This window comes from Pseudarthrobacter sp. CC12 (genome assembly GCF_039907755.1).
In the GTDB taxonomy this organism is placed as follows: Bacteria; Actinomycetota; Actinomycetes; order Actinomycetales; family Micrococcaceae; genus Arthrobacter; species Arthrobacter niigatensis.
Genome location: NZ_JARDJH010000002.1, coordinates 1 through 229,409 on the forward strand (window position 1 = coordinate 1; position 229,409 = coordinate 229,409).

Here is a 229,409-nt window from a genome sequence, read left to right on the forward strand (position 1 = left end):
CAATCACCATCGAGCCCACACTGCACTCAAAGGTAAGACACCGGCCAGCCGCGTCATCAACCTCTCAGGTCAATACAGCTAGCCGGGGCCGCCGTCCCGGACATGGCGCAGGATGTCGTCCACTACGCGCGCGAGCGGCGCGGAGGCGTCGATTGGGATGCCGCCCGGCGGGATTTCTTCCCGGGTTACGTGCAGGTGTTCGATCAGCTGCCGTTCCGCCGCCTGGCCGCCCCATTCGTCCGGCGGCCGCTGGTCAAGGCGCCGACGCAGCGTTTCAACATCCGGCTCCAGGACGAAGACGGCATCGAACAGGTCGATGAAGGAGGCCAGGTTCCTGGACCCGCCGCAGAAGAATGTCGCTGGTTCCCGCTGGTCTGCGGCCAGCTCCCGGACGTCGGCCACCCGCCAGAGGTGATGGCTGTGCACTGCGGTTCCGGTGATCCCCGCAACCGGTTCGCCGGTTTCCGGATCACCTTGGTAGGCGAGGTCACGGTCTCCGTTGATGGCCTGGTAGCCGCGCCGCCGCAGTTCATGGCATACAGCGGTCTTACCTGTACCGGAACCACCCTCGACAAGGTAATTCTTCCTGCCCATGCCTGATGGTACCGACGAACGGCAGGGGTGGGATGGTTTGATTGGTCAGTGCTTCGTGTAAAACGCTTTGTGGTCTTCAGCCTTATCGTGCTCTGTGCCAGCGCAGCGTTCTCTTTCTGGGTGATGGGCCAGGCAGGCGCCGGGGCCAACGCCGCCACGCCCGCGCCGCCCCTCGCCGCGGCCAGGCTCCAGGCCGCGCCTGACGGGATCGCCACCGCCGTCAACGTCACACCGGTCCCCGAATCCACGTGGCTTGGCCACGCCGCCGCAGCAACCGGCATTCCCGTGCGCGCGCTGCGCGCCTACGTCAGTGCCGCTGTCACCGCCAACCAAGCTGCTCCCGCGTGTGGAATCGGCTGGAACACTTTGGCCGCCGTCGGCTTCGTCGAATCAGCCCACGGAACCTACGGCGGCGGCAGCCTGAGTTCCGCCGGCCAGGCCAGCGGCCCGATCGTGGGCCCGAGCCTCAACGGTGCAGGGTTCGCCGCCATTCCTGACACCGACGGCGGAGCCTTGGACGGTGACGCGCAATGGGACCACGCGGTGGGCCCGATGCAGTTCATCCCCTCCACGTGGCGTATCGCCGGGATGGACGGGAACGGGGATGGGGCAGCGGACCCGTTCAACATTGACGATGCAGCCTTAAGCGCGGCCACATATCTGTGCGGCCACGGCGGTGACCTCACCACTGCCCGGGGCTGGACGGATGCAGTGCACGCCTACAACCATTCCGACGCCTACCTCCGCCAGGTGCGCTCCCAGGCCACCGCCTACGCAGCGGCAACGGACACGGTCCAATGACGGGCAGGCGAAGCAGCGGGCCCCGGCGTCCTGCCCGTCAGTCGCGCTGCCAGGTGACCGGAAGCTCCTTCAACCCGTAAACGATGCTGCTTTCCATGCGCTCCAGTTCCGCTCCGGGAGCCAGGGACAGGCCCGGCAGACGGGTCAGCAGCGCCTCCAGGGCGATCCTGGCCTCAAGCCGTGCCAGCGGGGCACCCAGGCAAAAGTGGATGCCATGGCCGAAGGCCAGGTGCCGGTTGGGGCTGCGGTCGATGTCGAACTCAGCGGCCGCCAGGAACTGCTGCCCGTCGCGGTTGGCCGAGCCGATCCACGCCACTATCGGAGCGCCGGCGGGAACCCTTTGGCCGCTGAGGACAGTTTCCGCGACCGCCACCCGGTACATGGACTGGACCGGTGACCGAAAGCGGAGGACTTCTTCGAGCGCCTGGGGGAGCAGGCCCGGTTCCTCAAGGAGCCGGCCAAGCGTGCCGGGTGACTCGGCCAGGCACAAAACGGCGTTGCCAATCAGGTTGGTGGTGGTCTCATTGCCTGCAACCAGCAGGAGGCTGCAGAAACCGAGCAGTTCCGGCACCGTCAGCCGTTGCCCGCCGATCTCCGCGGACAGCAGGCTGCTGATAAGGTCCGTGCCGGGCCTGCTCCGGCGCCGGTCGATCAGGGCGAGGAAGTATTCCACCATTTCTGACGTGGTGGTGTCCTGGGTTTCGCCCGCGGGAGCGGTCCGCGTTTGGCTGACGATGACATCAGACCAGTGCTTGAAGCGCTCCCGGTCCTCCGCGGGAATGCCCAACAGCTCCGAAATCACGATGACCGGCAACGGATAGGCCAGGTCCCTGATCAGGTCCGCGCTTCCGCCGGCAGCGATCCCGTCGAGGAGCTCGTTGGTGAGTCCGGCGATGCGGGGAGCCAGGGCGTCCACGGCCTTGGGCGTGAACGCCTGCGTGACCAGGGAACGCAACTGTCGGTGCCTCGGGGGATCGGTGGTGATCAGGCTCGCCGCGAATAGTTGCCCGGTACCGGACGGATTGTCCCCGCCCATCCGCGATGAAAACGTTGCGTGTTCCGACAACACCCGCTGGACGTCTTCGTACCGGAAAACATGCCAGCTGCCCGACTGGCTGTCCTGGAAGACCGGAGCCATTGCCCGCATGCGCTCGTACTGCGGAAAGGGATCAAGCGGATATTCGGCGGACTGGGTGGAATCCATGATGGCCTCTCTGCCAGCCGGCGCCTCCTGGGCACCAAAAGCGCCGGACCCTTGTTTGTGTGACCGGAGGTTTTTGATCCTAGCCCTGGCGGGCCCCGGCGTCATCAGGTGCGGGCCGCCAGGTGCGCGTCCCGCTCGTATGGCCGGGGGATGGGGTAAGTTCGGCCCTATGGAATGCGTAGTGATCTACAGCGTGCGCGAGGGTGTGGACAGGGCGACGGTCATGTCCGTCTATCCCCGGCACAAGGCCTTCTACGAAGCTTTCCGGGCCGACGGCGGAGGGCTGACTGCCCTGGGCCCTTTCCAGTCTCCCGAAGCCGGCCTGAGCTCAATGGGCATCTTCACTTCGCGCAGTGAAGCTGAACGGTTCATCGCCGGAGACCCCTTCGTAACCGAGGGGTTCGCAGACCCCAAGCTGCTCGAATGGAATGCCGTGCACCTCGCCTGAGGGACGCAGCCGCACGCAACTTTCCCACCAACCGACCACTGAACGCGAGGACTCATCATGCAGCACCGGACCCTGGGCCACAGCGGCGCCGTCGTCACCAGCTTCGCGCTGGGCACCATGACGTTCGGCGCGGAGGCGACCGAAGAAACCTCCCACGACATCCTGGACAGCTACTTCGACGCGGGCGGCAACTTCATCGATACCGCCGACGTCTACAGCTCGGGAGTGTCCGAAGAGATCATCGGACGCTGGCTGGCCAGGCGGGCGGGCCTGAGGGACCGGGCGGTGATCGCCACCAAAGGGCGTTTCCCCATGGGAACGGCACCGAACGACGTCGGAACATCGCGCCGGCACTTGACCCGCGCACTCGATGATTCCCTCCGCCGCCTGGGAGTGGAACAGATCGACCTGTACCAGATGCACGCGTGGGACCCCATCACCCCCCTGGAGGAGACCCTGCGGTTCCTGGACGACGCCGTAGGCCGCGGGAAAATCGCGTACTACGGGTTTTCGAATTTCCTGGGCTGGCAGCTCACCAAGGCGGTCCATGTTGCACGCAGCCAGGGCTGGAACCCGCCCGTCAGCCTGCAGCCCCAATACAGCCTCCTGGTCCGGGACATCGAACATGAGATCGTACCGGCCGCGCTTGACGCAGGAATCGGCCTGTTGCCGTGGTCGCCGCTGGGCGGAGGATGGTTGTCCGGCAAGTACCGCCGCGACCAGCGGCCTTCCGGGGCAACCCGCCTGGGGGAGAATCCCGAACGCGGCATGGAAGCCTGGAAGGCACGCAATGACAACCCGCGTACGTGGGCAGTCATCGACGCCGTCGAAGATATCGCTGCCCACCACAATGTGAGCCCGGCCCAGGTGGCACTGGCCTGGCTGGCACACCGGCCCGCCGTGACGTCCGTAATCCTGGGTGCCCGCTCCACGGAGCAGCTTGCCGACAACCTGGCGGCCGCCCAGCTGCAGCTCAGCGCCGAAGAGGTCACCCGTCTCACCCTGGCCAGCCAGCCCGACGTGGGGGTCTATCCCTACGGGCCCATGGCCCAGGAACAGCGCAGCCGCAAAATGGAGGGCGGACGGTAGCGCCCCACCGGCGGGTAATCGGGGGCCAGCCCTTACCGGGTGTGCTTGAGCACGTCCGGCAGCTCCTCCACGTATACCGTTTGCGGCGGGTCGAAGTAGATCACCAGCACTTCAGCGCCCACCGGGAAGTCACTGGTCTTGTCGAACGGATGGGCGTGGAATGCCATGGTGCCGCCAAGGTAGGGCAGCATGACTTCGCCGATGGTGCCCGGGCCGATGCGGCCGGTGACCCGCCCGATCTTGCCGGTCAGGCTCCTGTCGACCTCCTTGCGCATGGTATCCCTATGCCCCGGAAGCGGTGGGTGGCTGCTTGGCACCCTTGCCGTTCTTCAGCGCGGACCGGAGGGCGGGCAGGTAGTCGCCTGCCTGCGCCAGGATCCCGCCAAGCATCTTGTTGACGCCCTCGCCGCCGTTCAGGACGGTCATCTGCCCGACGTGCGAGAAGGGCTCAGCGGCGGCGGCAATGATGGCGGGCATGTTTTCGGCGAGCTGCTGTGAGATGACCGCGTCCTGGTTGGTGGCGAGGGCCTCGGCCCGCGCCTTGATGCCGTCTGCCTCGGCCAGGGCCTTCGCTTTGATCGCCGAGGCGGCTGCGTCGCCCTTGGCCTTGGTGGCGGCCGCTTCGGCGTCACCCGTAACCTTGGTGGCTCCGGCTGCCGCTGCCGCGGCCGTGGCGTTTGCCTGTGCGGTCACTTCGGTCCGGCGCGCGTTGGCCTGGGCCTCAAGCTCGGTGCGGCGCGCCAGTGCCTCGGCGGCACTGATGTCCGCAGCTTTCTGGCCCTCTGCGTCCGTGCGCTTGGCGTAGGCCTTCGCGTCGGCAGGTTTCCTGATGGTTGTCTGCAGTTTCTGCTCTTCCCGGTCTGCTTCCAGCTTGGCCACCTCTGTTTCCTGCACCACCACCTGCTGCCGTGCTGTGGCCTCGGCCAGCGGCCCGGCCTGGGCGGCATTGGCCCGGGCCCGTTCGGCGTTGGCCTGTGCCACCGACTGCCGGATCGCCGAGACACTCTGCGCATCCGCAATCAGGGCGGCTGCCTCCGCTTCCTTTTCCGCTGCTTCCCGGTTGCGCGTTGCCTCGGCGATCCGGGCCTCCATCTTCACCTGGGCGATATGCGGCTTCGCAATGTTCTGGATGTAGCCGGTGGGATCCTGCAGGTCCTTGATCTGCAGCGAGTCCACCACCAGTCCCAGCTTCTCCATCTCCACACCGCTGGCGCTGCGGACCTGTGAGGCGAGTTTGTCCCGTTCGCGGATGATCTCCTCCACGGTCATGCTGCCAATGATGGAGCGCAAGTGGCCCTCGAAGACGTTGTAGACCTGGCTTTCCATTTTTGGCTGCTGGCCCAGGAAACGTCGGGCGGCATTGGCGATAAAGGGCGGCGCGTCCCCGATCTTGTATATAACCACGCCTTCGACAATGACCTGGATTCCCTGCGAGGTGACACAGGAGACTTTAAGCTCGGTTTCATTCAATGTCAGCGAGAGCGGCCGTACCGTCTGCAGTCCGGGAAGGACCAGGGCACCTTTGCCCGTGACAATCTTGAAATCCATTCCCTCCCTGGTTTCCAGGGTTCCGCGGGTCAGCCCGGAAATGATCAGGGCCTCATTTGGTTCAGCCACTTTCCACATCAGTTTGGTGGCGACCCAGACAAACCCAACGGCAAAGAGCACTCCCAGAATAATGGCGAGCAGCGGAAAGAACGCTGTAAAGTCCGGCATAACCAGATCCTTTCAATGCCGCGCAACGGCATCACGGTAAAACCCCAATAAACACAGCCGCCCATTTATCCGGCTACATAAAACTGCCGTCAATTCCGGTGCTTCCGGCCAGCTGTTGTAGACAGTCTGGTTCGGCCCCGGGCAAGAGTCCATAGCCGTGACGATATTTGCCTGCAGCAACAATAAAAGACGGGCGACGGCGGCACGCACAGTTCCCGGACGGGGTCGTGCGGCGTGGGAAACCGTTGACATGGGCAACCAGTGCTCGCACGATGGAAATGGAACCGCAATGCGGGTCCAGCGCCAGGCATTGACAATTTCTCCTTTTGTTCTTGCCATGAGGCCGGGCGCTCTACTGCATCTGACCAACGGAGTGATGATGAGTATTCAAGGAGTGACCCGGGAGCAGGCCGTACGCCGCGCCACGGTGGCGAGCGTGGTGGGTACCACCATCGAGTGGTACGACTTCTTCCTGTATGGGACGGCCGCCGCCCTGGTGTTTCCCCAGTTGTTCTTCCCGGGCCAGGTTGCCTTCGCCGGCGTGCTGGCGGCTTTCGGTACCCAGTTTGTCGGCTTTGTTGCCAGGCCAATCGGCGCGGCGATCTTCGGCCATTTCGGCGACCGGATTGGACGCAAGACGACACTTATGGCCACGCTCTTCCTGATGGCCTTCGGCACGGTCCTGATCGGCTGCCTGCCCACGTACCAAAGCATCGGCGTTGCCGCGCCGGTCCTCCTGGTCCTGCTCCGGATCATCCAGGGAATCGGCGTGGGAGGCGAGTGGGGCGGTTCTGTCCTGCTGAGCATGGAATGGGGCGACCAGAACCGCCGTGGCCTGTCCGCCTCCTGGCCCCAGATCGGGGTGCCGCTGGGGCTTGTCCTGTCCACCGGCGTCGTCAGGATCACCACGGCCGCAACGGGAACTGAAGGGTTTGCTGCCTACGGCTGGCGGATCCCGTTCATCCTGAGCATCATCCTGATCGGTGTGGGCCTGTTCGTCCGGCTGCGCGTCATCGAAAGCCCGGAGTTCGACGAAGTCCGCAAGTCCAACAAGGTGGTGCGGGCCCCGATCATCGAGGTGATCCGCCGGCAGCCCAAGGAGATCCTCCTTTCCGCCCTGGTGCGCACCTCGGAGCAGGCGCCCTTCTACCTCTTCATCACCTTCGTGATCACCTACGCCACCAAGCAGTTGAAGCTGGACAGCAACTCGATCCTTGATGACACGCTGATCGCGGCGGCGCTGGGGCTGGTCAGTGTTCCGCTGTTCGGGCGCCTGTCCGACCGCTTCGGGCGGCGGCGGGTGTACGGAACCGGGATTGTGCTTACCGCGCTGTTCGCATTCCCCTACTTTGGGCTGCTGAACACGCGGGACTCCCTGTGGGTTGGCGTTGCCGTGGTGGTCAGCCTGATCCTGCACGACATCCAGTACGGACCGCAGGCCGCCCTGATCGCCGAAAGTTTCGACACCGACATCCGCTACACGGGCGCCGGCCTGGGCTACCAGTTGGCCAGCGTAATTGCCGGAGGTCCCGCACCCCTCATCGCTGCCGCCCTGCTGGCGAGCTATGGCAATTCGACGTCGATTTCGCTGTACATCATCCTTTGCTGCGTGATTGCCATGCTTGCCCTGATCTTCCTGCCCAGGGCCAAGGGGGCGCTGGCCAAGGACGCCGCTGCCGCCGCAATGCCCAGAAACCTGTAGGGCCGGATGCGGACGGACTTTCAACCTGGACACCTGGGGCCGCGGGCCTTCTATAAATTACTGACGTCAGTGGTGGTTCCGCGGCCCATCGCCTGGGTGTCCAGCACATCCCCGGACGGGGTGGACAATCTTGCGCCGCACTCTTTCTTCACCGTGGCCTCGGTGGACCCGCCGATCATCCAGTTCACCTCCGTCGGCGAGAAGGATTCGCTGCGGAACATCGAGGCGACGGGGGAGTTCGTGGTGAACCTGGCGCCGGCGGCGCTGATCCAGGAGGTCAATGCCACTGGTACCAATTTCAGCCCCGATGTCAGCGAGTTCGATGCCGCCGGCCTGGCCCGTGAGCCCAGTGCCATGGTCCGGCCGCCCCGGGTTAAGGACTCTCCGGCGGTGCTGGAATGCTCGCTTCACCAGACCCTGCGCATGGGTGACTGTGTCCTGGTGTTCGGCCTGGTAGTGCACGCCGCCGTCTCCTCCCAGGTGCTCAGCGGTGACCACCCGGACGTGGCCGGGCTTGATCCGCTGTCAAGGCTGGGCGGGGACGAATGGGGCATGCTTGGCCCCATCCTCCACCTGCCGCGGATCCGTGCCTCGCAGTGGCCTGGTCCTTTCAGGCCGCGGGAGGGCACATGACGGAGCCTGGCGCGGGAGCCATGCCAGCCCCGGGGGAGGCAGGCTTCTGATGGCGGCGGTCGGTGTTGACGTGGCGGAGTCCATTGCCACGATTTCCTTCGGCAGCGGCGAGCGGCTCAATGCCCTGGGCCAGAGGGACTGGGAGGATCTGCGGTGCGCAGTACACGGGCTGGCCTCCGGCCCGACCCTGCGCGCCGTCGTGGTGCGCGGCCGCGGTGGAGTGTTTTGCGCCGGCTCCGACATAAGCGAATGGGACGGGACGTCGGGCGCGGACGTTGGCCGGACCTTTGACGTGCTGGAAGCCGCATTGCAGGCACTCGAGGACTTGCCCGTCCCAACGCTGGCCGTGGTCGAAGGGGTTGCGGCCGGTGGGGGCTGCCAGCTTGCCCTTGCCTGCGACCTGCAACTGGTGACCCCAACAGCGCGGATGGGCATGCCCGTGGCACGCCTGGGCTTGCTGGTTCCGGCCACCTTCGCCGCCCGCCTGGCACTGCGGGTAGGTCCGTCCCGGGCCAAGGACCTTCTTTACACGGGCCGTATGCTCACTGCCCGCGAGGCGTGGGACATGGGGCTGGTCACCACCCTCGCCCCCGACGACGATGCGGACGCGGCCCTGGCTGCAGTCCTCGACCCGTGGAAAGGCGTCTCGTCGGCGTCTCTAAAGGCATCAAAGGCAGCGGTGGACGAGGGCCTGCGCCTCCTGACGGAAGCCGGCCGCCGCGCGCCAAAGGGCCCTGCGGTGGATCCCGTGGAATTCCGGGACCGGGTCACGGGCTTTCTCCACCGCCGGACCGGGGCGGGGCCGCCGGCTCCACCACCGTGATGTCCAAAGGCATCCGGTTGACGCGGCGCAGGCGTCCGGCCAGCACGCTGCGGAGTCCGTGAGCCACCATCCGCCGCTTGGTCAGGAACCTGAATTCCGGATGGTCCGAGGTGACAAGGTCCACGATGGGCAGCGCCGCCTCGCCCGCATTTTGTCCCCACAGCCCCACCACCACCTGCAGGCCGCTGAGGCGCTGTTGGTAGCCTGGCTGGGACCGCACCCGCGCCAGGAGCGCAGTTTCCACGAGTCCGGGGTTCATGCCGTGGACCCGGACGCCGGTGCCCTTGGTTTCGAGGCGGAGTGTCTCGGTGAACTGGCGGACCCACCGCTTGCTTGAGGCGTAGGCGTTCTGCAGCGCCACCGGACCCCGGTCGCCCTGGCCGTAGAGGTTGACCAGGTCGCCGTGCCCCTGGCCCAGGAATACCGGCAAGGCAACCCTGGAGCCGTGGAACGTACCCAGGATGTTGGTGCGCACCACGCGCGTGAAGTCGTCGGCGGGCGTCGACGCTGTGGGTCCGTACACCCCCGACGTTCCCGCATTGTTAACCCAGATATCCAGCGTTCCCCGGGCAACGGCCTCGTCGCGAAGCGCCTCAACGTCAGCCAGTTCGGCGGTGTGGCAGCGGCATCCGGATGCCGCGATCCCCTCATCGAGCAGGCGGCGGACGGCCGCAGCAACGTCGTCCCCGGACCTGGCTGCAAGCACCACCGTTGCGCCGTGCAGGCCCAGCACGCGGGCCATGGCAAACCCCAGCCCCCGCGACGAGCCGGTCACCACCGCTACCCGGCCGCGAAGGATGTCCTGGCCAGGCGCCGCCCGTTGGATCCGCATCCCCTTGTCCTACGCCGTTACGGCTGTGGCGGCAAGGGTACCGGCTTAGTGGTCCGTGCCGGGGGAAGCCGCCCGGAGCGCTGCCGCGAGGTAGGGGGCAGTGCGGCTGCTGCGGGAACGCGCGACGGCGGCCGGGCCGCCGGCGGCGACGATCCTGCCGCCGGCGTCGCCACCGGCGGGCCCCAGGTCCACCACCCAGTCGGCGGCCGCCACTACATCCATGGCGTGTTCCACGACGATCACCGTGTTCCCGGCGTCCACCAGGCGGTTCAGCTGTGCCATGAGGAGCTGGACGTCGGCCGGGTGCAGGCCGGTGGTGGGCTCATCCAGGAGGTACAGGGTGTGCCCCCGGCGTGCCCGCTGCAGTTCCGTAGCCAACTTGATCCGCTGGGCCTCCCCGCCGGAAAGTTCGGTGGCAGGCTGGCCAAGACGAAGGTAGCCCAGGCCCACCTCCTGGAGCGTCTTGAGGGACCGGGCGGCCGAGGGCACGCCGGCGAGGAAGCCAGAGGCAGCGTTGACCGTCATGCCCAGCACTTCGGCGATGTTCCTGCCCTGGTAGGTGACCGCCAGGGTTTCCGGGTTGTACCGGGTTCCGTCGCATTCCGGACACGGACCGTAGCTGCCGGGAAGGAACAGGAGCTCCACGGCCACGAAACCTTCGCCCTGGCACGTCTCGCACCTGCCCCCTGCCACGTTGAAGGAAAAGCGGCCGGCCCCGAATCCCCGGCTCCGGGCAGCTCCGGTGGCGGCGAATTCCTTGCGGACCGCATCGAACAGGCCCGTGTAGGTTGCCAGATTGGAGCGCGGGGTCCGGCCGATCGGCCTCTGGTCCACTTTCACCAGGCGGTCGATCAGCTCCAGGCCGGACACGTACCCAACGGTCCCGGTTCCGCCCTGTTCCCCCGCGTCCTCGTCCGGCTCCTCGTATGGTGTACCGGTCCCGGCCTGCAGCACGGCGCCGGCGACATCGGCCAGGACCCGGCTGACCAGGGTGGACTTTCCGGAACCGGAGACCCCGGTGACCGCTGTCAGGACGCCAAGCGGAAAAGCCGCGTCCAGGTTCCGCAGGTTGAGCCGGCTGACGTCCCGCAGTTCCAGCCACCCGGACGCTTCGCGCCGGGCACCTTGCCGGGCGCCGCCGTCGTCCGCTCCCTCCTGTGGGGCGCCTGGGAACAGGAACGGCCGTGTCACGGACTCCGGCACCTCATCGAGGCCCTGCACGGGGCCGCTGTAGAGCACTTTTCCGCCGTCTTCGCCCGCCCGCGGCCCCACGTCCACCAGCCAGTCCGCCCGGCGGACCATGTCCATGTTGTGTTCCACCACGAAGACGGAATTTCCTGACGACTTGAGCTGGTCCAGGACGGCCAGGAGGGGTTCGGCGTCGGCGGGGTGCAGGCCCGCCGACGGTTCATCCAGCACGTAGATGACGCCGAACAGCCCCGAGCGGAGCTGGGTGGCGATCCGCAGCCGCTGCATTTCCCCGGGCGAAAGCGTTGGCGTGGCCCGTCCCAGCGCAAGGTACCCCAGGCCCAGTTCCAGCAGCACGGTAATGCGCTGGAGCAGGTCGCGGGTGATGGCCACGGCCACTTCGTTGGACTCCGATGACTGCTTGCGGGATGCTGTCGCTGCCGCGGCCAGTGTGGTGGTGGGGCGGATGATCGCGGCGAGTTCGGTCATGGGTACCGCGTTCAGCGCGGCGATGGTGTGGCCGGCAAAGGTCACCGCGAGGGCTTCGGGCCTGAGCCCGGTTCCGCCGCACCGCGGGCACGGCCCGGTCTCCATGAAGCGCAGGACCTTTTCCCGCATGGCGGGGCTCTTGGAATCGAGCAATGTGTGCATGACGTAGCTTTTGGCACTCCAGAACCTGCCCTTGTAGGGCTTGGCCACGCGGTCCCGCTGGGGTGTCACCTCCACCACTGGCTGCTCTTCGGTGAACAGGATCCAGTCCCGCTGTTTCCTGGGCAACCGCCGCCACGGGACGTCCACGTCGTAGCCCAGGTGGGTCAGGATGTCGCGTAGGTTCTTGCCCTGCCAGGCACCGGGCCACGCGGCGATTGCCCCCTCACGGATGCTCAGCGAGGGGTCCGGGACCAGGGACGCCTCCGTCACGGTGTGCGCCGTGGCCAGCCCGTGGCATTCCGGGCAGGCGCCGGCAGCGGTGTTGGGGGAGAAAGCGTCCGAATCGAGGGGTGCCGCGCCCTCCGGGTAGCTGCCGGCGCGGGAAAACAGCATCCGGAGCGAATTGGACAAGGTGGTGACCGTTCCCACGGTGGAGCGGGACGTTGCGGTTCCGCGGCGCTGCTGGAGGGCGACGGCGGGCGGCAGCCCGGTGATGAGGTCCACCTTGGGATTGTGGCCCTGCTGGATAAGCCGGCGGGCGTAGGGCGCCACGGATTCGAAGAACCGGCGCTGCGCCTCCGCGTAGATGGTGCCGAATGCCAAGGACGACTTGCCGGAACCGGAGACGCCGGTGAACGCCACGATCGCGTCCCGCGGCACATCCACGCTGATGTTCCGCAGGTTGTTTTCACGGGCACCGCGCACGCGGACGAATCCGTCTTCGGCGTGGGCCGCCGCGGGAGCGGAGGTGTTCAGCGCGGTCAATGTCCCGGTGTTCTGTTTGGCATGCACCGCTTCGACTCTAGTAGGCGTCCGTGCGTGGCCTGAACTTTCCGGGATCTGTCGGGACGGCGCAGACGGATTTACACTGAAGCATTCCGCGGCGCAGGCGGGGGAAGCGGACCGAAAACACAAGATCAACTACATAGGTGGAAGGGCCGGCCATGGGCAACGCGTCGCAGGGAGCTAACAGGGCAGTATCCGAGGCCGCGTCCGCGAGCCGCAGCCCGGCAGTGCGGATTCTGGCACGCGCCGGATTCGTTTTCATCGGCCTGGTGCACATCCTGATCGGGGCCATCGCGTTGCAGCTGACCCGGGGCCAGGGGGGAGAAGCCGACCAGTCCGGGGCGATCGGTGCCCTGGCTTCCAAGCCCGGCGGCGGCATCCTGCTGTGGGCCGGTGCTGTTGCGTGTGCCGCGCTGGCCCTGTGGATGGTCAGCGAGGCAGTTTTCGGGGCACGCACGGAGACCGACTCCAAAACGAAGCTGAAGAACGCAGCCAGCGCAGCGGGGAAGGCAGTGGTCTTCGGTTTCCTTGCCTTCACCTTTGCCGTCTTCGCCTCCGGCGGCAGCAAGAACTCCAGCCAGTCCGCCAGTGATTTCACCGCAAAGCTGATGGGAGCGCCGGCCGGGGTGGTTGTCCTGGTGGTGGTCGGCCTGGCGATCATTGGCGCCGGCGTCTTTTACGCGTTCCGGGGTGTCACCCGGAAATTCATGGAGGACCTGCAGGACCCGGGAAACGCTCGGACGGCCGTGGAGTGGATCGGCACGATCGGCTACGCAGCCAAGGGCGTGGTGCTCGCCGTCGTCGGAGTCCTGATCATTGTGGCCGCCGCAACCGCGGACCCCTCTAAATCCTCAGGCCTCGACGGGGGGCTGAAGACCCTCGGTTCGCAGCCGTACGGCGTGTTCCTCCTTGCTGCCATCGCCGCAGGGCTTATCTGCTACGGCGTGTACTCCATGGCGCGTGCACGCTATGGAAAGTTCTAGGGTCCCGGAGCCCGGCCAGGGGTACCTAATGCCCTAAACGTTCCTGTGGAGTCGCTGTGCATCCTGTTGATCCGGTCACCTTTGGCCCTAAAGTAATCCCACAATTGCCTACGATGGGACACGGACAACAAGACGAACCGCTGCCGGGCACCTGCCCGGCCACCCGGTAAACCCAGGACGGAGGAGGGCGCCATGCAGGACAGCGTGCTGCTGCACGGGCACCCCGCCCGGCTGTTGACGGCCGGGGTGGCCGCCATCCTCCTGGCCGTGACGTCGGGAAGCGCCGCCCAGACCCGGCCAACGGCCACCGCTTCACCCCTGGTCCGCGTTGTGGTGGTGGGGGACTCGCTGAGCACCGGCCATGGGACGTCCCCGCAGGAGGCGTGGCCGGCGCTGATGCGGACGGACCCTGGCGTGGCAGGGCTGGAAGTAGTCAACGCGGCCGAGGACGGCAGCGGCTACGTCAGCCTGGGCGACTATAACGGAACCTTCGGGACCCAGGTTGACGACTTCGTCACCCCGGACACCGGAATCGTGGTCTTCTTCGGTTCGGAGAACGACCTTGGCTATGCCTCCTCGGAGGTCGGCGACGCTGCGTTGGCGGCGATGGACAGGGCCGAGGCCCTTGCCCCGGAGGCGAGGATCATCGTGGTGGGGCCGCCGTCGTATACGTCGAATCCCGACCCCGGACTGGTGGATATCAGCGACCAGCTCAGGACCGCCACTGCGAGGGCCGGCGCAGAATTCGTCGACCCAATCTCGGAAGGCTGGATCAGCGACGACTTTGACGACCTGATCGGCCCCGACGGCGACCACCCGACCGTCCTGGGCCAGCATTACCTGCTGGAGCATATCGGGGCGTACCTTGAGCAGGCTGCGCCGGCGGCCCAGGCCGCGCTGGAAGGCCGCCAGGACCTGCACAAGCCGGCTGCCTAGGATCCCGCGGGAGCTTAGACCAGCGGCCAGGGGTAGCGCATCCCCGTGTGGTCAACCGGAAGCACCATGTCCCGCAACAGGTGCTGCACCCTTCGCTGAAGGGCAGCCACTTCGGCAGGGTGGAGCAGCCCGGCCACCTCGGCCGGAACAGCGCCGGCCAGTGGACGGATGTCCTCCAGCAGGTGGTCCGGAATGGGGTCGCCGGCGAAGTCCCAGATTACGGTGCGCAGCTTGAAGGCGGCGGAGAAGCACAGGCCGTGGTCGATGCCCCAGATCCGCCCGTCGGTTCCGCGCAGCACATGACCGCTTTTCCGGTCCGTATTGTTCGCCACGTAATCGAACAAGGCCATCCGGGCCAGGTCGTCGTGGGTCTCCGGAGCGTCGGCATACAGGGTGAAGTAGTGTTCCTGATGGTCCCCTTCGATGAACCACTGGAGCGACCCCACCCCAAGCGGGGCGTCCGCGCGCACCACCGTAGGGGGCACCATGCCCCAGCCCAGCGCTTCGCTCAGCTGGAACGCTGCGCACTCCCGGCGGTACAGGCCGGCGTCGAAATCCACCAGCGGCCGTTCTCCCGCCTCCGGCTTGTAGACGGCCCACGCCGAATCACCCTCGCAGGAAACCTCCGCGAGGAACGTGGCATTGCTTCCGCTCATGATGCGGCCCAGCAGCTCCACGCGGCCGTCGGTGAGGAGGGTCAGCTCCCGCGCGGACACCGCATGCCCCATACGCATCCCGGCCTGGTCACGGCGACCTCAGACCGCTGAGGGGTTCCGACGTCGAATTCACCGTGAGCACGGCCGGAGCCTGCCCGTCAGTGTAGGAGATCACAGAGACCGACGCCGGGCTGATCATGATCCGTTGGAAGAGGTCCAGGTGCGTGCCCAGCGCGTGGGCCACGGCCGCCTTGATGGGGTCGGCATGGGAGAAACAAACCACGACGCCACCGCGGTGGGCGGCCCGAAGATCGTCCAGCGTCGCAACCATCCGGGCCTGCATCCCGGAGAAGCCTTCCCCGTTGGGAAACCGGAACGCGGACGGGTTGTGCTGGACGGTCTGCCACTCCGGCAGCGCAGCCAGTCCGGCGAGGGCCGCGCCGGTCCAGTCACCGAAATCGCATTCAAGGAGCCCGGCTTCTTCCGTGACCGGCCGTCCGGTGCGCGCGGCTGTGGGCTCCGCAGTTTCCCGTGCCCGTTCCAGGGGCGATGAGTAGACCGCCTCCACTGGCAGGCCGGCGAGCCGGCCGGCAGCGGCGTCAGCCTGCGCCCGGCCGCGTTCGGAAAGATGCAGGCCGGGGGCCCGGCCCGGCAGGACGGTGCCGGTGGTGGGCGTCTCGCCGTGGCGGACCAAAAGAATCAGTGTGCTTTCTGTCACGGCTCAAGCCTAAGGCCAGCCGCACAGGAATCTGGCGGAATCCCTCGATAAGCCGCGGGGCGGGGCTTACCGTAGAGGGGTGACTGATCGCCCCGAAATTTACACCGTTGGTGAACTGCGTGCGGCCGGGTATGTCCTGAAGGACCTGAGGCATGAAATCCGGGACAACCTCCTCGCCGCCCTGGCTGCGGGGCGTGACCCGTGGCCCGGCCTGTACGGCTTCGGCCGGACAGTGGTTCCGCAGCTGGAGCGGGCACTGCTCGCCGGCCACGACATCGTCCTCCTGGGGGAGCGCGGGCAGGGAAAGACCCGCATCCTCCGCACCTTGGCGGGGCTGCTGGACGAGTGGTCGCCGGTCATCGAGGATTCAGAGCTGAACGAGCACCCCTTTGAACCCATCACCGAACAGTCACGCGCCCGGGCGCTGACCGAGGGGGACCGGCTGCGGGTGGCGTGGCGGCACCGTTCAGAGCGTTACGTGGAGAAGCTCGCAACACCGGATACGTCGGTGGCTGACCTCATTGGCGACGTGGACCCGATGAGGGTGGCTGAGGGCCGCCGCCTGGGGGATCCCGAAACCATCCATTACGGGCTGATCCCACGCTCCAACCGCGGCATAATTGCCATCAACGAGCTCCCCGACCTCGCTGAACGCATCCAGGTGGCCATGCTGAACGTCATGGAGGAACGCGATATCCAGATCCGCGGCTACGTCCTGCGGCTTCCGCTGGACGTGCTGGTGGTGGCCTCTGCCAACCCGGAGGATTACACCAACCGTGGCCGGATCATCACGCCGCTGAAGGACCGCTTCGGTGCGGAAATCCGCACCCACTACCCGATTGAGCTGGAAGACGAAGTAGCGGTCATCCGGCAGGAAGGGCGGCTGGTGGCCGACGTCCCGCCGTTCATCCTTGAAATCCTGGCCCGCTACACCCGGGCGCTGCGGCAGTCCCCTGCCATCAACCAGGCCTCCGGCGTGTCGGCACGGTTCGCCATTGCCGGGGCAGAAACGGTGGCGGCAGCGGCCCTGCGCCGGGCCAGCCTGCGGGGCGAGGACCAGGCAGTAGCCCGGATCATCGACCTTGAGCCCGCCGTGGAGGTGCTGACGGGCAAAATCGAGTTCGAATCCGGCGAGGAAGGACGGGAGGAGGGGATCCTGGACCACCTCCTCCGGACCGCCACCGCTGAAGCTGTCCGGGCCCACTTCCAGGGCCTGGACATGGGCCCCCTCGTGGCGGCCCTGGATGGGCACCGCACCGTCACCACCGGCGAACAGGTCACGGCACGGGAGTTCCTGGGCAACCTCCCGTCGCTGAACGGATCCGGCCTGTATGACGAAATTGGGCGCCGCCTGGGTGCGGCCAACGACGGACAGCGGGCCGCCGCCGTCGAACTGGCCCTTGAAGGGCTGTACCTCGGCCGGCGGATCTCCAAGGAGTCCGACGACGAGGAAACCATCTACGGCTAGGCACAGGAGGCACCATGGCCATCCACAAGAGGTCCGCCAGGTACGGCCGGTATGCCGGCGGTCCGGATCCGCTGGCCCCGCCCGTCGACCTGGCCGAGGCCCTGGACGCCGTCGCCGAAGACGTCATGGCAGGGTACTCGCCGCGGCACGCCCTGCAGGAGTTCCTGCGGCGCGGCGGACGCGACCGGGACGGCCTGGACGACCTTGCCCGGCGGGTGCAGCAGCGGCGGCGCGAGCTGCTGGGGCGCCACCGGCTGGACGGCACCCTGGACGAGGTGAAGAAACTCCTGGACACGGCCGTGCTGGAGGAACGCAAGCAGCTGGCGCGGGACGCCATGATGGACGACACGGACCGCGCCTTCCGCGAGATGCAGCTGGAGAACCTGCCGTCCTCCACGGCGGCGGCTGTCAATGACCTGGCATCCTACGACTGGCAGTCGAGCACAGCCAGGGAAGCTTACGACCGGATCAAGGACCTGCTGGGCCGCGAAATCCTGGACCAACGCTTCGCCGGCATGAAGCAAGCGCTGGAGAGCGCCACCGATGATGACCGGGCGGCCGTGAATGACATGCTCCGGGACCTCAACGAACTGCTGGCAAAACACCGTCGCGGGGAAGATACCCAGGCCGACTTCCAGGAGTTCATGGCCAAACACGGCCAGTTCTTTCCTGAGGACCCGCAGTCCGTGGAGGAACTGGTGGACGCCCTGGCCCAGCGCGCAGCCGCGGCCCAGCGCCTCCTGCAGTCCATGTCCCCGGAACAGCGCGATGAGTTGATGCGGCTGTCCGCCCAGGCCTTTGGGTCGCCCGGGCTGATGGCCCAGCTCAGCGAACTCGATGCCAGCCTCCAGGCCCTGCGTCCGGGGGAGGACTGGTCGGGATCGGAACGGTTCGAAGGGCAGGAGGGCCTGGGACTGGGCGACGGCACCGGTGTGCTGCAGGACATCGCCGAACTCGACGAACTGTCGGAGCAGCTGTCCCAGTCGTACAACGGTTCCACGCTCGATGACCTGGACCTCGACGCCCTGGCCCGGCAGCTGGGCGAGAACGCCGCGGTGAGCGCCCGTACCCTGGCGGAGATCGAACGGGCAATGCAGGAGGGCGGCTACCTTCGCCGTGGCGCCGACGGTGACCTCAGGCTGTCGCCACAAGCCATGCGGCGGTTGGGGAAGTCGCTGCTGCGCGACGCCGCCAAGCAACTCTCCGGCAGGCAGGGAAGCCGTGACACCAGGATGGCAGGTGCCGCCGGAGAACAGACAGGATCCAGCCGGCAGTGGGAGTTCGGGGACGCCGAACCGTGGGACGTCACCCGCACCATGACCAACGCCATCCGGCGCACCATGGCCGACGGCGGGGACCCGGCCCGTGGCCTGCGCCTCGCGGTGGGCGATATCGAAGTCTCGGAGACGGAGGCCAGGACCCAGGCCGCGGTTGCCCTGCTGGTGGACGTCTCCTTCTCCATGGCTGCAGAAGGGCGGTGGGTTCCCATGAAGCGGACCGCGCTGGCACTGCACCACCTGGTCTCCACCCGCTTCCGCGGTGACCGCCTCGAACTCATCACTTTCGGCCGCTACGCCCAGTCCATGGACATCGGGGAACTCACGGCCCTGCCGGCCTTCCGCGAACAGGGAACCAACCTGCACCACGGCCTGCTCCTCGCCGGACGTTTTTTCCGCCGTCACCCATCCATGCAGTCGGTCCTGCTGATCGTCACGGACGGCGAGCCAACGGCGCACCTCCTGCCGGACGGGGACTCCTGGTTCAACTGGCCTCCGGACGCAGAGACCATCCGCGCGACGGTTGCCGAGCTGGACCGCCTTGGCCGCGCCGGCGTCCAGGCCACCTTCTTCCGCCTGGGAAGCGACCCCGGCCTGGAGCGGTTTATCCAGCGGATGGCCCGGCGCGTGGAGGGCCGTGTTGTCGCCCCGGAGGTGGGCGACCTTGGTGCGGCGGTGGTGGGGGAGTACCTGCGCGCCCACGTCCGCAGCTTCTATGGCGACGCCGGATGGGAGCTTTGATTTCTCCCATCGAGCCCGGCCTGCGAGATGAGTTCGGTCAGCCAGGGACGGTGTTCGCGGTGGAACGTCAGGCCCGCGGGCAAGCCCTGCACCGCGGCTTCGCTGCCAGTGATGTCGATAGTGATGCGGCCGCCGGCCAGGGGTGCGTTGGTGATGTGCAGGTTCCCGTAGGACTGGGGCAGGGCCGGATCCATCCAGAAACCGCCTCGGGAGACGTGGGCGTCATACCGCATCAGGCAGGTAATCAGCATGATCGGCGTGGTGGCCGCCCAGGCCTGCGGGGAGCATGCCGTGGGGTAGGGCACCGGCTGGGCAACCTGCTCCCGGCTGAAGCCGCAGAACAGCTCCGGAAGCCGGCCGCCGGAAAAGTCAGCGGCTTCAAGCAGTGCGGTGGCGATGCGCTGGGCCTCATCGACGAATCCGTACCGCATGAGTCCCGCCGCGATGATGGCGTTGTCGTGCGGCCATACGGAACCGTTGTGGTAGCTGGCCGGGTTGTAGGCGCCCATATTGGAGGCAAGGGTCCGGACACCCCAGCCGCTGAACATTTCCGGAGACATCAGCCGTTCAGCTACAAGCGGCACCTTGTCGTCGTCAACGATGCCACGCCACAGGCACTGCCCCATATTTGATGCGCAGGCATCAACCGGCCGTTTGCTTCCGTCCAGGGCAACTGCAAAGTAGCCGCGGTCCGGCAGCCAGAATTCCTCGTTGAACCGTTCCTTCAACCCTGCCGCCTCGGCGGTGAGCCGGGCTGCCAGGGGTGCATCCCCGGCATCAAATGCCATCCATGCCCGGGACAGGAGCGCTGAGTAGACGAGCGCCTGCACCTCGCACAGCGCGATGGGCGGTTCGGCGATGGTTCCGTCCGCAAAATTGATCCCGTCCCAGGAGTCCTTCCATCCCTGGTTGATGAGGGGCTGGTCGTTGAGGCGCTGGTACTCAACGAACCCATCGCCGTCTTTGTCGCCGTAGTTCCTGACCCAGTCCAGGGCGCGGTCGGCGTTGGGAAGGAGGGCGGCAATGGTGTCCTTGCCGGAGCCCCAGCGGCTTACCGAGGCCAGGGTCATGACAAACTGCGGGGTGGCATCCACGCTGCCGTAGTAGACAGATTTGCCGCCGAGCGCCAGCCCCGAAGACACCCCCAGCCGGACTTCATGCAGGATCTTGCCGGGTTCCTCCTCGCTCATCGGGTCAACCACCGTGCCTTGCCGGTCCGCCAGCGTCTGCAGGGTGCCCAAGGCCAGGGACGGGTCCACGGGAAGGGCCATTTCCGAAGCCCACAGCGAGTCACGACCGAACAGGGTCATGAACCAGGGGGCGCCGGCTGCCACCACGATCCGTTCCGGATGCTCGGGGTCTTCGATCCGGAGAGCGCCGAGATCGTCATAACTGCGCCGCAGCGTCCGTTCAATGGAACGGTTCGTCATCTGCAGTCTGGGGATTTTGGCAACCCATTCCTGGTGCCGCCGGTCACTCGGGGAGAGCCCGTGCCCGGCCGGGCGCCAAACGTTGTCCTGTCCTGCGGGTGCCACGCTCAGCCTCGTGGACCACTGGCCGTAGCCGGGAACCACGGCATGGTATGCCAACGCGCCGGCGGAGGCGACGGCGCCACGGCCCCTGACCAGGACGGCCTTCCGCAGGTCCTGCCAGGCCGCACTGATGATCAGCGAATCGCCGTCGGCTCCGCGGGTGACGTCCCAGCGCCGCTGGACCCTTGCTTCCTTCACCTCGAACAGGTCGGCAAAGTCCGAATCGACGCCGACGGAAACGTTGCAGGCGACGGGAAGGCCCGAGTAGTTGCGGATGGTGATTTCCTCGACCACTCCGGCTGCCACTTCACGCAGGCGCTCCACGATCAAAGGGCTGTCCGCGTACCCGTCGGCCCGGGGAACGCGGCCGATGAACAGTGCCCGGTAGGGTTCCTTCGTTTCCGCCGTCAGTGGTTCGAGCGGCGAGCCGTTCACCGTCATACTCCATCCGGACAGGATGCGGGTGTCCTCATGGAATACGCCGTGGGGCAGGTCCGGGTGGATGTCCCCGTTGGCGGCGGAGATGCAAAAACATGAGCCTTCCACCAAGGTGACGGTTCCCGCGCCCACCGGCCCCGCCGCTGTGTCTGAATTCCACCCGGCCATGTCCGCTCCTTTGACGGCTGCGATGCCTCCGGCGGGATAGACGCTACGCCTGTGGAAGGGCTGATGAAAGGGGAGGCGGCACCCTTGTACGTCCCGTCCGGTCGGGCATAACATGGCCGGCACATCGATGCCGATCAGTCCTGAGGAGGCAGCCATGGGCGCCGCACCAGCTGAAATGTCACCAGCGACACTGATGGTGGACCTGATCATCTCCCTGGACGGGTATGCCTCCGCCGAGGGGTGGCCCGGGTGGTGGGGACTGGAAGGGCCGGAATACCTGGCGTGGCTCGGCCAGGAGTCGGCAAAGGAGTACACCTTCCTCCTGGGGGCGAACACTTACCGGCTGATGTACGGAATGTCTGCGCAGGCCGCGGCAGACCGGTCCGGTTTCTCCGAGGAGGAGGGCGCCAGTCTCACCGGGCTGTCCGCCGTGCCGAAATTCGTTTTCTCCTCCTCGTTGCACGCGCCGCTGGACTGGCCGAACTCGACCTTGGTCACCGGGGACGCGGTTGAGGCGGTCCGCGAACTGAAGCGCACGCAAAAAGGGCCGCTGAGTACCCTGGGAAGCATCAGCCTGGCCCGGTCGTTGCTGGCGGCCGGTCTCGTGGACAGGTTCCGGCTGGTGATCTTCCCTGTGATCACCGGGGCCACCGGCCGGGAGCGGATCTACGATGGCTACCCTGATGTCCGGCTGGAGATGGTGCAGAGCAGGACGTTCGACGGCAGGCTCCAGCTTCTCGAGTACGTACCCACGGTGCTCACCGGGCCGCCGGGCACCCGGAAACAGTGATGCGCAGAAAATGCTTGAAGGTTGAAGTAAATTGGGCTACCTTTAAGTTCAAGTTTCAAGTATCCACTGCCCGCGATCCCGGAGGCTCTTTTGACCGTCGCCACCCATGCAGCCCCGCCGCCGGGTTCCCTCCCCTTGGCTACAGTCCGCACCAGCGTCACCGTGCCGCTGCGATTTCCTGACGGCTATGGCACGACGGCGGAGGTCCTCACCTTTCACGGCCTGGCGGACGGCAGGGAACACCTGCTGCTCGCCCTTGGACCCTGGGAACAGTCGCTGCTGGGACAGGGCTCCGGGGCCGGCGGCGCCGGCAGCGGGGCCCCGCTGGTCCGGCTGCACAGCGAGTGCATGACGGGTGACGTCTTCGGCAGCGAACGTTGCGACTGCGGACCACAGCTCCGGGAAGCCGTCGAAAGCATTGCCGCCACCGGGGGTTTCCTTCTCTACCTCCGGCAGGAAGGCAGGGGCATCGGCCTGTATTCCAAACTTGATGCCTATGCGCTGCAGGACCGGGGCCTTGATACCTATGACGCGAACCTCGCCCTGGGGCATGGTGAGGACGAGCGCGATTACACGGCGGCAGCCCAAATGCTCAACACCCTTGGCGCCACCACGGTTCGGCTGCTCAGCAACAACCCGGACAAGGCCAACCAGCTGGTTGCACTGGGAATTAATGTCCAGCAGCAGGTTCCCACCGGCATCCACCTTTCGGAGGCCAACTCCCGCTACCTTGCCGCCAAGCGCGACCGCACCGGCCATACGCTGGAACTTGGCCGCGCCGTTGACCATTCCGTGCAGCCCGCTGCCGGGACCGTGGCGGGCCTGCCGGACATGCCGGCCCGGGTCGCCGCGCTGGTTCCGGGGCTGCGCGCCAGGGCGGAAGAGGCCGACAGGCTACGCCGGCTGCCGGAGTTGACGGTACAGGAGCTGCAGGAGGCCGGCGTCTTCCGCATCCTGGCGCCCGCCGCTGTGGGCGGGTATGGGCTGGGTGCGCGCACCTATGCTGAAGTTGTCCGGGTCCTTGCCAGGGGATGCGCCTCCACCGCCTGGACTGCCGGCCACCTTGCCGAACACGCCTGGATGCTGGCCCGTTGGCCCCGCGCGGTGCAGGAGGAGGTCTTTGCGGGCGGCCAGGTACCCCTTGCCGCCGCGACGAGTGCCCCCGTGGGAATGGCGCGGAAGGTACCGGGCGGCTACGCCATTTCGGGCCACTGGAGTTTCGCCTCGGGTGTGATGCACTCGCGGTGGGCCCTGCTGGCCGTGCAGCTCAACGGTGCGCGGCTGCAGGCGCTGGTTCCTGTAGCCGACCTTGAACTGCTCGACGCCTGGCACACCGACGGGCTGCGGGGAACCGGCAGCAATGACCTCCATGCCGACGGACTCTTTGTTCCGGACCATCGCGTGGCGGAATGGGCACTGCTCAGCAGCCCGGAGAACCCCGGCAGCCTGATCCACCAGGACGCGCTCATCCACGCACCCATGGCCATGCTCCTGAATCTCGTGGCGCCCGCTGCGGCCCTGGGATCCGCCGAGTACGCCATGGAACTTTTCCGGGAGCAGCTCCTGGTGCCAAGGCAAAAGAACGGCATCGAAACGCGGCAGGCGGATTCAACCCTTGCCCAGGCGCGCTACGCCCGGGCGGCCGGGGCCTTGGCTGCGGCACAACTGCAGTGGCAGGCGGCCCTGTCCGTACTGCCCCCGGAGGGGCAGGCTGCTCCCGCATTGGCTGAGGATCAGCACGCCTCGTTCCGGCTCTCCCTCGCCCTCAGCGCCGAGGCCTCGCAGGAGGCGGTCCGGCTGGCGGTGGGCGGCTCAGGCGGCAGCGTGCACCGGCTCACGCACCCGCTCCAGCGCATCCAGCGGGACATCGGCGTGCTCCTGAACCACCCCACCCTGGGCATCGACGCCATCCTGGAGCAGTCGGGACGTGGCCTGCTGGGGCTGGGATTCAGCACGCAGTCCTTCTAGGCGCCACGGCCGGAGTCACGGCTCCTGCGCTGCGGACCAATTCCGTGTGAGGATCGAGGTATGCCCCAGCGCCTCATGCTGCTCGACACTGCCTCCCTGTACTTCCGCGCCTTCTACGGGCTGCCGGACACCATCCGCCGCCCTGACGGGACGCCGGTCAACGCCGTCCGCGGGTTGCTGGACATGATCGCCCGCCTCAGCACGGACTACCAGGCCTCCCACCTCGTGGCCTGTTGGGATGACGACTGGCGGCCGCAATGGCGGGTGGACCTGGTCCCCACCTACAAAGCGCACCGGGTGGCCCGGGCCGTACCCGGCGGCACGGACGTCGAAGTGGTGCCTGAGGGCCTGGAAGCGCAGCTGCCCATGATCCGCCGGGCGCTGGAGCTGGCGGGCATCGCCATTGTGGGCGCGGCCGGGCACGAGGCCGACGACGTCGTGGGCACCTACGCCAGCCACGCCAGCCTGCCGGTGGACGTGGTCACGGGAGACCGTGACCTCTTCCAGGTGTGCGACGACGCCCGCGGGGTGCGCGTGATATACACCGCCCGCGGCATGAAGAACCTCGAGGTCATCGTGGAAGAGACCGTCGTGGCCAAGTACAAAGTCCTGCCGCAGCAGTACGCGGACTATGCCACGCTGCGCGGCGATGCCTCCGACGGCTTGCCCGGCGTGGCCGGGATCGGGGAGAAGACGGCCGCGTCGCTGCTGCTCAAGTACGGCACTCTGGAACGGCTGCTGGAGGCGGCGGAAGCGGACGACGGCGGGGTGTCCGGTCCCGTCCGGGCCAAGCTTTCCGCCGCCGCGGCGTACCTCCAAGCAGCCCCCGCCGTCGTCCGCCTGGTGCGGGACCTCAATCTGCCCACCCTTGAACAGGCAGGCGCGCTGCTGCAGCCGGTGACCGGCGACCGGCGCTCCGAACTCGAGCAACTGGCCATCGACTGGAATCTGGGCGGCTCGGTCCGCCGGCTCCTCGCCGCGCTGGACCGGCGGGCGTAGCCCGCGGCCGGCGGGATGCCGATGACGCCGGATGTCCGGGCGTGACCTTTCGTTGCGGTCCGGGTCGGCGTGTTTCGGAAGGCTTTGGTGGCCCGGTTTGGTGATGGTTTGGTGGGGTAACGATCCAGACGAGAGGGCCCTCCATGACAGTCACATCAGATCTTGCTCCCCGCCGGCTTCGGGATATTTTCGGAACATTCGCCAGCGGCCTGACCGTAGTCACCGGTTCCACCCCTGACGGGCCGGCAGGCTTCACCTGCCAGTCCTTTGCGGCACTGTCGCTGGACCCTCCGCTCGTAACGTTCAGCCCGTCCCGCACGTCAACCACCTGGCCCGTGCTGCGGAAGGCCGGTTCATTCACCATCAACATCCTCCCCGCGGAACACCGGCACCTCGCCGGACAGTTCGCCCGCTCCGGGGCGGACAAATTTGCCGGCGTGGAACACGCATCCTCTCCGCTGGGCAATCCGGTGCTGGACAATGCGCTCGCCTGGATCGACTGCGACCTGCACGCAGAGTATGACGGCGGCGACCACACCATCGTGGTGGCGGCCGTGCGGCACCTCCATGCCCGCCAGGACGCCGAACCATTGCTCTTTTTCAGGGGCGCCTATGCAGGTCTTGAGCCGTTGGGCCACCTGCTCGAAGCCGCCCGCTGAAGCGGGTTCCGCAAAACCGCACCCTTGCGCCGCGCCCACGTGGTAGTAAGCTTACTGAGCAATACTAGTAAGCTTGCTGATTAAAGTGGATGGGAGCAGGAGCCATGGGCGCAATTTTCGGTACGGCCCTGTCACTGATGCTGACCGTGGGGGGGGCGGCAGTGGCCGCACTGGACGGCCCGGGCGCGGCCCGGCACTACCTCGCCGGCCACGTTCTGCTCGGAGTAGGAATTGGACTGATGATCGCCAACGCCATGCGGACGGCCGCCCGATTCCTCATGGCACGGCCCACCCAGCCGGCACACGGAACCATGGTGCCGGTGCCCGTGCCTTCCGTTGACGCGGCCCCGGTCACAGTCCTGCCCGTACGGTCCGCACCTGCCGTCCCGCTTCGGGGCAGGCATGCCGCCTGACCTGAAGCCGGCGGGGCCCGCGGTGGCCGCAGCGTCCACTCCAGCACCCCGCCGCCCGGTCCGCGCCCTGCTGGTTCTCTGCGGCGCCGTGGTCGCGTGCGCCCTCGTCGCAGGAGCGGCAGGAGCCCAGCCGGGCGGTACGGACGGCAATGTCCTGCGCGGTTTCCAGATCCGCGTGCTGAGCATCAGCCAGGCGGCGTCGGAAAACAGGATGGACGGCGCACTCGCCGCCCTGCAGGCGCTCGAGAAGGATCTCGGTGAAGCCGCCTCCGCAGGCCGGATTTCGGCCACCCGCTACCGCGGCATCGAGGAAGCCCTCTCTGCTGTTCGGGCAGATATCGCCACGCAGGTTGCAGCAGCATCCGCGTCCGCACCCGCCGTGGAGCAGGACACCCCCGTGGCGCCGGCGCTGGCTGACACCTCCCAGGAAGGGCCCGCCGCCGCGGAACCGGTAGTTCCGGCGGCTGCACCCGCACCCGCCGCCGCCAAGGACGCGCCCGGTTCAAAGCGATCGGACACCGCCAAGGAAGCCAGCGGCAAGGCCAAGGGCCAGGGCAAACCCTGACCCGGTCGGAGAATTCGGCCCAGGCCAAGGCAGAATGGACGGATGATTCCTCCTGACGGCAGCCCTGCCGCCGGCACCTTCAATCTTTCTGCCACCAGTGCCGGGCTCGCGTTCGAAGCCTCCCTGCCGGCACTCCAGCGGGCCTTGGCCAGGGGCGCCGTTGTTGTCCAGGCGCCCCCGGGGACAGGCAAGACCACGCTCGTCCCGCCGCTGCTCGCAAATCTGCATGCCGGTGACGGCCGCGTCATCGTCACGCAGCCCCGGCGTGTCGCTGCCCGGTCCGCCGCCCGCCGCCTCGCCGCCCTCGACGGAACAGGTATGGGCGGCCGCGTTGGTTACACGGTCCGCGGGGAACGCCAGGCCGGCCCCGGCACCCTGGTTGAATTCGTCACCCCGGGCATCCTGCTCCGCCGCCTGCTGGCGGACCCTGGCCTTGACGGGACGGCCGCCGTCGTCCTGGACGAAGTGCACGAACGCGGCCTTGAAACTGACCTGCTGGCCGGCCTGCTGGCGGAGGTCCGTGCGCTCCGCGGCGACCTCACGCTGGTGGCCATGTCCGCAACGCTGGATGCAACCCGGTTCGCAGCGCTGCTCCGCGATCCCGACGACGGGTCCCCGGCCCCCGTCGTCGGCTGCCCGGCGGTAAATTATCCGCTGGAAGTCCAGTGGCTCCCGGCTCCTGCCGCGCGGCTGGACGCAAGGGGAGTGACGCCCGCCTTCCTTGACCATGTTGCCGAGGCCGCCGCGGACGCCCACGTCCGTGCCCTGGGAAGAGACAGCGCCGTGGATGCGCTTGTGTTCCTGCCGGGCGCCCGGGAGGTCTCACGGGTTGCGGCGTCCCTCCGCGGCCTGCTGGGCAGTGCCGTGGATGTGCTGGAACTGCACGGCCAGGTGGCAGCGGCGGAGCAGGACCGGGCCGTCGCGGGCCGGCGCCCCGGCGACGCCCCGCGGATCATCGTCTCCACCGATCTTGCCGAATCATCCTTGACGGTGCCCGGCGTCCGGCTGGTGGTGGACTCCGGGCTGGCCCGGGAACCGCGGCGGGACTCAGGCCGCGGCATGAGCGGGCTGGTGACGATTTCGTGTTCCCGGGCGTCCGCGGACCAAAGGGCCGGCCGGGCCGCCCGCCAGGGCCCGGGCCTGGTGGTCCGCTGCTACTCGCAACAGGCCTATGGGGCAGCCCCCGCCCACGTCACGCCGGAAATCAACGTGGCGGACCTGGCCGGCGCTGCCCTCACCCTGGCATGCTGGGGTGCGCCCGGCGGAAAGGGCCTTGAGCTGCCGGACGCACCGCCCCGCGGGTCCATGGACGACGCCGTCGAGGTACTCAGGGAGCTGGGTGCGGTGACGGGGGAAGGGCAGGTGACGGCCGCTGGCCGCGCCTTGGCCGCCATCCCTGCCGATCCCCGGCTGGCCCGGGCATTGCTCGACGGCGGAACCTCCACCGGACGCCCGCTGGCCGCCGAGGTGGTGGCCGCGCTCACCGGGGACCACCGCGCTCCCGGCGGAGACCTGCCCCGGCTGCTTGCCCAGCTCCGCGCGGACAAGGGCACCGCAGGGCGGCGCTGGGCGGAGGAATCCAGCCGGCTTGCTGCCGTGGCGCGGCGGCAGGGAGCGGGGGCCTCGACCATTCCGGCAACCACCAGCGGCCCTGAAGCTGTGGGCGCTGTCGTTGCCCTTGCCTTCCCCGACCGCGTGGCCCGGCGCGTAGCCGGCAGTGCGGACGCGGGGCAATACCTGCTGGCCTCCGGTACCCGGGCCGGCCTGCCCGCAGGCAGCACCCTGTCAGACCACGAATGGCTCGCAGTGGCTGAAGTGGCGAGGGCTTCGGGCCGGGATGCTGCGGGCACCGGCGCTGTGATCCGTGCTGCCGCACCCGTGACGGCCGCCACGGCCGCCGCGGCGGCCTCGCACCTGCTGGCCGACACCGTGGACGCCGTGTTCGTGGGGGGCCGGCTGAGCGCGCGCAGGACCAGGCGGCTGGGCTCCATCAACCTGTCGACAGCACCGGCACGCCCCACCGCCGCGCAGGGAAGAATGGCCGTGGCGGCCGCGCTCCAGTCCGAGGGGTTGGCGGCGCTGAACTGGTCGGCGGCGGCGACCTCCTTGCGGCGCAGGCTTGACTTCCTGCACAGGGAGGCGGGAGAGCCCTGGCCGGATGTGTCGGACCCGGCCCTGCTGGACAGGCTGGACGAATGGCTTGGCCCGGAGCTTGAGGAGCTTGCAGCCGGGAAACCAGTGGGCTCAATCGACCTGGCCAACCCCTTGGGCCGCCTTATGCCGTGGCCGGAAGCCGCCAGGCTGGATGTGCTCGCGCCCGAAATCCTTGAGGTCCCCAGCGGCTCCCGGATCCGGATCGAGTACCCGGATCCGGGCGACGCCGGCGCCGCCCCTGTCGTTGCGGTGAAGCTCCAGGAGTGCTTCGGGCTGGCCGAGTCCCCGCGGCTGGTGGACGGCCGTGTCCCGGTCCTGTTCCACCTGCTGTCACCGGCCCGCCGGCCCCTCGCCGTAACGGCTGACCTGACCTCGTTCTGGGCCGGTCCCTACGGCCAGGTGCGTGGGGAAATGCGGGGCCGTTACCCCAAGCACCCGTGGCCCGAAGACCCGTGGTCGGCGCCCGCCACCGCGCGCACCAAACACCGCAAATAGCCGTGCTGTGGCGCCTGCCCCCGCGCTACGGCTGCTCGGGGATCCAGGACGGTGCCTCAACACCGGCGCCGGTCAGGTTGTCGCAGCGCACCAGTTGTGATCCGATCCGCTCCAGCGGGCACGGCACAAAGCTCGGCCCCGTGGCCTCGTCCGGGAATCCGAACGCTGGCCCGGCAGTGAACAGCGCGGCTACGAAGAGTAGGGCGGCAACGCCCTGGGTGCGTCGCGGTGAACGGAGTATGGCAGTCATGATCCGGCCTCCTTGGCTCATTGTTGGACTGACACCCACACTCTCCGCTGTCCTCCTTCCCCCCACATCCGGTATGCACCCTCAGAAGGGGGATCCCTACTCCTCATCTTTGTGGCAGGCCACCCCTGTACTGCCGGCCGACTGTGGTGGGACGCTGTGATGGTGGCCGGCAAGAACACTGGTGGCCCCTCCCTGGTGGGGCGCGACCAGGAGCTTGCGGCGCTCACCGACATGATGGACGCCGTTCGGAGTGGCACCGCGCAGACCGCGGTTGTTTCCGGGGATGCCGGCGTCGGCAAGACGGCGCTGGTCCAGGCTGCGTGCGCTGCCGCGGGGCCCGGCGACGTAATCCTTCGCGGTGCCGCCCTGCCCTTGGGCGATGTGACCGTTCCCTACCTTGGCCTGCGGTCAGCCTTGCGTTCCGCCCCGTCCTATACGCCCGCCGTTCCGTTCTCCGCGGCAATGGACGGCGGGTACGCCGGGAACGTGCCCCTGCTGGTGGACGACTGGCTGACCTCGGCCAGCGCCACTACTCCGGTCTTCCTGGTCATCGATGACCTGCATTGTGTGGACCAGGACACACTGGACGTCCTCATGTACCTCGCGGGCGGCCCGTCCGAGCGGCGCCTGGGAATCATCTGCACCCTGAGGGCGGGCGAACTCGGCGAAAGCCACCCCCTGCAGACGTGGCTGGCGGACGTCCGGCGGCTGTCACAGGTCCGAATGCTGGATCTCGGCCCGCTGGACAGGCCGGCGACGGAGTCCCAGATAGCAGGCATCCTGGGGGCACCGCCGCCGCAGTCCCTTGTGACGGACGTGTTTGGCCGGACCGCCGGCAATCCCTACTTCACGGCCCTGCTGGTGGGCGGCCTTCCGGCCGGTGCGGCCGAACTTCCCCAGGGGCTCCACGGCGACCTCAGGCAGGCGGTGCTTCGGTCCTGGCGTGGCTTGCCGCAGGGTGCCCGTAACCTGACCCGCCTTCTGGCGGTGGCCGGCCGGGCAGTGACGGAGCACGAATTGGCTGCCGTGGCAACGTGCGATAAGTTGCAGGACAGCACCCGGGTGCCGCTGTTTCTGCAGGCAGCATCCGCCCGCGGCATCCTCGATCTGGGCCCGAACGGCACCTACTGGTTCCACCCCTTGATTGCCGAGGTGCTGGAGCTGGATGTGTCCGCGGACGAACGGAAGATCCGGCACGCCGCGTTCGCCTCTATGTATGAGTTGCAGGCAAGCACGGATCCGGACCCCCAACTTCCGGCCGTCATCGCGGACCACTACTATTTCGCCGGGAACAGCCCCGCCGCCTATCGATGGGCCCTGGCAGCCGGCGATCCGCTGAACGCTTCGGGTTCCGCAGCCGAGAGGCTCCGCATGCTCCAGCGGGCGGCGTCGCTTCACCATCAGGTGTCCGGGGAAGAAAGGGCGCAGCGGGAGCTATGGGACCGGATCCGGGCGACTGCCCAGACAACGGGGGCTTTTGCAGCTGAACTTGAGGCAGTGGATGCACTGCTGGCAGGGATGGACCTGTCGGCGGAACCCCTGGCCGCTGCGGAGCTGCTGATCCGCCGCACCCACCTGCGATATTCCACGGGGCAGGAGTTCTATGCCATGGACGGTGTCACCGAAGCGGTGAGGCTGTCCGGGGCTGCGCCGGAAAGCTGGCAGCATGCCTTCGCCCTGGCAGAGTTTTCCTATGCATGCCAATGGAACGGCCTTCCGGGAGGGCCGGCGGCAGCGGCCAGTTCCCTGGAAGCGGCGCGGCGGGCCGGGCACCCCCGGGCATTGTCCTACGCGCTCACCGCATCCGCCATGGTGGCCGTCCGCGCCGATCTGCCGGACAGGGCGGCCCAGCTTGCCCGCCAGGGCGCCGCGGAAGCGCTCAAGGCGCACGATTTCTGGGGTTACGTTCACGCCATCAGCTGGCTGGGGAATGCCCAGGAGGCCTGGACCAGCGCCCTCTACGCGGACCTCATGCACGCGGGCAGGCTGGAGCTGGCTGCCTGTGGCGGCCCGCACACGTATGTGGCCAAGCTCGCGGCGGACGAAGCCGCCAGCCACCTGGTGGTGGGAAACTGGCGGGCGACCCAGGAGGCGTTGAGGATCGCAATAAGCCTCGATCCCGGCCCTATGGGAGACGTCAGCGGGCGGCTCACGGCAGCCCGGCTTGCCCTCCTGCAGGGCCGGGGCGCCGAGGCCGCAGCCCACCTGGCGAGGGCGGAGGAAATCAATACGGACAGTGGCGCATTCGTGAACCTCAGCTTCGCCGCCGTCCGGGCGCAGGTGGAATCCGCCGTCGGGCATTTCCGGATGTCCTACGAATCCGCGCTGGCGGGTGCCATGCGGCCCGGCCCACCACCGACCATGTGTGAATGGCTGCTCCCGCTGGCCGCCCGCGCCTTGGCCGACCTGGCCCAACAGGCCAGGGACACCGGCTTCCCGCCGGACGGATTCGTTGCCGAGGCCCGACAGCTGAAGGAGCGGTTTCCTTCCGGGCTTTTCGAATCCGGTTCCCATACCGACCTGTACCGGCGCCAGACCACGGCCTTTTCGCTGTTGTATGAGGCCGAACTGGGCAGGGTCCGGCGGGTACCCGGGATTGGTGGGTCCTGGGTCCTTGCAGCCGACGCCTTCAACGCCGGAAACCTGCCCTGGGAGGAAGCCTACTGCTGCAGGCGGGCCGTCGAAGCGATGCTGCTCCAGGGCCAGTCGGGGCGGCACCGGGCCCCAGCGCTCCTGCGGCGCGGCCTGGCATTGGCACGTGAACTCCGGTCCGCTCCCGAACAGGAAGCCCTGGAGCGGCTCGCAGTACACGCCCACATCGCCGCTGACCCCCTGCCGGCCGTTGGCGTTAAGCGGGCACACCTGCCCGGACTCACTCCGCGGGAACAGGTCATTCTCGAATTCGTGGTTGCCGGCAAGACCTACAGCGAAATCGCGAGCGCCCTGGTCATCAGCGAAAAGACCGTCAGCTCGCACATCTCCAACATGCTGAGGAAGACCGGTGCAGGCAACCGCGTGGACCTGGCCAGGCTGGCAGGACTGGACGCGGTCACTCCAGGGAACTGATGAATCCAGCCACCGGCACGGCCAGTGACGCTCCGACTTCGCCTGCCGGCCGTTTGTGACCAGCAACCGCAAACGAGTGGTCCTCGCCCTCGACCCACTGCAGGACGGCGTTGCGGCCGATGCGGGAGACTACATCCTCGAGGATGTGCGGCGTGGCAAACGTGTCCCGGGTTCCCTGCAGGAACAGCATCGGAGTGGCCAACCCATACAAGTGTTCGTCACGCAGCTTGTCTGGTTTGCCGGGCGGATGGAGTGGATATCCCAGATAGACCAGGCCGGCCGCCGGCATTCCCGCCGCGACGGCCATTGACGCCATCCGGCCGCCGAATGACTTGCCGCAGGCCACCAAAGGGCCGGTGTCGCCGCGCAGGGCAGCCTGATTCGCCGCGGCATCCATCACAGCCCGCCAGGTGGCGATGGCCACCGGAGGCCGGTCCGGGAACTTGCGGCCCGCTTCCCGGTACGGAAAGTTGAACCGGAGCGTGGCGAGGCCCAGGACGTTGAGCGCATCGGTGAAGCCGAGAAGAAACGGGTGCTCCATACCGGCGCCGGCACCATGAGCCACCACGACGGTGGGTGCGTGGGGTGAAGGTTTGCCGGGACGGCCGTAGGCGGCCGACACTGTGCCATCGCCCACGGGAATGGTCAGCTGCTGATCGGTTGCGGGCATGGGACCATCATGCCGGACCAGCGGGACAAATGGTCCAGCGTCCGCGCGGCGGGGTGTACGTTGTCCCCATGGCGAGCGAACAAACCACCATTACCGTCCCGGGTCCCAACGGCGGGCGTGAGATGCGCATCTCCAGCCCCAACCGGGTCCTCTGGCCCGACCTGGGCCTGACCAAGCTCGACCTCGCACGGTACATCTGCGACGTCGGGGAGGCGTTCATCGCCGCCAACGGGGACCGCCCCGTGTCGCTCCAACGGTACTCGGACAACATCGAGGGCGAGATGTTCTTCTCCAAGAACCCGCCGAGGGGAACGCCGGACTTCGTCCGGTCCGTGAAGGTGGTGTACCCCAGTGCCCGGTCCCATCCCCAGCTGGTCCTCGACGAGCCGGCGGCCGCCGTCTGGGCCGTGCAAATGAACACCGTGGTCTTCCACCCCTGGCCGTCCCGCGCCGGGAACACCGACAATCCGGACCAGTTGCGCATCGATCTTGACCCACAGCCCGGAACCGACTTTGGCGACGCCGTGCCGGCCGCCCTGGTGCTCAAGGACGTCCTGTCGGAGGCAGGGCTGGAATCGTTCATCAAGACCTCCGGAAACCGGGGACTGCATGTCTACGCGCCAATCGAACCCGTGCACGAATTCCTGGACGTCCGGCACGCAGTCATCGCCGCCGCCCGGGAGGTCGAACGGCGCATGCCGGACAAGGTAACCACGGCGTGGTGGAAGGAGGAACGCGGTCAGCGGGTCTTCCTGGACTTCAACCAGGCCAACCGGGACCGCACCATCGCCGGCGCCTATAGCCCGCGGGCCCTTCCGCACGCCCCGGTATCCTGCCCCCTCACCTGGGATGAACTCGAAACCGTTGATCCCAAGGACTTCACTGTCCTCACCGTCCCGGACAGGTTGAAGACCGTTGGTGACCCCTGGTCCCGGTTTGGCGGGAACCCCGGCTCCATCGGCACGCTGCTCGACTGGTGGGACCGCGACACCAAGGCGGGCCTGGGCGAGATGCCGTTTCCGCCGGACTATCCCAAGATGCCCGGCGAACCGCCCCGGGTGCAGCCGAGCCGCGCGAAAAAGCAGACTGACGCCAACAACGACTGACCCGCGCCCTCCAAAACGGGGCACTTTGGCACGGACACGCCGGGCGCCGTCGGAAATTACGACGGCGGCCCCGCCAAAGTGCCCCGGGAGCGCAGGTGCGGCCCGGGATTATCAGAGGCAGGTTTATTCGAAGCGGGAGGGGTCGCCCATGCCACGGCGGACAACCTCGGCCACACCGCTGGAGAAGTCGACCACCGTGGTGGGCTCGGCACCGCAGTCCCCGGCATCAATCACGGCATCGACCTGATGGTCAAGGCGCTCCTTGATCTCCCAGCCCACCGTCAGCGGCTCCTCCTCGTCCGGCAGCAGCAGCGTGCTGGAGAGCAACGGCTCACCCAGTTCGGCCAGCAGCGCCTGGACCACCCGGTTGTCAGGGATGCGCACGCCCACGGTCTTCTTCTTGGGGTGCAGCAGCCGCTTGGGAACCTCCTTGGTGGCGGGCAGGATAAAGGTGTAGCTGCCGGGTGTCACCGCCTTGATGCTGCGGAAGACGTCGTTGCCGATGTTCACGAACTGGCCCAACTGCGCGAAATCCCGGCAGACCAGCGTGAAGTGGTGCTTGTCGTCCAGGTGCCGGATGCTCCTGATCCGGTCCAGGGCTTCCCGGTTTCCCATCTGCGCACCCAAGGCGTAGCAGGAGTCCGTGGGGTAGGCGATCAGGCCGCCGTCGCGGATGATCTTCACCGCCTGGGCAATGGCGCGGGGCTGCGGGTCGTGGGGATGAACATCGAAAAATCTGGCCATGCCCCGAGCCTACGTTCCCCGGGCCCCCACCGCACCATGCGGCAGGCCGGACAGGGGACCGTTCCCCCTACCGGTCCTCACCCTGATCGGGCAGGATGTTGTCTGCCCCGGGTTTCGGGCCCAGCAACTTTCGGCACTGTGAAGGAGATCCCAACATGCCCACGATCCTCAATCCCTACCTGAGCTTCCGCGATAATGCACGCGATGCCATGAACTTCTACCAATCCGTGTTTGGCGGCGAACTGACGCTAAGCACTTTCGGCGACTTCCAAGCCAGCGAGGATCCCGCGGAAGCGGAGAAGATCATGCACGGCATGTTGACCACCACCCAGGGCTTGGTGCTCATGGGCGCTGACACCCCGAACAGCATGGAGTACCACGCAGGATCTGCCATTTCGGTATCCCTGAGCGGCGACAACGAGGCGGAACTTCGCGGCTACTACGAAAAGCTCAGCGGCGACGGGGGAGCGGTGACAGTCCCCATGGAGAAGGCGCCGTGGGGTGACGTCTTTGGCATGTGCACGGACCGGTTCGGCGTCTCATGGCTGGTGAACGTCAACTCGGGGCAGGCAACCGCGGCACCGTGACCACCCGGCGGTAGCGGCTGGAGGGGTGCCGGCCCGGTTGCCCGCGGATCTTACCGGTGCTTCTTGAGGCCACGCCCCCGGACTGCGAGGATTAAGGCGTGAGGTCCTTGATGGAGTTCCTGTCCGATAAATGGTGGATGGTGTTTCCTCTGATGGCTTTTGCCGGCCGGTGGGCAGGTGGCTGGCGGCGTTCGGCGGAGCGCCGCCACCGGCGCCGGGTTGAACTCCATGCCCTCAAGAACCAGGCGGTGGAAGCCGAGAAGGCGTCGACGGCGGAGGTGGGCGCGCTGATGGCCACGCACGATGCCACCAACCGCCGTTGGCTGGAGTATGAGCTCGACGTGGGCAAACTCATCGACTTCCCCCTCATGACCGACGTCCGCGAACCCCTCACCGTGGCCTTCCTTCGCGCCAAACGGGAAGCCGACGGGCAGCGTCCAGCGAACGCCGAAGACCTGCGGTCCGTGTCCGGTCTGGACGCGTACCGGCAGGCGGTCAACAACTTCGCCGTGGCCCTGGACGTGGCCGAGCGTGAAGCGCGCCGCATCAGGGACAGCAAATTCAGTGGACCCGAACGTGAACGCCTTGCCACAGCCCGCAAACTGCTCATGATCGCGGAGAACTCGGCAGCCACTCCCGCCGAACGGCAGGCAGCCTACAAACGGGTACGGCGCGAGCTGGACGGCCTCATAGCACTGCCGGACGTTACCCTCGCAGCACTCGAGGAGAAACTCGCCCCGGAACTGGACGCCGGTCCCCGGGCCGCGCAGCTCCACGGCGGCTGAGGCTGCCCGGGGCTGCGGGATGGAGTGCACCCTCTATCTGGACGTCGACGGAGTCATCTGTCCGTTCAGCCCCGAAGGGACCACCGGCTGGGGTTCCTCCTGGCAGCACGCCGACGCCGGGTTGCTGCCCGTAGCCTTCGCGGCCGAGCTCGTGGCAGGGCTGAACTCCCTGGCCCTGATGCCGGGACTGCGGTGCGTCTGGCTCACCAGCTGGGAGGAACTCGCGCCCCAATACCTATGCCCCGCCATCGGACTCACGGGCGGCGGCTGGCCGTACCTGGCCGCAGACGGCGCAGCCGGCGGGACTGGCTGGTGGAAACTCCGCGCCATCCAGGACGACGTCGAAGAAACCGGGCCGAGGGCGGTCGCCTGGGTGGACGACCAGCTCGCATTCGAGGCCGAAGCGCAACGATGGGCAGGTTTCCTGGGCCGGCGCATCCTCACGGTCTCACCCCACCCACGGCACGGAATCACGCCCGCGGAACTCGACCGGATCCACGCATTTCTGGCCCGACCCGTGTTTTGACCTCATGCCGTGGACGCGTACGATCGATAAGGTTTCCCACCGGTTGTGCCAACAACACAAGTCATTCCACGCAAACAGCTGGTGAACTATGCTGTCCACGGCAGCCTGGTACGAGAAACTGCTGAACGTCGACTCTGCAGATTGGGCAACAGGTGGATATCACCTTCATGGTGGCGCTGGTCATTGGACTGGCACTATTTTTCGACTTCACGAACGGCTTCCACGACACCGCGAACGCCATGGCTACGCCCATCGCAACGGGTGCCATCAAGCCCCGGACAGCAGTGGCCCTGGCAGCCGTCCTGAACCTGGTGGGTGCTTTCCTGTCCACGGAGGTGGCCAAGACCGTTTCCGGCGGCATCATCCGCGAGGGGTCCGGAGGCGTGCAGATCACTCCCGAAATCATCTTTGCCGGGCTGATGGGGGCCGTTCTGTGGAACATGGTCACGTGGTTGAAGGGCCTGCCCTCCAGTTCCTCGCATGCCCTCTTCGGCGGACTGATCGGCGCCGCTGTCGTAGGAGCGGGCTTCAACTCGGTCAACTTTGAGAGCCTGCTGCAGAAGGTCATCCTGCCCGCGGTCTTCGCCCCCGTTATTGCAGGGCTTGCCGCCTACGTATGCACCCGCCTGGCCTACGCCCTCACCGCACGCCAGGATCCCGAGACGGGGTCCAAGCTCACCCAGAAACGCGGTGGCTTCCGTACCGGCCAGGTCTTTACCTCCAGCCTGGTGGCGCTGGCCCACGGCACCAATGACGCACAGAAGACCATGGGCATCATCACGCTGGTGCTGATCGCTGCCGGCAGCCAGACGCCCGGCTCCGGCCCCCAACTCTGGGTGATCACCGCCTGCGCCCTTGCCATCGCCATCGGAACCTATGCCGGCGGCTGGCGGATCATCCGCACCATGGGCTCGGGCCTGACCGAGGTCAAACCCGCGCAGGGCTTCGCCGCCGAAACCAGCACCGCCTCTGCCATCCTTGCCTCCTCGCACCTCGGCTTTGCCCTCTCCACCACGCAGGTGGCTTCCGGTTCCGTGATCGGCTCCGGCATGGGACGCCGCGGCACCACCGTCCGCTGGAACATGGTGGGCAAGATCGCGCTGGGGTGGCTCTTCACATTGCCGGCCGCCGGCGTCGTCGGCGCCCTGACCGCGCTGCTGGTGAAGACCGGCGTCGTTGGTGTCCTCATCGCCGCGATCGCCGGCACCGCGGCGGTCCTGTTCATGTTCTTCTACTCCCGCAAGTCCTCCGTGAGCCACCAGAACGCCGTCGAGGTCGAGGAGGCCGGCCAGGCCGTCCGGTTCGCCAAGAAGAAGGCCCTGGCGCGCGCCCGGGCGGAAGCAAAAGCCAAGGCGCAGGCTGACGCCAAAGCCAACAACTCCAAGGAGAATCAGCGATGAAGTGGTTGGAACTCCTGACCGTTGCAGGCACCACGCTCGTGTCCGCGGCAATTGTGGTGACCCTCTACTCGCTTGGGGTCCGGTTCACCGCCATCGCCGGCGATGCCCAGCAGGCGTCCCCCGGGGTCAAGCGCTCCATCGCGTACCTGTGCTTCGGGCTGTGCGGGGTGGCTGTGCTTCTCGGGCTGTACCTGATCATCCCGTACTTCACCAAGTAGCAGCCCCGGGGCTGGGGGCGCACACCATTGGCCGGCCTGTTGGCCCAGCAGGGCCTGCTGGCTAGGCTGGGGCCATGCCGCGCATCCAATACTTTGTGGCCGCGTCCCTCGACGGCTTCATTGCCACACTCACGGACGATCTCGACTGGCTGCTGCAGTTCGACGGTTTCGACGGCGGGACCGACAGTTACAACGACTTCATGGCCGGTGTGGGCTGCATTGTCATGGGCGGGGAAACCTACGCCTGGCTGATGGAGCATGAACCCGGTACCTGGCCGTACGACGGTACGCCCTGCTATGTCTTCACCCACCATGAACACCGGGCACCGGACGGGGCAGACATCACCTTCGTGCGCGGGGACGTGCGGGAATTCACGGCAGACTTCCGCCAGGCGGCCCGTGGCCGGAACATCTGGGTGGTGGGCGGCGGCAAGCTGGCGGCCCAGTTCGCCGACGCCGGCCTGCTGGACGAGATCATCCTCTCCGTCATACCGGTGGTGCTGGGGGAGGGAAAGCGGCTGCTGCCCATGAAGGGCCCGACGCCGCCACTGGAGTTGGCTGCCTCACGCACCCTGGGCCGGGGGATCGTGGAGTTGCGGTACCTTCTTCACCCGGCGGCCGGCCGGCAGTCCTGAGGCCGCGCGCGTCAGCCGGCGTTGTCCCGCAGCAGGTTGGTGATCCGCGCCGTTGAGAGGCGCCGGCCCTGGGCGTCGGTCATGACGATTTCGTGGGTGGCCAGGGTCCGGCCCAAATGGACCGCCGTGCAGGTGCCCGTCACCAGGCCCGTAGCGATGGACCGGTGATGCGTGGCGTTGACTTCGATTCCGACGGCGTGGCGTCCCGGCCCCGCGTGCATGCCGGAGGCGAAGGAGCCCAGGGTTTCGGCGAGGACCACGTGCGCGCCGCCGTGCAGGATTCCGGCCACCTGCGTGTTGCCTTCCACCGGCATGGTGGCAACGGTGCGTTCCGGGCTCATCTCCAGGAAATGGATCCCCATCTTGACCACCAGGGCACCGACCCCGAAGGCGCCCAGCCAGTCATGCATATGGTCGGGGATCCCGGCGGCCGCCAGCTCTTTGGCGAAAGGGCCCGGCGTGAAATTGTCTGTCATGGCAACTAGGCTGGCACCTGTGAGTGAAACAACCAAACCGGCTCCCTTCCCGTCCCAGGCCATCGATGAGGGGGCTGCCGGGCAGCGCCCCGCCGACGCCCCAAAGCCTGCAGTGACGAGCGCCGCCCCCGCCGCCGGCGGGTCTGTTTCAGCCACCGAAGCGCCGGTGGTCCCCATCACCAGCCAGCCGCGGCTGCTGGTCCTTGATGGCCACTCGATGGCCTTCCGTGCCTTCTTCGCGCTGCCGGCGGACAAGTTCTCCACCTCCAACGGCCAGCACACCAACGCCATCCACGGCTTCACCTCGATGCTGATCAACCTCATCAAGGAGCAGCAGCCCACCCACATCGCGGTCGCGTTCGACGTCTCCGACGAATCCACCCACCGCAAGACCGAGTACAGCGAGTACAAGGGCGGCCGGAACGAAACCCCCCGTGAAATGAGCGGCCAAATCGACCTCATCGGCCAAGTCATGGAGGCCTGGGGCATAAAGACCATCAAGATGCCGGGCTACGAGGCCGACGACATCCTGGCCACCCTGGCTGCCATGGGCGAGAAAGCCGGGTTCGAGGTTTTGCTCGTTTCCGGAGACCGGGACGCGTTCCAGCTCATCACGGACAACGTCTTCGTGCTGTACCCGCGCAAGGGGGTCAGCGACATCCCGCGGATGGATGCTGCCGCCATCGAGGCGAAGTATTTTGTCAGTCCGGGGCGCTACTCCGACCTCGCCGCCCTGGTGGGGGAGACGGCGGACAACCTTCCCGGTGTTCCCGGGGTCGGACCCAAGACCGCAGCCAAGTGGATCAACCTCTACGGCGGCCTCGAAGGCGTCCTGGAACACCTCGATTCGATCGGCGGCAAAGTGGGCGATGCCCTGCGGGAGAATGTTGACGCCGTCAAGCGCAACCGCCGGCTGAACCAGCTCCACACCGACCTCGAGCTCCCCGTCACCCTCGACGACCTCTACCAGCCACGCCCTGACCAGGCCGCCATCGAGGACCTCTTCGACCAGCTCGAGTTCAAGGCCATCCGCGGCCGGTTATTTGCCCTGTACGGCGACGCAGACACCCCCGCCGCGGAGCGCGAAAGCATCGAAACCCCGAATTACAGCACCCCTGCCGGTGCCGCGGAGCTGGCCGCGTTCCTGGCCGGCGGCACCGGGCAGCGGTCAGCGCTGGCCGTCGACCTCGTGCCCGGCCGGATCGGGGAGGACGCTGCAGGGGTGGCAATTGTCCGCGGGGACGCGGCAGTCTATGTCGACCTTGCCGGCCAGGACGCTGAAACCGAAAACGTGCTGGCCACATGGCTGCGCGATCCCGGGGCGCCCAAGGTGATCCACGGTTTCAAAGCCGCGCTCAAGGCACTTTCGGCCCGAGGACTGGAGCTGGAGGGCGTCGTGGACGACACCTCCATCTCCGGCTACCTGATCCAGCCGGACCGGCGCACGTACGAACTGGCTGAACTCGCCCAGCACCACCTCAACGTGGGCATACCGGCCGCCACGGCCAAAGCGGGTCAACTGGAGCTGTCCTTCGACGGCGACGACACGGCGGCAGCCGACGCCCTGGTCCAGGCCGGCGCCGTGGTGCTGGCCCTGAGCCGTTTCTTTGAGGATGAACTCAAGGACCGCCGCGCCGAGGAACTCCTGTCCACCCTGGAGCTGCCGGTCAGCCGCGTCCTGGCGGACATGGAACTCGCCGGTATTGCCATCGACATGGACAAGATGGACGACCAGCTTTCCGACCTTGCCAGGGTGATCGACCAGGCCCAGGAACAGGCATTCGCCGCAATCGGCCACGAGGTCAACCTGGGCTCGCCCAAGCAGTTGCAGACCGTCCTGTTCGACGAACTCCAGCTCCCCAAGACCAAGAAGATCAAGTCCGGCTACACCACCGATGCTGCGTCCTTGAAGAACCTGCTGGAGAAGACCGGGCATGAGTTCCTGGTCCAGCTCATGGCGCACCGGGAGGCCGCCAAGCTGCGGCAGATGATCGAGTCGCTGAAGAAGTCCGTGGCCGAAGACGGGCGGATCCACACCACCTATGCCCAGAACGTGGCAGCTACCGGCCGCATCTCGTCCAACAACCCCAACCTGCAGAACATCCCCATCCGCAGTGAGGAAGGCCGCCGCGTGCGCGGCATCTTCGTGGTCAGCGACGGGTACGAGTGCCTGCTGTCAGCTGACTACTCGCAGATCGAGATGCGCATCATGGCACACCTTTCCGGCGACGCAGGCCTGATCCAGGCCTACAAGGACGGCGAGGACCTGCACCGGTTCGTCGGCTCCAATATCTTCCACGTCCCCACGGACCAAGTCACCAGTGCCATGCGCTCAAAGGTCAAGGCCATGTCCTACGGCCTGGCCTACGGACTGACGTCCTTTGGCCTGTCCAAGCAGCTCGAGATCTCCGTCGATGAGGCCCGCACCCTCATGAAGGACTACTTCGACCGCTTCGGCGCCGTCCGGGACTACCTCCGTGGAGTAGTGGACCAGGCCAGGGTGGACGGCTACACCGCCACCATTGAAGGCCGCCGCCGCTACCTGCCGGACCTCACCAGCACCGACCGCCAGCTGCGCGAGAACGCCGAGCGGATTGCGCTCAACAGCCCCATCCAGGGGTCCGCCGCCGACATCATCAAACGCGCCATGCTGGGCGTCCACGCCGAACTGCAGTCCCAGGGGCTGAAATCGCGGATGCTGCTCCAGGTCCACGATGAACTGGTCCTCGAAGTGGCCGCCGGTGAACGCGCAACCGTCGAGAAACTCGTCACCGAGCAGATGGCTGCCGCAGCCGACCTCAGCGTGCCGCTGGAAGTGCAGATCGGCGTCGGCCCCAGCTGGTACGACGCCGGCCACTAGGCTTCACGCCGGCCCAGCAGGCGGCCGGTGCGTTTGTGCTGGTCAAGCGCCGGATCCATTGGCTAGGCTCGGGTAAATGGGTGATCTGAGCGGAAACTATGAAATCCGGCGCTTTCCCGCCGTGTCCAAAGGCAACGAAGGGTACGCGGAGGCCGAAACCTGGGCCAAGGCCGTTGGGTTCGGTTTCCACGACTCCACCCGAACGCCCGAACACCGGGAGCGGTCCCTTGCCACCTACGAGGTCGATGGCCGGATCTTCACCGGGGCGTACCAGACCGGTCCCGTGGCCCCGTCCTCGCTGCCTGCCGAGGTGCCCGTTGCCACGTTCGGGACCTTCCGCAAGACCCTGAACATTGGTTTCGGCCGCATGCTGGAGACGCAGATGGTCACGGCCGTGACCGTCCGCACTTCGCACCGCCGGCGCGGCCTCCTGCGCCGCATGATGACCGAAGACCTCCAGGCTGCCAAGGACGACGGCCTCGCCATGGCAGCGCTGACAGCCTCGGAGGGCAGCATTTACGGCAGGTTCGGCTACGGCGTCGCAAGCCTCGAGCGCACCGTGAAGGTGGACACCACGGGCCGGTTCACCCTGCGGCACACGGCCACGGGCGCCGTGGAAGTGGCGGACCCCAAAACACTGCTGGACGTGGCTCCCGCCGTGTTCGAACGCGTCCACCGGCACACGCCCGGGTCCCTCGGCCGGCAGGAATGGTACCGGCACCTGGCCTCCGGGTCGCTGGGACGCGACGGCAAGGAAGATCCCGCCATCAAGGTGGCGCTGCACTACGGCCCGGACGCAACCATCGACGGCTACGTCTCCTATAAGTTCCTTGGCTGGGACACCACCCCCTACACGGTGGAAGTGGTGGACCTTGTGGCCGCCACCGACCACGCCTACCTCGAACTCTGGCAGTACCTGGCGGCCATCGACCTCGTTGAACGGGTCACCTGGAACGAGGCCCCGGTGGATGATCCCCTTGCCTGGGCCCTGGCTGACCCCCGCTGCATCGACGCCTCGGACAGCCGCGACATGCTCTGGCTCAGGATTCTCGACGTTCCGCGTGCCCTCGCTGCGCGGCACTACCCGGCCGATGGCCGGCTGGTCCTCAACGTCGATGATCCGCTCGGCCTCACCCCTGGGAATTTTGCGCTGACCGTGGAGGGCGGCCAGGCCGCCGTCGAACGCCTCCCCGAGGGCACCGCCGCCGATCTCGAACTGGGGGTCGCCGCGCTGTCCTCGATCTTCCTCGGTGGTGTGTGCCCGGTGACCCTGAAGGCTGCCGGCGCCATCCGCGAGCTGCGGCCGGGGGCCGCCCTTCGGGCGCGGCAGATGTTTGCGGTGGAACGGGCGACGCACTGCCTGACCCACTTCTGAGCCCCGTCCCGGCTCCCCGCCCGCTTTGACCCCCATTGCCGGCAGCGACTAGAATAAACGGGCGTGTACCACGTGCACGCGCTTGCTGTCCCCTAAAGACGGCATTGAAAGCAATCCACAAATCAGGATGACCCGGGGAATCCATCGGATTCACCGAGAATCGCGCCTGCGTTCCATAAGGCGGGCGCGCCGGTTTGCCTGACCGACTAACTATCCACAACGGAGCCCCTACTACATGACCATCACCTCCACCGAGAAGCCCGGTACCCCCGTAGTCGCGATTAACGACATCGGTACCGCTGAGGACTTCCTCGCAGCTGTCGACGCCACCATCAAGTACTTCAACGACGGAGACCTCGTCGAAGGTACCGTCGTCAAGGTCGACCGCGATGAAGTCCTGCTCGACATCGGTTACAAGACCGAAGGTGTCATCCCCTCCCGCGAGCTGTCCATCAAGCACGACGTTGATCCCGGGGACGTTGTCTCCGTTGGCGATCAGGTCGAAGCCCTGGTGCTCACCAAGGAAGACAAAGAAGGCCGCCTGATCCTCTCCAAGAAGCGTGCTCAGTACGAGCGCGCCTGGGGCGACATCGAGAAGGTCAAGGAAGAAGACGGTGTCGTCACCGGTACCGTCATCGAGGTCGTCAAGGGTGGTCTTATCCTCGACATCGGCCTGCGTGGCTTCCTGCCCGCATCCCTCGTCGAGATGCGTCGTGTGCGCGACCTTGCTCCGTACATCGGCCAGCAGATCGAAGCCAAGATCATCGAGCTGGACAAGAACCGCAACAACGTTGTGCTGTCCCGCCGTGCATGGCTCGAGCAGACCCAGTCCGAGGTCCGCTCCACGTTCCTCAACAAGCTGGAAAAGGGCCAGGTCCGTCCCGGCGTCGTTTCCTCCATCGTCAACTTCGGTGCATTCGTGGACCTGGGCGGCGTAGACGGCCTCGTCCACGTTTCCGAGCTCTCCTGGAAGCACATCGACCACCCGTCCGAGGTTGTCGAAGTTGGCCAGGAAGTCACCGTCGAGGTTCTCGAGGTCGACCTGGACCGCGAGCGCGTCTCCCTGTCGCTCAAGGCTACGCAGGAAGATCCGTGGCAGACCTTCGCCCGCACCCACGCCCTCGGCCAGGTTGTTCCGGGTAAGGTCACCAAGCTCGTTCCGTTCGGTGCGTTCGTCCGCGTCGAAGACGGCATCGAAGGCCTGGTCCACATCTCCGAGCTCGCCGTGCGTCACGTTGAGCTGGCCGAGCAGGTTGTCTCCGTTGGTGACGAGCTGTTCGTCAAGGTCATCGACATCGACCTTGAGCGCCGCCGTATCTCGCTGTCCCTCAAGCAGGCCAACGAGGGCGTCGACGCCGACAGCACCGAATTCGATCCCGCCCTGTACGGCATGGCCGCAGAGTACGACGAAGAGGGCAACTACAAGTACCCCGAGGGCTTCGACCCCGAGTCCAACGAATGGCTCGAGGGCTACGAGAACCAGCGCGCCGCCTGGGAGCAGCAGTACGCTGACGCCCAGACCCGTTGGGAAGCACACAAGAAGCAGGTTGCCCAGCACGCTGCCGACGACGCTGCAGCTGCAACGTCCGGTGACAGCGATTCCGGCGCCACCAGCTACTCCTCCGAGCCTGCTGCCACCGACACCGGTGCCGGCACCCTGGCTTCGGACGAGGCACTTGCTGCCCTGCGTGAGAAGCTGACCGGCAACTAATTGCCGCCGCCCGGACTTCCCGGGCTGACACAGTGGGCCCCCGCGAAAGCGGGGGCCCACTGTGCTTTAAAGCGCCCGCCGTGCATTCCGGGCAACAGACGTCTGGTGCCCTGGCCGCCGTCCGGACGGCTCCCCGCTACCGCGCTAAAGGTCGACGACGGCGAGGACCGTCCCGTCGTCGTCGTGCGTCAGTGCCGCGCCTGCTGCTGTGAGCAGCCGCTGGGCGCTGAGGTTCCCGGACAGGGTACGCGCCGTGACGCGCTTCAGGCCTGCCCGGCGGGCCTCCGCCAGGACGAGGTCCAGGGCGGCACCGCCGATCCCCTGGGAACGGAAGCTCCGGCCAAGCCAGATGCCGGTCTCCGCAGAGGGGATCCCGGCCGTGGGGTCGCGCTTGAGCCGGACGGAGCCGGCAATGCAAGGACCGTTGAAGACGGCCCAGGACTTTTCCGCCGCAGGACCGTCCAACCCGGCGGCTGCAGCGCGGTGGTAGCCGTAGAACCAGGCCGTGCGCTCGAGGTTCCAGCCAGGGCCGCCCAGCGGGGGCGCCACTTCATCAGGGGAGGCGTCGCGTTTGGCCAGTTGGAGCAGCCGGTCAGCCACTGCCTCATCCACGTCCGCCAGGGTCACATCAGTCGAGGGGCTCATCGATCCATTCCGTCCCGTCGGGAGTAAGCTCGGCGGCGCCTGCCGTCAGTTGGAGCAGCCGGTCAGCCGCGGCAGCAATGGCGGCAGCGTTGTCAGCCACCGCAATCCGCAGCACCGCGTGCCGGTCCTGGTAGCTGGTGTCAGCCATGACCATACCCGCGGCGCGCAGATCGTTCTCCAGCCGCCCCGCTGCCGCGTGCGGAACGGCGGTGGAACAGATCCGGCGCCTGCTGCGCCGGACGAGGGGCGCCAGGTCCAAGGCTGTCGAGATTGATTCCGAATACGCCCGGACCAGGCCGCCGGCGCCGAGCAGGACGCCGCCGAAATAGCGGACGACGACGGCACTGACGTCGCTGAGGTCGGCCACCCCCGTGGCGGTTTCCCTTTTCAGCAGGGCCTCGAGCATGGGGATGCCGGCAGTCCCGGCGGGTTCGCCGTCGTCGCTCGAACGCTGGACGGTCCGGTCCGGCCCGATGACGAATGCAGAGCAGTGGTGGCGGGCATCGTGGAACTCGCGGCTAAGGCCGGCCACCAGATCACGGGCTGTGTCTTCCGTGCCCGCCCTCCGGAGGACCGTGATGAACCTGGAGCGCTTGACCTGAAGTTCATTCCGGACGTCCCGGCCCGCTGCCAGCGTGGTGTAGGAGGTGGCCCGGCTCTCTTGCTCCTGCATCCGGCCCAGTCTAATGGGGTGCCGGCGGGTGTTGTTCCTCGCCCGAACGGCGATGGAAGGTACTCATGATGGAGAGTTTCCCCGTGTATTGGATGGAGCCGTAGCGGAACAAATGAATGGCCAGGCGCATGACCAGGATTCCCACGATGAACAGCTCGGCAATGGTAATCACCGATTCAACCGGGCTGAGCGTGCCGAAGCCGTTACGGAGCATCGCGGTGACCGGGGCCGACAAGGGGAAATACGTGAACACCTGGACAATGGGGGAGTGCGGGTCGCTGAGGATGAGGCTGATGGCATAGAACGGCACAAAAATGAGGGCCATCAGCGGACCGAAGATGACCCCGGCTTCCTTGGCGTTCGGCATCACTGCGCCAATCGCGCCCAGTACGGCGGTGAAGAGAGTGAACCCGCCCAGCAGGAGCAGGGCCCCCACCAGCAGCGGCCCCGGTTCGAAGACGATGTCCCGCAGGTCGATGTCCGGAAGCGAGAGCCTCTCGCGGAAGAAGGCATACCCAACCACGATTGGGGCCAGGAACACGGAAATCTGCACCAGGCCAACCAGCAGCAGGGAAATGATCTTGCCCACGATCAGGGTGGTGGGATTCAGCGTAGTGAGGATCATCTCCGTGACCCGGTTTTCCTTCTCTTCCAGGGTGCTGTTCAGCATCTGGTTCGAGAGCAGGATGATCGTGATGTAAAACAGCACAAGGAACATCAGGGGCGGCACAGCGGCTCCGAAACCGCCGGAGACCTGGCCGTCCCGATAGGTTTCCGTCTCCACCTTGATGTTGCCGCCGGAGGCCGCGGTGATGGCTGCGGAACCGATCTTGGCCTGCGCTGACAGGGCCAGGAGCTGTTTGGCGACCGCCTCGTATTTGCCGTTGTCGAATACGCCCTTGTCAGCACCGTAAACCTTCACTGCCTCCGTGGCAGGATTGGCCGGGAAGGCGAAAAAGGCTTCGATGCGTCCCTCCTTCACCTCACGGGCCCCGTCGGTGGAGCTGTCCGCCCTGGTGCCGCCCATTGCGGCGGCAACCTGGTCCGGGATGATTCCCGACCTGTCCGTATAGCTGAATGCCAGGGCAGCGTTTTTCTGCGCATCGGCGGAGGCGCTCCTTGAGCTGTTGCCGATGAAGAGCAGCCCGAAGATGATGGCCATAACCACCGGAATAGCCAGGGTCGCGATCCAGAACCGCGGCTTTTTGGTGGTGCGGACAAACTCGAAGCCCACCACGGTGCCGAGGTTGTGGCGGCTGGGGGAGGATTTCCTGGCCGGTGTCGTCGTCATGGTCAAACCCTTCCGGCCGCGTGCTGTTCGCCGTATACCTGGATAAAGATCTCCTCAAGGGAGACCCTGGAGGTGGTAAAACCGCTGACCGGCAGTCCAGCGGCTACCAGCTCCCGAAGGACTGCCGCTTCATTGCCGCCGGGCCGCGGGACGAGTTCAGCGCGGCCGCCTCCCTGCCGGACCACGTCGTACAGCGTTGAGGAGGGCAGGACCTGGTCTCCCGCATAGGAAAGACGGTAGACCGTGCCGCCGAATTGATCCTGGACGTCAGCTACCGTCCCATAGGCGCGGGAGGTGCCGTCCTTGAGCAGCACCACCCGGTCGCAGAGGCGCTCCACTTCCTCCATCTGGTGGGTGACCATGATCACCGTTGCCCCGCCGCGCTTGTGTTCCTCGATGATGTCCATCAGCAGGCGGCGGTTTACCGGGTCGAATCCCTTTGTAGGCTCGTCCAGGATCAGGAGTTCGGGGTCGTTCATGATGGTGACGCCGAGCTGCACCTTCTGCTGCTGGCCGCTGGAGAGTTTGTCCAGGGTCATGGTTGCCTTGTCCGCCAGCTGGACGCGTTCCAGGTATGCCAGGGACCAGCTGCGGGCCTGCGATTTGCCCAGGCCCTTGAGCCGGCCGAAATACACCATGACATCCAGGACAGGTTCCTTCTTGTAGAGGCCCCGTTCTTCCGGAAGGTACCCCAGCCGGGTCCCATCACCGGGTTCGAAGGGCTTTCCGTCGATGTGCAGAACTCCGGACGTCGGCTGGTAGATGCCCAGGAGGGCGCGGAGGGTCGTTGTCTTTCCCGAACCGTTGCTGCCAAGGAACCCGAATGTCTCACCTGCCTGGACATCGAAGGACAGGTTCCGAATCACGGTGGTGTCACCGAAATCCATCCGGAAATCCTCGATATGGACCAGCGGCTCCGCTGCCGCACCCCCTGCAGTCATGCCTTCAGCCTATCCGCATTGGCACCGGATGCAGCTGCGGCTAAGTAGGGTGGGGGTGTGCTGAGAATCGGGTTGACGGGCGGGATCGCCTCAGGGAAGTCGGTGGTGGCCGCGCATTTGTTGGAACGCGGCGCCGTGCTGGTTGACGCGGATGCGCTGGCCCGGGAAGTTGTGGAGCCCGGGACTGAAGGGTTGCAGCGCATCGCGGAGGAGTTCGGGGCAGGGATGCTCGACGACGGCGGGCGGCTGGACCGCGCCCGTCTGGGCGCGGCGGTCTTCGGCAATCCAGAGCGCCTCGCCGCCTTGAACGCCATCGTCCACCCACTGGTGCGCGCCCGCGCCGCCGCCATCACGGCCGCGGCGCCCGGTGACGCCGTGGTGGTCCAGGACATTCCCCTCCTGGTGGAGACGGGCCAGGGCAGCAGCTTCCATCTGGTGGTGGTCGTCGATGCACCGGACGACGTGCGGCTGCAGCGCATGCTCGAGCACCGGGGAATGACCAGGGAAGCAGCGCGTGCCCGGATGGACGCCCAGGCCACGCGCGGTGACCGGCTGGCCGCTGCCGATGCCGTCCTGGACAACTCCGGTACGGTGCAGCACCTGCTGGTCCAGGTGGACCGGCTCTGGGACGGGCGGCTGGTCCCCTTCGCCCGCAACCTGGCTGCGGGCCAACGGGCCGCCCGGAATGGCGGCCCGGTCCTGGAACCGCACCGGGCTGACTGGGCGCAGCAGGCGGCCCGGATTGGGGCCCGGATTGCGGCGGCCGCCCCGGAGCAGATTTTGGCAGTGGACCACATCGGATCCACGGCTGTTCCCGGCCTCTCCGCCAAGGACGTCATCGACCTCCAGGTGGCTGTGCCGGACCTTGCGGTCGCCGCTGCGATCGCACCACTGCTGTCCGCTGCAGGCTTTCCGGCGGTACGGGACGTCGAAGCCGACACTCCCAAGCCCAACGCCCCGGACCAGGGCGAATGGTTGAAGCGGTTCCACGCCAACGCAGACCCCTGCCGCGCCGTCAATGTGCACGTGCGCGCGCACGGTTCGGCTGGATGGCGGTACGCGCTCATGTTCCGCGACTGGCTGCGGAGCGATCCCTCGGCCCGGAGCCTCTATGAAGCGCACAAGGCGGAGCTTGCGGCGGAGCACGCGGGCCCGGACAGCACCAGGTCCTACGCGGAGGCCAAGGAACCGTGGTTCACTGACGTCGCCTGGCCCCTGATGGCGGCGTGGGCCAGGGCCACCGGGTGGGAACCGCCGTCGTACGGTTCCTGACCCCGCTCCACGCCTGGCGGATGTTCGCCCGTAACGGATTGGACCCATCACTGTCGGTGCCCGGCGGTAAATTAGATTCATGAGCCTTGCGCAGGAGATCAACCGTGTTGTAGCGCCCTTCGAAGTGATCAGCGAGTTTAAGCCCGCGGGCGACCAGCCGGCCGCCATCGCGGAGCTGACCGAACGCATCAACAACGGGGAGAAGGACGTTGTGCTGCTCGGTGCCACCGGCACCGGCAAGAGCGCCACCACCGCCTGGCTTATCGAGCAGGTGCAGCGGCCAACCCTGGTCATGGTGCAGAACAAGACCCTTGCCGCCCAGCTCGCCAACGAATTCCGCGAACTGCTGCCCAACAACGCGGTGGAGTACTTCGTCTCCTACTACGACTACTACCAGCCAGAAGCCTACGTGGCGCAGACGGACACCTTCATCGAGAAGGATTCCTCCATTAACGAGGAGGTTGAACGGCTCCGGCACTCCGCCACCAACGCGCTGCTGACCCGCCGCGATGTGATTGTGGTGGCCACCGTGTCCTGCATCTACGGCCTGGGAACGCCGGAGGAGTACATTTCCGGGATGGTCACCCTGCGCAAGGGCGCCGAGATGAACCGGGACGACCTCCTCCGCAAGTTTGTCTCCATGCAGTACGCCCGCAACGATGTCGACTTCCACCGCGGCACTTTCCGGGTCCGCGGCGATACCGTGGAAATCATTCCGATGTACGAGGAACTGGCCATCCGGATCGAGTTCTTCGGCGACGAGATCGAGAACATCCACACGCTCCATCCGCTCACCGGCGAGGTCATCCGGGACGAGGAAGAGATGTACGTCTTCCCGGCTTCCCACTATGTGGCCGGCCCGGAACGGATGGCGCGGGCCATCAAGCGGATCGAGGATGAGCTGGCCGACCGGCTCAAGGTGCTGGAAAGCCAGAACAAGCTCGTCGAAGCCCAGCGGCTGCGGATGCGCACCACGTACGACCTCGAAATGATGCAGCAGATGGGCTTCTGCAACGGCATCGAGAACTACTCAGCGCACATTGACGGCCGCGGGCCCGGCACCGCGCCGCACTGCCTGCTCGACTACTTCCCGGACGACTTCCTGCTGGTGGTGGACGAGTCCCATGTGACGATCCCCCAGATCGGCGCCATGTATGAAGGAGACATGTCGCGCAAGCGGAACCTGGTGGACTTCGGGTTCCGGTTGCCTTCTGCCATGGACAACCGGCCGCTGAAGTGGGACGAGTTCCTGGAACGCGTCGGCCAAACCGTTTACCTGTCAGCCACCCCCGGCAAGTACGAACTGGGCAAAGCGGACGGTTTCGTCCAGCAGATCATCCGGCCCACCGGCCTGGTGGACCCCGAGGTGGTGGTCAAGCCCACCAAGGGACAGATCGATGACCTCCTCGGCGAGATCAAGACCCGGGTGGAGAAGGATGAGCGCGTCCTGGTGACCACGCTGACCAAACGCATGGCGGAGGACCTCACCGACTACCTGCTGGGCCACGGCGTGAAAGTCGAATACCTGCACTCGGACGTCGACACCCTGCGCCGCGTGGAGCTCCTGCGCGAGCTGCGGCTGGGTTCCTTCGATGTCCTGGTGGGCATCAACCTCCTCCGTGAGGGCCTGGACCTTCCTGAGGTGTCCCTGGTCAGCATCCTGGATGCGGACAAGGAAGGCTTCCTGCGCTCCTCCACCTCACTGATCCAGACCATCGGACGTGCCGCCCGCAACGTCTCCGGCCAGGTGCACATGTATGCGGACCGGATCACCGACTCCATGGCCAACGCCATCGACGAAACCAACCGCCGCCGCGCCATCCAGGTGGCGTACAACAAGGAACACGGTGTCGATCCGCAACCGCTCCGGAAGAAGATCGCCGACATCACGGACCAGTTGGCCAAGGAAGACGCCGATACCGATGCGCTGCTGGGCAGCTTCGACTACGGCAAGGGCAAGCGTGGCATCACGGGGGCGAACAAGGCCGCTGCCAGGAAGGGCGCTGCGCAGGTCCGTTCCGACGGGCTGGCCGCCGCACCGGCTGAGGACCTGGTGGGCCTGATCGGGCAGCTCACCGAACAGATGCATGGAGCCGCGGCGGAGCTGCAGTTCGAGGTGGCGGCAAGGATCCGCGATGAGGTCAGCGAACTGAAGAAGGAGCTGCGCCAGATGCAGGCGGCAGGGCACGCCTGACGTCCGCGGGCGGGTGTCCGGCTTGGGGTACAGTTAAAGGACGTAGGGGAGTATCCCAAGCGCTACGATCGTCAACACGCAGGGCATAGTTGCCCTGCCGGGCGTAGCGGGCCGCCACATCAGCACAAAGTGCACAGGCTGGCCGGAGAGACTTACACCATTTTGTGTACCCTGCGAAAGGCTTTCCCGTGCTCGATTTGCCCCTGTGGTTTGAGGTTGGCTCATTTGCCGTCCTCGGCCTGATTCTCCTTGTTGACCTTCTCCTGGTGGTGCGGCGGCCGCACGAACCGTCCATGAAGGAAGCCGGCCTGTGGGTGACCTTCTATGTCACCCTTGCCCTGGCATTCGCCGGGGCCATGTTTGCATTTACGGGGCCCGAATTTGGCAGCCAGTTCGTCGCAGGCTGGGTAACCGAGTACAGCCTCAGCATCGACAACCTGTTCGTCTTCATCATCATCATGGCCAGGTTCTCCGTGCCCCGGAAGTACCAGCAGGAAGTGTTGATGGTGGGCATCATCATTGCGCTCATCCTGCGCGGCATCTTCATCATGCTCGGCGCCATCGTGATCGAGCAGTTCAGCTGGGTGTTCTACATCTTCGGCGCGTTCCTGCTGTGGACAGCCTGGAAGCAGGCCCAGGACGAGGGTGAAGAGGAAGAGGACCGGGAGAACCCGCTGATCGCGAAGATCCGCAAGGTCATCCCGATGTCGGAGAAGTTCGACGGCGGCAAGCTGCGTACCGTGGTCAACGGCAGGAAGGTCTTCACTCCGATGGTGATCGTCTTCATCACCATCGGCCTCACTGACCTCTTGTTCGCAGTGGACTCCATCCCTGCGATCTTCGGCCTCACCCAGAGCCCCTTCATTGTCTTCACCGCCAACCTCTTCGCGCTGATGGGCCTGAGGCAGCTCTACTTCCTGCTCGGTGGCCTGATGAACCGGCTCATTTACCTCAAGCACGCCCTGTCCTTCATCCTGGCGTTCATCGGTGTCAAGCTTGTCCTGCACGCCATGCACGTCAACGAGCTTCCCTTCATCAACGGCGGACACCACATCGAGTGGGCACCTGAAATCCCCACGTTCGTCTCGCTCGCAGTGATTGTGGGCACCATCATCGTGGCGGTTATCGCCAGCCTGCTCAGCTCCAAGGCCCAGGCTGCCAAGATCGATCCGCGCCTCGAAGAGGACGCCCGGAAGAGCCACAGCGACGCCGAGTAGGCACGCACCCGCCTCTTTACATCAGGTAATCCCGGCCCCACGGCCGGGATTACCTGTTTAAGCCTCCGCAGGACGCATCGGTCCGCACCCCCTGTGGGATGCGCAGACGCAGGACTATGCTCGAACCATGGTCCGCACGATTCCGATGGATCCGGGCGCGCGACGGGTGCAGCGGCGAACCGTCCTGCTGTTGAGCCTGGCCCAGGTGTTTGGTGGGCTGGGGACCGGATCAACCGTGTCCATCGGCTCCATCCTGGCCGTGGAACTCTCGGGTTCCAGCGCCTGGGCGGGTTCGGTGGCCACCGTGATGACCCTGGGTGCCGCGGCGTCGGCCCTGCCGTTGGCCTCGCTGGCTGAACGCCGTGGACGGCGGGCTGGGCAGGTGGCCGGCCTCTCGGCTGCCTTGGCCGGCGCAGTCCTCATGGTCCTGGCCGTTGTATCCGGGCTTTTCGTCCTGCTGGTCCTGGGGTCGGCAGGCATTGGCATCGGCACGGCAGCGAGCCTGCAGGCGAGGTTTGCCGCCGTGGACCTGGCCTCCGCCGAACACCGCGGCCGGGCATTGTCCACCGTGGTCTGGGCGGTGACGGTTGGTGCCGTCGCCGGACCCAACCTCATCCAGCCCGGAACGGTCGTGGGAACACTCCTGGGCCTACCTCCCATCGCGGGCCCGTTCGTGATCTCCGGGGCCGGCCTCCTCATCGCCACGGTGCTCCTGTTCGCCGGCCTGCGGCCTGACCCGCTCCTGCTGGCACGCCAGCTTGCAGCAGCATCCATCGTGCCAACCGTGCCCGGGGAAGGGGAACGCCCGGCCGCAGCCGCGCCACGCAGCCGGGGGTCGCTTCGCCGCGGCCTGCATGCCATTCGCGGTTCCCGGACTGCGCTGCTCGCGGTTTCGGCCGTCGTCGCAGCCCACGCCGTGATGGTTGGGGTCATGTCCATGACGCCACTGCACCTGCAGCACCTGGTGGAAGGGCCGGGCCAGCACGCGGGCCACATTGCCGCTGGCGACGTACTGGTCATCATCGGTTTCACCATCTCCCTGCACATCGCCGGGATGTTCGCGCTGTCTCCGTTGATGGGGTGGCTGACCGACAGGGCGGGGAGGCTGGAGACCATCATTATTGGCTTCATGCTGCTGATCGCCGCCGTCGCGGTGGCCGGCCTGGGGGAGTCCTCAACCGGCGCGGTGGCGGTGGGACTGGTCCTGCTGGGCGTGGGTTGGTCTGCTGCGACGATCTCCGGCTCCACGCTGCTGGCCGAAAGCGTCGGCAGGGAAGTCCGTGTGGCCGTGCAGGGCGTGTCCGACATGCTGATGGGCGCAGCAGGTGCCGTAGGCGGGGCGGCGTCCGGGCTGGTCCTGGGCTACGCCGGCTACCTCGGCCTGAACCTGCTCGGCGGACTGGCCGGAGCAGCCGTCCTGGGTGCCGCCGTCGTCACCCGGACATCACGCCGGCGGTCGGCGGCCGCCTGAGCGTGCCATGCCCAGCAGGCGGGCAAAAATCCGCTCACCGTCGTCGGCGATCCCATCATGATGGAAGTCGGCAGTCTCCCAGACCTGCAGCCCGTTCACGGCGGCTGCTGTCCGCAGGGACAGATCCCGGTCCACGTAGATGTCATCCGTGTATACCGCCGCCGCGGCCGGAACGGTGTTGGCCGCCAGCACCCGGGGGTCATAGAGCGGCTTCCAATCCTGCTTGGCTGCCAGCAGGTCAGCCACCTCCCGCAGCGGCTCCAGGGCGGGGTCCTGTTCGAAGTACCACGGGTACACCATTTCGCCGGTCAGGAGCAGTGGTTCGGCGTCAGGCCTGAACCAGGGGTTCTCGCCGAGGATCCGCCAGGCTGACCAGTTGGTGGCCTGGTCCTGGCCGTAGATGGACTCGTGCATCAGCGCATACAGCGGGTTGGACCGTCGTGAGACCACCCCCTGCAGCTGCTCCAGGAAAGTGTCCGACAGCCGGGGGACGCCGGACGTCTCCACGAACGCGTCCTCCAGCAGGTAATGGAGGCTGTCCACGCGGGTGTTGCCGCCCAGGAATGCGCCTGCCATCTGGAACCGCCCCACCGTGAGCGGGCTCCCGTCAGGCATGAATTCGGAGGTGCTTCGGAGGTGGCGGGCGATTCTCTCAACCGTAGCCCTGTCCTCCGGATACCAGGTGAAGTACTCATCGTTACGGGCCGCGACGCGCTGGTAGGTGGCCCGGTACACGTCATCCGCGCTGCCTGAGAGCGGCGCCAGCCCGCCGGTGATCAGCACCTCCTGCAGTCCCTCCGGCGCAAACGACAGGTAGGTCAGGGCGCAGAAGCCGCCGTAGCTCTGGCCGTAAACGGTCCAGGCGGGCGAGCCCAGCGCGTGGCGGATCAACTCGGCGTCCGCCACGATCGAGTCAGCGCGGAAGTGCTCCAGGAATGCTGCTTGTTCAGCGGCGGTCCCACGGCCGGGCAGGGTGTTGCGGTCAAGGGGGGTGGAGAGCCCGGTGCCGCGCTGGTCCAGCATCAGGATACGGAAGTCCTGCGCTGCGGCCTTGCTCCAGCCGCCCAGGGAGCCAAACCGGTTGCCGCGCCCGCCCGGGCCGCCCTGCAGGAAGAGGAGCCAGGGAAGTTGCGCGGCGGCCTCCGGGGTGTGGGCGGCGGATACGTACTCACGGGCGAAAACCGTGATGGCCTCGCCGGCGGGCTCGGCATGGTCCAGGGGGACAGTGAAATAGTGCTCCACCGTGCGCATCCCGCGGAATTCGTGCGTCGCCCTGACCTCATGTCCCGCAGCGGGGGCTGATGCCCTGCGCACGTCAGCCATGGGCGGCAGCGGGAGCGGAGGTTGCCTGGCCGAAACGGTCCAGTGCCACGCCCGTCAGGCGGAACGTGGTCCAACCGTCCATGGGCCGCGCGCCGAGGCTGCGGTAGAAGTTGATGGAGGGCTCATTCCAGTCCAGCACGCTCCATTCCACCCGCGCGTAGCCCTTCTCCACGGCAATCGCCGCCAGGTGCTGGAGGAGGGCCTTGCCGTGCCCTTCGCCGCGGGCAGCGGGGCTGACGTACAGGTCTTCCAGGTAGATCCCGTGCACGCCCTCCCACGTGGAATAGTTCAGGAACCACAACGCAAAGCCCTGCACCGCGCCGGCACTGTCCTCGGCCATGGTGGCAAAGACGCGCGGGTTCACGCCGAACAGGGCCTGCTCCAGCATTTCCGGGGTGTTCCGGACGGCGTCGGGTTCCTTTTCGTAACGCGCCAGCTCGTGGATCATCCGGAGGATGGCGGGTACGTCTTGCAGGATTGCGGGGCGGATTGAACTCATTGTCCGAGCTTACCGCCGGGTCCGCCGCGCCCGCCGCAGCGCATGCACCGGCCCAGTCCGGGGGCTAGAGCCGGTTCACGTCCGTCACCCTCACCACGGCCGTTCCGGTCGCGTCGGAGTCCGCCAGGTCCACCTCTGCCGAGATGCCCCAGTCGTGGTTGCCGGCAGGGTCGTCGAAGATCTGGCGCACCTTCCAGGTCCCGCGTTCTTCGGTGATGATCAGCAGACCGGGGCCACGCGCGTCCGGCCCCGTCCCGATGTCGTCGTGTTCATCAAAGTAGTCATCCAGCGCATCCTCCCAGCGCTCGGCACCCCAGCCCGAGGCGCCGTCGAGCTCTCCCAACGCAGTGGCGTCCTCATCGGCGAACAGCTCCACGCGGCGGAACATCTCGTTCCGTACCATGACCCGGAAGGCGCGGATGTTGGAGGTCAGCGACGGCGGCGGGGGTGGTGGAGCGTCGTGCGGCGTGGGCATCACACCGGACGCCAGCTCTTCCCACTCGTCGAGGAGGCTGGAGTCCACCTGCCGGACCAATTCCCCGAGCCAGGCGGTCAGGTCCGCCAGGTCCTCACGAAGCATGTCCTGCGGCACCGTCTGCCGGAGTGCCTTGAAGGCGTCCGCGAGGTACCGCAGCACGATGCCCTCCGACCTGGCCAGTCCGTAGAACTGGACGAATTCGCCGAAGTTCATCGCCCGCTCGTACATATCCCGGACCACGGACTTGGGGGCGAGCTCGAAGTCGCCCACCCATGGCGCGGCCTTCCGGTATACCTCGAACGCCTCGCCAAGGATTTCCGCGAGCGGCCGGGGGTAGGTGACCTCGTCCAGCATGGCCATCCGCTGGTCATAGTCGATGCCGTCGGCCTTCATGGCCGCCACAGCTTCGCCGCGGGCCTTCTTCTGCTGCGCCGAGAGGATCTGCCGGGGTTTCTCCAGGGTCGCCTCGATGACGGACACCACGTCCAGGGCGTACGACGGCGACTCCGGGTCAAGGAGGTCCAGTGCGGCAAGGGCGAAGGGGGAGAGCGGCTGGTTCAGGGCGAAGTTGGGCTGCAGGTGTACCGTCAGGCGGACTGTGCGGCCATCCGGGCCCTGCTCCTCCGGCGGGATCCGCTCGATGACTTCGGCGGCGAGGAGTTCGCGGTAGATTCCCAGCGCCTTCTTCATGAGCCGCAGCTGGGAGGAGCGCGGCTCATGGTTTTCGGTGAGCAGCCGCCGGGCGGCGGCGAAGGGGTCGCCGGGCCGTTCCATCAGGTTCATCAGCATGGCGTGCGTCACCGTGAAGCTGGACGTCAGTGGGTCGGGGACGGATTCCACCAGCCGTTTGAATGTCGGCTCCCCCCAGGACACAAAACCTTCGGGCGGCTTTTTCCTGACCACCTGGCGGAGCTTTTTCTGGTCGTCACCGAATTTTGCCGTGGCTTTCGCTATGGCCTTGACGTTTTCAATCACGTGCTCGGGCGCCTGGACCACCACCGTCCCGGCGGTGTCGTAACCCGCCCTGCCGGCACGGCCCGCAATCTGGTGGAACTCGCGTGAGTTGAGCAGCCGGGTGCGGACGCCGTCGTACTTGCTCAGGGCGGTGAGCAGCACGGTGCGGATGGGGACGTTGATGCCCACGCCCAGCGTGTCCGTCCCGCAAATAACCTTCAGGAGTCCCGCCTGGGCCAGCTGTTCCACCAGCCGGCGGTACTTGGGCAGCATGCCGGCGTGGTGTACACCGATTCCGTGCCGCACCAGCCGGTTCAGCGTCTTGCCAAATCCGGCGGCGAACCGGAAATTGGCAATGAGGTCCGCGATCTTGTCCTTTTCCTCCCGGGTGCAAACGTTGATGCTCATCAGGTTCTGGGCGCGGTCGATCGCCTCAAGCTGGCTGAAGTGCACCACATACGCCGGCACCTGCCTGGTGGACAGCAGTTCCTCCAGCGTCTCGTGGACCGGTGTCTGGTGGTAGTAGTAGTGCAGCGGAATGGGCCGCTCCACGGAACTCACCGTGGTGGTGGCGCGGCCCGTGAGCGCCGTGAGCCCCTCCTCGAACCGGCTGACGTCACCCAGGGTTGCGGACATCAGGAGGAACTGTGCCTGCGGAAGCTCCAGGAGCGGGACCTGCCAGGCCCAGCCGCGCTGCGGGTCGGAGTAGAAATGGAACTCATCCATGACCACCGCGCCCAGCTCCGCCGCGGAGCCCTCCCGCAGCGCGATGTTGGCCAGGATCTCGGCGGTGCAGCAGATGATGGGCGCATCCTGGTTGACCCCGGAATCACCGGTGATCATGCCGACGTTCTCCGCGCCGAAGATGTCGCAGAGCGCAAAGAACTTTTCGGACACCAACGCCTTGATGGGCGCGGTGTAGTAGCTTCGCCGGCCCTGGGCCATGGCCTGGAAGTGCGCGGCGATAGCCACCAGCGACTTACCGGATCCCGTCGGAGTGGCCAGGATGACGTTGGCCCCGGTTGCCAGCTCCATGATCGCCTCGTCCTGTGCCGGGTACAGGGACAGCCCCCGGGACTCGGTCCAGTCCACAAAGCGGCTGTACAGGGCGTCGGGGTCGACGGCGGCGTTGGGGACGGACAGATCGCTCAGCTGGTCAACGAGTTTCATTGACTTCAACCTTAGTGCCACGTTGCGGCCGCATAGGGCGCTCCGGGAGGGTTAGGCTTCGCCTTGCCCGTGTGCATGCTAGAACCTGGAGAATTCATGAAATGGGACCCCGCAAAGTACGTCCAGTTCGATGACCACCGGAACAGGCCGTTCTTCGACCTCACCGGCCGGATCCATGCCGACCGTCCCGCACGGGTCGTTGACCTCGGCTGCGGTCCGGGGAACCTGACCGCGTCCCTGGCCGAACGGTGGCCCGAAGCCCAGGTGGTTGGACTGGACTCGTCTGCCGAGATGCTGGCACGCGCGGCCAGGCTGGCAGAGGTCGTTCCGGGCCTGTCCTTTGAACAGGCGGACATCGCAACCTGGATGCCCACCGGGGAGACGGACGTCGTGGTCAGCAACGCAGCCCTGCAGTGGGTGCCCGGCCACCGGGATCTGATGCGCCGGTGGCTGGACGCCCTCCGGCCGGGAGCCTGGTTTGCCCTGCAGGTGCCCGGAAACTTCAACGCCCCGTCACATTCCCTGATGCGGGAGCTCGCAGCGTCTGACCGCTGGTCAGGCAAGCTGGGCGGCGTGCTGCGGGGCGGGGAAACCGTGGGGGAGCCGGGGGACTACCTGAACATCCTGCTCGACGCCGGCTACGCCGCGGATGCCTGGGAAACCAGTTACCAGCAGGTCCTGCAGGGGCCCGACCCCGTACTCGAGTGGGTCCGCGGCACCGCACTGCGCCCGGTCATGGGCGTCCTCGGAAGCGAGGATGCCGGGCGCTTTGAATCCGAGTACGCGGCGGCCCTGCGGGAAGCTTATCCGAGCGGACCCCACGGCACGGTCTTCCCCTTCAGGCGGATCTTCGCCGTGGGCCGGAAGAGGGGTTAGCACCGGCCCTCCCAACGTGTTTTCGGACCAGTCACAGCGTGTGACAGCAGCTGAAAGTGATCTGGCTTACAATGGCGACTGTAGTTCAGGGGTCAAGCCGCTGGCCCCTGGTCGGCCGTAGGCATGTACAGGGGGTATTTTGCTGGTCGGACTCATGAGGCGGCAGCTTGCCGGCCAACGCGGGCACGTATGGGCGATCATCGTCCTCCAACTGGTCCAGGCAGCGGCCAACCTGCTGCTGCCCACCGTGAACGCGGCCATCATCGATGACGGGATCGTGGCCGGCCAACCCCAGGTGATCTCCCGGCTGGGTGCGCTCATGGCTGCCATCGCGGTGGTGCAGGCGGCAGCCGCCATTGCTGCCTGCTATGTCGGCGCGCTTGTTGCGATGAAGATCGGGCACCGATTGCGGGCGGACATCTTCAACCGGATCCAGTCCTTCTCCTCGCAGGATGTGGCCCTGTTCGGAACCCACAGCCTGACCACCCGCGCCACGAACGACGTCCAACAGATCCAAGCGTTCGCGCTGCTGGTCTTCACCATGCTCTTCGCCGGGCCGGCCATGGGAATCGGCGGGATCGTCCTGGCCGTCCAGCAGGATGCGGCCCTGTCCGCGGTGGTAATCGTCATTGTTCCGCTGCTCCTGCTGATCATGTACTCGATAGTCCGGCGCCTCATCCCGCTCTACCGGGAGGGGCAGGACCTGCTGGACCGGTCAGGCGGCATCCTGCGCGAACAGATCATCGGGACGGATGTGATCCGGTCCTTTGTCCGCCAGGGCCATGAAATGCGGCGGTTTGCGGACACCAACGCCCGGCTGACCGCCAACAATCTGCGGTCGGCGCTTCTGGTAGCCGGAATGCTGCCCATGATCATGCTGGTGGTCAACATCAGCTCGGTGGCCGTGGTGTGGTTCGGCGGCCACCGCATCCAGGCGGGGTTGATGAACCTCGGCGCCCTCACGGCTTTCATCGCCTACATCATGCAGATCCTGCTGGCCATCATGATGTCAATGTATGTGCTGATGACGGCGCCGCGGGCCTCCGCTTGCGCCGAACGCATCCAGGCAGTGCTGGATACGGAGCCGTCCGTCAGCAGCTCGGCCGCGGCCGGCGCGCAGCCCCGGGTGGACACAATTCAGCCGGCTGCTGTGTCTTTCCAGGGCGTCGGCTTCGCCTATCCGGGAGCTGAGGCCCCCGTGCTTGCGGAGATCAGTTTTACCGCCGCTGCCGGCACCACCACCGCAATTGTCGGCTCCACCGGAAGTGGCAAGACAACGCTGCTGAACCTGATCCCCCGTTTCCTCGACCCCACCGAGGGCAGCGTCACCCTGGCCGGCCACGACGTCCGGAACCTGTCCCTGGACCAGCTCCGCGCAGCCATGGCCATGGTGCCCCAGCATTCCCACCTGTTTACCGGGACGATCGCCGACAACCTGAGGATGGCAGCCCCCGCAGCCCCCGACCACGAGCTCTGGGCGGCACTGGAGTTGGCGCAGGCCATGCGGTTCATGGGAGACCTTCCACTGGGGCTTGCCACCCCTGTCGGACAGGGTGGAGCCAGCCTTTCCGGCGGCCAGCGGCAACGGCTGTGCATCGCCCGGGCCTTGGTGCGGAAGGCGCCCGTCTACCTTTTCGACGACAGCTTCTCGGCCCTGGACTACGACACGGATACCAGGTTGCGGCGCGCCCTGGATGGGGCGCTTGCCGATGCAACCGTCATCATCGTGTCCGAACGCATCTCGGCCGTGGCAGGCGCAGACCTCATCCTGGTGCTGGACGACGGCCGCCTCGTTGCCCAGGGCACCCACCGCGAGCTGCTGGAAACGTCGGCCACCTACCGGGAAATTGCCGAATCACAGCTCGCGCTGGACGGCACCCTGTGACGGCAGGGGAGCCGGAAGCCAAGGAAAAGGAGTACAGGTTCTGGCCGACTGCGCGCAGGCTCTTTGGCCTCCTGGTGCCCTTCCGGCTGCAGATGCTCGGGGCCGTTGGAGCCACTTGCGCCTTCGCTGTCCTCAACGTGGCAGCACCAAAGTACCTGGGTGACGCCACCGACGAAGTGGTGGCCGGCGTCCTGCAGGGCAGCCTCGACCAGCGACTCGGAGTCCTGCTGGCAGCGGTGGCCCTGATGTACGTGTTCGCATCCCTGTTCAACTGGATGCAGGGGGCGTTGACCGCGCGGGCCGTGCAGGGGCTCATGTACGGGCTGCGCGCGTCCGTGGAGGAAAAGCTGCACCGACTCCCGTCCACTTACTTCCGGGGAAGGTCCCGCGGGGACGTGCTGAGCCGTGCCACCAACGACATCGACAACATCGCCCAAGCACTGAACCAGGTCCTGACACAGCTCATCGTGTCCGTCCTGATGCTGTGCGGCTCGCTGGCCATGATGCTGTGGATCTCGCCGCTGCTCGCGGCCATCGCCATTGCCACTGTCCCCGTCTCCACGCTGATCACCGTCCTGGTGGCCCGGCGGTCCCAGGAGCACTTCGCGCGGCAGTGGACCGAGACCGGCGAACTGAACAGCCACGTCGAGGAATTCATCAGCGGCCATGAAGTCATCAAAGCCTTCGGCCGCCAGGAACACGCGGCGGACGTCTTCAGCCGCAGCAGCCGACGCCTGGCGCTGGTTGCTACCAAGGCGCAGTATGCGGCCGGGGTGGTCCAGCCGCTGATGGTGCTCATGTCCAACCTCAACTACATCCTGGTCGCGGTGGTGGGGGCCCTGCAGATCATCGCTGGAGCCATGACCATCGGCGGAGTCCAGGCGTTCATCCAGTTCAGCCGGTTGTTCAGCCAGCCCGTCGGACAGATCGGCGGCCTGCTGAACGTGATGCAGTCCTGTGCTGCATCGGCGGCAAGGGTTTTCGTGCTCCTGGACGCGGGCGAGGACGCCCCGGAGCACGCCGGCCAGGGCACCGGCGCCCCGGCCGGCGGCCGCATAGTCTTCGACGACGTCACGTTCGGCTACCCAGGGGCTGTGCCCGCCGTGCGCAACCTCACCTTCGCCGTGGAGCCCGGCCAGGCGGTGGCGATCGTGGGACACACCGGTGCAGGCAAGAGCACCGTGGTGAACCTCCTGATGCGCTTCCTGGAACCCGCATCCGGCACCATCACCATGGGGGGCCGGGACATCGCGGCAATACCGCGCGACCAGTTGCGGGCCCACTTCGGTGTGGTCCTCCAGGATTCCTGGCTCTTCGACGGCAGTATCCGGGAAAACATCGCCTACGGACTGCCCGGAGCGCCGGACGCGGCGATTGTCGCAGCCGCGGAAGCCACCCACGCCGACCGCTTCATCAGGTCCCTGCCGCACGGCTATGCCACGGTGCTGGAAAACGGAGGGGAGCCACTCAGCCAGGGCCAGCGGCAACTCCTTACCATCGCCAGGGCACAGCTGGCCGGGCGCGCCGTCCTGGTGCTGGACGAGGCAACCAGTTCCGTTGACTCCAGGACGGAACTGCTCATCCGCCAGGCGATGCAGCGTCTGCGTGACGGGCGGACCAGCTTCATGATCGCCCACCGTTTGTCCACCATCCGGAACGCTGATCTAATTCTCGTCATGGACCACGGACGCATCGTCGAACAGGGCACGCACGAAAGCCTGCTCGGCGCCGACAGTTACTACGCGAAGCTTTACGACGCCCAGTTCGCCGAACGGGACGGCCGCAACGAGGTCCTGGAGGGCGGCCTGTGACCCCGGACGGGTTTCCAGGATCCTGGCGTCCCAACCCTGCCAGCAGCGTGGCGCTGTTCGAACAACTACGTCTCCAGGTGATCCACCTGGCGGACAACGGTGCGCTGGCGCCCGGCACCAGGCTCCCCGCCGTCCGCGCCCTCGCAGAGAAACTCGACGTCGCCCCGCACACCGTCGCCAGGGCATACAAGGAACTGGAGGCTGCCGGCGTCGTGGCCACCCGGGGCCGGCACGGGACAGTGGTTTCGGCCCGGGACGAGCGGCTCGGGGACCTCTCGCAAGCGGCCGCCGCGTACGCCGCCGTCGCCAAATCCCGGGGTGCCAGCTTCGCCGAAGCCGTGAAGCTGCTGGCCGCCGCTTACGATGTTCCCTGAGGGCGGAACCGTCAGTGTTCGAAAAAGTTTTCGATTAGCATTATGGGGTGCCTAAAGCCTTAGCTGAAGAAACCCCTGCCCCCTCCACTTCCCTTGCCGTCCCTTCTGCTGCCCCGCAGCGGCCGGACCTCTCCCGCCTCGTGGTGAAGGGCGCGCGGGAGCACAACCTGCGCAACGTGGACCTCGACCTGCCGCGCGACGCCATGATCGTCTTCACCGGCCTCTCCGGTTCCGGCAAGTCCTCGCTGGCGTTCGACACCATCTTCGCGGAGGGCCAGCGGCGCTACGTCGAATCGTTGTCCGCCTACGCGCGCCAGTTCCTTGGCCAGGTGGACAAGCCCGACGTCGATTTCATCGAGGGCCTGTCCCCGGCGGTTTCGATCGACCAGAAATCCACCAGCAAGAACCCGCGGTCCACGGTGGGCACCATCACCGAGATCTACGACTACATGCGCCTGCTGTGGGCCCGCGTCGGCAGGCCGCATTGCCCCGTTTGCGGTGAGCCGGTCTCCAAGCAGACCCCGCAGCAGATCGTGGACCAGCTCCTGGAACTCGACCAGGGCACCCGTTTCCAGGTCCTGGCGCCGGTGGTCCGCGGACGCAAGGGCGAGTTCGTGGACCTCTTCAAGGAACTCAGCGCCAAGGGCTACTCCCGGGCGCGCGTCGACGGCAACCTCGTCCAGTTGAGCGATCCGCCCAAGCTGGGCAAGCAGTTCAAGCACACCATCGAGGTGGTGGTGGACCGACTCGTGGTCAAGGACGGGATCAGCCAGCGGCTCACCGATTCCATCGAGACCGCCCTGGGCCTGGCCGAAGGCCGCGTCCTCGCCGAATTCGTGGACGTTGAAGCAGACGCGCCGGAACGCATCCGGGCATTCTCGGAAAATCTTGCCTGCCCCAATGAGCACCCCCTCGCCATCGACGAGATCGAGCCCCGCTCCTTCTCGTTCAACAACCCCTTCGGCGCCTGTGCTGCCTGCAGCGGAATCGGCACCCGGCTGGAAGTGGATGAGGAACTCATCGTTCCCAACCCTGAACTGTCCCTCTCGGAGGGTGCCATCGCCCCGTGGTCGCTGGGCACTGCCACCACCGAATACTGGAACCGGCTCCTGGAAGGCCTGGCCAAGGAAGTCGGCTTCTCCATGACCACGCCGTGGGAGAAGCTGGGCAAGGACGTGCGGCAGACCGTCCTGCACGGCAAGGACCACAAGGTGGTTGTGCAGTACCGCAACCGCTTTGGCCGCGAACGCAAGTACAGCACCGGCTTCGAAGGTGCCATCCAATACGTCCACCGCAAGCACGGCGAGACTGATTCCGACTGGGCCCGCGACCGGTACGAGGAATACATGCGGCAGGTTCCCTGCCCTGCCTGCAACGGCGCACGCCTCAACCCGGCATCCCTGTCGGTATTGATCAACGGCAAGTCCATCGCCGAGGTCGCCGCCCTTCCCATGCGGGACTGTGCGGAGTTCCTGAACAACCTGGTGCTGACCGGACGCGAAGCCCAGATCGCCCACCAGGTCCTCAAGGAGATCCAGGCCCGCCTGACTTTCCTCCTGGACGTCGGCCTGGAGTACCTCAACCTCGAGCGTCCGTCCGCGACCCTCTCCGGCGGCGAGGCACAGCGCATCCGGCTCGCCACCCAGATCGGCTCGGGACTGGTGGGCGTCCTCTACGTTCTCGATGAGCCCTCCATCGGCCTGCACCAGCGGGACAACCGCCGCCTCATCGAAACCCTGACACGGCTCCGCGACATGGGAAACACCCTCATCGTCGTCGAGCACGACGAAGACACCATCCACGTGGCCGACTGGATCGTGGACATTGGGCCCGGCGCCGGGGAACACGGCGGCCAGGTAGTCCATTCCGGCACCTACAAGGAACTGCTGGACAACCGGGACTCGCTGACTGGCGACTACCTTTCCGGCCGCAAGGCCATCGAGGTACCGAAGAAACGCCGGAAGTACGACAAGAAGCGCGAGATCAAGGTGGTAGGCGCGCGGGAGAACAACCTTGTCAACGTTGACGCCGCCTTCCCGCTGGGACTGTTCACTGCGGTGACCGGCGTCAGCGGTTCGGGCAAGTCAACCCTGGTCAACGAGATCCTCTACAAGGTGCTGGCTAACAAGCTGAACGGTGCCAAGCAGGTGGCCGGGCGGCACAAGACAATCCATGGCCTGGAGCACCTGGACAAGGTGGTCCACGTGGACCAGAGCCCCATCGGCCGCACCCCGCGCTCCAACCCGGCCACGTACACGGGCGTTTTTGACAACATCCGCAAGCTTTTCGCCGAGACCACCGAGGCAAAGGTACGCGGCTACCTTCCTGGCCGGTTCTCTTTCAACGTCAAGGGCGGCCGCTGCGAGGCATGCTCGGGTGACGGCACCCTGAAGATCGAGATGAACTTCCTGCCGGACGTGTATGTCCCGTGCGAAGTGTGCCACGGAGCCCGCTACAACCGGGAAACCCTGGAAGTTCACTACAAGGGCAAGACCATCGCCGATGTCCTCAACATGCCCATCGAGGAAGGTGCCGAATTCTTCGCCGCCTTCTCACCCATCGCACGCCACCTGAACACCCTGGTGGATGTGGGACTGGGCTACGTGCGGCTGGGCCAGCCGGCCACCACCCTCTCCGGCGGTGAGGCGCAGCGCGTCAAGCTCGCAGCAGAACTTCAGAAGCGGTCCAACGGCCGCAGCATCTATGTCCTGGACGAGCCCACCACGGGCCTGCACTTCGAGGACATCCGGAAGCTGCTCATGGTTCTGCAGGGACTGGTCGACAAGGGCAACACGGTGATTACCATCGAACACAACCTCGATGTCATCAAGAGCGCCGACTGGCTGGTTGACCTCGGACCGGATGGCGGTTCCGGCGGCGGCCAGATCGTTGCGGCAGGAACGCCGGAGCAGGTGGCCAAGTCCACCACCAGCCACACCGGCAAATTCCTGGCAGAAATACTCGGCTGACCGGACGAAACCACAGCGAAGTATTCCGCAACGGGAATGCGAGTTTCAGGCACTCCTGCTGTCATGAGAAACTAACCCGGTGACTTCAACAACAGTGCCCGTGATCTTTGACCTGGACGGCACTCTTGTCGATCCCGCCGGTGGAATAACCGAGGGGATTGCCTCAGCCCTCCGCGGGCTGGGGCTCCCGGTTCCCGGCCAGGACCTGCTCGATGCGATGATCGGCCCCAAGTTGAGCGACTCCCTGCTTAACGTGGCCAACGTCCCGGCGGAACACCTTGACGAGGTGGTCCGGCTCTACCGCGAGTACTACGTCGCCAAAGGTATTGCCCAGAGCCGGCTGTACCCGGGCATCCGCGGTATCCTCGAGTCCTTTGCTGAGGCAGGCCGGCCCGTCGCGGTGGCAACCCAGAAGCCCCAGCCGCTGGCACGCAAAGTGCTGGCGCACCACGGCATCGACGGCTTTTTCCACGGCATCCATGGCTCGGCTGATGACGAGACAGCCGTGGAAGGCGTTCCGCTGGGAAAGACCCAGATCATCGCCGCTGCCCTGCGAAACCTCGATACCCAGCACGCCATCATGGTGGGCGACCGCGCCCAGGACGTGTCCGGAGCCATCGCCAACGGGCTAGACTGCATCGGCGTTGTCTGGGGATTCGCCCCGGACGGCGAACTGGAGGAAGCCGGATCCGTGGCCGTCGTCAGCACGGGGGATGAGCTGGTGGCGGTCATTGAGAAGCTGCAGGCTGTCCACACATCGGCCATGAGCGGGGTGGGCAACGATGGAAATGTTTGATGCCGTCCGCTGGACCACGCGCAACCTGATCGGCGGCACTTGCCGGCCCACCGTCGTCGGACTTGAAAACGTTCCGTCCGACGGCCCCTTTATCGTGGCGCCCAACCACCTCTCCTTCTTCGACAGCGTGATCGTCCAGGCGCTGATGCCCCGTCCGGTGGCTTTCTTCGCCAAGGCCGAGTACTTCACCACGGGCGGTGTCAAGGGCAGGGTCATGAAAGCCTTTTTCGAGTCCGTGGGCTCCATTCCCGTCGAGCGCGGCGAACAAGCCGCCAGCGTCCAGGCGCTGAAGACCCTGCTCGACATCCTCGAGGCCGGACGCGGAATCGGCATCTACCCCGAAGGGACCCGCTCCCGGGACGGCATCCTGTACCGTGGCCGCACCGGCGTCGGCTGGCTCGCCCTCACCACCGGGGCCCCCGTGATTCCCGTTGGCCTGATTGGGACCGAGAAGCTCCAGCGCGCCGGGGAAAAGGGCGTCCGGCCCCAGCACTTCACCATGAAGGTGGGGGAGCCGCTGTACTTCGACAAGACGGGACCGGACCACTCGCTGCCGGCCCGCCGTGAGGTCACGGACCGGATCATGGACGCGATCGCCGCCCTCAGCGGACAGGAGCGGTCCGCCAGCTACAACCAGAGCAAGTCAGCAGAGTAGTCCGGCGCTCCGGGCTGCCCGGCCGGTGCGGATGCGCCGGCCGGCAAGGACACCCGGCTGGACTCAGTAGACTTGATAGGTGGCAAATCCAGCAAGTTACCGGCCCAAGACTGGTGAAATCCCCACCAACCCGGGCGTGTACCGGTTCCGTGATCCGCACGGCCGGGTTATCTACGTGGGCAAGGCCAAGAGCCTCCGGTCCCGCCTGAACTCCTACTTCGCCAATCCGGCCGGGCTGCTGCCGAAAACCTATGCGATGGTCCATGCGGCCAGCAGCGTGGAGTGGACCGTGGTGGGCAGCGAGCTTGAGTCGCTGCAGCTCGAATACACCTGGATCAAGGAATTCAAGCCGCGCTTCAACGTGGTGTTCCGGGACGACAAGACCTATCCCTACCTTGCCGTGACCATGAGTGAGAAGTACCCCCGGGTGCAGGTCATGCGGGGGGACAAACGGAAGGGAACCCGCTACTTCGGCCCCTACACCGCCGGCGCCATCCGGGAAACCATGGACACCCTGCTCCGGGTCTTCCCCGTCAGGAGCTGCAGCGCCGGCGTCTTCAAACGCGCCCAGGCCAGCGGGCGGCCATGCCTGCTGGGCTACATCGACAAGTGTTCCGCGCCCTGCGTTGGACGGATTTCGCCAGAGGACCACCGGGCCCTGGCCGATGATTTCTGTGCCTTCATGGGCGGCGAGGCCAAGAGATTCATCAACAAGCTGGAAAAGCAGATGTCCGACGCCGTGGCGAAGCTCGACTACGAGCACGCCGCCCGGCTGCGCGACGACATCACCGCGCTGCGGAAGGTATTCGAACGCAATGCCGTGGTGCTGTCCGAGGACACCGACGCCGACGTCTTCGCCCTGCACGAGGATGAGCTGGAGGTTGCTGTCCAGGTGTTCCACGTCCGCGGCGGCAGGATCCGCGGCCAGCGGGGCTGGGTGGTGGAAAAGGTGGAAGACTTCACCACTCCGGACCTGGTGGAGCACCTGCTGCAGCAGGTCTACGGGGAGGACGGCGACACGCACGGCCGGCTGCCCCGCGAGGTCCTGGTTCCGGTAGCGCCGAGCAACCTGGAAGACCTGGCCACCTGGCTGGCCGGGATCCGCGGGGCCAAAGTGGACATCCGGGTGCCCCAGCGCGGGGACAAGGCGGCGCTGATGTCCACGGTCCGCGAAAACGCCGAACATGCACTCAAGCTCCACAAGACACGCCGCGCCGGGGACATCACCGTCAGGTCGCAGGCCCTGCAGGAGCTGCAGGAAGCCCTGGACCTCCCCGTCCCCCTGCTCCGGATAGAATGTTTCGACGTCTCCCACGTCCAGGGCACCAATGTGGTGGCCTCCATGGTGGTGGTCGAGGACGGACTGCCGAAGAAGTCCGACTACCGCAAGTTCTCCATCACCGGCGCCGCGGCCGCCGACGACACTGCCGCCATGCATGACGTCCTGACCCGCAGGTTCCGCCACTACCTGCAGGACAAGTCGGCGCAGGTGGACGAAGCGGTACTGGAAGCTGACGGCCAGGACCCGGCACCGGGCACTGCTGCCCTGGACACCACCACTCCGGCGCCCAAGGCCAAGTTCGCCTACCCGCCCAACCTGGTGGTGGTGGATGGCGGCCAGCCGCAGGTTAACGCAGCGGCCCGCGCCCTGAAGGACCTGGGCATCGATGATGTGTACGTGGTGGGCCTGGCCAAGCGGCTCGAGGAAGTGTGGCTTCCGGACAGCGACTTCCCGGTGATCCTGCCCCGTACATCCCAAGGCCTGTACCTGCTCCAGCGGATCCGAGACGAGGCACACCGCTTCGCCATCACGTTCCACCGGCAGAAGCGCGGCAAGGCCATGACGGTGTCCGCGCTGGACGCCGTCCCAGGCCTTGGCGCCTCCAAGCGCAAGGCCCTGCTGGCACACTTCGGATCGGTCAAGGGCGTGAAGGCAGCCACTGCGGAGGAGCTCGCCGAGGCGAAGGGCATTGGCCCTGCCCTGGCCGGGGCCATCGTCAGCCATTTTGCCGCAGAGGGTCCCGAGGCCGTGACGGTGCCCGCGATCAACATGGCGACCGGCGAAATCATGGAAACTTAGCTAGGGTAAAGGGCGGGCCCTGCCATCGCGGGGACCGGCAGGACAACGAGGAAACGGGGCAGGCTTCATGGCAGACACGACGGCGGAATCCGGAGGCCACGACGGGCTGGAGCCCGTCAAGCCGCTCGAAGCGGAACTGCTGGTGGTCACCGGGATGTCCGGCGCCGGACGAAGCACCGCCGCGGACGCGCTGGAGGACCACGGCTGGTACGTCGTAGAGAACCTGCCCCCGCAGATGCTTGGCACGCTCGCCGAGCTCGTCTCCCACGCCCCGCAGTCGATTCCCCGGCTGGCAGTGGTCATCGATGTCCGCAGCAAAGGCCTGTTTGCGGACATCCGGGCGGCGCTGGGCGCCCTCGCAGCCAGCGGCGTCACTTTCCGCGTCCTGTTCCTCGACGCCAGCGACAACGTCCTGGTCCGGCGGTTCGAACAGGGCCGCCGGCCGCACCCCCTCCAGGGCGGCGGCCGGATCCTGGACGGCATCGCAGCCGAACGCGAGCTGCTGCAGGAACTGCGCGACAGCTCCGACGTCGTCCTCGATACCTCCAACTACAACGTCCACGGGCTGGCCACCGCCATCACGGAACTGTTCAGTGAAACCGGCCCGGTGGCGCTGCGGCTCAACGTCATGAGCTTTGGCTTCAAGTACGGGCTCCCGGTGGATGCGAACTATGTTGCCGACGTCAGGTTCATCCCCAACCCGCACTGGGTGCCGCAGCTCCGTCCGCAGACGGGCCTGGACAAGGATGTCAGCGACTACGTCCTGGAGGCCGAGGGAGTCAAGAACTTCGTGGACCGCTACGTCCTCGCCCTGGAACCCGTCCTGGAGGGGTACCGCCGGGAGAACAAGCACTACGCCACCATCGCCGTCGGCTGCACCGGCGGCAAGCACCGCTCCGTTGCTGTCGCAGTGGAACTTTCAAAGAAGCTCGCACAGTACCCGCGGGTCACGGTGACTACCGCGCACCGGGATCTGGGCCGAGAGTAATGGCACTGTTCACCGGAGCCCTGCCCCTGGTGCCGCCGGCCGCTGGTAAGGGCTCGGGCCAGCAGGACAAGGGTCCCAACGTCGTGGCCCTGGGTGGCGGGCACGGCCTGGCGGCCTCACTGTCGGCACTGCGCCTGCTCACCTCCGAGCTCACGGCTATCGTCACGGTAGCGGACGACGGCGGCTCGTCCGGGCGCCTGCGCGAAGAGTACGGCGTCCTCCCGCCGGGAGACCTGCGCATGGCTTTGTCCGCGCTCTGCGACGACACCGACTGGGGACGCACCTGGCGCGACGTCATGCAGCACCGGTTCCGCGCCGGGAAGGGCCCCGGCGGCTCCCTGGATGAGCACGCCATGGGCAACCTGCTGATCGTTACGCTGTGGGAGCTGCTCGGTGACGCCGTCGCTGGGCTCAAATGGGCCGGTGCGCTGCTGGGCGCCCGTGGCCAGGTCCTGCCCATGTCCACCGTCCCGCTGACCATCGAAGGCGACGTCAGGGTTACCGCCCCGGACGGCGGGACAGCCCTGCAGACCCTCCGCGGCCAGGCCCGCTGCGCAGTGGCCGGATCGCTGGAGGAGGTCCGGCTCCTGCCCCCCGCCGCGCCGGCCTGCCCTGAAGCCTTGACGGCGATCGAGCTGGCGGACTGGGTGGTCCTGGGCCCGGGGTCCTGGTACACCTCGGTCCTGCCGCACCTGCTGCTGCCCGAGATGCGCCAGGCACTGTGCAGCACGCCGGCCAAGCGCTGCCTGACCATGAACCTTGCCACCGATACCAAAGAAACGTCGGGCATGAGCGCCGCCGACCATCTCCACGTCCTCCGGCGCTACGCTCCGGAGTTCAGCGTGGACGTGGTCCTCGCCGATCCCGCTTCAGTACCCGACCGGCAGGAGTTCGAGAAGGCCGCCGCCATGATTGGAGCGGAGGTGGTCTTGGGTAAAGTAGGGGCGTCGGGACGCCGCCCAGTCCACGAGCCACTGCGGCTGGCCACGGCGTACCAGGACATTTTTGGGAACAGTTAGGAAGGTGCCATGGCACTGACAGCATCAGTCAAAGAAGAACTGTCCCGTCTGGACATCAAGAAGTCATCAGTGCGCAAGGCGGAAGTCTCCGCCATGCTCCGGTTCGCCGGGGGACTGCACATCATCTCCGGCCGGATCGTCATCGAAGCGGAAGTGGACCTGGCGTCCACGGCCCGCCGGCTCCGCGCCGCCATCGCCGAAGTCTACGGACACCAGAGCGAAATCATCGTGGTCTCGGCCGGTGGACTGCGCCGCGCCAGCCGCTACGTGGTCCGCGTGGTCCGCGACGGCGAAGCACTGGCCCGGCAGACCGGCCTGCTGGACGGCCGGGGCCGCCCGGTGCGGGGGCTGCCGTCCGCCGTCGTCAACGGCTCGGCGGCCGATGCCGAAGCCGTATGGCGCGGGGCGTTCCTGGCCCACGGCTCACTGACGGAACCGGGACGGTCGTCCTCGCTGGAGGTCACCTGCCCGGGGCCCGAATCGGCCCTCGCACTGGTCGGGGCGGCCCGCCGCCTGGACATCCAGGCCAAGGCGCGTGAGGTCAGGGGAGTGGACCGCGTGGTCATCCGCGACGGCGACACCATCGCGGCGCTGCTGACCCGGATGGGCGCCCACGACGCGTTGATGGTCTGGGAAGAACGCCGCATGCGCAAGGAAGTCCGTGCCACGGCCAACCGGCTCGCCAACTTCGACGACGCCAACCTGCGCCGTTCCGCGCAGGCAGCCGTCGCCGCCGGCGCAAGGGTCGAACGTGCCCTGGAAATCCTCGGCGACGACGTCCCCGACCACCTCAAGTACGCCGGTGAGCTGCGGGTGGCGCACAAGCAGGCAAGCCTTGACGAGCTGGGCCGGCTGGCCGACCCCGTGATGACCAAGGATGCGATCGCGGGCCGGATCCGCCGCCTGCTGGCCATGGCGGACAAGCGTGCACTTGACCTGGGCATTCCCGGAACGGACGCCAATGTGACGCCTGAAATGCTGGACGAGTAGGCGCCCCATAGAATCAGAAATAATTCCGGGCACCAGCTGCCCGGATGCACAATCCGAGAGTTACCAACCGGGCCTTCCTGGTCCACGATATTGGAGGATTTTGTGACCGAGTACGTATTGCCGGAACTCAGCTACGATTACGCCGCCCTCGAACCGCACATCTCTGCGCGGATCATGGAGCTGCACCACAGCAAGCACCACGCCACCTACGTGGCAGGCGCCAACAACGCACTGGCCCAGCTGGCCGAGGCACGTGAAAAGGGCGACTTCGCCAACATCAACCGGCTCTCCAAGGACCTGGCGTTCCACACCGGCGGCCACATCAACCACTCGGTGTTCTGGAAGAACCTCTCCCCGGACGGCGGCGACAAGCCCGAGGGCGAACTGGCCGCCGCAATCGACGACGCCTTCGGCTCCTTCGATGCCTTCCGCGCGCAGTTCTCCGCTGCCGCCCTCGGCCTGCAGGGCTCGGGCTGGGGCTTCCTGGCCTACGAACCCATCGGTGGGAACCTGGTCATCGAGCAGCTCTACGACCAGCAGGGCAACGTGGCGCTCGGCACCACCCCGCTGCTGATGCTCGACATGTGGGAGCACGCTTTCTACCTGGACTACGTCAACGTCAAGGCTGACTACGTCAAGGCGTTCTGGAACATCGTCAACTGGGCGGACGTCGCCCAGCGCTTCGAGGCAGCACGCGCCAACGCCACGGGCCTGATCACCCTCCCGTAGTGACCGGCGTTATACACAGCTGTAACAAACTTCACATTCTGACTTAAACCGGCCGGGATGTGGACCGTCCGCCCCCGCACTTGCGGGGGCGGACCCAGTTAAACGTAAGATAGGTCACGGAAGGCGGTTAGCCTTCAGCAATGAGGCTGGTCGCCCTCCGTGTAAATCATCTCTGCCCAATGGCGTGCGGGATCTGTTAGTTGGCTTGAACGCCCGCTCAACTAGTAGTGCTTTTCAGAGCACCAAGGAGACTGTAAAAGTGACGACCCGTATTGGTATCAACGGCTTCGGCCGCATTGGCCGCAACTACTTCCGCGCAGCACTGGCCCAGGGTGCGGACCTGGAGATCGTTGCCGTCAACGACCTCACCAGCCCCGAAGCGCTGGCCCACCTTTTCAAGTACGACTCCGTCGGTGGCCGGCTGAAGGAAACCATCGAGGTCAAGGACGGCAACATCGTCGTCAACGGCAATGTGGTCAAGGTCCTGGCGGAACGCGATCCGGCCAACCTCCCCTGGGGTGAACTGGGCGTTGACATCGTCATAGAATCCACCGGTTTCTTCACCAAGGCAGCCGACGCCAGGAAGCACATCGATGCCGGCGCCAAGAAGGTCCTGATCTCCGCCCCCGCCTCGGACGAGGACATCACCATCGTGATGGGCGTCAACCACGACCTCTACGACAACGCCAAGCACAACATCATTTCCAACGCGTCCTGCACCACCAACTGCCTCGGCCCGCTGGCCAAGGTGGTCAACGACGAGTTCGGCATCGAGCGTGGCCTCATGACCACCGTGCACGCCTACACTGCGGACCAGAACCTCCAGGACGGCCCCCACAAGGACCTGCGCCGTGCCCGTGCTGCCGCCATCAACATGGTTCCCACCTCCACGGGTGCCGCCAAGGCCATTGGCCTGGTGCTTCCCGAACTGAAGGGCAAGCTGGACGGCTACGCCATCCGCGTCCCCGTCCCCACGGGCTCTGCCACCGACCTCACCGTTACCGTCTCCCGCGAAACCACCGTGGAGGAAGTCAATGCAGCGCTCAAGCGTGCCTCCGAGTCCGACGCGCTGCAGGGTTTCCTGACCTACACGGAGGAGCCCATCGTGTCCTCCGACATCGTTGGTGACCCTGCTTCCTCGATCTTCGATGCCGGCCTCACCAAGGTTATTGGCAACCAGGTCAAGGTTGTTTCCTGGTATGACAACGAATGGGGCTACTCCAACCGCCTCGTCGACCTCACGGAGCTTGTGGCAGCCAAGCTGGGCTAGGGTTAGACACATGACATCACACACCCTCAACGAACTGATCGCTGAAGGTGTCCGCGGGCGGTACATTCTGGTTCGAAGTGACCTGAATGTGCCGCTCGACGGCTCTACAGTCACTGACGATGGCCGCATCAAGGCCTCGCTCCCAGTGCTGGCAAAGCTCACGGACGCCGGTGCCCGCGTGCTGGTAACAGCCCACCTCGGACGCCCCAAGGGCGCCCCGGAGGACAAATACTCCCTGCGCCCTGCAGTGGACCGCCTCGCCGAACTTGCCGGCTTCAAGGCCACCCTGGCCGCCGACACCGTCGGTGACGCCGCCAAGGCAGCTGCGGCGTCCTTGCGGGACGGTGAAGCCCTTGTCCTCGAGAACGTCCGTTTCGACGCCCGCGAGACCAGCAAGGATGACGCTGAACGCGGTGCCTTCGCTGACGAGCTGGTGGCCCTCACCGGCAGCAACGGCGCTTACGTGGACGACGCCTTCGGCGCCGTCCACCGCAAGCACGCGAGCGTCTACGACGTCGCCACGCGGCTCCCGTCGTACCAGGGCGACCTGGTGCACACCGAGGTGGAGGTCCTGCGGAAGCTGACCGCCGACACCCAGCGTCCCTACGTGGTGGTTCTGGGCGGTTCCAAGGTCTCGGACAAGCTTGCAGTGATCGACAACCTGATTGGCAAGGCTGACACCATCCTGGTGGGCGGCGGCATGCTCTTCACGTTCCTGGCGGCAGCCGGTCACAAGGTTGGCTCAAGCCTCCTTGAAGAAGACCAGATCCCTGTGGTCAAGGACTACCTGAAGCGCGCGGCTGACGCCGGAACCGAATTCGTGGTTCCCACGGACGTGGTGGTAGCGGAGAAGTTCGCTGCCGACGCCGCGCATGAGACAGTGCCTGCCGACGCCATCGAGGGCAGCACCTTTGGTGCCCAAGGCATCGGCCTGGACATTGGACCGGATACCGCTGCGGCCTTCGCAGAGCGGATAAAGGGAGCGCGTACGGTCTTCTGGAACGGCCCGATGGGTGTCTTCGAATTCGAGGCGTTCTCTGCAGGCACCCGTGCCATCGCGCAGGCCCTGACGGAAACCGACGGATTCACAGTGGTGGGCGGCGGCGATTCGGCTGCCGCAGTCCGCACCCTGGGATTCAGCGATGACCAGTTCGGACACATTTCCACCGGTGGCGGCGCCAGCCTGGAATACCTCGAAGGCAAGGAACTCCCCGGCCTCAGCGTCCTGGACCGGTAGAACCACCGCTGCTGTCCCGCAGTACCGGACTTCGCAGTCCTCCGGCCGGCAGGTTGCCCGCGGCAGCCTGCCGGCCGAACACATATCAAGAACTTTTGGAGATCACGTGACTACGTCAACGAACGGCGCCTTCGACCGCAAGCCCTTCATTGCGGGCAACTGGAAAATGAACATGGACCACGTGCAGGGTATCACCCTGCTGCAGAAGCTGGCCTGGACGCTGTCCGACGCCAAGCACGACTACAGCCGCGTTGAGGTTGCGGTCTTCCCGCCGTTCACCGACCTCCGCGGCGTCCAGACCCTGGTCCAGGGCGACGACTTGGAGATCGCCTACGGTGGGCAGGACCTGTCGCAATTCGATTCGGGGGCGTACACCGGCGACATTTCCGGGCAGTTCCTGAACAAGCTGGGATGCAAGTACGTCCTGGTGGGCCACAGCGAACGCCGCACCATCCACAACGAGTCAGACGACGTCCTCAACGCCAAGGTCAAGGCGGCCTTCAAGCACGGCGTCACCCCTGTCCTCTGCGTCGGCGAGGGACTGGAAATCCGCCAGGCCGGGACCCACGTTGAGCACACGCTGCAGCAACTCCGCGCCGGCGTGGCCGGGCTCACCAACGAGCAGGCCGCTGAACTGGTGGTAGCCTACGAACCCGTTTGGGCCATCGGCACCGGCGAAGTGGCAGGACCGGAGGACGCCCAGGAAATGTGCGCCGCCATCCGCGCCGAGCTGGAAAAGCTGTTTGGCGCTGATGTGGCGGCCAAGACGCGCCTGCTCTACGGCGGTTCGGTCAAGGCCAACAATGCTGCGGCCATCCTGCAGGAGCGTGACGTGGACGGCGTCCTGGTGGGCGGTGCCAGCCTTGACCCCGCCGAGTTTGCTAATATTGTAAGGTTCGAGAGCCACTTGGTGGCGGACTAGTCTGCCACCGGTACACCCTCCCGCAATTCCAACTTCCGAAAGGCCGTCGTGGACGTTCTTCATGTCATTCTGCAGATCCTCCTGGGGATCACCAGCCTCCTGCTGACGCTGCTGATCCTCCTGCACAAGGGACGCGGCGGCGGGCTGTCCGACATGTTCGGTGGCGGCATGAGTTCAGGGCTCAGCTCTTCGGGCGTGGCAGAACGCAACCTGAACCGCTTCACCATCGTCCTGGGCGTCACCTGGGGCATAGTAATCATCGCACTCGGCCTGATCATGCGGTTCAGCGGTACTGCTGACTCGTAACGAATTCGCTGAATAGGGTCCAGTGGCACTCCCGCCACGCGGCCCCTGCCCCTAAACTGTGGCTGTCGGTTCACCCGGCAGCCACAGTTTTTTGGGTTTAAGCTGCAGGGCTCCGGTCACGGGTTCGAGGGAGGCGTTTCCATGGTCCATCCGTCATCAGGCTTTCGGGGCACCCGGGCCGGGGTGGTTGCAGGCTCCGGTTCGAGCCTGCAGTCCAACGACTTATCCCCGGGGTCCCTCCCGCGGATCCGGGTGTCCTACTGGTGTGCCAAGGGCCATGAGACCCAGCCGGTGTTCCTGAAGATGCCGGAGGAGCAGATTCCCCGCATCTGGGACTGCCGGCGCTGCGGCGCGCCCGCGTCCAGGGACGGCCAGGCGGTAGCGGACGACCCGTTTGAGGACGGCTATAAGAGCCATCTTGAGTACGTTAAAGAACGGCGCTCCGGCCAGGACGCCGAGGACGTCCTGGCCGGAGCGCTGGAGAAGCTACGCGCCCGCGGCGTCCTTCCGGACCAGTTGCTCGGGGACACGTGACGCCGCGTTTTCGTCGATAAGCCACAATGTGCGGGACGTTCCACGCGGCCCGGACGCGGGCACCTGCACCGGATTTGCCCCGGCCAGGGCGAGTCCCACGGCTCCTGCCTTGTCCTCGCCGGCCACAACCATCCAGACCTCCGCTGCCGTGTTGATGGCAGGCAGGGTCAGGGAGATGCGCAGCGGGGGCGGCTTGGGCGAATTCCGCACACCCACCACCGTGCGCTCCTTCTCGCGGACTCCGGCCTGCTCAGGGAACAGCGAAGCAATGTGGGCGTCAGGGCCCACACCCAGCAGGACGACGTCCAGGCGGGGGAGTGCGGATGGCTCCTCGGGCCTGTCGTCGGACATGTCGGCTGCGTGCTCGGCTGCTGCGGCACCGCGAAGCTGGCGCGCATAGTCCTCAGCCGCTTCCTCCGGCGTGCCGAACTCATCGGACGAACCCGGCGAGTGGACCCGTTCCGGGTCCACCGGAATGTGCGAGAGCAATGCGTCGAAGGCCTGCTTGGTATTCCGCTCCGGATCCGCGGAACCGACGAAGCGTTCGTCACCCCACCAGAAGTTGACCTTGGACCAGTCGACGGCGGGCGCTGCCGGGGAGTCCGCGACAGCTTTCAACGTGCCGATTCCCACGGTTCCCCCGGTGAGCACCACCGTGGCTTCGCCGTACTTGTCCTGGACATCAACGAGCTTGGTGATCAGGCGTGCCGCTATGGCGGCCATGAGGACGGACGAATCAGGATGGATACTTACTCGTGGGTCAACGCTCACTGGGTCGGACGCTCCTTAGATTGGTACGTGGCAGTCCAATAGTAATCACTTCGCCAAATACTTCGTCGGGGTCCAGGCGGCGGAGTTCTTCGGCGAGGCAGTCGCGGAGGCTGCGGCGCGGGAGCGAGATCCGTTGGGCGGGTTGGCCCGGCTGGGTGAGTTCGGCGATGGAAAGTCCCGGGCGGAACAGCTGGACGTCACCGCCGGGACGGCTGAGGCGGACACGGCGGATGCCCGTCCCGGCCGGGTCCGCGACGATGGTCACCGGGGCGTCCAGGGTCAGGGTGAGCCAGGCCGCCAGCAGGATGGTGGAGGGTGAGTCCGAAGCGCCTTCGACAGCTACCGCGGTCACCGGCGAAGAGTCCACTTCGTCGAGGGCAGCTGCGAGCTGGATGCGCCAGTTGGTCAGGCGCGTCCAGGCGAGGTCGGTGTCCCCGGCCTTGTAGGTTTGGTGGATCCGCTCCAGGGCAGCCTGCGGGTCGGGTTCGTTCGCCGAGTCGGTGATGCGGCGGTGCGCGATCGCGCCGATGGATGTTTCGCAGGCGTTCTCGGGGGCGCCGTGCGGCCACCAGGCCACAATCGGAGCGTCCGGGAGCAGCAGTGCCGCCACCAGCGACTCGGATTCGTGCGCGAGTTGGCCGTAGCCGCGCAGCACGATGACCTCGGACGCGCCGGCGTCCCCGCCGACCCGGATCTGTGCGTCCAGCCGGTCCTGGGCGTCCTTCCCGGCGTCGGCGAGCACGATGATCCGGCAGGGGTGTTCCCGGGACGCGTCGTTGGCGGCCTCGATCGCTTCTTCCTCCAGCCCGGACTTGGTCACCACAACGAGGGTCAGGACCCTGCCCAAGGCGATCACCCCGCCCTGCTCGCGCAGGGACATGAGCTTCTTGGACACCTTCGAGGTGGTGGTATCCGGCAGGTTTACGATCATGGCCTTCTCCAGGTTCGTCCGTCACGGGCCAGCAACTCATCCGCGCTGGCCGGGCCCCAGGAGCCGGGGGCGTAGGGTTCGGGCTGTTCGGACAGTGATGCCCAGTATTCCTCGAACGGGTCAAGGATCTTCCAGGACAGCTCCACTTCCTCGTGCCGGGGAAACAGCGGCGGCTCACCCAGCAGCACGTCCAGGATCAACCGCTCGTACGCCTCAGGGGAGGATTCGGTGAACGAGTGCCCGTACCCGAAGTCCATGGTCACATCGCGGACTTCCATCTGCGTGCCGGGGACCTTGGACCCAAACCGGATCGTCACGCCCTCATCGGGCTGGACCCGGATGACTACGGCGTTCTGCCCGAAATCGTCCTCACCGTGATCGGTGAACAGCAGGTTAGGTGCGCGCTTGAACACCACCGCGATCTCGGTGACCCGCCGGCCCAGGCGCTTGCCCGCACGCAGGTAGAACGGCACCCCGGACCAGCGGCGGGTGTGGATGTCCACCCGCACCGCGGCATAGGTCTCCGTGGTCGAATCGGCGGGAATGCCTTCTTCTTCCAGGTAGCCCAGGACCTGCTCGCCGCCCTGCCAGCCGCCCGTGAACTGCCCCCGCGCCGAATGTGTCGACAAATCCTCCGGAAGCTTTACCGCTGCAAGGACTTTTTCCTTCTCCGCCCGCAGGTCATCGGCGTTGAACGAGATCGGTTCCTCCATCGCGGTCAGCGCAAGCAGCTGCAGCAGGTGGTTCTGGATCACGTCGCGTGCCGCACCGACACCGTCGTAGTAACCCGCCCGGCCACCGGTGCCGATGTCCTCGGCCATGGTGATCTGGACATGGTCCACGTAGTTCGCGTTCCACAACGGCTCGAACAACTGGTTTGCGAACCGCAACGCCAGGATGTTCTGCACCGTTTCCTTGCCCAGGTAATGGTCAATCCGGAACACCGCATCCGGCGGGAACACCGATTCAACAATGTCATTGAGCTGCCGGGCCGATTCCAGGTCATGGCCGAACGGCTTCTCAATCACCACCCGGCGCCACTTGTCCCCGTCGGCCTGGGCGAGGCCGTGCTTGGACAGCTGACGGCAGACCTGCTCGAACGCCTTCGGCGGGATCGACAGGTAAAACGCGTGGTTCCCCCGGGTGCCCCGGACATCGTCGAGTTCCTTGATCGTTTCGCCCAGCCGCTCAAAGGCCGCGTCGTCGTCGAACTCGCCCTGGACAAACCTGATGCCCTCGGAGAGCTGATTCCACACTGCCTCATCAAACGGGGTCCGGGCGTGTGCCTGCACCGAGGCCTTCACCTCCGCGGCGAAATCCTCCTTGTCCCATTCCCGGCGGGCGAAACCCACCAAGGCGAAACTGGGCGGCAACAGGCCACGGTTGGCGAGGTCGTAGACCGCAGGCATGAGCTTCTTGCGGGCAAGATCGCCCGTGACCCCGAAAAGAACCAACGAGGACGGACCGGCGATCCGGTTCAAACGGCGGTCGCGCGGATCGCGCAGCGGATTGCGCCCGCGGCCCGTGCCTTTCCGGCCGTATTCAGTTTCTGGCATGGTTGCTTTTGTGCCTTAGCTTTCGGTTGCGGATGCGCGGGTGGACAGTGCAGCGACGATGTCCTGCAGCTGTGCCACGCCGGCGGCACGGTCGGTGAGGTGGAGGCGCAGCACGGGACGGCCGTGCCCACCCAGGACCTGGGCGTCGCCTGCAGCCTGGGCAGCGATGAGCTCACCAAAGGTGAACGGCCGGTCCGGGATGCCCAGGTCCTCCGCCGGGGTGGCAGTGACCTGGAGGAACACTCCGATGGCGGGGCCACCCTTGTGGAACTGACCGGTGGAGTGCAGGAACCGCGGGCCCCAGCCGAAGGTCACCGGGCGGCCGGTGGCAGCTGCCAGGTCGTCGCGGATGCCTTCGAGTCCTGCGAAAGCCAACCGGTCAAAGTACGCCTGCACACTCAGGTAGCTGTCGGACGCCAAGGTGCCGAGGAGTGCCTTGACGGCACCTTCCGCCGTTGCTGCGTCGCCGAGCCAGTCGCCGCCGCGCACCTCGATGGCGCCGTCGACGAACGCTGCCGGAGTGGGTTCCGGCTGGGCGTCCAGCAACCCGCGTGCCGCTACCTTGGCGGCTTCGACGTCGGGCTGGTCGAAGGGGTTGATCCCCAGCAGGCGGCCCGCCACGGCGGTGGCGAATTCCCACACCATCATCTGGGTGGCGAGGCCGCCGGCAATGGCTGCCTGGTTCTCGCCGAGTTCGATGTCGGCATCGGCTGCCACGAGCCGGACCACCAGCACGTCGGGAGCGCCGGACGTTACCTCCGGGGCCTGAGGACCTGCGACCACCGGAAGGATGCCCGTGCCGAGCTTGCCGGTGGATTCAGCGATGAGCTGTTCAGCCCAGTCGGCGAATCCAACGATGCCGGAGCCGTCCTCTGCGATGACGATCTTGTTCCGCAGCGGGCTGGTTCCGCCCAGGGTGGCACCCAAAGCCAGCCCGATGTTGTCCGCGGCATCGTCGTTGAGGATTTCGGCGGCTTCCTCCGCCTCGTCCAGGAAAGCCTGGATGTCTACGCCGGCCAGGCCGGAGGGGACCAGGCCAAACGCCGTCAGGGCCGAGTAGCGGCCACCGACATTGGGATCGGCGTTGAAGACCGCCCGGTAGCCGGCCTCCCGGGAAGCCTTGTCCAACGGTGAGCCGGGATCGGTCACGATGATGATCCGGCTCTTGGCGTCCACGCCGGCCTCGGTGAAGGCCTGCTCGAAGATCCGGCGCTGGGAGTCCGTTTCCAGGGTGGAGCCGGACTTGGACGACACCACAATGGCCGTGTGGGCCAGCCGGTCGGCGAGGGCGGCACGGACCTGGTCCGGGTCCGTGCTGTCCAGCACAGTCAGCTCGACGCCTGCCGTGCCTGCGATGACCTCGGGGGCCAGCGAGGACCCGCCCATGCCGCAAAGCACGATCCGTGTCACGCCCTCGGAGCGCAGCGCGTCCCGGAGTTCCAGGATGTCCTTGACCAGGGGCTGTGAAACGGTGGCGGCCTCCACCCAGCCCAGGCGGACCGCTGACTCGGATTCGGCGTCCGGACCCCACAACGTGTGGTCCTTCGCGAAGATCCGGGTGGCGACCCGGTCCTGGACCAGGCCGGGAAGGTGCTGTTCAAGCGCGTGCTGTGCAGCGCCGGTGGCGTCGTAGCTGAGAGTGCTCATAGGTGTTAGGAAGCCTTTCGTGCAGAAGCGAGGGCGCCTTCGACGTCGGCCAGGAGTTCCTTCCAGCTGGCCACGAACTTGTCCAGGCCTTCGGTTTCAAGGAGTGCGACGACGTCATTGTAGGAGACTCCGAGCTTCTCCAGGGCGTCCAGGGTTGCGTTTGCCTCCTCGTAGGTGCCGGAGACGGTGTCGCCGGTGACCACGCCGTGGTCGAAGGTGGCATCGAGCGTCTTTTCCGGCATGGTGTTCACGACGCCGGGGGCCACGAGTTCGGTGACGTACAGGGTGTCCGGGTAGGCCGGGTCCTTAACACCGGTGGAGGCCCACAGGGGGCGCTGGGGGAGTGCGCCGGCGTCGGCCAGCAGGCCCCAGCGTTCGGTGGCAAAGAGCTCCTCGTAGACCTGGTAGGCCAGGCGCGCGTTGGCGAGGCCGGCCTTGCCTTTGAGGGCCTTGGCTTCTTCGGTGCCGATCTTGTCGAGGCGCTTGTCGATCTCGGTGTCAACGCGCGAAACGAAGAAGGATGCAACCGAGTGGATCTTTGAAAGATCGTGCCCGTTTTCCTTGGCCTGCTCCAGACCGGCCTGGAAGGCGTTGATGACTGCCCGGTAGCGCTCCAGGGAGAAGATCAGCGTGACGTTGACGCTGATGCCCTCTGCCAGCGTGGCCGTGATGGCTTCGAGGCCCTCGACGGTTGCAGGGATCTTAATGTGGACGTTGGCCTTGTTGACGCGCTGGTAGAGGTGCTTGGCCTCGGCGATGGTCCCGGCGGTGTCCCAGGCAAGCCGAGGGTCGACCTCGATGGAGACCCGGCCATCGATTCCCCGGGTGGCGGCGGCGACGGGCGCGAACAGGTCGCAGGCATCGGCGACGTCGGTGGTGGTGATCTCGAAGATCGTGTCCTCCACGCTGGCGCCCTCTGCCGCCTTGGCGGCGATGATGTGGTCGTAGTCGGTGCCCGACGTGATGGCCGCGTGGAAGATGGAGGGGTTGGTGGTCACGCCAACCACGTTCTTTTCTTCGATGAGCTTGCGGAGGGTGCCGGTTTCCAGGCGTCCGCGGGAGAGGTCGTCGAGCCAGATGGAAACACCGGCGTCGGAGAGCTGCTGGGTGGGAGTTGTCATTGTTCTATCTCCTAAAAGTTTAGGTTTCAGGCCTGCAGGCCGGCGAGGGAGTCCTTGGCGGCGGCGGCCACTGCTTCCGCCGTGATGCCGAACTCCTGGAAGAGGCGCTTGTAGTCCGCGGAAGCGCCATAGTGCTCAAGGCTGATGGAGCGGCCTGCGTCGCCAACGAATTCGCGCCAGCTAAGGGCCAGCCCGGCTTCGACGGACACGCGTGCCTTGACTGCCGCGGGCAGGACCGATTCGCGGTAGGCGGCGTCCTGCTTCTTGAACCATTCAACGCAGGGCATGGATACCACGCGGGCCGCGATGCCGTCGGCCTGCAGCGCTTCGCGGGCCTGGACGGCCAGCTGGACTTCCGAGCCGGTGGCGATCAGGATCACGTCGGCCGGCACCGTGGCGCCGTCCTTCGATGCTTCGGCCAGCACGTAGCCGCCCTTCGCCACGCCTGCGGTCGACGCGAAAGTGTCGCCGTCGGCGTCGCCCTCGCCGCGTTCCCACGTGGGGATGTTCTGGCGGGTCAGGACGATGCCTGCGGGGTTGGTGTGGTTTTCCAGCATGGTCTTCCAGGCGGCTGCCACTTCGTTGGCATCGCCGGGGCGGACGACGTCCAGGCCCACGATGGCGCGCAGTGAAGCGAGCTGTTCCACTGGCTGGTGGGTGGGGCCGTCCTCGCCCAGGCCGATGGAGTCGTGCGTCCATACGTACAGGGACGGGACACCCATCAGGGCGCCCAGGCGGATGGCGGGGCGCTGGTAGTCGCTGAAGATCAGGAACGTACCGGAGAACGCGCGGGTGTTGCCGGCCAGGCTGATGCCGTTCACGATTGATGCCGCGGCGTGCTCACGGATACCAAAGTGCAGCACCCGGCCGTACGGGTTCCCGGACCAGGCACCGGTCTGCTTGGAGGCCGGCACGAAGGACGGGGAACCTTCGATGGTGGTGTTGTTGGACTCTGCGAGGTCGGCTGAGCCGCCCCACAGCTCGGGCAGGACCGGGCCGAGGGCGTTCAGGACCTTGCCGGAGGCTGCGCGGGTGGAGACATCCTTGCCGGCCGGGAAGACCGGCAGCGCGGCGTCGACGTCGGCAGGAAGTTCCTGCGCTTCGATGCGCTGCAGGAGGGCGGCGCCCTCGGGGTTGGCTGCCTGCCAGGCGTTGAAGGATTCTTCCCATTCCTTGTGTTCGGCCGCGCCACGTTCCACCACTGCGCGTGCATGGTCCAGGACTTCCTGGTCCACCTCGAAGGACTTCGCGGGGTCGAAGCCCAGCACCTCCTTCAGCGCGGCAACCTCGTCGGCGCCGAGGGCGGAGCCGTGGATCTTGCCGGTGTTCTGCTTCTTGGGGGCCGGGTAGCCGATGATGGTGCGCAGCGAAATGATGGACGGCCTGGAGGTCTCGGCCTTGGCGGCGAGCAGGGCACTGTAGAGCTCCTGGACGTCTTCCTTGTATTCGCCGGTCCGGGTCCAGTCCACGCGCTGGGTGTGCCAGCCGTAGGCTTCGTAGCGCTTCAGGACATCCTCGGTGAATGCGATGTCGGTATCGTCCTCGATGGAGATGTGGTTCTCGTCATAGATCACCACGAGGTTGCCCAGTTCCTGGTGGCCGGCCAGCGACGAAGCCTCCGCCGTGACGCCTTCCTGGAGATCGCCGTCGGACGCGATGACCCAAATGGTGTGGTCGAACGGCGACTCGCTGGCCGGCGCATCGGCGTCGAACAGGCCACGCTGGCGGCGCTGGGAGTAGGCGAATCCGACCGAGGACGCGAGTCCCTGGCCGAGCGGGCCGGTGGTGATCTCCACGCCGGCGGTGTGCTTGTACTCCGGGTGTCCCGGGGTGAGTGAACCCCAGGTGCGCAGCGCCTCGAGGTCCTTCAGTTCCAGCCCGTAGCCTGAGAGGAAGAGCTGGATGTAAAGCGTCAGGGAGGTGTGGCCGGGGGACAGGATGAACCGGTCACGGCCAAGCCATTGCGGATCCCGCGGGTCGTGGCGCATCAGCTTCTGGAAGAGAAGGTAAGCGGCGGGTGCCAGGCTCATGGCAGTTCCGGGGTGGCCGTTGCCCACCTTCTCGACGGCGTCCGCGGCCAGGACACGGATGGTGTCCACGGCTCGCTGGTCCAAGCTGGTCCATGACAGTTCTTGCTCTTCCAAATGTGGCACGAAAACCGGGCCCCTCTCTGTGCTGGCGTGGGTGGTACACCGGATCCGGTCAAGGGTGCTCTGCTTGGCGCCCGCTGCGGTGTGTACCAGCCGTTCACCATCGAAACGTTGATCCTTGCATTCAGTCACGGACAGCAACGGGAATGCGTTTTCCACCGCTTTCTTGCTGCGTGCTGATCTGGTGACAGCTTAGCTCTTATCCATCCTTCGGGCGCCGCAAATCTCACGTTTTGGACGCAATTTCCCCTTTTGTGAATCACTATTCCGGCGCGGTGACTTAATCTGCTCGAATGGGCCTGCGAGCAATCAATTGCGCATATTGCGGGGCAGGGGAAGTGCTTGCGGCGCGGTATGATATTTGGAGGCCAACGCCGGGTGCGCATCACTATCGCCACCCGGAGTGTCCCGGCTGTTGCACGCACCTGGCGCTTTTCCATCCCTGAGTGCCGTGCCCGGGTCCGGGCCGCAAGACCGGAGCTGCCCTGCAGCCTCAACTGCCACACAGAACGGGTGACTGCCACCGTGAGCACAACAGATACGCCGCTGAACGCATCCCGGGCCTCCGGCATCGGGTTTGCCCGTAAGGCCAAGGCGTATCTCGCCCTCACCAAGCCGCGCGTGATCGAACTTCTCCTGGTCAGCACGCTTCCCACGATGATCTACGCGGAGCGGGGCTTCCCTTCCATCGGGCTGATCCTTGCCACCCTGGTGGGCGGGGCTTTCGCCGCCGGCAGCGCGGGAGCGTTCAACTGTTACATCGACCGGGATATCGACAAGCTGATGCACCGGACGGAAAACCGGCCGCTCGTCACGGGTGAAGTCACCCCGCGGGAAGCATTGGTCTTCTCCTGGCTGCTGGGTGCGGCGGCGATCGTGATCCTCTGGTTCGGCGCCAATCCGCTCTCGGCATGGCTGGGACTGGGCGCTATCTTCTTCTACGTCGTCATCTACACCATGATCCTCAAGCGCCGCACGGCGCAGAACATCGTGTGGGGCGGCGCCGCAGGCTGCTTCCCGGTACTGATTGCCTGGGCCGCCGTAACGAACTCCGTCGAATGGCCCGCCGTCATCCTGTTCCTGGTGATCTTCCTCTGGACGCCCCCGCACTACTGGCCCCTGTCGATGCGGTACGGCGAGGACTACCGGAACGCCAACGTCCCCATGCTCGGGGCCATCGCCGGGGCAAAGGTGGTGTCCGTCCAGGTGGTCCTTTACGCCTGGGCCATGGTGGCCTCATCCCTGCTGATGATCCCGGCCGGCGGGGCGGGCTGGGTGTACACGGCAACTGCTGTCATCGCGGGCGCCTGGTTCCTTTACGAGTCCCATGCGCTGTACTCCCGCGCCCACCGGGAGGATATTCCCGACAAGCGCGCCATGAAGGTGTTCCACGGTTCCATCAGCTACCTGACGCTGCTCTTCATCGCCCTCGCTGTGGACCCGTTCGTCGGAAGTGCAGTGGCGGGCGGCTAGCCAAACCGCCCCATTAAGCCGCAGGCGGCCGCCACCTCAAGGTGGGGGCCGCCTTCTTTGTTCGCATGCTGCGCGTGGGCCGCAAACCACAGGTTTCGTTGCCTCGGTGAACGATATGACATGCTTGTCCTATCTGTCACGTTAACTGTCATTAAACATGACAACCTGCTTACGGTGGAACGGACCCTTCCCGCAAGCAAAGGAAACAGCCCATGGAAGCCCGTCCCTCAGCCGTCCCCACGCCCAGCCACAGTCCACCGGGCGGAAACGGGAACCCGGTCCGGAAAAAACCCGGTCTCCCCGGATTTGCCTCCCACCTCGGCGCCGACGTCCCCGCTTCCCTGGTGGTGTTCCTCGTGGCGCTCCCGCTCTCGCTTGGCATCGCGGCTGCCTCCGGCGCCCCGATCATGGCAGGATTGATCGCCGCCGCCATCGGCGGCATTGTGGCCGGCAGCCTTGGCGGCTCACCGCTCCAGGTGAGTGGACCCGCCGCCGGGCTGACCGTCGTCGTGGCCGGCCTGGTGCAGGAGTTCGGCTGGCAGGTGACGTGCGCCATCACCGTGGCCGCCGGCGTCGTGCAGCTGCTGCTGGGTATAAGCCGCGTCGGCCGGGCAGCCCTGGCCGTTTCCCCCGTGGTGGTCAAGGCCATGCTCGCCGGCATCGGCGTCACCATCATCCTGCAGCAGCTCCACGTACTACTGGGATCGGAGCCTGCGGGCTCTGCGCTTGAGAACCTCGCAGGACTGCCTGCCGCCATCACCAACCTGGAACTGCATGCGGCCCTGCTGGGCCTGGCGGTCATCGTGATCCTGCTGTGCTGGCGGTTCCTTCCCCCCATTGTCCGCCGGGTGCCGGGCCCGCTGGCGGCAGTTGCCGCCGGTACCGCGTTGGCGGTCGCCTTTGCCCCGGGGGTGGAACGGATCTCCCTCGACGGCTCGATCTTCGATGCGATCGCGCTGCCGCAGCTTCCCGACGGAAACTGGCGGGCCTTCGCCTTCGCAGTCCTGACCATGGCCCTGATCGCGAGCATCGAGTCCCTCCTTTCCGCGGTTGCAGTGGACAAAATGCACACCGGCCCGCGCACCAACCTCAACAAGGAACTCGTCGGCCAGGGCGCCGCAAACATCGTCTCCGGATCACTGGGCGGCCTTCCCGTCACGGGGGTCATCGTCCGCAGCGCCACCAACGTGGAAGCCGGCGCAGCCACCCGGACCTCCGCCGTGCTGCACGGCGTGTGGGTCCTTGCCTTCTCGGCGCTCTTCGCCGGGCTGATCCAGCTCATCCCGCTGGCCGTCCTCGCCGGCCTGCTGGTGGTCATCGGCGCGCGCCTGATCAAGGTGGCGGATATCCGCACCAGCCTGCGGACAGGTGACCTCCCGATCTACGCCGTGACCCTTGCATGCGTTGTCTTCCTGAACCTGCTGGAGGGCGTCATGATCGGGCTTGCCCTGGCCGCCGCGTGCGTGCTGTGGCGGGTCCTGCGCGCCCCGATCCAAGCCCATTCTCCCGCCACTATGTCGTCGCCCTGGCGGGTGACCGTTGCAGGATCCTGCAGCTTTTTCGCGCTGCCGCGGCTGAACGGGACGCTGCAGTCCATCCCCGCCGCCGTGGACGTCGTGGTGGAGCTGAATGCGGACTACGTGGACCATTCGTTCCGCGAAGCCCTGCTGGCCTGGCGGGTCCAGCACCAGGCCACGGGCGGCACCGTGAACCTCGAAGAGCACGGAAACACCCTGTTCCGGGACGCGGCGCACCAATCGCCCCGGCGCGGAGAAACCAGCGAGCTGCCGCTTCCGCCCCGGAAGGAATCCCTGCTGCAGGGGATCAACAAGTATCACCGCCGCTTCGCGGACCAGGTGCGCCCGCTGGTGCACGACCTGGCCGAGGCACAGAATCCGGACAGCCTGTTTGTGGCCTGCGTCGACTCCCGCGTTAACCCCAACCTGATCACCAGCAGCGGTCCGGGCGATCTGCTCACCCTGCGGAACATCGGCAACGTGGTGTGCAACCAGGGCCAGGATGCCTCGATCGACTCGGCCCTGTCCTTCGCCGTCAATGGCCTGGGCGTGAAGTCGCTGGTGATCTGCGGGCATTCAAACTGTGGCGCCATGAAGGCGCTGATCGCCGAGGCGGACGGCGCGGACCACGCCTCCCTGGGCCCGTCGTTCGGGCGCTGGCTGGGCCACTCCCGGCAAAGCCATGCCGAACTGCTGGCTGGCCACCCGGTGGGGAAGCAGGCCGCCGCCGCGGGCTACAGCACGGTGGACCAGTTGGCGATGGTCAATGTGGCCGTGCAGCTGGGCAAGCTCCACAACCATCCGCACGCGGGGCCCGCCCTGGCCGGCGGGCAGGTCCAGGCAACCGGCCTGTTCTACGACATTGCCACCGCACGGGTCCTCGAAGTGACGCCGGACGGCATAGCGGACCTCTACCCGGCGCTCGGGGCCAGGTTGCAGGACGACGCCCTGGCGTCCGGCTAGTCCGGGTACCTGCGCCAAGGCCCGCCAATAAAGGAAAGGCGCCCCGGTCCACAAAGGGACCGGGGCGCCTCCTGCGTGGCGGTGCCTGAACTTACTTGGCCGTGCTTGAACAGGCGATGTCCCAGGCGTTCGTCGATGCAGCCATCAGCAGCGCGGCACCGAGCATGTGGGCCGCCACCAGCAACGCGGGAATACCGTTGTAATACTGCGTAAACCCGATGATGGCCTGGAGGACGGTGACTCCCAGGAGCATCAGGACCGCCGTCCGGAAGGGGCCGGTAATGCGCCGCCGGATGACCAGCACCAGCGCCACCACCGTTCCCGCGGTAACCAGGTAGGCAGGCACTGCGTGGATGTGGGAGAACAAGTCCCAGTCGAGGTCGTTCCGGGGAGCATCTGCGTCACCCGCGTGCGGACCGGCTCCAGTCACCACCACGCCGAGCATGACGGCCACGGCAGAGAAGAGGGCGACGGCGGCAGTCACCGGGCGCAGGGCCGCGGGCAGGACGGCCGGCCGGGCCGCCGGGAAACGGCCGGTCCGGCCGAAGGCTCGGTTCACCAGCAGGGTTGAGAACACCACCAGGGCCATCGACACCAGGAAGTGGAGGCCCACCACCCACGGATTGAGGTTGGTGAGCACGGTGACGCCGCCGATGACCGCCTGCGCCGGGATGCTGGCGAGCAGCCCGAGGGCCAGCAGGAAGAGGTCCTTGCGTTCCTTGCGCAGGTTCCACAAGTAGACCAGCATGAGCGCGGCCACGGCGGCCAGCGCGAAGGTCAGGAGCCGGTTGCCGAACTCGATGAAGCCATGGATGCCCATCTCGGGGGTGTTCACGATCGAGTCCGAGGTGCAGCGGGGCCAGGTGGGGCAGCCAAGGCCTGACGCCGTCAGGCGGACAGCCCCGCCCGTGACCACCAAAAGCGTCTGGCCGATCAGGGAGGCAACGGCGAGGCGGCGGATGCGGACGTCCACCGTACGGGGAAGCCGCGACGCCAGGCGGCCGGCAATCTGGGGAAGGCGTGAAGCCGTGGTCACGATTATCTCAATTCCACTTGAACCAACGGATGGCTGCGGCTCCGGCAATGACGGTCCAGAGCAGCAGGATCAGGGCGGCGCCGCCGTTCACGGCCCCGCCCAGGAAAGCGGCGCGCATCGATTCCCCGAGGGCGCCGGAAGGCAGGAAATGGACCACGGCCTGCGCCGCGGCGGGCAACCTTTCGGCCGGGATGACGATGCCGCCCATGGCTCCCAGGAGGATCCACAGCAGGTTGGTAATCGCCAGCGTCGCTTCCGGCCGGACGGTACCGGCCACCAGCAGCCCCAGTGCGGTGAATGCCGCTGCACCCAGCGCAAGCAGGGCTAGCCCGGGGAGCCAGCCCGACGCCGTCGGCTGCCAGCCCAGCACCAGGGCGACCAGGCCCACCACTACCACCTGGAGGCACAGGACGGCCAGGACCGAGAGAACCTTCCCGGCAATCAGGCCGCCGCGGCCCAGGGGTGTCGTGGACAGGAAACGCAGCACCCCGTAGCGGCGGTCGAAGCCGGTGGCGATGCCCTGCCCGGTGAAAGCCGTGGACATGGCACACAGAGCGAGGATCCCCGGGACAGCCACATTGATGCGGCTCGAGCCCATACCGTCGAGGAAGGGCGTCACCGTCAGGCCGACCAGTGCCATCAGCGGCAACACCACGGCCAGGATCAGCTGCTCGCCGTTCCGCAGCATTGTCAGTGCCTCGTATTTGCCCTGCAGGAGGACGCGGCGCGGCAGGGACGCGGGCTTCTGCGTCTCCCGGATCGCTGCGGTACTCATCGGATGTCCTTTCCTGAGATGTCCAGAAAGACGTCTTCAAGGCTACGCGCCTGGAGGCTCATCGATGCCGGCATGATGCCCTTTGCTTCCCACCACTGGGCCAGGGTGGACAAATGGCGGGGTGTGAGGGCGCCGGTGACGGCGTAGCTGCCGGCGCGGGCCTCGGAGACGTCGACGTCGTCCGGCAGCACCGCAGCCAGGTCCAGCCCGGCGGGTGCCTCGAACACAAGGGTCCGGACGTGCTCGCCGGCCTGGTCCGCCACCGGGTTGCGCTGCAGCAGCTCATGGACGGTGCCTTCGGCGACGTTGCGGCCGCCGTCAATGATGTACACGTAGTCCGCAAGGCGCTGGGCGTCGTCCATCAGATGGGTGGTCAGGATGATTCCCATGCCGCCGTCGCGCAGCTCGGCAATCAGGTCGAACACCAGCTGCCGGGACTGCGGGTCCAGTCCGGCGCTGGGTTCATCCAGGAAGAGGACTTCCGGCCTGCCGATCAAGGCTGCGGCGAGTGCCAGGCGCTGCTTCTGGCCGCCGGAAAGCCGGCGGACGCTGGTCCGGCTGAAGGCATCGATGCCCAGCCTGCCCACCAGGTCTTCCAACGGCCAGGGGCGGGCGTACAGGCCGGCGATATGCCGCAACAACGGGATGGGCCGTGCCGACGGCGGGAGCCCGCCGTCCTGCAGCATCACCCCGACGCGGGAGCGCAGGTCAGCACCGGCCGTGGCGGGGTCCCGGCCCAGCAGGGAAATGCTGCCGCCGGTACGTTTCTGCAGGCCCTGCGCGCATTCCAGGGTGGTCGTCTTGCCGGCTCCGTTTGCGCCCAGCAACGCGGTCACCTGCCCGCGCTCCGCGGTGAGGGAGACGCCGCTGACAACCCTGAGCATCTTTCCGTCCAGGCTGGACAGGGGGCCTACGTCCTTGATGAGCCCATGGATGGACAGGACGGGGGACTGGGGGGATCGCACCACAGTATTCTACGGGATGTAGTATTCCGTGCCGTCCGGCGGGGTTGGGCGGAGCGCCGGGAAACTGCAGGAAGTCATATTCCGTGCGGAGCCAAGGTCAGCCTGCCCTTACTGGAGTGCAGGACTAAATTACGACATGATTGTGTTGTGTATTCCATGACCAACGCTACCGCTGTGCCTGTTGCCGGGCCGGGACCCGCTGCAGCCGGTCCTGTGGCAGACGCTGACGAGCGCACCCGGGACCGGGTCCTCGCTGCCGTCCTGGAACACGGTCCCGTCAGCGCGGCCGAGCTGGGGGACATGCTGGGGTTTACCCCGGCCGCTGTCCGGCGCCATTTGGACCACCTTTCCCGGGCCGGAGTCATCGAGGTCAAGCGCCTCGCCAAGCCGGGAACGGGTGCCGGCCGCCCCGCACGCCGTTACGTCCTCAGCTCCCAGGGCCAGTCCAGCCTGGGCAACGACTACCTGGACATCGCCGCCCTTGCGCTCCAGCAGCTGCAAAAGGTAGCCGGCCCCGACGCGGTGCGCGCCTTCGCCGAAGAACGGTTCGCGGATATGGAGCGGCGCTACGCACCCGAAATCGAGCAGGCCGGCCCGGACATCCGGGACCGCGCCACCGCACTCGCAGCGGCGCTGACCCGCGACAACTTCGTGGCTTCCGCTGCGTCCATCGAGGCAAAGGCACCGCTGCCCGCGGCGCTTTCCAGCGTGCAGCTCTGCCAGGGCCACTGCCCCATCCAGCAGCTCGCCGCCCGCTTCCCGGTGTTCTGCGACGTCGAGACCGAAGTCTTTTCTAGGCTGGTGGGCGTTGACGTCCGCCGCCTCTCCACGCTGGCCCGCGGCGGCCACGTCTGCACCACACATATTCCTACAGGCAGGCTGCCTGCCAAACCGGCCACGGTGCCGGCGGCAGCCCCCGCCAGCCTGGACGAAGTAATCAACCATCAGCAAGAAAGGCCGTGATGACGGACCAACTATCAGAGAAAGCAGTCGCCGAAAACACTGTGATCTCGGAGATTCTGGAAAAGAATCCCGAGCTCCACGGCATCGGCAACTACGAGTACGGCTGGGCCGACAAGAACGATGTCGGCGCCAACGCCCGCCGTGGGCTCAACGAAGAGGTAGTCCGGGACATTTCGGCGAAGAAGAGCGAGCCGGAATGGATGCTCGACCTGCGCCTGAAGGGCCTGAAGTATTTCGACCGCAAGCCCATGCCCACCTGGGGCGCGGACCTCTCCGGCATCGACTTCGACAACATCAAGTACTTCGTGCGCTCCACCGAGAAGCAGGCTGCCACCTGGGAGGACCTGCCCGAGGACATCAAGAACACGTATGACAAGCTGGGCATCCCCGAGGCCGAAAAGCAGCGCCTTGTTTCGGGTGTTGCCGCCCAGTACGAGTCTGAGGTTGTTTACCACCAGCTGCGGGAGGACCTTGAGCGGCAGGGTGTCATCTTCCTGGACACCGACACCGCGCTGAAGGAACACCCGGAGATCTTCCAGGAGTACTTCGGCACCGTCATCCCGGTGGGCGACAACAAGTTCGCCTCGCTGAACACCTCCGTCTGGTCCGGCGGCTCGTTCGTGTACGTCCCCAAGGGCGTCCACGTGGAGATCCCTCTGCAGGCCTACTTCCGCATCAACACGGAAAACATGGGTCAGTTCGAACGCACGCTGATCATCGCCGACGAGGACTCCTACGTCCACTACATCGAAGGCTGCACAGCGCCGATCTACACCTCCGACTCGCTGCACTCCGCCGTGGTGGAGATCATCGTCAAGAAGGGCGCCCGCGTCCGGTACACCACCATCCAGAACTGGTCGAACAACGTCTACAACCTGGTGACCAAGCGTGCCGTCTGCGAAGCAGGCGCCACCATGGAGTGGATCGATGGAAACATCGGCTCCAAGGTCACCATGAAGTACCCGGCCGTGTACCTTGTAGGCGAAGGGGCCAAGGGCGAGACCCTGTCCATTGCCTTCGCCGGCGAGGGCCAGCACCAGGACACCGGTTCCAAGATGGTGCACATTGCGCCGAACACCAAGAGCTCGATCATCTCCAAGTCCGTTGCCCGTGGCGGCGGCCGCGCCGCCTACCGCGGCCTGGTCCAGATCCGGGAAGGAGCCAAGCACTCGGCCAACACCGTGCGCTGCGACGCCCTCCTGGTGGACACCATTTCCCGGTCTGACACCTACCCGTACATCGACATCCGCGAGGACGATGTCCAGCTGGGACACGAGGCCACCGTTTCCCGCGTCAGCGAGGAACAGCTGTTCTACCTCATGTCCCGCGGCATGCCCGAGGACGAGGCCATGGCCATGATCGTGCGCGGCTTCATTGAGCCGATCGCCCGCGAACTGCCCATGGAATACGCCCTCGAGCTGAACCGCCTCATCGAACTCCAGATGGAAGGATCCGTCGGTTAATGACTGCCGAAGCAACTACCGAAAAGGCGCGCGTCGGCGCACCGTCGATCGCCGGTTTCACCGAGGAGGGCGAGCACCTCGTCGCCTCCAAGGTGGACCGCCACCACAGCCACGGCACACAGGTCATGGCCTCCCGCGCCGAGAGGCTCACCAGCCACGACGTGGCCGATTTCGCCCTGCCCAACGGCCGGGAAGAGGAATGGCGCTTCACCCCGGTGCGTGAACTGGCCAACCTGCTGTCCGATACCCCGTCGGAGGCCGGCGCCCTCGGCGTTACGGTCGAGGCACCTGCAGCCGTGGTCCAGCGGACCCTCCGCGCAGGTGAGGCCCCCCGTGGCGCCACCCTCGTCCCCGCCGACCGTGCCGCCGTCGTGGCTTCCGCGAACGCCGGCGACGCCCAGCTCATCTCCATCCCGGCGAACGCCGAGTTGGACGAGCCGGTGCGCCTGGTCCTGACCGGCAACGGCGCAGGCCGCCGGACCAACTCCCACGTGGTGATCGAAGCCGGAGTCAACAGCCGCTCCGTCGTGATCATCGAGCACGACGGCACCTCAGACCACAACGGCAACGTTGAGGTCCTGGTCCGCGAAGGCGCCCACCTCACGGTGGTTTCCCTGCAGCTCTGGGGGGACGACGCCAAGCACCTGGCACAGCATGACGCCGAGGTTGCCAAGGACGCCGTGTACAAGCACATTGCCGTAACTCTTGGCGGCAAGATCGTGCGCCTGAACTCCAACGTCCGCTTCGCCGGCGAAGGCGCCGAGACACAGCTCCTGGGCCTTTACTACGCCGATGCCGGCCAGCACCTGGAGCACCGTTCCTTCGTGGACCACAACGTGGCGAACTGCAAGTCCAACGTCCTGTACAAGGGCGCTCTGCAGGGCAAGGGCGCGCACACCGTGTGGGTTGGCGACGTGCTGATCCAGAAGCAGGCCGAAGGCACCGATTCGTACGAGAAGAACCAGAACCTGGTGCTCACCGACGGCTGCCGCGCGGACTCCGTGCCCAACCTCGAAATCGAGACCGGCCTGATCGAGGGTGCCGGCCACGCCAGCGCCACCGGCCGGTTCGACGACGAGCACCTGTTCTACCTGATGGCCCGCGGTATCCCCGAGGATGTTGCCCGCCGCCTGGTGGTCCGAGGCTTCCTCAACGAGATCATCCAGCAGATCAAGGTTCCGGCCCTCGAAGAGCGCCTGACCGAGGCTGTTGAGCGCGAACTCGCGGCAATCGACTACTAGAGACAGGCGGGCAGGAACGTATGAGCGGCAAACCCAAGGGTGAGCTGGTGTGCAGCGCCAATGACATCAAGGTCAAGCAGGCGCTGCGCATCCTGGTCGACGGCTACCCCGTGGCCGTTGTCCGGGATTCGATGGGGGACATCCACGCCATCGGCGACACGTGCTCGCATGCGGACATTTCACTGTCCGAAGGCGACGTGGAAGGCTGCGCCATCGAGTGCTGGGGGCATGGCTCCCAGTTCGACCTGCGCAGCGGCCAGCCGCTCCAGCTTCCGGCTTACGATCCTGTTCCGGTATTCGCCGTCGAACTCGACGGAGACGACGTCTATGTGGATGTCACCAACGTTTTGAACGGCGCAGCAGTAAACAACTACTGAGCGCCCGCAGCACCAGACTTACGAGCGAAAAGAAAGAAGAGCATGTCAACTCTTGAGATCAAGGACCTGCACGTCAGCATTGAGACGGAGCAGGGCACCAAGGAGATCCTGAAGGGCGTCAGCCTGACCATCAGGACCGGCGAGACGCACGCCATCATGGGACCCAACGGCTCCGGCAAGTCCACCCTCGCCTCCACCATCGCCGGCCACCCGCGCTACACCGTCACCAGCGGCACCATCACGCTGGACGGCGAAGACGTGCTGGCCATGAGCGTTGACGAGCGCGCACGGGCCGGCGTCTTCCTGGCCATGCAGTACCCGGTAGAGGTTCCGGGCGTCACCATGACCAACTTCCTGCGCACCGCGAAGACCGCCATCGACGGCGAAGCGCCCAAGCTGCGTACCTGGACCAAGGACGTCAAGGACGCCATGGAGAAGCTGCGCATCGACGCCGACTTCGCGCAGCGCAACGTCAACGAAGGCTTCTCCGGCGGCGAAAAGAAGCGCGTGGAGATCCTGCAGCTGGAACTCTTCAAGCCCAAGTTCGCCGTCCTGGACGAGACCGACTCCGGCCTGGACGTTGACGCTCTGAAGATCGTGTCCGAGGGCGTCAACCGTGCGCACTCCGAGGGAAACATGGGCACCCTGCTCATCACCCACTACACCCGCATCCTGCGCTACATCAAGCCTGACTTCGTGCACGTGTTCGTGGACGGCCAGGTTGTGGAGGAGGGCGGCCCCGAGCTGGCCGACCGCCTCGAAGAAGAAGGCTACGACCGTTACGCCAAGGGCGCCGGCGCAGCCGCCGTCGCGGCTCCGGCCGCAGTCCAGGCCTAGTAAGGACTTGCCATGACCGAAATCAAGCCGGGCCGCACGGCCCTGGAGGATGTCGAAGAGGCGCTCAAGGACGTCATCGACCCCGAGCTTGGCGTCAACGTTGTCGACCTGGGGCTGCTGTACGGCCTGAAGTACTCCGACGACGACGGTGCGCTCCTGATCGACATGACCCTCACCACAGCGGCCTGCCCGCTCACCGATGTGCTCGAGGAGCAGGTGGGACAGGCCCTGGACGGTGTTGTGGACGATTGGCGCCTGAACTGGGTATGGATGCCGCCATGGGGTCCCGAGCGGATCACCGACGACGGCAAGGACCAGATGCGGGCCCTCGGCTTCAACATCTAAGTCCCCACTGCCTTATAGACGACGACGGCGGGTCGCCTTTCGCAGGAAAGGCGGCCCGCCGTCGTCGTCGGTCCATCCGGGGTGAACCGGGGTTAGAGGGTGGCGGCGCTGAACGTATCGCACTGGTTGATGTCGCCGGACTGGTAGCCCCGGGAGAACCAGCGCTGCCGTTCCTCGCTGGAGCCGTGCGTCCAACCTTCGGGGGAGACGCGGCCCGTGGCGGCCTTCTGGATCCGGTCGTCGCCAACCGAAGCGGCGGCGGACAATGCGTCGTTCACATCCTGCTGGGTGAGGGGTTCCAGGTACGGCTGGCCCGTAGCCGGGTCCGGGGTGGTGGAGGCGTACTTGGCCCAAAGACCGGCATAGCAATCCGCCTGCAGTTCGGTGCGTACGGACCCTGACTCCGGTCCCTGCGGATCCTGCTGCGCCCGCTGCAGGTCGCCGAGCAGATTCTGGACATGGTGGCCGAACTCGTGCGCCACCACATATTCCTGCGCCAGCGGGCCGCCGGAGGAACCAAAACGGTCCACCAGCTCCTGGAAGAACCCGGGATCGAAATACGCCGTGGTGTCCGTGGGGCAGTAGAACGGGCCCACCTCGGAGGTCGCAGCCCCGCACGCGGTGTTGGTGCCGCCGGTGAAGATCACCGCTTCCGGCCGCGGGTACTGCACCTTGTATTGCTTCAGGTAGCCGGGCCAGAACGCATTGAGGCTGTTGACGGTGCCCGTGATCCGGCAGTCCAGGCGGGCGTCCGCGTCCGCGCCGGTGCTGCAGGCAGGTGCCGTGCCCTGCGACTGTCCAGACGAGCCCCCGTCCACCAGTCCGCCGAGCATGTTGGGGTTGATGCCCAGGAGGAGGGCAACGAGCAGGACCAGGCCGCCGCCGATGCCGCCGCCGACTTTCACCCCGGTGCCCATGCCCCGGCGGTCCTGGACCTGGGAGGGATCAAGCTGGACGTTGTCGTTGAAACTCATAACGTCACATTACCCGCGGGCCGGGCGCTCAATCTGCCCTGCCGGTAAAGTTGGTCCGTGCCCTTCCTCGACAAGCTCCAGCGCTGGGCCGGGCAGCGGCCGCACGACACCGCCGTCGTGATAGCCGGGCGCCGCCTCGACTGGGAGCAACTGCGGGACGCCGCGAAAGACGAGGTGGCCGGCACGAAATCCGTCACGGCACTCTGCGAAGCCAATTCCGTGGACTTTGCCGTGAAATTCGCAGCCGCCGTGGCGGGCCGCCGGCAATGCGCCGTCCTGGATCCGGCCTGGCCCAAGTCCCTGCAGGAGGACATCGTCCGGCGGGTCGAGGCATGCGCCGATTCCGCATCGGTGTCTCCGGATGACGGGTTGGCCGACGGGCCGGCGGTATCCACCTTCCTGATTGGCCTCACCTCCGGAACCACGGCTGTACCCAAGGCCTTCACCCGCTCCCGGCGGTCCTGGCAGCAATCCTTCGATGCCTCGATCGAGTTTTTCGGTCTCCGGCAGGATGACGTGACCCTTGCGCCTGGTCCGCTGGCCGCCAGCCTGAACCTTTATGCCCTGGCTGAGTGCCTGTATGCCGGTTCCGAGTTCCAGACGCTGCAGACGTTCGACGTCGGCGACGTCCATGCGGCGATCACCCACGACCGTGTCACCCGGCTGGTCCTGGTACCCACCATGCTGCGGATGCTCAGCGAGCGCGGCATGACCGGATGCGTCGATGCGTCCGGTATCCGGACTATCATCTGCGCCGGTTCCAAGCTTGATGCGCGCACCCTCGAAGCGGCCAGACGCTGGGCTCCCAACGCCACCATCTACGAGTACTACGGCGCCTCCGAACTGAGTTTCGTGTCCGGTCTTGGCCTGTCCCCCGGCCAGGAGGCCACCGCCGGCGGGACCGGAATCGGCCGGCCGTTTCCGGGGGTCGACGTCCGGATCCTGGATGACGAGGGCGCACCGGTCCCCGACGGCAGCTACGGCAACATCTGCGTCCGCAGCGGCATGGTGGGCAACGGTTACCTGTGGGGCGACGACGGTGAAGCGCTGCGGTGCTTCGGCGACTGGTACACGGTGGGGGACCAGGGCTACCTGGCGGACGGCGAACTGCACATCCTCGGCCGCCGCGCCGACATGATTCTGACGGCGGGACGGAACGTCTACCCGCATGAGGTGGAACTGGCATTGGCGGCCGTCCCCGGGGTCTCCGCAGCTGTTGCTGCCGGGATGACTGATGACTTGCGTGGCCAGCGCGTTGTCGCCGGCGTGTTGCCGTCCCACGGCGGAATCAGCGCCACCCAGCTGCGGGCCGGCCTGGAGGACATCCTGTCCCGGCACAAGCGGCCGTCGCAGTACTACCTGCTCGAGGAATTGCCCACCACGGACCGCGGCAAGGTCAGCCGCAACCTCCTGCTGGAGTGGATCAATGCCCGCGACCCCAGGGTGCGTGCCCTTGGCGCCTGACGTCCAGCCGCCCGGCCTCCTGCCGCCCGAACGGCAGCCGGTCATCATCGCCGCGCGCCGGACCCCGGTGTGCCCCGTCAACGGAGCGCTGCGGAGCCTGCGCGCCCACGAACTCCTTGCTCCGGTCCTCCGGGAACTGGCCGCAGTGGCGCCGGACCCCGCGTCCGTCACCGACGTTGTTATCGGCAACGCCGTCGGAGGGGGCGGGAACGTTGCACGGCTTGCCCTGCTGGAGGCGGGACTGCCGGCCGCCGTGCCGGGAATCACCGTTGACAGGCAGTGCGGTTCGGGCCTGGATGCAATCGTCCTTGCCGCACGACTCGTTGCGGCCGGCGGCGGACCGCTCTACCTGGCAGGGGGAGTGGAAAGCACCAGCACCGCGCCCCTGCGGGCCCACAGGAAGGACGACGGCGGCCCGGAGTTCTACCGGCGCGCCCAGTTTGTGCCGGACAGCTTCGGGGACCCGGACATGGGCGTGGCCGCGGAAACGGTGGCCGGCGCGTACGGCGTTGCCCGCGAACGCCAGGATGCTTTCGCGCTGGCCAGCCACCGGAAAGCCCTCGCCGCCATCCGGGACGGACGCTTCACGGACGAACTCGTGCCGCTGGAGACTCCCGCGGGGACGGTCTCCGTGGACGGCGGGCCGCGGGCGGGCCTGACGCCGACTGTCATGGCACGGTTCCCGGCCGCCTTTGTGCCAGGAGGAACTGTCACTGCCGGAAATTCCTGCTTTGACGCGGACGCCGCCTCCGCCGTCGTCGTGACGTCACTTGCGCGGGCCCGCCTGCTCGGGGTGCGTGATGGCCTGCTGGTGCGCGGCACCGGTACCGCCGGGGTGGCTCCGCAGCTGCTGGGGATGGGCGCTGTTCCGGCAGCCAGGGGCGTCCTGGCTGCGACCAGTGTGAAGGCCAGCGAGCTGGACCTGGTGGAATTCAACGAGGCGTTCGCCTCACAGACCCTCGCGTGCCTCGATGAGCTGGGCATCGATCCCGGCCGGGCAAACCTCGACGGCGGGGCGCTGGCGCTGGGGCACGCCTACGGTGCGTCGGGTGCCGTGCTGGTGACCCGGCTGCTCGCCCAGTCGCGGCGGGCGGGCACCGAGGGCGCCCTGGGGCTGGCCATGATCAGCATGGCCGGTGGAATGGGCACTGCGGCACTGCTGGAGTACCGGCGGCTGTAACGCCGCCTGGCGTCCCGCCCGGTCAGTCTTCCGGTTCGCCCAAGCCACGGGCTGCCAGCGCCTCACCTGTTTGGCGGGCGTACGCCACGGATGTGATGAAGACCGGCAGGACCAGCGCGCGGGGGTTGCGCTCCAGTCCCCGGGCCCTGGCGGAGTCGCGCACGTCAGCGAAGGTGCCTGCGATGAAGGGAATGCTGCGGAGCATGATGCCGATGGTCAGCGCGAAGCGTTCAGGATCGGCGCCGAACCTTTTGAAGGGCCGCGCCAGGTGGACCACGCCGTCCAGGAGCCGCTGGATCGGCGTGGTGGCGGTCAGCAGGGATGCTGCCACGACGCAGACGAGGATGTTCAGCACGATCCGGCCCGCTGCGGGTCCGCCCAGCTGCCACCACTGCAAGAGGCCAATGACCAGGAGCACGGGGGCCAGTGGGCGGACGGCGTGCCACAGCCGGCGCGCCCCGGCGCCCGTGGCGAGGAACAGGCCGCAGAGCAGGGCCAGGACACCTGCGGAGATGCGCCAGTCGACGATGAGGAAGGAAAGCAGTCCACAGCCGATGACCAGGAGGAACTTCAGCGCCAGGGGTGCCCGGTGGACCAGTGAGGTACCGGGCACGTAGTTGGCCAGGAGGAAGCCGTGGCCCCTCACGTGGAATCCCGCCCTGTGGCGTCCAACCCCTGAAGGCACCATGAGCGGTAGGCCGCCACGGCCTCCGCCGGGGCGCCGTCGAAAGCCACGCGGCCCTGCTCGATGACCAGGACCCGGTCCATGTCCAGGGCCAGGTCAAGGTCGTGGGTGGACATGATGATTTGCTGGTCCAGGTGCGCCAAAGTCCTGCGGAGCAGCTCGCGGTTGCGCAGGTCCAGGAGGGTGGAGGGCTCGTCCAGCACCAGCACCCGGGGGTTTACCGCCAGCACGGCGGCGAGCGCCATCAGTTGCCGCTCGCCGCCGGACAGCTCGTAGATGCTTTGGTCCGCCAGGTTCAGCAGGCCCAGGCGTTCGAGGGCTTGTTCCGCCAGGTGCCGCCGTTCCGTACCGTTCTTGGTTGAACGGCGGAGGGACAGTTCGACGTCTTCCCGGCCGGTAGGCATCACCAGCTGGGACAGGGGATCGGTGAAGACGAAGCCGACGTTGCGCCTGACCTTCCGGACGGCACCCACGGTGTCGTCGCCGTCGACCGTGACGGTGCCGCTGGAGGGCTGGATGAGTCCGTTGACGAGGCGCAGCAGCGTGGATTTGCCCGATCCGTTGGCGCCAATGACGCCCACCCGGGCTTCGTCCAGCCTGAGGCTTACTGCGTCCAGGAGGACCTTGGGCTGCGGGGAGTCCTCGCTTTCGACGGCGACACGCACCTGGTCGAACGTTACTGCCGGCATGCGTAGTCCCTAGGCGCTTCGGGTGGGTTGGGTGCGGCGGCGGACGCGGCGGACCAGGACATCGGGGAACGCCCGGTGGAGGGCGACGGCGACGGCGGCGGCCAGGAGGTTCTTGATGATGTCTCCCGGGTAGAAGACCAGGTCGCTAAGGAAGGCCTGCTCCAGCGTGGCCTTGGAGTTGAGGGCAATTCCCAGGACGCCCAGCGTGTGCACGAAGACGATGCTGGTGGCCGTGGCGGCCAGGAAGAACCACAGGGCGCGGGCTTTCGTGGTCCGGCGGATGACCACAGTCGCCAGCCAACCCACTGCCGCAGCGGCGATGGGGAAGGCGATGATGTAGCCGGCCGAAGGCCCCGCAAGGATGGCCAGGCCGCTGCGGCCCTGGCTGAAGATGGGCAGGCCGGCCAGCCCCAGGACGGTGTAAAGTCCGACGGCGGCGAATCCGCGGGCGGGCCCCAGCACCAAGCCGGTGAGCATCACGGCCAGGGTCTGGAAGGTGATGGGGACGCCGAAGCCGTTCAGGGCCAGTCCCGGCACCAGTGCGGCGCCGGCCACGAGGGCGGCGAAGACGGCGATCAGGCCAAGGTCGGTGCCGTTCCAGCGCCGGCGCTCCGTCCGCTTGCTGGTTTCTGTGGTGGTCTCGGTGTTGCTCATGGCGGTCCTGTCGGGGTTGTACAAGCGGAATCTAATGTACAGCCGACGCTACCGGCGCGGAACGGGGACGATTTTGTAGGGGTCCTACTAAGGGAGGGCGTGGGTGCTTTTGGGTGGGCACAAAGGGGACCGGACATGAACTGCGCGGGTCTATGCAACGGCCGGAGAGTCGGGGGAGACTGGGCGCCATGCGCAAGCTGACCTTCGCCATGAACCTGAGCGTCGACGGCTACATAGCCGCACCCGGCGGCGACCTTGGCTGGAGCGTACCGGGCGACGAGTTGTTCCAGTGGTGGTCCGACCGGGTGGGGGCCACGGGCCTGGCGCTGTACGGGCACAGGCTGTGGGAGACCATGAGTCCGCACTGGCCCACCGCCGACCAACAGCCTGGGGCCACACCGGCTGAGATCGAATTTGCCCGGCGCTGGCGGGACATGCCGAAGGTGGTGTTCTCCTCGACCCTCAGCGCCGTCGACTGGAATGCCCGCCTGGTCACCGGTGACGCGGTCACCGAGATCACCCGGCTCAAGGGCGAAGACGGCGGCCCGATGGACATTGGCGGAGCCACGCTCGCCGCAGCGGCCATGCGGGCCGGGTTGATCGACGAGTACGTGACCGTCACCCATCCGGTCCTGGTGGGCGGCGGCAAACCCTTCTTTACAGCCCTGGACACCTGGGTGAACCTGACGTTGGTGGACACGAGGGCATTTCCCAACGGCGTAGTCATGACGGAGTACCGGACCAGGCGCTGACCCTCCGTTGCTGTCCTGCACGATCCCCGCCTTGGTACCCTGTGGCGCATGCCCATCAAACTCGAAAACGTAGGCATCGCCGTCCGCGACCTGGAAGCGGCCATCGCTTTCTTCACCGACCTCGGGCTCACTGTGGTGGGCCGGCAGACCGTGAGCGGGGAATGGGCCGACACCGCCGTCGGACTCGACGGCAACCACGCCAGGATCGCCATGCTCCAGACCCCGGACGGCACCGGACGCCTCGAACTGTTCGAATACATCCACCCCGACGCGATCGAAACTGGGCCCACCCGGCCCAACGAAATCGGAATGCACCGCGTCGCCTTCTCCGTCGACGACATCGGGCAGGCCCTCGAGATTGCCGCAAGGCACGGCTGCCACCCGCTGCGCGGCGTGGCCACCTATGAAGACGCCTACAAGCTTAGTTACGTCCGGGGTCCCAGCGGCATCATTGTGATGCTTGCCGAGGACCTGACAAAGGGCTGAGCCCGCCGGCCGGCTGCAATATACTCCGAACATGCCCATCACGCACCCAACCCTCAATGCTCAACGCCCCGACCACATGACCCTCGGGGGCCGGCCTTGAGCGGCGGCCTCGTAGCCCTTCTGGATGACGTGGCAGCCTTGGCCCGCATAGCGGCAGCATCGGTGGATGACGTGGCAGCCGGCGCCGCCAAGGCAGGTGCCAAGGCGGCCGGCGTCGTCATCGACGACGCCGCGGTCACCCCGCAGTACGTCTCGGGTGCGGACCCGTCCCGTGAACTGCCGATGATCAAGAAGATCTTCTGGGGTTCCATCCGCAACAAGCTCCTGATCATCCTGCCCGCCCTGCTGCTCATCAGCGCCTTCATCCCCTGGATCATTCCGTTCATTCTCATGCTCGGCGGCACCTACCTCTGCTACGAGGGCGCCGAGAAGGTCTGGCACAAGCTCCGCGGCGGCCACCACGAGGAAGACGAAGCCCCGGCGGTGGAACGCGGGCACGATGCCGAGGCCAAGGTGGTCAAGGGCGCGATCACCACCGACTTCATCCTGTCCTGCGAGATCATGGTCATCTCCATGAACGAGGTGGCCACCGAATCCATCTGGGTCCGCGCGTTCATCCTGGTCCTGGTGGCGTTCGCCATCACGGTGCTCGTGTACGGCGCCGTCGCGCTCATCGTCAAAATGGACGACATCGGCGTGCACCTGGTGGGCAAGGATTCTCCCCGCTCCAAGCGCCTCGGAAGGTTGCTGGTCACCGGAATGCCCGCCGTGCTGGCCACCATCACGTTCGTGGGAACCATCGCCATGCTCTGGGTCGGCGGCCACATCATGCTGCAGGGCGCGCACGACCTCGGCTGGCACGCACCCTATGACCTGGTCCATGGGATTGAGCACCCGGTGGCGGGCGTTGCCGTCGTCGGCGGTCTTTTAGCTTGGCTCGTCAACACCCTTTGCTCAACCGTCGTCGGCCTCGCCTGGGGCCTCATAGTGCTGGCAGTGGTCGGCCCGATCCTGAAGGTGCTGCCGTTCGGCAAGGCAAAAGGCGGGCACAGCGAGTCTGCCGCGCCCGCCCCGAACGGTGCGCCCGACGAACACCATGCCTGACAGCTGCCGCAGCCGGTGCGCGTTTCAGAACGCGTAACGGATGCGGCAGTACGGCGTGATTTCCTCAATGAGCGCGGTCAACTGCGCCACATAGCCAGCCTTTGCCCGTGACCGGTAGCGAACGTTGTTGAATCCGTTGGAGGAGGTCTTTGACTCCTGGAGGCCGGGACGCCACAGAACCTTTTCAGCCTGCGGATGCCAGCCCAGGTTGACCTCATGCAACTGCTCGTTGTGGGTCAGGAAAATGACCTCCGCCGCGAGTTGGGCCTTGGCTGCCCCGGTCAAGGTCGCGTCGAGCTGGCGGAGAAGTTCTTCCCAGTCGGCCAGCCAGGTGTCGGTGATGATGACGGGGGAGAAGTTCACGTGCACTTCGTAGCCCGCGTCGACGAAGTCGTTAATCGCTGCCATCCGTTCCGCCACTGGCGACGTCCGGACGTCAATGGACCTGGCCAGGTCCGCCGGCATCAGGGAGAAGCGGATCCGGGTGTGGCCGCCGTGGTCCCATGCCAGCATCTTCGGGTTGACGAACTTGGTGGCGAAGGACAGCCTGGCGTTGGGCAGTTCGCGGAAGAGCCCCACAAGCTCCTCGACGTTGGGGCTGATCAGTGCATCCACCGAGCAATCGCTGTTCTCGCCGATGTCGTATACCCACAGTTCCGGGTCGCACTGGTTGGGCTCCAGCTTGAGCCCCTGGCGGGTGGCGTGCCGCTCAAGGGTCGCCGCGATCTGGTCGATATTGGCGAACACCGTAATTGGATTGCTGTAACCCTTGTGCCGCGGAACGTAGCAGTAGGCGCACGCCATCGCGCAGCCGTTCGCTGTGGAAGGCGCAATGAAATCCGCCGAGCGGCCATTCGGTTTGACGGTCAGCGACTTTTTGATCCCCAGGACCAGCGCTTCCGTTTTGATCCGTGACCAGCGCGGCACGTTGGTTTCGTCACCATGCAGGTCCGGGATGTTCCAGTGGCTGTCCACCAGTACGACGTCGGCTCCGGGCCAGCGCGCGAGAATCTGCTGGCCACGTGGCAGCTCCAGGGCGGCCGGCTGTGCGTAGATACGCCGGATCTGCAGCAGCCGATCGAATTCCATGACCCCATTCTGCTTGAACCCTGGCGGCGGCGTCCCCGGTTAAGCCCTCGGCACCATCGCCGTACAGCCGGGAGTTTCTGCTGCTGAAACTGGCCCGGTCCGCCGGACGGTAGACTGAAGTGTGCCGTTTTCCGGCCACTCTGCCCCAGCGTCCCTTCGCACACACTGCGCGGACCGTGGCGTTCCCTGTTGTGAAAGGCCTTACCTGCTGTGATTACTGTCCAGGATCTTGAACTGCGCGCCGGTGCCCGGCTCCTCATGGACCAGGTGAGCTTCCGCATCGATAAAGGGGACAAGATCGGCCTGGTGGGCCGGAACGGCGCGGGCAAGACCACCCTGACCCGTGTCCTCGCGGGTGAAGGCCTGCCGGCCGCCGGCAAGGTGACCCGCAGCGGCGAAATCGGCTACCTGCCCCAGGATCCGCGCACCCCGGACATGGAACAGCTGGCGCGGGACCGCATCCTTTCCGCCCGCGGCCTGGACGTCGTCGTCGGCAAACTGCGCAAGGCGCATGACGAAATGGCAAGCGATGACGCCGACGTCCAGCGTAAGGCCATGAACCGGTATGACCGGCTGGAGTCCGAGTTCCTCGCCGCGGGCGGTTACGCGGCGGAGGCCGAGGCGGCGTCGATCTGTTCCAACCTTGCCCTGCCGGACCGGTTGCTGAACCAGCCGCTCAAGACGCTCTCCGGTGGACAGCGGCGCCGCGTGGAGCTGGCCCGCATCCTGTACTCGGATGCCGAAACCATGCTCCTGGACGAACCGACCAACCACCTCGACGCCGATTCCATCGCCTGGCTGCGTGACTTCCTGAAGAACCACCAGGGCGGCCTGATCGTGATCAGCCACGACACCGACCTTTTGGAAGCCACCGTGAACAAGGTGTTCCTGCTGGACGCCAACCGCGCCCAGATTGATTTCTACAACATGGACTGGAAGCGCTACCTCCTGCAGCGCGAAACTGACGAGCGGGCCCGGAAGCGTGAACGCGCCAACGCCGAAAAGAAGGCACAGGTCCTCATGGACCAGGCCAACAAGATGCGGGCCAAGGCCACCAAAGCTGTCGCCGCGCAGAACATGGCCAAGCGCGCCGAGCGGCTGCTCAGCGGATTGGAAGCGGTCCGGGAGCAGGACCGCGTGGCAGCCCTGCGGTTCCCGGACCCATCCCCCTGCGGCAAGACCCCGCTCACGGCGGACGGGCTCAGCAAGTCCTACGGTTCGCTGGAAATCTTCACCGATGTTGACCTGGCCATCGACCGCGGCTCCAAGGTGGTCATCCTGGGGCTCAACGGTGCCGGCAAGACCACCCTGCTGCGCATGCTCGCCGGCGTGGATGCCCCCGACACCGGAGAGGTCATTCCAGGCCACGGCCTGAAGGTGGGCTACTACGCCCAGGAACACGAGACCCTGGACCACGACCGCACGGTGCTGGAGAACATGCGCTCGTCCGCGCCGGACATGAAGGACGCCGAGGTCCGCGGCATCCTGGGCTCATTCCTGTTCTCCGGCGACGATGTCGACAAGCCCGCAGGCGTGCTCTCCGGCGGCGAGAAGACGCGCCTGGCCCTGGCCACCATCGTGGCCTCGAGCGCCAACGTCCTCCTCCTCGACGAGCCCACCAACAACCTGGACCCCGCCAGCCGCGCGGAAATCCTCGGCGCGCTACGGAACTACACCGGAGCCGTCGTCCTAGTCAGCCACGACGAAGGCGCTGTCGAAGCCTTGAACCCCGAACGGGTTGTCATGCTTCCGGACGGCGTGGAAGACCTCTGGAACGAGGACTACCTGGACCTGATCACGCTCGCCTAGCGCACTGGCAGTTCCAGGGCCCCGGTCACGCGGAGCAGGTCCTGGTAGGTGATGCTGAACATCGAGTGGTGGTCACCTGCTCCAGCCCACAGCAGCCGGTGGGCCTGCAGGGTTTCGTCCAGGAGTGTCCTGATCCTCTTCGGGTGGCCTAGAGGGGCGACCCCGCCCACCTCCTGCCCGGTATGTTCCAGGACGAAGGTGGGGGAGGCCCGGCGGATCCTGCCCGTGCCGAGCTGCGACGCAACCAGCGCCGTATCAACGCGGGCCGCACCGCTGGCCAGTATCAGCAGGGGCTCGCCGTCGAGGTCGAAGATGAGGCTGTTGGTGATGGCGGCAAGATCGCATTCCAGTGCCTGCGCCGCGGCGGCTGCCGTGGGCACACCGGCAGGAAAGGTTCGCACGGTGTCGCCGACTCCGGCCTCCACCAGCGCCGAACGCACCACGGCGACCGGCCCCTCGTCGAACGTTGCCATCGCCTAGTACCCCTGCGCGTCCAGGAGGGCGTCTTCTTCTTCCTCTGCCGTCGCCTTCTTACGCTTGCGCGGCGGTGCGGGCCGGCGCCGGGCGGCCGGGACGGCTGAGTGGACCGTTCCGTCCAGTTCCGACTCGTCCTGGTCCTCGGCATCGATCGCGGCGTTGCGTGCCTGCTGCCGCGCCGCGTAGCCGAAGCCTACGAACATCAGGACCCCGAACGCGAACCACTGCAGCGAGTAGGACAAGTGCGTCCCTTCGTCAGTGGACGGTTTGGGGAAGGATACCGGCGCATCCGCCGGCGCCGGCGTTTCCGAGGCGAGCTGGCCGTAAGCGCCCGTGAGGACGGGATAACCCAGCTGCGCGGAGTACGTGGGAAGGTCGATGGATGCCAGCTGCCCCTCAGGTGCCCCGCGCTGCAGTTCCGGCTCGCCGTGCTTCAAACGGACGACGGCGGTGACGTCACCTGTGGGCGGGGCGGGAACGGAGTCAGGACTGCCTGGATTCCTGTTGCCGATGGGGAGCCAGCCGCGGTCGATGACCACCGTTTCGCCATTGGCGAGACGGAACGGGACCACCACCTCGTACCCGGGCTGCCCGTTGAGCGGCCGGTTGCGGACAATCCGCTGGCCGGCGGCGTCGTAGGAGCCCTTCAGCTCCACCTGGGTCCACTCTTTGGCCGGGTCAAGCTGGATGAACTGGTCCCGCGCCTGTGCAAAGGGAATGGGAGTGGCCGAGTAGTTGCTGACGACGCGGTTGATCTCGGCCAGGGTCTCGGCGCGGCGGTCCATCTGCCAGCGGCCAAGGAACACGCACGCGGTGGCAAAGACAGCGGCCAGCAGGAGGTAGCCCAGCCACTTGCTGGAAAAGAGGAAACGGTACATTCAGATGTCCTGCTCCAGGGAGGCTTCCCCGGGGGCTTCGAGCGGGAGCGTTTCTTTCCAGAGGCCACGCGTCTGCAGGTAGTCCTCCAGCCAGTCCCGGTGGTCGGTGCAGGCCAGCCAGGTCTTGCGACGCTCGGGGGCATGGATTTTTGGGTTGTTCCAGAGAATCTGCCAGGATGCCTGGGCCCTGCACGCCTTCCGTGAGCAGACGGCACCGGCCTCTGATGCCACGTCCGATCCAGCTGCGAAATCGAAAAAGCTCATAATGCCTGCCGCTCCTCCCCGGGCTCCGGGTCCTCGTCCTTCACCAGCTCGCCCTGCAGTACGGCGCTTCCCGGTTCGTCGTCCTCCACCGGCGCTGGTGGGCTTTCCAGCTCGGCCAGCGGTGCGGAGTCCAGCAGCAGGTCACTGGGCGTCTCGGCTTTGTCGCTGCCGTTGGCGATGATCACGGCGATCCAGGGCAGGAACACAGCTCCGGCAACGGCAATGATCTTCAACCATCCGTCCACCACGAATATCAGGATCAGGCACACCATGCGGATGCCCATGGCCAGGGCATACTTGATCATCCGCTGGCGCATATCCTCCGAATGCGCGCCGGCGGCGTCAGTAATGCTGTGGACTTCGCTGTCGCCGGAGAACCGGCCCGGTTCTTCGGGCGCGGAGTGTCCCGCATGGTTTTCAAGGGTCACGGTGAATGATCACGCTCCAAAGGCTTCCCTTAATTCTCGCACCATCGGCAGTGCTGCCCAAACCCGCCGGGAGCCTGCCGCTAAGATCGGAGGCAGCCCAAACCACACCCGCTACCGCGGCGCAGCCTGCCGCAGAATCCCGGAGCCCTTTATGACTGAAACAGCTTCCGCACCCCGCAGCGTCCTGGTGACCGGCGGCAACCGCGGTATTGGCCTGGCCATTGCCCAGGCGTTCCTCGCCAACGGTGACAAGGTGGCGGTGACCTACCGCAGCGAAACCCAGCTGCCGGAAGGCATTCTTGGCGTCAAGGCGGACGTTACCGATGAGGCTTCGGTGGACGCTGCCTTCAAGGAAGTGGAAGCTGCCCACGGTCCGGTGGAAGTCCTGGTGGCCAACGCCGGCATTACCAAGGACACGCTGTTGCTGCGTATGAGTGAGGACGACTTCACCTCCGTGATTGACACCAACCTGACCGGCGCCTTCCGTGTCATCAAGCGTGCGTCCAAGGGCATGATCCGGCTGCGCAAGGGCCGCGTGGTCCTCATCTCTTCGGTTTCAGGCCTGTACGGGGCCCCGGGGCAGATCAACTACTCCGCCTCCAAGGCCGGTCTGGTGGGCATCGCCCGTTCCCTCACCCGGGAACTCGGGTCGCGCGGCATCACCGCGAACGTGGTGGCACCCGGGTTCATCAACACGGACATGACGGCCGAGTTGCCCGAGGCCACCCAGAAGGATTACCTGGCCAGCATCCCTGCCGGCCGTTTCGCCGAAGCGGCTGAGGTGGCCAACGTGGTCCGCTGGATCGCCAGCGACGAAGCCGCGTACATCTCCGGTGCGGTCATCCCGGTGGACGGCGGCCTGGGCATGGGCCACTGACCCTTTGGCCCACGCCGCTGCAGGAAACTAGCCCCGAAGTCCTCATTTGTCGAAGTCAGACAAAGGATGTTGGCAAGGACCGCTGGCATGATGGACTGCAGACCACAACTATTTAGATGTTTCGAACAAAGGAAGCTCGTATGGGACTGCTCGACAACAAGACGGCGATCGTCACCGGATCATCGCGGGGCATTGGCGCCGACGTAGCGAGGATCCTCGCTTCGGAGGGCGCCGCCGTCGTGGTCAACTACCGCCAAAAGGCCCCGCGTGCCAACAAAGTGGTGCAGGGCATCGAAGCCGCCGGTGGCCGCGCCGTCGCCGTCGGGGCGGACCTCACCACCCAGGAAGGGGTGCAGGCCCTGGCCAGCGCCGCCATGGAGAACTTCGGCTCCCTGGACCTCCTGGTCCTGAACGCGTCCGGCGGCATGGAAACCGGGATGGGGGAGGACTACGCGCTCAAGCTTAACCGCGACGCGCAGGTGAACATGCTCAACGCCGCCGTGCCCCTGATGAAGGAAGGCTCGCGCGTGGTCTTCGTGACCAGCCACCAGGCCCACTTCATCAACACCGTCCCCACTATGCCGGCCTACGAGCCGGTGGCCCGCAGCAAGCGCGCCGGCGAGGACGCCCTGCGGGACCTGATCCCCAACCTGGCCGACAAAGGCATCTCCCTCGTGGTGGTTTCCGGCGACATGATCGAAGGCACCGTCACCGCCACGCTCCTGGACCGTTCCACCCCGGGTGCCATCGAAGCCCGCCGCGCGGAGGCCGGCAAGCTGTACTCGGTGGAGGAGTTCGCGCAGGTTGTGGCCGGGATGGCTACGGCCGACGTGGAATCCGGACACACCGAGTACGCCGGCGGAGCGGACTACTTCGGCAAGAGCGCAGAAGCTTCCAGTTAGGCTCTGCCCCCACGCGAGATGGCAGTTCGCGGCAATGTTCACGTCGAACACCGCCCGAACTGCCATCTCGCGGTTATAGGAGCGTCAGACCCCGGCGATGTGGCGGACGGCGTCCAGGTATGGCATGTTCAGGGCTGCGTCCGCCACGGCGCGGACAGCGGGCTTGGCGTTGAAGGCCACGCCTATTCCGGCTGCGCCGAGCATATCCAGGTCGTTCGCGCCGTCGCCCACGGCGATGGTGTGTTCAAGCGCAATGCCCCCGGCCGCAGCCCATTCCCGCAGGTATTTTTCCTTGGCTGCCCTGTCCACCACCGCGCCCAGCACCTTGCCGGTCAGCGCGCCGTCGACGATCTCCAACTCATTGGCCTGCCAGTAGTCAAGGCCCAGGTCCCCGGCGATCGGCTCAAGGATCTGGTTGAAGCCGCCTGACACCACAGCCACTGTATGGCCGGCGGCTTTGAAGGCGGCCACAAGCCGATCGGCACCTTCGCTGAGCTTCACTTCCCTGCGGACGGATTGGACGACGTCGGCGGGCAGTCCCGCGAGCACGGCAACCCGGGCGTGGAGGCTTTGGGCAAAGTCGAGTTCGCCGCGCATGGCGGCTTCCGTGACGGCCGCCACCTCCTCGCGCTTGCCGGCGTACGCGGCAAGGAGTTCGATGACCTCCTGCTGGATCAGGGTGGAGTCCACATCCATGATCAGCAGCTTTCGGGCCGCGGAGCGGAGCCCGGCCGGGACAAGCGCAGTGTCGAAATCATTGGTTGCGGCATCCGCCACGGCCTGCCGGAGGGCGGCCAGGCCGGCGGCGGTGGCATCCGGAAGGGCCAGGTCAAGGACCTGGACCCCGTAACGGCTGTCACCGGCGGAGGATTCGGACAGGACGTCCGCGCCGTGTGCGGCAAGGACGGAACGCAGCTGCTCCAGCCCGGCGGGGGTCACATTGAGGCCATAGCTGACCGCAGTCACGTTCGAAGTCATGCCTGCAATCTTAGCCAGCGCCGACTGGGCGACTGGAATTCGTTGCGGGGCTGCCCGCGCCGGGCCCTCAGGGGACCTTGACACCGGTTATCAGTCATCTTCTTTTTTGTCCTAGTGTCTACTCCTATGAGTGATGTTCTGGAACTGGACTCCGTCAGCGTTGTCCGAGGTAAAAAGACCCTGCTGGACAAGGTCGACTGGCAGGTCAACGAAGGCGAACGCTGGGTCATCCTGGGACCCAACGGCGCCGGAAAGACCACCCTCCTCCAGATCGCGGCGGCCCGCCTGCACCCCAGCAGCGGCAAAGCCGGAATCCTCGACGAAACGCTGGGCCGTACCGACGTCTTCGAACTTCGCCCCCGCATCGGGCTTTCCTCGGCTGCACTTGCCACCCAGATCCCGGAACACGAGAACGTCCTCAACGTCGTGGTCACGGCCGCCTACGGCGTCACCGGCCGCTGGCGGGAAGGCTACGAGCGCGACGACGAACGGCGCGCCTTCCGGCTCCTGAACGACTGGGGCATGGGCCCGCTGCTCAACAGGACGTTCGCCACCCTGTCCGAAGGCGAGCGCAAGCGCGTCCAGATCGCCCGGGCCCTCATGACCGACCCCGAACTGCTGCTGCTGGATGAGCCCGGCGCCGGGCTGGACCTGGGCGGCCGCGAGGAACTGGTCCACAAGCTGGGCGAGCTGGCCCGGGACGACTCGGCTCCGGCCATGGTCCTGGTCACGCACCACCTTGAAGAGGTCCCGCCCGGCTTCACCCATGCCATGCTGCTGCGCGACGGCGGCGTGGTGGCTGCCGGACCCATCACCGAGGTCCTGACGGAAGAGCACCTGAGCACCACCTTCGGGCTTCCCTTGGATGTCTCCGAGAACGCGGGACGCTACACGGCCACAGCACGCCGCTAGACGAGGCCTGCGCTACTATCTTGGAACTCTTCAGCAGCATCATTGTGTTCATCGCCGGCCTGTGGGCCGGCACCATCAACGCGGTGGTGGGATCCGGCACCCTGGTCACCTTCCCGGTACTCATCGCCCTGGGCGTGGCTCCGGTGACCGCCTCCATGAGCAATGCCATGGGCCTGGTCTTCGGAACGGGCGCCGGGGCCTTCGGCTACCGCCGCGAGCTGGCTGGCCGGGGACGGCAGGTGCTGCGGCTCCTGCCCGCCTCGGTCCTGGGCGGCGTCACCGGCGCCTGGCTCCTGCTGCACCTGCCGGAGAAGGTTTTCCACTACGTCGCCCCGGTCCTCCTGGTTCTGGCCCTGCTGATGGTGGTGTTCCAGCCGCGGCTCCAGGACTGGGTGCGCAACCGCGAGGCCAACCCCGAACACGCAGTCCGGGACAAACGCCACGGGTTCCTCCTGGTGGTCCTGGTCTACCTGGCCGGTGTCTACGGAGGCTACTTCGTCGCGGCGCAGGGAATCCTCCTGGTCGGGATCCTGGGCGTGTTCCTCACCGGCACCATCCAGAACGCCAACGCCATGAAGAACATCCTGGTCCTCGGCGTGAACATGGTGGCCGCCATCTCCTACCTGTTGTTCGCCTTCGACCGCGTCAACTGGCTCGTGGTGCTGCTGATCGCCATCAGTTCCACCATCGGCGGCCTGGCTGGTTCAAAGGTAGGCCGGAAGCTTTCGCCGCGGGTCCTGCGCGCCGTGATCTTCAGCCTGGGCATCGTGGCCCTCGCCGTCATGATCGCCAACCTGCTGAAATAATCTCCCGGTGACCTTCCACTACCTCGAATCCGCCGCGGACCCCCGGGTCAGCGATTACACCACCCTGACGGACGTGCACCTGCGCAAGCTCCGGGAACCGGCCGAGGGCATGTACATTGCCGAATCCTCGCGGGTCCTTCGCCGGGCCCTGGCGGCCGGCCACCAGCCCCGGTCCTTCTTCCTCGCGGAGAAGTGGATGGCGGACCTTGAGGATGTCTTCCAGGCGTACCCGGACGTCCCGGCGTTCATCGGCCCGGCCGCCCTCCTGGAGGAAATCACCGGGTTCCACCTGCACCGCGGCGCCATGGCGGCCATGCATCGCCCGGCCCCGGTGCCGCTGCCGGACCTTCTCGCCGGGGCGCGCCGCGTGGCTGTGCTGGAGGACATCGTGGACCACACCAATGTGGGTGCCATTTTCCGCTCTGCGGCGGCGCTGGACATCGATGCTGTGCTGGTTTCGCCGCGCTGTGGCGACCCGCTGTACCGCCGCAGCGTCCGGGTCAGCATGGGGACCGTGTTCCAGGTTCGCTGGGCCCGCCTGCAGGACTGGCCCGGTGACCTCCAGGTGCTCAAGGACCACGGCTTCACCGTCGCGGCGCTGGAACTGACGCCGGACGCAGAAGATGTCGACGCCGTCGCCTCCCGCAACGTGGACAAGCTCGCCCTGGTGCTTGGCACCGAAGGTGCCGGCATGAGCCCGGAGACTCTCGCCGCCGTCGACCTCGCTGTCAAAATCCCGATGCGGAACGGTGTGGATTCACTGAACGTTGCGGCTGCCTCGGCCGTCGCCTTCTGGGAGTTGCGCGCCCGGGGCTGACCTGCGGGGCGGCGGATGCCGCGGATGGGACTGGTTCGTCAGCCCCACCGGCATCGGCTATGATTGATAGCTGGTTGTCCTGCTTTTTCGGCTTCGGCTGATGCGACAGATCGCAGCCATCCCATTCATACCTGGCAGCTGGCAAAATCCAGTTGCGCGAACAAAGGTCCCATTATGAAGTCTGATACCCACCCGAAGTACGAAGCTGTTGTCTTCAACGACCTGGCCTCCGGCACCAAGTTCCTGACCCGCTCCACCGTGTCTTCCAACAAGACCATCGAGTGGGAAGACGGCAACACCTACCCGGTCATCGACGTCGAAATCTCTTCCGAGTCCCACCCGTTCTACACGGGCAAGCAGCGCATCATGGACTCTGCAGGCCGCGTCGAGCGCTTCAACGCTCGCTTCAAGGGCTTCGGCGGCAAGAAGTAATTCCCTTCGCCCAAGCTTGTTGGCAGGAGGCCCGCACCGGAAACGGTGCGGGCCTCCTGCGTTAACCGCGCACCCGCTTTCTGGGGCAGGATGGAAAGCATGAGCGAGCCCGGATTTCCTGCCGATAATGCCCACAACAACCAGCGCCTGCACGGGGAGTACAAGGTTCCCGGCGGCAAACTGGTGGTGGTGGACCTGGCAGTGGTGGACGGGGCCCTGGCGGACGTCTCCGTCAGCGGGGACTTCTTCCTGGAACCTGACGAGGCCCTGGCGGACATCAACCGGGCGCTGACCGGGCTCCCGGACACCACCCCAGCCAAAGACCTCGCTGCGGCCGTCACAGCGGCCCTGCCGGCCGCAGCCGTGCTTTTCGGCTTCTCCGCGGACGCCGTGGCCGTGACCGTCCGCCGTGCACTGGCCAAGGCCACCTCCTGGCAAGACCACGAGTGGAACGTCATCGCGCCCACCGTGCTTCCCACTGAAATTAACGTTGCCCTGGACGAGGTGCTCACCGAGGCCGTCGGAGCGGGGGAGCGCACACCCACCCTGCGGTTCTGGGACTGGCAGGAACCGTCGGTAGTCATCGGAAGCTTCCAGTCTGTGCAGAACGAGGTGGATCCCCAGGGCGTGGCCAGGCACGGTATCAACGTGGTGCGGCGGATCAGCGGCGGTGGAGCGATGTTCATGGAGGCCGGCAACTGCATTACCTACTCGCTCTACCTGCCCCAGACGCTCGTGGATGGACTGAGCTTCGCTGATTCCTACCCGTTCCTTGACGCCTGGGTCATGGCGGCGCTGGAACGGCTGGGCATCAACGCGTTCTACATCCCGCTGAATGACATCGCCACGGACCAGGGAAAGATCGGCGGCGCCGCGCAGAAGCGGCTGGCCAACGGCGGCATGCTGCACCACGTCACCATGAGCTACGACATCGACGCCGACAAGATGGTGGAGGTCCTCCGGATCGGCAAGGAGAAGCTCTCGGATAAGGGCACCCAAAGCGCCAAGAAGCGGGTGGATCCGCTCCGCCGCCAGACCGGCCTGGCCCGCACAGCCATCATTGAGGCCATGATTGAGGTCTTCAGCGAGCGTTACGGGGCCACGCCGTCAACGCTGGCGGGACACGAGCTGGCAGCGGCCGAGGACCGTGTGGCCGCCAAATTCGGCACGGAAGAGTGGCTCCACCGCGTTCCCTAAACCACGGCGTTCCTTGACCCAGTGGTGGAGTGACAGCCGGGCTCACTGCGCAGGGACAGCCCCGGCGCAGTGAGCCGCAGCGTCAGTGCGCCGGCGCGGCCTGGGGCCGGTGGGGACCGACGGCGGCCTGGGCCGTGAGTGCCCGCAGCAGGTGGCTGCGCTGCTCGACGACGATCCGGCGCAGCGCCCGTGGGGCGTCCGGGTTAGCGTCCAGCCAGGCGTCTGTCCGCCGGACCACCAAATGTTCTGCGGGCTGCATGGTGACCCCAAGGTCCTGGGCTGCAGGGTACAGGCCCCGGACAATCCGGCTGGCGATCTCGATGCTCCGCGAGTCCCACACAGTCCGCAGGCACTCAAAGTACGGCTCCACATAGCGCGCCAGCAATTCGGGCGGCGCGGTGGTGAAGCCGCTGATGGTGGCCGTGAGGAGCTGGTTGGACAGCTCATTTCCATGCACCGCCGCGTTCCACGCCGCATCCTTGACGGCAGCCTCCGGACGGGCCGCCATCGCCGTTGCATGGCCTGCCCGGCCCGATGCCGTGGTGTCCCGCGCCAGCTCGGCGTCGATCTCGGCAGCAGTGGCCTCCCCGTGGGCGGCCAGCGCGTGCCACAGCTGCCAGCGCAGGTCGGCGTCCACGGCCAGGCCCGCCACCGGCCCCGAGCCGTCGAGCAGGCCGCGGAGCCGGGGGAGCACGGCGCTGTCATGCCTGCCCAGGGCGGCAAGGGTGCGGGCCCAGGCCAGCTGTGCGTCCGATCCCGGGGCGGCCCGGTCCAGTTCCGCGGCGGCCGCGGACACGAAGGTTGACCGCACCGAGGACCTGGCGGCGGCGGGGGTGTAACGCTCAATGGCGGTGGCGGCGTTGTCCAGGATGTTCAGCAGGACGCCGATGCCGGTCTCCGCCGGTGCGAAGGCGGCCACGGCGTCGACATACTGGGCCGCAGGGCTTTCGCCGTCGCGGGCGGAGTTCCACAGGGCCGTCCAGCACAGGGCGCGCGCCATCGGGTCGGAAATCCGGTCCAGCGACCCCCGGACGGTGGCCTCCGAGACCGGGTCCAGCCTCACCTTGGCGTACGCCAGGTCATCGTCATTGACCAGCAGGAGCGCCGGCCGTGGCTGCCCTGCAAGCTGGGGGAGTCCGGTCCGCCCGCCAATAACATCGGTCTCCAGGCTCGCGGTCTTTACAAGCGCGCCGGAACCGTCAAAATCGTAGGAACCGACGCGGAGGCGGTGCGGACGCAGCTCATCCCGTCCCGTAACAGGGTCCACCGCCTCCTGGACGATCGCCACTTGTCCCAGGACGCCGTCGTCGTCCGCTGCCGCGCCCTGCGGAGCAATGTCAACGGACAGCGTGGAAATCCCCGAGGTCTGCAGCCACTGCCGGGCCCAACCGGACAGGTCGCGGCCTGAGGCCGCGCCCAGGGCCGCCAGCAAGTCCTGGAGCGTCGTGTTTCCGTAGGCGTGCTTGCGGAAGTACTCCCGGGAGCCTGCGATGAACGCGTCGAACCCCACATAGGCCACCAGCTGCTTCAGCACGGATGCGCCTTTGGCGTAGGTGATGCCGTCGAAGTTCTGCTTCGCCGCTTCAAGATCGGGAATGTCCGCAACGATTGGGTGGGTGGTGGGCAGCTGGTCCTGGACGTAGGCCCACGCCTTGCGCTTGTTGGCGAAGTTGACCCAGGCCGTGTCCCAGTCCGTTGCCCGGTCCACGGCCAGCGTTCCCATGTAGTCAGCGAAGGATTCCTTCAGCCAGAGATCATCCCACCATTGCATGGTCACCAGGTCGCCGAACCACATATGCGCCATCTCGTGCATCAGGGTATTCGCGCGTGCCTGGTACTGGGCATCGGTGGCCCGGGAGGTGAACACGTAGCTCTCGGTGAACGTCACCAACCCCGGATTCTCCATGGCACCCAGGTTGTATTCGGGGACGAACGCCTGATCATACTTGCCCCACGGGTACGGGAAATCGAACAGGCGGTTGAAGAAGTCCAGGCCCTTCTTCGTGAGGGCAAAAAGCTCTTCCGTGTCGAAGGATTCCGCCATGGAAGCCCGGCAGTAGAGCGCCAGCGGGACGTCCAGGTGCGTGCCGTCGTCGAGCGTTGCCTGCCAGCGGTCCTCCGCCCTGAAGTAGGGCCCGGCCAGGATGCTGGTGATGTAGGTGGACATCGGCAGGGTGGTGGCGAAGTCCCAGCAGGCAGTCGCTGGATCGCTGGTCAGCGGGGTCCGGGCCACCTCGGCGCCGTTGGAGGCCACTTTCCACTCCGCCGGAGCCATCACGTGGAAGGTGTAGGTTGCCTTCAGGTCGGGCTGTTCGAAGTTGGCGAAGACCCGTCGCGCGTCAGCCGGCTCGTACTGGGTGTACAGGTAGGTCTGGCCGTCGGCGGGGTCAACGAACCGGTGCATGCCTTCACCGGAACGGCTGTAGAGGGCGGTGCCGGTAACGGTCACCTGGTTCTGGGCCCCGAGGTTGTCCAGCCTGATCCGTGCACCCTCCACCACGTCCCCGACCTGCAGGCTCTTGCCGTTGAGGAGGACGCTGTGGACGCTGCTGCCGATGAAGTCCAGGAAGGTGCTGCTGCCGGGTTCGGCGGTAAAGGTGATGACACTGCGGCTGGGGTAGCCGGGAACGGCCGGATCTGCTGCGTGCCGCACATCGAGCGAGACGTCGTAGCTGGTGGTGCTGATCCGGGCTGAACGTTCGGCGGCTTCGCTGCGCTTCAGATTCTCATGTGACACCCGGCTATCTAATCACGCTGCCGGTGCGTCCACTCAGCCCGCGATCAGGAAGGCGGCCGCCAGGCCCAGTACGGCAATCAGGAGCCAGGACGCCAGCGCAGCCAGGAGCGCCTGGCCTCCCGTATGCAGCAGCGTGCGGATCCGCACCGCCGATCCCAGTCCGAACAGGGCCGCCCCCAGGAGGACGTCCTGCAGCATGGCCCCGATCTCCAGCCAGGCAGGAGCCAGCCAGCCGGAGGAGCGCAGGGCCACCATCGCCACAAAGCCCAGCACGAACAGCGGCACCACCGGCGGCATCTTGGAGGTGGTGCCGTTGGCTGCACCCAGGGCCCGTTCACCACTCCTGTGGTGAACGCCGGCGATTGCGGCGACAGGTGCCAGCAGCAGCACGCGGGTGAGCTTGACGACGACGGCGATCGCCAGTGCGCCAGCCCCTGCGGTTTGTGCTGTGGCCACCACCTGGCCCACGTCGTGGACCGACGCCCCGGTCCAGGCCCCGAAGACCGTGGCCGTCAGCCCCAGGGGGTGGGCGATGAGGGGCAGGACACCGATGGCAAGTGTGCCGCAAAGCGTCACCAGGGCCACTGGCAGGACTGTTTCCGCATGCCGGATCCGGCGGACGGCGGCCACGGCACCGATAGCTGATGCGCCGCAGATGGAGAACCCGGTGGCCACCAGCAGCGACGTCACGGGCGGGAGGCGGAACAGGCGGGAGATGGCATACGTGCCGCCGAAACTGGCCGCCACGACGGCCACGATCAGGACAAGGGCCAGCCACCCCAGGTCAAGGACGTCCATGATGCTGACTTTCAGCCCCAGCAGCACGATCCCGCCGCGCATCAGGTGTTTGCCGGCGAAGTCGAGCCCTGCGCGGGCGCGGCCCCCGGTCCAGCCCGCCGGGCCGGGCAGGTTGGCGGCAAGGACGCCAAGGACCACAGCCAGGGTCATCGCAGGCAACGCCGGCACGAGCCCGTGCACCAGGAACGCCACCGTAACGGCAGCCGCCGCCGTCAGCAGGCCCGGAGCCAGCCGCGCCGCCGCGGGCCGGAAACGGCCGTGGCCCGGCTCGGGGAGGCTTCTGCTGACTGGCACTCACCTACTGTGCCCGACGAGGCCAGTAAAGTACGAACCGGACTGCCGGCGACAACACGCCAGAATGGATGGCAGTAATGAACTCGAAACAAAAAGATGGTTGGCTATTGGACATGTCAGACCTATTCCAGGATTACTCCGAGGCCGCGGGCCGCACCGGAGCGTACGACGAGATGTTCGCCCCGGGGCAACAGGCCAGGGACTCGTACGGGCAGGTGGCCGAGGCCCTCCGGAAGCTCTCCCTGGCGGACGTCAGCGCACGCGCGGACTCCATGGCCCGCACCTTCCTGGACCGCGGTGTCACGTTCGACTACGCGGGCGAGGAGCGGCCCTTCCCGCTCGACATCGTGCCCAGGGTCATCCCTGCGGCGGAGTGGGATGTCCTGGAACGCGGGGTGGCCCAGCGCGTCCGTGCCCTGGAAGCATTCCTGAACGACGTCTACGACAAGATGACCGTGGTGTCCGACGGCGTGATACCCCGCCAGCTCGTGACCACCAGCGCCCACTTCCACCGGCAGGTCCACGGGTTCGAACCGGCCGGCGGGGTCCGGGTGCATATCTCCGGCATCGACGTGGTCCGCGACGCAGCCGGCACCTTCCGGGTCCTGGAAGACAACGTCCGCGTTCCGTCCGGCGTCAGCTACGTGCTGGAGAACCGGCGCGCCATGGCCAAGGGCCTGCCCGAAGCGTTCGGCCAGCAGCTCATCCGGCCCGTGGAGGAATACCCCCGCCGCCTGCTCTCGGCCCTGCGCAAAACCGCGCCCGCCGGCGTGGACGATCCCACCGTCGTCGTCCTGACCCCCGGCGTCTTCAACAGCGCCTATTTCGAGCACACCCTCCTGGCCGGCCTCATGGGTGTTGAGCTGGTGGAGGGCCGGGACCTGATCTGCCGTGGAAACCGCGTGTACATGCGGACGACGGCCGGCGAGCAGCGGGTGGATGTGATCTACAAGCGCATCGACGATGACTTCCTGGACCCGCTGCAGTTCCGTTCCGACTCGATGCTCGGCTGCCCCGGCCTGGTCAACGCTGCCCGTGCCGGCGGCGTGACGATCGCCAACGCGGTAGGCAATGGCGTGGCCGACGACAAACTGGTTTACAGTTACGTGCCTGACCTGATCCGCTACTACCTCAGCGAGGAGCCCATCATCGCCAACGTGGACACCTACCGCCTCGAGGAGAAGGAAGCCCGGGAGTACACCCTGGACAACCTCGCGGAACTGGTGGTCAAGCCGGTGGACGGCTCCGGCGGGAAGGGCCTGGTCATCGGCCCGGATGCCTCCCGGGACGAACTGGACGCCCTCCGCCAGCGGATCATCTCCGATCCCCGCGGCTGGATCGCCCAGCCGGTGCTGCAGCTCTCCACCGTTCCCACCCTTGGCGGTGACAAGTTCGGCCCCCGCCACGTGGACCTGCGGCCCTTTGCGGTGAACGACGGCGACGACGTCTGGGTGCTCCCGGGCGGCCTGACCCGCGTTGCGCTGAAGGAAGGGTCGCTGATCGTGAACTCCAGCCAGGGCGGCGGATCCAAGGACACGTGGGTCCTGGCCGACTCGCCGCAGATGCCGGTGGAAACGGTGCCCCGCCAGTCCGTCACGGTCCGCGAACGGGTCTCGGTATGGCCGGTGGAGAGCAACTGGCGCGACCGCCAGTCGGAGCAGCAGCAGTGAGGCCGGCACGTGAAGGCGTGGCCGGCGTCGCACATTTCTTAGACATCGTTCCGGGCGCGCAGGAGGTAGCCGCGAATGCTTAGCCGTATTGCCGAGTCCCTGTTTTGGATTGGCCGCTATGTGGAGCGGGCCGACGGTACCGCCCGCATCCTGGATGTCCACCTGGAACGCCTCAACCACCTCCCCATGGAGGAACGCAAGAGCGTGGCGCAGGAACTCCTGGCCGTCATGGGAGCCAAGCCGCAGAGCGAGGATTTCGGCCTCCCGGAACTCCTTCACGCCCTGGCGTACGACAAGACCAGCGCCACCTCGATCGCCGGTTCCCTGGGGGCTGCCCGCGAGAACGCCCGCCGTGCACGCGAGACCGTGTCCTCCGGGCTCTGGGAAAGCCTGAACACCACGTACTACGGGCTGAGCCAGCACCGGAAGGACGTGGTGGGCACCTACCGGTTCTGCAACTGGACCCTGGAGCGTACCGCGATGGTCAGCGGGCTTGCCGACACCACCGTGAGCCACGACGAGAGCTGGCTCTTCCTGGTGCTGGGGCGTTCGCTGGAGCGCGCGGACATGACGGCACGGATGCTTTCCACCCGGGATGTGCTCTCTGCCGGCATGTCGTGGGTTAACATGCTCCGCTGCGCCGGCGCCTATGAATCCTTCCTCCGGACCCGGCGGGCAGCGTTTGGCGACCAGCACGCCGCCGAGTTCCTGCTCCTGGACCGGCTGTTTCCCCGGTCCATCGTTTACGCGCTGCGGGATGCGGACGAGTGCCTCGCCAAGCTGGACCCCTCCGCCCAGCGCGTGGGCTTCATCAACGATGCGCGCCGCATCGTGGGGCAGGCCCGCACCTTCCTCGAGTTCCACCGCACTGACGACCTCATGTCCGAGCTGCCCGAACACATGGAACGCGTGCAGAAGGCCGTGTCCCAGGCCTCGGACGCCATTTCCCGTAAGTACTTCAATCAGGCGGACGAACTTGCCTGGGTGGGAGAAGTGTCATGACCCGGTTGAGCATCGTCCACAGGACGGCCTACAAGTACAACAAGCGGGTGACGCTGTCCTACAACGAGGCCAGGATGACGCCGCTGACGGATTCGCAGCAGGTGGTGCTGGAGTCCGTGGTGAAGGTCTCTCCGTCGCAGGCGGCAGTAAGCACCTACCGCGACTACTGGGGCACCCGGGTCACGGCCTTCGACATGCAGATGCCGCACGAAAACCTCGAGGTGGTTTCCAACATCACCGTCGAAGTGCACAGGGCGGAGAAGATTCCTGCCGAGGCGGACATTGTGGGCTGGGACCAGCTGGCGTCCCCGGAAACCCTCGACGCATTCAGCGACTGGCTGCCCCAGTCCCGGCTGAGCGGGCCCGGTGAAGAAGTCCTGGGCATTATCCCGGGCGTCGTGGCAGGAAAGAACCCGCACGAGGCCGCCATGGCCGTGTTTGCCTGGATGCGCGGGGAGATGACCTACATGTCCGGCTCCACCGCCGTCACCACCAACGCGGAGGAAGCCTGGGGCCAGCGCCAGGGGGTGTGCCAGGACTTGGCACACCTGGCCATCGGCGCGCTGCGCAGCTGCGGCATTCCGGCCCGCTATGTCTCCGGCTACCTGCATCCCCGCTCCAGCGCCGGGATCGGTGAGACCGTTGCCGGGCAATCGCATGCCTGGCTGGAATGGTGGGACGGGGACTGGCGCAGCTGGGACCCCACCAACCACAAACCTGCCGGCGACTTCCATGTCACCGTGGCCAGGGGCCGCGACTACCGCGACGTCCCCCCGCTGAAGGGCATCCTGTCCGGGGGCGGCGGCTCGGCCTTGAAGGTCAGCGTGGAGATCACCCAGCTCGCCTGACGCCTGGGGTTCCCCGGCCTCCTGGCCGGGGAACCCGCCGTCGGCCTATTCCTGGGATGCTTTGGCGGAACCGCTGATCTGGGTCCACCACGTCATCGGGTCCGTTACCTTGAAGCGGCGGCCCGTGACGCTGTCCGGGGTGATGCGGACGAACGCGTCCTTGCGCCCGGCCTGCCAGGGGAAGAGGTACAGGCGGGAGGTCTCCAGCACTTCCTCGGTGGCCTTGACCAGGGCAGCGGTGCCCTTGATCACCACGCTCCACGCCAGGCCCGTGTCAGGGTCCACGCCGTCCGCCTCCACCGCCACGGGGGCATCGCCGGAGGCAGCCGACAGTTTGGTTCCCTGGGCCGTCCTGAAGACCAGGGTGCCGCCGTCCACCGTGAAGTTGACCGGGAAGATGTCCGGCCTGCCCTCGACGAGGACCGCCAGCCTTCCTACGGACACAGTCCGCAGCAGCGCCCAGCATTCGTGGTGTTCAAGTTTCTGCACTTGGGAGGAGGATGACTCGTTGCTCATGCCGTGAGCATACCCCGCATCACCAGGGACTGGGCTTGTAATCCTTCAGGAAGACCCCGTACTGGTCCTCACCGTTTTCACCCATGACGATCGGATCATAGACGCGGGCCGCGCCGTCCACCAGGTCCAGGGGTGCGTGGAAGCCTTCCTCCATGAGTCGGACCTTGGTGAAGTGCGGGCGCTCGTCAGTGATCCAGCCGGTGTCCACGGCAGTCATCAGGATGCCGTCGGTATCCAGCATCTCCTGGGCGCTGGTGCGGGTCATCATGTTCAGCGCCGCCTTGGCCATATTGGTGTGCGGGTGCCCGGGGCCCTTGTACGCGCGGGAGAACTGCCCCTCCATGGCCGAGACGTTCACAATGTATTTGCGCCGCGCCGTGGACCGCTGCATGGCGCCGCGGAGCCTGCTGACCAGCAGGAACGGTGCGGTGACGTTGCAGAGCTGGACCTCAAGCATTTCCAGGGGATCCACCTCGTCCACCACCTGCGTCCAACTGTTGATGGTGGCAAGGTCCGGGACCAGGCCGCCGGCGTCGATCGCGGTTCCCGCGGCGATGCGCTCCAGGGAGGCAGATCCGGTGGACAGCGCCAGGGACGTGACGGCATCGCCGGCAAGGACGGGGTGGTCGGTGACGCTGCCAGCCAGTGCCAGCGGGTGCTTGTCATGGGCATGGCCGAAGGTCAACAGTTCAGGGCCGCCATTGGCCTGGTCCAGTGTTGCCGGAAGCGGTTCCTCCTCGGCGTCCACCAGTGGCTTGTAGGCGTTGCCGGACCGGCGCACGGTCTGGGCCGCATTATTGATGATGATGTCCAGCGGACCAGCCTGGTCGAGGGAGTCGGTCAGGGCCATGACCTGGGCAGGATCGCGCAGGTCGATGCCCACGATCCGGAGCCGGTGCAGCCACTCGCCGCTGTCTTCCATGGCGGCGAAGCGACGTGCCGCATCCTTGGGGAACCGGGTGGTGATGGTGGTGTGCGCACCGTCGCGCAGCAGCCGGAGGGCGATGTACATGCCGATCTTGGCCCGTCCTCCGGTGAGCAGGGCCCGCCGACCGGTGAGGTCGGTCCGGGCATCGCGCTTGCTGTGGCTGAACGCAGCGCATTCCGGGCAGAGCTGGTGGTAGAAGGCGTCCACCTGGGTGTAATGCTGCTTGCAGATGTAGCAGGGGCGCGACCGGATAAGGTGTCCCGCGATGTTCCCGGTGGCTGATGTAGCCAGCTTGTTGCCGCGGGTTTCGTCATCGATCCGGTCCGGGGCCGCGGTGGCGGTCTGGGCAATCACGGCGCGGTCAGCCTCGGCGATGGAATCGCGCTTGGTTACCCTGCGGTGGCGCTTGACGGCCTTGAACATCTTCCCCGTGGCGCGGCGCACCGAGATGTAGTCCGGGTGCTCCTCGTCATACGCGTGGATGGTGTTCAGGACCTTGAGGCAGGCCTGGATGTCCTCAGGGGTCAGATCGGGGGAGCTCATTGGGAAAATTTTACAGCGTACGCCGCAGGCCGGGGCACCATCTCTGGTGCCCCGGCCTGCGGGATGCCGTGGGAGGTCGTGCGTGGCGGGTCAGCGAAGCCGCGCGGCTGGAGCGGCCTCCGCCGCTGCGGCGGCGTGCGTGCCGGCCACCTTGTCGGCTGCCTCACGGACGTCCGGGTACTGCTCTGCCGCCGCTTTGATGGCGTTGGGCAGGACGCTGAGGTGGCTCGCGGCGAGCTGCCGTTCCTGCTCACCAGGCTCCGGAACTTCCTGGCCCTTGGCGAGGACCGTGATGCCGGACTCTGTCACCTTGAATCCGCGCGACCGGTCCAGCTCGGGGTCCAGGCCGATGGCGGCTCCGGCGGGGACCTTGACGTTCTTGTCCAGGATGGCGCGGTTGATCACTGCCCCTTCACCCACCTGCACCTTGTCCATCAGCACGGAATCGATGACCCGGCCGCTGGTTGCTACATAGACGTCGTTGGACAGCACGGAGCCCTCCACGACGCCGCCGGAAATCACCACCCCGTTGGCCACGATGGAGTCCAGCGCCGTGCCCACGGTGTTGTTCTTGCCCCGGACGAACTTGGCGGGCGGGGAAATGCTCTGCCGGGTGTAGATGGGCCACTCGGAGTTGTAGAGGTTGAACACCGGCAACGGTGAAATCAGGTCCATGTGGGCGTCGTAGAAGGAGTCGATGGTGCCCACATCACGCCAGTAGGTGCGGTCGCGCTCCGTGGAACCGGGGATGTCGTTGAGGGTGAAGTCGTAGACGCCGGCCTCGCCCCTGTTGACGAAGTAGGGGATGATGTCCCCGCCCATGTCGTGCTTGGTGTCAAGGCGCTCGGCGTCAACGTGCAGCGCGGCCACCAGGGCGTCGGCGTCGAACACGTAGTTGCCCATGGAAGCCAGGAACTGTGAAGGGTCGGCGGCAAGCCCGGGGGTGCTCGAGGGCTTCTCCACGAAGGCGGCGATCTTTTGGGCGTCGTTTTGATCCACTTCGATCACGCCGAACTGGTCAGCCATGTGAAGCGGCTGCCGGACGGCCGCCACGGTGGCCTTGGCGCCGCTGCGGACGTGCTGGTCCACCATCTGGGCGAAGTCCATGCGGTACACGTGGTCCGCGCCCACCACGACGACGATGTCGGGGTTGGCATCATGGATCAGGTTCAGGGATTGGTAGATGGCGTTGGCGCTGCCCAGGAACCAGCTCTTGCCGACGCGCTGCTGTGCGGGGACGGAGGCGACGTAGTTGCCGAGCTGGGTGGACATCCGCCATGCTTCGGAAATATGCCGGTCGAGGCTGTGGGATTTGTATTGGGTAAGGACCACAATCTGCAGGTAACGCGAATTCACCAGGTTGGAAATCGCAAAATCGATAAGGCGGTAGCTGCCCGCGAAAGGCACCGCGGGCTTTGCGCGGTCTGCCGTCAGTGGCATAAGTCTGTTTCCCTCGCCACCTGCGAGGACAATGGCCAGGACTTTTTTGGTCAACGGCATAATGGTCGCTCCTGTACGCCTTCGTAACTCCCCAAGACAGTCCGGTAGGCCCGGACTCCTTCACACTAGAACAGTTATGCGTGAACGACTACCTTGGGTCTTGTGCGAATAGACATTGTGACTAAAGAGTTCCCGCCGGAGATCTACGGTGGCGCCGGGGTGCACGTAGCCGAGTTGAGCAGGGTGCTTAGTAAGCACGTTGACCTGCAGGTTCGTGCATTCGGGGCCCCCCGGGACGCCGACTACCACGGCGCCACCGTGACGTCCTACCAGGTCCCGGAGGACCTCGGCGCGGCCAACGCGGCGGTGCAGACCCTGGGCGTGGACCTGCGCATTGTGCCGGATGTGCAGGGCGCGGACCTGGTCCATTCGCATACCTGGTACGCCAACATGGCCGGGCACCTGGCCTCGCTGCTGCACGGAATTCCGCACGTTCTCAGCGCCCACAGCCTTGAGCCGCTCCGGCCCTGGAAAGCCGAGCAGCTCGGCGGCGGCTACGCCCTTTCCTCCTGGGTGGAGAAGACGGCGTACGAAGCGGCGGCGGCGATCATCGCCGTGTCCGAGGGCATGCGCCAGGACATCCTGCGCAGCTACCCTGACGTTGACCCGGAAAAGGTCCGCGTGGTCCACAACGGGATCGACGTGGCCCTCTGGCAGCGTGATGAAAACGACGACGCCGTCCGTGCCCTGGGCATCGACCCGGCCAAGCCAAGCGTCGTCTTTGTGGGAAGAAACACACGCCAGAAGGGCGTTCCCTACCTCCTCCGGGCGGCAGCGAAACTGCCCGCCGATGTCCAGCTGGTGCTGTGCCTCGGCGCGGCGGACACTCCGGAACTGGCTGCGGAAACAGCGGCACTCATCGAGGAGCTGCAGAAGCAGCGCACCGGCGTGGTGCTGATTGAACGGATGCTGCCGCGCCACGAACTGATCCAGGTCCTCAGCCATGCAACGGCCTTTGCCTGCCCCTCCATCTACGAGCCGCTCGGCATCGTGAACCTTGAAGCGATGGCTTGCGGCGCCGCAGTGGTGGCCAGCGCCACCGGCGGCATCCCCGAGGTGGTCCAGCACGGTGAGACCGGGCTGCTGGTGGACCTGGAACAGGTCACCGATGGCACCGGGACGCCCCTGGACCCGGAGAAGTTCGTTGCGGAGTTCGCGGCCGCCCTGACCGAAGTGGTATCCGATCCCGCACGCGCCCGGGCCATGGGGCAGGCAGGCCGCGAGCGCGCCGAGAAGCACTTCTCGTGGGAATCGATCACGGAAACCACCCTTGAGGTGTACCGCTCGGTGTTGCCTGCCGGAGCCTGAGCGTCCCGGCAGTAGGCACAACGACGGCGCCGCTCCCCTTTGCCAGGGGAGCGGCGCCGTCGTTGTTTGCCTTGTTCGTGGTGTCCGCCGGGGTCAGGCCTTCCGGCCGGTGGTCCTGGCGATCAGGACTTTCTCGTCCACCGGAGCCTGCCCGCTGGCCCGCTCGCTGCGGAAGTGCGCACGCGCCTCGTCCTGGCGGCTCATTTCGGCGCCCGTGGCGATGGCCGCCCGGACGTGCTCCCCGCCGTACCCGAAGGCCTCCACCAGATCGAGGGCATGTGGGCGGATCTTTTCCACCAGCCTGTTGATGTAACCGCCCACCGTGCGGGCACGCTGCATGGATAGCCTGCCGTTCATGAGGTACCAGGACAGGTTCTTCTCAATCAGGGACAGGCCAAAGAGGTCACGCAGCCAGGTGAGCACCGTCCTGGTTCCCGGATCTTCCACCTCCCGGAGAGCCTCCGTGAACGCCTCCCACTGCAGCAGTTCAGCGTGCGCCTGGGCGGCGTCGATGAGTTCATTCTGGTGCCGGTTGAACAATGCAGCGCCTTGGTCCTGCGGCAGGCGCTTGCTGCCCTTCAAGGCAGCGCCGGCCTCAGCCACCATGGTCTGTACCCGATCCGTGAGCAGGGCGCGCTGGCCTTCCTCGTCGCGGAGCGCGATCGCGGCCTTCTGGACCGACCCCGTGTCCGCCATGAACTGGGCCACCTGGCGCAGGCCAGTGCGGTGCACAGCGGCGCCGGCGGCCTGGTTCACTACGTACCGGGCCAGCACGCCGAAGTCCACATTCCTGAACTCCTTGGCGTAGTCGGCCAGCAGGCGCTTGGCCACCAACTGGAGCAGTACGGTGTTGTCTCCCTCGAAGGTGACGTACACGTCCAGGTCGGCGCGCAGCGAGGCGAACCTGTTTTCGATCAGGAAGCCGGCACCGCCGCAGGCTTCGCGGCATTCCTGGAGGGTGTCCAGGGCGTGCCAGGTGCTGAGGGGCTTCAGCGCTGCGGCCAGGGTTTCCAGGTCCTGGCGGTCTGCGTCGGTGTCGTGGGCGCCGGAGAAGACGTCGTCGAACTTCTGCAGCAGCTGCTCGTGCGCAAAGCCGGCCGCGTAGGTGGTGGCCAGGCGGGTGAACAGCCGCCGCTGGTGCCGCTGGTAGTCGAGCAGCACTTCTTCCTCCGTGTGCGAGGAAGCGTTGAACTGGCGGCGTTCGGTGGCGTACTGGATGGCGGCTTTCAGCGCGACCTTGGATGCGGCCACGGCGGCGCCGTCCAGTGACACGCGGCCCTGGACCAGGGTGCCCAGCATGGTGAAGAAGCGCCGGCCGGGGCTGGCGATGGGGGAGGTGTAGGTTCCGTCCGCGTCGACGTTGCCGTACCGGTTCAGGAGGTTGGTCCGGGGGACGCGGACGTTGTCGAAGTGCAGCCGGCCGTTGTCGATGCCGTTCAGTCCGCCCTTGACGCCGTCGTCCTCCCCGCCGATTCCGGGCAGGAATTCCTTGGTGTCCGGATCCCGGAGGTCCACATAGAAGGCGTGGACGCCATGGTTGACGCCGCGGGTGACCAGCTGGGCGAACAGGACGGCGCCGAGGCCGTCGTTGGCCGCGTTGCCGATGTAGTCCTTCCAGGCGGCGCGGAACGGGGTGTTGATGATGAACTCTTCGGTGCCGGGATCGTAGGTTGCGGTGGTGGCGATGCTGGCCACATCCGAGCCGTGGCCGGTCTCCGTCATGGCGAAGCAACCGGGGATTTCCAGGCTCATGATTCCGGGCAGCCACTTGGTGTGGTGTTCTGCGGTCCCCAGGTGCATCACGGCGGATCCGAAGAGTCCCCACTGGACCCCGGCCTTGATCTGCAGGGACGGGTCCGCCACTACCAGTTCCTCGAAGCCGGCGATGTTGCCCCCATGGTCGTCGGATCCCCCCAGCTCCGAGGGGAAGGCGCGGTGCACGGCTTCATTGTCCACGAGGTACTTGAGCTGTCCGAAGACGCGGGCGCGGTGTTCGGTGTGCGTCAGGCCCTCGATCTTGTGCAGTTCGGGCCGGCCGGCCAGGTCCCGTGCCTGGAGCCTGACATCGGCCCATTTGCCCAGGAGTTGCCTGCCCAGCGCCTCGATGTCGACGGCGGGTGCGGGGCTTTCGTCCGAGGGCTTGGCGGCGGGGGTTGCGGCGGGGCGGAGGCCCTTGCGCGCGGGGCGGTCCACTACGTCAGTCATGTCACAGTCCTTCTTTGGCGGATAACTTGGTGGTCGGTGAAGCGGGGGTGAGCTCGGGGACGATGCCCACGCACAGCCATGCCGTGATCTGGCGGGCCATGGTCTCCTGGTCTGGTTTAGTGGGGGAGTCCGGGGTGCTGAGCCATTGTTCGCCGGCGTTCCGGACCAGGCCGATCGCCGCCTTGGGCCAGTAACCGATGACGGTTTCCTTGACGTCCGCCAGGTGTGACCGCATGGGAGTGGCGATCATGTCCGCGATGGCGTCGAAGAAGGGCCCCAGCGGTCCACCTGCTGCGGCGGGGTGCGGAGGGTTGGCGGCATCAGCCGGGGCATAGCTGGTGACGAAGGTATAGACGTTGGGGCTGGTGGCGGCCATCTGGAGATAAGCCGAGACCATCGCGAGCAGGCCCTCCCGGGGCGTGAGTGCACTTTGCGCGGCCTCCTGGATGCGGTGCTGCATCTGGCTGAGGACTACCTCGCCCACGGCCTGCTGCAGCCCGGCCTTGTCCCCGAAGTACCTGTAGAAGACGGACTTCGATGTCCCGGCCGCCGTGGCGATGTCCTCCATTGAGGCATCACTGCCGAGGGCATGCACCGCGCGCCGTGCCTGCTTGATGAGTTCCCTGCGCCGCTCCTCCCGGTGGCTCTGCCAGCGCGACGAACGCCCGTCGGGGCTGGCCGGCGACGGCAGTTCGATGGTCAAGGGGGAGTGCGTGTCCTGGAGGTTCACGATACCCAGCGTATCAGGTACGCTGGGTATCGGTAACCACTTGTGACCAGAGGAGCCCTCCATGTCCACAGAAGGACAGTCCATCCCCACACGCGGATCCGCGCTGCCTGCCGTTCCGGCAACGCGCAGGGCGGTGATCGTTGGCGGCAACAGGATCCCGTTTGCCCGCGCAGGCGGAGCCTACGCGAAGTCATCCAACCAGGACATGCTGACGGCGGCCCTCGATGGCCTGATAGCGCGGTTCGGGCTCCAGGACGAACGGATCGGGCAGGTGGCGGCGGGTGCGGTCCTGAAGCACTCCCGGGACTTCAACCTGACCCGGGAGGCAGTGCTGGGATCGGCACTCTCGGCGGAAACGCCCGTGTACGACCTCCAGCAGGCGTGTGCCACGGGCCTGGAGACCGTGGTGGGCCTGGCGAACAAGATCAAGCTCGGGCAAATCGATTCGGCCATCGCCGGCGGCGTGGATTCTGCCTCCGACGCACCCGTGGTGGTCAGTGAAGGGCTCCGCGAGGTTGTACTGGACCTTCACCGGGCCAAAACCCTTCCCCAGCGGCTCCAGATCCTCAGCCGGCTCCGTCCCAAGGACCTGGCGCCTTTGGCCCCGGGCACAGCGGAGCCGCGTACCGGCCTGTCCATGGGCGAGCACCAGGCCCTGACCACCGCGCAGTGGAAGATCTCCCGGGAAGCGCAGGACGAGCTGGCACTGAACAGCCACCACAACCTGGCCGCCGCCTACGACTCCGGGTTCTTTGACGACCTGATGACCCCGTACCGGGGACTGACGCGTGACGGGAACCTGCGGGCGGACACGTCGCTGGAGAAACTGGCATCCCTCAAGCCGGTCTTCGGCCGCAGCCTTGGCGCCGATGCCACCATGACGGCGGGCAATTCCACCCCGCTGACAGACGGTGCGTCCACGGTGCTGCTGGCGTCGGATGAATGGGCAGATGCCCGCGACCTGCCCAAGCTGGCAGCCGTGGTCGACGCCGAGGCTGCCGCCGTCGATTTCGTCCACGGCAAGGACGGGCTGCTGATGGCGCCCGTATTCGCAGTGCCCAGGCTCCTGGCCCGGCAGGGGCTGACGCTGGCCGACTTCGATTTCTTCGAGATCCATGAGGCGTTTGCCGCAACAGTGCTCAGCACGCTGGCAGCATGGGAGGACGACGAGTTCGGACGCACGCGCCTGGGCCTCGACGGTGCGTTCGGCAGCGTCGACCGTTCCCGCCTCAACGTCAACGGGTCCTCGCTCGCAGCAGGCCACCCATTTGCCGCCACCGGTGGCCGCATCGTCGGCACGCTGGCCAAGATGCTCCATGCCAAGTCTGCTGCCACCGGGAAGCCGGCCCGGGGCCTGGTCTCCGTATGCGCGGCCGGCGGCCAGGGCGTCGTCGCCATCCTGGAATCTCTGTAGGGGGCGGCCATGGCAGATACATACACCCAACTGGTCAACAGCAGCATGGGCCGCAGCCTGGCAAAGAAACTCGGCCTTCCGCAACCTGCGGTGCTGCGCCGGTACCAGCCCGGCCAGCCATTGGTCACCGGACCGGTCGTGGTCCTGGGAAACACTCCGGGGGCGGACAAGCTCGCCGCGGAGCTGCTGTCCTGGGACCTCGACATCCGGAGGCATGCTGTACCCGCCGAAAAGCTGGGCGCCATCATCCTGGTCCTGGACGAGCTGGAGCACCCGGCGGACCTTGAAAAGCCCGTGCTGGCGGCGGCAGGCTCCCTCCGTGACCTGCGCGCCGGCGGGCGGGTCATCACGCTTTCGCGCCCGGCGTCGGAAGCGTCCGCACCCGAAGCTGCGGCAGCCCGGCAGGGGGTGGATGGCTTCCTGCGGTCCCTGGCCAAGGAACTGCGGGCCGGCGCAACCGGCAACGGCGTGGTTCTGGCCGATGGCACCACCGCCACCAGTTCCAGTGCCCTGGGCGCCCTGCGGTTCTTCCTCTCCGGCCGGTCGGCATTCGTGGACGGACAGTTCCTGACCGTCTCCTCGGAGGACGGCAGCCTGCCCGCTGATCCGGAACGGCCTTTGGCAGGCAAGGTCGCCGTCGTCACCGGAGCCGCCCGGGGCATCGGAGCCCAGATTGCCAGGACGCTGCACCGCGATGGCGCCACCCTGGTCCTGGTTGATATTCCTGCCGCAGGGGACCAACTGGCCGCGGTGGCCAACGAGGTGCGGGCCACGGCGCTCCAGCTGGACATCACCGGTGCCGACGCCGGCCAGCGGATCATCGACCACGCCGTTCAACGGCACGGGCGGCTGGACATCGTGGTGCACAACGCAGGCGTTACGCGGGACAAGCTGTTGGTCAACATGGACCAGGCCCGGTGGAACCCGGTGATCAACATCAACATCGCCGCGCAGCTCCGTATCAACGAAGCCCTGCTGGCCTCCGAACACTTCCGGCAGTCACCGCGCATTGTTTCAGTGGCCTCCACCAGCGGCATCGCCGGAAACCGGGGACAAACCAACTACGCCGCGTCCAAGGGAGGGGTCATGGGGATGATGCGGGCCACAGCCCCGCTGCTCGCGTCCCGCGGCGGCACCATCAATGCCGTGGCTCCCGGCTTCATCGAAACGGAAATGACGGCCCGCATTCCCTTCGCCGTCCGGGAGGTGGCGCGCCGGCTGAACTCGCTGCAGCAGGGCGGACTGCCGTCCGACGTCGCCGAGACCATCGCATTCCTGGCCAGCGATGCCGCGGGCGGGATCAACGGGGAGGTGCTGCGGGTATGCGGGCAAAACCTGGTGGGGGCATGACGGTCCAGCAACCGGTGGTCCTGACCGAAATGCCCTCGCTGTCCAAGCTTTATGTCAACGCCGCCGCGCAGGCCGCAAGGCGCAGGCTCCTGGGAACGCATGACTCCGTAGTCCTCCCGGCGGAGAGCCACGAAGTCAAGGGCGTCACGGTCGGGGTGGAAAACCTTACGGCCTACCAGCACCTGATCGGCGAGACGGCCAGTGACGTCCTGCCCGCCGGCTTCATCCACGCCATCGCCTTCCCTTTGGCCATGAGCGTCATGAACCGGGACGACTTCCCGTTGCCCCTGCTGGGGATGATCCACCTGCGCAACAGCGTTGAGCAAAGATCACCGCTGTTGTTCACCGACATCCTTGACATGGCCGCCCGGGTGGAAAACCTCCGCGGCCACCGTGCAGGGACACAGGTGGACGTCGTGGCGGAAGTGCGGCGCGCCGGCTCCGGCGAGGTCCATTGGCGCGGAGTTTCGACATACCTGGCCAAGGGCGTCTTCCTGCCGGGGATCGACAAACCCACAGCCATCCCTCCCAGGCCTGACTTCACGGCACCGGACCCCACGGCGCTGTGGCTGCTGGGCGTGGATACGGGCCGTGCCTATGCGGCTGTTTCGGGGGACTTCAACCCCATCCACCTCAGCGTGCTCTCGGCCAAGGCCCTCGGTATGCGGCGATCGATAGCGCACGGCATGTACCTCGCGTCCCGCGCGCTCGCAGATGTGGGGCCCGCCCGGGGTGACTCGTTCACGTGGGACGTGGAATTCGAAGCCCCGGTCTTCCTGCCATCCCGGGTGGCCCTGGAGATCGGCACCGAACAGACAGGTTCCGGGGCATGGAAACAGTCCAGCTTCGTCGCCTGGAGTCCACGCTCCGGGCGGCGCCATTTCAGCGGGACGGTTTCGGCACTGTAGGGACCAGGCCCCGCTATTTCCGGCCAGGTCCTGCCTGGTCCTCCCGCCGGATGGCCCGCAGGATCCGGTGGAGGCTGAGGAGGACCGATTCTGAGGCAGGGACCGCTCCCTGTTCTGCCGGCCTGTGGGCGGTGGCAGCCATGCAGGCTTCCACCGCCGCGCTGGCAGCGTCGTAGCGGTCCTTCCACTCCTGGACGTCACCATCGGAGTCTGTGGACACCAGTTCCCCGGTGGCGGTGATGGCGTCTGCCAGCGGTTCATTGTCATGCAGCGGAATCTCGTAGGGCACATCGTCCTCCCAGATCACATCGGACAGCACATCCGTCATGTCCTGGATGTGGAAGGTGACCCGTTCGAGGTTCCGCAGGTCCCGGTAGTCGCGGTCCATGTCCCGCGGGTGCAGCTTCCGCCGGGGATTGGCGCGCCGGCTGGCGTCCGCTTCCTTGACCAAATGACGCACTGAACGTGCCGCTTCCGCCAGTTCGTCCGACCTGCGCGACCAGTCCTCGTGCTCAGGGGGCCATTTTTCCTTCAGGGCTGCGCCCATGTCCGTCAGCTGCCGGCCAAGGGCGAGCCGCAGGTCGGCAAGGCTGGATGCGGCGGCGTTGAGGTGCAGCGGAGGAAAGATCAGGAAATTCACCGCGATCCCGACCACCACGCCCGCCGCCATTTGCACAAGGTAGCCGTAGGAGAAATCTTCGGCATTGCTGCCGCCCACCAGCAGGACCAGGAGCGCCGCCGTGGGAATCCAGTCACTGCCTGAGCCGATGCCCGGCAAGCCGCCCAGCAGGACGCCGACCCCCATGAACACGGCGACCGTCAGCGGCGAGGGTTCGCCGATGCTTACCAGGACGAAGGCAAGACCGATTCCCATCGCCAGGCCCGCCAGGGCCTGCGCCCCCTGCTTCATGGACCCGGCGACATTGCGGTACATGGCCACCAGGGCGCCCAGCGGTGCGTAGTACGCGTAGTGCGAGGCGGCGCCAGGCATGAGGGGCGCGATGGCGAATGCCAGCCCCGCGGCTATGGCAGCCTTCCCTGCCAGTTGCAGCCGCTGTGCGGCGAAGGCAGCAGAAAGCCCCGCCACTGATTGTCTAAGAAGTTGGGTCCCCCGAGCCCACCGTGCGTCCGGCCGTGCCTGAGTATTGCCCATCCGGACAACAGTAGGGCCGGGGGTGCCTCAGGACAAACCTGCTGCTGAGCGCCTTACCTCAGCGGCCAGCCTGTGGGCGCGGCCCGGGGTGCGGCCCTCTTCCGCGCGCCGGGGGATGTAGCCGAAGCCCAGCCCGTACGAGGGATCGGCGAAGCCCAGGGCAGCGTTCGCTCCCTCGTGGCCGAAGGCCCGGTGGCTCCCGAAGTTCCGCGAGGGGTGGGGTTTCATGAACACGACGGCGAAGGCATTGTCCAGGCCGGAGGACCGGTCCAGGCCCCAGACCTGTTCCCTCGTCATGGCCGTGATGGTCCCGCCGGAGAGGAACGGCCCTGCGCCTCCGACACCGGTGGTGGCCGCTGCGTACAGGCGCGCCAGCCCCTCGGCGGAGCCCACTCCAGCCGCGGCGGACATGCCCGCGGCACGCACGGAGCGGATATTGGGCAGTTCCATGATGGTACTCACCGGGGCGTTGCTGTTCAGGCCGTCGAGGCTAAGCGGATCCAGCCACGCTTCGGCCGGGTCTGCTTCATACAGCACGTCCCGGTACCTGTCCTCCTGGCAGTCCGGCAGGCCCAGAAAGAAATCCACCGCCTGCGGCTTCCGGATTCTCCGTTCGTAGATGTCCTGCAGGGCCTCGCCCGTGGTCCGCCGGCACAGCTCTTCCATCAGGATGCCAATGGTGAGGGCATGGTAGCCGAACTGGCGGCCGGGCTCCCAGGCGGGAGCCGCAGCGGCCAGCCGGGCGGCGCCCCCGGAGGTGGTGAACTCGTCCAGGGCAAAACCGCCCTCGACCCCCAACAGCCCCGCCTGGTGCGACAACGCCTCCCGGACGAGCAACCGTTCCTTGCCGTGGACCGCAAACTCCGGCCAGTAATGGGCCATGGTCCGGTCAAGGTCAAGGACACCGTCCTGGACCAGCAGGGAGATGACCAGTGCGGCGACGCCTTTGGAGCAGGAGTAGGCGCCGGTCAACGTATCAGGGGCCATATCCGGGCCGCCGGTCAGGCGGACCACCTGCACCCCGTTCCGGTAGGCGGCCAACTGCGCGCTGTAGCGGGAGTCCTCCGCGAGGAAGGACTCAAACAGCGCCAGGACACCCTCGTACCCCGGCGCCACGAAACCCAGAGAAGTCTGCATGCCTTCCAGTGTAGGAGGAAAGCGATTTCCGTTCGCGGATAGGTCAGCGGGAGGCGCCGTGTCCGGTGGCGACTTCCTCCCCGGGGCGCACAGGCCCTGGTGGGGTGCCGTCGCCAAACGGGCGTCCACCCAGCGCCTCCCGGCCGTGTTCCGTCAACCAACCGGCAAGATCCGGGCCGGCAGGAACAATCCCAGTGGGATTGATGTCCTCATGGACGATGTAGTAATGCCGCTTGATCTGCACGAAGTCGATGGTGTCCCCGAACCCCGGCGTCTGGAACAGGTCCCGCGCATACCCCCAAAGGTTGGGCATTTCGCTCAGCTTTTGCCGGTTGCATTTGAAATGTCCGTGGTAGACGGGATCGAACCTGGCCAAAGTGGTGAACAGCCTGACATCTGCCTCGGTAATGGTTTCACCCACCAGGTAGCGCTGCCGCGAGAGGCGGTCCTCGAGCCAGTCCAGCGCGGTCCACAAACGCTGGTACGCCGAGTCGTAGGCCTCCTGTGATCCGGCGAAGCCGCAGCGGTAGACGCCGTTGTTGACCTCGGTGAAGACGCGCCTGTTTACCTGGTCGATCTCTTCGCGGAGATGCGCGGGGTAGAGCTGTGGGGCGCCCGGGCGGTGGAACTCTGTCCACTCGGTCGAGAAATCAAGGGTGATCTGGGGGAAATTGTTGGTCACCACTTCACCGCTGCGCACGTCGACGATGGCGGGAACGGTGATTCCGCGGGGATAGCCGGGGAACCGCTTGAAGTAGGCGTCCTGCAGGCGCTCAATTCCCAGGACCGGATCCACTCCACCCGGGTCCAGGTCGAAGGTCCAGGAACGTGCATCGTGGGTGGGTCCAGGCTGGCCAAGGGAAATGGCCTCCTCCAGCCCCAACAGCCTGCGGACGATGACGGTGCGGTTGGCCCATGGACAGGCCCTTGCGGCAATGAGGCGGTAGCGCCCGGCTTCCACCGGCCAGCCCGGTTCACCGTTGCTGCCGGGCGTGGCATTCCTGGTGATGCGGTCCTCAATGTAGTTGGTGTCCCGGGTGAATTCCGCCCCGCCTGTCACGTAGGCTCCGCGGGTGCTGTGCGCGTCGGCGGTGTCTGCTGGTGTGCTTTCCGTTTCCTGGCTCATGACACCAGCCTATGCGCCGGCTTCACGCCCTACGCGCCCTGCCGGAGGATTTCCACGATGGGCTGCCACGCCACCAGCCAGGAACCGGCCACGAGGAGCGTGAACAGGGCAATCCAGATGCCGGACGGAACGGAGGTGGCCCGGTACAGGAGGTACGCGTCCGAGGTGTTGAGACGGTCGCGATGGCGGAGGTGTACCTGGGTGAGCTTGACCAGGTCCCGGACGGCGGCCACGAGGAGTGCCAGGCCGAGGATGACGGCGGCATGGCCGACGGCGGTGGGCGGCGCGAGGAAGGTGAGGGCACCGGTCGCGGCGATCGCGGCCCCCGTGATCGCGAAACCTGCAAGGTTGCGAAGGAAGAGGAGCGAGGCAGTCAACACCAATGCGCTGGCTGCCACGGCGGCCGGTCCCCATCCGTTGAGCCCGGACCAAACAAATGCGGCTCCCGCCAGCGCTGGTACCGGATATCCCCAAAAGCAGGACCAGGCAGCGGCCAGCCTGCTCCTGCTGTACGCAGTGGTGGTTCCGGAGTGGTCAAGGCGAAGACGGATGCCGGAGAGCCGCTGGCCTGACGTAAGGGCAGCGAATGCGTGGCCCAGTTCGTGGGTGGCGGTGGCCAGGAGGCCGAAATATCGCCAGCTGCGCCTGGGGATGGACAGCACGACGGCGGCTGCCAGCGACAGCAGCAGCTCAGCCCATGTGATGTTGGGTACGTTCGTGTGGGTGAATGCCGCGCTGAAGGTGTTCCAGAAACTGGCAGGGCTGTCCAATAGTGCCTCCTGGCTGCCGTGTCGCCGTCGTAAGTCCTGCGCCCCACGCTACGCACCCAAGCTGGACGCGGGCAGGAACCTGCCATTGCTTAAAGCCGAAAGGCACGCCTGGTGCGGCGTGCCCTTCTTGCGGGGCCGGGCGTTGCAGCCCCGGTAAAACCTTCTGACTAACCTTCGCACTCCGTGCAGTAGCTGTGTCCGTCTTTTTGCCGGGCGATCTGGGACCGGTGGCGGACCAGGAAGCAGGAGTAGCAGGTGAATTCGTCCTCAGCCTGGGGGATGACCTGGACTACGAGTTCCTCAGCGACGAATTCGCCGCCAGGAACTCCGGCGCCGTCCAGCCCGTCAGCCTCGTCCAACTCCTGCACAACGCTGCGGGCGTCCGGAGCATTCGCTGACTGGAGCTGCTCGAGTGAGTTGTCCTGCGATTCCTTGACGTCGGAACGCAGTTCATCGTAATCGGTTGCCACTTTGGGTGCTTCTCTTTTCTTAGTTGGGCTGTCGGGTATGAAACGTACAGCATGAACCCGGTATTCCCCAACAGGAAGCGTAGATCCGTTGCCGGTTGGGTACAGGTTCATAGGAGCGGCCGCGGGTACTCAAACCGGCATCCGGCTGCGTGGGCAGGGGAGGGACGGCCATGCGTTTCCCTCCCCGGGACGGAAGGGGCAGTTCTTGGAGCAACTCACTGCAGAGCTTGGCGGTGCCGGACAAATCGGTGTGGGGGTAGGCCCGGTGCTGGAGAAGTTCGACGCCGTGTCCCGGATTGCGGTCCTGCGCGGAGGCGGCCTGGGGGATCTGATGTTCGCGATTCCCGCGATGGCTGCGTTAAAGGCGGCCTACCCTGCAGCACACCTGACACTGCTGGGCACCCCAATCCATGAGGCGGTTCTCGGGGCGGTGGAAAGCCCCGTCGATGAGGTGGTTGTCCTGCCCTTTGCCGAAGGAGTCCGGCCCGGGGAGGAAGATGCCGGCGAGCTGGACCGGTTCTTTGCCGGCATGCGCGGGCGCGCCTTCGATCTGGCTGTCCAGCTCCATGGGGGCGGACGGTTCTCGAATCCCTTCCTGCTGCGGCTGGGAGCCAGCCATACTGTAGGAACGCGGACGGCCGACGCCGCCCTGCTTGAGCGCAGCGTCCCCTACCTCTACTACCAGCACGAACCCGTCCGGGCCCTGGAAGTGGCCGGTTTCGCGGGCGCGTTCCCCGTCAACCTTGAAGCCCGCCTGGCCCCCGCCGGGCAGGCATCCTTCCCGCCGCGCCCCGGCGACGGCGCCCAGCCACTCGTGGTGATCCATCCGGGCGCCACCGATCCCCGCCGTCGTTGGCCTGCCGCAAAGTTTGCTGAGCTTGCTGCCGCCTGCGCAGCCGATGGTTCGCGGGTCGTCCTTATCGGGGACGGCAGCGAACAGGGCCTGGCGGCGGAGATTGCGGACAGTGCCGCTTCAACAGCGGTCAGTTCCCTGGCCGGCGCTCTGGATATGGCAGGGCTTGTGGCGTTGCTGGCGGGCGCCGACGTCATGGTGGCAAACGACAGCGGGCCCAGGCATCTTGCACAGGCGCTGGGCGTGCCCACAGTCGGCATTTTCTGGGTGGGCAACGTGATCAATGCCGGAGCGCTGGGGCGGAGTCTCCACCGTGTCCACGCCTCATGGGTGACGGCTTGTCCAACGTGTGGTGTCGATGTCACCCAGGTCGGCTGGACCGCAGCGCGGTGTGTCCACGACGACTCACTGGTGGCCGGAGTTGCCGTCAGCGACGTCTATGGGGACGTCTGGAGCCTCACGGCCGGCAAGTCCGCAAAGCAGGATGCATGACGGGCATGGATGCGCCACACGAAGCCGTTGTTCACGAGCCGGCAGACGGAAGGCCGGAGCTCCTGGTCCTGCGCGCTTTGAAGCTCGGAGACCTGCTGGTGGCCGTGCCGGCGTTGAAAGGCCTCCGGCAGGCCTTTCCCGGGCACCGCCTCCGGTACGCCGCGCAGGGGTGGTTGTCCGAGGCCCTCGGCCTGGTGGGCGGCTATGAACTGCTGCCCACGCACGGGCTGGACGAGCCGCTGGCGCTGCCACCGGGCGTGGTGGACGTCGCCGTCAACCTTCACGGCAGCGGCCCGGAGAGCCAGGGGCGGATAGAGGCGCTGAAGGCCCGGCGGACCCTGGGACATCGAAGTGCGCACCGGAACGGGCCGCACTGGCGGCCGGAACTGCACGAACGCGAACGCTGGGTGCGCCTCCTTGAATGGCATGGGATAGACGCCGATCCGTTGGACGTGCAGTTGGACATGCCCCAGGTCCCCAGTCCGGTCCCCGGTGCCAGTGTCCTGCACGTTGGGGCAGCGTACGGCAGCAGGCTTTGGCCTGCGGAGCGGTTTGCGGCGGTGGCGACCGCACTGACGGAAGCCGGACACCAGGTAGTCTTCACCGGCGGCAGTTCCGAGAGAGACCGGGCCCAGGAAGTGTGCCGCCTCGCAGGAATCCCTGGTACCGCTGTCCTGGCCGGGGTGTTGGGCCTGGGGGAGTTCGCTGCGACCATTGCTGCTGCCCGCCTGGTGGTTTCTGCCGACACCGGCGCCGCGCACCTGGCATCAGCGTACGGCACACCGTCCGTGGTGCTCTTTGGCCCGGCCCCACCGGAGATTTGGGGTCCACCACCGGGACCCCATATCGTCCTCACCCGGGCCGAACTGCGGCGCGGGGACACTTTCGCGGCGCGGCCGGATCCAGCCCTCCTGGCTGTCCAGGCCTCCGATGTCATGGCGGCTGTCAAAGCACTGGGCTTGCTCTGAAACGCTGTGGGTTTCAGCGTCCGCCATGTGGGTCCGCAAGGGAGTGGAACCAGCCCAACGAGCCTAAAATTCTGTGTATGAGCACTGAGCTGGAAATCGCTTTGGTGTTGGGAACGGCGCTCCTCTGGATTGCCCTAACGCTGACCATCCTGTCCGCCATCGACCGGCCGGAAAGAAAGGCCCGGCGGCAGGAACGCCGCAACGTCAGGGCCGATAAGCACCGGATTGAGTACCGTCCGGCGGCAGCGGCGGCCCACAGCCCCGGACGTAACCGGCACCCACGGACCCGGCGGCTTCATCCACACTGACATCGGCGGCGCTCCGGAGGTGGAAAGGCGGGGAGCACCCGGGCCGGCCCGAACGCGGCTCCCGGCGCTCGCCGTCGTGCGCTCATGGCAGTCACGGGCAGGGCAGTGAACCACGCTGCACGCCCCGGCACTCTCTTCGCGAGGTCTTGACGGGCCTGGCCGGATCCCCGACACTTTCCCGATGGGAGTAAGCGAAGAGTTGCGGGCGCTTGGCGACGTGGTGGACAGGCTTGCCGCGAAATTTCCAGCCCTGTCCAGGGAATACATCGAAGATGTGGTGCAGCAGGAGCACAGCCTCCTGGATACGGGCAGGGTCCGCGCCTTCGTGCCGGTCCTGGTGGAGCATGCAGCCAGGGACAGGCTGGCACGGTAGGGCGTCAGGGGGCCGGTGCGACGTCGATCAGCACTTTTCCGACTGTCTCCTGTTCCACGGCGTCATGGGCTGCCGGGGTCTGGTCGAGCGGGAACCGTGTCAGGGGCAGTCCGTACTCTTCCCCCACCCGCAGCGCGCCTGCCCCCAGGGCCTCGCCGACGGCGGCAACGGCTTGACGTTTCTGCTCGTCGGTGACGGTGTAGGTGAGGATGAACTGGTAGCGGACGTTCCTCGCCATGCTTTCGCGGATTGGAACAGTGAGTGATTCTCCGGGGTTCGCCGCGTATATGGAGATCGTTCCGCCCGGTTTGATGACGTCCAGGTCCGTTGCGATGTTCGCGGGCGCATTGACGTCCACGATCATGTCGACGCCGTTTGCGGCCACCTGGTGGACGGCGCCAACGACGTCCCCGGTCCGGTAGTTGATGACGGTGCCGGCGCCGGCACGGCGGGCAAGTTCAGCCTTTTGGTCCCCGCTGACGGTGGTGATCACGGTGGCCCCGGCCCAGCGGGCGAGTTGGATGGCCGCGTGGCCTACGGCTCCGGCCCCTCCCGTGACCAGGACGGTTCGTCCTGCGAGGGCACCGGCGGAGAGCCTCGCCGGGCCGTCCTCGTTCGATGTCAGGGCCCGGTGCGCCGTCAACGCCGGGATTCCCAACGAAGCGCCGGTATCGAAGGATTCGGTATCGGGAAGGGGCACTGCTTTATTGCCTGGCACCACAACGTATTCCTGGGCTGTGCCTTCATTGCTGCCCCAGGCGACGTCCCACAGCCAGACTCGGCCGCCCACGGAAAGGCCGGTCACCCCGGGACCCAGCGCATCGATGACTCCGGCTCCGTCCTGGTTTGGAACTTTGGGGGCATCCAGCTTCTTGCTTCCGTTCCCGGACCGCGACTTCCAGTCGGTGGGGTTGACGCCGGACACCACCACCCGGACGCGGACTTCTCCGGGCCCCGGGACCGGCAGTGGCCTATCCCGTAGCTTCAGCACGGATGAGGGCCCTGTTTCTTCGTAACTGATTGCCTTCACATCTACTCCCAACCCGGTTGCCGTTGCCCTTAACGCCCCAACCTACCGAACGTGTTGGGCGCGCATGAAAAAAGCGCACCCCGTTCGCTGAGTGCGCTTTTTCCATGACTGCCTGTCAGTGTTTGAAGGCGTCCTTGACCTTTTCGCCGGCCTGCTTCAGATCACCTTTTGCCTGATCTGCCTGGCCTTCGGCCCGCAGGCTTTCATCGCCCGTGGCAGCTCCGGCTGCTTCCTTGCCCTTACCGCCGGCCTTTTCAGCGGCGTTCTCAATCTTGTCGCCCAGTCCCATGGTGTTTCCTCCTCTGGTTGGCAGCCGTTCGCATTCGGCTGTGAATATCATAAGCATGCTTAGGAACCCTTTTTCAAGTCCCCGCCTACTCGCTGTCCGCCTAGAACCTGGAGGTGCCACGAAGCGGCCGGGGCCGGCCGTCCGGATCAACGATCAGCCGGTAAATCGGATCAGCCCAGATACGGTGGATGGCCCGGACCGGTTCGGGGGAGTGGTGCCGTACCTGACCTGGCGGCCGCGGCCCTGATCGGCCGGTCCCGTGCCACTTTTCCAGGGCGCCGGCCATCCTGTTCCAAAGATCAATTTCCCCGCCGCCGGTGGTCAGCAGGGGGTCGTCCTGGTCCATGCCCAGATGTTCCGCCCAGAGCTGGAGCCGCAACTTCCGCGGGAGTGGCTGGGGCGTTCGGCCACCGGCGCTGCCATCGGCGTCAGCCGCAGCGGCGGTGTCGATCACTGCGCAGGTGAGCTCGCTGTCGGTGGTCCAGGACCGGCGGTTGAAGTTGTCAGATCCGCAGGTGAACCACGTGTCGTCGATGATGCAGATCTTCGCGTGGACGTAAATCGGTGTCCCGTCATTATTTTCCAGGTCGAATACCCCCACCCGGTCGGGTGCCGCCCGGCGAAGCATGCGGATGGCACGCTGTTGCCCCAAACGCCGGGGCGGGCCGCCAAGGAACCCGTCAGAGTCGGGATAGCGCGGCACCACGATGATGACCTGCAGCGCCTGGTTGCGCTCCAGCGCCTCTGCGATGCCCGCGGCAACCTCTGTTGACCACAGGTACTGGTCTTCGATGTAGATGAGCGAACGCGCCTGGGCGAAAGCTTTTGCGTAGGCCCGCGCGATGCTCCGCTCTCCGTGAGGCGCGAACGGGAAAGGTGGGTGCTTCACGCCGTAGGTGCGGAGCAGCTGCACGGCGTGCGTTCCGGCATCCGGCGGGGGCGGAGCGGCTTCCGGCAATGGTTTGGGGTGCCTTGGCATGCGGGCCAGGCGCTGCAGCAGCATCCGGTAAGGGGTGCGGCGGTCCAACGGGTGGGGATCGTTCCAGCGTTCCGCAAAAATAGCCAGCACATCGGCAACCACCGGCCCCCGAAGCTCGAGAGCGGCGTCGTGCCACGGGGGCCTCGGCCCGTAGCGGGAGTCCATCTTCACCGCCTGTGGGTCTCCCAGGTGGGCGGCGTTGTCCCGGCGGCTGTGTGACAGGTCGATCCCGCCCACGAAGGCGACGTCGCGGGAAGGATCGTCACGACGACGGATGACCACCAGTTTCTGGTGGTGCGACCCGAAGACGCGGACCCGCTGGTCCAGCAGCGCCTCCCCGCCGGCGTTATTGATCTGGCGGCTGAGGAGTTCGTTGGACCGGCCGCTGATGGGGGCCGATATCCGCTCGCCGTGGGATCTCCAGACGAGGCCCCTGACTTCCACGCCGGACCGGGCCAGTCCCGCGAGCAGCCCGCCGATCGTGGTGCCGCCCGGCTCCAACTGCTCATCGCTGTCGCCGCGCCAGTCGGTGAACCAAACCCGGTCTCCAGCCTTCAGGTCCGAGAGCTCCGCATACAGCCTGGCAAAGTAGGCTTCCCCGTGCACCAGGGGCTCCACCAGGTTGCCTTCCGACCAGGACGCCGAGCCTGAGCCGCCCGCGTGGATCCCCGAAGCAGGGTTTCCCCGCTCGGCGCCGCTCAGGAACCACTTGCCAACGGTGCTGTCCACTCGGTGCTCCTTTCGGGGCCCGGGGACCCAGGCCGCTGCGGCTTCCAAACTAGCCTACGGCCGCTCCGGGGTGTCTTTCCCGCGGGGCGGAACCAGCCGGGGACACCGGATTACTCGGGCCGCACGCGGGAATAGGCTTGTCCCGGAACGCTTTCCACCAGAGAAGAACGAGGCACGCCATGTCGTTGAAGGAACAGTTGAAAGGCGACGTCGTCGTCCACATGAAGGCGGGCAACCGGGTTGCCCTTACGACCGTGCGCAATGTCCTCGGAGAGATCGAAACGCGGGAGAAGTCGGGCAAGACCCCGGTGGAACTCGACGATCTCCAGGTCACCGCGCTGCTGCAGAAGGAGGCCGCCAAGCGCCGGGACACGGCCGCCACCTACTCGGCGGCGGGTCATGACGACCGCGCCCAGGCGGAGATCGCCGAAGCAGAGGTCATTGAGACGTACCTTCCGAAAGCCTTGACCCGGGCGGAAGCCGAAGCGATCGTGGATGGGGTCATTGCGGAACTGGGGGCGGACGGTACTGTGCTGACCATGCGCTCCATGGGTGCCGTCATGAAATCCGTGACGCCCAAAATCGGCGGCCGGTTCGACGGCAAGGCCGTCAGCGAGATTGTGAAGGCACGCCTGGCCTGAGTACGCCCGGGAATGCCGTATCAGCTGCCATTGGGCAGCTGAGCAACGATTTGGCGGCAAAAGTCCATAACCTGGGGTCCTGACCTGCGACGCTGAACATACTTGGATGCTTCTATATTCGTCAAGCAGCGGCTGGATTCCATCCGAGGAGTCCCAACGCGCAGGGGAAGGACCGGAACGTGCGCCCAGCACCCCGTGCATCCTGTGGAGCTAGGCTTGGGCTTCGAGCAGTCAAAGGAACTGCGGCCAAACAATAGGGGGACGGGCTTGGGAAGCGGGCAGCATGAAGGCATTGGTTTCCGTGAGGTGAGCAATGGGGACGGTACGGTACCGGCGACCATGACCGCGGCAGCGGCCGAAGAGATCGGGCCTTCGCCCCGGACAAAAAATCCTTTCATCATCATCCTGTGGGCGTTGTCAGGAGTATTGATCCTGGGCGGATTGTTGGCACTTCTGAATGGCTCTTTGGAGGTGAGCATGACCCAGCGGGTCAGTATGGCCGACATCCTCTTCACCTTCGCACCGCAAAGTGTCTTCATCGGCGTCACTACCGTTATCGCACTCATGTTCTGGCACGCTTGGCGGTGGCAACGAGGACAAGGTTAGTGGGGCCTGGCCTCTAGATATCGGCAGGTGATCAAGCAGCCCTGCGCGGGGGAAACCAGGCTCGCATTCCAAAGTATTCAGATCGAACACGGCGAGGGCAGACCGACCACGAGGCGAAGTTCCTTGCTCAATAACAATCCCGAAATGCCAAGAAAAGGGACGAAATCCCTCTTGACTTAAGGTGTTCTACCGATAGGCTTTTATCACTTCGCAGGACAAACCCTTCAAAGGGCTCCGATATAGGTCTCATTTTTTGACGGAGAAGTCTTACGGACAAAAACTCATTGCCATATCGGTGAACAACCCTGGGGGGAATCATGAGAAATGCAATCACGCGCGCCGCTGCCATAGTCACGATTATAGGAGGGTCCGCGTTCTCCGGTATGGCAGTCGCCAGCGCCGCTTCGCCTTCCCCTGATGTGGTAGGGGTTCTCCAAACCGAAAGATTCAGGGCCGAGCGCAATTGTCAGGATCGGTACCAGCAGTTGCTCAACAATTACGCGGTGATCGTCACGCCCTGTACCCATGTGGGCGGTGCCTTCGGAGAGTATTACCTGCAGTTCCGGATGACGTAGCCCGAGGAGGATCCATGGTTGGGGGCCGCCTGCCGCGTGGCTCCCAACTTGGCTTCTGTCAGCCCTTTCCGCGGCTAGGGGAGTGGAGAACTTGGGCCAGTCCGATGTGCGACAAACCCGCGGACAGTCCCAGGTAAACCTAGATTTCTCGTCCATTGGGGGCTAAGATCTATTTACTAAATAGGGGGAGAAATGCTAAGTCGAATTAACCTTTTGCCTGTTTGGGCGAAGATTCTATGTCTTTCCTGCCTTGCATGTGGCGTCATCTTTATTATAGTCACATTGGTGGCGCTTGGTCGCGGTTCGGAGGTTACTGAATTACTTTTTAATCTACTGCTGATCGCCGCTTTCGTTGGGCTTGCAGCTGCGGTCGCTTCGAAGGCTAAGCCGCCGGCTTCAAGTCGAGACGGACACAACTCAGGAAAGCGGCGAGGACCCCTTTTCTTTTAGACCTTTAGCAGATCTAAGAGACTCCCTGCCGCGGGCATCCCGCTGCAGGTAAGGATTCCTGTGCGGCATTTAGGGTTCGATAGATTTGCCGCGTTATGTAGCGCTTGAGGCTTCGGATGATTTCCTTCTTAGTTCTGCCTTGGCTTGTTCGCTTCGTCACGTAACCTCTGGTGGCAGGGTCCCGGTTCATTCTGATGAGGGCGATAGTGTAGATCGCTTTGTTGAGTTGGCGGTCGCCGCTGCGGTTTAGTCGGAATCGTGTGGTGCCGCCTGATGAGGCCGGGACCGGGCAGGTGCCGGCAAGAGCTGCGAATGCGGCTTCGGAGCGCACTCTTCCGGTGTGTGACCAGGCTGTGAGGATGATTGCGGCCAGGACCGGACCAACGCCGTAGACATCGAGGAGACACGGCTGGACTTGCTTCACAAGGATCTCAAGTTCTGCGTGATTCCTGGTCATTTGCTCCTGCAGTGTGAGGATCTGCTTTGCGAGGCGTATTGCTTCGCGGCGGCAGGTTTGGACTCCGAATTCTTCGTCTCTTTCCCGCCATCCTGCGATGGTACGGGTCTGGGTGACGGTCAATGGTTTCCGGGCGTCCATGCCGAGGTCTACGACGCGTAGGAGAGCCGTGAGTGCGTTGATGGCTGCGGTGCGTTCTCGTGCCATGGTGCGGCGTGCGTTGGAGAGGATCCGTAGTGCCATGTGGTTCTGCCCGGACCGGGGTTCTCGGAGGCGGTCCATAGGTATGCTCAGCGTCCCTCGTGCTGCCCGCGCTGCGTCGATGGAATCGGATTTTCCCTGATATCTCCCGAGCCGTTGGTTCGGGACGGGCGCTTCGGTGACTTGAAATCCGGCGTCTGTGGCCTGCTGCCGGAGTTTGGCACCGTACGAACCCGTTCCCTCCATAGAGAGTAGAACCTGTCCAGGAGAAGCTTCGGTGCGGCGCAGGACCCAGGACAGTGCGCGACTGCCTGCGGCTGCGGTGGCCGGGAATGTTTCGTTCGCGACTTCTCCACCGCTGCCGGTTTCGATGATGGCGAATGTATGCGTTTTGGCGTGGGTATCGATGCCGACGACGAAACCGAAGTGCTCTGCCACAATCATCTTTTCCTCCTGAGTTCCGAGAATGGAAACGCGTCGGTGGGTTACGGCGTGGCAGGTCTGTAATGGGCCACACCCGCTGCACGGGTGGGCATGCTTCTAATCAGGCCAGCGCTGTAGACACAACCGATGCTGGGCCCGGCCAGGGCGGACATATCCAAGAAAGCGCACTCCGAAATACTGAGCTCGGAGGCAAACCCATGGGTGAGTCACACCCCAGCCCGGCCACAGCACCAGCCTGCCAGCCGCTCACTGAGCAACCGGGTAAAGACTTACAGCCCATGGGGTTCCAGGCTTTTTGGGCAAGGCCGCCGGGGAAGAGAGTTGTCACGGCGGCCACAGGCTGCGTCTTGTTCGCAGGCTGTTTGTCCGCCTGCGCCGGGTCATGGCAAGGAGAGCCGCCCTGCTTTCCTCCCGCCTATGAGGTGAGCCCCGGCGTTGCGGGCCCCGGAGACCCAGTCACCGTCCGCGCAGCCGACGCCGGCTGCAATCCCCGGTACGGAAACAACGCCCGGATTCATATCACCGTCACGGACGCCGCCGGGCAAAACGTCCTGAGTACGACGTCGCCGATGAATGACGCCGGCGGATTCGTCTTCCAGTTTGAAGTCCCTCCGCACGCGGCGCCGGGCGTTGCCACTGTGGAGGCCTACCCGTTCGGCGTGGATTGGTGCGATGACACCGGAACGAATAACCGGGTGCCGCATGCTCAAGGTTTTAGCAGGACCTCGTGCGCGGCTCCCGCGAAACCATTGACAATCGCATCCTGAGCCCCCACCGAATGCCAGGCTCCATAACGGAGGCATTGATCGGATACGCGAAAAACCCCGGAACATCGATAATGTTCCGGGGTTTTCCCTTTTTGTGCGCGGAGGGGGACTTGAACCCCCACCCCCTTTCGAGGACTAGCACCTCAAGCTAGCGCGTCTGCCATTCCGCCACCCGCGCAGGTGGTATTTCGGAAAGCGGTTCCGCCTTTCAGCGTTTCGCGCCTCTCCGAAGCAGCGAGAAAAACTCTAACACGAACTTTCCGGGAACAACGAATCGGGCCAAGTAGGTAGGCTGAAGGCAGCGATTCAGCTCGTGCCACCCAGTCATTCCCTACCAAGGAGCCACCAATGCCTGACGTCCTGCCCGAGGATGAAGTTGTCCGGATCTGCCAGGAACTCATCCGGATCGACACCTCCAACTACGGCGACGGGTCGGGCCCTGGGGAGCGGGCGGCGGCCGAGTACGCGGCGGGGCTTATCGAGGAAGTGGGCCTGGATGCGGAGATCTTCGAGTCTGCCCCGGGCCGGGCGAACGTTGTCACCAGGATGGCAGGGGAGGACCCCTCGGCCAGTGCGCTGGTGGTACACGGACACCTGGACGTCGTTCCCGCACTCCGGGACCAGTGGTCCGTTGACCCGTTCGGTGCGGAACTGAAGGACGGCCTCATCTGGGGACGCGGCGCCGTCGACATGAAGGACATGGACGCCATGATCCTGTCAGTCCTGCGGGGATTTGCCAGGGAGGGCAGGAAGCCCAAGCGTGACATCATCTTCGCGTTCTTCGCGGATGAGGAAGCCGGCGGGGTTTACGGCGCCCGCTACGCTGTGGACAACCGGCCCGAATTGTTCGAGGGCGCCACGGGGGCCATCTCGGAGGTGGGCGGCTTCTCAGCCACCATCGGCGGGCAGCGCACCTACCTGTTGCAGACCGCGGAGAAAGGCATCTCCTGGCTCCGCCTCGTGGCGCACGGAAGGGCCGGCCACGGCTCGCAGATCAACACGGACAACGCGATCACCCGGCTTGCCGCCGCTGTGACCAGGATCGGCGAGTACAAGTGGCCCATCGAGCTCACCCCCACCACCAGGCAGTTCCTTGACGGGGTGACGGAACTCACCGGCGTGGAATTCGACGCCGACAATCCGGACCTCCTGCTCGACCAGCTCGGCACGGTGGCGAGATTCGTCGGGGCCACCCTGCAGAACACGACGAACCCCACCCTCCTCAAGGGTGGCTACAAGCACAACGTCATCCCCGAGTCCGCCGAAGCCCTGGTGGACTGCCGCACCCTCCCGGGCCAGGAACAGCAGGTCCTGGAGATCGTGCGCGAACTCGCCGGCAACGGCGTGGACGTCAGCTACGTCCACAACGACGTTTCGCTTGAGGTCCCCTTCGCCGGCAACCTGGTGGACTCCATGATCGACGCGCTCCACAAGGAGGATCCCGGCGCCAAGGTGCTGCCCTACACGCTTTCCGGTGGCACCGACAACAAATCACTCAGCCGCCTGGGCATCACCGGTTACGGTTTCGCGCCCCTCATGCTGCCTGACGAGCTGGACTTCACCGGCATGTTCCACGGGGTGGACGAGCGGGTTCCCGCGGATTCCCTCAAGTTCGGTGCCCGGGTGCTGGACACGCTGCTCACCAACTACTGAGAGGAACCGGCCATGACTCCAGAGGACCTGCTGCCGGATGACCTCCTGGAGCGCATCCGCAGCCGTGCCGCCGGCTATGACCGCGACAACGCCTTCTTCCATGAGGACCTGCAGGAGTTGGCAAAGGCCGGGTACTTGAAGCTGTTCGTACCAGCGTCCGACGGCGGCAAGGGGCTGGGGCTCGAAGCGGCGGCGCAGTGCCAGCGCAGGCTGGCAACGGCTGCACCGGCCACCGCGCTGGCCGTCAACATGCACCTGGTCTGGACCGGCGTCGCCCACGTCCTGGCGGCCCGGGGCGACCACTCACTTGCCTTCGTCCTCGAGGAAGCCGCGCAGGGAGAGGTATTCGCTTTCGGCAATTCGGAGGCCGGCAACGACTCGGTCCTGTTCGACTCCCGGACCACGGCGGTGCCGGACGAAGACGGGGGCTACACCTTCACGGGAACCAAGATCTTCACCAGCCTCTCGCCGGCCTGGACCCGCCTGGGCATCTTCGGCAAGGACCCGGACGCGCGGGACGGTGCCGGTGAACTGGTCCACGGGTTCATCACCAGGGAAACTCCCGGCTACCGGATCCTGGACGACTGGGACACCCTGGGCATGCGGGCCAGCCAGTCCGCCACCACGGTCCTGGAAGGCGTAAGAGCTCCAGCCGGCCGCATCTTCCGCAAGCTGCCCGTCGGCCCCAACGCCGACCCGCTGATCTTTGCCATCTTCGCCTGCTTCGAAAGCCTCCTTGCCGCCGTCTATACAGGCCTGGGTGAACGCGCCCTGGCAGTCGGCGTGGAGACCGTGAAGCGGCGCGCCTCCTTGAAGAACGGCGGCCGCAGCTACGCGCAGGACCCTGACATCCGCTGGAAGGTGGCAGAGGCTGCCATGGCCCTGGACGGCCTGTACCCCCAGCTCAAGACCGTCACCGCCGACGTCGACGCCCTGGCTGACCATGGCGCCCAGTGGTTCCCCAAGCTGGTGGGGCTGAAGGTGAACGCCACCGAGACGGCGCGGCGCGTAGTTGACCTCGCCATCCGCGTCAGCGGGGGATCGAGCTACTTCAGGGGCTCCGAACTGGAGCGGCTTTACCGGGACGTGCTGGCCGGGATGTTCCACCCCTCGGACGACGAGTCTGCCCATAACACCGTGGCCAACGCGTGGCTGGGGCCGGTCGAAGACTGAACGGTCCCCTGGACCGCGAGTCGCTAAACGGTCCTGGGGACCTGCATCACCCGGCGCCGCAGCCAGAACCGCCGGCCGCCGCCCACGTAGAGCTTGCTGCGTTCCAGTTCCCACTTGCCGTATTCGGAGTGTTCAACGAGCCGGCGCCGCGCCTCCGGCAAGGAATCATCAGGGCCCACGGTCAGCACGAGGTACTCGTACTGCCGCAAATAATCCCGCTCCCGCTGGACCGAGCTGGTGAGAAATTGTTCCTTCATTTGCTCTCCATTTTCGTCCTTTTCCGGCTAACGTGAAGTCATGAGCATCGATCCGCGTGTCGCGCTTTCGTCCCTGACCACCGCTTTGGAAGAACACCTTATAGCAGCATCGAACCGCCGCGGGGACGGTGATCCCTCCGTTGAGGCAGCGTTTTTCGCAGTTGCCGATGCTTTCGAAGTTTACGAGGACGCCCTTTACGAGGCCTACAACGAAGTAACGCCCCTGCAGGTCTTCGACGACGAGGATGACGAGGACGAAGAAGCCGACGTGGACGAGGATGAGGACCTGGAAATCGTCGAGGAATAGCAGCGCCCCCGGATCAGGGAAATCCGGGAACAAACCCTAGGACACCGCGGAAGCATCCTCCAGCGCGCGCGCAATCTGCGGCGGCAGGGGCGCCAGCTGGGCATCGAGGATTTCCTTCAGCTGCACCGGAGTGCGCGCGCCAACGATCGCCGTGGCAACTCCCTGCTGCGCGAGCAGCCAGGACAGCGAGACATCCTGCGGAGTCCGGCCCAGCCCGTTGGCAGCCATGCACACGGCATCCACGATCCGCGACGGCTTGTCCTCCAGATACGGCTCCACGTATGCGGCTTCGCTGACGGAGGCGCCGCGTGAACCGGCGGGAATGCTGCCACGGTACTTTCCGGTGAGTACCCCACGGCCCAGGGGGGCCCAGGCCATCAGGCCGAGCCCGGCATCGTCGGCGGCCGGCATCAGTTCCGCTTCCGCCGTCCGGTCAAGGAACGAGTACTCCGCCTGGACAGCCACCAGCGGCACAACGCTGGTTGCCGCGGCCTTCGCGGCCTGCCAGCCCCTGTAGTTCGAGATTCCCGCGTACCTGGCCCGCCCGGTGCGGACTGCGAATTCCAGCGCCGCGAGGGTTTCGTCGAGGGGAACGTTGCCGTCCCAGGCTTCGGCGAACCAGAGGTCCACATAGTCCGTACCCAGCCTTGCCAGGCTGGCGTCCAGGCCGGTGAGCATCGCATTGCGTGACGTGTCCACCGCGCGCCGGCCATCCGGCGTCGTCATCCCCGCTTTCGTGGAGATGGAAACTTCGGTGCGGGACACCACATCGCCCAGCAGCGATCCAAGGATCGCCTCCGATCCGCCGCCCGCGTATGACGCCGCCGTATCCACGTGCCGGCCGCCTGCCTCGAGGAAGGTGCGCAGCAACTCCGAGGCGTCCTGCTCATCCGTGTCGCCACCCCAGGACCGGGTGCCAAGGGAGAGGGCTGAGACTCGCAATCCACTGTTGCCGACGTAACGCTGCTGCATAGCAGCAAGCTTACGGGCAGGAGCACCGCCGCCATGCCGTAGGGTCTTAGCGTGAACTGGTTTGAAGCGGCCCTGCTGGGCCTAGTGCAGGGACTGACCGAATTTCTACCGATTTCATCAAGCGCGCACCTGCGGATCGTGGGGGAGTTCCTCCCCAACGCGCAGGACCCGGGGGCAGCCTTTACGGCCATCACCCAGCTCGGCACGGAGACCGCCGTCCTGATCTTCTTCTGGCGGGATATTGTCCGCATCGTCAAAGCCTGGGCCGGCTCCCTTACCGGCAAGGTGCCCCGGCAGGACCCTGACGCACGCATGGGCTGGCTGGTGATTCTGGGCAGCCTGCCCATCATCGTGCTGGGGCTGCTCTTCCAGGACCAGATCGAATCCGTGCTCCGCAGCATGTGGATCGTGGCCACCATGCTGATCGTCTTCGGCCTCATCCTCGCCGTGGCGGACGCAACCGGCGCCCAGAAGCGGGACCTGGCCCACCTGACCTACAAGCACGGCATGTTGTACGGACTGGCGCAGGCCCTGGCCCTTATTCCGGGCGTCTCCCGCTCCGGCGGAACCATCACCGCGGGCCTGCTGATGGGCTACACCCGTGAGGCCGCGGCACGGTACTCGTTCCTGCTGGCAATCCCCGCCGTTTTCGGCAGCGGGCTGTACCAGCTGTACAAGGTGGTCACCAAGGAAGGGATCTCCGGACCCTTCGGCCTTCCCGAAACTGCGCTTGCCACCGTCATCGCCCTGGTGGTGGGCTACGTCATCATCGGTTGGTTCCTGAAGTTCGTCTCCACCCGCAGCTACCGGCTCTTTGTCTGGTACCGGATCTTCCTGGGGCTCGCCCTCTACCTCCTCCTCGGTTTCGGCGTCATCAGCGCCTAGGACTAGGCTTGGCATGTGAAATCCTGGACTTCCCGCCCTGTGCCTGCCCTGCCCGGAAACATGCCCGCCATCCGCCTGTTCGACACCGCGGCGGGCCGCGACGTGGCACTGGAACCGGAGGCCCGGCCGTCCATGTACGTCTGCGGCATCACTCCCTACGACGCAACGCACATGGGGCATGCGGCCAGCTACGTGGCTTTTGACCTGCTGAACCGCGCCTGGCGCGATGCAGGCAGCGAAGTCTCCTACGTTCAGAACGTCACGGACGTGGACGATCCCCTGCTGGAACGCGCCACCGCCACCGGCGTCGACTGGCGCGACCTCGCCGCGGAACAGGTGGAACTCTTCCAGACCGACATGGAGGCGCTGAACGTCCTCGCGCCGGACAACTACGTCGGCGCCGTCGAATCCATCGGCCTGATCGTCCCCGAAGTGGAACGGCTGGTCAGCATGGGGCTGGCGTACCGGGTGGCAGGCACCAACGGCGAACCTGACGGGGACGTCTATTACGACGTCGAAGCCGCCGGCAAGCAGTCAACGGCACCTGATGCGTGGGCCCTGGGGTCCATTTCCCACCTGGGTGAAAGCGCCATGCTGGAGCTCTTCGCCGAGCGCGGCGGGGATCCGGGCCGCGCCGGTAAGCGGCAGGCCCTGGACCCGCTGCTCTGGCGGGTGGAACGGGAAGGGGAGCCGAGCTGGCCTGGTGGCAGCCTTGGACCGGGACGGCCGGGCTGGCACATTGAGTGCACCGTGATCGCACAGAAGTACCTCCCCGCGCCCTTCACCGTGCAGGGCGGCGGATCGGACCTGATTTTCCCGCACCACGAAATGGGCGCGGGCCACGCCTACTCACTGGCCGGCGTCCCGCTGGCCAAGCACTACGCCCATGCAGGGATGGTTGGGTTGGACGGCGAGAAGATGAGCAAGTCCAAAGGCAACCTGGTGCTGGTTTCGAAGCTCCGTGCTGCCGGGGAAGACCCGGCGGCCATCCGGCTGGCGATCCTGTCCCACCATTACCGTTCTGATTGGTCCTGGACTGACGAAGGCTTCGCTGCCGCGAAGGCAGACCTGGCGGCCTGGCGGACGGCGCTCGACCACGCCCCGGAGGGCTCGGGCCCGGCGCTGCTGGCCGGGATGCGCGAAGCGCTGGCAGCCGACCTGGATGCGCCTGCAGCGGTCGCCGCGGTGTCGCGCTGGGCCCGGGCAGCCAACGACGGCGGTGCTGCCGCCAGTGCCCCTGACGCAGCGCTGGTCAAGGACGCGGTTGACGCGCTCCTGGGGGTCCGGCTCTAGGAGTCGATCCACAGCAGCAGACGGGAAGGGCCTGGCGGGATCGCTCCCGGCCAGGCCCTTCCCGTTGAGGCAGTCAGTACGGCCGCATCAGGGCCGGTCCTGGCCCCGGCGCTTCAGGTAGCGCTCGAATTCACGGGCGATGGACTCGCCGCTGGCTTCGGGCAGGTCTGCGGTGTCCTTGGCTTCCTCCAATTGCCGGACGTACGCGGCAATTTCAGGATCCTCCGTGGCGAGTTCGTCCACGCCGCGCTCCCACGCATCAGCTTCCTCCGCCAGCTCGTGCGTGTCCAGCGGCACCTGGAGGAGCTCCTCGATCCGGTGCAGGAGGGCCAGCTGGGCTTTGGGGGAGGGCGCCTGGGCCACATAGTGCGGCACTGCGGCCCACAAGGACACGGTGGGGATGCCGGCCAGGAGGGCCACCTCTGACAGGACGCCCACGATCCCAACGGGGCCCTCATACTGTGAGGCTTCCAGGTTCATGCGCTCACGGAGCGGAGCGTCGTCCGAGGATGTGCTCACCGGGATTGGGCGGCTGTGCGGAACGTCGGCCAGGAGCGCCCCCACCAGCACCACGTAATCCACGTTCAGGGCCTCGGCATGGACCAGCAGCTCGGCCGTGTAGGCACGCCACTTATAGGACGGCTCCGTGCCCTGGACAAAGATGACGTCCACATTGGAGTTGGGGGCACTGGCCTTGTAGATCCGGGTGGAAGGCCACTTGATCTTCCGTTCACCGGCCGCGTTCCGGCGCACCGTGGGGCGGGTGAACTGGAAGTCGTAGTACTCGTCGGCATCGATGGAAGCGACTTTCTTGCCGCCCCACAATTTGTTCAGGTAGCGCAGCGAATCGCTGGCCGCTTCTCCGGCGTCGTTCCACCCCTCAAAGGCGGCAAGCATCACAGTTATGCGCTGTCCGTCAGCGACTGGCTGCAGGAACCGTTCCCGCTCGGGTCCGGCACCCTGTTCGGCGGTGTCTCCCTCGAAGCTATTCATTTCTTCACCCTACGTCCAAGCGGCTGGCCCGTGCAGGGAATGAAGCGCCACAAATCCCGCGAAACCCACCCGCTGGGCCGTCCGGCCGCGGCATATTCGCCGAGGGCGTAGCCCACAGCCACCGCCCAGCCACGCCCCGTAGACTGGCGGTATGCCAATTCCTGCCGCCAGTTCCCCGCTTAAAGCCGTCCTCTGGGACATGGACGGGACCATTGTGGACACCGAGCCATACTGGATCGCCGCGGAGCATGCGCTGGTGGAGGCCCACGGGGGAACGTGGAGCCATGACCAGGCAATGCAGTTGGTTGGCCAGTCGCTGACGTTTTCCGCCGGCCTGCTCCAGCAGGCCGGCGTCGAACTCGAAATCCGGGAAATTATCGACACCCTGACCGCCCAGGTGGTCAGCAGCGTCCAGCAGCAAGTGCCGTGGCGGCCCGGCGCACGTGAACTCCTTGAGGAACTTCACCTTGCCGGCGTGCGCTGCGCTTTGGTGACCATGTCAGAGGGTCCGTTGGCCCGCGAAGTGGTGGCCAGCCTTCCCCGTCCGTACTTTGACGTACTGGTTACCGGGGACACGGTGAGCCAGGGCAAGCCGCACCCCGAGGCGTACCTGACCGCCGTCGAACTCCTGCAGGAGGACGATCCCGACCTTGGAATCCACCACTGCGTAGCCCTTGAGGATTCCGTTCCGGGCGTGGCCGCGGCCGTGGCCTCCGGTGTGGCCACCGTGGCTGTCCCGCACATTGTTCCCCTCCCGGACAACGGCAGCTATGCGCTGTGGGATTCCCTGTCCGGCCGGGGCCTGGAGGAGCTGGAAGCCCTGCTCCTGCCGGCCGGTTCCACTGGGGCGGCCGCCTCGCCCGGTGGTCACCGTGGCTGAACCGGATACCGGACAGGGTCCCGCATCGGGCGCGCCAGCGCGCCGCTCGGGCATTCCCTTGGGGCGCATCGCCGGCGTTCCGGTGGTGCTGGCATACTCGTGGTTTGTGATCGCGGCCTTCACGGTGATCGTCTACGGGCCGGTACTTGCGCGGAACAACCCCATGCTGGGCGCCACCGCCTATGTGGTGGCGTTCGCCTATGCCGTGTTGCTGCTCATTTCCGTCCTTGTCCACGAACTCGCCCACGCCCTGACGGCAAAAATCTACGGCTGGCCCACCCAAAAGATCGTCCTCAACCTCTGGGGCGGCCACACCCAGTTTGAAAGCTTCACCTCTTCTCCGGGCCGGTCGTTGCTTGTTGCTTTGGCCGGGCCGGCCGCAAACTTCGTCCTGGCCGGCGGAGCGTGGCTGGTGCTCAGCACCAACAGCCTGGGCAGCGTGGCCGAAATCCTGACGAACATCTTCATGTGGGCCAACTTCCTCATCGGTGTCTTCAACGTCCTGCCGGGCCTTCCACTCGACGGCGGCCGGCTGGTCGAATCCATCGTCTGGAAAGCCACCGGCAGCCAGGCGAAAGGCACCGTGGCGGCCGGGTGGGGCGGCCGGATCATCGTCCTCGCCATCGGCTACTGGTTCCTCCTTCGTCCGTTCCTCGCCGGCGACCAGCCCGAATTCAGCCTCCTGATGATCACCATCCTGGTGGGCGGGTTCCTGTGGATGGGCGCATCCGCATCCATCCAGCAGGGCACCCTGCGCGGGCGGCTCCCACTGGTCAGCGCCGCAGCATTGTCGACGCCGGCTGCCGGCGTTCCCTCCAGCGGTACGGTCCGGGACGCCCTCCGCCTGGGCGCAGCAGGAACAAGATCCGTGGTGGTTTGCGGCCCCGACGGACGGCCGGAAGGCGTGGTGGACACGGGCGCCCTTGCAGCCGTGCCCGGTTCAGCGGCAGATACGACCCCCGTCACCGCCGTCTCGTTTCCCCTGGCCGCCGGCGCCTATATTCCGGAGTGGTCCAAGGGGCAGGAACTGATCCAGTTCCTCTCCCAGCTTGAGGGACGCCACTACGCCGTGGTTGACCACAACGGAACCGTTACGGGTTTGCTGACGCAGGAAGCCGTCCTGGCCGCCATCACCGGGAAGCGCCTGCGCAACGATAGGCACCCCCAAGGCCAGAACCGGTAGAGTTACCTGCCGGTCGTGCATTGCCACCGCACGTAGCCGCGTCCCTGGGAGCATCAGGCAGCGGCACAACAGGTTTACAGGAGCGAGGAAGAAACATGAGCAGCGAAACTGCCGTCAACGACGCCAAGGGAGCAGCGCAAGCCGGTGCTGCCGCCAGCGGCTCGCAGCCGGTGGGCGCTGCCCGTCGCCGGGGCCCATTCCGGGAGGGCGAACGCGTCCAACTGACCGACGAGCGTGGCCGGATGAACACCATCACCCTGGAACGCGGCGGCGCATTCCACACCCACCGCGGATTCCTGAACCACGACGAAATCATTGGCCAGGTGGACGGCTCAGTGGTGGTGAACAACGTGGGCCAGCAGTACCAGACCCTCCGGCCCCTGCTCTCGGACTTTGTGCTGTCCATGCCGCGCGGCGCCGCCGTCGTATATCCCAAGGACGCCGGCCAGATCGTCACCATGGCGGACATCTTCCCCGGCGCACGCGTCGTGGAAGCCGGCGTGGGCTCGGGGGCCCTCTCCATTTCCCTGCTCCGCGCGGTGGGGGACAACGGCTACCTGCACTCCTTCGAAAGGCGTGAGGAGTTCGCGGACATCGCCCGCGGCAACGTGGAAACCATCTTCGGTGGCCCCCACCCCGCGTGGCAGATCTCCCTCGGTGACTTCCAGGAGGAAGTGGTGAAGGCCGAGGCGCCCGGCTCCGTGGACCGCGTGGTCCTGGACATGCTGGCGCCATGGGAATGCCTCGACGCCGTCGCCACCGTGCTCGCGCCCGGCGGCGTCTGGATCAACTACGTCGCCACGGTCACCCAACTCTCCCGCACGGCCGAAGCCATCCGCGCGGACGGACGCTTCACCGAACCCGATGCCTGGGAGTCGATGGTCCGCGGGTGGCACCTTGAAGGACTGGCCGTGCGCCCCGACCACCGGATGGTGGCCCACACAGGGTTCCTGCTGGTCACCCGGCGGTTGGCAGACGGCGTCACCGGGATTTCGGTCAAGCGCCGCCCGTCCAAGACCGAGTTCAACGAAGAGGACGTCAACGCCTGGACGCCAGGAGCGGTGGGGGAGCGGGCGGTGTCCGACAAGAAGCTCCGGCGGGCCGCCCGTGACGCCATCGCGGGGACCAACGTCGTGGACAACCGCGAGATTACGAACTAGTCCATATTTCGGGAGCCTCCATCCCTACCCGGCCTCTTGGGACTAATGTCTTAAGAGAAGCGCAGGAAGGGGCTGATACATCATGGAGACACCAAACCAGGACTCCGGACGTACACCGGCAGAGCAGTCTGCCGCCAACGACCTCTCGGTTGCTGACCGCCAGGTCAACATACTTCGGGACAAGCTCAGGCACATCGACCGCCAGTTGGCAGCGGCAACGCAGAACAACTCGAAGCTGGTCAGCATGCTTGAGACGGCGAAGGCAGAGATTCTCCGCCTGAAGAACGCCCTGGACCAGGAAGGGCAACCGCCCTACAGCTTCGGCACCATCCTCCAAATCAACCCGAAACGGCAGCCCGCCCCCGGCAACAGCGGCCAGGCTGCCACCGAGGAATCGGTGGACATCTTCAACGCGGGCCGGAAGATGCGCGTGGGCATCAGCCCGCTGGTCAACATCAACCAGCTTGCGGTCGGCCAGGAAGTGCTGCTGAACGAGGCACTCCTGATCGTCGCGGGGTTGGGCTACGAGCGGGCAGGTGAGCTGGCCACCCTGAAGGAAATGCTTGGACGGGACCGCGCCCTTGTGGTTGGCCGCGCGGACGAAGAACGCGTTGTCCGGCTCTCCGGTGCGCTCCTTTCCGAAAAACTGCGGGTCGGCGATGCCCTCTCCGTCGATTCCCGGACCGGATACGCGCTGGAGAAGGTTCCCCGCTCAGAGGTGGAAAACCTTGTCCTCGAGGAAGTTCCGGACATCACGTACGAGGACATCGGCGGCCTTGGCCCCCAGATCGAGCAGATCAGGGACGCCGTGGAACTGCCGTTCCTGCACCCGGACCTCTACCGTGAGCACGGCCTCAAGGCTCCCAAGGGCATCCTGCTGTATGGCCCTCCCGGCTGCGGCAAGACCCTGATTGCCAAGGCCGTTGCCAACTCGCTCGCGGCCCGCGCCGCGGAGCGGTCCGGGAATGTCGACCTGAAGAGCTACTTCCTGAATATCAAGGGCCCGGAACTCCTTGACAAGTACGTTGGCGAGACCGAGCGGCACATCCGCCTGATCTTCGCCCGCGCCCGGGAGAAGGCCTCGGACGGCAGCCCCGTCGTGGTGTTCTTCGACGAAATGGACTCGCTGTTCCGCACCCGCGGCACCGGCATTTCGTCCGACGTCGAAACCACCATTGTGCCCCAGCTCCTCAGCGAGATCGACGGCGTCGAGCGCCTGGACAACGTGATCGTGATCGGCGCATCCAACCGCGAGGACATGATCGATCCCGCCATCCTCCGGCCCGGCCGGCTTGACGTGAAGGTCAAGATCCAGCGGCCCGATGCGGAGGCAGCGGCCGACATCTTCAACAAATACATCACGCCGGACCTGCCATTCCACGAATCAGACCTGGCCGAACACAACGGTGATGTCCAGGCAACCGTCGACGCCATGGTCCAGCGCACCGTGGAGGCGATGTACTCCACCGACAAATCCAACGAATTCCTCGAGGTCACCTACGCCAACGGTGACACGGAAATGCTGTACTTCAAGGACTTCAACTCCGGTGCCGTGGTGCAGAACGTGGTGGACAGGGCCAAGAAGTATGCCATCAAGGACCTGCTGACATCACACCAGAAAGGTCTCCGGATCGAGCACCTGCTGCGCGCCGTGGTGGACGAATTCCGTGAGCACGAAGACATGCCCAACACCACGAACCCAGATGACTGGGCACGCATCTCCGGAAAGAAGGGTGAACGGATTACCTATATCCGCACCATCGTGCAGGGCAAAGCCGGCCAGGAGCCCGGCAAGTCCATCGAGACAATGCCCACTACTGGACAGTATCTGTGACGGGTTCACAGGGATCCGCCGGCGGGGAGGCCCTCCCCGCCGGCGGGGCCATGCGGGTTATGGGGGCAGAAACGGAATACGGAATCCACGCTCCGTCAGCCCCTTCTGCCAACGCCACCATGATGAGCGCCCGCGTGGTCCAGGCCTACGCGCAGGTCACCCGGCAGCGGGCGGCCGGCGGGGCAGAGACGCGTTGGGACTACACGGATGAGGAGCCTTTGCACGATGCCCGCGGCTGGACAGTTGACCGCGGTGCCGCCCATCCCTCCCAGCTGACGGACCAGCCGCCGGTGCTCGATGCGGAGGCGGTGGCTTTGGCCTACGGCCGCGAGGAACTGGAGCTCGACGGCCAGGACGAGTCGGGGACGCTCCTGATGAACATGGTCCTCGGCAACGGCGCGCGGCTCTATGTCGACCACGCCCACCCCGAGTACTCCAGCCCCGAGGTAACGAACCCCCGGGACGCTGTGGCCTGGGACGCCGCCGGTGACCTTGTGGGCCTGGCGGCCGTGCGCCGACTGGCAGCCGACCCGACCCTGCCGCCGGTCAATCTCTACAAAAACAACACGGACAACAAATCGGTTTCCTACGGCTCGCACGAAAACTACCTCATGCCCCGGTCCGTACCGTTCGGGGACATTGTGCGCGGGCTGACACCGTTTTTCGTCAGCCGGCAGGTGGTGTGCGGGGCAGGCCGGCTGGGTATCGGTCAGGACAGCTCCATCCCTGGCTTCCAGATCAGCCAGCGCGCCGACTTCTTCGAAGCAGAGGTGGGCCTGGAAACGACCATCCGCCGGCCCATTATCAACACCCGGGATGAGCCCCATTCCACCGCTGACAAGTACCGGCGCCTGCACGTCATCATCGGGGACGCCAACCTCAGCCAGGTGTCCAACTACCTCAAGTTCGGCACCACCGCCCTGGTCCTCAGCCTGGTCGAAGCCGGGCTGGCTCCGAAAATCGAGGTATATGAGCCCGTCACCGCCCTCAAAACGGTGAGCCACGATACGTCCCTGACTGCCAAAATCCGGTTGCTGGACGGCAGGCGCGTCACAGCACTGGATCTCCAGTGGATGTACCACGAGGCCGCCGCCAAACTTGCGCAGGACACCGGTGTGGGCGATGCCGTGGACGGCGACGGACACACCCATGAGGTCCTGGAACGGTGGGCGTCTGTCCTCACCCAGCTCGACAGCGACAGGGCCGCGGCGGCCACCGCGGTGGAATGGCTGGCCAAGCTCTCCCTTTTGGACGGTTACCGCCAGCGCGACGGCCTGGACTGGAGCGACGCCCGGCTGGGCCTTGTCGACCTGCAGTGGGCCGACATCAGGCCCGAGAAGGGCCTCTACTACCGCCTGCTGTCCAGGAACCGGATGCAACGGGTGGTGGATGATTCCGCCATCGCAGCTGCCGTGGCGGAGCCACCGGCGGATACCCGGGCGTTCTTCCGGGGCAAGTGCATCAGCAGCTTTGGCAAGGATGTGGTGGGGGCAAGCTGGGATTCGGTCATCTTCGACGTGCCCGGCTACGGGAGGCTTCAGCGGGTGCCCACCCGTGAGCCACTGAGGGGAACCAAAGCCCTGACTGGAGCGTTGTTTGAGCGCTACCGGGAAGCGGGACCGTTCCTGGGTGAACTGCTGGGACGCAACAGCACTCCGCCTGCGGCGTAAACAGCGCCGGAACGCCCGTCCCGTGGCAGGATGGGCATATCGGAGGATCCGCCGGATCCACCGACGGAAGAAAGAGGGAAACCAATGGCAGGCCAGGAGCAGCAGCAGCCGCAGTCACGTGACACCCAGGTCGACGAAGACATCCCCGAAGCACCCCCGGCAGCACCGGAGGCGCAGGCCTCGGCATCCACCGAAGGCGTGGATGACCTGCTCGACGAGATCGACGGCGTCCTCGAATCCAACGCCGAAGAGTTCGTCCGGGCATTCGTCCAAAAGGGCGGCCAGTAACCCGGACCGCTGGGTGGCTGAAGCCGCGGAAGGCCGGGATCTGTACCGACGTTGTGAGTACCACATTCAAGGAGTGATGAGTGCAGGAATCAACCGCCAACCAGGTAGCCGCCAACGCCACCTCGTCCTTTACCGAACACCTGCAGCGGGACCGGCCTGAGCTGTTGCCCTTCAGCCGGCCCCTCCCGGGAGGTGCGTCAACCGCTGCGCCGGTCCAGGTTCCCCATGCCACCACCATCGTTGCCATGAGCTACGGCGGCGGCGTCCTGATGGCGGGCGACAGGCGGGCCACCATGGGAAACGTCATTGCCAGCAGGCACATCGAGAAAGTCTTCCCGGCTGACCATTTCTCCGTCCTGGGCATCGCCGGAACTGCCGGCATAGCCATTGACCTGACGCGGCTGTTCCAAGTTGAACTTGAGCATTACGAAAAGATTGAAGGCACCCAGCTCAGCCTTGAAGGCAAGGCGAACCGTCTGGGTGCCATGATCAGAGGCAACCTCCCCCTGGCCCTGCAGGGACTTGCAGTGGTGCCCCTGTTCGCCGGATTCGACATCAGCGCCGGCGTTGGCCGCCTGTTTTCCTACGACGTCACCGGCGGCAGGTATGAGGAACACGAACACCACACCGTCGGCTCCGGCTCCGTGTTCGCCCGCGGTGCCCTGAAGAAGCTTTGGCGGCCCAACCTGAACCCGGAGCAGGCCCTCTCCGTTGCCGTGGAGTCTCTGTATGACGCCGCCGACGACGATTCGGCAACGGGCGGTCCGGATACAGTCCGCCAGTTGTGGCCGGTGGTGTACACGGTTGACAGGACCGGAGCCCGGCGCGTCCCTGAAGCCGAACTCGCGGCGGCCTCGCGCAGCGTAATCGAAGCGCGCACCATCGCCGGACGGGAGGCCTGAGATGACCCAGCAGTTCTATGTCTCACCTGAACAGCTAATGAAGGACCGCGCGGACTTCGCGCGGAAAGGCATCGCGCGGGGCCGCTCCGTAGTGGTCATCAGCTGCGCCGACGGCATCGCCCTCGTAGCCGAGAATCCGTCGCCGTCCCTGCACAAAATCGGGGAAATCTACGACAAAATCGCGTTCGCCGCCGTCGGCAAGTACAACGAATTCGAAAGCCTCCGCCAGGCCGGAGTGCGCTACGCCGATGTGAGGGGCTACTCCTACGACCGTGAGGATGTGACCGCGCGGGGCTTGGCCAGCGTGTACGCCCAAAGCCTGGGAGCCGTCTTCACCGCCGAGCAAAAGCCCTTCGAGGTGGAACTCGCAGTCGCCGAAGTTGGACCCACGCAGGCCGAGGACCATCTCTACCGGCTTACCTTCGACGGTTCGATCGCCGACGAACACAGCTTTGTCGTCATGGGTGGACAGGCTGAGAAAGTGTCATCCGCCATCGGGGAAGGGTGGCAGTCCTCGCTGGGCTTCGCCGATGCCGTGAGGCTGGCACTGAAGGGACTTACCCCCGCCCAGGAGGGGGACCAGCCGGCGGCACCGTTGCCGCCGGGTGCACTGGAAGTCGCCGTCCTGGACCGGGTCTCCGAAAACTCCCGCGGCACCCGGCGTGCCTTCCGCCGGCTGAACGACGCGGACATCACCGCACTGCTGGCCTAGGAGGACCACATGGACAAGAGAATCTTCGGTATCGAAACCGAGTTTGGGATCTCCTACTCGAGCCCCGACTCGAGACCTCTTGCGCCGGAGGAGGTGGCCCGGTACCTGTTCCGCAAGGTGGTCAGCTGGGGGCGCTCGTCAAATGTGTTCCTCACCAACGGTTCACGGCTGTACCTCGATGTCGGGTCGCATCCGGAATACGCCACGGCCGAGTGCGACGACCTTGCCCAGCTGATCGCGCATGACCGGGCCGGCGAACTCATTCTCGACGACCTCGTGGATGAGGCCCAGGCACGCCTCGCTGCCGAAGGCTTTAACGGGACCGTGTACCTGTTCAAGAACAACACCGACTCGGCCGGAAACTCCTACGGCAGCCACGAGAATTACCTGATTCCCCGGCGCGGCGAGTTCTCCCGCCTGGCAGAAATCCTGATTCCGTTCCTGGTCACCCGCCAGCTCATAGCCGGCGCGGGAAAGATCCTGAAGACGCCCCACGGTGCCACGTATGCGTTCTCCCAGCGTGCCGACCACATCTGGGAGGGCGTCTCGTCCGCCACCACCCGGTCCCGGCCCATCATCAACACCAGGGACGAACCGCATGCCGATGCCGAGTTCTATCGGCGGCTGCACGTGATCGTGGGCGACTCCAACATGTCCGAGGCCACCGCGCTGATGAAAGTCGGCACCGTGGACCTGGTCCTTCGAATGATCGAGGCCGGGGTAATCATGCGCGACATGCGGATGGAGAACCCCATCCGAAGCATCCGGGAAATCTCCCACGACCTCAGTGGCCGCGCGCTGGTCCGCCTGGCCAACGGACGGCAGCTCACCGCACTTGAAATCCAGCAGGAGTACCTGACCAAGGTCACAGCCTTCGTCCAGGAGCGCGGCGCCCACAACCCGCATGTTCCCCTGATCCTGGACCTGTGGGAGCGAACGCTCCGTGCGATCGAGTCCGGAGACGCCAGTGGGATCGATACCGAAATCGACTGGGCCATCAAGAAAAAGCTGATGGACAACTACCGCGAACGGCACAACCTGGGCCTGGAGGCCCCCCGGATTGCCCAGCTCGACCTGACGTACCACGACATCTCCCGCAGCCGCGGGCTGTACTACCTGCTGCAGTCCCGGGGTGCGGTGCGTCGTATTGTCGACGACACCGTGATCAAGGGAGCCGTGGACGCACCGCCGCAAACAACGCGCGCCAAGCTGCGCGGCGACTTCGTCCGCCGTGCGCAGGAACTGGGACGCGACTACACCGTGGACTGGGTGCACCTGAAGCTCAACGACCGCGCGCATCAGACAATCCTTTGCAAAGATCCCTTCCGCAGCGTTGATGAGCGCGTGGATGCCCTGTTGGACTCTATGGGCTGACGTCCAGCTTCAGGGTCTATTCTGGATAAGGTCCTTTTTAAAGGGACCTTCTACGGCGTTGTCCGCAGCCATGCGGAAAGCCGTGTCCACCCTGCCCCGACGAAAGTTTTACTACGTGCGCCGACTACTAGCAATCCTCCTTCCCGGCCTGCTGCTCCTGACCGCCTGCGGAGGCACAGCCCCGCAGCCTGAGCCAAGCAGCCAGTCCGCCGGGGAGACTGCAAAGTTCGACTCCCTCAAGCTGACTGACAACGGGGACAAGAAGGCCCCGGGTGTGGACTTCGACAAGCCCCTGGCCGTCACCCAGCCCACCATCAAGGTGGTTTCCGAAGGCAGCGGCGACACCGTCAAGGCAAACCAGGTAGCCAAGATCTCCATCCTGGCCGTCAACGGTTCGGATGGCTCCCAACTGGAGGACACGTTCCCCAATGAGCCGGAAAGCCTGGAGCTGAACGACGAGCTGAAGACCAGCAGTGCCGTGATCTACAACGCGTTCGTCGGTGCAAAGGTTGGCTCCAGCCTTGCCCTGGCCGTCCCTGCCCAGCAGAGTGCACCCTCGGCCAGCCCGAGCCCGTCAGATGGCGCGAGCCCCAGCCCCAGCGCAGCAGCCGGGCCATCCCAGCTGCTGATCATCAAGGTCCTTTCCGCCTCGGACCCCACCCCCGTCCTCGACAAGCCTCAGGGTGACGCGGTGACGCCGCCGGCCGGGCTGCCGACTGTGACGGAAAAAGACGGCGTCCCGGAGATCAACGTCGCAGGGGCACCCGCTCCCACCGCCCTGGTCTCGCAGGACCTGATCAAGGGCACGGGCGCCGCCGTCAAGGAATCCGACACGCTCACCGTGAACTACGTTGGCGTCAATCTCTCCGACGGCACCAAATTCGACTCCAGCTTCGACCGCGGCCAGCCGGCCACTTTCCCGCTCTCGGGCGTCATCAAAGGCTGGACCCAGGGCCTCGCGGGTAAGACTGTGGGCTCCCGCGTCCTGCTTGTCATCCCCAAGGACCTGGCTTACGGAGACGCCGGCCAGGGCCAGGCAAAGGGCGACCTTGTCTTCGTAGTGGACATCCTCGGGGTCAAGTAGCAAGACTTACAGGGACGCCGCGTCCTTCGCGGCACCCATCACCACGCACTCATTAGGAGCAAGCATGTCGTTTGGACAGCGGGAATTCGACCGCCAGAAGCCCGAGATCGACTTCCCGGAAGGCGACGTCCCCACGGAACTCGTCATCACGGACCTCATCGAGGGTGACGGTAAGGAAGCCAAAGCAGGGGACACCGTCTCCACCCACTACGTCGGCGTCGCCTGGTCCACGGGCGAAGAATTCGACGCCTCCTGGGGCCGCGGCGCACCGCTGGACTTCCGGGTCGGTGTCGGCCAGGTCATCCAGGGCTGGGACCAGGGCCTGCTGGGCATGAAGGTCGGCGGCCGCCGCCGCCTGGAGATCCCCTCAGAACTGGCATACGGCTCCCGTGGAGCCGGTGGAGCGATCAAGCCCAACGAGGCACTGATTTTCGTCGTGGACCTCGTCGCCGTCCGCTGAGGCGGCAGCACAAGCAGAAACTGATCGCACCGCAAAGCGCGGCAGCAGGGGGGACACCCTCCCGTGCTGCCGCGCTTTCTGCTTTCACCCGGGGAGTTTAGTAACGTAACCAAGGTGTCCGTATCCCGTACTGAACGACTCCTCAACCTGCTGATTGCGCTGCTCAATACCCGCTACGGACTGCGCCGCAGTGAATTGCGGGAAAAGGTCTACCACGACACCTCCGGCAACGACGTCGCGTTCGGGCGCATGTTCGAGCGGGACAAGAACGACCTTAGGGCCATGGGGTTCGAGGTTGAGACCCTGACGGACCTCGGCTGGAGCGAGGATGACCCCGCCACGACGAGGTACCGGATCGGCAAGGAATCCAGCCGGCTCCCGGACGTCCAGCTGGGACCGGAGGAATGGACAGTCCTCCTGCTGGCCTCCCAACTCTGGGAGCGAGCGGCGCTGGGGACAGCCGCCCAAAGCGCCCTCCGCAAGCTCCAGGCTTCGGGAAGGCTGGCCGAGGTGGAACTGCCGGCCGGCGTCCAGCCGCGCATCAAACCCGTCGGCCAGGCCTTCGATGACATCGTTGCCGCCATGCACGCCCGCCATCCAGTCAGCTTCACGTACCTCGCCGGAAGCACCGGCAAAGAGGAGGAACGGACCGTTGAGCCGTGGGGCCTGGGCAGCCGTTTCGGCCAGTGGTACCTCATGGGCTATGACCGGGCCCGCAACGCTCCCCGCCATTTCCGGCTGTCGCGCCTCACCAGCGCCGTGGCCGTCCTCAACAAAGAGCACTACCGGCCGCCAGCAGGCTTCAACATCCGCGCCGAACTGGCCCGGCTGCCGGAACTGCCGCTGCGCACCGCCGTCGTTGACGTCAGGCAGGGGCGCCTGCTGGCGCTGCGCCGACGGGCCATGGACGGCCGCGCAGACCAGGGTGCCGGAACGCCCGACGACGGCTGGGACCGGCTGGTCCTCGAGTACCGCGACCCGGAAGTCCTCGCCGAAGAGCTGGCCAGCTATGGCCCCGATGCCCTGGCAGTGGAGCCCGCGGAGCTGGCAGCGGCAGTGCGGCGCCGGCTGCAGGCTGCCGCCGACTTCACCGCCGCGCCCGTCCCCGCCTACGCGTTCTCCGATACCCGGCCCCGGGCAGCCCGAAAGGGGACCTCGGAGGACCAGCTCAAGCGCATGCTGCAGTTGGTCCCGTTCCTGGTCCATAACCAGGGCCTGCACATCCGGGACGTCGCAGAGCATTTTGGCGTCACCAGGGAAGAGCTCGAGGCCGACCTGCGGATCCTCATTTGCTCAGGTTTGCCCGAGGGTTATCCTGACGATCTCCTCGACATCCAGTGGGACGACGACCACGTGTACATCACCCAGGACCTCGACCTGAACAAGCCCGTTCGCTTCACCGTGGCGGAGGCATGTGCCCTGCTGACCGGACTTGAAACCCTGAACACCCTGCCCGGCCTGCCCGGCGGAGGCGCCCTGGAATCGGTCACGCTGAAGCTGCTGGCCGCCGCCGGCGAGGAAGGACTCGGCGCCGCCTCCATTGCAGGGCCGCAGGTGGCTCCCGCGGACGCTGCCACCCATGCCACGGTCCGCCAGGCAATCGAGTCCGGTTCCCAGCTCCACCTGTCCTACCTCGCGCCGCAGCGGGACGCGGTGACTGAGCGTGACGTAGACCCCCTGCGGCTCTACTCCCTGGACAACACCTGGTATTTCGAAGCGTGGTGCCATTTGGTGGACGGACTGCGGAACTTCCGGCTGGACCGGGTCCAGGAGGTGCGCCCCAACGGCCGGCCCGCCGCCACGCACGGGCCGCCGGCGGGAGGGGCCCCCGCCAAGCTCTTCACGGCGAACGACGACGACACGACAGTCACCGTCCAGCTCACCCGGCAGGGCAGGGGGTTGGCGGAGGACTACTACGCGGAGCGCACGGCGGAGTTGCCCGACGGCGGATTAGTTGCCGAAATCAGGTTCGGCAACACGGCGTGGCTGCCGATGTTCGTGGCCCAGCACGGAGGTATGGTCCGCATTCTGGCACCTGCTGGGCTGGCTGACGCCGCGCGGGGGTGGCTGGCGGCCTCGTTGGACAGGTACGCCGGATAGACTTCACAGCATGCCTTGGTGGTCCTGGATTCTTATATGGGTGGCACTCGTCGCAGTGTCCGTACTGTTTTACGTCCTTCTGGGCATCCGTCTCTTCCGCCAGTTCATGGCGACGGTAAAGGATCTCAGCGCTGCGGGTGAAAAGCTGGGACACCTGGCCCCCGTTGATCTTGAGGAATCCACGGAGACGCGACCGGCCCCGCCCGGTTCTGCCGTTTTTGCCTCACCCGCCGCGATGCGACATGATTACGAGGCATCCAAATCGGCCCGGCGCGAAGAACGCCGCCGCCGGCGAGTGCAGCGCAAGAAGGACCGGGGCCAGCCGCAGGCGCTCGGAGATCTCGACTTCACATAGAAGTAGGATGTAGTTAGAGGAAAGGATTTCCCGTGGGAAGACTCTTTGATGGCCCTTGGCCGATCGTCATTATCATCGTTGTTGCTTTGCTTCTCTTCGCCGCCCCCAAGCTTCCGGCCATGGCCCGCAGCCTGGGCCAGTCCATGCGGATTATCAAGTCCGAGGTCAAGGAAATGAAGAACGACGGCAAAGCCGACACCACCACTGAGGCTTCCGGCCCGGTGGAAGGCACCATCGTGAACCACCCCAAGGCGAAGCCCGGTGAGCCGACTGACGGCACTGACGTTCCGCCGTCCACCCGCGCCTGACCTACCGTGGCACTGTCGCGGGCCCGTAAAGCCAATCCTGAGGGGCGAATGTCCCTCTGGGAACACCTCAATGAGCTGAAGAACCGGCTGATCAAGTCGGCTATCGGCGTCGTTATCGGCGGCATTGGGGGCTGGATACTTTACGATCCGCTGTTGAAGGCCCTCGCCGAACCGGTAAACCGGATTTCGAATGAAACCGGGGGCCTGGCGGCCATCAACTTCGGCACCATAGCGTCGCCCTTCGACTTCAAGCTGCAGATGTCGCTCCTCATTGGGGCCGTCATCTCCAGCCCCATCTGGATCTACCAGCTCTGGGCCTTCATTACTCCGGGGCTTACCTCCAAGGAACGGCGCTACACGCTGGGCTATATGGCAGCTGCAATTCCGCTCTTCCTCGCCGGAATCTGGGTGGGCTGGCTCGTGGTTCCGCAGGTGGTCCACGCGCTGACCCAATTCACGCCGGCAGGTTCCTCCAGCGTAATAGATGCCAGGACCTACATCGAATTCGTCACCCGCATGGTGCTGATGCTGGGCCTGGCCTTCCTCGTCCCCGTGGTGCTGGTCGGCGTCAACATGGCCGGCATCGTGTCCGGCCGCACCATCCTGAAGGCCTGGCGCATCACCGTTTTCCTGGTGTTCGTCCTGGCAGCCATCGCAGCACCGGGTGCGGATGCCATCTCCATGTTCATGCTGGCCGGCCCATTGCTGGCGCTCTTCTTTGCAGCGATCGGCATTTGCATCATGAACGACAAGCGCCGGGAACGCCGTGAGGCCAGGCACGTCGAGGAGACCGAAGCCACTGCCGACATCGCCACCCCCAGCAGTGAACTTAAGAAGCTCTAGCCTGCCGCTAGGCTTGGGGTATGTCCTCCACCACCGGACCCTTCTCCGCCGGCCCCGTCGATCCCGATGAACTTTCGCCAGCCGAGAGGTACCGTGCCAGCGCCGAGCGCCGGGCAGAGGCGGCCACCTACCTCGGACAGTTTTCCCGGACGCTTGAGTTCGAGCTTGATGACTTCCAGCGCGAAGCCTGCCGTTCTTTGCAGGAGGGCAGGGGAGTCCTGGTGGCTGCCCCTACCGGAGCCGGCAAGACCATCGTGGGGGAGTTTGCCATCTACCTCGCTCTCCAGCGGGGCCTGAAGGCCTTCTACACCACCCCCATCAAGGCGCTCAGCAACCAGAAGTTCAGTGAACTGAGCCAGAAATACGGCGCGGACAACGTGGGCCTCCTGACTGGGGACACCAGCATCAACGGGGACGCGCAGGTGGTGGTCATGACCACCGAGGTCCTCCGGAACATGCTGTACGCGGACTCAGCCACGTTGGGCGACCTGGGCTACGTGGTCATGGACGAGGTCCACTACCTTGCCGACCGGTTCCGCGGAGCAGTCTGGGAAGAAGTCATCATCCACCTGCCCAGTGAGGTCCAGGTCGCTTCGCTGAGCGCCACCGTTTCGAACGCCGAGGAATTTGGTGCCTGGCTGGATACTGTCCGGGGGGACACCGACATCATCGTCTCCGAACACCGGCCGGTGCCACTGTGGCAGCACGTCATGGTGGGGCGGCAGATTATGGACCTGTTCGCGGGGGAAACCACGTTTGACGAGATCGCCCCGCCAGTGGATGAAGAGGGACAGCCACCTGCTACGTCCGTGAACCCGGCCGGGACCGCCAAGGGGCGCGGCTTCGACGTCAATCCTGACCTGCTCTCCGTTGCGCGCAGCGAAAGCCAGCAAAGCTTCCGGAGCCGCCCCGGCGGCCGGGGGCAGCGTGGCCGCCGGGGGTACGAGCGGCCGGGCCGGGGAGAGTCGACCGGAGTGCGCCCTGCCAGCCGGCCCCAGGTCATTGCAAGCCTGGACCGGATGGACCTGCTGCCGGCTATCACCTTTATCTTCTCCCGCGCGGGGTGCGAAGCCGCGGTCGCTCAATGCGTAGGGTCCGGCCTGTGGCTCACCACCGAGAAGGAACAGCGGATTATCGCCCAGCGTGTGGACGAGGCCGGGCAGGACATCCCGCCGGACGATCTCGACGTCCTGGGATTCTGGACTTGGCGTGATGGCCTCCTCCGGGGCTTTGCTGCCCACCACGCCGGCATGCTGCCCACCTTCAAGGAAGTTGTCGAAAAGCTGTTCGCCGATGGCCTGGTGAAAGCCGTTTTCGCCACTGAGACCCTGGCCTTGGGCGTCAACATGCCTGCCCGCTCGGTAGTGCTGGAAAAACTGGACAAGTTCAACGGCGAAGCCCACGTGGATATAACGGCGGGCGAATACACCCAACTGACCGGAAGGGCCGGCCGGCGGGGGATCGACGTCGAAGGCCATGCCGTGGTGCTGTGGCAGCCCGGGACGGACCCGACGGCGGTGGCCGGCCTGGCGTCCCGGCGAACCTATCCGCTGAACTCGAGTTTCCGGCCCACCTACAACATGAGCATCAACCTTTTGGCACAGTTCGGGCGTGCCCGGGCCCGCGAGATACTTGAGTCCTCGTTTGCCCAGTTCCAAGCTGACCGCTCGGTGGTTGGGCTGGCCCGGCAGGTGCGCAGCCGGGAGGAGTCGCTTGCCGGCTACGCCAAATCGATGACCTGCCATTTGGGTGACTTCACTGAGTATGCCCGGCTGCGCCGGGAACTTTCCGATGCCGAGAGCGCCACCTCCCGGACCAAGTCCCGCGTCCAGAAATCGCTCAGCGGCGACTCCCTGGCCCGCCTCCTGCCCGGGGACGTGGTAAACGTTCCCGGCGGACGTGCCCCCGGGCCCGCCGTCGTCCTTAGTTCCGACCACGGAAGCCGTGAACCCCGGCCGGCCGTACTCACCCTGGACAACCAGCTGCGCCGGATTGGAACCGATGACCTGGAGGGACCTATCGCGCCGGTTACCCGGGTCCGGATTCCCAAGTCCTTTAATGCAAAGGTGCCAAAATCGCGCCGGGACCTGGCATCCTCCGTCCGCAACGCCCTGCGCGAAAACCGTCCTCCGGCTCCCGGGCAGAACCGCAACCATGACTTCGGCCGTGGCGCCGCCCTCCCCAACCAGGAGCGGCGGATCGCCGATCTGCGCCGGGCCCTCAAAGCCCATCCCTGCCACGGGTGCAGCGAACGCGAAGACCATGCCCGGTGGTCGGAACGCTGGTGGAAGCTGCGGCGCGAAACGGATGGCCTGGTCCGCCAGATCCAGGGCCGCACCAACACCATCGCCAAGACCTTCGACCGGGTCTGCGACGTCCTTTCCGCGTACGGCTACCTGGAAGACGCCGGAGAGGGCCGGCTGAACATCAGCCCTGACGGCCAGCGGCTGCGCCGGATCTACGGTGAAAAGGACCTGCTGATCTCCCAGTCCTTGCGGCTGGGCGCGTTCGATGACCTGGACGCGGCGGAAGTGGCTGCCCTGGCCAGCGTCCTGGTCTACCAGGCTAAACGCGAAGACAGGGGCCTGCGGCCGCGCATGCCCAGTGTCTCCCTGGAGACCTCGGTGGACATCGTGGTTAAGGAATGGTCCGTTCTCGAAGACGTGGAAGAGGAGAACAAGCTTCCGCTGACAGGCGAACCTGAACTCGGCCTCGTGTGGCCGCTGTACAAATGGGCCCGCGGGCGCCACCTGCAGGATGTCCTGAGCGGCACCGACCTTGCCGCCGGGGACTTTGTCCGCTGGGTCAAGCAGGTGGTGGACCTGCTGGACCAGCTCGCCAAGATCCCGGGCCTTGATCCGCGCCTGGCGCGGCTTTGCGCCGAGGCGATCAACCTCATCCGCCGCGGCGTCGTGGCTTACTCGTCCGTTCTGTAAACCCGATAACCCCCCGGCCGGGCCGACACGGCCTGCCCACCTTCCAGGAGTCCTGACTTTATGCCCCGCCCTGATTCGACCCCCGCCGACGCCTCCCGACCAGCCCCGGTGCTTTACCGCAATGGATCCGTGTATACGGCGGCCGATCCGTTCGCCACCGCCATGCTGGTGGATGGGGACACAGTTGCCTGGGTGGGATCGGAACAGGCGGCGACGTCCATTGCCGACAGCACCATGGACATCATCGACCTCCGCGGCGCCCTGGTTGCACCGGGCTTCGTTGACTCCCACATGCACCTGACCGAAACCGGAATCGCGCTCGAGTCGCTCCAGCTGGGGCCGGTAACGTCGGCCCGGGCACTGCTGGATGCAGTCGCCGGGGACCGCGGGGACGGACCGGTGCTGGGCCACGGCTGGGACGAGAGTACCTGGGCGGATCCCACCCTGCCCACGGCGGAAGAACTTGACCGGGCAGCCGGGGGCCGGCCGGTTTACCTTTCCCGTGTGGACGTGCACTCGGCGCTGGTGTCCACGTCCCTGGCCAAGTCTGCGGATCTTCAGCACAAGGACGGCTACGACGGCGGCGCCCGGGTGGCACGGGCGGCCCACGAGGCAGCGCGGCTGGTAACCCGACAGCTGCCCCAGGACGTGCTGAAGCGGCACCAGGCCCGTGCCCTGGCGGAGGCTGCGGCGAACGGGTACGTCGCCCTGGCCGAAATGGGCGCACCCCACATCGGCGGGGCTGAGGACCTGAGGCTGGCTGCAGGATGGAACGCCCCTGAAGCCGGGCAGCCCCGCTATCCCGACGTGATGCCGTACTGGGGCGAGCTGGTCTCGTCCGAGGAGCAGGCACGCGCACTGGTGGCCAAACTGGGGGCGGGAGTCCGCGGCCTGGCAGGGGACCTGAACATCGACGGTTCCCTGGGCTCGCGCACCGCCGCCCTGCGCGCCGGTTACAGCGATGCGGGCCAGGAACGGGGCACCCTTTACCTGGGCATAGACCAGGCGGCAGCCCACCTTGCCGCCTGCTCCCTTGCCGGGATCCAGGGCGGGTTCCACGTGATCGGCGACGCCGGACTGGACGCTGCGCTCGAGGCACTGGACCTGGCGGCCAAGGAAGTGGGCGAGCAGCGGGTGCGCGCGGCGGGCCACCGGTTTGAGCACGTGGAGATGGCCGACGCCGCGGCCGTGGCAAGGCTGGCGCACTACTCGGTGACCGTCAGCGCGCAGCCCTCCTTCGACGCAGCCTGGGGTGGCCCCGGAGGCCTGTACGAGCAGCGGCTGGGGGAGCGGAGCGGGTCGATGAACCCTTTCGCTGCCTTCTACTCCGCCGGGGTTCCCGTCTGCTTCGGCAGCGACAGCCCCGTCACGCCTCTGCGTCCCTGGTCCAGCGTGCGCGCCTGCGTGGAACACCACAACGAGGACCAGCGCATTTCCGCGCGCGCAGCGTTCCTGGGGCACACCCGTGCGGGCTGGAGGGCGGCACGGCACGCCAACCCCATGGCCGGCCAACTGGTCCCGGGCGCCCCTGCCAGCTTCGCCGTCTGGGAGGTTGAGGAGCTGATGGTCCAGGTCGCTGACGGCAGGGTGCAGTCATGGAGCACCGATCCGCGCGCCAGGACCCCCCTTCTTCCGGCGCTCGACACCGGCTCGGACCCGGTGTGCCTGCAAACCGTGAAAGACGGTGCCGAACTGTTCGTGAGCCCGGCCCTGCGTTCCTGACCCGGGAACGCTCCACCCTATAATGGGGAGTTGCGCCCGCCGCCGGCCCACCCGGTATCAGGTGCACCGACCACTTCCACCAGGAAAGGCCCTCTGTGCGCGTCCTTACGATCATTCCCACCTACAACGAACTGGAATCGCTGCCCAAGACGCTCCAGCGCCTGCGGACGGCCGTTCCGGCGTCGGACGTGCTGGTGGTCGATGACAACAGCCCTGACGGCACCGGCCAGCTCGCCGACGGCTTTGCAGCAGAAGACTCCCAGGTTCACGTCCTGCACCGCAGGGGCAAGGAAGGTCTGGGCGCCGCCTACATTGCCGGCTTCAAGTGGGGCCTGGATGCCGGCTACGACGTCCTGGTGGAAATGGATGCAGACGGCTCCCACCAGCCGGAACAGCTTCCCCAACTGCTGGAGGCCGTTGAGCAGGGCGCAGACCTGGCCATGGGGTCCCGCTGGGTTCCCGGCGGCAGCGTGGTCAACTGGCCGCTGTACCGCCAGGCAATCTCCCGCGTCGGCAGCACCTACGCCCGGTTGATGCTTGCCCTGCCCATCAGGGACGTGACCGGCGGATACCGCGCCTTCCGCCGGACCACCCTGGAAAAGCTCAACCTGGGCCAGGTGGACTCCGTGGGCTACGGCTTCCAAGTGGACCTGGCATGGCGCGTCGCCAAATTGGGCCTGCGCATCGAGGAACGCCCCATCACCTTCGTTGAGCGCGAGCTCGGCGCATCCAAGATGAGCGGCAACATCGTGGTCGAAGCTATGATCAACGTCACCAAATGGGGTCTGGCAGCGCGCTGGAACACCCTTGCCGGCAAGCTGAAGAACAAGCGGGCCTAGGCCTCTGCCCGCGGGGGCACCGCCGGCGTCACGTCGGCACAAAAATAGGGCGCGGCCCCGCACCATTGTGCGGGGCCGCCCCCTATTTGCGGACTGGCTCTATGCCGAGCGCCGCTCTCCGCGGCGTTCGCGCAGGATGGTAAGGCGGTCCTCGAGGATCTGTTCGAGTTCAGGCAGGGAGCGGCGTTCGAGCAGCATGTCCCAGTGGGTGCGGACTGCTTTGTCGTTGCTGGTGTCAGGCTTTTCGCCGTCGACCAGGAGCGCTTCCTTACCGGTTTTGGAGACCCACACCGGAGGAATTTCCGCCTCGGAGGAGAACGTGACGAAGACCTGCTCGCCATCCGCGCAACGGTACTCGACCCGCTGGCGCGGAGCCGGCTCAACTCCGGACTCGGTCTCCATGCTCTGCGCACCAAGGCGCATGCCCCGCAGGCTGCGATCGCTCATGATTTCTCCCTCTGGTCGGTTCGCGGATGAAATCTCCGCGCTAGCCGGTGGTGCCGTGGCACCGCCGGACTACTTTGTGCAGTGTGTTGCATCATAAGATTCAACGCATTGCGAAGCTTGGTTGTTCCAGCTGGTATTCTCCTGCCGGACAAATACCCAATTATACGACTCTTATCCCACCGCAGACAAAACAGGAGGGTTCGGCGTCCGCCGCCAAACCCTCCTGGTGTTCGGGATGCTTATGGTTGCGTGCGCTCTGCGGGAGCGTCCTGGAACAGTGTCCCGGCCTCCCCGTTGGTGCCGCCCAGGGCGTTCCCAATTCCCTTCAGGGCTTCCCCGACTTCGCTGGGGATGATCCACAGCTTGTTGGCCGAGCCTTCGGCGAGCTTGGGCAGCGTCTGCAGGTACTGGTAGGCCAGCAGTTTCTGGTCCGGGTTTCCTTTGTGGATGGCGTCGAAGACCTTCTGGATGGCCTGCGATTCGCCGTCCGCCCGCAAAATGGCGGCCTTGGCTTCACCCTCCGCAGCCAGGATGGACGCCTGGCGCTGCCCCTCCGCGGTGAGGATGGCCGACTGCTTGGTTCCTTCGGCGGTCAGGATCGCGGCCCGGCGGTCACGTTCGGCGCGCATTTGCTTCTCCATGGAGTCCTGGATGGAGTGGGGCGGATCAATGGCCTTCAGTTCAACCCGCGAAACGCGGATGCCCCAGCGGCCGGTGGCCTCGTCCAGGACGCCGCGGAGCTGCCCGTTGATTTGGTCCCGGGATGTGAGGGCTTCCTCCAGGTTCAGGCCGCCCACCACGTTGCGCAGGGTGGTGGTGGTGAGCTGTTCGACCGCCTGGATGTAATTGGCGATCTCATACGTCGCGGCGCGGGGGTCTGTTACCTGAAAGTAGACCACCGTATCGATGGAGACCACCAGGTTGTCCTCGGTGATGACGGGCTGCGGCGGAAAGGACACGACTTGTTCACGCAGGTCCAGGAGCGGCAGGAGCCGGTCCACAAAGGGAATCAGGATGGTCAGGCCCGGATTCAGGGTTCGCTGGTACTTACCCAGCCGTTCAACGACACCGGCGCGCGCCTGCGGAATAATCCGGACGGACCGGACCAAAACTATGATGACAAAGACGATCAGAACCACCAGCACAATGGCCAGTGCGGTTCCGCCTGCGTTTTCCATACAACTCCTTGTTCCCCAATTGTCAGGCTGTATCAGGTCCGGTGGCCGCCGTGGGCGGCACCGAAACCACTGCTGTTGCGCCGTCGATGGCCGCTACAACCACCGTCTGGCCTGCGGGAAGCACTCCCGCAGCGGAGCGCGCACTCCATATATCTCCACCGATTTTCACCAGGCCGCCGTCGGACGTCACGGCCTCCATGACCACCGCCGGCTCACCGATCAGCCGGTCCACGTTTGTCCGCTGTTCCGAGGGTCCCTTCTTCAGGTGGGACAGGGCCACGGGCCGGACGAAGGCCACCATGAGCAGCGACACGATGCAAAAGATGACTACCTGGAGCCAAGGCTCGGCGCCGGCGAAATCGGCTACCAGTGCGGCAAGCGATCCGCCGCCCAGCATGATGAAAAACAGGTCAAGAGTGATCATCTCGATCACTGCAAACGCCAGGAAAGCCGTAAGCCACAACGCCCACCAGTTTTCCCCAAGCCATTCGAACATTCCTGCTTCCCCCTTTGTCACGGGGGAGCCGCGTCCGCGGACCCGCCAGTAACTGTCTTTTCATCGTAGTCCGCGGACCTGGCTTGTGGGCGGGTTCACAGCGGGCGCCGGGGGATAGTGGCCAAGTCGTTACGGGGCGCCCTGGGCCCGGGGCCGGAACGCGGAAATCCGGAACCTTGCGTCGTCCCGAACCGGTTCCGCGGAGCTTTCCAGCCGGGCCGTGATCTGGTCCCGGTCGAGGTGGTGGCCGGCCGGTCCCATGAACGCCAGGTCCGCCGCGGCCGCGCGGCCCAGCGTGAGAGGTATGTCCACGTCAAGGGATTTTTTGGGCTCGAAGTGCCCCGCCATTGCGTCCGCCAGGCGCTCGTCCTTGCCCTCTTCAATGCCGAGCATTCCGGTTACGGCCGCGATGCCTGCCAAATGTCCGGGCCGCGGCGTCACCACTGCCAGCACACCCCCTGGGCGCAGGACCCGGGCGAACTCTTCGGGGTTCCGCGGAGCGAAGACCACGGTGACCGCATCCACCGAATTCTCCGCCACCGGAAGCGGCCGCCAGATGTCCCAGACCAGGTTGACGGCCTCCGGGTTGAGGCGGGCAGCCCGGCGGAGGGCGAACTTCGAGATGTCCAGGCCGATCGCAGAAGCCGGGCGGCCCGCGGTGGCTGCAGCGTCGAGGATCTCCCGCAGGTAATGGCCGGTCCCGGTTCCAGAGTCCAGAACCACAGCGCCTTCCTCCCGCAATAAAGGTACGACGGCGGAGGCCAGGGCGTGTGCCAGCGGCGCGTAGTGGCCGTTCCCCAGGAAGGCGAACCGGGACGCCACCATCGCGGCGCTGTCAGGTTCAAAGGGTGTGCCCTTACCCACCAGCAGGTTGAAGTAGCCCTGCCGGGCGGCATCGAAGTTGTGCCCCTCCGGGCACGACAGGCGTGGCTGGCGCGTGGCCTCGGCAGGCAGGTACTCCAGTGGACGTGAGCAGACGGGGCACAGGAGGGGAAGGTCCGCGGAAGGCATGGGAACCAGTTTAGGGCTGGCTCGGTGTTCAGCCCCGCCAGCCCTGCCTGCGGAGGAAGCGGTAACTGTCAGCCGAGGGAGATCCCGGCGGGTCCGTCGTCGAAACCCAGCCCTTCCCGTGCCTTGGTGATGCCCGCTTCCGCCCAGTGGGCCGCGTACTCGGCGTTGCTGCTCAACGAACGAAGCTGGGCACGGTCTATGTACAGGATGCCGTCGAGGTGGTCCGTCTCGTGCTGCACGATGCGCGCCTGCCACCCGGAAAACTCACGCCGCTCCGCCGCGCCGTCGGGCGTTGCATACTCCAGCAGGACGGTCTCGGGACGCGCCACCACCGCCTGCAGCCCGTTGAGGGAAAGGCATCCTTCGAAGAATGACGCATGTCCCGGGCCAACCGGTGTATAGCGGGGGTTGAGGATGGCAAGGAAGTCCAGGGGGCTCCGGTTCCTGAGGGCGGCAGCAGCCGGGTCGATGTCGTACTGGTCCTCCAGGACGGCCAGCCGCAGGGGGATGCCCAGCTGCGGCGCGGCAAGGCCTACTCCGGGTGCTTCATGCATGACCTGGCGCATGACTTCGACCAGGCGGCCCAGCTGGTCGTCTGACAGCTGGCCATCGAAGTCAGCGGCCCGCTGCCGGAGTGCCGGGTGCCCGGCCTGGACAATGGGCGGGAGGGATCCGGCAGAGAGGACCTGCTCAACAAGCTCGCGGATCTGGCCGGCGCTGGCGGTGGTCGGGGGAACAGTCTGGGTCATGGGGACAGCCTACTGGCGGACGGCACGCAGGAAGGGTCGGCTAGGGTCTACTGCATGGCTGAAGATTCCCTTCCTGCACAGTCCCCGCTGGAACACGTCCTGGCATTCATCCGGGTCCTTGAAGCGGGTGGCGGTGCCGCGGACATCCGGCCGTTCCTCGCGGAGCAGTTCGTGCTGGTCGAGGCCCCGCACCTGTTGGCACCGGAAGGTTCCACGCGGACACTGGCGGCGGTGCTGGCCGGCGCCGACCAAAGCCGCGAGGTGGTCAAGGACCAGCGGTTCACTGTCCGGCGCACCACGTGCGAGGGCGGCCGGGTGGTGGTGGAGGCTGACTGGTCCGCCACGGTGCTCATGGACCTGAGGTACTGGGACCGGGGCGAGACGATCCGTGCCAGGACATCGTCCGTCTTCCAGGTCAGCGACGGTGTGATCGTGAGCCAGGACAGCTACGACTGCTACTTCCGGTAGCCGCCCTCCGCGCCGGAAACCTGCTACTGCATGGTGAAGCGCTTCGCGGCCCAGCGGTTCACCGCGGGTATGGCCGCGGCCGCACCAATGCCGGCAACACGGAACTGCAGGAGCGGCTGCGGCAGCGGCCTGCCCAGCATCATGTTGATTTCCGCCTGCCGACGGGCCACATGGGCTGCCCGGCGGCGGTTCCGCTCGAATTTCCGAAGTTGAAGGCCCATGGGTTTGCCCGACAGGGCGGCGAAGACCAACGGCGCAAGGTCCCGGGCTCCCAACCACCCAAGGTTCATGCCTTGCCCGCCGATGGGGCTGATTTCATGGGCGGCGTCACCCAGCAGCACTGCGCGTCCGGCGACTGTCCTCTGCGCAATTCCGGAACGCACGCTGAAGGCGCTCAGCATGGAGTTGGACGCTGGATCCGGCTGATTCCCGGTCCGGCGGCGCACCAGTTCCGCAAGATCGTGGGGCCCTGCAGCCGCTCCGGCGGGGGAGTCCAGCCGCACCACCCAGCGCCGGACGCCTCCCGGCAGCGGAAACGACTCAACGATTCCGTCGGGCTCGAGGAACAGGACGGCCTTGTCCCCGTACTCCGTGCCGTCCTCAAAATCGCCCATGAGGTAATGGTCCGGATAGGTCCTGCGGGCAACGGGGACGCCGAGCCGCTCCCGCAGCGCTGACCGGGCGCCGTCGGCCGCAACGAGCAACGCTCCAGTCGCACTGCCGCACGGACGCGTGGCGCCCGGGCCGGCCTCCACCGCAGCGGTGACCCTGCCGCCGTCGTCCGTAACCCCCGTGACGCGGGCGCCCCTGAGAATCGCGCCCGTATCGAGGGCGAGGACACGCTCTTCCAAGAGCTGCTCGGTCCTGAACTGCGGGAGTGCCAGCACGAATGGAAAGTCCCTGGACACATGGTCGAACACCATGGTTCCCATCGTCCTGCCGCCGCTGACCGCCATTCCGGCACGGATGCGGACGCCTTCGTGAACCATGCTGGATGCCACCTGCACCCCGGCAAGCGCCTCCAGGGCCGGCGGGTGGATGCCGATCGCCCGGGTATGCCGGTTCGCGGCTTGCCGCTGCTCAAAAACCCTCACCGTCACGCCTTCCTGCAGCAGCGCGGCTGCCAGGTACAGGCCCACGGGACCGCCGCCCGCGATCAGGACATCGGCGTCCATGTCAGTCCTTCCGGCAAGCCAGGACCTGGTGGAAGGCCGTAGGGCGCTCCACGGACCAGCCCGGGGGAGCGGACGCGGCCAGCTCCGCGGGCGTATAGCTGCGCCGGATGGAGGTGAGGCCGTCCCCGCGGATGTAGGACTTCCTGAAAGGCAGCGCGGCCACACTGAACAGGGCAAAGGCGGCGGGGCTGCGGATGAGGTCGTTGTGCAGCGCCTTCCTGGTGGCCAGGATTTCCGAGTCCGCCAGCAGCTGCCGGAGTTCCGCGGGATCAAGGTGGTGCAGTACGTGGTTGGAAATCACGACGTCGAACCGGGCGCCTTCCCGGACCAGGTCGCCGCTGTGCGCCTGCCGGAAGTCGACGCCAGGGATTGCCGGACGCCGGCGGGCGAATGCGGCGGCGCGCGGGTCCGGATCGATGCCGGTGACGTGGATTGGCCGGCCGTCCCGCTCTGCCCAGCGCGCGAGCATGACGGCAAGGTCGCCGCCACCGGAGCCGATGTCCAGCACGGTCAATGGGCGCTGCTGCGATGCAGCGGCGGTGCGCAGCTCCGTCCGGTACAGCCGCCGCCAACCGGACAGCACCCTATTGATGACCCAGAACTGCCGGTACGTATTGTCCAGGAGCCGGGCATCGCAGTCGGCGCGGTCCATCTGCTCCACCGCTCCGGCGGCGCGCGTTCGCAGCAGGATCCCCACGCGAATCCCGTCAGGCCATCTCTGCAGTCATCCGGTCCTGGCCCGGCATGAGTGAGGCCACCGCAGCGGATTCCCCCAGTCCGGGGTCCCAGGTGCCTGCCGCGGCCTGCCGGAGCTTGGTGAACAGGCCGGTCTCCACCGTGAGCCCCGGGCCAAAGGCCATGGAACAGATGGCCTCGCCGTCGTGGCGACCATCCGGTTGCACCGGTTGTTCCAGGATGTGCTTGAGGACGAACAGGACTGTGGCGCTGCTCATGTTGCCGTAGTTGCGGAGAATGTCCCTGGCGGGAACCAGCTGCGCATCGCTGAGGCCAAGCCGGGACTGGACCTTGTCGAGGATGCTGCGCCCGCCGGGGTGGATCGCCCAGTGGGGGATTGCGGTGTAGGGGAGTGCCGCCAAGTCCGGGTCTTTTGCCAGCAGCGGCTGCAGGGCACCGACGATGTGGTCATCGATGATGTGGGGCACGTAGTTGCCCAGGACCATCTCGAACCCATGATCGCCGATGTTCCACGCCATGGAGTCCTCACCAACAGGGGTCAGGACGGTTTCGAAATGGTCCAGCTTCAACAGTGCGGCTTCCTCCGCGCCGGGGCGTGAAGTCACGACGGCGGCAGCGGCGCCATCGGCGAACAGGGCAGAACCCATGATTGTGTCCGGATCATTGGACGTGCGTACGTGCAGTGAGCAGAGTTCGGCGCAGACCACCAGGACAACCGCATTCGGGTCGGATTCACAGAACAGCTTGGCCGCGCGGAGGGCGGGAAATGCCGCGTAGCAGCCCATGAAGCCCAGGTGGTACCGCTGCACGGAAGGACTAAGTCCGAGCTCGCGGACCACCTTGTAGTCCGGGCCAGGATTGAAAAAGCCCGTACACGACACCGTCACGAGATGAGTTATGTCAAGTAAATCCAACTCCGGCGCAGCCTGCAGGGCAGCCCGGGCCGCTTCTACGAACAGTTTGGTTGCTTCCCGGGCAAAGATATCGTTGCGGACTTTGGTGCTGGGGTTCAGCAGGAGCCCGGTGTCAGGGTCGTAAAACTGGGGGTTCTCCGAGCGTGACGCGTTGGTGAGTTCCTGGACGGCGGTGAATCTCGTCTCGATGGCTGCGCCGTCGAAACAGGTGTTGACCAGGCGGGACCCAAGCCGGGAAAGTCCAGGTTGGGCGGCAAAGACATCACGGGCTTCGGACTGGATCAGTTTTGTCGCCGGAACTGCAGTTTCAAGTGAACGCACGTAAACCGTCATCACGTCATTCTTGACGCGCGGTTGGATAAAGACAATGGGCCCGTCGGCTGGAAGGGCGGTGCTGGGTCTTTGATGGCGCGTCCGGGCCCGGATGGGCTGAAGTCGATGCTCCGCTTCCAAGCCTGCCCAAAGCGCCGATAATCTACATTATGTCAAGTAGTACTCTGCGTATTGCATCAGATGAATCAATCGCCCCGATCCCCCGGATCCGCGCCAAGTCCTTTCACTTCCCTAAGATTCCGCGGAATTTGCGGTCTGAACAGCGTTAACGCGCCGCTGGCCAGGCGCTGCCCGACGGGCGCAATATCGATCCTTGAAGCGGTTGCGACAAGCGTCTGACCTGCGGTTTTGTGCTGATGATGCATTTAATGAATCATTGATTCAAGATTTGAGCACAAACTTCGAGGGAACTGTGGGGCGAGAATGGCGGTGGACGCGTTCGGGCGTGTGCTGCAGCTGAGTGCTGTTCAGCTGCTGCATCCCGAGGAACAGACTCTTGAGGACATGCTGACCGGGTGGCGCAACCAGCAGCTTTCCAGGAACCTCCAGTTCGACACGATCGACAAGGGCATCGCGAGTGTCCGCCGGTTCGTGAACCATGTGAACGAGTTTCCGTGGAACTGGGCACCGGAACACGTCGAGGAGTATTTCGGTGACCTCCGCTCAATCCACCAGCTGAAGCACTCCACGGTCCGCGGCTACCAGTCCACGCTCCGCCGGTTCACGTCCTACGTGTCAAACCCCGACTACGGCTGGGACCAGGTCTGCGAACAGCGCTTCGGCACGCACCCGTCCCAGGTCTTCTTTGACTGGAACACCGCCTCCCACACACAGGAGTACGAAGGACGTCCCTCCAAGCGGCCCTTCACCAAGACGGAACTCCAGATGCTGTTCGATCACGCCGACGACCAGGTCGAACTCATCGCCGCCTCAGGCAAGAAAGGCTGGCAGGCCGCCTACCGGGACGCCGTCATGCTGAAAATCGCCTACTCGTACGGGCTCAGATTCAACGAGCTCCGGCACCTGCAATCCATCGACTTTGCGGCCAACCCGAAGGCGCGAAGGTTCGGCAAGGCAGGCGTCTGCAAGGTCCGGTTCGGCAAATCCCGCAAGGGCTCCCCGCACAAACCCCGCAGCGTCCTGACGGTCTTCGACTGGACCGCCGGCGTTCTCGAGGACTGGCTCGCCAACGGACGGGGCATGCTCGACACCCTGGACCTGTTCCCCAGCGAACGCGGCGGCCTGATCTGCGAATCCACCCTGCTGCGCCGGCTCCGGCGCTACCTCAACGAGCTGGGCCTGCCAATGGATGGGCTGGACCTGCATTCGCTCCGGCGCTCCTATGCAACGCACCTGTTGGAGGACGGATGGGATCCTAGATTCGTGCAACATCAGATGGGCCACGAACACGCCTCCACCACCGGGATTTACCAGTTCGTCAGCGACGACTTCCGCAACACGACCCTTCGGGCGGCGCTGGACCGCACCATGGATGAAGTCCTGGGCGTGCAGATGCGAGGTGAATGGTGAGACGCGACGTCGAATACAAGTGGCGGCTCTCGGAGCTCATGGCAGCACGGGGCCTGCACAACACCACCGACCTCATCCCCCTTCTGGCCGAGCGCGGCATCACCTTGTCCCGCCCACAGGTCTACCGTCTCGTCAACCAGAAACCCGAACGCGTCGCACTGCAGGTCATCGCCGCGATCTGCGACATCTTCTCCTGCGGACCCGAGGACCTCATCACCGTCACAGCCGCCGACGTCCGCGCCCGCAAAACCGGAACCAGCGCCCCCAACGTCGTCGACCTGAACCGCACCGTCAGACCACGGCGCGCACGCATCATCGACAATGATCACTGACAAACCCGCAGGCCTCAGCCCCCGCAGCACCAGCCGCGGCCGGCCCCGCACCACGGGGACTGCTACCTGCGCACGCTGCGGCCGGGCCGCCGGTAAAACCCGCGCCACCTGGCCCGAAGGCCGAATCTGCGGCCCATGCTTCACCACCGCCACCCGCACCCACGGGACCTGCCCGGAGTGCGGCCAGCACAGACTTCTACCCGGGCCACCGGACATCAGCGGAGGGCCACGCTGCGCGCCCTGCGCCGGCATCCTCCACGACTTCCACTGCACCCGTTGCAATACGGAGGGCGAGTTCTACCGGCGCGGCATATGCGCCCGCTGCGCCCTCCGGGAGGACCTCAACGAACTACTGCTCATGCACCCCGCCGACCCGGACACCGCCGGCAAAATCGTCCATGCGCTTTGCAAAGCGGACCGGCCCGAAAGCATCATCACGTGGAAACGCTCCCCCAAAGTCCAAGCACTCCTGGCCTCTCTGTCATGCGGGGAAACTCCCTTGACGCACGAAGGACTCGATGCCGCGGCCAAGTCAGCGAACCGCGAAGCCAATCACCTGCGCGCCCTGTTCATTCATCATGGACTCCTCCCCTACCAAGACCCGTATCTGGCCCGGTTCGAAACCTGGATTGACGACAAGCTCCGCCACTTGCCCGAGGAGGTCGCCAAACCCGTCGCACAGTTTGCCACCTGGCATCACCTCCGGCGCATCCGGTCCATCACAACACCGGAGAAGAGCGCCCAAGCCCCGGTCCACTCGGCCAAGCAAGAGATCACCGAAACCGTCAAGTTTCTGGACTGGCTCTGGGAAACCCACCAGCGGACAGCGGCGAACTGCACCCAACAAGACATCGAAACCTGGCTCGCAACCGGTTCCACGACCAGAAAAGCCATCCGCACCTTCATCGTCTTCATCAAGAACACCGGCACAAACCACAGGGTGGACATGGGCCACTACACAGCCAAAACCCGCCCCGCGATCACCCAGGACCAGCGCGTGGCCTGGCTCCGGGAACTGCTTACCGGCACCAGCGAGTCCCTGCCCTACCGAGTCGCCGGCATCCTGCTGCTTCTCTACGCCCAGCCGCTCGTTCGGGTCGCCAAACTCCGGACCGACGCTATCGAAACCAATGAAAGCACCGGCAACATGCGGATCACCTTCGGCCCGCACCCAGTGCCCATTCCCGAACCCTTCGCCGACTTGCTTCGAGAGCACCTTAAAGGCCGTCCGAATCTCAGAACAGGATCAGACGCACAAAGCCCCTGGCTCTTCCCGGGGACCCGGGCCGGACAACCACTTCACCCAAACGGCATCATGGATAGGCTCCGAAGCCTGGGCATCGACCTGCGCGGCGCACGAAACACGGCCCTCGACGAACACCTCTTAGTCTCACCACCGCCACTGGTCGCCGACGCACTCGGATACAGCCACCAAGTAGCCTTCCTCCACGCCGACGCGGCAGGCGACGCCTGGTCCCGCTACGTCAACCTAAGAACCGGGCCTTGAAGCGTCCTTGCGAACACTTCGACAGTGACATCTAACTCTCACTCATCAAGGTCTTCTCGCCTGTCTGAGCGCAGATCCTCAATCGGTCTCTTTCCAATGAGCTCCTGACGATAACCCTCAACTTCAGCAGACTTCTTTCGAGACCATCGCCAACCAAAGTAGGACCCAAGAAGCCCAGCTAACGCGAAACCCACCGCCGTCACAGCCGGGGAGCCCGTTGCAACCTGGATCCAGACGGCAATGCCAACAACCAACATCGCTGTGACTACCAAAACGAAGGCTTTCTGCTTTCGACCCGTCATCGCACTCCTCCCCGAGCAGTTGTGCAAATGCTGGCACGAACTAGACCAACAGGGAAAGCCTTGGCAGCAAAGGTAGACATTCCGTGTTCTAGCGGAGGACTTGCACGACGCAGGCTTTCGTGGCGAATACGCTCACATTTGATCCGCAGGGATGCCAGTAACGGCAAGATGGCACTCCCTCATTCGGCCACCCAGCCACTAGTGGCTCCGCCGAATTGAGGCCCCCACAACGGCACCCAGGCCGAGCCCCACTGCGAAACCCCAAAACGGCGTGTGGAAGATCGCCAGGCCCAGGCTGATCCCCAAAGCAGCACCCACCAGGCTGCAGATCCATAGGGCTTTATTCACGCTGTCTCCGTCATGGCTAGGGGGCCTCACCTACTGCAGCGAGATTACTGCACCCCCAACAAGGGGTGCCACGGCGACAGCCCGCTTCAGTAACCGGCACTAGAGTCCACTCCCCTTCTTTACAGAGTCCGTCAGCGCGCCTCCTGGCGGCAGCTAAGCTCGAAACATGAGTTCCCTGAAAACCAAGCCTGCACCGACCGCACCCGCACGGGCAGCACTGGCTGCAGCAGTGGCCGACGTCGTGCTGATCCTTGTTTTCGCCGCTATAGGCCGGGATGCGCACCACCGCGAGGAGCCCATCCTCGGCGTGCTGCTGACCGCCTGGCCGTTCCTTGCCGGCGCAGCGGCAGGGTGGGCCACTGCCAGGGTGTGGCGCAGTCCATTGGCCATCGCCCGGGCCGGCGTTCCAGTCTGGCTCGCTACCCTGGTTGGCGGAATGCTCCTCCGGGCCCTGACCGGGCAGACGGTGGTCCTTCCCTTTATTATCGTTGCAACGCTGGCCCTCGCCGTGTTGCTGGTGGGGTACCGACTCCTGGTGGCAGGCGTGGTGCGCTTCCGCCGACGGCAGGGCAGGTAGAGGCGGCGGATTCAGGTGTCAGCCGGGTCCGGCGCCCGTGTAATAGGCTGGCCGGAGAGAAAAGCCTGCCGCGGGTCATCGCGGCGGCAATGATTGAAGGGGTTCAAGCGTGGTTACCGCATTTGTTCTGATCAAGACTGACGCCGCCCGCATCCCGGAGACGGCTGAAGAGATTTCAGCCATCGAAGGCATCAGTGAGGTGTATTCAGTCACCGGTGAATGGGACCTCATTGCAGTAGCGCGGGTCCGCAGGCACGAAGACCTCGCCGACGTCATCGCGGACCGGCTTTCAAAAGTTCCCGCAGTGGTCCACACCACCACGCACATCGCGTTCAGGGCCTACTCGCAGCACGACCTTGACGCCGCTTTTTCCCTGGGCTTCGAACAATAACCGCGGTTTAGGCGCGCGAGAGGGACACCCAACGGTCCAGCACGGCGGCGGCGGCACCGGAATCGATCGAGTCCGCCGCCCGCGCGAATGCCTCCTTCATGCGGTCAAGGAACGGGCCCTCGGCGTCCCGGTCGAACGCAACCAGGCCTGCCGCGGCGTTCACCAGCACGGCGTCCCTTGCCGGGCCCTCACTGCCGGCCAGCACATCCCGGACAACCCCCGCGTTCGCCGCCGCATTACCGCCACGGAGTTGTTCAACAGTAGCCAGCCTGATGCCGAGGTCCTCCGGGGAGAAACGCAGTTCACTGACGGCCCCGTCGCGGATCTCCCAGACTGTGGAGGGGCCCGTTGTGGTCAGCTCGTCCAGCCCGTCATTGCCGCGGAAGACCAGTCCCCTGCTCCCCCGGCGGGCCAGGACCCCGGCCACGAGTGGTGCCATCCGCGCATTGGCGACGCCCACGGCTGACGCCTGCACATTGGCAGGGTTGGTGAGCGGTCCCAGGAAGTTGAAGGCTGTGGGTACCGCCAGTTCCCGCCGCGGGACGGCCGTGTGCCGGAACGACGGGTGGAACACCTGGGCAAAGCAGAACGTGATTCCTGCCTCCTCCGCGTTCCGGGCCACCTGGGCAATGGGCAGGTCCAGGCGGACGCCGAGCGCCTCAAGTACGTCAGCGGAACCGGACGACGACGACGACGCGCGGTTCCCGTGCTTGACCACCTTGGCGCCGGCCCCGGCAGAGACCAGGGCGGCCATGGTGGAGATGTTGATGGTGTTAAGTTGGTCACCGCCGGTGCCGACAATGTCGAGTTTTTCCCCGCTGATGGTCACGGGGTTGGCGTGGGCAAGCATTGCCTCCACGAGGCCGGAGAGCTCATCCACCGTCTCGCCTTTGGCGCTGAGGGCCACAAGGAATCCGGCGATCTGGGCCGGTGTTGCTTCCCCGGACATGATGGTGTCCATGGCCCAGGAGGTGTTCTCCGCAGTGAGGTCAGTGCCCTTGATGAGCGTTGAGATCAACCGGGGCCAGGTGTTGGCGGACGCTTTAGTTGCCTGAGAAGTCACGTGCTGATGCTATCGACCGATGGCGGCCAGTGACCAATGTGAACCGTCGCGGGAACTTTTCCGGGCAATTTCGCGTCTTTGTAGAAAAAGTCCTCCGAAAAGGCGGTTTGCGTTGGGCAGCACGGACTTTTACAGACATAATGTCTATGTGACATCTGCGACCCATGCCCCCAGTACCCCGGCGCACCCCACGCTGAACCGCCCCAATATGGTTTCTGTCGGAACCGTTGTGTGGCTGTCCAGCGAGTTGATGTTCTTCGCCGGTCTCTTTGCCATGTACTTCACTCTGCGCTCCACGAGCGGACAGATGTGGGCGGAAGAGACGGCCAAGCTCAACTTCCCCTTTGCGCTCGTCAACACGATCGTCCTCGTGGCCAGTTCCTTCACTTGCCAGATGGGCGTCTTCGCCGCAGAGCGGCTGCAGCCACGGCGCACCGGCGGTGCCCTGCAGTTTGCCCGCTGGGGAATGAACGAATGGTTCACCCTGACGTTCCTCATGGGTGCGTTCTTCGTTGCCGGCCAGACCACCGAATACGCGATGCTGGTCTCCGAGCACGTCTCGCTCTCCTCCAACGCTTACGGCTCTGCCTTCTACATGACCACCGGCTTCCACGGCCTCCACGTTATCGGCGGCCTGATCGCCTTCCTGCTCATCATGGGCCGGTCCTTTGCGGCGAAGAAGTTCGGACACTTCGAAGCAACGTCTGCGATCGTCACCTCTTACTACTGGCACTTCGTTGACGTCGTATGGATCGGCCTCTTCCTGGTCATCTACGTACTCAAGTAGCCAGCTTTGATTCTTTTTCTACAAGAGGCAGAATTTCAGGTAGCGGCTCCCGGAGCCGGCGCAGGATCGAATAAAGGAAGCACCACGTGAAGGCACTCTCACAAAAGCGGCGACACCCTCTTGCAGCAATAGCGCTGCTTCTGATGGGGCTCCTCATAACGGGTGGGCTGTACGCCGTGGCAACCTCCATGAATGAGGCCAAGGCGAGCACCACCGCAAGCGCAAGCGACGTTGAAGAGGGCGGCAAGCTGTTCGCCGCGAACTGCGCCACCTGCCACGGCATGGGTGCCAGTGGCTCCAACGCCGGCCCCTCTCTGGTGGGCGTCGGTGCTGCTGCTGTTGACTTCCAAGTGGGCACTGGCCGAATGCCGCTGCAGATGAACGGTCCCCAGGCTATGAAGAAGCCGGCCCAGTTCAACGATGAACAGACCCAACAGCTTGCAGCCTACGTGGCTTCCCTGGGAGCCGGCCCGGCGATCCCTGAGACGGACCTGACAAGCGGTGGCGGCAACGCCGCGGCCGGTGGCGAGCTCTTCCGTACCAACTGCGCTATGTGTCACAACGCCGCCGCTGCCGGTGGCGCACTGACCCGTGGTAAGTTCGCTCCCGCCCTGGCCGGCGTCTCCGGCAAGCACATCTACGAGGCCATGGTCACGGGCCCACAGAACATGCCCGTCTTCAACGATGCCAACATCACCCCTGAGGGCAAGAAGGACATCATCACCTTCCTGAAGCAGATCGAGTCCACCGGTTCACCGGGCGGCGCCAATCTGGGATCGCTTGGTCCCGTCGCTGAAGGGCTGTTCGTCTGGGTGGCCGGTCTGGGCGTCATCATCGCCTTCACTATCTGGCTGACCTCCAGAACATCCTGACATCGCAGGCGAAGCACAAGAACTTCTGCTGCGCAGCCAGCAGCATAATATTGGAAACTAATCCGGCGAAAGCCGGGACGAGAGAAGGATGAGGCGAATCATGGGCAACCATAGTGACGGCAGTCCGAACCACTCGGGCACCGTAGCTACGGCTGGTCAGAATGAGGTGGAGAAATTCCAGGACCCTGGAATTCCCCCGCATCGTTTGCGCCTGGCTGACACGGACCCGAAGGCCGCAAAGCGGGCAGAACGGCAGGTCGCCTTACTATTTGGCATTTCTGTTGTTGGAACCCTGATCTTCCTGGTGGCGTACTTCGCCATTGATCTGGGAGATGACTCCAGCATCGCCACCATCCGGCTCCAGAACGCCCTGCTCGGCCTGGGCACTGCCTTCGCCATGCTCGGTATCGGTACCGGCATCGTGCACTGGGCCAAGGCCCTGATGCCCGATCACGAAGTCTCCGAAGAACGCCACGCGATCCGCTACGAAGAGGACCGTCAAGCGGCGGTCCGCATCGTCGACGACATCGTGGAAGAGACCGGCATCAAGCGCCGTCCGCTGATCCGCAACACCCTGCTCGGTGCTGTGGCGCTTGCCCCGCTTCCCGCCGTCGCCATCTTTGCTGACCTTGGACCCCGTCCGGACGACAAGCTGGCACACACCATGTGGGCTCCCCAGGACGGAAAGCGCAAGCGCCTGACCCGTGACCCTGACGGAACTCCCATCAAGGCCTCGGACGTCACCATTGGTTCGGCCTTCCACGTCATCCCGGAAGGCCTGAACGAACTCGAGGAAGGCAAGCTCAACGAGAAGGCAAAGTCCGTTGTGCTGCTCATGCGCCTGGACCCCGCGTCATTGAACCCGTCCAAGGGCCGCGAAGAGTGGGGTTACAACGGCATAGTTGCCTACTCGAAGATCTGCACCCACGTTGGCTGCCCCGTTGCTCTGTATGAGCAGCAGACGCACCACCTGCTGTGCCCGTGCCACCAGTCCACCTTTGACCTCACCCAAGAGTGCAAGGTGATCTTCGGCCCCGCCAGCCGTCCTCTCCCCCAGCTGCCCATCGCAGTTGATGACGAGGGCTACCTCGTCGCTACCAGCGACTTCCATGAACCCGTAGGACCAAGTTACTGGGAGCGTGATTCGCATGAGCGCAGCATCAACAGCTGAGCCGGCTTTCGTCGCCAAAACCAAGACAGGCCGGATCACCGACTTCGTCGACTCACGTGTCGGCGGGTCAGGGATCCTCCGCGAGTTCGGCCGCAAGGTCTTCCCGGACCACTGGTCGTTCATGTTCGGTGAAGTGGCGCTGTACTCGTTCGTCATCCTGCTGCTGTCAGGCACCTTCCTGACGTTCTTCTTCGATCCTTCCATGGCGGAGACCCGTTACGACGGCGGTTACGTCCCCCTGAAGGGCGTGGAGATGTCCGTGGCGTACAGCTCCTCGCTGAACATCTCCTTTGACATCCGCGGCGGACTTTTCATGCGCCAGGTGCACCACTGGGCAGCTCTGCTGTTCGTGGCATCAATCGCAGTCCACATGCTGAGGGTCTTCTTCACCGGCGCGTTCCGGCGTCCCCGTGAAATGAACTGGGTCGTCGGCAGTGTCCTGCTGATCCTGGCGATGGCCGCAGGCTTCACCGGCTACTCACTCCCCGACGATCTCCTGTCCGGCAACGGCCTGCGCATCATCGACGGTGTCATCAAGTCGATCCCGGTCATCGGAACGTACATCTCGTTCTTCCTGTTCGGTGGGGAATTCCCCGGCACCGCCATCATCAGCCGCCTGTACATGCTGCACATCCTGCTGGTGCCGGCACTGATCCTGCTCATGATCGTCCTGCACCTGTTCATGGTCGTCGTCCACAAGCACACGCAGTACCCCGGCCCGGGACGCAACGACAACAACGTCGTCGGTTACCCCCTGGGTCCTGTCTACGCAGCAAAGGCCGGCGGATTCTTCTTCATCGTCTTCGGCGTGATCGCATTGATGGCAGCGTTCTTTACCATCAACCCGATCTGGAACTACGGTCCGTACGACCCCTCCCCTGTGTCCGCCGGAACCCAGCCTGACTGGTACATCGGCTTTGTGGACGGCGCGTTGCGACTGATGCCGGGTACCCTGGGCAATTGGCGCGTCGAGCAGGTCTTCTTCGGATACGTCTTTACGTTCAACGTCCTGCTGCCGGCCCTGGTACCGGCCGGAATCCTGTTCACCGTGATGTTCATGTACCCGTGGATTGAACGCTGGGTGACCAAGGACGACCGGGAACACCACGTCCTGGACCGTCCAAGGAACGCCCCGACGCGTACCGCCATCGGCATGGCAGGTTTCGTCTGGTACTGCGTTATGTGGGCCGCTGCCGGTTCCGACCTCATCGCGACACACTTCGGTGTTTCGCTGAACGACGTCACTTACTGGCTGCGCGCACTGTTCTTCATCGGACCGGTTATCGCGTTCGTGGTCACCAAGCGGGTCGCCCTTGCGCTGCAGCGCAAGGACCGTGAGATTGCCCTCCACGGCCGGGAGACGGGCCGTATTGTCCGGCTCCCCCACGGTGAATTCATTGAGGTCCACGCACCGCTGGATGAGTACAAGCGCTACAAGCTGGTTGGCTTTGAGTCACCTCAGGTCCTTCCGGCCTTACCCAACGAGCACGGCGTCGTCACCCGCAAGGAAAAGCGCCGCGCACTCCTCTCCCGCTGGTTCTTCGAGGACCGCGTCGCCCCGGCCACGCCTGCTGAACTTGAGGCCGCTCACGGCCACGGCCACGAAGCTGTTGAATCGGCAGAAGGAAGCAAGAGCCTGACGCACTAGGTTTCCCGCCCAAACGGGAAAGGCCCGATCCATACGGATCGGGCCTTACCCGTTTCCTGGGCTGTTGCCTGCCCCAGCCCACGAAAGGGGCCTTCGGGCTGCCGGCTGGTGGAGGGGTTGGCCAAGGGCGGTTTGGTTAGTGGTTGCGGGCCCGCCGGGCTCCGGGCCGCTGCAGTGGCACCCACAGCTTGTACCGGTCAGCGCGGTAGTAGGACACCGAGTAGTCAACCATCGCCCTGGCGACAAAGGCATGCCGCTGGATCTTCAGTAATGGGGCCCCGACTTCCACGTTGAGCAGGCGCGCCGTGGAGGGTGATGCGGCAGTCGCCTCGATCATGTCCTCGCCCCACTCCATAACCAGCCCGTACTGCTCGCTGAGGACGTTGTAGAGCGACGTGGGCGGCTCGCCGTCGAGCAGGCCCGGGACCCGATGCGCCGGGATGAAGTTCTCGTCCACGCTCATGGGCTCCCCGTCCGCAAGGAGCAGCCGGCGGAAGCGGACCAGCGGGGTGCCCTCATCAAGCTGCAACTCGCGGGCAAGGAAGGCGCTGGCGCCAATCTGTTCGAAGCTGAGGACCTTGGCGGCAGGCACCATGCCACGCCGCTGCATTTCTTCGCTGTAGGACGTGAGCTTGACCTGCAGGTCGAGTTTCGGCCGGCGGACGAATGTCCCCAGGCCAACCACCCGCTCGATGACCTCCTCCCCCACCAAGGCATCGATGGCCTGCCGCACTGTCATCCGGGCCAACCCAAACCGCTCTGCCAGGTCCCGTTCCGACGGCAGGGCCGAACCTGGCGGGCACGACTGCGAGATGTACGTACGAAGGATCTCGCGAAGCTGCACGTAGATGGCCGTTCCGCTGGTGCGGTCGATTTCCCCCGTGATTGCGGCGGCGCCGGCTGCCATGATCGTTCTCCTGCCGTTGGGTGTCCCCTCAATTTTAGGACGGTCTAGACCAGCCCCGGACCGCGGCAGTCTTTCGCGCAGCAGCCGGACTGGAAGCTATATTTGGTCTGGAAACTTGCCAATTGACGGAGGGGGCCGTCGTTCGAAAAAGGAGTCCCTTTGCCAACAATGAAGGCCGTGGTGGCAGCGCCCGTGGGCCTGCATGCACGTTCTGCGGCGGTATTCGTTCGGGCCGTCACGGACACGGGGCTGCCGGTCAGCATCAGCAAGGCCGGTGCCGGCAGGGTGGACGCGCGTTCCCTGCTTCAGGTGATGACCGCTGACTTCCCCCAAGGTTGTGAAGTGGAACTGTCAATCAGCGAGAACGAACTGGAAGACGCCGTGGGGCGCGAGAAGGCCGAGAACGCCCTCCGGCAGCTTCGGGCGTTTTTAGAGTCGCAGGGGGCCGCGTAGAGGTCCCTGGAACGCAGATAACGACGTCGGGCCCCACCAAACTGGTGGGGCCCGACGTCGTTATTCGTTTGCTTGCTCAATGAGCGTGGTCGCCGCGGCTGTACTCGTACACCCAGCCAACAAGGGCCACAACGGCGATGCCGCCTGCGATGAACGTGATCCAGATGCCTACTGCCAGGCCCAGGAAGCCCGTGGCGCACGCGATGCCCAGGACCAGGGGCCACCAGCTCCAGGGGCTGAAGTGCCCCTGTTCGCCGGCACCTTCGTGGATTTCAGCGTCGCTGCGGTCCTCGGGACGAAGGCCCACACGCTTTCCAGTGAAACCAAGGTATGCCCCGATCATGCCGGCAAGTCCACCGACAAGCAGGATGCCCAAGGTTCCTACCCACTCACCCCAGTTGGTCAGGAAGCCGTAGACCAGAGCGACGGGGACGAAGAAGAAGACTCCAGAGCCAAAGATCCAAGATTCGATTTTCACTGTGCGGTGTCCTTCTGGTCAGCGTTTCCGAGGGTCGCTGCTGCGGGTGCCGGCGAATCGACGGTATGAACCTGGCGGAGTTCCGGGTGGTGCAGGTCCAGCGCGGGGCGCTCGGAGCGAATCCGGGGGAGCGAGGTGAAGTTGTGGCGCGGCGGCGGGCATGACGTGGCCCATTCCAACGAAGCACCGAAGCCCCACGGGTCATCAACCTGGACCTTTTCAGCATTCCGCCAGGTGATGTAGACGTTCCAGAAGAACGGAATCAAGGATGCGCCAAGGACGAAGGACGAGATGGTGGAGAACTGGTTCATCCAGGTGAAGTTGTCCTCCACCAGGTAGTCGGCGTAGCGCCGCGGCATCCCGGATACTCCCAACCAGTGCTGGATCAGGAAGGTGCCGTGGAAACCCAGGAAGAGCATCCAGAAATGGATCTTGCCCAGGCGCTCATTGAGCATCTTGCCGGTCCACTTGGGCCACCAGAAGTAGAACCCTGCGAACATGGCGAACACCACGGTGCCGAACACCACGTAGTGGAAGTGCGCCACCACAAAGTAGGTGTCCGAGACCTGGAAGTCCAGTGGCGGGGAAGCCAGGATGATCCCGGTGAGACCGCCGAAGAGGAACGTGATCATGAAGCCGATGCTCCACAGCATGGGAGTCTCGAAGGTCAGCGACCCGCCCCACATAGTGCCGATCCAGTTGAAGAACTTCACGCCCGTGGGCACCGCGATGAGCATGGTCATGAATGAGAAGAACGGCAGCAGGACGGCGCCCGTGACGTACATGTGGTGGGCCCACACCGTCACAGAGAGTGCTGCAATGGCAATCGTGGCGTAGACCAGGCCCTTGTAGCCGAAGATCGGCTTGCGGCTGAACACGGGGAAGATCTCCGACACGATGCCGAAGAACGGCAGCGCGATGATGTACACCTCAGGGTGGCCGAAGAACCAGAACAGGTGCTGCCAGAGGATGGCGCCGCCGTTTTCCGGATCGAAGATGTGGGCACCGAACTTCCGGTCCGCGCCCAAGGCAAACAGGGCGGCGGCCAGCGGCGGGAACGCCATGAGGACCAGGATCGCCGTGATCAGGGTGTTCCAGGTGAAGATGGGCATCCGCCACATGGTCATGCCGGGCGCACGCATGCAGATGATGGTGGTGATGAAGTTGACAGCACCCAGGATGGTTCCGAAACCGGACAGCGCCAGGCCAAAGACCCACAGGTCACCGCCAATGCCGGGGCTGAAGGTGGTGTTGGACAGTGGCGCATAAGCGAACCAGCCAAACGAGGCAGCGCCCTGCGGGGTGATGAACCCGGACACCGCGATGGTGGAGCCAAACAGGAAGAACCAGAAGGCCAGCGCGTTCAGGCGCGGGAACGCCACGTCCGGGGCGCCGATCTGCAACGGCATGATCACGTTGGCGAACCCCGCGAACAGCGGGGTGGCGAACATCAACAGCATGATGGTGCCGTGCATGGTGAACAGCTGGTTGTACTGTTCCTTGGTCTGCAGGATCTGCATGCCGGGCTCGAACAGCTCGGCGCGGATCAGCAGCGCCATGACACCGCCCAGGCAGAAGAACACGAAGCTCGCGATCAGGTACATGTACCCGATGGTCTTGTGGTCGGTGGACGTGATCCAGTTGACGACGATGCGTCCTTTGGATTTCGGAACCACGGGAGCTGTCAGGACCCCCGCTGGTGCGGATTGAGTGTACGTAGCCACGTCGCTCCCCTTACTTCATCTCGTTCACGTTTGGGTTGCGGTCATACTCGTTGCCGAGTAGACCAGTGTTGCCGGCCGCCTTAAGTTCGTCCATGTGGGCCTGGAACTCAGGTTCAGACACCACCTTGACGCGGAACAGCATTTCGGAGTGGTACTCCCCGCAGAGCTCGGCACACTTGCCGTCGTAGGTGCCCTCTTTAGTGGGCGTGAAGCGGATGTAGTTGGTCTTGCCGGGAATCATGTCACGCTTCTGCAGGAAGGCTGGAACCCAGAAGGAGTGGATGACATCGCGCGAGTTGAGTTCCAGGTCGACAGACTTGTTCACCGGCAGGTACAGGGTGGGGAGTTGTTCCTTGTCAATGGTGTTGCCGGTGAGGTGGGCCTGGACGCCGGCCTCGTACACGTCTTCCTGGATGACCTCGCCGGACTTGTAGTTGAAGTCCCAGGCCCACTGCTTGCCGCGGACGTCCACGACGACGTCGGCCGGCTGCGAACGGTCATCGATCGCCTGCTGGTCGCGGTCGGTGAAGTAGAAGAACACCAGGACCATGAAGATCGGGATGGTGAGGTAGAAGACTTCCAGCGGGAGATTGAAGCTGGTCTGGCGGGGGAAGCCAACCGTTCCCTTGCGGCGCCGGTAAGCGACCAGGCACCAGATGATCAGGCCCCACGTAATGGTGCCCACCACGAGCGCAGCAATCCAGGAGTTGACCCAGAGGTCCATGATGCGGTCGGTGTTGCTGGTGGTGCCACGTTCAGTGGGCATCCACCCTTTCTCTACCTCTGGCGAACATCCGGTCAAAACCAACGCGCCGGCAATAGCCAAGCTTGAGATCGTGGTGATCGTTTTGCGTCGGCTGCCGGTTCGGTTCTGCGAACTCACAGACGGCCCTTCCTACTTGTTGCTGTTGTCCGGGCAGCTATCGGCGCTCCGGGCACAAAAAAGTTTTACTACTCGATGTAGAGCTTACCGCTCCGCCGGGCGTTTCGCCCACATGTCGGCGCCGAGCCCCCGTGCCGTTTTAAACGGCTGGAAGCCCGGCGCCGACATCAGGCGAAATAACCGGCTTAGTGGAATGAATCGCCGCAGGCGCAGGAGCCGCCGGCGTTCGGATTGTCGATGGTGAAACCCTGCTTCGAGATGGTGTCCTCGAAGTCGATGCTTGCACCGCTCAGGTACGGCACGCTCATCTTGTCGACGACGACTTCCACTCCGTCGTAGTCGCGGACAGCGTCACCATCGAGGAGCCGTTCGTCGAAGTAGAGCTGGTAAATCAACCCTGAGCAGCCACCGGGCTGCACGGCAACGCGCAGGCGCAGGTCCGTGCGGCCTTCCTGCTCGAGGAGGCTGCGCACCTTGCCGGCGGCGACATCGGTCAGGTTGACCTCGTGAACGGGCAGTTCGTCGCTGGCCACGGTGGTGGCGGTGCTGTTTTCGTTGGTTGAGGTGCTCATTGGCCTACCTTCTTAGGACGGTCTGGCGGCGTCGCCGTAACGGCGCCTGCCCCTACAAATACGGTATGGGCTATAGCTACATGCTACGCGCGGCAGTCCTGTAGCTCTAACTCCTGGCGTAACCGTCAAAGAACCCAGCTTGTTCCCTGGCAGCAGGGCAGGTGCCGGTGTTCCGAACGGCCATCAATTCCCTGTGGTGAGGGCTTCATTGTTCAACCGGCTGAGCATGAGGGCTTCAGCCAGGATGGCATTACGGAAGTCGCCGATGTGCAGTGACTCGTTGGCACTGTGCGCACGCGAATCGGGGTCTTCCACCCCGGTCACCAGGATCTGGGACTCGGGATACAACTCAGTGAGGTCTGCAATGAAGGGGATGGACCCGCCGATGCCCGTTTCGACCGCCTGAACGCCCCAGGCCTCCCCCAGTGCCCACATGGCCACAGTTGCAGCGGGGGACGATGTGTCGGTCTGGAAGGGGTTGCCTGCCTCGCCCGGGGTGAAGACAACCTTCGCCCCGAAGGGCGCGTTGGCTTCCACATGCCTGCGCACTGCATCCATGGCCTCGGCCGGTACCTGGCCGGGCGCCAGCCGCAGGCTGAATTTTGCCCTGGCCCGCGGAAGCAGCGTGTTGGACGCCACCTCGACGGCGGGAGCGTCGAAACCGATGATGGACAGGGCCGGCTTGGTCCACAGCCTCGAGGCGATGCTTCCCGTCCCGGCCAGGCGGACGCCGTCGAGCACGGACGCGTCGGCGCGGTAGTCCGCCTCCGGCATCTCCACGGCAGCCGTATCGGTGGCCACCAGCCCTTCGATGGCGACGTTTCCGTCGGCGTCGTGAAGCGTGGCAATGAGCCGGGACAGCAGGGTGGGGGCGTCCAGGACCGGCCCACCGAACATGCCGGAGTGCACCGCGTGGTCGAGTACCTGCACCTCGACAGTGCCGTCGACCAGGCCGCGGAGGCTGGTGGTGAGGGCAGGCGTGCCGACCTTCCAGTTGCTCGAGTCGGCAACCACAATGACATCGGCCCGGAGCAGCTCCCGGTTCGCTTCCAGGAAGGTCCGGAACGTGGGCGACCCCGCTTCTTCCTCGCCCTCGATGAAGAATGTCACGCCGAGGCCCAGGGAACCGCCAAGGACCTCGGCTGCAGCTGCATAAGCGGCAATGTGCACCATGATGCCGGCCTTATCGTCGGCGGCGCCGCGTCCGTACAGCCGTCCGTCCTTCTCGACGGCGGTAAAGGGCTGGGTTTCCCACAGCGACTCATCGCCCACGGGCTGGACGTCGTGGTGGGCATAGAGGAGGACAGTCGGCTTTCCAGCGGCAGCAGGGCGGCGGGCGACGACGGCCGGCCCGCCGGGCGTGCCGTCGTCCTTATTGACGGAAAGCACCTGGACGTCGTCGATCCCAGCGGCGCGGAGGAGCTCCGCGACGGCGTCGGCGCTTCGCTCCAGGGGGGCGCGCTCGAAGCTGGGCCACGCAATCCCCGGGATGGCAACCAACTCCTTAAGCCGTGCCAGGGTCTGGTCGAAGGACCGGTCTACAGCGGACCGAAGGTCTTCCGTCCCGCCGCTGGCCTCCCGGCCCGGTCCTGTCGTAGTGGTCGTGCTGCGCGGGGTTGCCGCAGGTGATGAAGTCATGGCCAAAACATTACCCCCGCCACTTTTGGCCGCCGGCCAGCGGACCTGCCACCGCAGGCAGGAGGCGGTCCGCTGCAAGGTATTCTGGTCAGGTGTTCGGACGTAGAAAAGAAGCGCCCTCGGCGCAGGAGACCATAGACCAGCAGGCAGCGGAGGCGGCGGCTCGGCAAGGAAGCGTGGCGGGCAAGGGCGCACCCACCCCAACGCGGAAGGCCCAGGAAGCCGCCCGCAAACGGCCGCTGGTACCCGAGGACCGCAAGGCATCCAAGGCCGCCGAACGCCAGGCCGTCCAGGACCAGCGCCTCAAGATGCGCCGGGCCTTGGATACGGGCGATGAGAAGTTCCTGCCGCTTCGCGACAAGGGTCCGCAGAAACGGTTTGCCCGCGACTTTGTGGATGCCCGGTTCAACCTTGGCGAGTACCTGATGTTTGGTGCCCTGGTTTTCGTGCTGGTGTCGCTGGTGGTTCCGGCCTCCAGCGACATGATGATCTACGTCCTGGGAGCTTTTTGGGTGATGTTCCTGGCGGTCTTCGTGGACGTGTTCATCCTGTCCCGCAAGCTCCGCAAGCGCCTGGCGGAAAAGTTCGGCGAGCTGGAGCGCGGCACGGTCTGGTACGGCTCCATGCGGTCCCTCCAGTTCCGGAAACTGCGGCTGCCCAAGCCCCAGGTGCAGCGCGGCCAGTACCCCGCCTGACCATCCATCAACCTCTTAACCACAGGCACCCCGGCGGAAATCCGCCGGGGTGCCTGCTTTTGATATGGGCCGCGCCCATCGCGGGCGCCGTGGGGCTCGAGGGTCAGGAGCGGCGGTTCCTTGCCAGCTGCTTGTTGATCCGGGCAGCCCAGAACGGCCCCTCGTAGAGGAAAGCCGTGTAGCCCTGCACCAGGGTGGCGCCGGCGTCGAGCCTTTCCTGGACGTCCTGCGCCGACTCAACGCCGCCTACCGAGACGAGGCTCAGGGCGTTGCCGGTGGCGTGCTTGAGCCGTTTCAGCACCTCAAGGGAACGCTGCTTCAGGGGAGCTCCGGACAATCCGCCGGCGCCGCATTTCTCCACCGTTTCCGCCGGCGATGCCAGCCCTTCGCGGGCGATGGTGGTGTTGGTGGCAATGATGCCGTCCAGCTTCAGGTCCAAGGCAAGGCGCGCAACGTCGTCGATGTCCTCGTCGCTGAGGTCCGGTGCGATCTTCACCAGCAGGGGTACGTGCCGTCCGGCGGCGCGATCGGCCTCCTGTCCGACGGCGGTAAGCAGGGGACGAAGTGTTTCCACGTCCTGGAGCAGCCGCAGTCCGGGGGTGTTGGGGGAACTGACATTCACCACGAGGTAGTCGGCAGCAGGCGCCAGGCTGCGCGCGCCCACCAGGTAGTCATCAACTGCGTCGGCAAGTTCCACCACTTTGGTCTTGCCGATGTTGACCCCGATGACCGGACGCACGGACGGGTAGCGGCGCTGGAGTGCGGCACGCGCTGCCTTCAGCCGGGGCGCAACGGCAGACGCGCCGTCGTTGTTGAATCCCATCCGGTTGATGACGGCCCGGTCCTGGACCAGGCGGAAGAGCCTCGGCTTGTCATTGCCGGGCTGCGCCTGTCCGGTGATCGTGCCTACTTCGATGTGCCCGAATCCAAGGTCCGCCAGGGCCTCTATCCCGTGGCCTTCCTTGTCAAAACCGGCGGCGAGTCCGAACGGCGACGGAAAAGTCACGCCGAAGGCCGTGGTTTGCAGCGATGGCGCCGGAGCAGTCAGCTTCTGCAGGACCCTCCCGGCTCCCGACGCATGCGCGAGCCGGATGCCCTTAAATCCGATCTTGTGGGCGCGCTCGGCGTCCATCCATGAAAAGGCCAGCCTGAAGAAAGTGGGGTAAACGCGCATGCCTTTAGTTTCGCGTCTCCGGGGCCCCGCACCAAAACGGAGACGCGGCCGAACGGACCGGCGCGGCGCGGCGTCCCGGTCTAGCATGAGGGACATGCAGTGGCAGCAGGACATCCTGGGGGAGGATTTCGAGTCCCAGACCTTTACGGCCGCCGGACCTGACGGGGTGGGCCGGACAGCCACCTTGGTGCGGCTCAGGCCAGGCCAGGGCAACGCGTCCGACGGCGGCCCGCGCCGGGCTGTGCTCTTCCTGCACGGCTGGAGCGACTATTTCTTCAATGTTGACCTGGCCCGGTTCTGGGCTGCCGCCGGCTATGACTTCTACGCCCTGGACATGCACAATCACGGACGGAGCCTGCGCCCGGAGTCACCTGGGGGTTACGTGGCGGACCTGGCCGCTTACGACGCCGAGATCGAAGAAGCCGCCCGCTTGATCCGCCAGGAGGGAATCCCCGGGCCGCTGGTTTTGATGGGCCATTCGACCGGCGGGCTGGTGGCGGCCCTGTGGACCAGCCAGCATCCGGAGGCCGTCTCCCTGCTGATCCTGAACAGTCCTTGGCTGGAGATGCACGGAAGTTCGCTGGTCCGGCGGGCAGCCTCCAGCATGGTGCGTCCGGTGGCCCGCTTGCGCCCGCAGGCGGTCCTCCGCCTTCCGGAGCGTGGCCACTACTGGCGTACCATCAGCGACGCGGCCGACGGCGAATGGCCGGTGGATGAGCGCTACCGCCCCCGCCTGGCTTTTCCCGTTCGGGCAGGGTGGCTGCGGGCAGTCCTCGCCGGGCATGCCCGCGTGGCGCGCGGCCTGGACATCGAGGCGCCGATCCTGGTCTTGCTGTCCAAAGGAAGTGCCAACGGCCTGCTCTGGTCCGAGGAAATGCGGCGGACAGACGCCGTCCTGGATGTGAACATCATCAGCACCCGGGCACTTGCCCTGGGCCGTACCGTGACCATCGAGCGGATTGACGGTGCGCTGCATGACGTCTTCCTCTCCCCCGGGCCGGTCCGGTCCGACGCCTATTTCCGGCTGGCCCGCTGGCTGCGGGCGTACGGCGAACGCTAGTCCGCCTGGGGATCCGCCGGTGCAGCGGCAGCATCTATGGCACCGCCGTAGCGGCGGTCCCGCCTGGCATATTCCTCGACGGCGGTCCAAAGGGTCCGCCTGTCGACATCGGGCCACAGCGTGTCCATGAAGACGAACTCCGCATACGCGGACTGCCAGAGCAGGAAGTTGGAGAGCCGCTGCTCCCCCGAGCTGCGCAGGAAGAGGTCCACGTCTGGGAGGTCGGGCTCATCCAGGTACTTCTGGATGGTCCGCTCGGTGATGGCGCCCGGCTTGAGCCTGCCAGCTGCGACGTCCGCAGCGATCGCGGAGACGGCGTCGGTTATCTCAGCCCGGCCGCCGTAATTAACACACATGGTCAAATTGCAGGTGGTGTTGGCGGCGGTGAACTCTTCAGCCTCCTCCAGTTCCCGAATCACGGAACCCCAAAGGCGCGGCCGGCGTCCTGCCCAGCGCACGCGCACCCCCCAGTCGTCCAACTGGTTCCGTTGCCTTCGAAGCACGTCCTTGTTAAATCCCATCAGGAAGCGGACTTCCTCCGGCGAACGGCGCCAATTCTCGGTGGAAAAGGCGTAGACGCTGACATACTCAATCCCGAGCTCGATGGCACCGGCCATCACATCAAGCAGGGCCGGCTCCCCCGCCTTGTGGCCCTCGATCCGGGGCAGGCCGCGCTGGTTGGCCCACCGGCCGTTGCCGTCCATGACGATGGCCACGTGCCGGGGAATGAATTCAGCGGGGATGAAGGGTGCCACCGCGCCCGAAGGGTGCGGGTACGGGGCCACCACGGGATGGGTGCGCTTCCGGGGTGCATTGTTCTTTTTTCCCAAGGCCACTGTCAGCTGCGCTCCACATGTTTGAGGGATTTCAGTACTCGTTCAAGATGCCATTGCAGGTATGCCGCCACCAGGCCGGCGGCCTCCTTGCGGTGCTGCGGCAACGACGCATCCGCAGTGGCCCAGTCACCGGTCAGCAGGGCTGCCAGCAGGACAACGGTTTCGGAAGCGGGTGCAGGTGACCCGGGCGGCCTGCACTGTGCGCAGACCATGCCGCCAAGGGGTGCGGAAAACGCTGTATGCGGGCCGGGCATTCCGCAGCGCGAGCAATCGGTAAAGCTGGGGGCCCAACCGCCGGTGGCCAGGGCACGAAGCAGGTAGGAGTCCAGGATGAGGCCTGCGGCGTGGTCGTCGCGGCTCAGTGCGGCGAGGGCGCCCACCAACAGGTTGTATTGGGCGGTTCCGGCTTCACCGTCCACATCGGTCAGTTTCTCCGCGGTCTCCGTCATGGCGGCGGCAACCGTGTACCTGCCGTAATCCGCGGCAATACTGCCGCCGTATGCACCTTTGGCAACTGCCTGCGTGACGATGTCCAGCGTGCGGCCGGACACCAGTTGCAGGTCTGCCACCATGAAGGGTTCAAGCCGGGCACCGAACCGGCTGCTGGTGCGGCGCACGCCTTTGGCGACGGCGCGGACCTGGCCATGGTGCTTGGTCAGGAGCGTGATGATGCGGTCCGCCTCACCCAGCTTGTGGGTACGGAGTACCACGGCGTCGTCCCGGTACGCCCGGGAGGCAAAAGACTGTTGAACCACGCTCTATCTTCCCATCCTGCCCGGCAGCCTGCCGACAGGTACGGTGGTGCGGCCGGTTGGAACCGGCGGCACCACCGCCAGGTGTCAGGCCCGGGCGTCCCGGATGGCCCGGTTGACCGCCGAAATGACGGCCTTGAGGGAGGACATGCTGGTGTTCGCATCGATGCCGACACCCCACAGGACCCGCTCCCCCACGGCGCATTCGACATACGCGGCCGCGGCGGCGTTGCCGCCCTCGGACAGGGCGTGCTCGCTGTAGTCCAGCACCCGGACGTCCACGCCGTCCTCGTGGAGGATGTTCAGCAGGGCCGCGATAGGGCCGTTTCCCGTCCCGGTGCGGCTGACCTGGGCACCATCGATGGTGAGCGAGGCGTGAAGCGTCATGCCGCCGTCGGCATCCGTTTCCGTCTTGACCCCGCCCAGGGAGTAGCGGCCCCACTGCCCCTCGGCGTTGCCGGACGGCAGGTACTCGTCCTGGAAGATCTGCCACAGCTGTGCTCCGCTGACCTCGCCGCCCACGGTGTCAGTGCGGCGCTGGATGACGCCGGAGAACTCAATTTGCGCGCGGCGCGGCAGGTCCAGGCTGTGCTCATTCTTCAGCAGGTAGGCCACGCCGCCCTTGCCGGACTGGGAGTTCACGCGGATGACGGCTTCGTAGCTGCGGCCCAGGTCCTTGGGGTCCACCGGCAGGTAAGGAACCTGCCAGGTGAAGTCATCCACGGCCTTGCCGGCCGCTGCGGCGTCGCGCTCCAGTGCTTCAAAGCCCTTCTTGATCGCGTCCTGGTGGGATCCGGAGAAAGCGGTGAACACCAGGTCGCCACCGTACGGCGAACGCTCGGGAACCGGCAGCTGGTTGCAGTACTCCACGGTCCGGCGGACGTCGTCGATGTTGGAGAAGTCGATCATGGGGTCGATGCCCTGGACGAACATGTTCAGGCCCAGGGTCACCAGGTCCACGTTGCCGGTCCGTTCACCGTTTCCGAACAGGCAGCCTTCGATGCGGTCGGCGCCGGCCATGTAGCCCAGTTCGGCGGCAGCCACCCCGGTTCCGCGGTCGTTGTGCGGGTGCAACGAGAGGATGATGCCTTCGCGGGGGTGCAGGTGGCGGCTCATCCACTCGATGGAATCGGCATAGATGTTGGGGGTGGCCATTTCCACAGTGGCGGGCAGGTTGATGATCACCTGGCGGTCGGCGGAGGCTTCGAAAACATCGGCGACGGCGTTGCACACCCGCACGGCGTACTCGAGTTCCGTGCCGGTGAAGGACTCCGGTGAGTACTCGTACGTCACGTGCGTGTCAGCGAGGGTTTCCTCGTACTTCCTGCACAGGCGGGCCCCCTGCAGCGCTATGTCCAGGATGCCGTCCTCGTCCTGGTTGAAGACCACGCGCCGCTGCAGCACGGACGTGGAGTTGTAGAGGTGGACGATGGCCTGCTTCGCCCCCACCAGGGACTCGTAGGTCCGTTCGATCAGGTGTTCCCGGGCCTGCGTCAGGACCTGGATGGTGACGTCATCCGGGATGTGGTTACCTTCGATGAGCTGGCGGACAAAGTCGAAGTCCGTCTGGGACGCGGACGGGAAACCAACCTCGATTTCCTTGTAGCCCATGCGCACCAGCAGGTCGAACATCTTCATCTTGCGGGCGGGGCTCATGGGATCGATCAGCGCCTGGTTGCCGTCGCGCAGGTCAACTGCGCACCAGCGCGGGGCCTTGGTGATGACCTTGTCCGGCCAGGTGCGGTCCGGCAGTTCAACTTTGATCTGGTCCTGGAACGGCGTGTACCGGTGGGCGGGCATTCCGGAGGGCTTTTGTGCGTTACGCATGATGTTCGTGGCCTTTTCTATCGATCTTCAGTGAAAGGGTGGCCGGGCAACACAAACTCCGCAGCGAGGGTGGGCCGTGCGCTAGATAGCGTCTGTGGCCTCGCCGCGGCAGCTAAGGAGAAGGAGCTCTGCACGCACACTTTGAGGGTAACACGGGTGCGTAAGATGAAAGGGCACTACCGTCCGTAAAGTCCAGCATGCAGACGCTCTGCGGTGTTCCGCCCGGCAGCGGCGTCCCAGCAAAGGAGTTGCAGTGCCCATTTCGGGGATCGATCTGTCCACCATTGATCACACAGTCCGGCCGCAGGACGACCTCTACCAGCACATCAACGGCGCCTGGCTGAAGGCCACCGAAATTCCGGATGACCGTCCCCTGGAGGGGACCTTCACCGCCCTGCGGGACGGGTCCGAAATTGCCGTCCGGGACATCATCGAGGAGGCCGCGGCCAAGGGCGGCGACGCCACCGGGATCGAGCGGAAGATCGGCGGGCTTTACAGCAGCTTCATGGACGAAGCCACCGTCGAGGGCAAGGGCATGGAGCCCATCCGCGGGCGACTCGCGGAAGTTTTCGCCACCGCCTCGGCGCGGGACCTCATTGCCCTGGCGGGACGGCTGTTCCGCAAGGACGTGGGCGGCTTATTTTACATCTACCCCGCGCCGGATGCGGGCAACCCCGACCGGGTCCTTCTCTACACCGGCCAGGGCGGCCTGGGCCTTCCCGATGAGTCCTACTACCGTGACGGGAAGTTCGCCCCGATCGTTGCCGCGTACACGGCACACGTGGAGAAGATGTTCGAACTGGCCGGTGTTGCGGATCCGAAGGGTGCAGCAGCGCGCGTGGTCGGGCTGGAGACAAAGCTCGCGTCCCACCATTGGGACAACGTCACCCTCCGGGACCCGCAGAAGACCTACAACCTCAAGACGGCGGAGGAGGCCGCCGGGCTCTTCCCCCTGCTTGCCACCTGGTTTGACGCCGCCGGAATCGATGCGGACAAGCGCACTGAAATCGTGGTCAGCACTCCTGACTTCTTCACCGGCGCTGCCGGGCTCCTGGACGAAGTCCCGGTCAGCACGTGGCAGGAGTGGCTGGCCATGCGCGTCGTCAGTGCGGCCGCACCCTATCTGTCCTCCGAGTTCGTGGACGCCAACTTTGCCTTCTACGGCACCACCATCAGCGGCACGCCCAGGAATAAGGACCGGTGGAAGCGCGGCGTCGCGGTCGTCGAAGCAGGCCTCGGTGAAGCTGTCGGCCAGATCTACGTGGCACGCCATTTCCCCGAGTCCCACAAGGCGCGGATGCAGACTTTGGTGGCGAACCTGATCGAGGCCTACCGCCGCAGCATCAATGACGTCGGCTGGATGGGCGAGGACACTAAAGCCGAAGCCCTGCGCAAGCTGGAGGCGTTCCGGGCGAAGATTGGCTACCCGGACGAGTGGATCGACTATTCGGCCGTGGAGATCGACCCCGAGGACCTGCTGGGCAACGTGGAACGCGCCCACAACGCCGATGTCGACAGGCACCTCGATGAGGTGGGCAAGCCCGTGGACCGGAACAAGTGGCTGATGACGCCACAAACGGTCAATGCGTACTACCACCCGATGATGAACGAGATCGTCTTCCCCGCGGCTATCCTGCAGCCGCCGTTCTTCACCGCCGATGCCGACGACGCCGTCAACTACGGCGGCATCGGCGCTGTGATCGGCCATGAGATAGGCCACGGCTTTGATGACCAGGGCTCACAGTTCGACGGCGGCGGGGCCCTTCGGAACTGGTGGACCGACCAGGACCGGCAGGCTTTCGAGGCGCTGACGGCCCGGCTCGTGGCGCAGTACGACGCGCTCTCCCCCACCGCCGCGCCCGGGCACCACGTCAACGGCCGGCTTACGCTGGGCGAGAACATCGGCGACCTGGCAGGGCTCACCATCGCTTACAAGGCGTACCTGATCAGCCTCGACGGCAGGGAACCGGAGGTCCTTGACGGCCTGACCGGTCAGCAGCGGTTCTTCGCTTCCTGGGCCGCGGGCTGGCGCCAGGTCATCCGGCAGGAGGAGGCCATCCGCCGGCTTGCGACCGATCCCCACTCACCGAACGAGTTCCGGACCAACGCCATAGCGAAGAACCTCGATCCGTTCCATGAGGCCTTCGATGTCACCGAGGACGATGGAATGTGGATGCCGGCCGCCGAGCGGGTCAGCATCTGGTAACCGGAGCGCACCAACATGGGCCCCGCCGTTTTCGGCGGGGCCCATGTTCTTGCTGGTGGCACTTGAGCGCCGCAGGAACCGCTGCTGCTACCGGACGATCAGCTCGGGATTGGCCTGCTGGCAGACCTTGTCACCTGCGGTCTGGTTGACAATGTCCTGGGGCAAGGCAGCGGCAGTTCCGCCACCTGCCGCTCCGTAGGCCGTGCCGGTGGTGAAGTCGCTGCCGACATACACCTGAACGCCGGACACGCCCGGGGCGGGAATCATGAGCGTGGCAGGGATTCCCAGCAGCGCGGCCACATCGGCAGCCACATCCGCGAAGCCATTCCCGTAGTAGACCGCTGACTTGGCGACCGGCTGGGCGAGGAATTGCCCGGTCTGGGTGAAGCCGCCGGCTACCAGCGCCTGGACCAGCTCCTGGGCACGGCCGTTGACGCCGCTTCCGTTAGCGACCGTGACCGGCTGGATGGCCTTGTTGTACGGCGGAACCGGCGGAGCGGTCTCCGTGGGGGCCGCCGAAGGCGGTGCCGACTCCGTGGGCGACGGCGTGGTGGGCGCAGTGGGATCGGTCAGGTCCACGTTCTTCCGCAGCGCCGAAAACAGCTGGGCCCCTGCGGGTTCTGCGATGACGAGCCTGTTGGGGTCGACGGGTGCGGGCGTCGTGGGCACCGCAACGAACGCCACCTTGCTGATGTCGATGTTCTTGAGCCGGTTGCCGATGGTCAGCAGCGTGGGAACGGAAGCGAGGCCGTCATCCACCGTCAGGTTCTGGGTTACGACGTCGGCGATCTTCAGCATTTTCGCGGGGTCCGACAGGGTGCCTTCGTCCTTGATCTTCCGCGTCAGCGACGAGAGGAAGCCCTGCTGGGCCTTGATGCGGCCCAGGTCGCTGCCGTCGGCGAAGGCGTGGCGGGTGCGGAGGAAGGAAAGCGCCATCTCGCCCTGTACGGACGACGTGCCGGCCGGAAGCCGCAGCCTTGAATCAGGGTCGTAGACTGCGTCGCTGATGCAGACGTCCACGCCGCCGACGGCGTTGGAAAGTTCCTTCACGGCATTGAAGTCCGCCATCATGAAGTGGTCCACCTGCATGCCAGTGAGTTTGTTGACCGTGTCCACGGCGCAGCCGATGCCGGCCTCGCTCATGGCCTCATTGATCATGACTCCGGTGCGTGCCGGGTAATCCTTTTTGGTCTTGGTGTCCTTGCAGTCGGGGATGTCCACCAGCAGGTCGCGGGGAAAGCTGATGACGTTGACGCGCTTGTTGTCCTCGGAGATGTCCATCAGCATCATCACATCGGACTTGCCGTACCCGGTGGAATCATCGGCAGTCCCATACTCCGAGTTCTTCCCGTCCCGCGTGTCCGAGCCGAGGATCAGGATCTGCAGCCGGCCCGTGGCATCGTTCCCCGGCGACTCGGTGCTCTCCCCGCCCGCGTTCAACGGCGCCTTGGAGATGTTGGTCTGGAGCCGGAAGAACCAAAATCCGGCGAACGCAGCAGCCGCGACGAGGACCAGCGCCACCACCCCGGTGACGGCCTTCAACCACAAGGGCATGCTCCGCAGGGGCCCGAGGTGCCGTGCGGCACCCACGGTATGGCTGTCCGCGTGACGGGATACCGGTCCCGGTCCGGCTGACAGGTCAGCCCCGTTGTCGCGATTGTCGCGGCCTCGACCCACGTGGTGAACCTTCCTTTAAAAACGAAATCCGGTCCATTTTAGTGGTCCAGTCTGGTCAACTTACCTTGCACGCGCCCGCGAACAGTCCCAATGCTGGTCAGAAACCGAGTTTGACCAGTTGTTTCGGGTCCCGCTGCCAGTCTTTGGCCACCTTGACATGGAGATCAAGGTAGATGCGCGTGCCAAGGAGGGCTTCGATGCCTTTGCGCGCGTTGGTACCGACTTCACGCAGGCGGGCACCGCCCTTGCCGATGATGATGGCCTTCTGTGAGGGGCGCTCGACGTAGAGGTTGACACGCACGTCCAACAGGGGGCTGTCTTCCGGCCGGTCATCACGGGGAACAATTTCCTCCACCACGACGGCGAGGGAGTGCGGAAGCTCATCCCGGACACCCTCCAGGGCTGCTTCGCGGATCAGTTCTGCCACCATGACAGCCTCGGGTTCGTCCGTCAATTCCCCGTCCGGGTACAGCGGGGGCGACGGCGGCATGTGGCTGATGAGCACATCGGCCACCGTTTCCACCTGGAAACCGTCGGCGGCGGAAACGGGGACGATGTCCTTCCAGCCGTCCTCGCCCATCACCTCGCGGCCCAGGGCGGCAACGGCCAGGAGCTGTTCCGTCAGTGCCTGCTTGTCCACGAGGTCGGCTTTGGTGACGATGGCGATCACAGGCTTGCGGCCCACGGCTGCAAGTTGGGCGGCGATGAACTTGTCGCCGGGCCCGATCTTTTCGTTGGCAGGCAGGCAGAAGCCGATGGCGTCCACTTCGGCGAGGGTGTCGGCCACCAGGTCATTGAGGCGCTTGCCGAGGAGGGTGCGGGGACGGTGCAGCCCCGGCGTGTCCACCAGGATCAGCTGGGCGTCGTCGCGGTGCACGATGCCCCGGATGGTGTGCCGGGTAGTCTGCGGCTTGGCGGAGGTAATGGCCACCTTCTTCCCTACCAATGCATTGGTCAGGGTGGACTTGCCCGCGTTGGGCCTGCCAACCAGGACAGAAAACCCCGCGCGGAAACCGCCGAAGTCGTCCGGTTCGGCAGCCTTACTTTTCTTGCTCACGTGGAACTCCCTGCTGGGTTGTTTCGGCCTCCTCGAGGAGGCCTTCAAGGTCAGTCTCTACTCTTGGTACGGGCGCCGCAATGATGTGGCTGACGCGGTTCCGCCGGCCCTCGAGCCGTTCGGCCCGCAGCGAGACGCCCTGCACGTCAACGCTGCTTCCCACGATGGGGACACGGCCGAGCGCCTTCGCGAGGAGGCCGCCCACTGTGTCAACCTCGTCGTCGTCAATTTCGAGGTCGAAAAGCTCGCCGAGGTCGTCGATGCCCATGCGGGCGCTGACCCGGTAGGAGCCGTCCCCCAGCGCCACGGCTTCGGCGCTCTCGGTATCGTATTCGTCCACGATCTCGCCCACGATCTCCTCGATCAGGTCCTCGAGGGTTACCAGCCCGGCGGTGCCGCCGTACTCGTCGATGACGATGGCCACGTGCGTGGACTCCTTCTGCAGCTCGCGCAGGAGGTCGCTGACGGGCTTCGACTCGGGCACATAGCGCACCTCGCGGGCCAGTGATTCGACCAGCGGCGGCTCCTGCCCGGGTCCCATCTGGTGGATGACGGCGGCCACGTCCTTGAGGTAAACGATGCCGAGGATGTGGTCCGTGTTCTCGTTGATGACCGGGATCCGCGAATATCCCGAGCGCAGGAACAGCGACATCGCCTGGTGGAGGCTGGAGCCGGCGTCGATGCTGACGATGTCCGTCCTGGGGACCATGACGGCCCGCACCAGGGTATCGCCGAAGTCGAAGACCGACTGGATCATTTCGGCTTCGGTGTCCTCGATCATGTCGGACTCGCTGGCGCGGTCAACGAGTTCCCGGAACTCCTGCTCGCTGAAGAACGCGTCGTCGCCGCCGGGTGCGCCTGGAGCTGCCGAACTTCCCAAAGCCACCAGCCAGCCCGGGATGGGACCCAGCACGCTGGTGAGGAACCGGACCATCGGGGCGGTGAAGCGGACGACCGCGGAGGAGTGCAGCCTGCCGAGCTGGCGGGGTGAGACCCCAACGATCACGAACCCCAGGACGGCCATGATGCCGGTGGCGACAAGTCCTGCGAGCCAAACGTTGTCGAGCAGGCTTGCGATCAGGACGGCGACGGCCACCGCGGAGGCCATTTCGAACCAGACGCGCCAGAAGCGAAGCGCCCGGGTGTGGGCCACGGGTTCAGCCAGGATGCGGCGCATCGCAGTGTCGCGGCTCCTGTGGAGTGCCTCTTCAGCGTCGTGCCGCGGAAGGAAGCTGAAGGCAGCCTCGGCCGCCGTCAGCAGGGCTGCGACGGCAAGGAAGACCAGAGCCACCGCAACCAGCAGCAGTTGTGTCACTGGGTGGTCTCGGCAGGTGCTTCTTTGCCGGTGAAGCCGGACAGGAGTTCCCGCTGGAGCCCGAACATCTCCGCCTTCTCTTCCGGTTCGGCGTGGTCGTAGCCCAGCAGGTGAAGGATGCCGTGCGTGGTAAGCAGCAGCATTTCGTCCTGCAGCGAATGCCCGGCGTTCCTGGCCTGGACCTTGGCGACCTGCGGGCAGATGGCGATGTCGCCCAGCATGCCCTGGGGCGTGGGCCGGCCGGGTGTCCCGGGGGTCAATTCGTCCATGGGCACCGAGAGCACATCCGTGGCGCCCGGTTCGTCCATCAGTTCAATGTGCAGCTTCTCCATGGCCGGCTCATCCACGAGGAGGATGGACAGTTCGGCCTGCGGATGGATGTAAAGGTGTTCGAAGATGTACCGTGACAGTTCCACAAGCGCGGACTCATCCACCTGGATGCCGGACTCGTTGTTGACCTCGATACTCACGCGTGTTCCCCCCGTTTTTCGCGGCTTGCTGAATGCTTGACGCGGCTCCGCTGGGCTTCGTCCCAGATGCTGTACGCGTTTACGATGTCGCCGACCAGCCTGTGCCTGACGACGTCGGCGGCGTCCAGGACGGAGAAGTTCACGCCCTCGATCCCCTGCAGGATTTCTTCGACGATCCGCAGCCCGGATCGCGTCCCAAAGGGAAGGTCCACTTGGGTCACGTCTCCGGTGACCACCATCTTGGACCCGAACCCGAGCCGGGTGAGGAACATCTTCATCTGTTCCGGCGTGGTGTTCTGGGCTTCGTCGAGGATGATGAAGGCGTCGTTGAGGGTGCGTCCGCGCATGTAGGCGAGGGGTGCCACTTCGATGGTGCCGGCGGCCATGAGCCGGGGAATGGATTCGGGGTCCATCATGTCGTGCAGGGCGTCGTAAAGCGGCCGCAGGTAGGGATCGATCTTGTCGCTGAGCGTGCCCGGCAGGAACCCGAGACGCTCCCCCGCCTCTACCGCAGGGCGCGTCAGGATAATCCGGCTGACTTCCTTCTGCTGCAGTGCCTGCACGGCTTTCGCCATGGCCAGGTAGGTCTTGCCGGTACCGGCCGGGCCGATACCGAAGATCACCGTGTTGGCGTCGATGGCGTCAACGTAGGTCTTCTGGTTGAGCGTCTTGGGCCGGATGGTCCTGCCGCGGCTGGAGAGGATGTCGTGCGTGAGCACGTCCACGGGATTCTGCAGCGACTGCGTGCGGAGGAGGGCCACCAGCTGTTGCAGCACCGCTGGGGTGATGACGGTGCCCCGGGCCACAAGGCCACGGACCTCCTGGAGGAGCCGCATGATGCGGGGAACGTCGCTGACCGGTCCGCTGATGGACAGTTCGTTGCCGCGGGCATGGAAGTTGACGTCCGGGAACTGCTCCTCGATGAACCGCAGTGCCTCGTCATGACTGCCGAGCGACTGAACCATCTGGTCGGAGTTCTCGAAGAGGACTACTTCGGTCCGGATGCCGGGAAGGGAGTGCGGGAATTCCCCCGGACTGCCATCGCCCGTGTTGAGCCGGCGCTTACCATTTGCTGATTCAGTCATGGTGCTGGCCCGCAGGCCCGTGGTCCCCTCAAAGATCGACATCAGTTGTTCGCTGCAGCCGATACCCGATGAACGGGGCACCTGCCGGCGGTCCCTTTATCTTACGCCAGCACACGCCCCGGCCGGATACCTGCCGGGCCAGTGACCTGCACCTCCGCCACCCTGAAGAGCCGTTTGCGGGCAGCGAAAAGCAGCGTTTGGTATCAACTTCATATCGGCCTCATATCGTTCCCGTTGCAGTTGGGGCCGGGGAGGCGAATGCGCGGTTGGGGCGGCCCTCCCCTGTGTAATGCTGGAAATCCAGCATCTGCTGGAACGCCAGGCCGCCAGGGGGATCGGCCCGCCACGCCATGAAAGGACAAGGGCAGGACAGTGCCGGAAACCTCTGTGCCCGAAAGGGCAGGACGACCCATGGGCCGCCTGCGCCCGGCCGTCCTGGCAGGAATCCTGGTGCTCGTTCCGGTCCTCACTGCCTGCACTGCCGAAGGCGGACCAGCCCCCACGGGGACCGTCGCCTCGGTCCCCGCCACAGGCGGCACCATGCCGGACGCTCCCTCCACCAGCGCCCCCCTGGAAACCACCCAGTCCTCCAACAAGGCGCCCGTGTACTGGATCGGCCGCACGGGCGGGAACGTCTTCCTCTACCGCGAGTTCCGGGACGTCCCGGAACAGGAAAACCCGGTGACCCGCGCCCTGCGCGCCATGATGTCAGAGAAACCGCTTGACCCTGACTTCTTCACGCCGTGGCAGAACCCGGACAAACTTGCCACGTCCATTTCAGGCAAGGACATCATCACCGTTGACGTCTCCGCAGATGCCTTCAACAGCAACCTCGACGCTGATATGGCAGCCCGTGCCATCCAGCAGCTGATCTATACGGCCACCGCCGCCGCTGCCAGCTCGGGCCTGATCGACACCGGGCAGCAGGTCCGGGTCCGGATCCTGGTGGACGGCCACACGGACTACGTGGCGTTCGGAAAAGTCCAGCTGGGCGCGCTGATGACCCGGGCCGCCGGCCTGGTGGCACCGGTCTGGATCATCGATCCCCAGGAAAACACCGAGGTGCCCAGCGGCAGCGTGAAAATCACCGGCCGCAGCACGTCGCCGGGGGCAAAGCTGCACTGGCAAATCCTGCAGTCCGGGGACGGTGGCAGCAAATCGCCCTTCCTGACCGGAGAAACCACGGCGGCCGCCGGGCAGGGGCAGGCCGGAGATTTCACGCTGGCGCTCAACCTTCCGCCGGGCGACTATGAGCTCCGGGTGGCCCAGGCAGGTTCCGGCGGGGAGCCGGACCGCAATGAGGACACGAGGTCCTTCAAAGTCAGGTAGCGGTCCACCGGCCAAGGATGTCGCTTGCAAGCACGACGGCGGCGGGACCGGCTGTGGAGGACCGCAGGACGTGGTGCCCCAACAGGGCAGTCACGGCACCTTTGTCGCAGAGTTTCGTTACTTCCCGCGGGCTGATTCCACCCTCCGGACCGACAATCAGAAGGACTTCCAGGATTCCCGTCCGGGCATTCCCCTGCCACTCTTCAAGGACAGCACGCAGCGGGCGCACTGCGTCTTCGTGCAGGATGACTGCCAGGTCAGCGGCCTCCACTGCAGCGGACAGCCCTGCTGTTTCAACCGCTGCCCGGACTTCGGGAATCCAGGCCCGCCGGGCCTGTTTGGCGGCTGCCGCCACGGCGGATTCCCACTTGGCGTGGGCGCGGGCGGCCCTGTCGCCCTTCCACCGGACGATCGACCGTTCCGACTGCCACGGTATGACGGCGTCGATCCCCAGTTCGGTGGCCGTCTCGATCGCCAGCTCGTCACGATCTCCCTTGGCCAGCGCCTGGACCAGCACCAGCCGTACGTCCGGCATTTCATCCGTGGCCACGGCACCGCACTCCACTTCAAGGCCGGAGGGTGCAGCGGAGACGACCTTTCCGGTCATGCGGGTGCCGGCCCCGTCGACGATGTCCACCGACTCCCCCGGCGACAGCCGTTTAACCGTGACTGCGTGGCGTGCCTCGGAACCGTCCAGGACAAAGTGGCCGCCGGGGGCCATTCCGGCCAGCGACCCGGCGGGTGTGAAGAAGACGGGATTGCTCACCGCTACAGGTTACCGAACCGGTCCCGGAGCTTGGCGAACATGCCGCCGCTGGCAGCGAGCTTTCCCTCTGTGATCTGTTCCCCGCGAAGCTTGGCGAGCTGCCGGAGGAGGTCTTCCTGCGCCGGGTCGAGCTTCGCCGGGGTGTCCACCTGGAGGTGGACCTTCAGGTCCCCGCGGCCGTAGCCGCGCAGGTGGGTGACACCAAGGCCGCGCAGGGTGATGACCTCGCCGGACTGTGTTCCCGGCTTGACGTCGATGTCCTGGGTGCCGTCGAAGGTTTCCAGGTTGACGTCGGTGCCCAGGGCAGCGGCAGTCATGGGGATGTGCAGGGTGGCGTGCAGGTCGTCGCCTTCCCGCACATAGGTGGCGTCATTGTTGACGCGGATTTCCACGTACAGGTCGCCGGCGGGGCCGCCCGCCGGGCCGGCCTCACCCTGCCCGGAGAGCTGGATCCTGGTTCCGGTGGCTACGCCGGCGGGGACCTTGATGGTCAGCGAACGCCGGCTGCGGATCCGGCCCTGGCCGCTGCATTCGTTGCAGGGGTCCTTGATGACGGTGCCGAAGCCTTCGCAGGTGCCGCAGGGGGCCGCAGTCATGACCTGGCCCAGGATGGAGCGGACGGCCCGCTGGACCTGGCCGCTGCCGCCGCAGATGTCGCAGCGCTCGGGGTGGGTGCCGGGCCGGCAGCAGGATCCCTCACAGGTGGGGCAGACCACGGCGGTGTCCACTTCGAGCTTCTTGTTCACGCCGAACACGGCGTCGCGAAGGTCGATCCGGACGCTGATGAGGGCGTCCTGGCCGCGGCGGACACGGGAAGCCGGGCCGGAGCTGCCCCCGGCGCCGAAGAAGGTGTCGAAGATGTCCTGGAATGCGAAGCCCTGGCCCGCGTAGCCGGCTCCGCCGAAGCCGTTGTCCGTGCCGTTCTCGTTGCCCGTGGTGTCGTAGATCCGCCGCTTCTGGGGGTCGGAGAGGACCTCGTAGGCGTGAGTTACTGCCTTGAAGCGTTCCGAGGCATCCTCACCGGGGTTTACGTCCGGGTGGAGGGTGCGGGCCAGTTTGCGGTAGGCCTTTTTGATCTCTTCGCCCGTAGCTTCGGGTGAGACTCCAAGGACGTCATAGTGGCTGCTCAAAGTTCGTATCTCTTCCTTGTTGTACTGCGTTCAGTCGGGCGGCCCGGCCCGTTGTTCCCGGCCGGAACATGCTCCGGCCGCGCGGGTCAGGGCCCCAAAATCCTGGAAAGGTACCGGGCCACTGCCCGGACGGCGGCCATGGTGGTGGGGTAGTCCATCCTGGTGGGCCCGAGGATTCCTACCTTGGCGACGCTGTCGGGGCCGTAGCCGGTGGCCACCACCGACGCTTCGGCCAGGCCGTCGTAGGGGTTTTCCCTTCCGATGCTGACGGCAACGCCGCGGTGGTCCTGGGCCATCTCGCTCAGCAACCGCAGCATCACCACCTGCTCCTCGAGGGCCTCGAGCACGGGACCGATGCTGAGGGGGAAGTCAACGTTTGACCGGGCCAGGTTGGCTGTCCCGGCCATGACCATCCGGTCCTCCCTGGTGTTTTGCGCCAGCCCCTCGAGGCCAAGTGCCAGGGCGTGCGCAGCCTGCCGCTGTGCCTGTGCCGTGCCGGCCACGACGGAGGGAAGCGCCGTGGCAAGCCGGCTCAGCGGCGTCCCGGACAGTGCGGCGAGGAAACGCGTGCGGAGTGCTGCCACTGCGTCGTCGCCCAGGTCCTGGCCGACGTCGATGACCCGCTGCTCCACCTTGCCGCTGTTGGCAATGAGGACCACCAGCACCTTGCGGGGGGCAAGCAGCACGAATTCGATGTGGCGCACCAACGCCTTGCTGAGGTGCGGGTACTGGACCACAGCCACCTGGTTGGTCAGCTGCGACAGCAGCCGGACGGTGCGGTCCAGGACGTCGTCGAGATCGTCTGCGCCTTCAAGGAGGGACTGGATAGCCCGGCGTTCGGCCGCCGACAGCGGCTTGACTGCCGAGATCTGGTCAACGAAAAGCCGGTAGCCCTTGTCCGTGGGAATCCGCCCTGCACTGGTGTGGGGGGCCGTGATTAATCCCTCGTCCTCAAGGGCCGCCATGTCATTCCGGATGGTTGCGCTGGAAACCCCAAGGTGGTGCCGCTCAACCAGGGCTTTCGACCCAACCGGCTCGCGGGAGTGGACGTAGTCCTCCACGATGGCCCGCAGCACTTCCAGTTTGCGTGGCTCGCTCACTCTCCACCTCCATCCATGGTGCAGGGCCCATGCCCCGCCAGATGCCACCTTGTTAGCACTCGACATGCCTAAGTGCTAACAGTCTATTATGCCTTGGCCCGTTGTTAGCATTGGTACCGCTCCGGGCGAAATTCCGGTGCGGAGGACCTAGCGCTAGGCGGATCGAATCCATGGATTACCAAAACTGGGGGCCCCGCGGCATTTCCGCCCCGGCCAAGTCGGAATTGCCCGAGGTGCCGGTGGAGCGGGGCATGGTGCTGGAGGATGTGCAGTCAGGCTGGGTAGGCGCCGTGACGCGGGTGGAAAAGTCCGGAGGGATGCACGTGGTTGCCCTGGAGGACCGCCGCGGGAAGTCCCGGTCCTTCAAGCTGGGCTTCGGTTTCCTCCTGGAGGGCCGCCCCATCAGGCTCATACCCCCGGCGCCGCGGCCGGCTGCCGGCGCTCCGGTTGCCGGCAGGACGGCCTCCGGTTCTGTCCGGGTCGCCGGCCAGCGGGCCCAGGTGGCCAAGGCAAGCCGCATCTGGGTGGAGGGCAAGCACGACGCCGAACTCGTGGAAAAGGTCTGGGGCGACGACCTTCGGGTGGAAGGCATCGTCGTCGAACCCCTGCACGGCATCGATGATCTGGCGGCGGCGGTTGCCGGCTTCAACCCCGGTCCCGGCCGGCGGCTCGGCGTCCTTGTGGACCACCTCGTTCCGGATTCCAAGGAGTCCCGCATTGCCGACGCGGTCATGGCATCCCCCGGCGCGGCCGGGAATGTCCTGATCGTGGGACACCCCTATGTTGACGTCTGGCAGGCCATCCGGCCGGCGGTCCTGGGCATCGACAAGTGGCCGGCCGTGCCCCGCGGACAGGATTGGAAGACCGGGATCCTCAAAGCCTTCGGCTGGCCGCATACGACCAAGGAAGACATCGGCCTCGGATGGCAGAAGCTGCTGGGCGCCGTACGCACCTACGCCGACCTGGAAGCATCGCTGCTGGGGCGGGTTGAGGAAGTCATCGACTTCCTCACCGTGCCCTGAGGGGCGGACACCGCGCCGGAAGCCAGTATTCTTGGTAGTGCAATGCCGCCTTTTTCAGGGGCATTGCACTACGCGCCCGTATTTGACGTCAGCACCACTTGCATCTCCGAAGGAACAGACTGTGGCAGAAAACGCACGTGATCACAGGGATGGCCAGGGCCGCTCCGAGTACCATGGCGTCCCCGCCAATGCCCTGCCGCTCACGGCCAGCGAAGACCGCCAATGGGCCACGCTGGCACATTTCGGCGGGATCCTTGGCTGTGTCCCCTCGCTGCTGATCTACCTGATCTTCCGCGACCGCGGGCCGTTCACCGCGCAGGAATCCAAAGAGGCGCTGAACTTCAGCCTGCCGCCCACCATCGCCGCCGTGCTGGCCAACATCCTGGTGTTCATCCCCTATGTTGGCAACATCTTCGCCGTGATCGCGACCCTGATCTGGGTGGCGCTGACCTGCTTCTCGGTGGCCGCAGGAATCCACGTCAACAAGGGCCAGCCGCACCGCTACCAGTACAACCTGCGCTGGCTCAAGTAGCGGCGCAGGCCCTCCCCCTGGACGCGCCGGCGGCCGTCAGTCCGGAAGGACGCGGCGGACCACAGCGTCCGCCAGGAGCCTGCCCTTCAGCGTAAGGACAAGGCGGCCCTTGAAAGCGGCGGCCGGCTCCACCAGGCCGTCAGCGATGAGCCCGGCAACCTGGTGCCTGCCCCCGGCGCTGAGGGCCGAAACCTCAAGCCCTGACTGCAGGCGCGCCTCCAGCATCACCCGCTCCATGTTCCTGGTTCCGGCGTCAAGGGTTTCCCGGCCCGCCGCGGGCGAATGCCCCTGGGACAGTCGGTTGGCATAAGCGGACGGGTGCTTCACGTTCCACCAGCGCACCCCGCCCACGTGCGAATGCGCGCCGGGGCCGATGCCCCACCAGTCGTCGCCACGCCAGTAGGCCAGGTTGTGGCGGCACGCGTGCTCCGGGCTCCGCGCCCAGTTGCTGACCTCATACCAGCCGAGCCCGGCGTCGGTGATGAGCTGGTCAGCGAGTTCGTACTTGTCGGCGTGGTCGTCGTCGTCAATTCCCGGCACCTCGCCGCGGCGCATCTGCGCCGCCAGCTTGGTCCCGTCCTCGACAATCAGGGCGTAGGCGCTGATGTGGTCCGGCTGGTAGGTCAAGGCAGTTTCCAGGGAGTGTCGCCAGTCGGCCAGCGACTCCCCCGGCGTCCCGTAAATCAGGTCCAGGCTGACATCCAGCCCTGCCTCCCGCGCCCACTGCACCACCTGCGGAACCCTGCTGGGGGTGTGGGTGCGGTCCAGGACCTTGAGCACGTGCGGGACGGCGGACTGCATCCCAAAGGAGACCCTGGTGAAGCCCGCCTCCTTGAGGACGGCAAGGGACTCCGGCGTGACCGAATCCGGGTTGGCTTCCGTGGTGACCTCGGCGCCGTCCTCGATGCCCCACCGGTCAATGGCGGCGCGAAGGATCAGGGCGAGGTCATCGGCCGGAAGCAGGGTGGGCGTGCCGCCCCCGAAAAAGACAGTGCTGAGCTTGCGCTCCGGCAGCCCGGAACGGGTCATCACCCTGGCGGCCAATGACACTTCCGATACTGCCGTTTGGGCGTAGGCGTCCTGTGACGCGCCGCCACCCAGTTCCGTGGCGGTGTAGGTGTTGAAGTCGCAGTACCCACAGCGCACCGCGCAGAACGGGATGTGGACATACAGGCCAAAGGCCCGGGCCGCCGCACCGTCTGCTGCCTGGGCAGGCAGCAGACCGTCCGACGGCGCCGGGTCGCCGAGGGGAAGCGTGCTGGGCATCAGCGGGTCCCCTGCTGCGCGGTGGTCACTTCTTCTTGGCCTTGTCCTTCGATTCGTCGGTGGTCAGGGCGGCGATGAACGCTTCCTGCGGCACCTCCACCGTGCCCACCATCTTCATGCGCTTCTTGCCTTCTTTTTGCTTCTCCAGCAGCTTGCGCTTCCGGGAGATGTCACCGCCGTAGCATTTGGCCAGCACGTCCTTGCGGATGGCCCGGATGCTTTCGCGGGCGATGATCCTGGAGCCGATTGCCGCCTGGATGGGCACCTCGAACTGCTGCCGCGGGATGAGTTCGCGGAGCTTCCCGGTCATCATCACGCCGTAGGCATAGGCCTTGTCCCGGTGGGTGATGGCGCTGAAGGCGTCCACTTGTTCGCCTTGGAGCATGATGTCGACCTTCACAAGGTCGGCAACCTGTTCGCCGTCGGCCTTCCAGTCAAGGGAACCGTAGCCACGGGTCTTGGACTTCAGGATGTCGAAGAAGTCGAACACGATTTCCGCCAGCGGCAGGCGGTACCGGATTTCCACCCGGTCCTCGGAGAGGTAGTCCATGCCGCCCATGACGCCGCGGCGGGACTGGCACAGTTCCATGATGGCGCCGACGAATTCGTTGGGGGCCAGGATGGTGGCCGACACCATGGGTTCGCGGACCTCAGCGATTTTGCCCGTGGGGTACTCACTGGGGTTGGTCACGCGGACCACCTTCTTGTCCTCCAAAGTCACCTCGTATTCCACGTTCGGTGCGGTGGAGATCAGGTCGAGGTTGTACTCACGCTCCAGCCGTTCGCGGGTGATCTCAAGGTGCAGCAGGCCCAGGAAGCCCACGCGGAACCCAAAGCCCAGCGCGGCCGAGGTCTCCGGCTCATAGACCAGTGCAGCGTCATTGAGCATGAGCTTTTCGAGGGCGTCGCGGAGTACCGGGTAGTCCGCGCCATCCAGCGGATACAGGCCCGAGAACACCATGGGTTTGGCGTCGGCGTAGCCGGGCAGGGACTCGGCCGCCGGCTTGGCAAGGTTGGTGACCGTGTCGCCCACCTTGGACTGCCGGACGTCCTTGACGCCGGTGATCAGGTAGCCCACTTCACCTACGCCGAGGCCCTTGGAGGGTGTGGGTTCCGGGGAGCTGACGCCTATTTCCAGGAGTTCGTGAGAGGCCCTGGTGGACATCATCTGGATGCGTTCGCGGGGGTGGAGCATGCCGTCCACCACGCGCACGTAGGTCACGACGCCCCGGTAGGTGTCGTAGACCGAGTCGAAAATCATGGCGCGGGCCGGCGCGTCCGGGTCGCCTTTCGGCGCCGGCAGGTCCTGGACGATCTTGTCCAGGAGGGCCTCCACGCCGACGCCGGTTTTACCGGACACCCGCAGGACATCCTCGGGGTCGCCGCCGATCAGGCTGGCCAGTTCGGCTGCGTACTTTTCAGGCTGGGCCGCCGGGAGGTCGATCTTGTTAAGGACCGGAATGATGGCGAGATTGTTCTCCATGGCCAGGTACAGGTTCGCGAGCGTCTGGGCCTCGATGCCCTGGGCCGCGTCGACCAACAGGATCGCGCCTTCGCACGCGGCCAGCGACCTGGACACCTCATAGGTGAAGTCCACGTGGCCAGGTGTGTCGATCATGTTCAGCGCGTAGCTGACACCGTCCACCTCCCAGGGCATGCGGACTGCCTGGGACTTGATGGTGATGCCGCGTTCGCGCTCAATGTCCATCCGGTCCAGGTACTGGGCCTTCATGTCGCGCGCCTGGACCACCCCGGTGGACTGCAGCATGCGGTCAGCAAGGGTGGACTTGCCGTGGTCGATATGCGCGATGATGCAAAAGTTCCGAATAATTGCCGGATCTGTCGCGGCGGGCACCGGTGCGGTGCGGGCCATGGGAGACACGCAGGGTCCTTACTGTTGGCTTTTCTGCAGCCCTCCGCCAGGCACACCGAAAGGCGCCCGCGGTCCAGCCGCACATCTTGAACTTCCAGTGTCCCACGTCCCGGACCCCGCCTCCGCATCCTGGCGGCTCGTCCACAGCACCCGGTGCCGCCACTCCGCCGATAGGCTGTCCGGATGGCAATGAATCTGCGTTCTCTGGGCAACGCCGTCCGCCGCGGCCTGCGCATGCTGCAAAACCGGCCCACGACCCAGCCGACCGCCCCGGAACAGCATCCAGGCGGCCGCGGCCCCGCGTCCGACAGCCTCGGCGTGCCCGCCGAGGCTGCCGCCTATCCCGGTGATTACCGCGGCCGCGTCTCCGTCCGCTACGCTCCCCAACCGGACGGAGACCCAGATCCGGGCGAGGTGGTCTGGGCCTGGGTCCCGTACGAAGAGG

212 protein-coding genes and 1 tRNA gene (1 of these 213 running past the window's edge) are annotated in these 229,409 nt (G+C 65.9%); 124 read left to right on the forward strand and 89 right to left on the reverse strand.

From position 1 onward, the window contains the following. Positions 1–78: 78 nt before the first annotated feature. Positions 79–594: a nucleoside kinase gene (locus PV772_RS01610; RefSeq protein ID WP_141160566.1), complete on the reverse strand. Its 516-nt coding sequence runs from the start codon at positions 592–594 to the stop codon at positions 79–81. A gap of 48 nt (positions 595–642) precedes the next feature. Here PV772_RS01610 and PV772_RS01615 point away from each other — a divergent pair, with 48 nt between their 5' ends. Beyond that, complete coding sequence (locus PV772_RS01615; protein WP_347885175.1) at positions 643–1,395, forward strand: lytic transglycosylase domain-containing protein; 753 nt, start codon at positions 643–645, stop codon at positions 1,393–1,395. A gap of 37 nt (positions 1,396–1,432) precedes the next feature. Here PV772_RS01615 and PV772_RS01620 read toward each other — a convergent pair whose 3' ends face one another. Next, positions 1,433–2,599, reverse strand: coding sequence for a cytochrome P450 (locus tag PV772_RS01620; RefSeq protein WP_347885176.1), 1,167 nt, complete (start codon positions 2,597–2,599; stop codon positions 1,433–1,435). Between the two features lie 169 nt (positions 2,600–2,768). Between PV772_RS01620 and PV772_RS01625 the strand changes: the two genes are divergently transcribed. Then, entirely contained in the window at positions 2,769–3,047 is a 279-nt protein-coding gene (locus PV772_RS01625) for a hypothetical protein (RefSeq protein ID WP_347885177.1), read from the forward strand. A gap of 57 nt (positions 3,048–3,104) precedes the next feature. Further along, positions 3,105–4,136, forward strand: coding sequence for an aldo/keto reductase (locus PV772_RS01630; RefSeq protein WP_141181502.1), 1,032 nt, complete (start codon positions 3,105–3,107; stop codon positions 4,134–4,136). A gap of 32 nt (positions 4,137–4,168) precedes the next feature. Here PV772_RS01630 and PV772_RS01635 read toward each other — a convergent pair whose 3' ends face one another. Together PV772_RS01635 and PV772_RS01640 are read right to left on the reverse strand one after the other, a co-directional pair. Then, a complete protein-coding gene (locus PV772_RS01635; protein WP_141160562.1) occupies positions 4,169–4,411 on the reverse strand; it encodes a hypothetical protein in 243 nt (80 codons plus the stop codon). 7 nt (positions 4,412–4,418) lie between these two features. Then, positions 4,419–5,852, reverse strand: a complete 1,434-nt coding sequence (locus PV772_RS01640; protein ID WP_347885178.1) for an SPFH domain-containing protein — start codon at positions 5,850–5,852, stop codon at positions 4,419–4,421. 379 nt (positions 5,853–6,231) lie between these two features. Between PV772_RS01640 and PV772_RS01645 the strand changes: the two genes are divergently transcribed. The 3 genes from PV772_RS01645 to PV772_RS01655 all read left to right on the forward strand — a co-directional run bounded on the left by PV772_RS01645 (position 6,232) and on the right by PV772_RS01655 (position 9,010). After that, positions 6,232–7,554, forward strand: a complete 1,323-nt coding sequence (locus PV772_RS01645) for an MFS transporter (protein ID WP_141160560.1) — start codon at positions 6,232–6,234, stop codon at positions 7,552–7,554. 69 nt (positions 7,555–7,623) lie between these two features. Then, positions 7,624–8,187 carry a flavin reductase family protein gene (locus PV772_RS01650; protein WP_246839688.1) on the forward strand — a complete coding sequence of 188 codons (564 nt, stop codon included), beginning with the start codon at positions 7,624–7,626 and terminating at the stop codon, positions 8,185–8,187. A 49-nt stretch (positions 8,188–8,236) separates the two neighbouring features. Beyond that, positions 8,237–9,010, forward strand: coding sequence for an enoyl-CoA hydratase/isomerase family protein (locus PV772_RS01655; protein WP_347885179.1), 774 nt, complete (start codon positions 8,237–8,239; stop codon positions 9,008–9,010). On the opposite strand, the gene PV772_RS01660 is transcribed toward PV772_RS01655, so the two are convergent. Both PV772_RS01660 and PV772_RS01665 read right to left on the reverse strand, forming a co-directional pair. Further along, positions 8,955–9,842: an SDR family NAD(P)-dependent oxidoreductase gene (locus PV772_RS01660; protein ID WP_141181506.1), complete on the reverse strand. Its 888-nt coding sequence runs from the start codon at positions 9,840–9,842 to the stop codon at positions 8,955–8,957. The two genes, PV772_RS01655 and PV772_RS01660, sit on opposite strands and share 56 nt — an antisense overlap. A gap of 45 nt (positions 9,843–9,887) precedes the next feature. Beyond that, entirely contained in the window at positions 9,888–12,446 is a 2,559-nt protein-coding gene (locus tag PV772_RS01665) for an excinuclease ABC subunit UvrA (RefSeq protein ID WP_347885299.1), read from the reverse strand. A 179-nt stretch (positions 12,447–12,625) separates the two neighbouring features. Here PV772_RS01665 and PV772_RS01670 point away from each other — a divergent pair, with 179 nt between their 5' ends. Continuing rightward, positions 12,626–13,450 carry a DUF1206 domain-containing protein gene (locus tag PV772_RS01670; protein ID WP_347885180.1) on the forward strand — a complete coding sequence of 275 codons (825 nt, stop codon included), beginning with the start codon at positions 12,626–12,628 and terminating at the stop codon, positions 13,448–13,450. A gap of 192 nt (positions 13,451–13,642) precedes the next feature. Further along, entirely contained in the window at positions 13,643–14,386 is a 744-nt protein-coding gene (locus tag PV772_RS01675; RefSeq protein WP_347885181.1) for an SGNH/GDSL hydrolase family protein, read from the forward strand. Between the two features lie 14 nt (positions 14,387–14,400). Here the strand turns inward: PV772_RS01675 and PV772_RS01680 are convergent, their stop codons facing one another. Together PV772_RS01680 and PV772_RS01685 are read right to left on the reverse strand one after the other, a co-directional pair. Continuing rightward, positions 14,401–15,102: an SCO1664 family protein gene (locus tag PV772_RS01680; RefSeq protein ID WP_141161579.1), complete on the reverse strand. Its 702-nt coding sequence runs from the start codon at positions 15,100–15,102 to the stop codon at positions 14,401–14,403. A 28-nt stretch (positions 15,103–15,130) separates the two neighbouring features. Beyond that, complete coding sequence (locus PV772_RS01685; RefSeq protein ID WP_141181510.1) at positions 15,131–15,760, reverse strand: MSMEG_4193 family putative phosphomutase; 630 nt, start codon at positions 15,758–15,760, stop codon at positions 15,131–15,133. A gap of 79 nt (positions 15,761–15,839) precedes the next feature. Between PV772_RS01685 and PV772_RS01690 the strand changes: the two genes are divergently transcribed. Both PV772_RS01690 and PV772_RS01695 read left to right on the forward strand, forming a co-directional pair. Next, positions 15,840–17,228, forward strand: a complete 1,389-nt coding sequence (locus tag PV772_RS01690) for a sigma 54-interacting transcriptional regulator (RefSeq protein ID WP_141160552.1) — start codon at positions 15,840–15,842, stop codon at positions 17,226–17,228. A 14-nt stretch (positions 17,229–17,242) separates the two neighbouring features. After that, positions 17,243–19,246, forward strand: coding sequence for a VWA domain-containing protein (locus PV772_RS01695; protein WP_347885182.1), 2,004 nt, complete (start codon positions 17,243–17,245; stop codon positions 19,244–19,246). On the opposite strand, the gene PV772_RS01700 is transcribed toward PV772_RS01695, so the two are convergent. After that, positions 19,219–21,384 (reverse strand): glycogen debranching N-terminal domain-containing protein, encoded by a 2,166-nt coding sequence (locus PV772_RS01700; protein ID WP_347885183.1) that lies wholly within the window; start codon positions 21,382–21,384, stop codon positions 19,219–19,221. The two genes, PV772_RS01695 and PV772_RS01700, sit on opposite strands and share 28 nt — an antisense overlap. A gap of 154 nt (positions 21,385–21,538) precedes the next feature. Here PV772_RS01700 and PV772_RS01705 point away from each other — a divergent pair, with 154 nt between their 5' ends. The 7 genes from PV772_RS01705 (at position 21,539) to hrpB (ending at position 29,427) form a co-directional block, all read left to right on the forward strand. Beyond that, positions 21,539–22,174, forward strand: coding sequence for a dihydrofolate reductase family protein (locus PV772_RS01705; protein WP_141160550.1), 636 nt, complete (start codon positions 21,539–21,541; stop codon positions 22,172–22,174). A 90-nt stretch (positions 22,175–22,264) separates the two neighbouring features. Beyond that, a complete protein-coding gene (ribA, locus tag PV772_RS01710; RefSeq protein ID WP_347885184.1) occupies positions 22,265–24,142 on the forward strand; it encodes a GTP cyclohydrolase II RibA in 1,878 nt (625 codons plus the stop codon). Positions 24,143–24,202: 60 nt separating this feature from the next. After that, a complete protein-coding gene (locus PV772_RS01715) occupies positions 24,203–25,141 on the forward strand; it encodes a 5'-3' exonuclease (RefSeq protein WP_347885185.1) in 939 nt (312 codons plus the stop codon). Between the two features lie 143 nt (positions 25,142–25,284). Further along, positions 25,285–25,800: a flavin reductase family protein gene (locus PV772_RS01720; RefSeq protein WP_141160547.1), complete on the forward strand. Its 516-nt coding sequence runs from the start codon at positions 25,285–25,287 to the stop codon at positions 25,798–25,800. A gap of 104 nt (positions 25,801–25,904) precedes the next feature. Next, the gene (locus PV772_RS01725; protein ID WP_347885186.1) at positions 25,905–26,213 is read left to right on the forward strand and encodes a hypothetical protein; all 309 of its coding nucleotides are present in this window, start codon (positions 25,905–25,907) and stop codon (positions 26,211–26,213) included. Beyond that, the gene (locus PV772_RS01730; protein ID WP_347885187.1) at positions 26,203–26,778 is read left to right on the forward strand and encodes a hypothetical protein; all 576 of its coding nucleotides are present in this window, start codon (positions 26,203–26,205) and stop codon (positions 26,776–26,778) included. Before PV772_RS01725 ends, PV772_RS01730 begins: the two co-directional genes overlap by 11 nt. 42 nt (positions 26,779–26,820) lie before the next feature. Further along, positions 26,821–29,427 carry an ATP-dependent helicase HrpB gene (gene hrpB, locus PV772_RS01735; protein WP_347885188.1) on the forward strand — a complete coding sequence of 869 codons (2,607 nt, stop codon included), beginning with the start codon at positions 26,821–26,823 and terminating at the stop codon, positions 29,425–29,427. Positions 29,428–29,452: 25 nt separating this feature from the next. Here the strand turns inward: hrpB and PV772_RS01740 are convergent, their stop codons facing one another. Then, positions 29,453–29,677 (reverse strand): hypothetical protein, encoded by a 225-nt coding sequence (locus PV772_RS01740; protein WP_347885189.1) that lies wholly within the window; start codon positions 29,675–29,677, stop codon positions 29,453–29,455. A gap of 159 nt (positions 29,678–29,836) precedes the next feature. Here PV772_RS01740 and PV772_RS01745 point away from each other — a divergent pair, with 159 nt between their 5' ends. Beyond that, positions 29,837–32,743, forward strand: a complete 2,907-nt coding sequence (locus tag PV772_RS01745) for an AAA family ATPase (RefSeq protein ID WP_347885190.1) — start codon at positions 29,837–29,839, stop codon at positions 32,741–32,743. On the opposite strand, the gene PV772_RS01750 is transcribed toward PV772_RS01745, so the two are convergent. After that, positions 32,727–33,413: an alpha/beta family hydrolase gene (locus tag PV772_RS01750; RefSeq protein WP_347885191.1), complete on the reverse strand. Its 687-nt coding sequence runs from the start codon at positions 33,411–33,413 to the stop codon at positions 32,727–32,729. The genes PV772_RS01745 and PV772_RS01750 overlap by 17 nt on opposite strands. Before the next feature lie 68 nt (positions 33,414–33,481). Here PV772_RS01750 and ligD point away from each other — a divergent pair, with 68 nt between their 5' ends. Continuing rightward, positions 33,482–34,519 (forward strand): non-homologous end-joining DNA ligase, encoded by a 1,038-nt coding sequence (ligD, locus tag PV772_RS01755; protein ID WP_347885192.1) that lies wholly within the window; start codon positions 33,482–33,484, stop codon positions 34,517–34,519. Positions 34,520–34,642: 123 nt separating this feature from the next. On the opposite strand, the gene PV772_RS01760 is transcribed toward ligD, so the two are convergent. Continuing rightward, positions 34,643–35,263, reverse strand: coding sequence for an L-threonylcarbamoyladenylate synthase (locus tag PV772_RS01760; protein ID WP_141160539.1), 621 nt, complete (start codon positions 35,261–35,263; stop codon positions 34,643–34,645). Between the two features lie 155 nt (positions 35,264–35,418). Here PV772_RS01760 and PV772_RS01765 point away from each other — a divergent pair, with 155 nt between their 5' ends. From PV772_RS01765 to PV772_RS01790, 6 genes are all read left to right on the forward strand, one after another. Further along, positions 35,419–35,850 (forward strand): VOC family protein, encoded by a 432-nt coding sequence (locus tag PV772_RS01765; protein WP_141181522.1) that lies wholly within the window; start codon positions 35,419–35,421, stop codon positions 35,848–35,850. A 98-nt stretch (positions 35,851–35,948) separates the two neighbouring features. Continuing rightward, positions 35,949–36,635, forward strand: coding sequence for a hypothetical protein (locus PV772_RS01770; protein ID WP_347885193.1), 687 nt, complete (start codon positions 35,949–35,951; stop codon positions 36,633–36,635). Between the two features lie 19 nt (positions 36,636–36,654). Beyond that, the gene (locus tag PV772_RS01775) at positions 36,655–37,161 is read left to right on the forward strand and encodes an HAD domain-containing protein (protein WP_141181524.1); all 507 of its coding nucleotides are present in this window, start codon (positions 36,655–36,657) and stop codon (positions 37,159–37,161) included. Positions 37,162–37,313: 152 nt separating this feature from the next. Beyond that, on the forward strand, positions 37,314–38,561 hold the full coding sequence (locus tag PV772_RS01780; RefSeq protein WP_141160535.1) for an inorganic phosphate transporter: 1,248 nt from the start codon (positions 37,314–37,316) through the stop codon (positions 38,559–38,561). After that, entirely contained in the window at positions 38,558–38,779 is a 222-nt protein-coding gene (locus PV772_RS01785) for a hypothetical protein (protein ID WP_141160534.1), read from the forward strand. The genes PV772_RS01780 and PV772_RS01785 overlap by 4 nt, the downstream gene beginning before the upstream one ends. Before the next feature lie 74 nt (positions 38,780–38,853). Beyond that, the gene (locus PV772_RS01790) at positions 38,854–39,414 is read left to right on the forward strand and encodes a dihydrofolate reductase family protein (protein ID WP_347885194.1); all 561 of its coding nucleotides are present in this window, start codon (positions 38,854–38,856) and stop codon (positions 39,412–39,414) included. A gap of 11 nt (positions 39,415–39,425) precedes the next feature. Here PV772_RS01790 and PV772_RS01795 read toward each other — a convergent pair whose 3' ends face one another. Beyond that, positions 39,426–39,890, reverse strand: coding sequence for a hotdog fold thioesterase (locus PV772_RS01795; protein WP_141160532.1), 465 nt, complete (start codon positions 39,888–39,890; stop codon positions 39,426–39,428). A 19-nt stretch (positions 39,891–39,909) separates the two neighbouring features. Here PV772_RS01795 and polA point away from each other — a divergent pair, with 19 nt between their 5' ends. From polA to rpsA, 3 genes are all read left to right on the forward strand, one after another. Further along, positions 39,910–42,750, forward strand: coding sequence for a DNA polymerase I (gene polA, locus PV772_RS01800; protein WP_347885195.1), 2,841 nt, complete (start codon positions 39,910–39,912; stop codon positions 42,748–42,750). 76 nt (positions 42,751–42,826) lie between these two features. After that, complete coding sequence (locus PV772_RS01805) at positions 42,827–44,125, forward strand: GNAT family N-acetyltransferase (protein ID WP_347885196.1); 1,299 nt, start codon at positions 42,827–42,829, stop codon at positions 44,123–44,125. 235 nt (positions 44,126–44,360) lie between these two features. Beyond that, positions 44,361–45,836, forward strand: a complete 1,476-nt coding sequence (rpsA, locus tag PV772_RS01810; protein ID WP_018761235.1) for a 30S ribosomal protein S1 — start codon at positions 44,361–44,363, stop codon at positions 45,834–45,836. A 144-nt stretch (positions 45,837–45,980) separates the two neighbouring features. On the opposite strand, the gene PV772_RS01815 is transcribed toward rpsA, so the two are convergent. The 4 genes from PV772_RS01815 to PV772_RS01830 are packed head-to-tail and all read right to left on the reverse strand — an operon-like array spanning position 45,981 to position 49,386. Further along, entirely contained in the window at positions 45,981–46,481 is a 501-nt protein-coding gene (locus tag PV772_RS01815) for a GNAT family N-acetyltransferase (protein WP_347885197.1), read from the reverse strand. Then, positions 46,465–47,154 carry a YigZ family protein gene (locus PV772_RS01820; RefSeq protein WP_347885198.1) on the reverse strand — a complete coding sequence of 230 codons (690 nt, stop codon included), beginning with the start codon at positions 47,152–47,154 and terminating at the stop codon, positions 46,465–46,467. The genes PV772_RS01815 and PV772_RS01820 overlap by 17 nt, the downstream gene beginning before the upstream one ends. A gap of 10 nt (positions 47,155–47,164) precedes the next feature. Further along, positions 47,165–48,445 (reverse strand): ABC transporter permease, encoded by a 1,281-nt coding sequence (locus tag PV772_RS01825; RefSeq protein ID WP_347885199.1) that lies wholly within the window; start codon positions 48,443–48,445, stop codon positions 47,165–47,167. Between the two features lie 2 nt (positions 48,446–48,447). Continuing rightward, positions 48,448–49,386: an ATP-binding cassette domain-containing protein gene (locus PV772_RS01830; protein WP_141160526.1), complete on the reverse strand. Its 939-nt coding sequence runs from the start codon at positions 49,384–49,386 to the stop codon at positions 48,448–48,450. A 57-nt stretch (positions 49,387–49,443) separates the two neighbouring features. On the opposite strand from PV772_RS01830, the gene coaE reads away from it, so the two are divergent. From coaE to PV772_RS01850, 4 genes are all read left to right on the forward strand, one after another. Further along, positions 49,444–50,658, forward strand: a complete 1,215-nt coding sequence (gene coaE / locus PV772_RS01835; protein WP_307356666.1) for a dephospho-CoA kinase — start codon at positions 49,444–49,446, stop codon at positions 50,656–50,658. A 79-nt stretch (positions 50,659–50,737) separates the two neighbouring features. Next, the gene (gene uvrB, locus PV772_RS01840; RefSeq protein ID WP_347885200.1) at positions 50,738–52,852 is read left to right on the forward strand and encodes an excinuclease ABC subunit UvrB; all 2,115 of its coding nucleotides are present in this window, start codon (positions 50,738–50,740) and stop codon (positions 52,850–52,852) included. Between the two features lie 188 nt (positions 52,853–53,040). Further along, positions 53,041–54,069 (forward strand): TerC family protein, encoded by a 1,029-nt coding sequence (locus tag PV772_RS01845; protein ID WP_141160523.1) that lies wholly within the window; start codon positions 53,041–53,043, stop codon positions 54,067–54,069. A 127-nt stretch (positions 54,070–54,196) separates the two neighbouring features. Continuing rightward, complete coding sequence (locus PV772_RS01850; protein WP_347885201.1) at positions 54,197–55,540, forward strand: MFS transporter; 1,344 nt, start codon at positions 54,197–54,199, stop codon at positions 55,538–55,540. On the opposite strand, the gene PV772_RS01855 is transcribed toward PV772_RS01850, so the two are convergent. The 3 genes from PV772_RS01855 to PV772_RS01865 all read right to left on the reverse strand — a co-directional run bounded on the left by PV772_RS01855 (position 55,514) and on the right by PV772_RS01865 (position 59,964). Further along, positions 55,514–56,863 (reverse strand): alpha/beta fold hydrolase, encoded by a 1,350-nt coding sequence (locus PV772_RS01855; RefSeq protein ID WP_347885202.1) that lies wholly within the window; start codon positions 56,861–56,863, stop codon positions 55,514–55,516. The genes PV772_RS01850 and PV772_RS01855 overlap by 27 nt on opposite strands. Continuing rightward, positions 56,856–57,362 (reverse strand): GNAT family N-acetyltransferase, encoded by a 507-nt coding sequence (locus PV772_RS01860; RefSeq protein WP_347885203.1) that lies wholly within the window; start codon positions 57,360–57,362, stop codon positions 56,856–56,858. The genes PV772_RS01855 and PV772_RS01860 overlap by 8 nt, the downstream gene beginning before the upstream one ends. Positions 57,363–57,426: 64 nt before the next feature. Beyond that, entirely contained in the window at positions 57,427–59,964 is a 2,538-nt protein-coding gene (locus tag PV772_RS01865) for a DUF3516 domain-containing protein (protein WP_347885204.1), read from the reverse strand. A 96-nt stretch (positions 59,965–60,060) separates the two neighbouring features. Here PV772_RS01865 and PV772_RS01870 point away from each other — a divergent pair, with 96 nt between their 5' ends. The 17 genes from PV772_RS01870 (at position 60,061) to PV772_RS01950 (ending at position 79,405) form a co-directional block, all read left to right on the forward strand. Then, on the forward strand, positions 60,061–60,840 hold the full coding sequence (locus PV772_RS01870) for a trans-aconitate 2-methyltransferase (RefSeq protein WP_347885205.1): 780 nt from the start codon (positions 60,061–60,063) through the stop codon (positions 60,838–60,840). 154 nt (positions 60,841–60,994) lie between these two features. After that, the gene (locus tag PV772_RS01875) at positions 60,995–62,725 is read left to right on the forward strand and encodes an ABC transporter ATP-binding protein (protein WP_347885206.1); all 1,731 of its coding nucleotides are present in this window, start codon (positions 60,995–60,997) and stop codon (positions 62,723–62,725) included. Next, complete coding sequence (locus PV772_RS01880; protein WP_347885207.1) at positions 62,722–64,536, forward strand: ABC transporter ATP-binding protein; 1,815 nt, start codon at positions 62,722–62,724, stop codon at positions 64,534–64,536. Before PV772_RS01875 ends, PV772_RS01880 begins: the two co-directional genes overlap by 4 nt. Continuing rightward, the gene (locus tag PV772_RS01885) at positions 64,533–64,910 is read left to right on the forward strand and encodes a GntR family transcriptional regulator (RefSeq protein WP_141160515.1); all 378 of its coding nucleotides are present in this window, start codon (positions 64,533–64,535) and stop codon (positions 64,908–64,910) included. Before PV772_RS01880 ends, PV772_RS01885 begins: the two co-directional genes overlap by 4 nt. A 47-nt stretch (positions 64,911–64,957) precedes the next feature. Beyond that, a complete protein-coding gene (uvrA, locus tag PV772_RS01890; protein ID WP_141160514.1) occupies positions 64,958–67,879 on the forward strand; it encodes an excinuclease ABC subunit UvrA in 2,922 nt (973 codons plus the stop codon). Between the two features lie 79 nt (positions 67,880–67,958). Then, entirely contained in the window at positions 67,959–68,675 is a 717-nt protein-coding gene (locus tag PV772_RS01895; RefSeq protein WP_141160513.1) for an HAD hydrolase-like protein, read from the forward strand. After that, positions 68,662–69,330: a lysophospholipid acyltransferase family protein gene (locus tag PV772_RS01900; protein WP_141160512.1), complete on the forward strand. Its 669-nt coding sequence runs from the start codon at positions 68,662–68,664 to the stop codon at positions 69,328–69,330. Before PV772_RS01895 ends, PV772_RS01900 begins: the two co-directional genes overlap by 14 nt. Before the next feature lie 79 nt (positions 69,331–69,409). Further along, the gene (uvrC, locus tag PV772_RS01905; RefSeq protein WP_347885208.1) at positions 69,410–71,410 is read left to right on the forward strand and encodes an excinuclease ABC subunit UvrC; all 2,001 of its coding nucleotides are present in this window, start codon (positions 69,410–69,412) and stop codon (positions 71,408–71,410) included. A gap of 67 nt (positions 71,411–71,477) precedes the next feature. Further along, complete coding sequence (gene rapZ, locus PV772_RS01910) at positions 71,478–72,398, forward strand: RNase adapter RapZ (RefSeq protein ID WP_141160510.1); 921 nt, start codon at positions 71,478–71,480, stop codon at positions 72,396–72,398. After that, entirely contained in the window at positions 72,398–73,417 is a 1,020-nt protein-coding gene (yvcK, locus tag PV772_RS01915) for a uridine diphosphate-N-acetylglucosamine-binding protein YvcK (protein WP_347885209.1), read from the forward strand. Before rapZ ends, yvcK begins: the two co-directional genes overlap by 1 nt. 9 nt (positions 73,418–73,426) lie before the next feature. Continuing rightward, on the forward strand, positions 73,427–74,407 hold the full coding sequence (gene whiA, locus PV772_RS01920; RefSeq protein WP_043454785.1) for a DNA-binding protein WhiA: 981 nt from the start codon (positions 73,427–73,429) through the stop codon (positions 74,405–74,407). A 102-nt stretch (positions 74,408–74,509) separates the two neighbouring features. Then, positions 74,510–75,136, forward strand: coding sequence for a superoxide dismutase (locus PV772_RS01925; protein WP_141181542.1), 627 nt, complete (start codon positions 74,510–74,512; stop codon positions 75,134–75,136). 259 nt (positions 75,137–75,395) lie between these two features. Continuing rightward, a complete protein-coding gene (gene gap, locus PV772_RS01930; RefSeq protein WP_141160507.1) occupies positions 75,396–76,406 on the forward strand; it encodes a type I glyceraldehyde-3-phosphate dehydrogenase in 1,011 nt (336 codons plus the stop codon). Positions 76,407–76,416: 10 nt separating this feature from the next. Next, positions 76,417–77,643, forward strand: coding sequence for a phosphoglycerate kinase (locus PV772_RS01935; RefSeq protein ID WP_347885210.1), 1,227 nt, complete (start codon positions 76,417–76,419; stop codon positions 77,641–77,643). Positions 77,644–77,749: 106 nt separating this feature from the next. Then, positions 77,750–78,565 (forward strand): triose-phosphate isomerase, encoded by an 816-nt coding sequence (gene tpiA / locus PV772_RS01940; RefSeq protein ID WP_347885211.1) that lies wholly within the window; start codon positions 77,750–77,752, stop codon positions 78,563–78,565. 48 nt (positions 78,566–78,613) lie between these two features. Beyond that, positions 78,614–78,871: a preprotein translocase subunit SecG gene (gene secG / locus PV772_RS01945; RefSeq protein WP_141160504.1), complete on the forward strand. Its 258-nt coding sequence runs from the start codon at positions 78,614–78,616 to the stop codon at positions 78,869–78,871. 141 nt (positions 78,872–79,012) lie between these two features. Next, on the forward strand, positions 79,013–79,405 hold the full coding sequence (locus PV772_RS01950) for an RNA polymerase-binding protein RbpA (protein ID WP_141160503.1): 393 nt from the start codon (positions 79,013–79,015) through the stop codon (positions 79,403–79,405). Here the strand turns inward: PV772_RS01950 and pgl are convergent. Genes pgl through tkt form a run of 6 tightly spaced genes read right to left on the reverse strand, consistent with a single transcriptional unit; the run spans position 79,358 to position 87,575 of the window. Beyond that, positions 79,358–80,176 carry a 6-phosphogluconolactonase gene (gene pgl / locus PV772_RS01955; protein ID WP_347885212.1) on the reverse strand — a complete coding sequence of 273 codons (819 nt, stop codon included), beginning with the start codon at positions 80,174–80,176 and terminating at the stop codon, positions 79,358–79,360. The two genes, PV772_RS01950 and pgl, sit on opposite strands and share 48 nt — an antisense overlap. Continuing rightward, positions 80,166–81,107 carry a glucose-6-phosphate dehydrogenase assembly protein OpcA gene (locus tag PV772_RS01960; RefSeq protein ID WP_141160501.1) on the reverse strand — a complete coding sequence of 314 codons (942 nt, stop codon included), beginning with the start codon at positions 81,105–81,107 and terminating at the stop codon, positions 80,166–80,168. The genes pgl and PV772_RS01960 overlap by 11 nt, the downstream gene beginning before the upstream one ends. Next, positions 81,104–82,663 (reverse strand): glucose-6-phosphate dehydrogenase, encoded by a 1,560-nt coding sequence (zwf, locus tag PV772_RS01965; RefSeq protein ID WP_141160500.1) that lies wholly within the window; start codon positions 82,661–82,663, stop codon positions 81,104–81,106. The genes PV772_RS01960 and zwf overlap by 4 nt, the downstream gene beginning before the upstream one ends. A gap of 15 nt (positions 82,664–82,678) precedes the next feature. After that, entirely contained in the window at positions 82,679–84,310 is a 1,632-nt protein-coding gene (locus PV772_RS01970; RefSeq protein WP_141160499.1) for a glucose-6-phosphate isomerase, read from the reverse strand. A 5-nt stretch (positions 84,311–84,315) separates the two neighbouring features. Further along, complete coding sequence (gene tal / locus PV772_RS01975) at positions 84,316–85,431, reverse strand: transaldolase (protein ID WP_141160498.1); 1,116 nt, start codon at positions 85,429–85,431, stop codon at positions 84,316–84,318. A gap of 26 nt (positions 85,432–85,457) precedes the next feature. Continuing rightward, positions 85,458–87,575 carry a transketolase gene (tkt, locus tag PV772_RS01980; protein ID WP_347885213.1) on the reverse strand — a complete coding sequence of 706 codons (2,118 nt, stop codon included), beginning with the start codon at positions 87,573–87,575 and terminating at the stop codon, positions 85,458–85,460. Positions 87,576–88,094: 519 nt separating this feature from the next. On the opposite strand from tkt, the gene PV772_RS01985 reads away from it, so the two are divergent. Both PV772_RS01985 and PV772_RS01990 read left to right on the forward strand, forming a co-directional pair. Further along, positions 88,095–89,054: a heme o synthase gene (locus PV772_RS01985; protein ID WP_141160496.1), complete on the forward strand. Its 960-nt coding sequence runs from the start codon at positions 88,095–88,097 to the stop codon at positions 89,052–89,054. A 212-nt stretch (positions 89,055–89,266) separates the two neighbouring features. Next, positions 89,267–91,534 carry a bifunctional SulP family inorganic anion transporter/carbonic anhydrase gene (locus tag PV772_RS01990; protein WP_347885214.1) on the forward strand — a complete coding sequence of 756 codons (2,268 nt, stop codon included), beginning with the start codon at positions 89,267–89,269 and terminating at the stop codon, positions 91,532–91,534. Between the two features lie 91 nt (positions 91,535–91,625). Here the strand turns inward: PV772_RS01990 and PV772_RS01995 are convergent, their stop codons facing one another. The 3 genes from PV772_RS01995 to PV772_RS02005 are packed head-to-tail and all read right to left on the reverse strand — an operon-like array spanning position 91,626 to position 94,310. Then, positions 91,626–92,570, reverse strand: coding sequence for a COX15/CtaA family protein (locus PV772_RS01995; RefSeq protein WP_347885215.1), 945 nt, complete (start codon positions 92,568–92,570; stop codon positions 91,626–91,628). Between the two features lie 7 nt (positions 92,571–92,577). After that, positions 92,578–93,345 (reverse strand): ABC transporter permease, encoded by a 768-nt coding sequence (locus PV772_RS02000; RefSeq protein WP_347885216.1) that lies wholly within the window; start codon positions 93,343–93,345, stop codon positions 92,578–92,580. Next, on the reverse strand, positions 93,342–94,310 hold the full coding sequence (locus PV772_RS02005) for an ABC transporter ATP-binding protein (protein ID WP_347885217.1): 969 nt from the start codon (positions 94,308–94,310) through the stop codon (positions 93,342–93,344). The genes PV772_RS02000 and PV772_RS02005 overlap by 4 nt, the downstream gene beginning before the upstream one ends. A gap of 156 nt (positions 94,311–94,466) precedes the next feature. Here PV772_RS02005 and PV772_RS02010 point away from each other — a divergent pair, with 156 nt between their 5' ends. The 6 genes from PV772_RS02010 to PV772_RS02035 are packed head-to-tail and all read left to right on the forward strand — an operon-like array spanning position 94,467 to position 99,536. Next, a complete protein-coding gene (locus PV772_RS02010; protein ID WP_246857444.1) occupies positions 94,467–95,273 on the forward strand; it encodes a helix-turn-helix domain-containing protein in 807 nt (268 codons plus the stop codon). Then, positions 95,273–96,736, forward strand: a complete 1,464-nt coding sequence (gene sufB / locus PV772_RS02015; RefSeq protein WP_141160490.1) for a Fe-S cluster assembly protein SufB — start codon at positions 95,273–95,275, stop codon at positions 96,734–96,736. The genes PV772_RS02010 and sufB overlap by 1 nt, the downstream gene beginning before the upstream one ends. After that, entirely contained in the window at positions 96,736–97,977 is a 1,242-nt protein-coding gene (gene sufD, locus PV772_RS02020; RefSeq protein WP_141160489.1) for a Fe-S cluster assembly protein SufD, read from the forward strand. Before sufB ends, sufD begins: the two co-directional genes overlap by 1 nt. 20 nt (positions 97,978–97,997) lie before the next feature. Then, entirely contained in the window at positions 97,998–98,354 is a 357-nt protein-coding gene (locus tag PV772_RS02025; RefSeq protein WP_141160488.1) for a non-heme iron oxygenase ferredoxin subunit, read from the forward strand. A 42-nt stretch (positions 98,355–98,396) separates the two neighbouring features. Continuing rightward, on the forward strand, positions 98,397–99,191 hold the full coding sequence (gene sufC / locus PV772_RS02030; protein ID WP_141160487.1) for a Fe-S cluster assembly ATPase SufC: 795 nt from the start codon (positions 98,397–98,399) through the stop codon (positions 99,189–99,191). Positions 99,192–99,203: 12 nt separating this feature from the next. Continuing rightward, positions 99,204–99,536, forward strand: a complete 333-nt coding sequence (locus tag PV772_RS02035; RefSeq protein WP_018761278.1) for a metal-sulfur cluster assembly factor — start codon at positions 99,204–99,206, stop codon at positions 99,534–99,536. Positions 99,537–99,628: 92 nt separating this feature from the next. Here PV772_RS02035 and PV772_RS02040 read toward each other — a convergent pair whose 3' ends face one another. Further along, positions 99,629–100,510 carry a neutral zinc metallopeptidase gene (locus PV772_RS02040; RefSeq protein ID WP_347885218.1) on the reverse strand — a complete coding sequence of 294 codons (882 nt, stop codon included), beginning with the start codon at positions 100,508–100,510 and terminating at the stop codon, positions 99,629–99,631. Positions 100,511–100,567: 57 nt separating this feature from the next. On the opposite strand from PV772_RS02040, the gene PV772_RS02045 reads away from it, so the two are divergent. Together PV772_RS02045 and PV772_RS02050 are read left to right on the forward strand one after the other, a co-directional pair. After that, positions 100,568–101,974 (forward strand): AMP-binding protein, encoded by a 1,407-nt coding sequence (locus tag PV772_RS02045; RefSeq protein ID WP_347885219.1) that lies wholly within the window; start codon positions 100,568–100,570, stop codon positions 101,972–101,974. Then, positions 101,937–103,154 carry a thiolase family protein gene (locus PV772_RS02050; RefSeq protein WP_347885220.1) on the forward strand — a complete coding sequence of 406 codons (1,218 nt, stop codon included), beginning with the start codon at positions 101,937–101,939 and terminating at the stop codon, positions 103,152–103,154. Before PV772_RS02045 ends, PV772_RS02050 begins: the two co-directional genes overlap by 38 nt. A gap of 22 nt (positions 103,155–103,176) precedes the next feature. Here the strand turns inward: PV772_RS02050 and PV772_RS02055 are convergent, their stop codons facing one another. From PV772_RS02055 to PV772_RS02065, 3 genes are read right to left on the reverse strand one after another with little or no spacing between them, the layout of a single operon-like run. After that, entirely contained in the window at positions 103,177–103,800 is a 624-nt protein-coding gene (locus PV772_RS02055) for an energy-coupling factor transporter transmembrane protein EcfT (RefSeq protein WP_347885221.1), read from the reverse strand. Continuing rightward, positions 103,797–104,528 (reverse strand): ABC transporter ATP-binding protein, encoded by a 732-nt coding sequence (locus tag PV772_RS02060; protein ID WP_141181557.1) that lies wholly within the window; start codon positions 104,526–104,528, stop codon positions 103,797–103,799. The genes PV772_RS02055 and PV772_RS02060 overlap by 4 nt, the downstream gene beginning before the upstream one ends. Before the next feature lie 9 nt (positions 104,529–104,537). After that, positions 104,538–105,182, reverse strand: coding sequence for a biotin transporter BioY (locus PV772_RS02065; protein ID WP_347885222.1), 645 nt, complete (start codon positions 105,180–105,182; stop codon positions 104,538–104,540). Positions 105,183–105,370: 188 nt separating this feature from the next. Here PV772_RS02065 and PV772_RS02070 point away from each other — a divergent pair, with 188 nt between their 5' ends. From PV772_RS02070 to PV772_RS02080, 3 genes are all read left to right on the forward strand, one after another. Beyond that, the gene (locus tag PV772_RS02070) at positions 105,371–105,934 is read left to right on the forward strand and encodes a dihydrofolate reductase family protein (RefSeq protein WP_347885223.1); all 564 of its coding nucleotides are present in this window, start codon (positions 105,371–105,373) and stop codon (positions 105,932–105,934) included. A gap of 48 nt (positions 105,935–105,982) precedes the next feature. Next, positions 105,983–106,420: a VOC family protein gene (locus tag PV772_RS02075; protein ID WP_347885224.1), complete on the forward strand. Its 438-nt coding sequence runs from the start codon at positions 105,983–105,985 to the stop codon at positions 106,418–106,420. 96 nt (positions 106,421–106,516) lie between these two features. Continuing rightward, the gene (locus PV772_RS02080) at positions 106,517–107,524 is read left to right on the forward strand and encodes a DUF808 domain-containing protein (protein ID WP_141160478.1); all 1,008 of its coding nucleotides are present in this window, start codon (positions 106,517–106,519) and stop codon (positions 107,522–107,524) included. Between the two features lie 24 nt (positions 107,525–107,548). Here the strand turns inward: PV772_RS02080 and PV772_RS02085 are convergent, their stop codons facing one another. After that, a complete protein-coding gene (locus PV772_RS02085; protein WP_347885225.1) occupies positions 107,549–108,613 on the reverse strand; it encodes a spore photoproduct lyase family protein in 1,065 nt (354 codons plus the stop codon). Between the two features lie 210 nt (positions 108,614–108,823). Between PV772_RS02085 and PV772_RS02090 the strand changes: the two genes are divergently transcribed. Beyond that, on the forward strand, positions 108,824–110,422 hold the full coding sequence (locus PV772_RS02090; RefSeq protein WP_141181562.1) for an ABC-F family ATP-binding cassette domain-containing protein: 1,599 nt from the start codon (positions 108,824–108,826) through the stop codon (positions 110,420–110,422). Here PV772_RS02090 and PV772_RS02095 read toward each other — a convergent pair. Genes PV772_RS02095 through PV772_RS02110 form a run of 4 tightly spaced genes read right to left on the reverse strand, consistent with a single transcriptional unit; the run spans position 110,419 to position 112,469 of the window. Then, on the reverse strand, positions 110,419–110,895 hold the full coding sequence (locus tag PV772_RS02095) for a YbaK/EbsC family protein (protein WP_347885226.1): 477 nt from the start codon (positions 110,893–110,895) through the stop codon (positions 110,419–110,421). The genes PV772_RS02090 and PV772_RS02095 overlap by 4 nt on opposite strands. 3 nt (positions 110,896–110,898) lie before the next feature. Further along, on the reverse strand, positions 110,899–111,777 hold the full coding sequence (locus PV772_RS02100; protein ID WP_307356603.1) for an SURF1 family protein: 879 nt from the start codon (positions 111,775–111,777) through the stop codon (positions 110,899–110,901). Continuing rightward, on the reverse strand, positions 111,778–112,041 hold the full coding sequence (locus PV772_RS02105) for a hypothetical protein (protein ID WP_347885227.1): 264 nt from the start codon (positions 112,039–112,041) through the stop codon (positions 111,778–111,780). It abuts the gene before it with no gap. Further along, positions 112,038–112,469, reverse strand: coding sequence for a DUF3099 domain-containing protein (locus PV772_RS02110; protein WP_141160472.1), 432 nt, complete (start codon positions 112,467–112,469; stop codon positions 112,038–112,040). The genes PV772_RS02105 and PV772_RS02110 overlap by 4 nt, the downstream gene beginning before the upstream one ends. 151 nt (positions 112,470–112,620) lie before the next feature. On the opposite strand from PV772_RS02110, the gene PV772_RS02115 reads away from it, so the two are divergent. Further along, complete coding sequence (locus tag PV772_RS02115) at positions 112,621–113,346, forward strand: beta-ketoacyl-ACP reductase (RefSeq protein ID WP_141160471.1); 726 nt, start codon at positions 112,621–112,623, stop codon at positions 113,344–113,346. Positions 113,347–113,486: 140 nt separating this feature from the next. Continuing rightward, the gene (locus PV772_RS02120; RefSeq protein WP_141160470.1) at positions 113,487–114,248 is read left to right on the forward strand and encodes an SDR family oxidoreductase; all 762 of its coding nucleotides are present in this window, start codon (positions 113,487–113,489) and stop codon (positions 114,246–114,248) included. Between the two features lie 84 nt (positions 114,249–114,332). Here PV772_RS02120 and serB read toward each other — a convergent pair whose 3' ends face one another. Next, complete coding sequence (gene serB, locus PV772_RS02125; protein ID WP_347885228.1) at positions 114,333–115,226, reverse strand: phosphoserine phosphatase SerB; 894 nt, start codon at positions 115,224–115,226, stop codon at positions 114,333–114,335. 126 nt (positions 115,227–115,352) lie between these two features. On the opposite strand from serB, the gene PV772_RS02130 reads away from it, so the two are divergent. The 5 genes from PV772_RS02130 to PV772_RS02150 all read left to right on the forward strand — a co-directional run bounded on the left by PV772_RS02130 (position 115,353) and on the right by PV772_RS02150 (position 119,390). Then, entirely contained in the window at positions 115,353–116,138 is a 786-nt protein-coding gene (locus PV772_RS02130; RefSeq protein ID WP_141160468.1) for an ABC transporter ATP-binding protein, read from the forward strand. 20 nt (positions 116,139–116,158) lie between these two features. Beyond that, complete coding sequence (locus tag PV772_RS02135; protein ID WP_141160467.1) at positions 116,159–116,944, forward strand: sulfite exporter TauE/SafE family protein; 786 nt, start codon at positions 116,159–116,161, stop codon at positions 116,942–116,944. Positions 116,945–116,951: 7 nt separating this feature from the next. Next, a complete protein-coding gene (locus PV772_RS02140) occupies positions 116,952–117,761 on the forward strand; it encodes an RNA methyltransferase (RefSeq protein ID WP_141160466.1) in 810 nt (269 codons plus the stop codon). A 174-nt stretch (positions 117,762–117,935) separates the two neighbouring features. Then, positions 117,936–118,193, forward strand: coding sequence for a type B 50S ribosomal protein L31 (locus tag PV772_RS02145; protein WP_018771158.1), 258 nt, complete (start codon positions 117,936–117,938; stop codon positions 118,191–118,193). Between the two features lie 99 nt (positions 118,194–118,292). Next, positions 118,293–119,390: a biotin/lipoate A/B protein ligase family protein gene (locus PV772_RS02150; RefSeq protein WP_347885229.1), complete on the forward strand. Its 1,098-nt coding sequence runs from the start codon at positions 118,293–118,295 to the stop codon at positions 119,388–119,390. An 82-nt stretch (positions 119,391–119,472) separates the two neighbouring features. Here PV772_RS02150 and pepN read toward each other — a convergent pair whose 3' ends face one another. Then, the gene (gene pepN, locus PV772_RS02155; RefSeq protein ID WP_347885230.1) at positions 119,473–122,127 is read right to left on the reverse strand and encodes an aminopeptidase N; all 2,655 of its coding nucleotides are present in this window, start codon (positions 122,125–122,127) and stop codon (positions 119,473–119,475) included. A gap of 33 nt (positions 122,128–122,160) precedes the next feature. Continuing rightward, positions 122,161–123,219, reverse strand: a complete 1,059-nt coding sequence (locus tag PV772_RS02160; protein WP_347885231.1) for a putative sulfate exporter family transporter — start codon at positions 123,217–123,219, stop codon at positions 122,161–122,163. Between the two features lie 113 nt (positions 123,220–123,332). On the opposite strand from PV772_RS02160, the gene PV772_RS02165 reads away from it, so the two are divergent. The 3 genes from PV772_RS02165 to PV772_RS02175 all read left to right on the forward strand — a co-directional run bounded on the left by PV772_RS02165 (position 123,333) and on the right by PV772_RS02175 (position 126,739). Then, a complete protein-coding gene (locus tag PV772_RS02165) occupies positions 123,333–124,889 on the forward strand; it encodes a circularly permuted type 2 ATP-grasp protein (protein WP_141160462.1) in 1,557 nt (518 codons plus the stop codon). Positions 124,890–124,964: 75 nt separating this feature from the next. Beyond that, entirely contained in the window at positions 124,965–125,891 is a 927-nt protein-coding gene (locus PV772_RS02170; protein WP_141160461.1) for an alpha-E domain-containing protein, read from the forward strand. Beyond that, positions 125,888–126,739, forward strand: a complete 852-nt coding sequence (locus PV772_RS02175; protein ID WP_141160460.1) for a transglutaminase family protein — start codon at positions 125,888–125,890, stop codon at positions 126,737–126,739. Before PV772_RS02170 ends, PV772_RS02175 begins: the two co-directional genes overlap by 4 nt. A gap of 45 nt (positions 126,740–126,784) precedes the next feature. Here PV772_RS02175 and PV772_RS02180 read toward each other — a convergent pair whose 3' ends face one another. The 3 genes from PV772_RS02180 to glgC form a co-directional block, all read right to left on the reverse strand. Next, positions 126,785–127,255: a pyridoxamine 5'-phosphate oxidase family protein gene (locus PV772_RS02180; RefSeq protein ID WP_168223141.1), complete on the reverse strand. Its 471-nt coding sequence runs from the start codon at positions 127,253–127,255 to the stop codon at positions 126,785–126,787. A gap of 19 nt (positions 127,256–127,274) precedes the next feature. After that, positions 127,275–128,726: an SDR family NAD(P)-dependent oxidoreductase gene (locus PV772_RS02185; RefSeq protein ID WP_347885232.1), complete on the reverse strand. Its 1,452-nt coding sequence runs from the start codon at positions 128,724–128,726 to the stop codon at positions 127,275–127,277. A gap of 90 nt (positions 128,727–128,816) precedes the next feature. Next, positions 128,817–130,226, reverse strand: coding sequence for a glucose-1-phosphate adenylyltransferase (glgC, locus tag PV772_RS02190; protein WP_141160458.1), 1,410 nt, complete (start codon positions 130,224–130,226; stop codon positions 128,817–128,819). A gap of 102 nt (positions 130,227–130,328) precedes the next feature. Between glgC and glgA the strand changes: the two genes are divergently transcribed. Then, positions 130,329–131,534, forward strand: a complete 1,206-nt coding sequence (gene glgA, locus PV772_RS02195) for a glycogen synthase (protein ID WP_141181574.1) — start codon at positions 130,329–130,331, stop codon at positions 131,532–131,534. A 93-nt stretch (positions 131,535–131,627) separates the two neighbouring features. On the opposite strand, the gene PV772_RS02200 is transcribed toward glgA, so the two are convergent. Both PV772_RS02200 and PV772_RS02205 read right to left on the reverse strand, forming a co-directional pair. After that, a complete protein-coding gene (locus tag PV772_RS02200; protein ID WP_347885233.1) occupies positions 131,628–133,739 on the reverse strand; it encodes an acyl-CoA dehydrogenase in 2,112 nt (703 codons plus the stop codon). A 1-nt stretch (position 133,740) separates the two neighbouring features. Continuing rightward, positions 133,741–134,469 (reverse strand): TetR/AcrR family transcriptional regulator, encoded by a 729-nt coding sequence (locus PV772_RS02205; RefSeq protein ID WP_246857445.1) that lies wholly within the window; start codon positions 134,467–134,469, stop codon positions 133,741–133,743. Positions 134,470–134,530: 61 nt separating this feature from the next. Between PV772_RS02205 and PV772_RS02210 the strand changes: the two genes are divergently transcribed. The 3 genes from PV772_RS02210 to PV772_RS02220 are packed head-to-tail and all read left to right on the forward strand — an operon-like array spanning position 134,531 to position 138,141. Continuing rightward, entirely contained in the window at positions 134,531–135,883 is a 1,353-nt protein-coding gene (locus tag PV772_RS02210; RefSeq protein ID WP_347885234.1) for an acetyl-CoA C-acetyltransferase, read from the forward strand. A gap of 9 nt (positions 135,884–135,892) precedes the next feature. After that, positions 135,893–137,233: a 3-oxoacyl-ACP reductase gene (locus PV772_RS02215; protein ID WP_347885235.1), complete on the forward strand. Its 1,341-nt coding sequence runs from the start codon at positions 135,893–135,895 to the stop codon at positions 137,231–137,233. After that, the gene (locus PV772_RS02220; protein ID WP_347885236.1) at positions 137,230–138,141 is read left to right on the forward strand and encodes a MaoC/PaaZ C-terminal domain-containing protein; all 912 of its coding nucleotides are present in this window, start codon (positions 137,230–137,232) and stop codon (positions 138,139–138,141) included. The genes PV772_RS02215 and PV772_RS02220 overlap by 4 nt, the downstream gene beginning before the upstream one ends. A gap of 13 nt (positions 138,142–138,154) precedes the next feature. On the opposite strand, the gene PV772_RS02225 is transcribed toward PV772_RS02220, so the two are convergent. From PV772_RS02225 to PV772_RS02245, 5 genes are all read right to left on the reverse strand, one after another. Continuing rightward, positions 138,155–139,228: an FUSC family protein gene (locus tag PV772_RS02225; protein ID WP_141160451.1), complete on the reverse strand. Its 1,074-nt coding sequence runs from the start codon at positions 139,226–139,228 to the stop codon at positions 138,155–138,157. Between the two features lie 93 nt (positions 139,229–139,321). After that, complete coding sequence (locus tag PV772_RS02230; RefSeq protein ID WP_347885237.1) at positions 139,322–140,431, reverse strand: serine hydrolase domain-containing protein; 1,110 nt, start codon at positions 140,429–140,431, stop codon at positions 139,322–139,324. 43 nt (positions 140,432–140,474) lie between these two features. Further along, the gene (locus tag PV772_RS02235; RefSeq protein WP_141160449.1) at positions 140,475–141,557 is read right to left on the reverse strand and encodes a glutathione S-transferase C-terminal domain-containing protein; all 1,083 of its coding nucleotides are present in this window, start codon (positions 141,555–141,557) and stop codon (positions 140,475–140,477) included. A 29-nt stretch (positions 141,558–141,586) separates the two neighbouring features. Then, positions 141,587–142,327: a M50 family metallopeptidase gene (locus PV772_RS02240; protein WP_347885238.1), complete on the reverse strand. Its 741-nt coding sequence runs from the start codon at positions 142,325–142,327 to the stop codon at positions 141,587–141,589. A gap of 167 nt (positions 142,328–142,494) precedes the next feature. Then, positions 142,495–142,797: a DUF4193 domain-containing protein gene (locus tag PV772_RS02245; protein ID WP_018761323.1), complete on the reverse strand. Its 303-nt coding sequence runs from the start codon at positions 142,795–142,797 to the stop codon at positions 142,495–142,497. A 205-nt stretch (positions 142,798–143,002) separates the two neighbouring features. Between PV772_RS02245 and PV772_RS02250 the strand changes: the two genes are divergently transcribed. From PV772_RS02250 to PV772_RS02265, 4 genes are all read left to right on the forward strand, one after another. Continuing rightward, positions 143,003–144,142, forward strand: a complete 1,140-nt coding sequence (locus tag PV772_RS02250; protein WP_347885239.1) for a glycosyltransferase family 9 protein — start codon at positions 143,003–143,005, stop codon at positions 144,140–144,142. A gap of 5 nt (positions 144,143–144,147) precedes the next feature. Next, positions 144,148–145,110 (forward strand): glycosyltransferase family 9 protein, encoded by a 963-nt coding sequence (locus tag PV772_RS02255; RefSeq protein ID WP_347885240.1) that lies wholly within the window; start codon positions 144,148–144,150, stop codon positions 145,108–145,110. A 77-nt stretch (positions 145,111–145,187) separates the two neighbouring features. Next, a complete protein-coding gene (locus PV772_RS02260) occupies positions 145,188–145,418 on the forward strand; it encodes a hypothetical protein (protein ID WP_307356558.1) in 231 nt (76 codons plus the stop codon). A gap of 181 nt (positions 145,419–145,599) precedes the next feature. After that, positions 145,600–145,791 carry a hypothetical protein gene (locus PV772_RS02265; protein WP_141160444.1) on the forward strand — a complete coding sequence of 64 codons (192 nt, stop codon included), beginning with the start codon at positions 145,600–145,602 and terminating at the stop codon, positions 145,789–145,791. A gap of 4 nt (positions 145,792–145,795) precedes the next feature. On the opposite strand, the gene PV772_RS02270 is transcribed toward PV772_RS02265, so the two are convergent. The 3 genes from PV772_RS02270 to PV772_RS02280 form a co-directional block, all read right to left on the reverse strand. Then, positions 145,796–146,821 carry an NADPH:quinone reductase gene (locus PV772_RS02270; RefSeq protein WP_347885241.1) on the reverse strand — a complete coding sequence of 342 codons (1,026 nt, stop codon included), beginning with the start codon at positions 146,819–146,821 and terminating at the stop codon, positions 145,796–145,798. Positions 146,822–146,936: 115 nt separating this feature from the next. Next, a complete protein-coding gene (locus tag PV772_RS02275; protein WP_141160443.1) occupies positions 146,937–147,110 on the reverse strand; it encodes a CsbD family protein in 174 nt (57 codons plus the stop codon). 100 nt (positions 147,111–147,210) lie between these two features. Next, entirely contained in the window at positions 147,211–148,818 is a 1,608-nt protein-coding gene (locus tag PV772_RS02280; protein ID WP_347885242.1) for a phospholipase D-like domain-containing protein, read from the reverse strand. A gap of 179 nt (positions 148,819–148,997) precedes the next feature. On the opposite strand from PV772_RS02280, the gene PV772_RS02285 reads away from it, so the two are divergent. Further along, on the forward strand, positions 148,998–149,459 hold the full coding sequence (locus PV772_RS02285) for a GatB/YqeY domain-containing protein (protein WP_347885243.1): 462 nt from the start codon (positions 148,998–149,000) through the stop codon (positions 149,457–149,459). A gap of 216 nt (positions 149,460–149,675) precedes the next feature. Then, entirely contained in the window at positions 149,676–150,065 is a 390-nt protein-coding gene (locus PV772_RS02290) for a hypothetical protein (protein WP_141160440.1), read from the forward strand. Positions 150,066–151,103: 1,038 nt separating this feature from the next. On the opposite strand, the gene PV772_RS02295 is transcribed toward PV772_RS02290, so the two are convergent. Together PV772_RS02295 and PV772_RS02300 are read right to left on the reverse strand one after the other, a co-directional pair. After that, on the reverse strand, positions 151,104–152,192 hold the full coding sequence (locus PV772_RS02295; RefSeq protein WP_141160439.1) for an IS110 family transposase: 1,089 nt from the start codon (positions 152,190–152,192) through the stop codon (positions 151,104–151,106). A gap of 862 nt (positions 152,193–153,054) precedes the next feature. Beyond that, a tRNA-Leu gene (locus tag PV772_RS02300) sits at positions 153,055–153,137 on the reverse strand. Between the two features lie 170 nt (positions 153,138–153,307). Between PV772_RS02300 and PV772_RS02305 the strand changes: the two genes are divergently transcribed. Both PV772_RS02305 and PV772_RS02310 read left to right on the forward strand, forming a co-directional pair. Then, positions 153,308–154,612 carry a M20/M25/M40 family metallo-hydrolase gene (locus PV772_RS02305; protein ID WP_347885244.1) on the forward strand — a complete coding sequence of 435 codons (1,305 nt, stop codon included), beginning with the start codon at positions 153,308–153,310 and terminating at the stop codon, positions 154,610–154,612. Between the two features lie 12 nt (positions 154,613–154,624). After that, entirely contained in the window at positions 154,625–155,785 is a 1,161-nt protein-coding gene (locus PV772_RS02310) for an acyl-CoA dehydrogenase family protein (RefSeq protein WP_307356544.1), read from the forward strand. 23 nt (positions 155,786–155,808) lie between these two features. Here the strand turns inward: PV772_RS02310 and PV772_RS02315 are convergent, their stop codons facing one another. Continuing rightward, positions 155,809–156,042, reverse strand: a complete 234-nt coding sequence (locus PV772_RS02315; RefSeq protein WP_347885245.1) for a DUF5703 family protein — start codon at positions 156,040–156,042, stop codon at positions 155,809–155,811. Positions 156,043–156,082: 40 nt separating this feature from the next. On the opposite strand from PV772_RS02315, the gene PV772_RS02320 reads away from it, so the two are divergent. Beyond that, positions 156,083–156,349: a hypothetical protein gene (locus tag PV772_RS02320; protein WP_141160435.1), complete on the forward strand. Its 267-nt coding sequence runs from the start codon at positions 156,083–156,085 to the stop codon at positions 156,347–156,349. Positions 156,350–156,385: 36 nt separating this feature from the next. Here the strand turns inward: PV772_RS02320 and PV772_RS02325 are convergent, their stop codons facing one another. After that, on the reverse strand, positions 156,386–157,321 hold the full coding sequence (locus tag PV772_RS02325) for an aldo/keto reductase (RefSeq protein ID WP_347885246.1): 936 nt from the start codon (positions 157,319–157,321) through the stop codon (positions 156,386–156,388). Positions 157,322–157,372: 51 nt separating this feature from the next. On the opposite strand from PV772_RS02325, the gene PV772_RS02330 reads away from it, so the two are divergent. Both PV772_RS02330 and mshC read left to right on the forward strand, forming a co-directional pair. Next, positions 157,373–158,206 (forward strand): undecaprenyl-diphosphate phosphatase, encoded by an 834-nt coding sequence (locus PV772_RS02330; protein ID WP_141181591.1) that lies wholly within the window; start codon positions 157,373–157,375, stop codon positions 158,204–158,206. 15 nt (positions 158,207–158,221) lie between these two features. Then, the gene (gene mshC, locus PV772_RS02335; protein WP_347885247.1) at positions 158,222–159,499 is read left to right on the forward strand and encodes a cysteine--1-D-myo-inosityl 2-amino-2-deoxy-alpha-D-glucopyranoside ligase; all 1,278 of its coding nucleotides are present in this window, start codon (positions 158,222–158,224) and stop codon (positions 159,497–159,499) included. Positions 159,500–159,586: 87 nt separating this feature from the next. On the opposite strand, the gene PV772_RS02340 is transcribed toward mshC, so the two are convergent. Further along, on the reverse strand, positions 159,587–160,492 hold the full coding sequence (locus tag PV772_RS02340) for a PAC2 family protein (protein ID WP_141160431.1): 906 nt from the start codon (positions 160,490–160,492) through the stop codon (positions 159,587–159,589). A 151-nt stretch (positions 160,493–160,643) separates the two neighbouring features. Here PV772_RS02340 and PV772_RS02345 point away from each other — a divergent pair, with 151 nt between their 5' ends. The 18 genes from PV772_RS02345 (at position 160,644) to PV772_RS02430 (ending at position 181,142) form a co-directional block, all read left to right on the forward strand. Next, complete coding sequence (locus PV772_RS02345; protein ID WP_347885248.1) at positions 160,644–161,372, forward strand: HAD family phosphatase; 729 nt, start codon at positions 160,644–160,646, stop codon at positions 161,370–161,372. Next, positions 161,365–162,555: a site-2 protease family protein gene (locus PV772_RS02350; RefSeq protein WP_347885249.1), complete on the forward strand. Its 1,191-nt coding sequence runs from the start codon at positions 161,365–161,367 to the stop codon at positions 162,553–162,555. The genes PV772_RS02345 and PV772_RS02350 overlap by 8 nt, the downstream gene beginning before the upstream one ends. A gap of 95 nt (positions 162,556–162,650) precedes the next feature. After that, complete coding sequence (locus PV772_RS02355) at positions 162,651–163,715, forward strand: tRNA (adenine-N1)-methyltransferase (RefSeq protein ID WP_141160428.1); 1,065 nt, start codon at positions 162,651–162,653, stop codon at positions 163,713–163,715. Positions 163,716–163,797: 82 nt separating this feature from the next. Beyond that, positions 163,798–165,549 (forward strand): proteasome ATPase, encoded by a 1,752-nt coding sequence (gene arc, locus PV772_RS02360; RefSeq protein ID WP_141160427.1) that lies wholly within the window; start codon positions 163,798–163,800, stop codon positions 165,547–165,549. Between the two features lie 50 nt (positions 165,550–165,599). After that, complete coding sequence (dop, locus tag PV772_RS02365; RefSeq protein ID WP_347885300.1) at positions 165,600–167,219, forward strand: depupylase/deamidase Dop; 1,620 nt, start codon at positions 165,600–165,602, stop codon at positions 167,217–167,219. Positions 167,220–167,303: 84 nt separating this feature from the next. Further along, positions 167,304–167,507, forward strand: coding sequence for a ubiquitin-like protein Pup (locus PV772_RS02370; protein ID WP_141160425.1), 204 nt, complete (start codon positions 167,304–167,306; stop codon positions 167,505–167,507). 80 nt (positions 167,508–167,587) lie between these two features. Then, positions 167,588–168,409 (forward strand): proteasome subunit beta, encoded by an 822-nt coding sequence (prcB, locus tag PV772_RS02375; RefSeq protein WP_307356531.1) that lies wholly within the window; start codon positions 167,588–167,590, stop codon positions 168,407–168,409. A 1-nt stretch (position 168,410) separates the two neighbouring features. Then, entirely contained in the window at positions 168,411–169,121 is a 711-nt protein-coding gene (gene prcA, locus PV772_RS02380) for a proteasome subunit alpha (protein ID WP_141181598.1), read from the forward strand. A 9-nt stretch (positions 169,122–169,130) separates the two neighbouring features. After that, entirely contained in the window at positions 169,131–170,495 is a 1,365-nt protein-coding gene (pafA, locus tag PV772_RS02385; RefSeq protein ID WP_347885250.1) for a Pup--protein ligase, read from the forward strand. Positions 170,496–170,610: 115 nt separating this feature from the next. Then, on the forward strand, positions 170,611–171,579 hold the full coding sequence (locus tag PV772_RS02390) for an FKBP-type peptidyl-prolyl cis-trans isomerase (RefSeq protein WP_347885301.1): 969 nt from the start codon (positions 170,611–170,613) through the stop codon (positions 171,577–171,579). A gap of 64 nt (positions 171,580–171,643) precedes the next feature. After that, positions 171,644–172,039 (forward strand): FKBP-type peptidyl-prolyl cis-trans isomerase, encoded by a 396-nt coding sequence (locus PV772_RS02395; RefSeq protein WP_141160420.1) that lies wholly within the window; start codon positions 171,644–171,646, stop codon positions 172,037–172,039. Between the two features lie 114 nt (positions 172,040–172,153). Further along, complete coding sequence (locus PV772_RS02400; protein WP_347885251.1) at positions 172,154–174,139, forward strand: WYL domain-containing protein; 1,986 nt, start codon at positions 172,154–172,156, stop codon at positions 174,137–174,139. A gap of 10 nt (positions 174,140–174,149) precedes the next feature. Then, a complete protein-coding gene (locus PV772_RS02405; protein WP_347885252.1) occupies positions 174,150–174,494 on the forward strand; it encodes a hypothetical protein in 345 nt (114 codons plus the stop codon). Between the two features lie 32 nt (positions 174,495–174,526). Beyond that, the gene (tatA, locus tag PV772_RS02410) at positions 174,527–174,802 is read left to right on the forward strand and encodes a Sec-independent protein translocase subunit TatA (RefSeq protein WP_141160417.1); all 276 of its coding nucleotides are present in this window, start codon (positions 174,527–174,529) and stop codon (positions 174,800–174,802) included. A gap of 48 nt (positions 174,803–174,850) precedes the next feature. Further along, positions 174,851–175,645 (forward strand): twin-arginine translocase subunit TatC, encoded by a 795-nt coding sequence (tatC, locus tag PV772_RS02415; RefSeq protein WP_307356524.1) that lies wholly within the window; start codon positions 174,851–174,853, stop codon positions 175,643–175,645. 20 nt (positions 175,646–175,665) lie between these two features. Further along, complete coding sequence (locus tag PV772_RS02420; protein ID WP_307356521.1) at positions 175,666–178,581, forward strand: DEAD/DEAH box helicase; 2,916 nt, start codon at positions 175,666–175,668, stop codon at positions 178,579–178,581. A 60-nt stretch (positions 178,582–178,641) separates the two neighbouring features. Next, positions 178,642–180,303: an amidohydrolase family protein gene (locus tag PV772_RS02425; RefSeq protein WP_347885253.1), complete on the forward strand. Its 1,662-nt coding sequence runs from the start codon at positions 178,642–178,644 to the stop codon at positions 180,301–180,303. Between the two features lie 95 nt (positions 180,304–180,398). Beyond that, entirely contained in the window at positions 180,399–181,142 is a 744-nt protein-coding gene (locus PV772_RS02430; RefSeq protein ID WP_347885254.1) for a polyprenol monophosphomannose synthase, read from the forward strand. A 99-nt stretch (positions 181,143–181,241) separates the two neighbouring features. On the opposite strand, the gene PV772_RS02435 is transcribed toward PV772_RS02430, so the two are convergent. The 5 genes from PV772_RS02435 to PV772_RS02455 form a co-directional block, all read right to left on the reverse strand. Further along, positions 181,242–181,589, reverse strand: a complete 348-nt coding sequence (locus PV772_RS02435) for an RNA polymerase-binding protein RbpA (protein ID WP_026266052.1) — start codon at positions 181,587–181,589, stop codon at positions 181,242–181,244. Between the two features lie 239 nt (positions 181,590–181,828). Beyond that, positions 181,829–182,767, reverse strand: a complete 939-nt coding sequence (locus PV772_RS02440) for an SPFH domain-containing protein (RefSeq protein WP_141160412.1) — start codon at positions 182,765–182,767, stop codon at positions 181,829–181,831. Between the two features lie 22 nt (positions 182,768–182,789). After that, the gene (locus PV772_RS02445; protein ID WP_141160411.1) at positions 182,790–183,263 is read right to left on the reverse strand and encodes an NfeD family protein; all 474 of its coding nucleotides are present in this window, start codon (positions 183,261–183,263) and stop codon (positions 182,790–182,792) included. 129 nt (positions 183,264–183,392) lie between these two features. Beyond that, entirely contained in the window at positions 183,393–184,274 is an 882-nt protein-coding gene (locus PV772_RS02450) for a methyltransferase domain-containing protein (protein ID WP_347885255.1), read from the reverse strand. A gap of 68 nt (positions 184,275–184,342) precedes the next feature. Then, positions 184,343–185,023 carry a peptide deformylase gene (locus PV772_RS02455; protein WP_141160409.1) on the reverse strand — a complete coding sequence of 227 codons (681 nt, stop codon included), beginning with the start codon at positions 185,021–185,023 and terminating at the stop codon, positions 184,343–184,345. Positions 185,024–185,077: 54 nt separating this feature from the next. Here PV772_RS02455 and PV772_RS02460 point away from each other — a divergent pair, with 54 nt between their 5' ends. Then, positions 185,078–185,491 carry a nuclear transport factor 2 family protein gene (locus PV772_RS02460; protein ID WP_347885256.1) on the forward strand — a complete coding sequence of 138 codons (414 nt, stop codon included), beginning with the start codon at positions 185,078–185,080 and terminating at the stop codon, positions 185,489–185,491. A 23-nt stretch (positions 185,492–185,514) separates the two neighbouring features. On the opposite strand, the gene PV772_RS02465 is transcribed toward PV772_RS02460, so the two are convergent. The 3 genes from PV772_RS02465 to PV772_RS02475 are packed head-to-tail and all read right to left on the reverse strand — an operon-like array spanning position 185,515 to position 188,609. After that, positions 185,515–186,666 carry an NAD(P)/FAD-dependent oxidoreductase gene (locus PV772_RS02465; RefSeq protein ID WP_347885257.1) on the reverse strand — a complete coding sequence of 384 codons (1,152 nt, stop codon included), beginning with the start codon at positions 186,664–186,666 and terminating at the stop codon, positions 185,515–185,517. 1 nt (position 186,667) lies between these two features. After that, positions 186,668–187,318: a methyltransferase domain-containing protein gene (locus tag PV772_RS02470; protein WP_347885302.1), complete on the reverse strand. Its 651-nt coding sequence runs from the start codon at positions 187,316–187,318 to the stop codon at positions 186,668–186,670. Between the two features lie 55 nt (positions 187,319–187,373). Then, positions 187,374–188,609 (reverse strand): type III polyketide synthase, encoded by a 1,236-nt coding sequence (locus tag PV772_RS02475; RefSeq protein WP_347885258.1) that lies wholly within the window; start codon positions 188,607–188,609, stop codon positions 187,374–187,376. A gap of 423 nt (positions 188,610–189,032) precedes the next feature. Here PV772_RS02475 and PV772_RS02480 point away from each other — a divergent pair, with 423 nt between their 5' ends. Genes PV772_RS02480 through PV772_RS02490 form a run of 3 tightly spaced genes read left to right on the forward strand, consistent with a single transcriptional unit; the run spans position 189,033 to position 191,978 of the window. Then, positions 189,033–190,139: a site-specific integrase gene (locus PV772_RS02480; RefSeq protein WP_141160405.1), complete on the forward strand. Its 1,107-nt coding sequence runs from the start codon at positions 189,033–189,035 to the stop codon at positions 190,137–190,139. Next, positions 190,133–190,471: a helix-turn-helix transcriptional regulator gene (locus PV772_RS02485; RefSeq protein WP_217509636.1), complete on the forward strand. Its 339-nt coding sequence runs from the start codon at positions 190,133–190,135 to the stop codon at positions 190,469–190,471. The genes PV772_RS02480 and PV772_RS02485 overlap by 7 nt, the downstream gene beginning before the upstream one ends. After that, positions 190,461–191,978: a recombinase XerD gene (locus PV772_RS02490; protein WP_236819513.1), complete on the forward strand. Its 1,518-nt coding sequence runs from the start codon at positions 190,461–190,463 to the stop codon at positions 191,976–191,978. The genes PV772_RS02485 and PV772_RS02490 overlap by 11 nt, the downstream gene beginning before the upstream one ends. A gap of 500 nt (positions 191,979–192,478) precedes the next feature. Here PV772_RS02490 and PV772_RS02495 read toward each other — a convergent pair whose 3' ends face one another. Beyond that, entirely contained in the window at positions 192,479–192,628 is a 150-nt protein-coding gene (locus tag PV772_RS02495) for a hypothetical protein (RefSeq protein ID WP_168225746.1), read from the reverse strand. 166 nt (positions 192,629–192,794) lie between these two features. Between PV772_RS02495 and PV772_RS02500 the strand changes: the two genes are divergently transcribed. Together PV772_RS02500 and PV772_RS02505 are read left to right on the forward strand one after the other, a co-directional pair. Next, positions 192,795–193,205: a DUF3054 domain-containing protein gene (locus tag PV772_RS02500; protein WP_141160403.1), complete on the forward strand. Its 411-nt coding sequence runs from the start codon at positions 192,795–192,797 to the stop codon at positions 193,203–193,205. A 109-nt stretch (positions 193,206–193,314) separates the two neighbouring features. Then, positions 193,315–193,596 (forward strand): Lrp/AsnC ligand binding domain-containing protein, encoded by a 282-nt coding sequence (locus PV772_RS02505; RefSeq protein ID WP_141160402.1) that lies wholly within the window; start codon positions 193,315–193,317, stop codon positions 193,594–193,596. Positions 193,597–193,603: 7 nt separating this feature from the next. On the opposite strand, the gene trpD is transcribed toward PV772_RS02505, so the two are convergent. Continuing rightward, positions 193,604–194,659, reverse strand: a complete 1,056-nt coding sequence (gene trpD / locus PV772_RS02510) for an anthranilate phosphoribosyltransferase (RefSeq protein WP_141160401.1) — start codon at positions 194,657–194,659, stop codon at positions 193,604–193,606. A gap of 112 nt (positions 194,660–194,771) precedes the next feature. On the opposite strand from trpD, the gene PV772_RS02515 reads away from it, so the two are divergent. The 4 genes from PV772_RS02515 to PV772_RS02530 all read left to right on the forward strand — a co-directional run bounded on the left by PV772_RS02515 (position 194,772) and on the right by PV772_RS02530 (position 199,137). Then, positions 194,772–195,446, forward strand: coding sequence for a heme-copper oxidase subunit III (locus PV772_RS02515; protein ID WP_217509392.1), 675 nt, complete (start codon positions 194,772–194,774; stop codon positions 195,444–195,446). An 86-nt stretch (positions 195,447–195,532) separates the two neighbouring features. Beyond that, positions 195,533–196,318 (forward strand): cytochrome c, encoded by a 786-nt coding sequence (locus tag PV772_RS02520; protein ID WP_109044581.1) that lies wholly within the window; start codon positions 195,533–195,535, stop codon positions 196,316–196,318. Positions 196,319–196,418: 100 nt separating this feature from the next. Then, positions 196,419–197,489, forward strand: a complete 1,071-nt coding sequence (locus PV772_RS02525; protein WP_109044580.1) for a Rieske 2Fe-2S domain-containing protein — start codon at positions 196,419–196,421, stop codon at positions 197,487–197,489. Continuing rightward, positions 197,467–199,137 (forward strand): ubiquinol-cytochrome c reductase cytochrome b subunit, encoded by a 1,671-nt coding sequence (locus tag PV772_RS02530; protein ID WP_109044579.1) that lies wholly within the window; start codon positions 197,467–197,469, stop codon positions 199,135–199,137. The genes PV772_RS02525 and PV772_RS02530 overlap by 23 nt, the downstream gene beginning before the upstream one ends. Positions 199,138–199,273: 136 nt before the next feature. On the opposite strand, the gene PV772_RS02535 is transcribed toward PV772_RS02530, so the two are convergent. Continuing rightward, on the reverse strand, positions 199,274–200,044 hold the full coding sequence (locus PV772_RS02535) for a GntR family transcriptional regulator (protein ID WP_109044578.1): 771 nt from the start codon (positions 200,042–200,044) through the stop codon (positions 199,274–199,276). Between the two features lie 159 nt (positions 200,045–200,203). On the opposite strand from PV772_RS02535, the gene PV772_RS02540 reads away from it, so the two are divergent. Next, positions 200,204–200,497 (forward strand): HPr family phosphocarrier protein, encoded by a 294-nt coding sequence (locus PV772_RS02540; RefSeq protein ID WP_109044577.1) that lies wholly within the window; start codon positions 200,204–200,206, stop codon positions 200,495–200,497. A gap of 76 nt (positions 200,498–200,573) precedes the next feature. On the opposite strand, the gene PV772_RS02545 is transcribed toward PV772_RS02540, so the two are convergent. From PV772_RS02545 to PV772_RS02565, 5 genes are all read right to left on the reverse strand, one after another. Further along, positions 200,574–200,975, reverse strand: a complete 402-nt coding sequence (locus PV772_RS02545) for a cytochrome c oxidase subunit 4 (protein ID WP_109044576.1) — start codon at positions 200,973–200,975, stop codon at positions 200,574–200,576. Continuing rightward, positions 200,972–202,699: a cytochrome c oxidase subunit I gene (ctaD, locus tag PV772_RS02550; protein ID WP_109044575.1), complete on the reverse strand. Its 1,728-nt coding sequence runs from the start codon at positions 202,697–202,699 to the stop codon at positions 200,972–200,974. Before ctaD ends, PV772_RS02545 begins: the two co-directional genes overlap by 4 nt. A 10-nt stretch (positions 202,700–202,709) precedes the next feature. Beyond that, positions 202,710–203,582 (reverse strand): cytochrome c oxidase subunit II, encoded by an 873-nt coding sequence (coxB, locus tag PV772_RS02555; protein ID WP_109044574.1) that lies wholly within the window; start codon positions 203,580–203,582, stop codon positions 202,710–202,712. Positions 203,583–203,767: 185 nt separating this feature from the next. Continuing rightward, on the reverse strand, positions 203,768–204,154 hold the full coding sequence (locus PV772_RS02560; protein WP_109044573.1) for an iron-sulfur cluster assembly accessory protein: 387 nt from the start codon (positions 204,152–204,154) through the stop codon (positions 203,768–203,770). Between the two features lie 183 nt (positions 204,155–204,337). Then, positions 204,338–205,792, reverse strand: a complete 1,455-nt coding sequence (locus tag PV772_RS02565; protein WP_307356488.1) for a dipeptidase — start codon at positions 205,790–205,792, stop codon at positions 204,338–204,340. 92 nt (positions 205,793–205,884) lie between these two features. On the opposite strand from PV772_RS02565, the gene PV772_RS02570 reads away from it, so the two are divergent. Next, the gene (locus PV772_RS02570) at positions 205,885–206,487 is read left to right on the forward strand and encodes a DUF3043 domain-containing protein (RefSeq protein ID WP_307356485.1); all 603 of its coding nucleotides are present in this window, start codon (positions 205,885–205,887) and stop codon (positions 206,485–206,487) included. Between the two features lie 103 nt (positions 206,488–206,590). On the opposite strand, the gene PV772_RS02575 is transcribed toward PV772_RS02570, so the two are convergent. Further along, positions 206,591–207,661: a quinone-dependent dihydroorotate dehydrogenase gene (locus tag PV772_RS02575; protein WP_347885259.1), complete on the reverse strand. Its 1,071-nt coding sequence runs from the start codon at positions 207,659–207,661 to the stop codon at positions 206,591–206,593. A gap of 94 nt (positions 207,662–207,755) precedes the next feature. On the opposite strand from PV772_RS02575, the gene PV772_RS02580 reads away from it, so the two are divergent. Beyond that, positions 207,756–208,721: an alpha/beta hydrolase gene (locus PV772_RS02580; RefSeq protein ID WP_347885260.1), complete on the forward strand. Its 966-nt coding sequence runs from the start codon at positions 207,756–207,758 to the stop codon at positions 208,719–208,721. Here the strand turns inward: PV772_RS02580 and PV772_RS02585 are convergent. The 3 genes from PV772_RS02585 to leuA all read right to left on the reverse strand — a co-directional run bounded on the left by PV772_RS02585 (position 208,718) and on the right by leuA (position 212,136). Further along, on the reverse strand, positions 208,718–209,557 hold the full coding sequence (locus tag PV772_RS02585; RefSeq protein WP_141181621.1) for an isoprenyl transferase: 840 nt from the start codon (positions 209,555–209,557) through the stop codon (positions 208,718–208,720). The two genes, PV772_RS02580 and PV772_RS02585, sit on opposite strands and share 4 nt — an antisense overlap. Positions 209,558–209,559: 2 nt before the next feature. Further along, on the reverse strand, positions 209,560–210,312 hold the full coding sequence (gene recO, locus PV772_RS02590) for a DNA repair protein RecO (protein ID WP_141160392.1): 753 nt from the start codon (positions 210,310–210,312) through the stop codon (positions 209,560–209,562). Positions 210,313–210,396: 84 nt separating this feature from the next. Then, the gene (gene leuA / locus PV772_RS02595; RefSeq protein WP_141160391.1) at positions 210,397–212,136 is read right to left on the reverse strand and encodes a 2-isopropylmalate synthase; all 1,740 of its coding nucleotides are present in this window, start codon (positions 212,134–212,136) and stop codon (positions 210,397–210,399) included. Positions 212,137–212,389: 253 nt separating this feature from the next. Here leuA and PV772_RS02600 point away from each other — a divergent pair, with 253 nt between their 5' ends. After that, on the forward strand, positions 212,390–214,342 hold the full coding sequence (locus PV772_RS02600) for a M13-type metalloendopeptidase (RefSeq protein ID WP_141160390.1): 1,953 nt from the start codon (positions 212,390–212,392) through the stop codon (positions 214,340–214,342). A gap of 87 nt (positions 214,343–214,429) precedes the next feature. On the opposite strand, the gene PV772_RS02605 is transcribed toward PV772_RS02600, so the two are convergent. The 5 genes from PV772_RS02605 to PV772_RS02625 form a co-directional block, all read right to left on the reverse strand. Continuing rightward, complete coding sequence (locus tag PV772_RS02605; protein ID WP_347885261.1) at positions 214,430–215,896, reverse strand: LCP family protein; 1,467 nt, start codon at positions 215,894–215,896, stop codon at positions 214,430–214,432. 220 nt (positions 215,897–216,116) lie between these two features. After that, the gene (gene era / locus PV772_RS02610; protein WP_141160388.1) at positions 216,117–217,076 is read right to left on the reverse strand and encodes a GTPase Era; all 960 of its coding nucleotides are present in this window, start codon (positions 217,074–217,076) and stop codon (positions 216,117–216,119) included. Continuing rightward, positions 217,060–218,391, reverse strand: a complete 1,332-nt coding sequence (locus PV772_RS02615) for a hemolysin family protein (protein ID WP_307356470.1) — start codon at positions 218,389–218,391, stop codon at positions 217,060–217,062. Before PV772_RS02615 ends, era begins: the two co-directional genes overlap by 17 nt. Continuing rightward, complete coding sequence (gene ybeY, locus PV772_RS02620) at positions 218,388–218,861, reverse strand: rRNA maturation RNase YbeY (RefSeq protein WP_347885262.1); 474 nt, start codon at positions 218,859–218,861, stop codon at positions 218,388–218,390. Before ybeY ends, PV772_RS02615 begins: the two co-directional genes overlap by 4 nt. After that, positions 218,858–219,946 carry a PhoH family protein gene (locus tag PV772_RS02625; protein ID WP_307357113.1) on the reverse strand — a complete coding sequence of 363 codons (1,089 nt, stop codon included), beginning with the start codon at positions 219,944–219,946 and terminating at the stop codon, positions 218,858–218,860. Before PV772_RS02625 ends, ybeY begins: the two co-directional genes overlap by 4 nt. Positions 219,947–220,357: 411 nt before the next feature. On the opposite strand from PV772_RS02625, the gene PV772_RS02630 reads away from it, so the two are divergent. Then, positions 220,358–221,275, forward strand: coding sequence for a GerMN domain-containing protein (locus PV772_RS02630; protein ID WP_347885263.1), 918 nt, complete (start codon positions 220,358–220,360; stop codon positions 221,273–221,275). On the opposite strand, the gene PV772_RS02635 is transcribed toward PV772_RS02630, so the two are convergent. The 3 genes from PV772_RS02635 to hrcA form a co-directional block, all read right to left on the reverse strand. Continuing rightward, positions 221,268–222,041 carry a 16S rRNA (uracil(1498)-N(3))-methyltransferase gene (locus PV772_RS02635; protein ID WP_347885264.1) on the reverse strand — a complete coding sequence of 258 codons (774 nt, stop codon included), beginning with the start codon at positions 222,039–222,041 and terminating at the stop codon, positions 221,268–221,270. The two genes, PV772_RS02630 and PV772_RS02635, sit on opposite strands and share 8 nt — an antisense overlap. A 2-nt stretch (positions 222,042–222,043) precedes the next feature. Next, entirely contained in the window at positions 222,044–223,171 is a 1,128-nt protein-coding gene (gene dnaJ, locus PV772_RS02640; RefSeq protein WP_141160382.1) for a molecular chaperone DnaJ, read from the reverse strand. A gap of 86 nt (positions 223,172–223,257) precedes the next feature. After that, a complete protein-coding gene (hrcA, locus tag PV772_RS02645) occupies positions 223,258–224,271 on the reverse strand; it encodes a heat-inducible transcriptional repressor HrcA (RefSeq protein WP_141181625.1) in 1,014 nt (337 codons plus the stop codon). 170 nt (positions 224,272–224,441) lie between these two features. Here hrcA and PV772_RS02650 point away from each other — a divergent pair, with 170 nt between their 5' ends. Further along, positions 224,442–225,293 carry a DUF3097 domain-containing protein gene (locus tag PV772_RS02650; protein ID WP_347885265.1) on the forward strand — a complete coding sequence of 284 codons (852 nt, stop codon included), beginning with the start codon at positions 224,442–224,444 and terminating at the stop codon, positions 225,291–225,293. Positions 225,294–225,414: 121 nt separating this feature from the next. Next, positions 225,415–225,825: a DUF4870 domain-containing protein gene (locus PV772_RS02655; RefSeq protein WP_141160379.1), complete on the forward strand. Its 411-nt coding sequence runs from the start codon at positions 225,415–225,417 to the stop codon at positions 225,823–225,825. Between the two features lie 36 nt (positions 225,826–225,861). Here PV772_RS02655 and hemW read toward each other — a convergent pair whose 3' ends face one another. Together hemW and lepA are read right to left on the reverse strand one after the other, a co-directional pair. Next, positions 225,862–227,091, reverse strand: a complete 1,230-nt coding sequence (hemW, locus tag PV772_RS02660) for a radical SAM family heme chaperone HemW (RefSeq protein WP_347885266.1) — start codon at positions 227,089–227,091, stop codon at positions 225,862–225,864. Between the two features lie 25 nt (positions 227,092–227,116). Beyond that, entirely contained in the window at positions 227,117–228,973 is a 1,857-nt protein-coding gene (gene lepA, locus PV772_RS02665; protein ID WP_141160377.1) for a translation elongation factor 4, read from the reverse strand. Between the two features lie 174 nt (positions 228,974–229,147). On the opposite strand from lepA, the gene PV772_RS02670 reads away from it, so the two are divergent. Next, positions 229,148–229,409 carry the 5' end (the start) of a type II toxin-antitoxin system PemK/MazF family toxin gene (locus tag PV772_RS02670; protein ID WP_347885267.1) on the forward strand. The gene runs 290 nt beyond the window's last position, so 262 of the gene's 552 nt are visible here — the first part of the coding sequence; the start codon lies at positions 229,148–229,150; its stop codon lies beyond the right edge, outside the window.

What these genes read in the sequence shown, in the direction of transcription:
- PV772_RS01610 (WP_141160566.1), bottom strand. Translation starts at nt 594, where the DNA reads ATGGGCAGGAAGAATTACCTTGTCGAGGGTGGTTCCGGTACAGGTAAG.
- PV772_RS01620 (WP_347885176.1), bottom strand. Translation starts at nt 2,599, where the DNA reads ATGGATTCCACCCAGTCCGCCGAATATCCGCTTGATCCCTTTCCGCAG.
- PV772_RS01625 (WP_347885177.1), top strand. Translation starts at nt 2,769, where the DNA reads ATGGAATGCGTAGTGATCTACAGCGTGCGCGAGGGTGTGGACAGGGCG.
- PV772_RS01630 (WP_141181502.1), top strand. Translation starts at nt 3,105, where the DNA reads ATGCAGCACCGGACCCTGGGCCACAGCGGCGCCGTCGTCACCAGCTTC.
- PV772_RS01635 (WP_141160562.1), bottom strand. Translation starts at nt 4,411, where the DNA reads ATGCGCAAGGAGGTCGACAGGAGCCTGACCGGCAAGATCGGGCGGGTC.
- PV772_RS01640 (WP_347885178.1), bottom strand. Translation starts at nt 5,852, where the DNA reads ATGCCGGACTTTACAGCGTTCTTTCCGCTGCTCGCCATTATTCTGGGA.
- PV772_RS01645 (WP_141160560.1), top strand. Translation starts at nt 6,232, where the DNA reads ATGAGTATTCAAGGAGTGACCCGGGAGCAGGCCGTACGCCGCGCCACG.
- PV772_RS01655 (WP_347885179.1), top strand. Translation starts at nt 8,237, where the DNA reads ATGGCGGCGGTCGGTGTTGACGTGGCGGAGTCCATTGCCACGATTTCC.
- PV772_RS01660 (WP_141181506.1), bottom strand. Translation starts at nt 9,842, where the DNA reads ATGCGGATCCAACGGGCGGCGCCTGGCCAGGACATCCTTCGCGGCCGG.
- PV772_RS01670 (WP_347885180.1), top strand. Translation starts at nt 12,626, where the DNA reads ATGGGCAACGCGTCGCAGGGAGCTAACAGGGCAGTATCCGAGGCCGCG.
- PV772_RS01675 (WP_347885181.1), top strand. Translation starts at nt 13,643, where the DNA reads ATGCAGGACAGCGTGCTGCTGCACGGGCACCCCGCCCGGCTGTTGACG.
- PV772_RS01695 (WP_347885182.1), top strand. Translation starts at nt 17,243, where the DNA reads ATGGCCATCCACAAGAGGTCCGCCAGGTACGGCCGGTATGCCGGCGGT.
- PV772_RS01700 (WP_347885183.1), bottom strand. Translation starts at nt 21,384, where the DNA reads ATGGCCGGGTGGAATTCAGACACAGCGGCGGGGCCGGTGGGCGCGGGA.
- PV772_RS01705 (WP_141160550.1), top strand. Translation starts at nt 21,539, where the DNA reads ATGGGCGCCGCACCAGCTGAAATGTCACCAGCGACACTGATGGTGGAC.
- PV772_RS01715 (WP_347885185.1), top strand. Translation starts at nt 24,203, where the DNA reads ATGCCCCAGCGCCTCATGCTGCTCGACACTGCCTCCCTGTACTTCCGC.
- PV772_RS01720 (WP_141160547.1), top strand. Translation starts at nt 25,285, where the DNA reads ATGACAGTCACATCAGATCTTGCTCCCCGCCGGCTTCGGGATATTTTC.
- PV772_RS01725 (WP_347885186.1), top strand. Translation starts at nt 25,905, where the DNA reads ATGGGCGCAATTTTCGGTACGGCCCTGTCACTGATGCTGACCGTGGGG.
- PV772_RS01730 (WP_347885187.1), top strand. Translation starts at nt 26,203, where the DNA reads ATGCCGCCTGACCTGAAGCCGGCGGGGCCCGCGGTGGCCGCAGCGTCC.
- hrpB (WP_347885188.1), top strand. Translation starts at nt 26,821, where the DNA reads ATGATTCCTCCTGACGGCAGCCCTGCCGCCGGCACCTTCAATCTTTCT.
- PV772_RS01740 (WP_347885189.1), bottom strand. Translation starts at nt 29,677, where the DNA reads ATGACTGCCATACTCCGTTCACCGCGACGCACCCAGGGCGTTGCCGCC.
- PV772_RS01745 (WP_347885190.1), top strand. Translation starts at nt 29,837, where the DNA reads ATGGTGGCCGGCAAGAACACTGGTGGCCCCTCCCTGGTGGGGCGCGAC.
- PV772_RS01750 (WP_347885191.1), bottom strand. Translation starts at nt 33,413, where the DNA reads ATGCCCGCAACCGATCAGCAGCTGACCATTCCCGTGGGCGATGGCACA.
- ligD (WP_347885192.1), top strand. Translation starts at nt 33,482, where the DNA reads ATGGCGAGCGAACAAACCACCATTACCGTCCCGGGTCCCAACGGCGGG.
- PV772_RS01760 (WP_141160539.1), bottom strand. Translation starts at nt 35,263, where the DNA reads ATGGCCAGATTTTTCGATGTTCATCCCCACGACCCGCAGCCCCGCGCC.
- PV772_RS01765 (WP_141181522.1), top strand. Translation starts at nt 35,419, where the DNA reads ATGCCCACGATCCTCAATCCCTACCTGAGCTTCCGCGATAATGCACGC.
- PV772_RS01775 (WP_141181524.1), top strand. Translation starts at nt 36,655, where the DNA reads ATGGAGTGCACCCTCTATCTGGACGTCGACGGAGTCATCTGTCCGTTC.
- PV772_RS01785 (WP_141160534.1), top strand. Translation starts at nt 38,558, where the DNA reads ATGAAGTGGTTGGAACTCCTGACCGTTGCAGGCACCACGCTCGTGTCC.
- PV772_RS01790 (WP_347885194.1), top strand. Translation starts at nt 38,854, where the DNA reads ATGCCGCGCATCCAATACTTTGTGGCCGCGTCCCTCGACGGCTTCATT.
- PV772_RS01795 (WP_141160532.1), bottom strand. Translation starts at nt 39,890, where the DNA reads ATGACAGACAATTTCACGCCGGGCCCTTTCGCCAAAGAGCTGGCGGCC.
- PV772_RS01805 (WP_347885196.1), top strand. Translation starts at nt 42,827, where the DNA reads ATGGGTGATCTGAGCGGAAACTATGAAATCCGGCGCTTTCCCGCCGTG.
- rpsA (WP_018761235.1), top strand. Translation starts at nt 44,361, where the DNA reads ATGACCATCACCTCCACCGAGAAGCCCGGTACCCCCGTAGTCGCGATT.
- PV772_RS01815 (WP_347885197.1), bottom strand. Translation starts at nt 46,481, where the DNA reads ATGAGCCCCTCGACTGATGTGACCCTGGCGGACGTGGATGAGGCAGTG.
- PV772_RS01820 (WP_347885198.1), bottom strand. Translation starts at nt 47,154, where the DNA reads ATGCAGGAGCAAGAGAGCCGGGCCACCTCCTACACCACGCTGGCAGCG.
- PV772_RS01825 (WP_347885199.1), bottom strand. Translation starts at nt 48,445, where the DNA reads ATGACGACGACACCGGCCAGGAAATCCTCCCCCAGCCGCCACAACCTC.
- PV772_RS01830 (WP_141160526.1), bottom strand. Translation starts at nt 49,386, where the DNA reads ATGACTGCAGGGGGTGCGGCAGCGGAGCCGCTGGTCCATATCGAGGAT.
- uvrB (WP_347885200.1), top strand. Translation starts at nt 50,738, where the DNA reads ATGAGCCTTGCGCAGGAGATCAACCGTGTTGTAGCGCCCTTCGAAGTG.
- PV772_RS01850 (WP_347885201.1), top strand. Translation starts at nt 54,197, where the DNA reads ATGGTCCGCACGATTCCGATGGATCCGGGCGCGCGACGGGTGCAGCGG.
- PV772_RS01855 (WP_347885202.1), bottom strand. Translation starts at nt 56,863, where the DNA reads ATGGCTGACGTGCGCAGGGCATCAGCCCCCGCTGCGGGACATGAGGTC.
- PV772_RS01860 (WP_347885203.1), bottom strand. Translation starts at nt 57,362, where the DNA reads ATGAGTTCAATCCGCCCCGCAATCCTGCAAGACGTACCCGCCATCCTC.
- PV772_RS01865 (WP_347885204.1), bottom strand. Translation starts at nt 59,964, where the DNA reads ATGAAACTCGTTGACCAGCTGAGCGATCTGTCCGTCCCCAACGCCGCC.
- PV772_RS01870 (WP_347885205.1), top strand. Translation starts at nt 60,061, where the DNA reads ATGAAATGGGACCCCGCAAAGTACGTCCAGTTCGATGACCACCGGAAC.
- PV772_RS01875 (WP_347885206.1), top strand. Translation starts at nt 60,995, where the DNA reads ATGAGGCGGCAGCTTGCCGGCCAACGCGGGCACGTATGGGCGATCATC.
- PV772_RS01900 (WP_141160512.1), top strand. Translation starts at nt 68,662, where the DNA reads ATGGAAATGTTTGATGCCGTCCGCTGGACCACGCGCAACCTGATCGGC.
- rapZ (WP_141160510.1), top strand. Translation starts at nt 71,478, where the DNA reads ATGGCAGACACGACGGCGGAATCCGGAGGCCACGACGGGCTGGAGCCC.
- yvcK (WP_347885209.1), top strand. Translation starts at nt 72,398, where the DNA reads ATGGCACTGTTCACCGGAGCCCTGCCCCTGGTGCCGCCGGCCGCTGGT.
- whiA (WP_043454785.1), top strand. Translation starts at nt 73,427, where the DNA reads ATGGCACTGACAGCATCAGTCAAAGAAGAACTGTCCCGTCTGGACATC.
- PV772_RS01935 (WP_347885210.1), top strand. Translation starts at nt 76,417, where the DNA reads ATGACATCACACACCCTCAACGAACTGATCGCTGAAGGTGTCCGCGGG.
- PV772_RS01950 (WP_141160503.1), top strand. Translation starts at nt 79,013, where the DNA reads ATGGTCCATCCGTCATCAGGCTTTCGGGGCACCCGGGCCGGGGTGGTT.
- PV772_RS01960 (WP_141160501.1), bottom strand. Translation starts at nt 81,107, where the DNA reads ATGATCGTAAACCTGCCGGATACCACCACCTCGAAGGTGTCCAAGAAG.
- zwf (WP_141160500.1), bottom strand. Translation starts at nt 82,663, where the DNA reads ATGCCAGAAACTGAATACGGCCGGAAAGGCACGGGCCGCGGGCGCAAT.
- PV772_RS01970 (WP_141160499.1), bottom strand. Translation starts at nt 84,310, where the DNA reads ATGAGCACTCTCAGCTACGACGCCACCGGCGCTGCACAGCACGCGCTT.
- tal (WP_141160498.1), bottom strand. Translation starts at nt 85,431, where the DNA reads ATGACAACTCCCACCCAGCAGCTCTCCGACGCCGGTGTTTCCATCTGG.
- PV772_RS01990 (WP_347885214.1), top strand. Translation starts at nt 89,267, where the DNA reads ATGGAAGCCCGTCCCTCAGCCGTCCCCACGCCCAGCCACAGTCCACCG.
- PV772_RS02000 (WP_347885216.1), bottom strand. Translation starts at nt 93,345, where the DNA reads ATGAGTACCGCAGCGATCCGGGAGACGCAGAAGCCCGCGTCCCTGCCG.
- PV772_RS02010 (WP_246857444.1), top strand. Translation starts at nt 94,467, where the DNA reads ATGACCAACGCTACCGCTGTGCCTGTTGCCGGGCCGGGACCCGCTGCA.
- sufB (WP_141160490.1), top strand. Translation starts at nt 95,273, where the DNA reads ATGACGGACCAACTATCAGAGAAAGCAGTCGCCGAAAACACTGTGATC.
- sufD (WP_141160489.1), top strand. Translation starts at nt 96,736, where the DNA reads ATGACTGCCGAAGCAACTACCGAAAAGGCGCGCGTCGGCGCACCGTCG.
- PV772_RS02025 (WP_141160488.1), top strand. Translation starts at nt 97,998, where the DNA reads ATGAGCGGCAAACCCAAGGGTGAGCTGGTGTGCAGCGCCAATGACATC.
- sufC (WP_141160487.1), top strand. Translation starts at nt 98,397, where the DNA reads ATGTCAACTCTTGAGATCAAGGACCTGCACGTCAGCATTGAGACGGAG.
- PV772_RS02035 (WP_018761278.1), top strand. Translation starts at nt 99,204, where the DNA reads ATGACCGAAATCAAGCCGGGCCGCACGGCCCTGGAGGATGTCGAAGAG.
- PV772_RS02040 (WP_347885218.1), bottom strand. Translation starts at nt 100,510, where the DNA reads ATGAGTTTCAACGACAACGTCCAGCTTGATCCCTCCCAGGTCCAGGAC.
- PV772_RS02050 (WP_347885220.1), top strand. Translation starts at nt 101,937, where the DNA reads ATGCCCGCGACCCCAGGGTGCGTGCCCTTGGCGCCTGACGTCCAGCCG.
- PV772_RS02060 (WP_141181557.1), bottom strand. Translation starts at nt 104,528, where the DNA reads ATGCCGGCAGTAACGTTCGACCAGGTGCGTGTCGCCGTCGAAAGCGAG.
- PV772_RS02065 (WP_347885222.1), bottom strand. Translation starts at nt 105,182, where the DNA reads ATGAGCAACACCGAGACCACCACAGAAACCAGCAAGCGGACGGAGCGC.
- PV772_RS02070 (WP_347885223.1), top strand. Translation starts at nt 105,371, where the DNA reads ATGCGCAAGCTGACCTTCGCCATGAACCTGAGCGTCGACGGCTACATA.
- PV772_RS02075 (WP_347885224.1), top strand. Translation starts at nt 105,983, where the DNA reads ATGCCCATCAAACTCGAAAACGTAGGCATCGCCGTCCGCGACCTGGAA.
- PV772_RS02085 (WP_347885225.1), bottom strand. Translation starts at nt 108,613, where the DNA reads ATGGAATTCGATCGGCTGCTGCAGATCCGGCGTATCTACGCACAGCCG.
- PV772_RS02095 (WP_347885226.1), bottom strand. Translation starts at nt 110,895, where the DNA reads ATGGCAACGTTCGACGAGGGGCCGGTCGCCGTGGTGCGTTCGGCGCTG.
- PV772_RS02100 (WP_307356603.1), bottom strand. Translation starts at nt 111,777, where the DNA reads ATGTACCGTTTCCTCTTTTCCAGCAAGTGGCTGGGCTACCTCCTGCTG.
- PV772_RS02105 (WP_347885227.1), bottom strand. Translation starts at nt 112,041, where the DNA reads ATGAGCTTTTTCGATTTCGCAGCTGGATCGGACGTGGCATCAGAGGCC.
- PV772_RS02115 (WP_141160471.1), top strand. Translation starts at nt 112,621, where the DNA reads ATGACTGAAACAGCTTCCGCACCCCGCAGCGTCCTGGTGACCGGCGGC.
- PV772_RS02120 (WP_141160470.1), top strand. Translation starts at nt 113,487, where the DNA reads ATGGGACTGCTCGACAACAAGACGGCGATCGTCACCGGATCATCGCGG.
- serB (WP_347885228.1), bottom strand. Translation starts at nt 115,226, where the DNA reads ATGACTTCGAACGTGACTGCGGTCAGCTATGGCCTCAATGTGACCCCC.
- PV772_RS02130 (WP_141160468.1), top strand. Translation starts at nt 115,353, where the DNA reads ATGAGTGATGTTCTGGAACTGGACTCCGTCAGCGTTGTCCGAGGTAAA.
- PV772_RS02145 (WP_018771158.1), top strand. Translation starts at nt 117,936, where the DNA reads ATGAAGTCTGATACCCACCCGAAGTACGAAGCTGTTGTCTTCAACGAC.
- PV772_RS02150 (WP_347885229.1), top strand. Translation starts at nt 118,293, where the DNA reads ATGAGCGAGCCCGGATTTCCTGCCGATAATGCCCACAACAACCAGCGC.
- PV772_RS02165 (WP_141160462.1), top strand. Translation starts at nt 123,333, where the DNA reads ATGTCAGACCTATTCCAGGATTACTCCGAGGCCGCGGGCCGCACCGGA.
- PV772_RS02170 (WP_141160461.1), top strand. Translation starts at nt 124,965, where the DNA reads ATGCTTAGCCGTATTGCCGAGTCCCTGTTTTGGATTGGCCGCTATGTG.
- PV772_RS02175 (WP_141160460.1), top strand. Translation starts at nt 125,888, where the DNA reads ATGACCCGGTTGAGCATCGTCCACAGGACGGCCTACAAGTACAACAAG.
- PV772_RS02180 (WP_168223141.1), bottom strand. Translation starts at nt 127,255, where the DNA reads ATGAGCAACGAGTCATCCTCCTCCCAAGTGCAGAAACTTGAACACCAC.
- PV772_RS02185 (WP_347885232.1), bottom strand. Translation starts at nt 128,726, where the DNA reads ATGAGCTCCCCCGATCTGACCCCTGAGGACATCCAGGCCTGCCTCAAG.
- glgC (WP_141160458.1), bottom strand. Translation starts at nt 130,226, where the DNA reads ATGCCGTTGACCAAAAAAGTCCTGGCCATTGTCCTCGCAGGTGGCGAG.
- PV772_RS02200 (WP_347885233.1), bottom strand. Translation starts at nt 133,739, where the DNA reads ATGACTGACGTAGTGGACCGCCCCGCGCGCAAGGGCCTCCGCCCCGCC.
- PV772_RS02210 (WP_347885234.1), top strand. Translation starts at nt 134,531, where the DNA reads ATGTCCACAGAAGGACAGTCCATCCCCACACGCGGATCCGCGCTGCCT.
- PV772_RS02215 (WP_347885235.1), top strand. Translation starts at nt 135,893, where the DNA reads ATGGCAGATACATACACCCAACTGGTCAACAGCAGCATGGGCCGCAGC.
- PV772_RS02220 (WP_347885236.1), top strand. Translation starts at nt 137,230, where the DNA reads ATGACGGTCCAGCAACCGGTGGTCCTGACCGAAATGCCCTCGCTGTCC.
- PV772_RS02230 (WP_347885237.1), bottom strand. Translation starts at nt 140,431, where the DNA reads ATGCAGACTTCTCTGGGTTTCGTGGCGCCGGGGTACGAGGGTGTCCTG.
- PV772_RS02235 (WP_141160449.1), bottom strand. Translation starts at nt 141,557, where the DNA reads ATGAGCCAGGAAACGGAAAGCACACCAGCAGACACCGCCGACGCGCAC.
- PV772_RS02255 (WP_347885240.1), top strand. Translation starts at nt 144,148, where the DNA reads ATGGATGCGCCACACGAAGCCGTTGTTCACGAGCCGGCAGACGGAAGG.
- PV772_RS02260 (WP_307356558.1), top strand. Translation starts at nt 145,188, where the DNA reads ATGAGCACTGAGCTGGAAATCGCTTTGGTGTTGGGAACGGCGCTCCTC.
- PV772_RS02265 (WP_141160444.1), top strand. Translation starts at nt 145,600, where the DNA reads ATGGGAGTAAGCGAAGAGTTGCGGGCGCTTGGCGACGTGGTGGACAGG.
- PV772_RS02275 (WP_141160443.1), bottom strand. Translation starts at nt 147,110, where the DNA reads ATGGGACTGGGCGACAAGATTGAGAACGCCGCTGAAAAGGCCGGCGGT.
- PV772_RS02285 (WP_347885243.1), top strand. Translation starts at nt 148,998, where the DNA reads ATGTCGTTGAAGGAACAGTTGAAAGGCGACGTCGTCGTCCACATGAAG.
- PV772_RS02295 (WP_141160439.1), bottom strand. Translation starts at nt 152,192, where the DNA reads ATGATTGTGGCAGAGCACTTCGGTTTCGTCGTCGGCATCGATACCCAC.
- PV772_RS02305 (WP_347885244.1), top strand. Translation starts at nt 153,308, where the DNA reads ATGCCTGACGTCCTGCCCGAGGATGAAGTTGTCCGGATCTGCCAGGAA.
- PV772_RS02310 (WP_307356544.1), top strand. Translation starts at nt 154,625, where the DNA reads ATGACTCCAGAGGACCTGCTGCCGGATGACCTCCTGGAGCGCATCCGC.
- PV772_RS02315 (WP_347885245.1), bottom strand. Translation starts at nt 156,042, where the DNA reads ATGAAGGAACAATTTCTCACCAGCTCGGTCCAGCGGGAGCGGGATTAT.
- PV772_RS02320 (WP_141160435.1), top strand. Translation starts at nt 156,083, where the DNA reads ATGAGCATCGATCCGCGTGTCGCGCTTTCGTCCCTGACCACCGCTTTG.
- PV772_RS02325 (WP_347885246.1), bottom strand. Translation starts at nt 157,321, where the DNA reads ATGCAGCAGCGTTACGTCGGCAACAGTGGATTGCGAGTCTCAGCCCTC.
- PV772_RS02340 (WP_141160431.1), bottom strand. Translation starts at nt 160,492, where the DNA reads ATGAATAGCTTCGAGGGAGACACCGCCGAACAGGGTGCCGGACCCGAG.
- PV772_RS02345 (WP_347885248.1), top strand. Translation starts at nt 160,644, where the DNA reads ATGCCAATTCCTGCCGCCAGTTCCCCGCTTAAAGCCGTCCTCTGGGAC.
- PV772_RS02355 (WP_141160428.1), top strand. Translation starts at nt 162,651, where the DNA reads ATGAGCAGCGAAACTGCCGTCAACGACGCCAAGGGAGCAGCGCAAGCC.
- arc (WP_141160427.1), top strand. Translation starts at nt 163,798, where the DNA reads ATGGAGACACCAAACCAGGACTCCGGACGTACACCGGCAGAGCAGTCT.
- dop (WP_347885300.1), top strand. Translation starts at nt 165,600, where the DNA reads ATGCGGGTTATGGGGGCAGAAACGGAATACGGAATCCACGCTCCGTCA.
- PV772_RS02370 (WP_141160425.1), top strand. Translation starts at nt 167,304, where the DNA reads ATGGCAGGCCAGGAGCAGCAGCAGCCGCAGTCACGTGACACCCAGGTC.
- prcA (WP_141181598.1), top strand. Translation starts at nt 168,411, where the DNA reads ATGACCCAGCAGTTCTATGTCTCACCTGAACAGCTAATGAAGGACCGC.
- pafA (WP_347885250.1), top strand. Translation starts at nt 169,131, where the DNA reads ATGGACAAGAGAATCTTCGGTATCGAAACCGAGTTTGGGATCTCCTAC.
- PV772_RS02395 (WP_141160420.1), top strand. Translation starts at nt 171,644, where the DNA reads ATGTCGTTTGGACAGCGGGAATTCGACCGCCAGAAGCCCGAGATCGAC.
- PV772_RS02405 (WP_347885252.1), top strand. Translation starts at nt 174,150, where the DNA reads ATGCCTTGGTGGTCCTGGATTCTTATATGGGTGGCACTCGTCGCAGTG.
- tatC (WP_307356524.1), top strand. Translation starts at nt 174,851, where the DNA reads ATGTCCCTCTGGGAACACCTCAATGAGCTGAAGAACCGGCTGATCAAG.
- PV772_RS02420 (WP_307356521.1), top strand. Translation starts at nt 175,666, where the DNA reads ATGTCCTCCACCACCGGACCCTTCTCCGCCGGCCCCGTCGATCCCGAT.
- PV772_RS02425 (WP_347885253.1), top strand. Translation starts at nt 178,642, where the DNA reads ATGCCCCGCCCTGATTCGACCCCCGCCGACGCCTCCCGACCAGCCCCG.
- PV772_RS02435 (WP_026266052.1), bottom strand. Translation starts at nt 181,589, where the DNA reads ATGAGCGATCGCAGCCTGCGGGGCATGCGCCTTGGTGCGCAGAGCATG.
- PV772_RS02440 (WP_141160412.1), bottom strand. Translation starts at nt 182,767, where the DNA reads ATGGAAAACGCAGGCGGAACCGCACTGGCCATTGTGCTGGTGGTTCTG.
- PV772_RS02445 (WP_141160411.1), bottom strand. Translation starts at nt 183,263, where the DNA reads ATGTTCGAATGGCTTGGGGAAAACTGGTGGGCGTTGTGGCTTACGGCT.
- PV772_RS02450 (WP_347885255.1), bottom strand. Translation starts at nt 184,274, where the DNA reads ATGCCTTCCGCGGACCTTCCCCTCCTGTGCCCCGTCTGCTCACGTCCA.
- PV772_RS02455 (WP_141160409.1), bottom strand. Translation starts at nt 185,023, where the DNA reads ATGACCCAGACTGTTCCCCCGACCACCGCCAGCGCCGGCCAGATCCGC.
- PV772_RS02460 (WP_347885256.1), top strand. Translation starts at nt 185,078, where the DNA reads ATGGCTGAAGATTCCCTTCCTGCACAGTCCCCGCTGGAACACGTCCTG.
- PV772_RS02465 (WP_347885257.1), bottom strand. Translation starts at nt 186,666, where the DNA reads ATGGACGCCGATGTCCTGATCGCGGGCGGCGGTCCCGTGGGCCTGTAC.
- PV772_RS02470 (WP_347885302.1), bottom strand. Translation starts at nt 187,318, where the DNA reads ATGGACCGCGCCGACTGCGATGCCCGGCTCCTGGACAATACGTACCGG.
- PV772_RS02475 (WP_347885258.1), bottom strand. Translation starts at nt 188,609, where the DNA reads ATGACGGTTTACGTGCGTTCACTTGAAACTGCAGTTCCGGCGACAAAA.
- PV772_RS02480 (WP_141160405.1), top strand. Translation starts at nt 189,033, where the DNA reads ATGGCGGTGGACGCGTTCGGGCGTGTGCTGCAGCTGAGTGCTGTTCAG.
- PV772_RS02485 (WP_217509636.1), top strand. Translation starts at nt 190,133, where the DNA reads ATGGTGAGACGCGACGTCGAATACAAGTGGCGGCTCTCGGAGCTCATG.
- PV772_RS02490 (WP_236819513.1), top strand. Translation starts at nt 190,461, where the DNA reads ATGATCACTGACAAACCCGCAGGCCTCAGCCCCCGCAGCACCAGCCGC.
- PV772_RS02500 (WP_141160403.1), top strand. Translation starts at nt 192,795, where the DNA reads ATGAGTTCCCTGAAAACCAAGCCTGCACCGACCGCACCCGCACGGGCA.
- PV772_RS02525 (WP_109044580.1), top strand. Translation starts at nt 196,419, where the DNA reads ATGGGCAACCATAGTGACGGCAGTCCGAACCACTCGGGCACCGTAGCT.
- PV772_RS02530 (WP_109044579.1), top strand. Translation starts at nt 197,467, where the DNA reads ATGAGCGCAGCATCAACAGCTGAGCCGGCTTTCGTCGCCAAAACCAAG.
- PV772_RS02535 (WP_109044578.1), bottom strand. Translation starts at nt 200,044, where the DNA reads ATGGCAGCCGGCGCCGCCGCAATCACGGGGGAAATCGACCGCACCAGC.
- PV772_RS02560 (WP_109044573.1), bottom strand. Translation starts at nt 204,154, where the DNA reads ATGAGCACCTCAACCAACGAAAACAGCACCGCCACCACCGTGGCCAGC.
- PV772_RS02565 (WP_307356488.1), bottom strand. Translation starts at nt 205,792, where the DNA reads ATGACTTCATCACCTGCGGCAACCCCGCGCAGCACGACCACTACGACA.
- PV772_RS02575 (WP_347885259.1), bottom strand. Translation starts at nt 207,661, where the DNA reads ATGCGCGTTTACCCCACTTTCTTCAGGCTGGCCTTTTCATGGATGGAC.
- PV772_RS02580 (WP_347885260.1), top strand. Translation starts at nt 207,756, where the DNA reads ATGCAGTGGCAGCAGGACATCCTGGGGGAGGATTTCGAGTCCCAGACC.
- leuA (WP_141160391.1), bottom strand. Translation starts at nt 212,136, where the DNA reads ATGCGTAACGCACAAAAGCCCTCCGGAATGCCCGCCCACCGGTACACG.
- PV772_RS02605 (WP_347885261.1), bottom strand. Translation starts at nt 215,896, where the DNA reads ATGCCCTTGTGGTTGAAGGCCGTCACCGGGGTGGTGGCGCTGGTCCTC.
- PV772_RS02625 (WP_307357113.1), bottom strand. Translation starts at nt 219,946, where the DNA reads ATGACTGAATCAGCAAATGGTAAGCGCCGGCTCAACACGGGCGATGGC.
- PV772_RS02630 (WP_347885263.1), top strand. Translation starts at nt 220,358, where the DNA reads ATGGGCCGCCTGCGCCCGGCCGTCCTGGCAGGAATCCTGGTGCTCGTT.
- PV772_RS02650 (WP_347885265.1), top strand. Translation starts at nt 224,442, where the DNA reads ATGGATTACCAAAACTGGGGGCCCCGCGGCATTTCCGCCCCGGCCAAG.
- hemW (WP_347885266.1), bottom strand. Translation starts at nt 227,091, where the DNA reads ATGCCCAGCACGCTTCCCCTCGGCGACCCGGCGCCGTCGGACGGTCTG.